The sequence below is a fragment of the Euzebyella marina genome (genome assembly GCF_014855515.1).
Classification (GTDB): Bacteria; Bacteroidota; Bacteroidia; order Flavobacteriales; family Flavobacteriaceae; genus Euzebyella; species Euzebyella marina.
The window spans coordinates 57,672-288,357 of sequence record NZ_JACYFK010000003.1 but is presented as its reverse complement, the minus strand read 5'-3'; the positions used below and the strand labels follow the sequence as shown (position 1 = coordinate 288,357).

The following is a 230,686-nucleotide window of genomic DNA, read 5'->3' as shown; positions in this document are numbered from 1 at the left end:
TGCCAAAAGTCACTTTTACAGTTTGAACATTTTTTCGTTTCAGGTTTCCGCTTAAAGAGCCCGTTATTGGAGTAATTTTGAACTCTCCACTTATGCTAGACTCCTTTTCGACAACAAAACTGACTTCTACTTCCAACTTTTGTGTTTTAAAAGCTTCAGTTATAATTTCCTCAGCGTCTTCATCAGATATATTCTCTAAATTTTCATATTCTAAAATATTAAATAGGACAGTTTTATCTTTCAAATCAGATGTTAACTCCTTTATTGCTGTTGAGGAAACACAGTTTGAATATGCTTGGGAGACAATAAGATTTCTAATAATATTAAAATTCTCAGTGCTTTCATCTCTCACTTTATCCATCAATGGACTAAAAATCGTGTCCCTAACAAAAGTTATTACAGATTTGTTTATTTTCCCTTTTTTCTTTTTTGATGTTATTTTAAACAGAACTAGGTTTAATTCAATTCCCGCCTCTCCTTCCGATGTCCCTTCAAGGGTTATTGTTGCACTTGTAAAAGGAGGTAGACAGTCGTCCAAGTCCTTTTCGCTTGCGTAAACCGCCCTACGGATATCCTCTACAAGCAAACGTATTGGTTCACTATTTTTCCTGAGTTCGCGAAGTCTTTCTTCTTCTGTAAACCGGCCATATTGAGCTGAAATTGGTACTGAAAAAAAGCAAAAAATGAGAAATAAGAGTAGAACAGTAGCTTTCATATTCGATAATTTTTAAATATTCAAAAAATTAGGAAAGCCGATTTTAGGGTAAGAAATACACACACCTCATTTCGAGTGGCTTTCAAAATGGGGGAGTTCTCCAATTTAGAAAATTTATTTGAAACCCCATTACAGGAAATCCTTATAAAAACTGTGGTTCTCCCCTATGTATATCTGCAAATGAATGCCCCGCATTACTTCAATCTTTTTGAAATTTTGATTATCATTGGGGAGAATAAAGTAATCACTCATTAGAATTATTTCTCAAAACCGAACTAATACCGAACTAATGAAATTAAAATTACATATAATTAATTCAATATCAATTATTTAAATTAAAATAGGCGATACACAGAACGTGTATCATACCATGAAAGAGTAAATTTGGTTCCTAGATAAAGAAATTAAAAAAGGTCGCATAAATGCGACCTTTTTTGATGGTCATTCTTTATTCAGGTATATTAAAATAATAATACAACTCCGCTCAAAGGAGCTAGCATAGATGAAGATTAGAATAGATTATTTCGTTGTCGGTATTTTTATCGTCATTCTTTTGGCCTATCTGTTTCCAACATTGGTTTCCGAAGAAAATGTTTTTCTGCTAAATAAAATAAGTGCCATTGGCATTTCTCTTATCTTCTTCTTTTATGGACTAAAACTGAGCCCGGCAAAATTAAAATCGGGTTTAGGTAATTTTAAGTTGCACCTACTTATTCAAGGAGCTACCTTTTTACTATTCCCCCTACTCATATTACCGTTTAAGCTACTTATAACCACTGAAGAACAAGAAACGTTTTGGCTGGCTTTCTTTTTTCTGGCCGCCTTACCTTCAACAGTAAGCTCTAGTGTAGTGATGGTATCTTTAGCCAAAGGGAACATTCCAGCAGCTATTTTCAACGCCAGTATTTCAGGGATCATTGGTATTTTGGTAACCCCTCTATGGATGGGATTATTTATAGATAATTCAGAACTCAATTTTGACTTGACCGATATCTATACCAACTTAATAGTTCAAGTTTTGCTTCCCGTCTTTTTGGGCATGGCCTTGCAGCGATTTTTGGGTGCTATAGTGCAAAAGAACTCCAACAGGCTTGCGACTTTTGATAAGGCCGTTATTCTATTGATTATCTATAAGAGTTACGTTAAATCTTTCAACGATGGCCTATTCAATGGTGTTTCACTTTTTGACCTGTTGCTCTTGCTAGTTGGTGTATCGGTACTTTTCACAATTATTTATTTGCTGATTCGCCAGATATCGAAGATTCTCCGATTTTCAATGGAAGATAGAATTACCGCTCAATTCTGCGGAACAAAAAAGTCATTGGTACACGGAACCGTTTTTTCAAAAATTTTATTCGGGAATATGGCCATTCAAGGTGTTATTCTTCTTCCTTTAATGGTTTTTCACATTCTACAGATGATTATCATCAGTGCCATTGCATCTAGATATAAAGATAGACCTGTAGAGGCCAACCGAGGGTAAATTTTCGTTAAGTCATTCCTCTATAATTTATCATAAAAAAAGCGCCCCTTAAAGGGCGCTTTTTACTACTACTAACTAAAAACCTAAACAACCAATTATTTTATTACTGCATATTCGAATAAAAGTACAATGATGAAGCCTTTGACAAATTATTATTGACCGAAGGAGCAATATTTCCACCGGCATCGGCATCGGTAAAAGCCATCACCCTACCGCCTCCATTAGCAGCCTCGGCAATAAATACCGTGTTGGACGCCGCATCGTATTCAGCAGCTACAGGATTACCAAGATAAGTGCTAGAACCGGCGATTCTTGTTTGATTATTGGCAACCGCCATCGTACCACCGTTGGCCACAGCATCAAACTTTGAGGTAAAATCAGTTACGATATGAAAACCTCCATCACTATCAGAGGCGGCATCACCAACATCTGTCAAGATCATGGTACCATTATCATAAGCAATACCGTGTGTTCTTACAATACCCTCAATGGCAATTCGCTTAGAGGCAGTTATAGCCTCGTCGGAAGTATTCATAGCAGTGAATTCGGTAAATACTGCCAACTCACTCGTTTTATCGACAACCGCATATAAATCATCACCAACCATTTCTATACCCCATAGCGCAAAATCAGTCGTTACAACATTTCTTAAGGTCAACTCGCCATTCGATCGGGTATAAATGAAGATTCTTCCGTCAGGTGTTGCCTCATTTCCATCAACATCGGCGTTATCAGAAACAATTACAAAATCATCATTTACCGCAATATCTCTAGGACTTTGTAAATCGGCAGAACTAGAAATTGAAGCCGTAATCGTCCCACTTAGCCCCAGAACCGAAATGTCGGAGAATACATCAAGCTGGTTTGATGAACGTGAGGCCTGAATTATCTGGTCGGTATCATCATCATAGTAAATACCTTCAGCAGCCATATCACCGGTAACCAAAGTACTTACTTCGCCGTTAGACATATTGTAAATTGTTACATTACCGTCAGTGTTATTTGAGGCGAACAATTGAGCGGAAGTCATATCGCCTGGTTCTTCCATCATATTGTCACCATCGTCATTATTGTCGCAAGCTGTTAGAAGTAAAGATCCAACAGCAGCAAAATATCCAAATTTTAAAAATTTCTTTTTCATAGCAATCTATTTTATTTGCCATACCTACGTAATGATGTTCGAAGGGTTTTAAAGAAAATGTTAAAATCAACTTTGTAAGAACGATGGTAGTTATTTATAAATCAGAGTAAGCTACTCTAAAAAAATTCCTATTACGTCATCTTCAAATATTGGTAAGTTTATTCCTCTAATTCTGAAATTAAACAAGCTACTCATTAAATGATTTTATTTTTCTTAGGCCTAAAAATCATTAAGAAAAAAATCCGGCTTCTTTTGAAAGCCGGACTAAAACTAATTTATTCGTTTTCTTAATTGTTATAAAGATAAATCGAGGATGCTGACATTAAATTATTGTCAACTGTGGGGGCCACATCACCGCTAATATTTAACGCGTCTGAAAAACCTAGTATTTTTCCGTTACCAACCTCTGCAACAAATACTGTTTGTGTTTTGTGGTCATACGCAATATCGATAGGGTTACCCATCATGGTAGACGCTCCTGCCACTCTACTTTGACTGGACATTGGAATTGAAGCCCCATTATCTACATCGCTGATTACCCATGTAAAATCTTCGATTACATGAAACCCGCCGTCAGAAGTTACATCAGCCGCATCACCTATATCGGTCATTACCAGAACATCTGATGATTCGCTGTAATCAATACCATGTGTTCTAACTATGCCCTCAACGGTTACTTGCTTATCTGGGGTAACTGCGCCGTCAGATGTATTCATACTAATGAAGTCGTTAAAAACGGCCAAATCACTCGTATTATCTACTACTGCCAACAAATCATCTCCCATAAAGGTAATACCCCATAAGTTAAAGTTTACCTGAAAAGTGTTTTGTAATGTGAACGATGAGCCATTAAACGTGTATACAAAAAGTTTATTCTCACCATTATCGGCAACCACCACGTTGTATCCGGAAACGGCAATTTCCCGTGGACTTGATAAGTCTGCACTGCTCATAAATGCGACCTCTAGCGAAGCTCCGTCTGTCAAGTCAGAAAAACCACTATAATTTTCTAGCATAAGGTTAGAACGTGATGCTTGAAGAATTTCATCATAAATTGGAGAATAGTAAATACCTTCAGTTGCCATGGAGGCTGTTGTAACAGTCTTAATTAACATTCCCATACCGTCGTAAACAGAGATATCACCATTTGCCGTGCTCGTTGCATAAAGAGTCGTCTGTTGACCCATACTCTCTGACCCTAAATCATTATCTGTCTCATCACTTGAAAAGTAAATAGAAGAAGCTGACTCTAAATCTTTGTTAAAGGTCGGCGTTAAATCGCCTCCATCTCCAATGGAGGTGTAACCTAGTACCTTTCCATTACCAATTTCAGATACATACACCGCATCAGTTTCTGAATCATAAGCCACATCGATAGGATTGCCCATCAACGTAGATGGCCCCGCAACCCTAATCTGCATACCAACAGGTAAGACATCTCCGTCAGATAGCGCATCGAATTTGGAGGAAAACTCCTTTATGACGTGAAATCCTCCATCGTCAGTCGTATTAGCGGCATCACCAATATCTGTCATTATCATGGTATCATCTGAAGCACTGTATGTTATACCGTGAGTTCTCACAATACCTTCTACTTTAATTCTTTTGGAAGGCCTTAATACACCGTCTTGAGCATTGGACTCAAAATCATAGAATACCGCCAAATCACTAGTGGTATCGACCACGGCATATAAATCTTTACCTTTGAAGGTTATTCCCCATACCGGAAAAGTAATATCTAATGTCGCAGTTAAAGAAAAACTATCGCCGTCTTTATTGTAGACGAAAAATTTATGTGAATCGTTATCGGCAACTACATACGTAGAGCCATTTACGGCCAATTCCCTAGGGCTTGCCAAATCCATTGCTCCGCTGAATGCGGGTGTAACATCTGAATCTTCCATTAGCATTGAAATTTCTTTAAATGCCTCTAACTGTAAACTAGATCGTGATGCCTGTACTAATAAGTCTGCTTCTTTGTCATAATATATACCTTCAGCAGCGTCAGAGGCCGTTCTGTAGGTTATGGCCGAATCTCCGGTAATACTGTACTTTGTGATATCTCCGTTAACATTATTGGTCACGAAGAGTTCTGTTCTCCTTCCCAGTTCCATTCCATCTTCGCAGGGTGTACATGAACCCCCACAATCGATTCCCGTTTCATCACCGTTCATAATACCATCGGTACACGTAGGCATTTCTTCACCCATCATACCACCATTATCATCGTCATCACACGAGACCGCCAAAAATAGTCCGAAGGAGACTACGAAGCCCACCATCGGTTTTACAAAATTCTTTTTCATAATCATTTAAGTTTTTAGTGTTCAATTAATTAACCACCATAGCTAATCAACTATACTTACGTAACTTTTCGAAAAAGGTTTGATTTTAAAAAGAATATTTAATAATTGGAAGCAAAAATTTTATTTGGAAAAAAGAATTTTTGATATGTGACAGTAATTAATTTTCTGTCAGAACAAAAATTATAGATATATCATTCAGTGATGATACCCCTCTACCCCTTCAAAAAACTGGTGATATTCGGCAAGATCAGCTTCTTTGTGATTGGTAGGAATTAAGGGAGAAGAAAATTTCACTTGCTTTTTACCGAAATCGAAAGCTACCAGCACAATGGGTACTTCGGCCGCCTTTGCTATAAAGTAAAACCCGGTTTTCCAACGATCCACTTTTTTTCGGGTTCCTTCGGGAGATAAGGCCAATCTGAATATCGACCTACTTTTGAAAATCTTGACCGTGGCCGCTACCGTGTCACTTTTCTTGCTTCTATCTATCGGCGCCCCTCCCATCCATCTAAAAAACCATCCAATCGGCGAATCAAATAAACTCTTTTTACCAATCCAATTAATCGGTTCGTTCAAGACCGCCCTTACCAATACCCCAAGAAAAAAATCAAAATAGCTAGTATGCGGAGCAACGGCAATGACCATTTTATTGATATGCCCTGGAAAAGCACCGACCATTTTCCACCCTAAAACTTTATAAAAAATAAACTTGACCAGCTTCTGTGACATGAATAACTAGATTGATATGACTAAGAACGACCCTTTGCAAAAAGGTACCATTTCAAGGCAACTTCTAAATCTTACGATAAATAGACTCTAATTTGGCAGGTGTGATTATTTCTTGCCATTTTGGGCCTAGAGCATTTTCCCACAGAGGTTTCATTGATAGAGATACCCTAATCATGGTTTGAAAATCACTATCTGAAAGCTGGGAACAGACGCCTTCAGGCATTCCAATATCATGCTTATGCTGCATAATTTTAAAAAGGCGAACGCCTTCGGGATAAAATTCTTCAAGATGCTGAAAAACGAGGCAATTGCCAAGACCGTGTCTGACACCAAGTAAAAAACCCAAACCATAGCTCATCGCATGGGCCACACCAACCTGGGAATAAGCTATGCTCATGCCCCCGTGCCATGAAGCCATCATTAATTTATCGCGTGATTCTTGAGCCGACAAATCGCCTAAATAAACCTCTTTACATAGTTCAAGGGCCTTTTCACCATAGCTTTGGCTAAAAGCGTTCAAATAGGTACCATCCAACGATTCTATACAATGAATAAAACAATCCATACCGGTGTAAAACCATTGCTCTTTTGGTACGCCCTGCGTTAAATCAGGGTCAAGAACCACTTGATCAAAAGTGGTAAAATCAGAATTAATGCCCAGTTTTTTCTGGGGGCCTAGAAGAACGGCTGTACGAGAAACTTCTGCACCTGTACCACTAATAGTAGGTATACCCACATGGTAGATGGATGGTTTATGAACGAGGTCCCAGCCTTGGTACAATGAAGAACTTCCCTTATTGGTCAAAAGTATGGAAACGGCTTTTGCCAAATCCATGATGGTGCCACCACCGATACCTACAATTCCTGAAGGTAGCTCACCATAATCGTTCTGTATTTTGCCAACCAGCATATCGACCTGTTGGGTCTTGGGCTCTTCATCCGCCGAAATAAAAATAATTTGATCGTTGAACAACAAAGGTATTCGGGAAACCAGTGCCTTGCCCTCGAAAACATCATCGACCAAAAAAATAAAAGGAGCATCGGAATGCCTTCTTTTGGGAAGTAGAATATCGGCCAGCTGATCAAAACTGCCCTTGCCAAAAATAACCCGTGGAACCATTGGGAAATTCTTATACATTGTCTTTTTGGCAACTGCTATTTCAGGCACTCCCAAATGCTTATTGTACTCCATATAAATTATTTAAGCTAAATCAATCCTCCACAAAAAAAGCGCAGGAAAAACTGAAAGATAGCAACTATTTCAAATATTGAAGAATATCGGTCAGCTTACTAATTTTCAAATAATCGTATTTATCATCTTCTACTTTGACCTCTTCGTGTTGCCAAGTTGTATGAAAAGGAACGTGAACGGCATTGGCGCCTATATTCAATAAAGGAAGCACATCTGATTTTAAGGAATTTCCTATCATCAAAAATTCTTTGACATCAATCTGAAGATGCTCTAAAAGGTGTTTGTAATTTTCTTCTTTCTTATCGCTCAAAACCTCTACGTGATGAAAATATTCAGATAAACCGGACTTTTCGAGTTTTCGTTCTTGATCCAATAAATCTCCTTTGGTCAGAACAATCAAACGGTATTTATTCTTTAAGGCATCTAAAACCTCGGTAACACCATCCAATAATTCTACAGGGTGCCCCAACATTTTTTTTCCCAAATCAAGAATCTTCGAGATGGTCTCTTGAGACACTTGATTGTTTGAAAGGTCAAGGGCAGACTCTATCATGGAGAGCATAAAGCCCTTAATACCATACCCGTATAGGTCAAGATTTTTGATTTCCATCTTGAACAGTTCTTGATCTATCTTATTCTTGGTCTCGTACCCCTCTAGCAAATCGGCAAAAGCTTCTTCGGTATCACGAAAATAGGTTTCGTTTACCCACAGGGTATCATCGGCATCAAAACCGATTACATTCACCTTGCTGTAGTCTATTTCCATGCTTTTTGGGCTTTTTCCAGGTCGTCAGGGGTATCGATTTCAATACCGGTTACCGAAGTCTCGACCATTTTAATTTTCTTACCGTATTCTAAATATCGAATGGCCTCTATTTTTTCTGTAGCTTCCAACTCGAGCATTGGAAGTCTATAAAAGTCCATCAAAGCACTTTTTCTAAAGGCATAAATACCTTTATGTTTAAAGTATGCCGCTTTTAAATCTGTATTTCTAGGATAGGGAATAGGCGAACGAGAAAAGTAAAGGGCAAAATTTCTATGGTCTACGATTACCTTTACCGTATTCGGATTCTTAATTTCCTCTTCATCATCTATTCGAACCATTAATGAGGCCAGATCAATTTCTTTCTCGCTATCGGTTTCAAAAACTTGTAGTACCCCCTTTAAACTCTCTCGGTCGGTAAATGGCTCATCTCCTTGAACATTAACAATAATATCGACCTTCATATCTTCGACTGCCTCGGCTATGCGATCGCTACCGCAATCATGCTCTTTCTTACTCATAAGAGCCTTACCCCCTGCTTGGGTGATCGTATCGTAGATGACGGGACTATCGGTAACTACATAAACCTCATCAAAAAGTTCTGTTCTAACTGCGGCTTCATAGGTTCTAAGAATCACGGGTTTTCCGGAAAGATCCTGCATCAGTTTGGCAGGAAACCGTGAGGCCGCATATCGGGCCGGAATCATTGCAATTATTTTCAAAATCGCTCTCTTTCTTTTAATGAATGTTTCAAACGGAAATATGAAAAACTTCAATCTCCATATACTTCTGACACAACTACTTTAAATTAGTCTTTGGTCGCAATCTTCGGTAGATCCTAAAAATGATGACCAAAATAAAAATCACCAAAATGGCGGCCAATATCGGCATAAATATCGATGCCGTGGTGACAACCATCGCAGCACCAGTTTCAACAGTGGACACTACTGGGTTACCCAACCCGCCTGTCGTTGCACTGGAGGCCAAACGACCTGTCGCTCCCGCTCCCTTAATTGCCGTAGCTGTGCCTCCGCCCGCTATAATCGCCAAACACCAAGTAACCAATGGGTCTAAATTGGCAACTGTAGAAACCATTACCGCGGTGCCGGCTATAGCCGCCAACGGAACGGCAAAACTATCTAAAAGATTATCAACCCAAGGGATAAAATATGCAAAGATTTCAACAACGGTGGCAACGCCCAATGTAAGTACAGCGGCCAAACTACCGATCCAATGCCAGTTGTCATTTAATTGCCACATATCGAAATAAGCCGCAAGACTGAGCGCAAAAAGTGGTAAAAACACCCTAAATCCGACCGATGCGGCCAGCCCTATGCCCAAAAAGATACTGATGATGGTTTCTGAAGTCATTTGTGTGAAGTGACAATAAATATTAGAACACCCGACCGAAATTCCAAAGAAGCACGGAAAGCTTTGTCAAATTAAATCATACAATAGCGAACTTTTATTCAACTACCTCATTACTTTAATATTACTAAGTTAACTTTTTCTTAATCAAGAAAAAAATCACTTTTAAACCCGATAAGGTATAACTGCTTTTTTGCACGGGTTACGGCCGTATACAACCATCTTAAGTACTCTTTATCTACACCATTCGACATATAAGGTTGTTCTACGAATACCGTATTCCATTGCCCACCTTGCGATTTATGACAGGTGATGGCATATGAAAACTTCACTTGTAGTGCATTGAAGTATTTATTGTTTTTTACGCCCATAAACTTTCTGTATTTAGAGGTTTCATGAGCATAGTCTTTCATCACCTCTTGATAAAGCCTATTACCATCATCATAAGATAGCGATGGGGTAACCGATTTGACCGTGTCGAGTAGTAATACGGTCTCAAAGGGCCGTTGATTGGGGTAGTCGACCATTTTAACCTTGACTTCTGCAAACCGAAAGCCGTAAAGTGATTTAAAGGCAAAAATTTCCAGAACCTCTATAATATCACCATTGGCTATAAAACCAGCCTCTGTATTGGGCTTTAACCAAAAATAATTGTTTTTGACAACCATCATATAATCGCCCACAGCTAATTCATTTTCCAGAAAAAGAATTCTACTTCTGATATTTTCATTGTAAAGATTAGCCCTTTTATTCGACCGGACGATAAAAGCAGTTTCTTCTTTTCCGTTCTCAGAATACGAACTATCGATAGCTTCTTGTATTTCATGACCATCGATCAATCGTACGATATCCCTAAACCCAGATACATTAAATTGAAATCCGTCATAAAAACTTGAATGTAATTGTTCGCGCAGAAGGGTTGCATTGGCCAGAATACCAGAGTCACCGGCCTGCCTTACCACTTCATCCATTTCCAAATCGATTACCTCTTTATTGTAGTTAAGGGCCAATCTATCGGAATCCAATGCAGGGCTCAAGTCCAAATGAACCGGGGGCAATTGCGCAGTATCACCTATCAAAATCAATTTGCAGTTATGCCCCGAATAAACGTACATTAACAAATCATCTAATAAGGCACCATTTTCAAACAGCTTTGAATCGACCGGTGCGTCGGGAATCATTGAGGCTTCGTCTACTATAAAAATTGTATTTCTGTGCTTGTTAGGCGCCATAACAAACTGCACCCCACCGGCACCTTGTTTTTTAGGGAAATAAATCTTTCTATGTATCGTAAAGGCTTGGGTATTCGAATAATTTGCCATTACCTTCGCGGCCCTACCTGTCGGCGCCATTAATACAGCCTTCTGTTTAGTATTCCACAGACTATTGACAAGTGTACCGATCAGAGTGGTCTTACCGGTACCTGCAAAACCCTTGAGCATGAAAACCGTATCACTATTTTTTGAGAGTACGTAGGCCGCCAGTTTTTGAAGGGCGGCAGACTGTTTTATCGTAGGTTCGTGAGGAAATTTTTCAACTAATATTTTATAAAAAGAAGCGTCTGTAAGGCTTGCCATAGGGGCCAAAGATAAACATGATTTTTAGGGTAAATACTTTTGCGATTGAAAAAAAATTGTAGATTTGTCCTAACCACTAAATTTAAATAACACTATTAAAAAATGAAGACCGTAATTCAAATTGTACTTTGGATAGTTTGCATTGGATTGGGATATCTTATCTATCAATCTGTTACAGGCCCCATTGAGTTTAATAAAGTGAAGCAGGAACGTTTTGCTCAAGTAATAGCAAAACTTAAAGACATCAGAAACGCACAGGAGGCCTACAAAACGGTTAACAAAAGATACGCTAAAGACTTCAACAGTCTAGTTAAGTTTATCGATACTGCTGACTATACTATTACCCAGCAGCGCGACTCTTCTTATATGGAGTTCAACGAGACCTATCAAATCGATATGCTTACCGAGGTCAAGATTATCGATACCCTAGGTACCGTTTCTGTAAAAGATTCTTTGTTCAAAAGTGATAATAGGTACAAGAATTTGGCCGATATTCCTTTTGCACAAAACGGTGAAAAAATCACTATGACTGCAGGCGTTGTAGAAAAAAGTGGTTACAAAGCTCCTGTTTTCGAAGCTAAAGTTGATAAGTCGATTATATTATATGATCAGCCAAAAACACTTTTAGATAAAGAAAAGGCCGAAATTGGTGTTGACGAAGTCAACGGACCTGCCATAACAGTTGGTTCTATGGAAGAGGTTAGCACAAGTGGTAACTGGCCACCAGTTTATGACAAAAAAGGAGAACAGTAATATCGCTTCAAATAACTCGGTAGAAGGTTTTAAAAAATTGTCCATTCAGGTTAGCCTGAATGGACTTTCTTTTTGTGTCTTTGATACGCTTTCAAAATCGGTAGTCAGTTCAAAAAATGAGGTATTCGAGCAGACACTAAACCCTTACGAACTACTCAAAAAACTGAAGCGACAACTTTCTGATGACCAACTAATTGATAAAAAATTCAGTGATGTGGTCGTTGTGCACCGCAATCAACTTTTCGGGTTGGTACCAAAACCTCTCTTCGATCCAGAGGAGCTAGCCAACTATCTCAAGTTCAACACAAAAATTTTGGCCAATGATCATTTGGCCTATGATGAGTTCGATAGTCATGACATTGTAAACGTTTATGTTCCTTTTGTAAACGTGAACAATTACATCTATGAACTGTTCGGCGAATTTACGTTTAAGCATAATGGCACCGTAATGGTCGAGTCTTTGCTCAAAGGCCAAGGACAAACCACCCAACCCATTTGTTATGTTTACATCTTGGAAAATCAGATGGATGTTACCATAACCGACCAAAAAGACCTCTTACTATATAATAGCTACACTTTCAATACCAAAGAAGATTTTCTTTACTATCTTTTATTCGCCCTTGAGCAATTGAAGTTCAATACCGAAAGTATACAACTCAAACTCTTCGGGGCAATAGAGGAAGGTGACCCTATCTACGAAATGTGCTACAAGTATGTAAAGAACGTTTCTATCTTTATTCCTGATTTCGGACCGCACAGCCATATGGAAGCCAATGAAGATAGTATCGACTTTACAGTTTTAAATGCCCTTTAATGCGAATAATCTCCGGAATACATAAAGGAAAGCGAATCAACGCACCTAAAAAATTACCTGTTCGCCCAACTACCGATATGGCGAAAGAGGCATTGTTCAATATATTGAACAACAGGTATTATTTTGATGAAATAAAAGTTCTTGATTTGTTCAGTGGTACAGGTAATATCTCCTTCGAATTTGGATCTAGAGGTACCCGGGCAATAACAGCGGTAGATGCTAATTCAGGCTGTATTAACTTTATTGAACAGACGGCAAGAAGTCTTGAATTGCCTATAAACGCAATTAGGGCTGATGTTTTTGGATATTTAGAAAGAATGACCGCCCCGGCAGATATTATTTTTGCCGATCCACCTTACAATCTATCGCTCGAAGAATTCGAAAAACTACCTAACCTTACATTTGAAAATAACTTATTGGGATCAGGGGGATGCCTAATTGTAGAGCATGCCAGTCAAATGGACCTTTCACACCTCGCCAATTTTAGCGAAAAAAGAAAATACGGAGGAAGCACGTTTAGTTTTTTCGAACTACCGCAAGAAGAAAACCAGTAGAATCAAACCAATAAAAAAGCAGGCCATAAGCCGGATTCTGTAAAGCTTCCCAAAGAAAACTTCCTTGTCATTTATCTAGTTTCGACATTACTGTCGAACTCCATCCGCCTACCCTTCAGCTCGGGCGTGCAGCCCTCAAACACTGATATACATGGCGTTTCACCGCATAGAGTTTACCTGATTTCACTACAGCATTACCTGTACATTCTTTCTGTTGCACTTGTCCTGTTCGCCTACGGCGAGCGACGGGTGTTACCCGCTATGCCGCACTATGGTGTCCAGACTTTCCTCTCCCTTTCCAAAGAAAATTGAAAAGGCAGCGACAAGGTGACCTGCTCGCCGGCAAAATTAGACCAATTGTTGATAAATAAAGACTTTATCCTCATGAAATAGACCAATTGAACACCACCTATTTTTATATTTGTATTGATTACTATTGAATTTAGAAAAAGTACCGGATTGGAACATTTTATAGTTTCGGCAAGAAAATATAGGCCCCAAACCTTTAAAGATGTTGTAGGTCAACAGGCAATTACCAACACCCTTACTAATGCCATTGATAACAACCATTTGGCCCAAGCGCTTCTGTTTTGTGGCCCAAGAGGTGTGGGCAAAACCACTTGCGCCCGTATTTTGGCAAAAAAAATCAATCAAGACGGTACCGAAAGTGAAGATGAAGATTTTGCCTTCAATATTTTTGAGCTCGATGCGGCATCTAACAATTCGGTCGATGATATTCGCAATCTAATTGACCAAGTTCGCATTCCTCCTCAAATAGGTAAATACAAAGTTTACATTATTGATGAGGTGCATATGCTATCTCAGTCCGCTTTTAATGCTTTTCTTAAAACACTTGAAGAGCCACCAAAGCATGCTATTTTTATACTGGCGACCACTGAGAAACACAAAATCATTCCAACGATTCTTTCTCGTTGTCAAATCTTCGATTTCAAAAGAATTACGGTCAAAGATGCTGCGGAATATCTAAAGTATATTGCCGAGAACCAAGGTATTAACGCTGAGGAAGATGCATTGCATATTATCGCACAAAAAGCCGATGGTGCCATGCGCGATGCCTTATCGATTTTTGATCGCGTTGTCAGTTTTTCGGGTAAAGACCTTACACGTAAGGCAGTTACCGAAAACCTCAACGTGTTAGACTACGATACCTATTTCGAAGCAACCGATTTAATATTGAACCATGATATACCAGCCTTGTTGTTATTGTACAATAAGACATTATCTTTTGGTTTCGATGGACATCATTTTATTACCGGTCTCGCTTCGCATTTTAGAGATTTGATGGTATGCCAACATCAAGACACCATCAATCTTTTAGAAGTAGGTGACGGCGCCAAAAAGAATTACCTTGAACAGTCTAAAAAAACATCAAATTCCTTTTTATTAAGGGCTCTTGATTTGGCCAATGATTGCGATTTAAAATATAAGACCAGTAGAAATCAACGCCTCTTGGTCGAACTTACCTTAATGAAACTGGCATCAATAGATTTTGATGCCGAAAAAAAAAACTCTAGCAGCAACTTAGATTCTTCTGCTGCTATCAATACGATAGCGCCGGCAAGTTATTACCGGTCGAAGAAAAGCACGAAATCTGACCCCACTAGTACTGTAAGTGAGGTTTCACCGAAAGAAACGGTTGCCGAAATAGAACCTGAGACTGCCAATACTGTTCTTTCTAATTCTGATGACGAAACGAACGTACCAAGGGAAGAAAAAGCTAATTCTTCATATAAGCATAATCAACCTATTCGTTCTCAAATTGCCGAACCTGAAATAAAGAAAGAAAAAGCGCAACCGGAGTTATCGGAAGAAGCGAAGAAACTAAAACTTGACATTGCCAAAAAAAGGGTATCGGCACTTTCAATTTCGAGTTTAAAGACAAAAAAAGAACACGAAAACAATCGTAAAGATGTTAGCGTTGACCTAAGCAAATTGCCAAAAACTGCATTTTCAGAAGAGGACATGCTAATGCATTGGAACGATTTTGTAAAGGAAATTGATGCCAAAGGACGGAAAATTCTAGCTTCAAATCTCAATACCGATGTACCTAAACTTATAAACGAAACCACTATTTGGATAGAACTACCAAATAGTACCATGAAAAAGGAAATCGAGCGAGAGCAATATGACCTAATGGAATATTTAAAGTCGAACCTCGATAACTATTTTATTGAACTTAAGATTTCGGTCAATGAGGAAACAGCGAAAAAGTTTGCCTTTACCCCTGAAGAGAAATATGAAAAACTAAGGGAAAAGAATCCGGCGATAGATTTGCTACGCCAAACTTTTGACCTTGATCTGTAATTTGGTCTAATTATTTTTTTGAAATCGTAGCCTCAACGAAAAAATTAGAAATACCGTCGCTACAATTAACATACCTACCGCTTCACGACCCCTTTCAATGTTTTCAATATCACCTTCACCAATGGTAAAACCTTCAAACTGATCGGGCCAAAGAAAAACCGTAGCCAACAAATAAAGAAAACTTAGAATAATAGAGAACATAAAGTTCAATTTTCCATAGGCAAAAAGAAGGGAGCCAATAGCGGCCAAGCCGTAAATAATGTACCACAGAAAAGCATCAGGGTCGTTATATTGCAAATACGCTGCCCAAAGGCAGAGAATTGCAAATACAACACCTATAATTTTAAATAACCTGTTCATATTTCTTCGGTAATATGCTTCTCCAAAATAGAAAAAACATCAGTTGCCTTGATTTCTTTTTCAAAAACCGAACTTGGATTATCTGAAATAAATATAGGAAAGTCGGCTTTGTCTTCAGGTACCCGGCCATGAGAACCTTTTACTAAGTTTGCGTCAAGCGGAATAATATCCAACACGGTTCTAAAACCCATTTTTTTCTTTAGAAGCTTCCATGCCACTTTTAACATCACCAGTTTGTCTTTAGGATTGGTGAGCATTTCTACTGGATCATAGCCTGGCTTCTTATGAATATCGACCATTCGGGCATAATCAGGAGCTTTAGCATCATCAAGCCAGAAATAATACGTGAACCATGAAGATGGTCCGGCTATCACGACTATATCACCTGCGCGTTCATGGGCCAAACCATGAGCAGCAATTTCTTCACCGGTAAGTACTTTTTCAACACCAGTTATAGACTCTAATAGCGTCTTCACTTCCTGTTTTACAGATTGGTCATTCAAATAGATATGCGCGATTTGATGGTCGGCCACGGCAAAAGCCTTACTCGCTCCTGCATCCAAAAGCTCCAGACCTCTTTCAACTCGTACTGAAATATACCCCTTAGACCTTAAAATTCTATTCAAGTGAATCGGGTTATCAACATCGGTTATCCCATATTCCGAAAGAATAATAACTTGCGCATTACGCTCTTTAAAATGATTTACCAGCTTTTTTACTACCGCGTCGATTTCATTCAAATCTTTCTTAATCTTTTTGAAATCATGACCGTGACGCTGAAGGTTATAATCTAAATGAGGCAAATAGACCAATGATAAAGTAGGATCGTGAAGTTGATCGGTTCTAATAGCGGCATCCGCTATCCATTGGCTAGATTTTATGGAAGTCTTGGGTCCCCAGAAATGAAATAAAGGAAAGGTACCCAATTCATCTTGTAATGTATCTCTCAATTCTGCCGGATGGGAATAACAATCTGGAATCTTACGACCATCGGCCAAATAATTAGGCCTGGGCGTTACACCATAATCGGCATTCGAGTACATATTATACCACCAAAAAAGGTTGGCACAGGTAAAATGCGGATCTATCGATTTAAGTTTATCCCAAATTTTTTCAGATTCAATCAGCTTGTTCGATTGTTTCCAAAACTTTACCTCGCATTCATCTTTAAAATACCATCCGTTGGCCACAATACCATGTTCCGAGGGTGTTTTTCCCGTCAGATAGGTAGCTTGCGCCGTACAGGTCACCGCTGGAACCACCGGATCGATATGGGCGGACCTCCCATTTTTTAGAAAAGCCTCCAAAAAGGGAGTATGCTCACCAATCAACCGTTGTGTAAGACCAACTACATTTATGACAACTGTTTTCTTCATTTAGTTGTACTTTTCTAAGAACCACTTCAATTCCCTAACGATAGATTCATTTAAATCTCTCTTTAGAGCAGGCGGGAGTACGTCCCAAGTGTAGGTTTCAATTTCTAGATGCTCGGAAACAGCATTCCCTTTTATATAATCAATGACCTTGACAATATGGTCTTGGGTGGAATACAACTCTCCAAAACTTTCAAGAAAAATAGGAACGTGAAAATGTGCCCTCAATTCTTCAAAAGGTTTTCTTTCTTCTAACACCTCAGGTAAATCGCTATAGGTCTTAACCCTTCCGTCTATTCTCTCAGTCACTTGATGCAGGTAAACAGGCTCATCGAACTGCGATAGGGCCTTCCATATCTTTTCATTATTGTGCTCATCAGATATAATCTTCAACGCAGCACTTACCTGTATTTTACCAATCTTAATACCGGACTTTTCTAATTTCTCAAAAGTTTCTTGAGGCTCTTCAAAAGCCAGTGAAAAATGGCAAATGTCATAGCAAACAGTAATATGCCTGTGCACTAATCGAACAGCCTCACTTTCATCGATTGCTAACTTATCAGTCAAATATGATTTAGCTAACGGAATCAAGTAATCGGCAAAAAATTTAACTACCTCATCACTGTTCTCCATCAACCCGTCAGGTTCTGGTTCTATATCGAGATGTAAATAAGTGCCTTGTCTTTGTTCTATATCCCTTAAGTGAACCACCACTTCTAAGAGATGCTGAGCACCCTTTTGAAATGCCTTGTCGGTTTCTTCAGGTGTTTTATGCCAATATTTATAACTAATGGGTGAGGTTGATATTCCCCCGGATAATCCCTCTGGAAGTAATATCAATAACTGGTCAAAAAGTCGCTTGGTGTACGTAAGACGCTCTACCTTGGTCCAATCAGGAGTATGCACATCGTCTTTCACCCGTTCATTATGAAAGTTTCCGTAAGGGAAGCCGTTCATCGTAAACACGTATACTCCTTGATCGTCAAGCCATTTTTTAAATTGAAGTAATTTACCCTCAATACCAAGTTCTTCACTGGCTATGTTGGATAATCTAAGGCCTAAACCAAAAGGTCTATGGCTACAAACTTCTTTCTTTATCTCAGGTACGTGACGCTCAATACTCTTGAAAGTAGTATCCCAATTGGAGCCGGGATGAACGTTGGTACAATAGGTAAGCTGTAAATTTTCTTTTATATACAATGCTAAACTGCTTTTGATTCGGAGATTTCGTTAACCAAATTTAGGGCCTTTTTCATAAGGGCTTCATCAATTTCATGAACATCATGTTTCTCGCCCAAGGCTGAAATAAGTGTTATGGTCAATTTACCGCCCAAGTGCTCCCTAAACTCTTGAATACCTTTTAGAAGTCTGTCAATTTCATCTTCTGTACTAATTGGAAAACGCAAATCGAACCCAATGCTCTGAAATACAGACACCACACGATTAAAATCACTTTCAGATATCAATCCGGTAAGGTAAGAATAGGCCACGTCTAGTACGATGCCCTTAGCCACCGCTTCACCATGGCGTAATTCATAGTTGGTCATTTGCTCGAGTTTATGGGCAGACCAATGGCCGAAATCCAAAGGCCTTGAAGACCCACTTTCGAAAGGATCACCCCCTTTGGCTATATGCTGCATATGCATCTCGGCACACTTGTAAATGGTGTATTGCATGACCTCCATATTTCGCTCACTCAAAGCGAGACCATTATCCTCGATATATTTAAAGAAATCAACATCTTTGATAAGCGCCACTTTCAGGGCTTCGGCCACGCCGGAAATCCAGTCACGTTGCTCCAATGTCTTTAGAAACAGAGAATCATTTATGATAGCAAACGGTGGCGCGAACGTACCTACGAAATTCTTTTTTCCGAAGAAATTGATGCTATTCTTAACACCCACTGCCGAATCGTTTTGCGACAATACCGTAGTCGGAATACGAATCAATTTTACTCCCCTGTGTGCTATTGCCGCGGCATATCCAGCCATATCAATAACGGCTCCTCCGCCAATGACCACCACAAAAGAATGCCTACAAATAGCGTAATCATTGATTCCGTCGAGTATTTGATTTACATACTTCTCACCGTTTTTACATGCTTCACCACCCTGAACTACCAAACTATGGGTATGTACCAAGTTTTGTGAGAATTGCTTACAGTAAGTATCTATCTCTTTTAATAAATTCGGATGCGCCTCTACCACGCCATTGTCTACAACGAACAATAATTTGACCGGCTCATCTTTATATTCCTTAATCAGGCTTTCAAAGAGTGAATTATCAGTCTGAAATACGCCTTCTGTAAAAAATAGCCTATAGCGATAGGCCACTTCAAAATTCTGTTCAATCGTTTTTATCATCATCAAAATTTAAATACTTACGTAACTGCAAACAGTTTCGCAAGACTTTTCGAAATAGGTAGCAAGGCCAATATGACCAGTCCATACCACCAATACGAAAATGTTGCCCCAATAGAAGCATCGAGTATAATCAAAGATATGACTCCGGCCATGACCGCTCCCTTTATATTTTTAGGAGAATTGTCCATATAAGCTTTATATAAAGGCCGAAATACCATAAAAGCAAAAAATGCTATATACAATAACGTAACCCAAAATGTTTGCGTATACCAAAAAGATACCGCCAATAACGCCATAATCACCAATGCATACAATACACCGGCCAATATGATATGGCCTTTGTTCTTACCATGCACTTCACCTCTACTTATTAGCGTAATGGCAAAAATGTAAACAACAGGAATCACCGCCAACCAGACAAACTCAAAGTTAGCCAGAATGGATATACCGAGTATGAGATTCAATCCGCGGCACAACCCCATAACCAATGGGCCAAAAAATCCATTTTTCTTTGCTACCGCGTCATAGAGTACAATCGTGAGCGCCAAAACCAATGCAATATGACCGGACAGGAAAGAAACCGAATAGGCCAAGGCAAGCCCAATCAACATTGCCAAAGAACCATACAAAGAGGCATTTCTCAAGGACACCACGCCACTAGGTATCGGGCGTTCAGGACGCTCAACCTTATCCAATTTATAATCAAATACGTCATTGAGTATGACACCCCCGGCATATAGAAAAACCGAAGCGAAAACAAGACACACAAACTCAATCCAGAATGAGGTCGAAAAATCTGTAAGCCCTATTTCACCAATAAATGCCTGACCAATGGCAACACCGGCAAAAATATCGGCCGCAGCCGTAGGTAAATTTGCCGGTCTTGCCAAACGGGCGTACCCCAGAACAACCTTATTCATTACTTAATTTGGTCTGCATCTACTCGAGGCTCTTGCCCTCTAAGCACACTATTATCATTAAATAGCTGTGCTTGATTGATACCTTTGGGGTTTAACCAATCTTCTTCCTTCATTTTTCCATTGTATCCGAAGACATCCAAGGCGTTTTGATAACATGTTTTCACCACATCTTCTTTGGCAATACCCCTTTTTAACATTAAAGAGGCCGTTTTTGGAACAGCTAACGGATCACTTACGCCCCAATCAGCTGAACTATCAACTATGATATTGGTGCTTCCAAACTTTTTGACCACCTCTACCATTCGTTCATTGCCCATTTTCGTTTTTGGATAAATAGTAAAAGCGGCAACAAAACCACGGTCAAGTACATCTTTTACCGTTTCTTCATTGTTATGGTCGATAATGACCTTTGAGGGGTCAAGACCATGCTCAAGGCATACTTCCATACTTTTTATGGTACCTGCCTTTTTATCACGATGAGGGGTGTGAACCTGCACGACCATATCCAATTCCTTGGCCATTTCTAGCTGCATTCGAAAGTATTTATCTTCAGCAGGTGTTTGGTCATCATACCCAATTTCACCGATGGCGACCACATTTTCTTTGTGCAGGTACAACGGTAAAAGCTCTATTACCTCTTCAGCTAAGGCTTCATTATTAGCCTCCTTAGAGTTCAGCCCTATCGTGCAATAATGTTGTATGCCGAACTGGCTGGCCCGAAACCTTTCCCAGCCCACCAGACTGCTAAAATAATCTTGAAAAGAGCCGACCTGTGTTCTAGGTTGCCCCATCCAAAAAGAAGGTTCTATTATTGCCACTACCCCTGCTGCGGCCATTGCCTCATAATCATCGGTCGTTCTCGATGTCATATGCACATGGGGGTCGATTATCATCATTTTATCTTCCATAATCATCATATTACATTATTCCAAGTAATGGCACCTTTGGCCACTTGGTCGTTAAGTTGAGGGTAATTTGCCAGTAGTGATTTTGCGCCACCGTTAGAGGAAAAATAACAGCATAAGGCACCTGCCTTGTTTTCCGAATCTTTTTCACTATCCAACAGTCTCTTCACATCGCCTAAAATGTTTTCATCTACATAATTTGTAACAGGTCTCCAGAATAAAGGATCAATATCTCGAGAAGCGGCCCAACGCTCATGGGCATAATCAGAAATGATTCTTGCCAAATCTTTATTGGCTCTTGTATCGACATCCAGAATTTTCGAAAGATCAAGCTGCATGAATGCGGCTTTCAAATACATCTGGTTCCACTGTTGGTCATTGAAATACTTTGCGGGATACGGATTACCCATACTAACCGCCTCAAAAACGGTTGCTATATTCGTGCGAAGTGCTTCGACAGCAACATTTTTATACTTCTCGGCATTTGGTAAAAGCACCATGAATTTCAAAAATGTTACCAGCTCACTGGTGTCGGCTACCTGAATAAGGTTAGCGACCTTAGGCTCAAAAAATTCGGCATTCTCATTTAAAACCTTTACCAAAAGATAGATTCTAGCTATTTCAAGCAAATTTGCTTTTTGAACCATGAGGTAATCACCTATTTCAGGTGATGCTTCAATAGCCAATATAGATTTGGCATTTACTTTACCGGCTAGCAGGCTATAAGTTAGATATAGGTCTTTGGTCGAATTGGAAGAGAGTATTTTTTCTATTTTGGATTGAAGCCAAGCATAGGCTTCAGAATCCAAATTATTTTTCAAGAGCAATTGAAGCTCTTGTTCAATTAGGTTAGAACTCATGTTTTTGGTTTCGACTTTTGGTTTTTGGCGTTGTCTTTTTAAGAAATTCGTAAAAAAACAACTAACTACAAATCTAATTATTCCAAAGGGAAACTTGTGCAATTCTCACCGTGCATTCTAAAGAAACTTATTAATTTTACAAAAAATTAAGATTTATGCTCGGCTTGAAGCTTCCTACCGACCCAAGATGGGTCAATATTGTCGAAAAAAATATTGACGAAATTCTTACCGATCACGCGTATTGCGAACAAAAAGCTGCGAGTACGGCAATTTCACTGATTATCAGTTTTCCGGAATATACCGATTTGGTAGATGAAATGATCGCTCTTTCACGTGAAGAGATGGGCCATTTTAAAATGGTACATGATAGAATTGTAAAAAGAGGGCAAACTTTAGGCAGGGAAAGAAAGGACGAATATGTAATTGCCTTAATGAAATTCTTCCCTAAAGGAGGCAGTAGAAACACTCACTTGGTACATCGATTATTATACGCCGCCTTAATCGAAGCAAGAAGCTGTGAACGTTTTAGGTTACTTTCCGAGCAGCTGGAGGACAGAGATTTGGCCGAGTTTTATCATAAACTCATGGTCAGCGAAGCCAATCACTATACTATGTTTCTCAAGTTTGCCCGAAAATTTGGCAAGCGAGAAGAGGTAGACCAAAAATGGAGCGATCTTTTAGAGTACGAGGCCAAAATCATGAAAGATCTCGGAACGAAAGAAACCATTCACGGCTGATATTAAAAATTCTTCTGCCCAACCGTGAAGCTTTCATAAAATATCTCATTCACATATTGATACCTTCATCAATATTATCTCCGATACCTAGTTTATCACGGTAATAATCATAAAGTGCAAACTGAGACCTTATTTTCGGTTTGTCGTTCTTGCGATAAAGGTTTTTCTGCTCTTCATCGAAAACTCTGGCCTTGACATTATCATTCCATGAAATATTGAATGTATCGATAAGTTCCTGCTTGATATCCTCATCATAAATAGGACAACCCACTTCTACCCTATTTTCAATATTTCGGGTCATAAAATCTGCAGAAGAGATATATACCTTAGGATCACCTCCGTTACAGAAAATAAACAACCGAGGATGTTCAAGAAACTTATCCACCACGCTGATGGCCTCGATATTCTCACTCATACCCTCAATGCCCGGAATCAAACAACAAATACCTCTAACAATCAATTGAACCTTTACACCGGCATTACTGGCCTCATAAAGTTTGTCAACCATCTTATAAGAGGTAAAACTGTTCATCTTGATTCTGATATACGCCTCTTTGCCCGCTTTTGCATTGGCTATCTCTTTATCAATCAGTTTCTTAAAGAAACTCTTGGTATAATGAGGCGACACAATTAAATGCTTGTACTTATTGATTTTATAAGTGGTCTCAAAGAAATCAAATACTTTGTTCAGCTCTTTCAAGATTGGCTCATTCGCCGTAAAAAGAGTGTAATCGGTATAAATTCGAGCAGTTGACTCGTTAAAATTACCGGTACTTATAAATCCGTATCTCTTAATTTCTTCATTCTCTTCGCGCTCTATTAGGCATATCTTACTGTGTACCTTTAAACCTGGCACCCCAAAAATCAATTTTACGCCTTCTGCCTGCAATTCTTCCGCATACTTAATATTGGCCTGCTCATCAAAGCGAGCCCTCAATTCAATTTGAAGCGTAACCTGTTTGCCATTTTTAACGGCATTTGATAAACAAGCTGCTACCTGAGAGTTATCGGCCAAGCGATAAACCGTAATTTTTATGCTTTTTACCTTCGGGTCTAAAGCCGCTTCCCTTAAAAATTTGAGAACGTATGAAAACGTATGGTAGGGCGTGTACTGTAAGTAATCTTTCTCGGCAATTTTCTCTAAAAGGCTTCCCTCAAGATTCAGGCCTTTAACAGGCAGAGGTGTAATCTTGTCATACATCAGGTCATCTCTACCAAGACTGGGAAACCCCATGTAATCACGTTTATTATGATACCTACCTCCAGGAATGACGCTATCTGCATCTTCAATTTGCATTTTATCCTTCAAAAATTCCAGCGTATCTCTCTCAATACTCTTGTCGTAAACAAACCTTACAGGATCACCGATTTTTCGGTGCTCTACACTTGAACTAATTTTTTCGATGAAACTTTTGCTCAGGTCATTATCAATGTCAAGTTCGGCATCTCGCGTAATCTTGATCATATGGGAAGTGATCGATTTATAATCGAACATCGGAAAAACGCTATCCAAGCAATAACGAATCACATCATCTAGAATAATGATAAAATTCTTATCGCCTTCTTTCGGCAATACTATAAAGCGATTGATTCCTTTTGGTATTTCGATTAGAGCATATCTTTTTTCCCTTTTTTCATAGGTACTTTTGGTACGATCATCACTCCTGAGAATCATCTTAACGGCCAGATAAGCGGCCGTATCCTTAAGCATTGGAAATTCTGCAAAATCACTTAATATGATGGTCATCAATTGCGGACTCACCTTTTGCAAAAAATACTTTTTCACAAATGCCCCTTGCGATTCAGAAAGCTCTCTTTCGTTTAGAAGATAAACATCTTGTTCTTCAAGTTCTTTCTCTATTTTCTTTAGAATCTCAACACTTTTTCTCTGCTGGTCGATTACTATTTTCGTTATCTCTACCAACAGGTCTTTTGCCTTTTCACCCCCTAAAACGCTTTTACCTGACTTTCCTGCCTCGAAAATGCGTTTTACAGTAGCATAACGAACCTTAAAGAATTCATCTAGGTTATTTGAGAATATACCCAAGAAACGCAACCTCTCGATTAAGGGAACATTTTTATCTTCACATTCTTGTAAAACTCGTTCATTGAAACGTAACCAACTGATTTCCCTATTAATATACCTAGGTCTTGTTTTAATCATTTATCTATAATCTTTCGGAAAAATTGTTTGAATAGTGGTTCCCTTTGAAATGGATTTCCATTGTGCAACGTCAAATTGTAAATGTACCAATCCACTTGTAGGAACGTTGTCAATATAGCTATTTCCTAAGGAATTGGCAAGATGGGTAAACGCATGGTTATGCCCGAAAACCATAATGGTAGACAAGTTATCGTCAAGGCTTTTTATAAACTCTAAATCAGAATCCCCGGAAAAATCATATAGATTCTTTTCGACCCTAAAATCAGAAAAAGGAAACTTTAGCTGCCTTAAAAAAATCATGCAAGTATGTAGAGCGCGATTTGCCGGACTTGAGAAAACGGCATCTATATCAACCTTCTTTTTATAGAAAGCCTCCGACACCAATAGGGCATCATTAATACCGCGTTCTTTTAAAGGCCGGTCTTTATCACTCACTGAGTAATCCCAAGACGACTTACCATGACGGACCAAAATCAAGTTTTTCATATTCATATAGTTTAAATACAACCCAATTTAATACCTGTACTATTTAATGCTCTACGGAGCCAATCGCTCTACCGTCCATAAGCCATTTTCGGCTGGGCGATATCTTATGCGGTCGTGCAATCTATTGGGTCTTCCCTGCCAAAACTCTATTTCAACAGGTTCAACCAAATAACCTCCCCAATGTAAAGGTCTTTGTACTTTCTTATCTTTAAACTCTTCCTCAAGATGGGCCAGCCGTTCCTCCAAAAACTCCCTAGAAGGTATGACTGTACTTTGATCACTGGCCAACGCGCCAAGCTTGCTACCCGTAGGTCTAGAATCAAAATACTCATCAGAAGTTGAGGCATCAACTTTGTTGGCCACACCTTTAATAATCACCTGTCTTTCTAAATTAGGCCAAAAGAACGAAAGGCACACATGGCTATTCTCAGCAATCGCTACTCCTTTTTCGCTCTCATAATTTGTATAGAACACGAAGCCCTCATCGGTAAATTCTTTTAAGAGCACCACCCTACTCTTCGGAAAACCATCGAGCCCAATGGTCGACAAGGTCATTGCATTGGGTTCTTCGACACCGCCTTGTTTCTCCGTCTCAATGAACCATTGCTGAAAAAGCTCCATAGGCTCATTGGGAACCACCTCTTTGGTCAGTTCGTTTTTCTCGTAAGATTTGCGATAATTTCCTAAATCTTTCTGCATGGTCAAAGGTTTATATACCGTTTACCAAAGTTCAGCAAAAGAACAGGAACTCGAAAGTGATTTTCTTCTAAAACTCAAAAACTTTTCCGTCGTCTGCCAAATGAACATTCGGAAAAATTTCTTCGGCCTCTTTCTTGAAAAAATCAATGGTTTTATACCTTGTGGAATAGTGGCCCAACACTAAGGCGCCTACGTCTGCCGATTTAGCGATAGTAGCCGCCTCTTTGGCCGTGGCATGTTTTGTTTTAGTGGTGAGATGCTCCTCTGACTGAAGAAAGGTAGATTCGTGATAAAGGGCATCAACTTCTTTTATTTGAGGTACTATTTCAGGTCTATAGGCCGTATCGCTACAAAAAGCATAGCTTTTTGGTGCTGGCGGGTCAATGGTTAAAAGCTTGTTGGGGATAATGGTACCATCTTCGGCAGTAACATCTTTCCCTTTTTTGATGTTTCTGAAATAGGCCTTGTCGATTTTAAATTTGGCTACCGATTGAATGTTCAGCTTACGCTCACCTTCCTTTTCCCTAAAGAGAAAACCATTGGTATAAATTCTATGATCTAAAGGAATGGTTTCTACACTCACATTATCATCTTCAAATACCACTTCAGGAATTTTAGACGATAGCTCGTGAAAGAGCAAAGGAAAATTGGTCCATGAGTCACCTAATTTGAGCATTAGCGTGATGCCTTCTTTAATTCCTTTAGGGCCATAGACATGAAGTTCTTTCTCTCTTCCCAAAAGTCGCAAGGTGGAAATGAGACCTGGTAAACCAAAGAAATGGTCCCCGTGCAAATGGGATATGAAAATGTGGTCTATTCTTGAGAATTTAATTCTGTTCTTGCGAAGCTGCACTTGGGTTCCCTCACCACAATCAATCAAAAAAAGATGATTTTTTATTTCCAACACCTGAGAGGTGGGGTTGGTAAGGGTGCGAGGGGTAGCGGCATAGCAACCAAGAATATTTAACTTCATTAACTCTCTGGCTTGTAGTTTAAAGACTCTTCAGCGGTAAATTTCCCCTTAAAACTAAATGCATAGGGTGTTTCGCCGTGCTCGTTTAGGTATTTCAACCGTTGTTTAGCTTCTTCCGGACTAGGCTCTACTCCTTTTTCTACATACCAGAGGCACATGTGCCTATCGACCATTTGCTGAAACCACTCTTTCTTTCGTCGCAGAACACCGGCATGCTGAGAGGCATAGGTGAAATTAAAAAGAGCTTCCTTAGATTCCCAAACACTCATATTAATGATTAGAAAATCATCTTCAAAGACCCTCAACGCAGTAGCATTGTTATCATCGCCCTTTAAGCGCCATACAAACCCCGGACTAGCCTCTGCAATGCCATTAATCCTATCTAGATTATTGACAAAACCTTCCATAACCGGACTATCCAAAGGTTCTAAAACCCTTGCAATATTTACCTGCGCCAAATGGTATTCACTCATAGTTCGAGATCTCTTTCTATTTCTTCCATCTCAATAATATCGTGTGCTTCTTGAATAGTCGGTACCACGCAAATCTTATCGGGTACATCGTCGTAAGACACTTTATCGGTCACCAAAACAAATGATTTGTTACTCTTCTTATGTAAATCTGATAATTGTAAAAATTCGAGCACATCGTCTGCTTTCAATTTTGAAAATGAAAACAAATTGACAATAATATGCTCGTTCTTTATTTTCGGGTAAGCCTCGTTCAAATTATTCAGAAAAGTAGATAGAGTCGTTTTTTCCTGAAAAACAATAGTAGTTGAACCATCAGAATCAAAAATCATAACTAGGTTATTTAATTTTAGAAGCTAAAAGATAAATTACTGCCATACGAATGGCTACACCGTTCTCAACTTGATTTAAAATTATCGATTGCTGAGAATCGGCCACATCGGTAGTAATCTCAACACCCCTATTAATCGGGCCAGGGTGCATTATCACTATTTTTTTATCTAAACTATCAAGCAACTTCTTATTGACGCCGAATTGCTGGGTATATTCCCTTGTAGTAGGAAAATAACTTATATCAAGACGTTCATTTTGAATGCGTAGCATGTTTGCCACATCACACCAGTTCAAAGCCTTTCTCAGATCGGTTTCAACACCGACCCCCAGAGATTCGATGTATTTGGGAAGCAAAGTTCTTGGTCCGCATACTTTCACGTTCGCTCCTTGCAGCTTCAACGCAAATATATTGCTAAGTGCCACTCGCGAATGAAGAATATCACCCACAATTACAACGTTTTTTCCACCAACATCACCAAGTTTTTCCCTAATGGAATAAGAGTCGAGCAGTGCTTGGGTCGGGTGCTCATGGGCCCCGTCACCCGCATTAACTATCGATGCCTTTACATGTTTTGACAGGAAAATACCCGCCCCGGGATTTGGATGCCGCATTACCACCATATCAACTTTCATCGACAGAATGTTATTGACGGTGTCAATAAGAGTTTCACCTTTCTTAACCGATGATTGCCCGGCAGAGAAATTAATCACATCAGCCGACAATCTTTTTTCGGCCAACTCAAAAGACAGCTTCGTACGGGTGCTGTTCTCGAAAAAAATATTTGCAATAGTAATATCCCTTAAAGAAGGTACCTTTTTTATAGACCTATTTATTACTTCTTTAAAATGGTCTGCTGTCTCAAAAATGAGCTGAATATCTTTTTCGTTCAGATATTTAATACCCAATAAGTGCTTTACACTTAACTCGCTCATTATTATTTATTTATAAGATATATAACATCTTCACCTTCATTTTCTTTCCAGTGAACCTTTACCTTTTCGTTATTTATGGCATCAACTTGTCGCCCACGGTAATTGGGCTGAATCGGTAGATGTCGGCTAAATCTTCTATCTATTAGCGTTAAAAGCTCAATTTCAGAAGGCCTGCCAAAAGACTGTATGGCAGTCAAAGCAGCCCTTATACTCCTACCGGTATAAAGAACATCATCAATAAAAACCACTTTTTTATCCTCGACCAAAAAGTCAATTTTTGTCTTATTGGCCTCTAAAGGTTTATCCCCCCTTCTAAAATCATCTCTGTAAAATGTAATATCGAGAAAGCCTAAATCAATATGCTTGACCCCATACTCTTCTTTCAAAAGTTTAGTCAAACGGTCGGCCAAAAAAATACCTCTCGGCTGAATGCCAATTAACACAGTTTCTTTAAAATCGAGATGGTTTTCTAGAAGTTGACAGGCCAAACGGTGTAGTATGATGTTGATTTCCTTTGCGGAAAGAAGTACTTTTTGACTCATACTGCCCTATTGGTTTAGCTCAACAAAAATAGGGAATATTACTTAAAACCGATAATGTTTGTCAATTTGTAAAAAAGGAACCATTTAACTGTTTCGTTGCATGACAATTACGGAAGATATTCACAATACACCCATCAATAAAAAAGCCCTGCCGAATAAACGACAGGGCTTTTGAATTTATAAAATCGAAACTTATTTCTTACCAGCTTCCATTTTGTCTTTCAAAGCTTGAAGTGCCTCATTTGCATCACCTAAGGTAGGCTTAGATTCTTCAGCAGCAGCGGCAGCTTTTTTCTGTGCAGCTTTGATGTTACGTTGCTCTTCTTCACGGAAAATCGCTGTATGACTAGCAACCACTCGTTTGAAGTCTTTGTTGAACTCAATGATTCTGAATTCGGCCTCTTCACCTTTACCAAGTTTAGAACCATCTTCTTTCTCCATATGACGTTGCGGTACAAAAGCCGTAATGTCTTCGTTGAATTCAATAGTAGCACCTTTATCGACTACATCGGTAATGGCTGCTTTATGAACTGTTCCTTCAGCGAATTCCTTTTCGTATTTATCCCAAGGATTTTCGGTAGTCTGTTTGTGACCTAAGCTCAACTTACGTCCTTCAACATCCAATTCAAGAACTTCAACTTCCATTGTATCACCAACACTCACAAATTCTGATGGGTGCTTGATTTTCTTAGTCCATGAAAGATCAGAGATATAGATCAAACCGTCGATACCTTCTTCCATTTCTACGAACACTCCGAAATTGGTGAAGTTTCTAACGATACCTTTATGTCTAGAACCTACAGGGTACTTAGAAGTAATATCAGTCCATGGGTCTGGAGTCAATTGCTTGATACCAAGAGACATCTTACGATCTTCTCTATCCAAGGTCAATACTACAGCCTCAACTTCGTCACCAACGTTAACGAAATCTTGTGCAGAGCGTAAATGGGTAGACCAAGACATTTCAGAAACGTGAATCAAACCTTCTACACCTTCAACTACTTCGATAAACGCACCGTAGTCAGCAATAACAACTACTTTACCTTTAACTTTATCGCCAATTTTGATTTCGTCGCTAAGAGCATCCCACGGATGTTTCTCCAATTGCTTCATACCCAATTGGATTCGAGACTTGTTCTCATCGAAGTCAAGAATAACAACGTTGATTTTCTGATCAAGCTCAACAACCTCGTTCGGATGGTTGATACGGCTCCAAGAAAGGTCGGTAATGTGTACCAAACCGTCAACACCTCCTAAATCAACAAAGACACCGTAAGAAGTAATGTTCTTAACAACACCCTCTAATACTTGGCCTTTCTCTAACTGGCTAATGATTTCTTTCTTCTGCTCTTCGATATCGGCCTCGATAAGGGCTTTATGCGAAACAACTACGTTCTTGAATTCATGGTTGATCTTAACCACTTTGAACTCCATAGTCTTGCCAACATATTGATCGTAATCGCGAATTGGCTTCACATCGATTTGAGAACCTGGCAAGAACGCCTCGATGCCGAATACATCTACGATCATACCACCTTTGGTTCTACACTTAACAAAACCGCTAACGATTTCTTCTTTGTCATGGGCAGCGTTTACACGATCCCAAGCCATGATAGTTCTTGCCTTTCTGTGAGAAAGTACCAATTGACCACTCTTGTCTTCACGAATGTCAATTAACACTTCAACTTTATCTCCCACCTTCAAATCAGGATTATACCTGAATTCGTTCAATGAGATAACACCTTCAGATTTGGCGTTAATATCAATAATTGCCTCACGGTCGGTCAAATAAACCACCTTACCTTCAACTACTTCTTCATCGGCAGTGTCTACGAAGTTTTCGGCTACCAACTTTTCGAACTCCTCCAATTTGGAATCATCTACTCTCTCAATACCCTCTTCATACTTCTCCCAATCAAAATTCTCCAAAAATTCTTGAGGATCTTGTTGTGGCACTTCCTTTTTCGCTTCTTGTTGTGCTGCGGCAGTTTCTTCTACCTCAACTGTGTTTTTTTCTTCAGCCATGTGCTGATTAAAATTTGTATTCTACGAATTCACAAGAGTTAAACAATTATCGCAGAAGATGTTATAAGTTTATCTTTTCGCTTTCCTTTTCCTCTTGATTTCTTTGTAAAAAAGGTGTGCAAAAATACACCTTTAAACTGACTTAACCAACCTTATTTTTAAGTGGTTGCAGAAAAACTCGGAAAATTCATGTTTTTGACCGAGCATAGGCCAAATATCGCTATCTTGAACACAGAATATTAACCATTAAAAAATTGAACATCATGAGCGTAAAAGCAAAATACCAACCTGTTTTAGACCTAGGTGAGAAACTGGGAGTTAAAAATGGCGATGTATGGGAAGAAAGCGGCATTTTAAAAGTAAAGGGAGAGGCAGGCACCCAGTATGAGAAAAATTTGCTTTGGGATAAAATAAAGGAAATCGGTGGGGAAAACCCAAGTGATATTAAGGCTAACATTACTGTGGGCGACACATCTGTTTATGCGAGACACACTGTAAAAAGTGGAGAATCGCTTAGTAAAATCGCCAAAAAGTATTACGGTGACCCAATGAAATACAAGCAGATATTCGCTGCGAATACCAATATTCTTAAAAACCCTGATGTTATTCATCCTGATCAAGAATTGGTCATTCCGAATCTATAACATTCTGGGAATAACACATAAAAAGGCCTTCATATGAAGGCCTTTTTTCATTGTACTTTTTCAAGACATCGCAGTGCTATACTATGTAATCGCTCAAATTGCTCTTGCAGTCCCATATCACTGTTATCAAATTCTATGGCATCATCAGCTTTTCGCAGCGGCGAAAACTCTCTATTGGAATCTATAAAGTCTCTTTTTTGAACATTCTCAAGAACCTCTTCATATGAAACATTATCGCCCCTATCAAGCAGTTCTTTATATCTACGGGTAGCCCTCGCTTGAGTTGAAGCGGTCATAAAAACCTTTAGTTCCGCGTCGGGAAACACTACCGTACCTATATCGCGGCCATCCATAACAATGCCCTTTTCCTTTCCCATTGCTTTTTGAAGCTCTACCAGTTTATGGCGCACCTGCTCCAACTCTGCAACCCTACTGACAAATCTAGAAACTTGCAAGGTTCTAATTTCGTTTTCTACATTTTCGCCGTTCAAATAGATTTCAGAGAAACCCAACTCTTCATTTGGAACAAAATTTAACCGGATGGTCGGTAAAAGCTTAACTAAAGCACCCAAATTATCTTTACCCTCGGCAATGAAACCGTTACGCATGGCAAACAAGGTTACCGCTCTGTACATAGCACCAGTGTCTATGTATTTATAGTTTAAGGCTTTGGCCAACTGTTTAGCAAGCGTACTTTTTCCTGTTGAGGAGAAACCATCGATTGCAATTGCTATTTTTTGCATTAAAGGGATTTCGCGTTCTTGACTTTTTGACTAGTAATCGCAATATCGATTACTTCGTGCATATCGGTTACGTAATGAAATTTTAGACCCTTAAGATACTCCTTTTTTATTTCAAGAATATCTTTCTCGTTATCCTTACAAAGAATAATTTCTTTAATTCTTGCTCTTTTGGCAGCCAATATTTTTTCTTTGATACCACCCACAGGAAGCACTTTACCGCGTAAAGTAATCTCACCTGTCATGGCTAGGCTTTTCTTTACTTTCCTCTGCGTGAACAACGAAACCAATGACGTAAGCATAGTTATACCAGCACTTGGCCCGTCTTTTGGTGTAGCCCCTTCCGGTACGTGAATATGAACATTATATTTTTCAAAAACTCCAAAATCGATACCAAACCTATCGGCATTTGATTTTATATATTCCAAGGCAATGGTAGCGGACTCTTTCATCACCTTACCGAGATTACCGGTAACATTCAGTGCTCCCTTACCTTTCGATAAAATGGATTCGATGAAGAGAATATCACCTCCAACACTCGTCCATGCCAAACCTGTTACCACCCCGGCAACATCGTTATTTTCGTACTTATCCCTCTCCAAACGGGCTGGCCCCAGCACTTTTTCAACAATCTCATTGGAAACTTTCACTTCATACTCTTCCTCGGTCGCTATATTGGTAGCGGCATAGCGCACCATTTTGGCGATTTGCTTTTCAAGACTACGAACCCCAGATTCACGGGTATATCCCTCTACAATCTTTTCAAGTTGCGGTTTACCTATTTTTAAATCTTTGGCCGAAAGACCATGCTCTTTTAATTGCTTCGGCAACAAATGTCTTTTGGCTATTTCTACCTTTTCCTCAATGGTGTAACCCGTGACATTTATAATTTCCATACGGTCTCTAAGCGCAGGCTGAATTGTACTTAAATTATTGGCAGTGGCTATGAACATTACTTTTGAGAGGTCATATCCCATCTCCAAGAAATTATCATAAAACTCACTGTTCTGTTCTGGGTCTAGAACTTCCAACATGGCCGAAGAAGGATCCCCTTGATGACTGCTAGACAGTTTGTCAATTTCGTCGAGTATAAATACAGGGTTTGAGGTTCCCGCCTTTTTAATACTCTGTACAATTCTACCGGGCATCGCCCCAATGTAGGTTTTTCGATGTCCTCGTATTTCTGCCTCATCCCTTAAACCGCCGAGTGACATGCGCACATACTCCCTTCCTAGAGCCTCAGCCACAGACTTGCCCAATGAAGTTTTACCCACGCCAGGAGGCCCGTAAAGACAAAGTATCGGAGACTTCATATCGTTTCTCAACTTCAGGACTGCCAAATATTCTATGATTCTTTTTTTGACATCTTCAAGTCCGTAATGATCTCTGTCAAGAATTCTTTGTGCCCTTTTTAGATCAAACTTATCTTTTGAGAAATCGTTCCATGGCAAGTCAAGAAAAAGGTCTAAATAATTTCTTTGGATGGAATACTCGGCCACCTGCGGATTCATTCGCTGCATTTTGGCCAACTCTTTTTCAAAGTGCTCGCCCACCTTTTTGCTCCACTTCTTTTTCTTGGCCTTCTCGCGCATTTCCAACAACTCGTCATCATGAGACACACCACCCAACTCTTCTTGAATGGTCTTCATCTGTTGGTGCAAGAAGTATTCTCTTTGTTGCTGATCTAAATCATTTCTGACCTTTGACTGTATATCATTCTTCAGCTCTAATTTTTGGAGCTCAAGGTTCATATATTTCAACGTGGCCAGAGCCCTATCTTTTAGACTATTAATCTCTAAAAGCTCTTGTTTCTCCTTTACATCTAAATTAAGGTTTGAAGAAACAAAGTTGATCAGAAAAGAATTGCTCTGAATATTTTTGATGGCAAAGGAAGCCTCACTTGGTATATTCGGATTATCGCGAATGATTTTTAAAGCAAGCTCTTTAATCGATTCTATAATGGCCAAAAACTCTTGGCTCTGCTGATCTTCCCTATTTTCGGTCACCTCTCTAACCGTAGCGGTCATATATGGCTTTTCGGTCAGTACTTCGGCAATCTCGAATCTCTTTTTCCCTTGTAGTATCACCGTGGTATTACCATCGGGCATTTTAAGAACTCTCAATATTCTGGCTACTGTGCCCAAAACGTTCACATCGCCTGGGGTAGGATTTTCGGTTGCCTCATCTTTCTGTGAAACCACACCGATGACTTTCGAACCGTTATTAGCGTCTTTTATTAAATTGATTGAGGTATCGCGCCCAGCAGTAATGGGTATCACTACCCCAGGAAACAAAACCGTATTTCTCAATGGAAGAATAGGCAATGTTTCAGGCAAAACCTCATTGTTCATTTCCTCTTCATCCTCGGGTGTCAACAAGGGTATTAATTCAGCATCTTCATCGATACCGTGTAACGACATATTGTCAAAATTTGAAAATTTAGAATCTCCCATAATATCATTTCCAGTCATTCTGTCATTATCTGAACAGAAATCCTAATTTATTCAATTGTTTATAAACGTTGAAAAGCCCCGTGTAGATTAATAATCGCATTATCGGGGGCTTTATTGCTTACCAGTTAAGACAATTGTTATGCCAATCATGAAAAACCGTATTCATTACTTTTTTTCGAACAAACTGTAACAAAAGTTATCTTCATACATCTTTACTACAAACCATCCACTTTTTGAGCCACAAAAGGGAACATATTGATGTTTTATTAAAATGGTGCCTGCAAGGCAAACAAAGCGCCCAAATAGAGGTCTACAACCGCTATTATAAAGCTATGTACAATACATCGCTAAGAATAGTCAAGAAGACCGATGAAGCTGAAGACATTATGCAAGAATCGTTTTTAAACGCGTTTACGAAGCTGCATACTTTCAAAGGTGAAGTCGCATTCGGCGCTTGGTTAAAGCGAATTGTAATCAACAACAGTATCTACCACTACAAAAAGCAATTAAAAAAGAACGAAGTTGCAATTGAAGATGTGATGTACAGGGTCGAAGATAATGATGAAGTTAATTTCGATTCACATGGCGTAACTGAACTTAAGGCTCAAAAAGTGATGGAGACCATGAACAAATTGAAAGACAATTACAGAATTTCTTTGACCTTACATCTTATCGAAGGTTATGATTATGAAGAAATAAGTAAGATTATGAACATTAGCTATGCTAATTGCCGCACTACTATTTCTAGGGCCAAAGAAAGCTTAAGAAACAAACTGATTTGTGCTTGATATGAAAAAAGATGAAATAGACGAACTTTTCGCTCGGTTAGAAGGTCAATTTGATGATCAAGAGCCTTTTGGTGAACATCAAAGTCGATTTATCGAAAAACTGAATTCAAGAGCAGGTACGGTACCATTCGATCGACCAAAAAATAATTGGTGGAAACCCATTGGTATAGCAGCCTCTTTGTTATTGGTCGGTACCTTATCGGTTCTATTTTTCAGTACCGACCCGAGCGTAGAAGAGAAAGTGGCCGAAATTTCACCTGAAGTCTCTCAAACGGAATTTTACTTTGCCAATCTAATTGAGCAGCAGACCAACGAGCTTAAAGACTTGAGTTCGCCCGAGACCAAAAAACTAGTAGATGATGCGCTCTCCCAATTGACAAAGCTCGAAAGAGACCATAAGAAGCTTACACAAGACCTTATAAATGGGGGTGATAGCAAACTAATTCTTAGTGCCATGATCACTAATTTTCAAACCAGAATAGATTTATTGCAAGATGTTCTCGATAAAATTGAAAACATTAAAAATTCAAAAGATTATGAAAAGAATACTACCATATAAGTTTTTGACATTGCTCCTACTCTTGGCTCCTGTCCTCATTTCTGCCAATAATGGAGATTTTAGGGGAAAACATACCAAAGAAAAAACCATTAAAAAGGAATTCGACGTCAATTCTGATGTGTTGTTACGTGTAAATAACAGCTATGGAAACCTAAACCTTACCTCTTGGAATGAAAACAAGATTATCATTGAGGTACATATCAAGACCAACGGAAATAATGAAGAAAGGGTCATTCAAAAGCTCAATGAAATCGATGTGAATTTTGAGGCCAGCCGTAACGAGGTATCGGCGAAGACGAACTTCAACAATGATAATAGTAGTTGGGGATGGAACTGGGGAAAAAAGAACAATGTTAATATGCAAGTCGATTACACCATTAAATTACCCATCAAAAGCAATATTAACTTAGATAACGACTACGGAAGTATCATACTTGATAGGGTCGATGGACATGCCAAAATCAATTGTGATTACGGTAGGTTAGATATTGGGGAACTAAGAGGTAGACAAAATCAATTGAATTTTGATTACACCTCAAACTCAAGTTTTGGCTATGTCAATAGTGCTAAAATTTCAGCGGATTATTCCGGGTTTAAAATCGAAAAAGCGGGTGATTTGGTCATTAATGCCGATTATACCAATTCAGAAATAGAAAGCATGCAAAACCTTGAATACTCCAGTGATTACGGAAAAATTCAAGTAGGCGAGGCCAATAATATTTACGGCCGCGGAGATTACATCAATGTTCAGATCGGTACCGTACACGGCAATCTAGATATTACTGCAGATTATGGTTCTTTAAAAATTGACCAAATGGCAGAAGACGCCGGCAACCTATTAATAAAAACAGATTATACGGGGGTCAAGATTGGGTATCATCCACAATACGCATTCAATTTCGAAATACGAACTTCATATGCAGGAGTTAGTGGCAAAGATGATTTTGACATTCAAATTAGCGAAGAAAAGAACAACAGCAAATATTACAAAGGTCATTATGGATCAGTATCTAACGGTAAAAATGTTTCCGTTACCAGTGATTACGGTGGCATTACATTCTTTAAAAACTAATTATCAACCTCTGTCTTAGACAGAAAAACATCAATCATCATGAAAAAAGCAACATTATTAATTTTATTAGTATCAGTAACCATTTCTTGTTCGGCGCAATGGGGCCGTGTAGTTAAAGGAGATGGAAATGTGACCACCGAAAACAGAAACCTACAAGACTATGATGCCCTATCGGTATCGGGCTGGTTCGATATCGACCTTGTCAATGGCAAAGAAGGCGAACTCACAATTAAAGGCGATCAAAACTTATTGAAACACATCATTACAGAGGTAAACAATGGTAAATTGGCGATTCGTGCTGAAAAAGGAATGAATTTAAAACCTTCTAAAAACAGCAATGGAATAAGAATAACCGTTCCGGTAGAAAGTATAGACGCTGTAAGTCTCTCGGGATCGGGCGATATCGTAGGTAAAAAGACAATCAAGACCAACAACTTTAAAACGGCTATGTCAGGATCGGGCGATATCACTTTAGATCTAGAGGCTAACTCGATAACCGCTGCCATGTCAGGGTCAGGTGACATCACTCTTAGCGGCTCGACAAGCAGCTTTGAGGCAACTATTTCCGGGTCTGGTGACATTAAAGCCTATGATTTGGAAGCTGAACACGTAGAAGCGACCATTTCGGGCTCTGCCGATATCAAGATTACCGCCAAAGAATCATTAAAAGCTAGAGTTTCAGGTTCAGGAGATATCAGCTACAGAGGTAACCCTAAAAAAGTTGATACAAAGACTTCTGGCTCGGGTGATATTTCTCGAGGATAATTTATAACATCAAAAAGCGAAAATCAGTCAACTAAGAAAGCCTCCTTAAACGGAGGCTTTTTTAATAGATAAGATTTTAACTATTCTTTTAAAAATTTTCCATATAAAGTATTGTTTTCTAAATCCGATAACACTATTATATAGACACCTTTACTCAGGCCACTGACATCTATCTTAAATTCATTATTAGATCCTATTTGTCGTATTACCAATCTATTGCTTTCATCGTAAATTCCTAACACACATTCTTTAGTATTTTCTGGAATAACGATAGTGATAAAATCTGATGCAGGATTCGGAAATATCTTAAATTCATCGTTTACAGGGTTTAAGATATTGGTATCTTTCTTCTTAGAAGTAGAAATACTCTTATTAGTATTAGTCGTTACAACCTCATAAACTGAAATTAGAGAACTATATGTATATCCTCCGTCATCACTTGTACCAGTTATATTTACATTTCCTGGAGAATGTGCCGTAACCAAACCCAAGGTGTCTACACTGGCCACTAAAGAATCTCTGCTAGACCAGTGGACCTTATCGTTTGTAGCATTATTTGGCGCTATGGTTGCTAATACTTGAAGTGTATTTCCCACTATAAGTTCAGCAGTATCGGGATTTAAATAAATGCCTGAGACAGGTATAATACTGTCAGCTACAATTATTTCGGAGGAAGAAGTGTATCCACCATCGTCCGTAGTCGCAGTGACTACCGCTTGTCCCGGCAAAAGAGCAGTAGCCATACCAAGGCTATCTACGTTAACTACCAAAGAATCACTACTTGACCAAATCACTTTGTCATTTGTAGGATTAGTAGGGGTTAGTGTGGTTATCATTTGTAGGCTTTCTCCCTCAACTAATTCATACCTATCTGGACTAATAAGAATGCCTGAAACCCGTATTTGAGAGTCCTCCACCGTAACCTCGGCGCTGGCCGTGTGCCCGCCGTCCGAGGTGGTCGCCGTAACGGTCGCAACGCCCACCGAGACACCGGTGACCAGACCGTCGGGGCCGACAGTGGCGACGCCCTCGTCGGAACTCGACCAGGACACCCCGGGGTCCGTGGCATCCGAAGGGGCGACGGAAGCCGAAAGCGACAGCGCCGAGCCGACGGTCAGGTTCGCCAAGGAAGGGGACACCGAAACACCGGTCACGGCCACCGACGGAAGCTCGGCGAAATACGCGCAGTGAAGGACCTCCGAGGGACCCTCCCCATCGCCGTCGCTAGGACGACGCCAGCCGACCGTCAGATGGTCCCCGCCGTTCCCCTCGTTCATCAGCGCCTCCATATAGTACAGGCCGCCGGCCTCCAGTTCGACCGGCAAAGACCGCTGGGTCGCGTAGCGGCCCCACTCGCGGTAACGGGACCAGTCGTCGTGGTACGCGATGCGCTCCGCCCCCGAGGCGTCAGGGCCGGTGCCAAGGATAAGCTCAACGCCGTTGTCCCCCGAGACCCAGAAACGGTAGGTGCCCGTCTCGGGCGCACGCAGAAGACCCCGCACCCGCACTCCGTAGTCGTCCCCGGAATCCACCGGGATGTCGAACTCGTCCAGGTCCGCCGAAAAGGAGGGGGAGCCGGGAAAGGAAGGGTGCGAGCGAAGGCCGGAAACCGACCAGCCGGAAACCCCTTCGTACCTCTCCATCACTATGCGCCCGACACAGTCATCGACCGTCACCTCGGCGCTGGCCGTGTGCCCGCCGTCCGAGGTGGTCGCCGTAACGGTCGCAACGCCCACCGAGACACCGGTGACCAGACCGTCGGGGCCGACAGTGGCGACGCCCTCGTCGGAACTCGACCAGGAAACCCCGGGGTCCGTGGCATCCGAAGGGGCGACGGAAGCCGAAAGCGACAGCGCCGAGCCGACGGTCAGGTTCGCCAAGGAAGGGGACACCGAAACACCGGTCACGGCCACCGACGGAAGCTCGGCGAAATACGCGCAGTGAAGGACCTCCGAGGGACCCTCCCCATCGCCGTCGCTAGGACGACGCCAGCCGACCGTCAGATGGTCCCCGCCGTTCCCCTCGTTCATCAACGCCTCCATATAGTACAGGCCGCCGGCCTCCAGTTCGACCGGTAACGACCGCTGGGTCGCGTAGCGGCCCCACTCGCGGTAACGGGACCAGTCGTCGTGGTACGCGATGCGCTCCGCCCCCGAGGCGTCAGGGCCGGTGCCAAGGATAAGCTCAACGCCGTTGTCCCCCGAGACCCAGAAACGGTACGTGCCCGTCTCGGGCGCCCGCAGAAGACCACGCACCCGCACTCCGTAGTCGTCCCCGGAATCCACCGGGATGTCGAACTCGTAAAGACTCAAAGTATCACTGGGAATGTCAGGAAAACCAGGGTGATTTTTCAAATCTGCAATTGAAGTTCCTTCTACATTGTCATATCTCTCCATTACAATACTTTTGGGACAAGGATCTTGCAATTTTTGAATCCAAGTCTCCAAAAGCCTAACAGCCTCTTCATCAATCTTGTTTTTACCAATAGGAGGCATCTGAAGAGACTTGTTCGTAGTTTGCACACGGTGATATAAAATCGAGGAACCAGAATTACCAGGTTCTAAAATTTTTTCATCTGGAAGCCCAAGACTTTCTACAGGTGCGGCATTCAAAATACCAGTTTGTATAAGATTATTAGTTAATCTTAAATCGAATTCACCCCTATTACCAGTACCTGGTCTATGACAATAAGCACAATTCAAATCCAGATAAGACCTTGCCTTTTCTTCAATTGTTGCGGTTGAATCTTTGATGGATTTTGAAGTCAATAAAGTTGGAACATCTATGTCTTCTATGTTTTGATCTATAATCCCCAAATGACTAAACGTAACCAACTGGTTCGCTGTCCTACCCGTTTTATCATACGTATAATCCTTATTTAGAAACCTAGTTCTTGGGCCTAAGGTTCCATCAGATACTGTGTTATGACAACTTATACAATCACCAATATCAGGATAGCTCCAAATCTGAAAGTCACTACTTCCATCAGACTTTTGAACAAGAATACTTTCTTCTAATCCCTCAGTTAAAAGTACCGCATCGGTCTGTGATTCATTCCATTTATATGTTAGAAAATAAAACTGATTATCTTCTCCTTTTACGGAAAATCGAGTTTCTAATCTTTTTCTCTTAGTAGGGTCATTATGATCAATTGGTAATTCGAAATGCTTTATTAAAACTGAACCAACTGGAAACTTCCAAAGGTCATTTTCAGAATAGACAATTTTCTCATTTACACTGTTATAGTCCCCATCGTTGGGAACTGCCATCCATCTCTTCTTAATTGCCCCATCAGACCAAAATGATTCTACCAAATCATAAGGTATTAAACCTTCGGTTGGTTCAAGTGTTTCCAAATCTTTAAATGCCCCTGTTTTGGAAAGAGAATCTGGAATCGTATTGTAGGGGTTATTTACCGAAGTTATCTTGTAAAGATTAGATATACCCTGTTTTAACAAATAAATTTCTCCCTCTGAATCTTCTCCAAAAGATATGATATCTGTTGATGCAAAATTTCCTAATTGAGTAAAGTTTCCATTCTCTATGTTAACTGACCATATCTCTTCTCCAATACCGTAATCTGCGCAAATATACTTACCATATAAATCTGGTATTTGATTACCTCGGTATACGAAGCCACCAATAACAGAATTCGCTTCAGATCTTGGAAAGGTCGTTAAAGGTCTTGTATGCGGCATCGAATCAAGAAGCTGAGGCACGCAAGAAGTATTTTTTACAAGGCCTTCATAAACAGGCCATCCGTAATTTTTACCTTTTTCGATTACATTAATTTCCTCATGCAGAGCACCCCCAATTTCCCCTACATATAGAACACCAGTTTCTCTGTCCATCGTCATCCGATGGGGATTACGATGCCCTAAACTATAATATTCTTCAAAATTCTTGCCGTCTGGACTTAAGAATGGATTGTCATTAGGTATCCAATAATCATTACCGCTAATTTCATCCTGAAAACCGGCATGGGAAGGCATTTTCCTAATAGCTGGATGACTTCTTAAAGTATCTTTATCGACATCTATTCTCAAAACACCTCCATCGACATTATTGCTAATATCTTGTGCTTTTACCCATGCTGATTGATCACCGGTAGAGAGATACAAAAAGCCATCAGCACCGAATAACAGTCCACCGCCTCGATGCGTGGTTCCATACATTCTTCTTTTTAATAGAACCTGTTCTGATGATTTGTCAACCTCAAAAGTTTCGGGGTTTAAATCATATCTTGAAAGAATTAGGTAATTACCCCAATACTGATCATTTGTACACCACTGACCAGAATGATAATCTGGGTAATCCTCTCCATTTGCATCCTCGGTCGTGTAATAAACGTAAAAATAATTCTTCCCCTGAGATCCAAACTCTGGGTGTAAGGCAAGACCTAAAAATCCTCCATCCCAAACTACACCAACCTCATCAGATAAATCAAGAAGAGTATTTTTTTGAATAACTGACTCCTCTTTATCAAACCAAAAAATTTTACCGTCTCTCTGCCCTACAATTATCCGATTGGACGCGGCATCTTCATTAAAAGTAAGGGGAGAATCAAAAGTTAAATTGGAAAATACTGGCTCATAACTCAAATCATATCTTACCCGTGACGGAAAATTATGATTGAGATACAAATCAATAGCCTCTGCCTCGTCTAAGCCTGATCCAGAATAATAATAGGGAATGGCACTTATAAACAATAATCCAAAAAGTAAGCAATAAACCTTCTTCGTCTTTTTAAAGAAATCACAATACCCCATCCCCCCTTTTTCAAATGAATTACAAATGAAAAGTAATCACTCTAATGACAGGGGGATTATCGATAAACGACCATCTAATCGGTCCAACTACCAACTTATATAAACAAATGTTAAATCGCTAAAATACAGAGCGATAATTAAGAATCTGTCGAATGTATACATCTTATATTGCCAGTAAATAATTGAAAAGAATTAATACGATTAAATAACACTATTTAACCTACAAGAAAGTTCAAAATTACTTATCGTTTTAGACTAAGAGTTGACAGGTCTATTTTTAACCCTGGTCAAAAGCAACAAACCGACCAAAAAGAAAATACCGAAAAAAATAATGGACCCACGGATGCTACCAGTTACTTGGGCAACGTAGCCGTAGCAGACCATACCCAGCACTATCCCTATTTTCTCCGAGACATCGTAAAAGCTAAAATAAGAGGTTGTATCGACCGCATCATCGGGCAATAGCTTAGAATAAGTCGAGCGAGAAAGTGCCTGAATACCGCCCATAACCAAGCCAACAAAGGCAGCGGTTATATAGAATTCATTAGGTGTGGTTATAAAATAAGCGAATACACAAATGATGATCCAGATAAGGTTGAGCACCATCAAAACGCTAATATTCCCAAACCTTTCTGAACTTTTTGAGGTCAAATACGCCCCAAAAATGGCAACTATCTGTATTAATAAAATACTCACAATAAGCCCTGTGGTAGAGTCGGTTTTTCCCCAATCAAGCTCTTCAATACCAAAGTAAGTGGCCACCAACATAATGGTCTGAACGGCCATACTATAAACAAAGAAAGCACCCAAATATCGCTTCAGAGGCACATTGATCTTGATTTTTTTCCAAATCGATTTCAGCTCTTTGAATCCGTTGAAGAGTAAATCTTTGGTAAACGATTCCTTTTTATTTCCTTTTGGCAGGTGAAAGTAGGTGTACTGGCTAAAACCTATCCACCAAATTCCCGTAAGAACAAATGAAAGTCTGGTAGGCAAACCCTCATCTTGAAATCCAAAGGCTTCGTACTTTAATATCATCATCAGGCAGATAATCAATAGAATTACGCTCCCTATATATCCTAAAGCGTAGCCCTTCGCACTTACCGCATCTTGCTGATCGTTAAAAGCGATATCAGGTAGGTACGAGTTGTAAAAAACAATACTTCCCCAAAAACCTATCAAAGCTAAGAAGTAACACAATAGACCGAACCAAAGAAAATCCATATTAAACCAAATAAGGCCAATGCAGGACAAGGAGCCCAAGTAACAGAAAAATTTCATGAAAATTTTCTTGTTGCCCACGTAGTCGGCGATACCGCTTAATAAGGGGCTCAAAAAAGAAACCGCCAAAAAAGCGGCAGCGGTAACATAGCTAATCAAAGTATCATTATTGAACTCAATACCTAAAAAGGAAACTTGGTCGCTAATGACGTTGTCATTTTCATCTTTCACCAAGGTAAGCGCTCCGTAAAAAATTGGAAAAATGGCCGATGATACCACCAAATTGTAAACGGAATTGGCCCAATCATAGAATGCCCAAGCATTCAAAAGTTTTTTGCTTCCTTTCGGAGCTATTGTTTTACCCATAATTGCATAAAAAAACCGTTCCTTTTGAGAACGGTCTTAAATATACATGTTTTGAGCAGAATCATTCAAACGAAGTAACACCAAATTTCTTGGCCTCGGCCCTTGCCATTGGTGCCCACTCTGTTAAATTGTTGATTCTTGTATCGTTAGATGGATGCGTACTTAAAAATTCTGGTGGGGCCTGACCGCCGCTGTTCGCTTTCATGCGTTTCCAAAGCTCTGCTGCCTCTGCGGGATCGTAACCGGCAATTGCCATAATCTGAAGACCTATTCTATCGGCTTCGGTCTCATGGCCCCTACTAAAGGGAAGCATGACACCCACTTGAGAACCAACACCATACGCTTGGTTGAAGATGTTACGTTTTTGTGGGTCTTGAATTGCCACATTACCGGCGACTGCACCGATTTGCTGCAAAGTTCCAGCACTCATTCTTTGCGCACCATGATCGGCCAAAGCATGCGCTACCTCATGACCCATCACCACGGCCACGCCCGTTTCTGACTCCGCAATCGGTAGAATTCCTGTATAAAAGACAATTTTACCACCTGGCATACACCATGCGTTCACCGTTTCATCTTTTACCAAGTTATATTCCCATTTATAGTCTTTAAGGTAACCAGAATACCCGTTAGCGGTCAACCAACGTTCAGCGGCCGAAGAAATTCGCTGCCCTACCTTGGTAATCATACGGGCTTCAGAAGTATTCTTTACTACATTATTCTCCGTCAGAAACTGGTCATATTGGGCAAAAGCCATGGGGAAAATCTGACTGTTAGGATAAAAATTAAGTACTTTTTTTCCTGTAAAAGGGTTCGTCTTACATGCTGCAACCCCTAAAAAGACAGCCAGAACCAATAGTATCTTTTTCATATCAGTAATGTTTATTTTCGCAATGGTACAAAAAAATCATTTTGACGTTATGCGCAGTTGTGTAAATTCTTTGCTCAGTTGCATGGTTCGATTGTTCTTCAACTTTACTTCGCTTACACCCACCTTTTCATTATCAATCTCAATTTTTCCTATTTCAAAAGGAAGCCCATGAAAGTTAATTACAAATGAACTATAACTGGTTTCAAAACCTCCGTCTTTGAACTGGTGAATAATCAATTCATCATCTTTACCGAGCAACTTAAAGTTTCTTAAACTGAACTTTCCATTTTCATAATCATAGCCGTCTGCGGCATCTTCGTAAACCGTTGAGCTTTCATCACCGATCTTAAAATACACCTCCAAGACTAGTTGCTCAATCTCTTTTTCGCCGACATATTGGTGAATGGGGTATTTTGGGATTATCGCCCCTTCCTTCACGAATAGCGGCATGGTATCCAATTCTGCGGCCACCCATTTCTCTTTACCTCCTTCAATAACCTCATCATCCCAATAACTATACCAATTTCCTCTAGGTATGTACATGCGCCTACCTTGGGCATTGGGTTCTTGCACCGGGCAAACGAGAATTTGCTCCCCAAAAATGAACTCATCGGTTCTAAAATGCGTCTGCATATCTTCTTGGTCAAAACAGACTATAGGTTGTATCATGGGTTTACCTTCCCTAACATATCTCCAGAACATGGTATATAAGTAAGGAAGTAGCTGATAACGAAGTTCAATAAATTTCTTCACGATTTGAGTAATCTCGGCCCCAAAAGACCAAGGTTCTTGATCACCATGGTCACCGCTCGAATGTACCCTACAAAAGGGATGGAATACCCCTAATTGAATCCATCTAGCAAAAAGCTCACCACTGGGCTGCTCGGCGAAACCTCCAATATCGGAGCCTACAAAAGAATAACCGCTCATACACATACGCTGTACCTGTACATTGGCAATCCATAGGTGCTCCCAGGTGGCGACATTATCGCCCGTCCAAGTCGAGGAGAATCTTTGAGTACCCGCGTATGCGGCCCTAGTGATCACCATTGGCCTTTTCGGGTATACATACTTTTTGACACCATCATAGGTAGCACGAACCATTTGCATGCCGTAAACGTTGTGCGCTTTTCGATGACTACAAGGGTAGCCGTCATAGTCATGTCGCGTATCAAGAGGTGCCGTCTTGGTCGGTACTTCCATGACCGCCGGCTCGTTCATATCGTTCCAAACGGCATGCACACCAATATCGGCCATAAATTCTTTGTAGAGCTCGGCCCACCATTCCCTCACTTCAGGATTGGTAAAGTCAGGAAAATGGCATTCGCCCGGCCAAACCTTGCCCTTCATATAGGGGCCATCGGCGCGCTTACAGAAATAGTCATTTTCCATCGCTTCTTGATAGACCCAATAATCTTTATCTATTTTGATGCCCGGGTCAATCATGGCAACGGTCTTAAAGCCGTCCTCGCTCAATTCTTTTATCATGCGCTTAGGCTCAGGAAAGCGCTCTTTATCCCAAGTGAAACAGCGAAAACCATCCATGTAATCAATATCCAAATAAATGGCATCGCAGGGTATTTGTAAATCCCTGAACTGTTTCGCAATATCTTTTACGTTGCTCTCTGGGAAATAGCTCCATTTCGATTGATGGTAACCTAAAGCCCAAAGAGGTGGTAATTCGGGCACACCTGTTAAGTTCGAATAAGCCCTCACCACTTTGTACATCTCAGGACCGTAGAAGAAATAATAGTTCATTTCTCCCCCATCGGCCCAAAAGCTCGTTGTTGTTCTACGCTCATGCGCAAAATCAAACTGGGTACGAAAGCTGTTATCGAAAAAAATACCGTAGGCCTGACCGCTGTGAAGACCTATATAAAAGGGTATGGCTTTATATAAAGGGTCTTGATCCTTACCAAACGCGTATTGATCCATTACCCAATTGTTCAACCTCTTACCTTTAAGGTTGCTATGGCTTGCCTTATCGCCCATACCATAAAAACTCTCCGTTGGCTGGGTGATTTTGCTCATTTTGACGGTGTTACCACCGTAATCGTAGTTTTCTTCCCAATGAAAACCCAGTTCATCTTCGTTGATAATATTTCCGTTAAGATCGGAAATCTGATTTCGCAAGGTATTCTTATCGACCAAAATCTGAAGTTTGGCCGTTTCTATGATATATTCGGTATTGGTCTCCAAGATTTCAAGATGGTTATACCCTCTCTTGGCATCTGGATCAACGGCGTATGAAAAATCAGGTTGAAAATTATTCTCGGTGGCATATCTGAACCTTACGGTTCGGTCTTGAATAACCGTTATCTCAAGAATAACCCCATTTTCGGAAGTGAAATAAAATTTATCCTTATCCCTAACATAATCTACTACTCGATTCGGATAAAGGTTACCCTTGTACTCTAATTCTGTGTTGGTTATCATCCGGCAAGTTTTAAAACCCTACAAAAAAAAGACTTTAGGGCCTAATTACGAAATCATTCATGTGCAATCGGTTGTTAAAACGGTAAATCGGCCGTTTTTCACTGAAATACCACTATACTGAGTGGCGGAATAGTAAGTTCTACCGATTGCTCGCGCCCGTGCCAAGGCTTTTTCTTAATGGTAGAAATCTTGCTTTTCATACCGGAACCGGAATATTTGCTATCATCGCTATTCAGAAGAACCTTGAACTTACCCGATGGTTTTTCAACACCGATGCAGTACTTTTCACGGGGCACAGGAGTGAAATTACAAGCCACGTAAATATCGTTCTCAGATTCGTGCCCCTTTCTTATATAGGCCAACACCGAATTTTGGTGGTCGCCATAATCTATCCACCTAAAACCATCAGGACTGAACTGTTTCTCAAAAAGGGCTGGACTCGATTTGTAGAGGGTGTTCAGGTCTTTGATAAACTGTTGAACCCCTGAGTGTACATCATATTGGGTCAAGTGCCAATCTAAACTCTGTTGAAAATTCCATTCATTGGTCTGACCAAATTCCCCTCCCATAAAAATCAGATTGGTACCCGGGTGGGTAAACATATAACCGAACATCAAGCGTAAATTGGCAAAACGCTGCCATTCATCGCCGGGCATGCGATATACCAAAGAATTCTTACCATAAACCACCTCATCATGAGATAACGGAAGCATAAAGTTTTCACTAAAAGCATAGGTCATGCTAAAGGTCAAATCGTTTTGATGATGCTTGCGATAAACAGGTTCTTTCTTAAAGTATTCCAAGGTATCGTGCATCCACCCCATCATCCATTTCATACCAAAACCAAGACCGCCGTACATCACCGGTTTTGAGACCCCGGTAAAAGCTGTCGATTCTTCAGCTATGGTCTGTACATCAGGAAAAGTGCCATAAACGGTCTCATTAAATTCCCTTATAAAAGAGAGAGCCTCTAAGTTCTCGTTATTACCATACATGTTGGGCTCCCATTCGCCATCTTCACGAGAATAATCGAGGTAAAGCATTGAAGCCACGGCATCGACCCGCAAGCCATCAACATGAAACTGATCCAACCAAAAAATGGCGTTACTGATCAAGAAGGCACGTACCTCACTTCTACCATAATTGAATATTAAACTCTTCCAATCTGGGTGGTAACCACGTCTTCTATCAGGATGTTCATATAGATGAGACCCATCGAAAAACCCTAGGCCATGGGCGTCTTCAGGAAAATGCGATGGCACCCAATCTAAAATGACACCTATACCGGCCTTATGCATTTTATCTACCAAAAGTTTGAACCCTTCAGGTTCACCAAAACGGGAAGTTGGTGCGAAATATCCGGTCAATTGATACCCCCATGATGGGTCATACGGGTATTCCATTATCGGCATAAACTCAATGTGGGTAAAACCCATTTCTTTGACGTAAGCGACCAAATCATCCGATAATTCTTCGTAGGTCAAGAATTTACCTTCTTTATTTCGCTTCCAAGAGCCTAAATGAACTTCGTAAACCGAAAAAGGTGTGTCCAACGAATTTTTAGACTTTCTCGTTTCCATCCATTCGTTATCGCCCCAATCGTAATTCTTTTTCCAAATAATGGATGCTGTGCGAGGCGGTTGTTCACAATACCGCGCAAAAGGATCGGCCTTCTCGGTCACGGCACCATGGTTGTTTGAGTATATTTTGTACTTGTAGATTTCACCTTCACCCACTCCAGGAATAAAACCTTCCCAAATACCGCTTGAATCCCATCTTACATTTAATTGGTGCATATGGCCATCCCATCCATTAAAGTTGCCCACAACGGAAACCGACCGCGCCGAAGGAGCCCAAACAGCGAAATATGTTCCTTTAACACCATTAAGTTCCATCGGGTGAGAACCCAATTTTTCATAAAGGCGGAAATGCTTACCAGACTTAAAAAGATCAATATCAAAATCGGAGAACAGACTGAAGACAGTTACATGTGGCATAATCAAATGGAGGTTTTCTAATAATATTAGTAAATCTAACAACTTTATTAAAAAGTATGTCGAACTTTAAACCGAAGTTCACCTATTTACAACAAGTGCACACTTAGTTTTCGCCAAGATAACTTTTTTGTTTCTTTTTCATCACTATCATTCTGTTTCGAAATCCTTTTTTGAGAAAGTTTTTGGAACAAGGGTTCAAAAAGGACAAGAAAGTGTTTTTGTAAGCACGATGAAATTTTGGAACACTTTTTGAAACTAAATTCGCAATTGAATAATTCGCTAAAATTTAAAAAATGAAAAAAGCTACAATCATACTCGGGTCTTTACTATCACTTTTTATTGTTTCTTGTGAAGGACCTGAAGGACCTCCGGGCCGCGATGGTCTTGACGGGCTCGACGGAGCCGCATTTGAAGCGGCAGCCTTTGAAATAGATGTCGACCTCAGTTTTAACTCGGGTGCCAATAGATATGAATTCTTCACCGAATACCCTTCTGACATACAGTTAATTCAAGATGATGTTATCTTGGTCTATCGTCTAGAAGAGGTTACTGACGGACTTGATGTTTGGCGTCAATTGCCGCAACCTTTTTTCAGTGATGAAGGTTTGCTCTATTATAATTTCGATTTTACGGTTGGTGATTATACCATTCTTTTAGAACCAGAATTTGATGCTAATCTTGTTCCTGCGGATTTGACGAACAATCAAATTTTTAGAATTGTAGTGGTTCCAGGAGATTTGGGAACAGCGGTTAATTTAGATGAAGCCAATCTCAATTCGGTAATGAGTGCTTTAGGTGTTGAAGAAACAGATGTGAAAAAAATTCACTAAATACTTTCAACGAAAAATATGCAGAACCCCACCTGAAAAGTGGGGTTCTTTTTTATGAACCATCAACGATTCATTTCGTACATTAACATAGAAACACTGAAAGGATGTTTTTACTTGAACGTCCAATTAACTAAAAAAAAATAAGCGATGATATATAAACACCTAATTTTAGGAGCTTGTCTAGTCTTCATTAGTTGTCAAGGTGTCTCTCAACAACAAAAGGATAGCGAGGTTAAAGAAGAGAAAAAGTTTGCCGTCAACAAAAGTGAAGAAGAGTGGAAGAAAGAACTGACGGAAGCCGAATTTTATGTTTTGAGAAAGGCTGCTACCGAAAACCCTTTTACAAGCGAACTATTGGAGAACAAAGAAAAGGGCACCTATGTCTGCGCCGGCTGTGGCACGCCCCTCTTTAAAAGTGAGACTAAATTCAGGTCAGGTACCGGTTGGCCCAGTTTCTATAAAGAAATTGAGGGAAATGTAGCATATGATGTCGATTATGATATCGGCTATAAACGAACAGAAGAACATTGTGCCAATTGTGGCGGACATTTAGGTCACGTTTTTAATGATGGACCTAAACCTACCGGCCTAAGACACTGTATTAATGGCGTAGCCTTAGATTTCGTGCCCGATTCAAAATAGATTCTCAGTTTGGATTTCAGCAATCATTTTCTGGAAAGTGTAAAGTTTGAGTTTAACCGATACAAGGTACTCGGTGATGCCTGTTTGAAGCAGTTAAGCTATCATGAAATGAATTGGAAGGCCAGCGAATCGGATAACAGCGTGGCCACCATTGTAAAACACATGAATGGCAATATGCTAAGCCGTTGGACCAATTTCTTAACTGAAGATGGTGAAAAAAGCTGGAGGCAAAGAGAACAGGAATTTGAAAATTCGTATCAAAGTAAAGGTGAGATAATAACCGCTTGGGAAGAAGGTTGGGATTGTCTTTTTGATGCTCTTGCTACAATCGATTCAAACAATTTCGGCAGCCAAGTGAAGATCAGAAACGAAAACCATTCGATTACAGAAGCGGTTCATAGGCAGTTAGCGCATTATGCTTCCCATGTAGGTCAAATAGTACTTTTAGCTAAAATGATCAAAGGTCCACAATGGAAGTCCTTGTCTATTCCCAAAGGCAAATCGGAAGCGTTCAATAGAAAAATGTTCGGTTCTTAAAAGAATCCTATCCAGCAAAAAAATCCTTAAGTGCACTAACTTAGTGCGCCGCAGAACTTCTATTTAAAAACTATATGTTTAATTATTGTTATAGCTGATACCCGACAGCAAAGAAATTAATGATAATTACTTACTTTTGCACCTCTTTAATGTGCTATCAAATTCAAATCTAGAATAGAAAAAATTAAGAATATGAGCAATTTCGATGTAATAGTTTTAGGCAGTGGACCTGGAGGATACGTAACCGCTATCAGAGCTTCTCAATTAGGTTTAAAGACCGCGATTATCGAGAAAGAAAGTTTAGGCGGGGTGTGTTTGAACTGGGGTTGTATACCCACGAAGGCACTATTGAAATCTGCTCAGGTTTTTCAATACTTGCAACATGCCGAAGACTACGGGCTAAAGGCCGAGGGTGTTGATAAAGATTTTGGCTCCGTTGTAAAACGTAGTAGAGGGGTCGCCGATGGCATGAGCAAAGGTGTTCAGTTCTTGATGAAGAAGAACAAAATTGAAGTCATTAATGGCTTCGGAACTTTAAAACCAAAGAAAAAGGTTTCGGTAAAAGATGAGAGCGGTAAAGAGACTGAATACAGCGCCGAGCATATTATCATTGCCACCGGTGCCAGAAGCCGTGAATTGCCCAGCTTACCACAAGACGGAAAAAAGATAATCGGATACCGCGAGGCCATGTCGCTTGAAAAGCAACCTAAAAGCATGATTGTAGTTGGTAGTGGTGCCATTGGTATCGAATTTGCCTATTTCTATAATTCAATGGGCACGGAAGTAACCGTGGTGGAGTACCTTCCGAACATTGTACCGGTTGAAGATGAAGAGGTTTCAAAGCAATTGGAAAGAAGCTTCAAAAAAGCTGGCGTAAAAATTAAGACCTCTGCCGAGGTAACCTCTGTTGACACTTCAGGAGAAGGAGTAAAAGCTACCGTAAAAACAGCTAAGGGAGAGGAAATTCTAGAGGCCGATGTTGTTTTATCGGCAGTAGGCATCAAATCGAACATTGAAAATATCGGATTGGAAGATGTCGGAATTTCTACCGACAGAGACAAAATACTTGTGAACGATTACTATCAGACCAACATTCCAGGTTATTACGCTATTGGCGATGTAACCCCTGGTCAGGCATTGGCCCACGTTGCTTCGGCTGAAGGCATACTTTGTGTCGAAAAAATAGCAGGTATGCATGTTGAACCATTAGATTACGGAAACATTCCTGGGTGTACCTATTGCATGCCCGAAGTTGCTTCTGTAGGGTTGACCGAAAAGCAAGCCAAAGAAAAAGGTCTTGATATCAAAGTTGGTAAATTTCCTTTTTCGGCTAGCGGTAAGGCCAAAGCTTCCGGTAATGCCGATGGTTTTGTAAAAGTCATCTTTGATGCGAAATATGGCGAATGGCTCGGTTGCCATATGATTGGTAACGGGGTTACCGACATGATTGCCGAGGCTGTTGTTGCTCGAAAATTAGAAACTACAGGTCATGAAATTTTAAAGGCTGTTCACCCTCACCCAACAATGAGTGAAGCCGTGATGGAAGCGGTAGCGGCGGCCTATGACGAAGTAATTCACTTATAAAATCAATTAAGGCCGGCTTCTAAAACGACACCGGTCTTTTTATTTTTCCACCATGTTTAAAGTATTTCGATTGACAGCCATACTTGAAGGTATTTCTTATCTGGCCCTTTTTGCGGTAACCATGCCCCTAAAATATATGGCAGACATTCCCCTGCCCAATAAATATGTAGGGTATGCGCATGGGATTCTATTTATAGCCTACGTGATTTTGGCTATTGTATTTTGGTTTGAAAGAAAATGGAGCATTAAAAAAGGGATAGTGCTTTTATTGGCCTCCCTGCTACCCTTTGCAACCTTTTATGTAGATCAAAAGTATTTACAACCGGCCGAAGCCTAATTATCTGAAGTGCCTTGCGGATAGAAATGTATATACGTAGGCCAAAGTAATGGTATTCCATTTTTCATCGTTCACATCGATTGAGGTATACGAGAAATTAACTTCAGATTGAGGTCCTACCTGAAAACCAACTTGAGGTCTCAAGTAAAATCCTCCATCATTACCTTTATTAAGGCCTAGTGCCTGACCAACATCGGCCCCGAAAGAGAAAGTTTTTCCAGGCCAAATTCTGACCGACCCGGCCAAGGGTAGAAATTGAAAACTAGGCAAGTCTTCAAGAATGGTGCCCTCGCGAAATTCTTCTGAGAAACCATGAATGAATCCTGCTTTTATTCCAAGGTCGAAGGTCTTGTTCGGGGCCCACATATAGCCTGTATCGGCACCGATGACCACCCCAATCCGTTCGTTAAAATCGCCCACGGGCAAACCTGCTTGAAGCCCTAGCTTAAAACCTTCTTGAGCTGATATTTTTGAAAAGGAAAGACAGATTAAAATCAAAAATACTATTCGTTTCATCATTCTAAATTTCTATTCTTATCGGAAATCAAAAACGAAAAAAAACTAAATGAAGTATGTTCAAAATTGAATTTTCGGCAAAATAAGATAGTTAGGGCTATTGAAAAATGCCGGAAAACCGATTTTATCCAATATTACCCTAATCCTAAAAAGCTGTAGGTACTAAAGAAAACTCTGAATTGCCAAATCATAGCTTTGCAGGCCAAAACCTAAAATCACACCTTTGGCCCCGGGAGATATATAGGAAACGTGTCGGTACTCTTCCCGCTTATGGGTATTTGAAATATGTACCTCTACCACCGGAGTCTCAATAGCCTTGACCGCGTCGCCAATACCGACTGAAGTATGGGTATAGGCAGCGGCATTTAGAATAATGCCATCATAAGAAAATCCTGTTTCTTGAATTTTACCAATAAGCTCGCCCTCGATGTTCGACTGAAAATATTCCAGTTGAACTTCTTTAAACCTAAATTGCAGGTCGGCAAAATAGTCTTCAAAAGTTTTGTCACCGTACACTTCGGGTTCACGCTTGCCCAACAGGTTTAGGTTGGGGCCATTGATAATGATTAATTTCATTGAAAACTTATTTCCTTTTTTCTGGGGTATCTATTCTAAGGGTATTGGGTTTACTCGTACAGCACAATCCATTTTAATAAAAACTGGACCGTCACCTGTTCGAATACTATTATTTCTGCCTAAAGATAGGGATTGTTACCGACTAGCGCAGATGAATAATAAGATAACCATATTTCACATGGGTTATCAATCTAAAACTTACCGGAGAAGCGTTACACAAGTACAAAACATAATACCCTAACGGCAGATGGCCATCATTGTTTACCTTTATCCCATGAAATGGATGCAAGCCCTCACCGACTATCAGCATTACCTAAAGATTGAAAGAGGCCTTTCGGAAAACTCCATTAAAAACTATGTTTTTGATGTCGAGAAACTGATTGCCTTTCTAGAGGTCAACAATATAACCGAAAGCCCGGTTCGCATTCAAAAAGAAACAATACAGCAATTTGTTTACGATGTTGCCAAAAACCTCAACCCACGCTCACAAGCGCGAATAATCTCCGGCCTAAAAAGCTTTTTCAATTATCTGGTTTTTGAAGATTACAGAGAAGATAATCCGTTAGATTTAATCGAATCTCCAAAAATTGGGAGAAAACTGCCTGATACACTTTCCGAAGATGAAATAGACCAAATTATTGCAGCTATAGATTTATCAAAACCCGAGGGAGAAAGAAACAGGGCCATGCTCGAAACACTTTATGGTTGCGGACTTCGAGTATCGGAATTGGTCGGCCTTAGCATTTCGGATCTATTTTTTGACGAGGGCTTCATCAAAGTTACCGGTAAGGGAGACAAACAGCGTTTTGTACCTATAAGCGACTATAATATAAAATACATCGATATCTACAGAAACGAAGTCAGGGTTCATCAAAACGCTCAAAAGGGCCACGAAGATATTCTTTTCTTAAACCGAAGGGGCAAACAATTGACCCGGGCCATGATATTTACCATTATAAAAAGATTGGCCGAAAAAAACGGTTTGAAAAAAAGTATTAGTCCGCATACTTTTAGACACTCCTTTGCCACACATTTATTGAAAAATGGAGCCGACCTGAGAGCCATTCAGCAAATGTTGGGCCATGAAAGTATCACCACTACAGAAGTTTATGTGCATGTTGACCGTTCTCATCTAACGGAAGTGGTCAATAAGTACCACCCAAGAAAATAACACTTAGAACTTATAACGACCTCCAATGGTCAGAAGGCTGTTCCTACCAGTGTTGGTTTTTTGTCCAAAGTAATGAAGCTTAGAATCGTTGATTTGTTGGTTCACCTTCACATCAAGCATAAAGTCTTTTTGAACATCGTAACCAACCCCACCGAGATAATCCAGTCGGGGTTTAATCTGAGGTTTCGTTATATTTTGTTGAATGGCATCCAAATTTTCCATACTGGTAAGCAAAAAATCATATTCTACCCCAGAAAATACATACCACTTGCTTCCGAAGTACTGTTTCACGGTCAAAGGCACCCTCAGTCTTTCCTCCATAACATATTTGTCGTAGAAAGCCTGTATCTCGACAGCAGTGCTTCCTGTGATACTATAACCTATCAGAAGCCAAGCATGTTTTTCACCGAACAAAAAATCTGGATATGAGTGCCCATCGGCATACAAACGATTGGCCAAAAGAGGTTCATTGGTTTGTGCTCCCAATGACCATAGACATAAGAGCGCAAAAATGCTTAGAGCCACTATCTTCATAAAAGAAAATTCTTACTCTCTAAAGATAAAAAGTATTGCAGCTGTAAGATGTTCTAAAAACCTTATTTAACTCTTAAATAACGTACATGGAAAATGGTCTAAGCCGTATCCGAATCCTTAAACTGAGAATAATCTCTTTGATAAGGCCTGATAATCAATCTAGCTTCCCTATCAAAGCGCACATAATTATAGACCCAGTTCACAAAGACTACGATTCTATTTCTAAAACCTATGAGAAAGAAAAGATGAACGAACATCCAGACAAACCAAGCGAACACCCCTTGAAACCTGTAGTTTTTTAAATCAACAACGGCCTTGTTACGACCAATGGTCGCCATACTGCCTTTATCTTTGTATTCAAAAGGTTTAAAAGGTTTCTTATCTAACGCCCGAACAATATTTTCGCCTAAATGCCTGCCTTGTTGAATGGCAGGTTGTGCCATCATCGGGTGACCCCTAGGGGTGTCATCGTTTTCCATACACGCTATATCACCAATGGCGTAAACATTGGTATAGCCCTCTACTTGGTTAAACTCATTGACCTTAAGCCTATTGCCCGGTCTAACAATATTTTCAAAATCAAGGCCTTTTACCGACACTCCCTTGACCCCAGCGGCCCAAATTAGGGTAGCTGCATCAAATTTTAAATCGGTTTTAGTGGTTACTTTTTTTCCATCGTAGCCAGTGACCCTGGTTTCTTTCCATATCTGAACGCCCAAACCTTCTAAAAAGTCCTCTGCTTTTTTAGAGGCCTTTTCACTCATTTCCTTTAAAATTCTATCTCCCGACTGAATCAAATTGATTTGAGCCCGCCGGGTATCAAGATCAGGATAATCTTTCGGCAGAATACCCTTCTTTATTTCAGCCAAGGCACCAGCGAGTTCTACTCCGGTAGGCCCTCCACCCACTATAACAAAATTCATTAAGGCATCTCTCTCATGCAAATCGTCGGTCAATAGAGCCTGTTCGAAATTCTCTAAAATCATACTCCGCAAGTTCAATGATTGCGGTATCGATTTCATGGCCATACCATTTTGCTCAATCTCATCATTACCAAAAAAATTGGTTTCGGATCCCACTGCAATGACCAAATGATCATAGGCCAACATGCCCAAATTGGTCACAAGTTCATTCGACTCTGTAAGCACCTGTTGCAGTTCGGCCATTCGGAAATAAAAGTTCGGATAATCTTGTAAAATCTTACGAATGGGGTATGCAATACTATCCGGTTCGAGACCGCCGGTAGAAACCTGATAAAGCAACGGCTGAAAGGTATGGTAGTTGTTTTTATCGATCAATACTACTTGAACCTCTTTACCACTTAACTCTTTCGCCATGGCCACACCGGCAAAGCCGCCACCGACAATAACCACTCTCGGAAAACTGCTTCGAGGTATATTCAGGGCATCTGAATCGATCATACACATATTTTAGTTCAACCAAAAATAAACATTCGACCCTTAGGAATCACCGCATTCGACCAATCTTTCGAAACCCGCTTTATATTAAATGTAATTTTCTTATGTTCGGGTGTAACAATCAAAAGTAATTTCATACTTATTGTTTAGCAACCCACCGACTACACGTGACCAAAGAACTGGAACATCAATTTGTGACGGAACTTGAGAACAATCAAAACATTGTTCATAAGGTTTGTACCCTTTATACGAATGACCGGGATTCGCATAATGATCTCTTTCAAGAGATCACCATTCAATTATGGAAAGCGTACCCGAAGTTCAGGGGCGAATCGAAATTTAGTACTTGGATGTACCGCGTGGCACTCAACACCGCCATTACGTTGTACAGAAAATCGAAAAGACGTGTAAAAACACAAGATTACGATTCGGTAATTTTTAAGATAAAAGCCGACGAATATGATCCTACCGAAGAAGAGCAGCTAAAGCTAATGTACCAGGCCGTAAAACAGCTGGGCGATATTGAGAAGGCATTGGTGTTTCTTTATTTGGAGGATAAGGATTATAGGGAAATCAGCGAAACACTGGGTATTACCGAGGTTAATGCGAGAGTGAAGATGAATAGAGTGAAGAAAAAATTAAGAACCATATTGAATCCATAAAGGGGTTATGATGGACGAACTGGAATTACTAAAAAAAGATTGGCAGAAGAAAGACGAGCATCTTCCCAAGTTGTCGTTTAACGAGATTCATAAAATGCTGTGGAAAAAATCATCATCCATCGTCAAGTGGATATTTACCATCAGTATTTTAGAGTTTACCGTGCCGCACTTGCTGTACCTACTACCGGGTATGCAAGATAGTATTGATATTTATGATAAATTGGGCATTAAAAACATCTCTACCTGTCTTTGGGTGGTGGGTTATGCAGTTACCTTTTATTTTATCTTTCTCTTCTATAAAAGGTATCGCGAAATTTCAACCTTGGACAATGCCAAGAACCTTATGGAAAAGATAATACGCACCCGAAAAACGGTGAAGTATTATATTATTTTCGGACTTACCTTTTTGTTTATTACCTGTGTGATGATCATTGTCGGTATTTACCTCAACGACCATATATTGGAAGTCTTTCCTACGGAAAACCCTGATGTTTCCGAAGAGAAATTCAAACAGATCATGCTTTGGGCCATTAGCATTTTTAGTGTGCTGTTTATCGCCTTTATGGGTGGTATCTACTTTTTACTGTACGGTATACTCTTGAGGAAGCTTAATAAGAACTATAAAGAACTGAAACAGCTTGAGGTTTAAAACTTATTACGATTTCTAAAACGGCGGAGTTCGTTTTCTTCTTCGTATGCCAACAGCTCATCTTTGGGTATCACCTTTAAAAAAGAAGGGTGCTGCTCAATGGCATATTCAAGCTTCTCAATTATCGATTCAAAAGTTTCGTTGTCATAATCGATATCCAAAGGCTCTTTGATCACCATCGACTGAAGAATGCCCTTTTTCTTGATGCGAAGTCCTTTTTTATCAAATGAACGCCTAAAACCATCGATGACAACGGGTACAACAATGGGTTTGTATTTCTTAATGATATGTGCAGTACCTTTTCGCAAGGGCTTCCAAGGGGTAGTGGTACCTTGGGGAAAGGTAATCACCCAACCATCGTCCAACGCTCGGCCAATATTGGTAATGTCGCTCATTTTCACTTGGCGATTCACATCTTGCCCCCCTGCCCGCCAAGTACGTTCTACACTTATAGAACCCGCATAGGCAAATATCTTGGTCAGCAAACTTTTTTTCATGGTTTCGGCCGCTGCCACGTAATACATGTTCAATTTGGGGTTCCAGATATAGGCAACGTTCTTGATGTTGTCGACCCTACCACTAAGGCTGGCATTGAACACATGAAACATGGCCACCACATCGGCAAAATAGGTCTGGTGATTACTGACGAACAAAACATTATTGTCAGGCAATTGCCTGATAATTTCCGAACCGTCAACCTCCAACTTGTTAAATTGTTTGTATCTGGAGTGGGTCATAACACCCAAAATGCGAATCAGCCACTTCTTAAAATAAAGAATATGGCCAAACGGATTTCTCTTAAATAAGCCCATAGAGGGCAAATTTACGAAATAACCCCCTATAAAACCTGATGCAGTAGTATCTTGATTTCACTGAGCATCATACTGGTAGCTCCCCAAACGGTATAACCATTTAATTTAAAGGCCGGTACGTTCACATTTTTAGCGTAGGAGGTGCTTAGTTTTTGCGTGAAAATCACGTCATCACTTAAAAACTGGCTTAACGGAACCTCTACCAAAGCAGCTACTTCGGTCACTTGTGGTATAAAAGAGGCTGGTTTCGCATAAAGTCCTAAAAATGGATAGACTTCAAAATTGCTTGGGGGTATGTAAATCTCACTTAAAGGTCTAACAATTTCGATTTCATTGGGGTCTACCCCTACCTCTTCTTGTGTTTCCCGAAGTGCGGTATGGGCCAAGTCGACATCATTTTTTTCCAATTTTCCACCAGGAAAACCAACTTGATTGGAGTGTACATCTTTGGGGTGGCTTTTTCGTAAAATCAATAAAAAGTGGGTCTCTTCATTGGCTCCGGGATAAAAGAGGGCCATAACACCTGCCTTCTTAGAGTTTTTTGCCTTTTGGCGGGCTTTTCGAAGCTCCTCTATACGGAATTGGGGTGCCATTTTTAAATGGGATGCCTCACCGGGTAACGGCAGATTTTTTATTTTTGGAATCCTTAAGGAAAACTCATCAAATTTCATGCAGTTAAAAAAATTCTATTCCCTAGCAATATTACTACTAATTTTAGTCTCTTCATGTGGAGAATCTCCTAAGAAAAACGAATCCAAAGAAACAGGACAAGAAGTTCAAAAGGACTCCATTGCAACAGATACAATCGAAAAAGAGAAGGAAAAATTTCTTCTCACCGAAGAAAATGCCATTGATTTTTTCTTTGACTACCAAAAAGGCCTGAAGGTCGATAAGGTGAAAATCACCACCGAATTTGGCAGTTTTACTGTGCAGTTATATGATGACGTGCCCTATCACAAGGCTAACTTTATATACCTGACCCGTAAAAAGTATTTCGATGGCACCCAATTTCATAGGGTTGTAAAAGACTTTATCATTCAGGGCGGTAGTTCCGATGATTCGAAAACGGCCGAAAAGAGAAATAATATCGGGCGCTATCTATTGCCACCTGATACACGTAAAGGTTACAATCATCACCGGGGCACCATTTCTATGCCAAGTAGTGAAATAGATAATCCTCACATGTTGGCTTCTCCTTTTGAGTTTTTTATCGTGGTTACAAAACCGGGCTCGTATCATTTAGATGGCGACTTCACCCCTTTCGGCCGTGTTATCGAGGGTATGGACGTTGTGGATAAAATCAATAATGTAGAAGTGGGCGATGGCGATTGGCCACACCAAAACGTATACATCGAAAAGGCCGAAATCGTAAAATAAGGTTGGTTAAGCTTTTTGCCTGCCGTAAATATTCGGTAAGGTAATATTAAATTTTACCGCCATAAGCCGAACGACGATGATAATCATAATAGCGGCTACATAAGCATAGGCCCCATCAAACGGCAGCAATATCAGTAGAAAATAGCTACTACCTCCTAAAATACAGGCCGTGGCATAAATTTCTTTACGGCGAAAAATAATAGGGATTTCATTGCAAAGAATATCCCTGATCACCCCACCAAAACAAGCGGTAATCGTGCCCAAGGCCACACACATAATGGGTGACAAATCCGCTGTTAATCCCTTTTCAATACCCAATAAGGTAAAAAGGCCAATCCCAATCGTATCGAACAAAAAGAGGGTTCTCCTCAAGTGATGCAAGTGGTTCGAAAAGATTATGGCGAAAACGACCGTTAAGGCTATAATCAACATATAAATACTTTCCTGCATCCACGTAACAGGGGTGTTCCCAATCAAAACGTCACGAAGGGTTCCGCCACCAACTGAGGTAACAAATGCAATAATGAAAACCCCGAACAAATCTAATTTCTTGTTCATGGCCACTAAAACACCTGATATGGCAAATGCAATCGTTCCTAAAATATCAATAACAAAATAAAACACTTTGAACTCGATTTTTAATGAAGGCGCAAAAGTATCATTTTGCCCAACCAAACCCAGTGGGTTTAAAGATAATTTGGCAATTAAATCTGATGGTAATTAACAGGTTAAAGCTGTTGGGTGTAGTAGTTGTAATCTTTGATGACCAAATCTATGAAGTCGATAGGTTTTAACTCCGTTGTAATATCGGTGACCTTTCTTATCTGATAATCCAAAGACACGATAACGTTATGGTTTCCATTTCTTCTGGCAGAATCATACAATTCTTTAATGGTCTGTATTTCATGATCCTTAAAAACGGTTACCTGAGGGAATGTAGGTTTATAGTCGACAGGAAGCTCTCTCAACAAAGTGTCTTGTAACGACACCCGCTTTTTTTCACTAATGACCGTTGTACCAGCGGCAATATCGCCCACCCGTTGTCCGTTTCCACGAATTAAGATAGTCAATACGGCAACACCCCCCGTTGACAGCGACACATCAATAATGCGGAGTACCCAACGAATGACAAAACTTGACAACCCGGGTTTTGAACCATCCAATTTAACCACCCTCACCTTCATTAATCGCTTACCAATAGTTTGCCCGTTCAATAAAGTTTCTAAAATGACATAGTACAAAAATGCCGGTAAACTTAATATCATGTAAAATGCCCAAGTATCACCAAAATCGATATTTAAGGCAGACAATAAGTAAAAGGCCAGGAACAAATAGCAAATGATAACAAAAGTATCGATGATAAAGGCAAGCATACGATCCCCCAGATGAGCCGTGTTTTGATCGATGGTTATATTTTGGGCGGTTTCTATTTGAAATTGCTCCATAGTTTCGTTTCTTTGGGTTATAACACCTTACGCATGCGAGAGGCCGCCTTTGTTAAGCAAAATAAAGATAAATGGGCTACTTTTGAAAATGCCTTGGCTAACAAAACGACGCTACCTCCAGATAAATTGTCTGATCTTTATATAGAAGTTACTGACCATCTGAGTTATGCCAAAACATTTTATCAAGGTAGTAATACCGAACGATATTTAAATTCGCTCGCCTCCCAGGCACATCAAAAGATTTATAAGACCAAACGGGAACCTAAAAACCGAATTATCGAGTTTTGGAAAACGGAATTCCCCCTGATGTTCCACCAGTTTCATAGAGAACTTTTAATCGCTTTTCTAGTATTTCTATTTTTCGCAATTGTCGGTGCTTTTTCTTCTGCCAACGAAGGTGAATTTGTTCGCTCTATTTTAGGAGATGGCTATGTAAATATGACCTTGGAAAACATTGAAAAAGGAGACCCCATGGCTGTTTACAAGCAAATGGGCGAGTTCAATATGTTCTTAGGTATTACTATCAATAACATTCGGGTAGCTCTCATGGCGTTTGCCTTCGGCATTATGCTCGGCATCGGAACCTTGTTCGTTATCATGCGTAACGGAATCATGCTAGGCAGTTTTCAGTATTTTTTCTATGAAAAAGGACTTTTATGGGAGTCGGCCCGAACAATCTGGATCCACGGTACCATAGAAATATCGGTTATTATCATTGCGGGATGCGCTGGTCTGGTACTCGCCAACGGTATACTCTTTCCGGGTACCTATACCCGTTTGGAATCATTTAAGAGAGGAGTTAAGAACGGACTTAAGATTATGTTGAGTACCGTTCCGTTTTTTTTAGCTGCGGGGTTTTTAGAAGGTTTTGTGACCAGACATACCGAAATGCCCGATTTTTTGGCAGTTCTTATAATTTTATCTTCGCTCGCACTAATTCTATTTTACTACGTTATATACCCTATACGATTGCATAAAAAACAATTGTTGGCCACCCATCAATTGGTAGATAATGACCAAGGCCAAAAACCAAACAGTTAAAAACCGGTATACCAACAAGAGATTTATGAAACAATTCATTGAATTTAAAAAACAAAGGGAGTTAGGTGAGATTTTATCGGATACTTTCGCCTTTTTACGGGCGGAATTTAAACCCTTCTTCACCACTTTTTTCAAGATTATTGGGCCCTATCTGTTAGTCATGCTAATTTGTTACGGCCTTTACATGTATCAGTTCGGTGATTTTTTCAGCTTTAGCATGCAAGGTTCGTCCGATGCCACGAACGCCATTTTACTTTTCGTCGTCGGTGCAGCCTTTGTACTTTCGTTAATTGCCACGTACGTTATGTCTCAAGCTACGACCCTGTTTTATATACAATCGTATTCCGATCATCAAGGGCAGACCAATTTTGATGAAATCAAGAAAAATGTGTATGGCTCTTTCTGGCAGTTTATCGGTTTGGGTATTCTTGTTGGTATATGTGTAGGCGTGGGTTTTATGTTCTGTATTATTCCCGGGGTGTACTTGTACGTGCCTTTGGTGCTTACCTTTAGTATCATGGTTTTTAGCCGCAAAAGTGTTTCGGATGCTTTTAGCTATAGTTTTACCTTGGTAAAAGATAATTGGTGGGCCACCTTTGCCGCTCTTTTTGTGGTAGGAATCATCGTTACGGTCGCCAGCTATGCCTTTGCTATACCTTCGACCATTTATACTTACGCCAAAATGGGTATCTTTTCAGGTGAAGTAGATGCCGAAAACTTTGGTGTAGGCGACCCTATCAGTATTTTTTTGAGAAGCCTCAGTACTTTGGCCCAGTTTCTTTTGAATATTATATCGGTAGTTGCCAGTGTTCTAATTTATTTTGACCTGAACGAGAAAAAGAACTTTACAGGCACTTATGAAAGAATTAAAAATTTAGGTGGAACGGAATAACTAAATGCATAGACTGCTTATTCTAATCGGTTCGTTTATTTGTTCATGGCATGGTTTTGGGCAGCAAGACTCTACCAAGGTGAACTATGACGATACCCCTCTGAACGTTCGTACCATACCCGAAAGTTTTTTAGAAAAGTATAAATCGGACAAGGCGTTCGATTATGAAACCACGACGTCTGAGATTGGTTGGTGGAACGATTTTACCGCCTGGTTGGGCGACCTGTTTCTGAGGTTGTTCGAGCTGCTGTTCGGCATCGAAAAGGCGGCCGGCTTTTTGGCTACGTTTTTAGAGATTGTTCCGTATATCTTATTGGCCCTACTTATTTTTCTCTTGATCAAGTTCTTTCTGCAACTCAATGCAAGAACATTGCAAGGGGCAAAAAACAGAGAACACTCCGTTATCTTATCCGAAGAGGAAAACATCATCAAGAACGAAGACATTCAACAGCTCATCAAAGAAGCGGTTGCACAAAAAAATTACCGGCTCGCCATTAGGTATTATTACCTTGGTATTTTAAAACTACTTACCGAGAAAGATTTTATTGAGTGGCAACTTCAAAAAACGAACAGCGATTATCTAGCCGAAATCAATAACGATGACATCAAGTTGAATTTCTCTAAAATCACTTGGTTGTATGATTATATCTGGTATGGAGATTTTGCCATTGATGAAAACGGATATTCTAGGGCAGAAAGATCATTTTTAGAACTACAAACCAAATTGGGTTCCAATGGGTAAAAAGGGTTCTGTATATATCGCTATCATAGTGGCCACGGTGGCCGGTCTTATGCTGCTTCAATACAGTAAGCCCAAGAACATCAATTGGTTTCCTTCTTATGTAAATGACCATAAAATACCCTATGGCACCAAAGTGTTTACCGATTTTATTGAAACCGAGTTTCCCGAAAGCGAGCAGGTGTACAGTCCGCCTTTTGATTTTCTGAACAAAAACGATTCAGTGCAGGGCACCTATATATTCATCAATGAAAAGGTAAATTTTGGCGATACCGAGCTTTATGCATTATTGGATTGGGTCGACCAGGGCAATACCGCCTATATTGCCTCAAATGATTTTGAAGAACATTTGCTCGATACGCTCAACTTAACAACGAACACACTTTTCAGTGATTTTGAGAATTTTGGCGGTTACAAGCACTATTTGGTCAATTCGTATCTCAAGTTAGACAAGGGTTTTCAATTTGAAAAAGACCATCACGTAAGCTATTTTCCGAAAGACAGTCTTTCTGATGCCAAAATTTTGGGGACGGTGGCAAAGGAAAAGGACTCGCTTTCTGAAGAAGCCCGCCACCCCAATGTAATTAGTTTAAAACATGGGCAGGGTGAGATTATACTGAGTACCTTTCCCAAAGCGTTTACCAATTATTTTATCCTAAAAAAAGAGAACAGGGAATACACATCAGGGCTTCTCTCCTATTTTGATAGTTCAAAAAAATTATACTTTGACAATCACCATAAATCGGGCAAATCTTTCTACACTTCGCCCATGTATATTTTCTTGAATTACAAAGAATTTAAGTGGGCCTATTATTTGGTTCTGATAGGTGCCGTCATCTATATCATTTTTGAAGGAAAACGAAAACAAAGGGCCATACCCGTAATACGCCCATTGACCAACCAAACATTGGCATTTACTAGAACTATTGCCGATATGTATTACGAATCGTCAGATGCCGATGCCATTGCGCGATATAAAATGGAGCATTTTTTAGAGTATGTTCGAAACAAATTCTATCTGCCCACCAGAGAACTGAATGAAGAATTCTATACCAACTTGGCCGCGCGAAGTGGGCAACCTAAAGACGAGATAAAAAAACTGTTTCAATTGGTTATAAAACTACAGCAACAGACACGCATAGATAATGGTGATTTACAAGAGTTAAATAGACAAATAGAGCAATTCAAAAAATAGAGTGCATGGAAAGTACTGAAAACGAGAACAACGACATTCATTTCAATAACCGTATAGACCTTGAAAGCCTTAAGTCTGCGGTAGCGAACATAAAAAAAGAGCTAGCCCAAGTGATAGTGGGCCAAGAAAATTTTATCGAACTACTTATCGTTGCCCTATTGGTCGACGGGCACGCATTGATAGAAGGTGTACCGGGTGTGGCGAAGACCATTACCGCCAAATTATTCGCCAAAACTTTGAAAACGGAATTTAGCCGTATTCAATTCACGCCTGACCTAATGCCAAGTGATATTCTGGGCACCTCCATATTCAGTGCCAAAACATCTGATTTTGAGTTTAAAAAAGGCCCTATTTTCTCGAATATTATTCTCATAGACGAAATCAACAGGGCCCCTGCCAAGACACAGGCAGCCTTATTTGAAACTATGGAAGAACGTCAAGTAACCATGGATGGTGTTACCTATCAAATGGATGCGCCTTTTATGGTATTGGCTACGCAAAACCCAATTGAGCAAGAAGGTACCTATGCCCTACCGGAAGCCCAATTAGACCGTTTCATTTTTAAAATAAAGGTCGATTACCCTACCGTTGAAGAAGAAGTTCTCATCTTACAGACACATCACGAAAGAAAAGGGGCCCGGCCACAAGAAAAAATAAACGGAATACTGGACCCTATTGAACTGGCCGACATCAAAAAGAAAATACAGGAGGTCATCGTCGAACCTAAAATCATAGACTATATCGCCCAGGTCATTACTAAAACGAGAAATCACCCTCATCTATACCTTGGTGGTTCTCCAAGGGCGTCTATTGCCACATTGAACGCTGCTAAAGCTTTTGCCGCCATCAACGGAAGGGATTTTGTAACACCTCAAGATGTTAAAAATGCCTTGGTTCCGGTGCTTAACCACAGGGTCATCCTGACGCCTGAACGCGAAATGGAAGGGATGACCACGGAGAATGTGGTTCAAATGATTACCGAATCCGTCGAAATCCCTAGATAGGGCATGCAATTTGTAAAATCACTTTACATACACAACACATTTTTCAGATACATCGCAGTACTGGCCGCCTGCTTTGTTATCTCTTATTGGGTACCATTCCTCTACCCTATTGCCTGGCTTTTGACATGGGTTTTATGTGCCCTATTTCTGTTCGACATTTACTTGTTGTATAGCCCTGCAAAGACCATCACGGCGAAACGCTCGGTACCTGGTAAACTATCCAACAGCGATTATAATCCGATTAAACTGGAGTATACCTCCCATTACAACCAGAAGCTATTTCTAGAAATTATAGACGAGCTTCCGGTACAATTTCAAAAGCGTGACTTTCGGTACCGAGATAGCCTGTTGAAAGGTGAAAATGGCGAATTTGAATACGCCGTTCGCCCTGTGGAAAGAGGGGAATATGTATTTGGTAACCTTATAGTTTTTGCTTCGACCACCCTTCGAATTATTAAAAGGAAGTTCATTTTTCAAAATGGGGAAATGGTTCCGGTGTACCCGAGCATTATTCAAATGCAACAGTACGATTTCTTATCGATCAGCAATCGTTTGACGGATCTGGGCCTGAAGAAAATCCGTCGCATCGGGCATACACAAGAGTTTGAACAAATTAAGGAATATGTACCCGGTGATGATTTCAGAACCATCAACTGGAAAGCAACGGCCAAACAAAGTAATTTAATGGTTAACCAGTATCAAGATGAAAGGTCGCAGCCTGTTTATTCGATAATTGATACCGGTCGGGTGATGAAAATGCCTTTTAACGGGCTTAAATTGTTAGATTATGCTATCAATGCTTCGTTGGCCTTTTCGAACATAGCCCTAAAAAGACACGATAAAACAGGTTTGCTCACCTTCTCAAAAAACATAGAGACTTTCGTGCCCGCAGTTCAAAAGGTCACCCACCTAAATATCATTTTGGAAAAGCTTTATAATGTGAATACGGCATTTAGCGATTCCGATTTCGGATTACTTTATGGCCAGGTGAAGCGCAAGATCAATCACCGAAGTTTATTGATGCTATATACCAATTTCGAGCATATTTCAGCTTTGAGGCGTCAGCTTCCCTATTTATTGGCGATAGCTAAAAAACATGTTTTAGTGGTCATATTTTTTGAAAATACAGAGCTCGAGGCGCTTATCGAAAAAAACACCCAATCGCTTCAAGAAATCTATCACCAAACCATCGCCGAGAAATTTTCTTCCGAAAAACAGCTGATGCAAAAAGAGCTTCATAAGTACGGTATTCAGACCATTCTCACCAAACCGGAAGAACTCACCCTTAAAACGATTAACAAATATCTCGAAATCAAATCGAGAGGTCTGTTATAGGCAAATAGCACCCCATAAATTGGGTATTCGTCCCATCAGCAAAAGCATTGCGATTTAATCAAAAAATCATCTATTCAATTACGAATTTCGGATTAATATAATTTGTTAATAACTTTTAATTCATAATTCAAAAATTGCTGAGCCTGAAAAATGCGCTGTTTCATCGACCATTGACATCTTTTATATGCTGTAATGAACCGTTTGACTATACCAATCGGTGTCAAAAAAGTGGACAATTATACATAAATTAGCCTTCCCCCGACGGTGCTACGGCACCAACTCATGAACAACTCAAAACTCAGGTTAGCTATGGGAGTTAAAGGCTCTACCAATTCACACGCTGGCGAATTGAACCTTTTGTCAAAATGGACGGGGAAGAAATCCAGATATCATTATCGCTTAATTGATTACAAGAACAAACAGCACAAAACAGATGTTCTTTTGAGCCAGACCAAATGCAACCTAGAGGTGCTTCCTCAAGGGCTTATGGTCGTTGGCAACTTTACTGAGAAAGACTCCATCATACCCATACTAAAAAACGAGATTGAATCGATTACCCTCATTCGAGGCAAAGAGGTCATCGACACTTTTTATATGTCTCCGATGTATATTTTATCCAAATTGGGCATCCCCAACCGAATCTCTCGCCACCTCAAAGTATATCCTTCAGAATACAAGATTACCGAAACCAGGGTTCACATCAAGTGCGAAGATTATGAGTTACGCCTAATCACCGATGGCAATCGTTTTAGCAAATTGCACCGCAGTCTAAAAAAACTAGGGTACACGAACCTCAAACTTTTGGAACGCCCCAAATTGAACCTCCTTCAATACAGAAGGGCCTTAGACCTTTAATTTTAACTCCAAGCTTACCACTTTAACTTGATTACCAAGGTTTATCTTGTAGGTTTCAAGCATATTAGAGAATTTGTAGTACCTTTTATCGCTTTAACAAACTGAAACTACCAGACCATGTCAAAAAAGTACCTTTTAGCATACACCCTATGCTTGTTTTTCTTGAAGGGCCAAGCACAAGAACTGCATCAATTGGCCAACGATTTTTTAAGCTCGCTCTCCAAAGAGTTGAGAGAACAAACGCTTTATGAACTGACTTCAGACGAGCGCAAAAGTTTCTTCTATACCCCTGTTTACCGAAAGGGAACGACCTTCAACCAATATAACGAAGCCCAAACAAAAGCGGCGCTTGCACTTTTAAAAGCTTCCATCAGTACCGAAGCCTATGAAAAGACCAAGGCTATTATGGATTTGGAGAACATACTTATCGTTCTCGAGAATAACCCGAAAATGCCCGATGGAACGGCCAAAAGAGACCCTCTTAATTACCATTTCTGGATTTTCGGCGACCCCGCTGAAGAACAGTTTTGGGGTTGGCGTTTTGAGGGCCATCATATCTCATTGAACTTTTTGGCTTCAGAGGGTGCCTTGGTATCTAGCACTCCCTTCTTTTTAGGTTCTAATCCGGGAAGGGTATTGGAAGGAAAGAGAAAAGGACATGAAGTTTTGAAAAAAGAGACCGACCTAGGTTACGCCATGGTCAACGCACTTGACCCAGAGCAGTTAAAAGTGGCTCGCTTCTCTGAAACGGCCCCTGCCGACATGTTTACCAGCAATCACTCCAAAGCTGAAAAATTGGCGCATACCGGTATCAAATATTCCGATTTAACCAAAGATCAACAAAAGACCTTTTGGAACTTGCTTCAATTGTACCTCGATAATTACGAAGAAAAGTTTTCTGAAAAGTTCAAGGCCAAAATAGAGAAAGAAGGTATCGACGAACTTTATTTCGCCTGGGCCGGAAGTCTTGAAAGAGGGCAAGGCCACTATTACAGTATTCAAGGGCCTACCCTTTTAATTGAATACGACAATACCCAAAACAATAACAACCATGTGCATACAGTGGTTAGAGATCTAGAGAATGATTTTGGTGATGATATTCTTCAACAGCATTACGACCACGACCATCGTTAAAGATTAGGTTCGTCTGGCAACGCGTCCTTTAAGATTCGTAAAACAAAATTGAAAGACCACTTATAATAACGGTTTATGCAGCATATAAGGCCAAAAAGAAGTTTTTATCACTTTACGATTTTCTTTTTGGCCTTCAGCTTTATAACCCTCTTCGTTGCCTCTATCATCAACCTGAAAATCGGCATTAAGATCAGGTATCTCACTTCTTTTGATATTTGGTTTTTAACGTATGGCCTAGTTACGATATTCAGCAACCTATTTTTAATTATCTACTATTACCACCAAAGGTATTGGTGGGCGACCCTCGGTTGCCTGCAATACCTCTTCTTCTCGCTCTGCCATTTAACGGTCATTTATTTTATGGTTACGGCCCAGCGGCTAGAAAGCTATTACCATGCTATTTACCTCTGTATGTTATCCTCTATGTTTTTGTACGGGCTAACACTTATAATCAGTAAAACGAACTATCACAAATGGCTCAGATGGGCAGGAGGAATGTTGATTTTGGTTTCCTTGTTGTTTATCGCTGCCTCGCTTGGGGCCTCGAAAGCCTCCAGCTACGAAATGAGGGAAACGATTGGTTTACTGCACAATGCACTTACGGTCATCGGCAGCCTTGTGTCTATCCCTTTGATAGCTCATTTTTGGGAAGAATTAAAACAAGTAAAAGAACCTCCTAAAAAGACGCGTTCTTTAAACCTCTTTGGCCAAATAACCATAGGGTTGTTCATCTTTGCCACCCTCTTTCTACTCGTTAAAGATGCCTTTCAAAACAATCTCAAGTACACCCCTGCCACGCAAAGCCAAAAAGAGATGGCCAGTATTTTCGAAATGCGTTCATTTACAGGCACGTCGGGAGAGACGTTGCACTATCGGATATTGCGGCCTTTAAATTACAATGCCGATAAAAAATATCCCTTAGCGGTTTGCCTGCATCATGGCGGAGGCAACGGCTCGGATAATATCAGGCAAATAGAAGCCGCGATGTTCGCGCGTAAACTTGCGGAACCGGCCAACCGTCAAAAATACCCGGCTTTTTTATTCGTTCCGCAATGCCCGCCGGGGCATAGTTTCGGTGGAATTCCCAATTACAGCAGCATAGAAGATTTGGTACTCGAAGCTATGGCTGCCCTTGAAAATGAATTTAACATAGATACAAGCCGCAGGTATGTCATGGGCATGTCTCTTGGCGGATTTGGCACTTGGAATCTCATCGCCAAAAATCCTCAAATGTTTGCAGCTGCCATGCCGGTTTGTGGCGGTGGTGACCCCGACCTAGCTGAAGTGTTGGTGAATATGCCTATATGGGCCTTTCATGGCGCCGAAGACACCAATGTGCCCACAAAACTTTCACGGGATATGATACAGGCCATCAGGGCCAAAGGCGGAAAACCAAAATACCTTGAGTTTGAAGGCGTCGGCCATGCCGTGTGGTCGAAAGTCAATGATACCGAAGAAAAATTGCCTTGGTTGTTCTCTCAAAAAAGAGAATAAATTCAAAAAAATCATCCTTATAAAAATACCCCTGACATATACTGACATTGGTCGAAAATACCTTTGGGTCAAAGTTTAATTCTAAAAACAAATATCATGACCAATGCAATCAGCTGGTTTGAAATTCCAGTCAAAAATTTCGAAAGAGCGAAAGATTTTTATTCCATTATTTTGGATATTGAAATCAGGGAAGTTCCTATGCCCGAAAGCAAGTACGGTGTTTTTCCCTACGATTCCGACAATAATAAGGTCGGTGGCGCCATAATGGAAATGAAAGGGGCCAACCCTTCTTCTGAAGGGGTTACGGTTTATCTGGATGGTGGAAACGATTTGGCCATTCCGTTAGCACGGGTAGAAGCTGCTGGCGGCAAAGTGGTCATTCCTAAAACCGATATTGGGGAAAACGGATACATGGCCCATATCATGGACACCGAAGGCAACAAAGTGGCCCTGCATTCTTGGAACTAATCCTTTAAAAAATGAATGCCATCTTGAATACCCCTCCGGTTCAAGATGGCATTCATACCAATCCGCTTTCTTAACTTTACCTCACCATGTCTCAGTTATCTCGATTGATCAACATATTGACCTTGCTTAAATCGCGTCGGGTCTTGACCGCTTCCGAACTTTCGGAAAGGTACGATGTGAGCATTCGCACTATTTATCGCGATATTCAAAAGCTCATTGAGTCTGGAGTTCCCGTGGTGACTTTGGAAGGCAGGGGTTACACCCTTATGGACGGTTATACCGTGGCCCCCGTCCAATTTACCGAAAAACAGGCCAACGCACTGATTACCGCACACCATCTGGTCAACAACAGCAAAGACGCTTCATTTGTGAAGGATTTTGAGGAAGCGCTGATCAAGATCAAATCGGTGTTTCGCTCAACGGTTTTGGAAAAGAGCGAAATATTGAGTTCAAAAATTCATGTATTTGAACCGCGCCAAGAAAGTTTTGCCAGTAATGCTTTATCCGAACTTCAAATTGCCATTACGCATCTGAATTACGTCGAGATCAACTACCGCAAGGCCAACGATACCGAGATATCCTTTCGAAAAATCGAACCTTACGTTTTCTTTTCCACCGAAAACAAATGGATTCTTCTCGCTTGGTGCCATCTTAGGGAAGGCTACCGGGCCTTTCGTGTCGATCGCATTCAGCATTTTAAAATTTTGCCCGAACAATTCGTCGATAGAAAATTCAGTATTCAAGATTACTTCGCCGCATGCCCCTATGATTTTGAAAAAAACGAGCGTCCGAACACTCCGAATTAGGGTCAACAATTAATTTGATAGCGTTCTCATTTTAATATGATTACGCGGCTATATTCTATAACTTGAACTAAAATTTGCGCTATGAATTCGAGCTATAGAAAAATATTCTCCGGCAATCGCTACACCGTACAGAGAATCGAAGAAAAACTGAATGAAATTGAAGTAACTCCCATCATAAAAGATGAATCGGAATCGGCCCGTTTGGCTGGTTTTGCGGCCAATGTTGGGGGCGAATTGGAAATTCATGTTCACGAAGATGAATATGAGCGTGCCATGATGATTATCAGGGCTATTGCTGCACAGCAAGAAGATTAACAATATCTAGGGTAAATTTTTGAATAGTCTATACATTATTCCCTATTTTTATCTGCTAGCAATAATCCATACCAAATTATAACCAATGACAGTTACTTCAAGACTCAACTATCTACTACCCTTTGCCCTATCATTTGTCATTTTAGCCTCCTGTGACTCCGAACCCAAAAAGCCGAAAGAAACGCCCTTGGTGGTGCGTGAGGACTCTTTGACCGAAGTTTCACGGGCGAAGGAAATACTGGAAAGTATCTCCCCTCAAGTAGCCGAAGGGCTAGAACTGAGCCTCTGGGCTTCCGACTCTCTGGCGCCCGACCCGATTGCCATGCAAATGGACAAATACGGCAGGGTCTACCTCACCAGAACCAACAGACAGAAAAACTCTGAATTCGATATCAGGGGCTATCGCGATTGGATGACTCCTTCCATTTCTTGGGAGTCTCCCGAAGACCGTAGGGCCTTTTTACACAAGACCTTTGCTCCTGAAAACAGTGAAGAAAATGAATGGCTTAAAGACCTAAACGGCGATGGTAGCCATGACTGGAAAGATTTGGCAGTTGAAAAAGAAGAAGTTTGGATGCTTGAGGACAGTAACGGCAATGGCGTTGCGGATAAGGCCACCAGAATTCTAGAGGATTTTCATGATGAAATTACCGACGTAGCGGGTGCCCTTCTCGTGAGGGATGAAGATGTATTTGTAGGTGTAGGCCCTGATATGTGGCGATTGACCGACACGAACGACGATTTGATTTTGGATGAAAAGACCTCGTTGGCCAACGGTTTTGCCGTTCATATCGGTTTTGGCGGCCATGGTATGTCAGGTGCCACTGAAGGCCCCGATGGAAAAATTTATTGGGGTATCGGCGATATCGGTGCCAATATCACCACGGTAGATGGCGAAAAGCATAAATACCCTAACCAAGGGGTAATCGTTCGATCCAACCCCGACGGAAGTAACTTTGAGATTTTCGCTCACGGACTTCGAAATACGCACGAGTTCGTTTTCGATGCCTATGGTAATATCATTTCTGCCGATAACGATGGCGACCACGCCGGTGAAAGCGAACGCCTCGTTCATATCGTAGAAGGTTCCGATGCAGGTTGGCGAGCCAACTGGCAGTACGGTAAGTACACCGACGGCAAGAACAATGGTTATAATGTTTGGATGGATGAAAAGCTGTACGTTCCACGATGGGAAGGTCAGGCGGCGCACATCATCCCTCCTATTCAAAACTTTCATAACGGACCAACGGGTATGTTGTACAACCCAGGTACGGCCTTGGGCAAAAACTGGTTGGACAAATTTTTTCTTGTGGAATTCGTAGGTAACCCCGACCGATCTCACATCTGGGCATTCGACCTTCAACCAAAAGGAGCCTCTTTTGAATTGAAGAGCGATGAAAGTATTCTAAGCGGTGTGCTTCCTACCGGTATTCAATTCGGACCTGACGGTGCGCTTTACGTAGCCGACTGGATCAATGGGTGGAATACCAAAAACTATGGTCGTGTTTGGAAATTGGACGTTTCCAGCGGAAAAGACGACTTGGAAAAAGAAAGAAAGGAAACCGAAAGGTTGATGACCCTTGACTATGCCGAACAGTCCAATGCCCAGTTAAAAGATTTGCTTTCCTATTCCGATATGAGAATACGCAAGCGCGCACAGTTTCAATTAGTGAAAAATGGCTCTGATGGTTTCGAGGTCCTAAAAGAGACCGCTTTAAAAGGTCAAGATCAATTTGCCCGTATACACGCTATTTGGGGTATCGGTCAAAAAGCTGCTGAGGATTTGGGCAATGCCAAGGTTTTGGTCGATTTGCTTTCCGATAGCGATGCCGAGATCATTGCTCAGGCATTAAAAGTTTTAGGGGACGTAAAATACACCGACCCCGCCGACACCTATGTTGAACTGCTCAAGAACGATAACCCTAGAGTGAAGTTTTTTGCAGCGCAGGCCATTGGTAGAATCAAGTATGAAAAGGCCGTACAGCCCTTGTTAGATATGATTGTGGCCAACGATGACGAAGATGTATATCTGAGGCATGCCGCGGTTTTGGCCTTGACCAGAATCGGTAAGGCCGATCCTTTGGTTGCCTTGGCCGGTAATGAAGACAAAAGCTTACGTATTGCCGCCGTTTTGGTATTAAGAGCATTACAAGATGCCCAAGTTCAAGAGTTCTTGAACGACGAAGATGAATTTGTAGCTACTGAGGCCGCCCGTGCCATCAATGATGACTGGTCGATCAAGGAAGCATTGCCTGCTCTGGCCAACATGCTGAACTCAAAAGATTTCACCTCTGAGCCGTTGCAAAGAAGGGCCATTAATGCCGCTCTTCGCGTGGGCGGGGATAAAGAATTGGAAAATTTGATCGCTTTTGCCAAACGCCAAGACGTATCGAGCACGTTGCGTGGGGAAGCCTTGGCCGCTATCGGTATGTGGGCAGAACCTTCTGTTCTAGACCGTGTCGACGGCCGATTCAGAGGTGAAGTGAAGAGGGATGTTGAAGGAGTAAAGACCAAGATTGACAAAGATATTCCTGATTTTATAGAAGATAGAAACCCAGAAATATTGATAGGTATTACCAAGACCTTGGCCAATTTGGGTATCGACAGTCAGAACACCCGTCTTTTCAATATTATGAAGACGCACAAGTCGCCCGAGGTACGTTCCGAAATATTAAAGGCCCTTGGTGAACTTCAGTTCGACAATATCGAAGGCGCGATGCAATTGGGTATGCGCGATAAAGAACCGATGGTCAGAACGACCGCTGTTGGCTTGATTCCGCAATTGGAAATTTCGAAGGAAAACCTACCTAATGTGGTCAAGCCTATCTTTAAAAGCGGTTCGGTACGCGAACAACAACGTATGCTCAGTGTTTTAGGGGAACTTCCTGAGGAAAAGAGTGGTGATGTACTCGCCGGCCTTATCGCCGATGCCAAGTCCAACCGATTGAATGAAAGTGTTATTCTTGATTTGGTGGAAGCCGTTGAGGCGACCGAATCATCCGCGTTGATTGCCCAGTTGGAAGAAATAAAAGGGGATGGCAATTCGGTGGAAGCCTATAAAGAAACCTTGGTCGGTGGTAACCGTCGAGATGGCTACCGCGTGTTCAACAACAACCCGACGGCCCAATGTACCCGATGCCATGCCATTGGTGGTGCCGGTGGTACCGTAGGCCCACCACTTGAAAATATCGGAAACACCCTGACCAGAGAACAGATTTTAGAATCGCTCATCGAGCCTAGTGCCCGTTTGGCACCTGGTTATGGTAGTGTGTCCCTGACCTTAAAAGACGGACAGAAAGTCAACGGAATTTTGGAGGAGGAAAATGAGCACGAGCTTATTTTAAGAACCAATCAGGCCGAACCTTTAGAAGTGCCTCTTTCGAGAATATCAAAAAGGGAAAATATGCCTTCGGCCATGCCTGCCATGGGTAAATTGATTACCAAAAGAGAATTAAGAGATCTTATCGAATTTCTTGCGGAACTAAAGCAAGAACCGAACTCATAAGTTAGCGGCCTCCTTTTTGGCCAAGTTAAATTCTGACATCAAATCGGCAACTATGTCCGCTGCCGGTTTGATGTCATGTATTATAGCGGAAACCTGACCGATTTCCAATTCACCTTCTTCCATATTGCCTTCGAACATACCCAGTTTGGCCCTACCCCTACCCAATAACGATTTTAATTGCTCCACTGAAGCTCCTTGTGCATAGGCCTCTTGCACATCGTTGTAAAACTTGTTTTTGATCAACCGCACGGGTGCCAATTCCTTTAAGGTAAGATGGGTAGCCCCTTCTCCTGCTTCTACTACGCTCCTTTTGAACAGTTCGTGCGATGAGGCTTCGTTACTGGCTACAAAACGTGTACCTACCTGTACCCCATCGGCACCGAGAATCATGGCGGCCAGCATGGCCCTTCCGGTAGCGATACCACCGGCAGCGATCAGGGGAATCTCGATTTGTTCCTTAACGGCCGGAATAAGTGCCAAGGTGGTGGTCTCATCCCTACCATTATGGCCTCCGGCTTCGAAACCTTCGGCTACGATGGCATCAACCCCGGCTTCCTGGGCCTTGAGGGCAAACTTGACACTGCTAACCACATGAACGACCTTAATACCTTTTTCCTGTAAAACGGACGTCCATGTTTTCGGGTTTCCGGCAGAAGTAAAAACAATCTTCACTCCCATTTCCATGATAATATCCATCAATCGGTCGATATCGGGATACAGCATGGGCACATTCACGCCAAAAGGCTTATCGGTTGCTTTTTGACATTTATAAATATGCTCGCGCAATACTTCTGGGTACATGCTTCCGGCACCCAGAACGCCCAATCCACCGGCATTGGAAACCGCGGAAGCCAATCGCCAACCGCTGGCCCAAATCATTCCGGCCTGCACGATCGGATATTCAATTTCAAATAGTTCGGTGATTTTATTGGGCATGGGCATATGTTTTATTTAAGTCAAATAAATGGTCAGGTCGAGCGGAGTCGAGACCTCATCCAACTGTGAAACAATGTCCTCTCGCCTGCGCTCAAGGTGTCATCGTTACTCCTTAAGCAATCACCCCCGAACCCAAAAGCTCGTCGCCTTGGTACCAGGCCACAAACTGCCCTTCGGTAATGGCCGATTGCTTTTCCTCAAAGTCAACATAGAGTCCGCCATCGATTTTATACAGGGTTGCTTTTTGCAAGGGCTGACGGTAGCGAATGCGGGCCATCACCTCCATTTGCTCATCGGGTTGCAAGGCCAAATCGGTACGCACCCAATGCAGCTCGTCATCGGATACAAAAAGAGTTTTACGGTACAGCCCTGGGTGTGCCTTGCCCTGCCCCGTATAGATGACGTTCTCATCAACATCGGTCTCGATGACAAAAAGCGGTTCTTTGGTTCCGCCGACATCCAAGCCTTTGCGCTGCCCTTTGGTAAAATAATGGGCACCTTGGTGCTCGCCCACCACTTTGCCATCTTCTAAATGATAGATAGGTTTGGTAGCGTTAAAGGCCAACTCGGCCTCTTTGGATGCAAATGGGGGAACCTCCCTACTGTACTGCGACACATCGGAAGGCACCTCAACAATCACCCCTTTTTTGGGCTTTAGTTTCTGTTGCAAAAACTCGGGAAGGCGTACCTTACCGATAAAGCACAGGCCTTGAGAATCTTTTTTATCGGCGGTGATCAAACCGTTTTCAGCAGCAATTTGGCGTACCTCCGGTTTGGTCAGCTCCCCAATCGGGAACAAAGTTTTCGACAGTTGCTCTTGCGACAATTGGCAAAGAAAGTACGACTGGTCTTTGTTGCCGTCTACGCCCGCCAAAAGGCTGTATATTTCCTTTCCGTTGGCATCAACGGAAGTGGACTTGCGACAGTAGTGGCCCGTAGCCACATAATCGGCCCCCAATTGCAAGGCTATTTTTAGAAAGACATCAAATTTTATTTCGCGGTTACAGAGCACATCAGGGTTGGGGGTTCTTCCCTTTTCATACTCGGCGAACATATAATCGACAATACGTTCTTTGTACTGATCGCTTAAATCTACAGTTTGAAAAGGAATGCCCAACTTCTCGGCCACGATCAATGCGTCGTTGCTATCTTCCAACCACGGGCATTCTTCGGAAATGGTCACGGAATCATCATGCCAGTTCTTCATAAACAGACCAATGACCTCATAGCCCTGCTCCTTTAACAGATAGGCCGTTACGCTGGAATCGACCCCACCGGAAAGCCCTACCACTACCTTTTTCATTACGTTTTATTTAGCGTACAAAATTAGTGATTCTTGGGGAATATTTAGAGGGTTTGGACCGGGATGACTTGGGGTTCACCTTTAGGTGTCCGAGCGAAGCGACCGATGAATATCTGAAAAACTGTTGGAATGATATGAATCATTGTGCATCGGTCTCGTGTATGAGTAGTAGCGGATTTTATGCACTAGCTTTTCGGATTATAACTGACCTTTATTTTATATGTTTTGAATCGTTTTATCACTTTCGCCCCAATTGTTTATAGCCAATGTTAGCGTACGTTATTTATTAGTTCTTTTAGTTTTTCAAATTCCTTTTCGTTCAGAATGTCGTATTCGTTTGTCGTAGCCAAAAGAATAGCATTCCTACATTCCTCAATCCGTCTCAAAACAGGAAATACAATACTCTTTCCGTGTTTTATAAACTTTTTCATATCGTGAGCCGAAGTTGGAATTTTATATCCATCTCTACTACTTGCAATCAACAATCCATTGTCTCTTAAATGTCCAATTATTTTAGAACTAAATTGTTCTTTACTCAAATCCTTTTGTCTGTTTACATTCAGATGCTTAATAAATTCAGCAGATGTAGTATATTTCTTTGGATGATTTGATTGATGGTAAAGCAAGAGTAGTTTTGCAAAATTTAAACGGTCAAGGTTATCTTGACTATTACCAGTTGTTTTGTCTATGTAGTCAAAAACTCTATTTAGTCCTAAAGTTGCAATCGTATCATCATATTCGTTAAATGTCTCTTCTTCATTGAATTCCTCTGATTTATATTCTTTGGGGAATTGATTGAGACTTATAAGCTTATCAGATAAAATTTCTGCAAATTCAGATGACTTGTCCGACTTTTTATTTTCATCAAAAATATAGCCAAGTGTGCCAGCCATAAAATCAGCAAGTTGAACTCCTAAATCATTATGACTTTTTTTAATGTTGAATTCAGAACCCGTAAATAGATTTCGGATGTGATTTTTCTCTACATACTTTTTAAAACTTCTCATAAAATCATTTCCACCGTGTTCGTCAACTTTCAATTCGAGTTGTGGAAATGTTCTGTATAGTTCCTTGTAAAGTATTCCGTTTAAGAATTTGTAAAAAGATTGTTTAAATTTAAAGCCTTCTCCAAACAGTTTCCTTTTGTCTATAACAACGGCATAAACTGAAAAATTAATTGATTGAAGTTCCTTTAGTATTAAGATTCTCCTTTTGTGATTGTACTTGACCTTACTTGATTTAATTTCTCCAGTTTGAAAGTATTTTTTTCTGATTGATTCAAGCTGTTCTTGGATTTCTGGCAACTCATCCTGATTCATTATAACACTTGCAATAATGAAATGGCTACCTTGATTTTCAAAATCAAAGGAATTATTTCCAAATTCGTCTGCAAATGCTATTACTCTCTTCATTTGGTTTTAATGTACGCTAACGGTCTCGGCTATGGCAAGTAGGGCAGGCAAGGAAACTTTTCGTTTCCGTCTGCGCTAGTAGCCAAAGCTTTTTGTTTTGTTTTTATCTTTTTCATATTAAAAGCCAAATCCAAAAGATTTGGCGGACTTGGCAAGCACGCCAAAGCCATTAAATTTAGAACTTTATGCCCTATTTGCTATAGGTATTGTTGGCAATAGTTATTTTATAATAGTCCAATTACATCAACGGGAATTAGTCCATGCTTTTCAGTCTGATTTGCTTGAGACATTTTTTCCGCTCCCGTAACAGCTATTCCAATAACTTTATTTTCTCCATTAATTGCAGGACCTCCACTATTGCCAGAAATTAGTGGTGTATTAACCAAAACATGCCTTATACTGGAGTATGTCCTAAAACCCACAATAAGGCCGGGACAAAATATTCCATTATCACCTATGTTATAATTTGGAAAGCCTGCCACAGCAATATGCTCCATCTGTTTTAAGTTATCGGTTGAGCCAATTTCTAACCCTTCACTTAAAAATCTTTTATCAGCCTTCAGAATTGCTACGTCAATTGTAGAGTTATATCTTTCAACTATAGGGTCAAACTTATTTACAAAGTCCTTGCCCCTAAATAACTTCAAATCTTCTAATAATTTGCCTGTACTTTCATCCCTAATGCAGTGATCACAAGTTATAATTCCCACTCCTTTTAAGTGAAAGGCTGTTCCTTGAAGCATCCCACTCTCACTTTCTATTACATATATATTGTCTAAAATGGTTGTGGTATCATAAGTTGGCGGGGTAGGTATTGCATCTTTGACCCGCTTAGTGTTCATCTCCAAAACCTTAGGGACAACTATATTATTTAACCAGTCAATAATATTTTCTGTGATATGTGGCCAACAAAGTTTTGTTTCATTTTTCTCTCCGACGTATGTGAACAAATCAAATGCATATCCTTCATTTTTAAGTATTTCGAAAGATTGGCCGAATGTAGGAAAAGGATTTTGTAAGTAAACTTTTTTTGCCAATTCTATGATACGTTGCTCTTTTAGTTCTCCGCAAACAGGAATTTGACCACTAGTATCTTTTATTTGAAGACAAAAAAAATCGTTGTCTCCAAAAGAATTGCTTGTGTATCCAATCTTAAATGGAAAAAACTCGGAGTATTCTGGAATTTGCTCTTTTATTACTTCTTTAATGTGTCCAACAATCGACATTCCTGCCGTACTGATGTTTTCTTTCAAATCCCATTCTTGGACGTATTTTCCAGTCATATTGAAGTAGCATTTGTAATTATTGCCAACATCTAGATATCTTGAACTTCACAATACCTATGTATCTGTATATTACTATTTAATAAATCTAAAATTTTGATGTTTCGTACATCAAATTAAGCAGCATACCATCATACACTTGCTCATTTGATATGTTTTGGGGGAGAGTTTTAATCAAAAAGATTAAAACCTAAATATAGCTAAAATCTTATTGGTAGACACCTAAATTCTATTACAGTTAATTAAAATGAAAGGTTACCAACAACAGACGTTTTAGGGTAACTGAGTCGAGCTTAAAACAGGGTGTTTTGGGTTTTGGGCTTGATGTAATTTCTAAAATAATCTTACTAAAAAAGCCCCATAGGGGGCTAACAATCTTCAATTTTGGAACTGACTAGGGTGTATGAAACGACTACTTATGTTCAAAGGTTTTTTTTAGTCTCTTAACTTATTGTGTGCTTGGCTTATCATATGATTGATACAAACCCAATTACCATCGATTAATTTATAAACTCTTAAATGATTTATTATTCTATCATCCATTGGACTTCCATCAGGCCATTTTTGTCCGGTTCTTACATTTATTGAACGTGCTAGGGCAATTTCTTTACTAGGAAATGTGATATCAGGTTTCTGATAGTTGTTTTTACCTGCCATAACAAAATCAAGACCAAAGATGGTATCCAAAAGACCACGAAGTTCTTCTTTGCCATGCCTTCTATCTCCGAATGCATTCGTCCAATCTATATCTTCCGAATATCCCTGAAGCACCACTTCTAAATTTTTTGTTTCCCAGCCCTTATCAGAATCATCAATTAATTTTTTGATTACCTCCAAGTCGCTAGAACGGTTAGCAATTTTATTGTCTTGATCACAAGAAATCATAATAATTAAAATTACCGAGAGTAAGAGAAGGGTTCTTTTCATTTTTCTACTTTTTGTTTCTTAATGTTCACAGCGGTTTTGGCTATTCGCAAGTCTCCATGGGCATTGCCTTGAAATCGTATTATACAAGGGAATTCGTTATTGTTAGGATCCGATTTCCGATCTATCCAATGAAAGTTTAGTATAAAATATGCCTAAAGACAAAGGGACCAAGAAACATGCGATGGCAAATATCACAACTGATGTAATTCCGAGAACTGCTAAAACTAAAGAGCTTATCAATATAACTAACATGATAATGGCCAACCCACGTGATACAATACCCTGTTTGCTAAAACCTTGTTGAAAATAGATGATGCATACGCTCAACTGAAATAAAGCTCCCACATTAAATAGATATAGAGGCGTTCCGCGTATAGTTTCGAACAAATAAGGTTGGTCATCGATCACCTTCAGGGCATTAAAATAGCTTCCAAGGCTGATGGCGAATGAGACTATTAGCAATGCGCTACCTATAAGATATATGGACCAAAAGAAACTTGATGGAAACCACCCAATTTTTTTAGTATCCTTTATAAGAAGTATGGATGCAATTGCCAGAAAAACATTTCCGAATAAAGCCCAATTCCAAATTGAACTCATTTCATTCCAATTCTTGAATAGAAATTTTCCTGCTTCATAATCTGTTCTTTTTATCTCTACGATTAGTGAAGCCCAACCCGCATTTACTTCAAGTAATATGCACATTATAGTAGTTAAGGCACCTAGAATCAGTAGAATGCCCCCATACCGAATTTCAGCTCTAGTTTGATATTCCATTTTTAATGTTATTGGTTATTCATACGCACGTCAATACTTAGATATCTGAAAAAACCAAACACCTAAATAATTGAACTACAATATTTAAGAAATATAAAGTTTCAATAATCTGTTTATCATGCTGAGCTTGATGCAATCGTACTTGAGGGATTGATATGCCGGGGGAGAAATTTTAACCTTTGAGAGTAAAGGTATATAATATAATGGTTAACAGCTACTTACATTTCAAAAAATCTAAGAATGGTGATAAAAGGGCAACCCATGATACTTACTTTATGCTATAATTGCGAGCGTGGTTAAAATGTGGTGTAGATTGTCTCCCCAAAAGATTTTCTAAACTTATGAATTGACCAATGGTCGAAGGAAATCTGCTAATATTTGAAAAGGAATTCCTAGAACAAACTGAAATAGTATATAAATAAGAAGCCCTATCCAGCTCGCTTTAAAAACTCTTCGATACGCCATTAGGTCATACAGAAATAGTAACGAAAAGGGAATTAAATAAATAACTACTAGCGCATTGAACATTTCTAACCCTAGAAAACTATAAAATCGAAGAATGCCTGCACCACTTAAAATAATGATACTCATTAAGTAATAGCGTTTATGGTAATGTGCGTTGTAGCGGTATTTATAACCGAGAGCTACATAGATTATTCCCATCAGCATTAGTGCCAATTCGCTACCCATAAAGGCATATGGGGCAGGTTCAAAGGAAAGCGGTTTGCGCAGCAACACCACGTAGATACCCGTTATAAAAATCAAAATAATCAACGGAACCGAGATGTTGCCCAACTTCATATGTAACCTTTTCTTATGAAGCATGATCAATAAGACCTGAAAGAAAAAAAGGAAATACCAGGCAGCCCCTAGCGTTCCATGAATGATGGCCCGTACAGGAATCTCTCCACCATTGGAAATAATTTTGGTTGAAGAGTATCCAAAACCTATGAAAGCTGTGCCTAAATAATACACGGCCATCACCGAAAAAAAGTAATGATCGGCTTTTTTAGTTGGAATGGTCTCTATCATCTTATCCGATTTTGTGGTTATTATGTATGACTATCAAAAAACAGACAGGAAGGACGCCCTACTTGCTTGTTTAAAATTCGGTATGTATGAAGGGGAACTTGCGTGTATGGCCGTTCAAAGAATGCCACTTTGTTAATAAAATACTTGATTTTACTAGAGGGGAAAGAGTTTTAATCTTGAAGATTAAATTCTAAATATAGCTAAAATCTTACGGTTAAGCACGTTTACTTATCTACTTTTACTTAAAGATGAGGTTTTACCAGCAACCTACGTTTTAGGGTAACTGTGGTGGGGGGTATTAATGGGGTGATCAAGGGGCTGTGCAAAGGTTACCGTTGTTGTGAGCAATATTTATCTTGATTTTAATTCTTTTATTTTTTCTTCCGATAAATTCAAAAATTCCGCAGCATTATCGAAGAAAATATCTTCTTTTTGCTCTAAAGTCAGAAAATCAGCTGAATTTACCGCATCCACTGCAATATCAATTGTCTCTGGCCAAACCATTTGGTCGGTTCCAAACATTATTCTATTACCAAACCCAGAATCTACTAATCCTTTCAGGAAGTTGCGAAGCTCTTCTTTTGGTAATATCCAATCTATTGCGGCAATGTCTAAATACAATTGAGGATGGGCATATAACATAGCTTTCATATCATCCAAATAAGGCCAGCCACCGTGCATTACGTATACTTTTAGTTTGGGATGACTCACAAGTACTTCTTCGAGTTGTTTTGGGTTGGCATTTCTTACCCTAACTCTGTCCTTTCCCATATAATAAATTCCTCCAGGTGGTCCACCAGGCATAATGTGAAATCCAACAGGAAGATTTTGTTCCTCTGCTAAATCAAAAAAAGGTTTTTGACTATCATCATCTGCTGTTATTCCGCCATAGAATGGATTAAGTTCTCCAATCGCGGAAAGATTTCCATTTTCAGCCATTTTCCTTAAACTGTCCAAAGGCATATTTCTACCACTGATAAGAATTTTGTCTGGTGCGTCCTCAAACCATATTTGTCCATCCGAAGTTAAAGCGAGAACTATATTGTGCTTTTCAAATTTCTTGAAGGTTTCTGCTTTTTGTTCTTCAGGTGTCTTAACTCCCTTGTAAGTCTCATTTTTTAGTGGATTAGGGTGGTCCATTCCGAACATCATTCCGCCTATTTGTTCATTATAAGCATGAATATGCATATCTATAATAGGTCCCGTATAAAGTTCAATTACTATTTCTGTTTCACTTGCAGCATTCTGCGTTTCATTTTTGCAACTATGAATAGCAAAACAGAAAACAAATAATGTAAAGATTTTAATTTTCATATGGTTGGGTTTTATTGCTCACAACACATAGATATCTTTAACTTCATTATATCTATATATCTGTATATTACTATTCTAAAAATCTAGAATTTTGGTGTTTTGTATATCAAAACAAGAAAGATACAATCATGTTCTAGCCTATTCGATATGATGGGGGAGAGATTTAATCAAAATGATCTAAGCCTAAATATAGGTAAAATCTTATTGGTAGCCGTTGGACTTAATTTACACGTAATTTGAAATAGCAACTAACGTTCTGGAATCTGTGGGTCGACTTAAAAGGGGCGTTTGGGGTTCTATTCACTTAACTTCTTGATCATATTTTTTGCATGATTCATCAATCGTTCTCTACCTACAGGGTTCATGTCTACAACCTTTTTATAGTACTCTATGGCCAACTCATTTTTATCTTCAGCCTTGTAAGCGTAGTATTGACCTAAACCATAATACCCACCAAAGAAATCTGGGTATTCAACGGTAATCGTTTCAAATATCATTTTTGCCTTCTCAGGCTCACTATTAAAATAGCTGAAGCCTAAGCCAACAAGCCCATCTTCAGAAATATCGTAGTCATTGCTATTGACCTTTATTTCTTTCAGTTTGGTGGCCACATTTTCTATTCCATGCTCTTCCACTTCTCTTCTAAGTACTATCTCGGCAGGCATAGGTAGTCTACCGTTAGAGAAATGGCTCGCCAAAAACAGCGCTTTTCGTTGGAGTCCACCTAAATTTCCATTATTGGTAAAAATGGCAACGGTAAGTCGTTCCGAAGGTATTCTCATGGTAGTGTTCAGAAAACCGATGGTACTACCCCCATGAGCCAAGTATTTTATTCCTTTTATTTCTTCTATTTGCCAACCAAAACCATAGCCTTTTCCATCAGTTGTACCATTTTCGTCCCAATTTGAAAAGGCATCTTGTAGTAAGTCTTCTCTGATTAGGGTTTCGGTATACAAAGCCTTATCCCATTTGGCGTAATCACTTACCGAGGAGTAAATTCCTCCATCCCCCTGAATGGCAGACCAAATATTTTGGTCTTTCTTCTCAAAATTATTTTCCTTCACTTTATAGCCATACGCCCGGTTCTTGATTTGCGAATCGCTCAGGTATACGGTGCTGTTGGTCATGCCTAACTTTTCAAAAATCGCTTCGGTCATAAACTCTTTAAAGGTTTTGCCTGAAACCCTTTCAATGATCATGGCCAAAACAGCATACCCAGAATTGCTATATCTAAATTGGGTATTCGCAGGGAACAAAAGACTGTCTTGCGCCATAAGTAAATTGAGCACTTCTTTATCGACCAGTTGCTTTTCTGAATCTTCTGGATAGAGTTTGGCGTAATCTTGTAATCCCGAGCGATGCGTGAGTAAATTTTTTATGGTAATCTCTTGACCATACTCAGGAAATTCAGGAATTACCTCTGTAAGTTTGGTCTCATAGTTCAGCTTGCCTTGATCGATTAAAATTAGAACACCCATGGCGGTGAACTGCTTGGTTACCGAGGCAAGTCTATAATTGGTTTCGCAATTGGCAATAGTCTTATTTTCCAGATGGGCGTATCCGAAACTTTGACAAGCCAACATTTCCCCATCTTTTATGACTACAAAACTGGCACTTGGTTTTTCACCTGTGTAGTTACGAAACAGAAAATTTATGAGCTCTTGATCAACCTCACTTTTTTTGACCACTGCTTCGGAAGGCTTACAAGCACCGATGATGATTAAGAGAAATACTACTACATAGCTATTTTTCATTTTATAAATGTTGCGGCGAAGGGGGTTGCCAATTTGAAACACAGGATTTAAAAGCTACTTAGCTTTACGAACTACCCTTAATTATTCACTTTCTATCATAATGACCGTATGTATATGACCTACGTACAGACTTACTTGTTGTCATTGTACAGCAGATTGAACTTGTGGCCGTCTGGGTCGGCAAAAACACAAACGAAAAAACCATTCTCATCATAAAACTCTTTTCGGTCATTATTGGAGTCAAAAAAGATTTTTCCACCTGCCTTTTTGATTAGTTCAACCCACTTGTCATATTCGTTTTTGGTTTCCGCGGCCAGAGAAAACATGACTTCGTTTCCTTTAGCTAGATTACACAATGCTCCTTCTAAGCTTTCCTGCAATTTCTCCTTTCTGAAAAAGTGAATGACAAAGTTGTTGTCTCCAAACAGAAAGCTAACTGATTCCTTAGTGGGGCGCCCATTTAACTCAAACCCTAATTGTCGATAAAAATTCTGGGTTCTCTCGACATCATCTACTCCCAAATTGGCCCAAATCATCTTTGTCTTCATATAACTGGATTTTAGTGCTTTTAACTTGCCTACTAAGCATTTGTACATTCAAATCCCCAAAAAACCTTTTCTATTTAAATCGAACACTACATAAATCCTCGTCATAGTAAAATGTATATCAAGAACTGACTATAGAAATGATATTATCATCTATTGGATATGTTGGGGGAGAGATTTAATCAAAATGATCAAAGCCTAAATATAGGTAAAATCTTACCGTCAAGCCATGACCTTCTTTCTTTTACCAAAAGTTAAAATTGCTTTTTGCCCTTCTTTTGATTTAAAAGTGTTAAACTATTTATCAAATAAGTTAAACAAAACTAATTCATGGTTCTAAATTGCTGCAGCTTTCAACGGTGTACAACACGCCCAAAAATTGCTTCTAAGAAAATTATTAACTATTAATCCATGAATTATGAAACTTAACAACATTAAATTACTGGTTCCCATGGTGCTCATGCTCTTCTTCGCTGTATCATGTAGTGACGATGACAACGGGGTCACGATTCCAGATCCTGACATGGAAGAAGAAATGGAGGAAGAGGAAGAAGAGGAAGAAGAACAACAACAATCAACAGTTGTAGATTTAGCGGTGGCTACCGCCGATTTGAGTATTTTGGTAGAGGCCCTGACCGAGGCCGAATTGGTAGAAACTTTACAGGGCGACGGTCCTTTTACCGTTTTCGCCCCAACAAATGCTGCTTTTGAAGCATTTTTGGCAGACAATAACTTTACTTCGTTAGACGATGTACCCGATGATGTGTTGGAACAGGTTTTATTGAACCATGTGGTTTCAGGCGATTTAATGTCCGGCGACCTTTCTACCACCTATGTCAGCTCACTTTCTACCGCAGGTGTGAACGAAATGAACCTGAGCCTTTTTGTTGATACGGCAGACGGAGTTATGATTAACGGTTCTACCGTGACCACGGCAGATGTTGATGCCTCCAATGGGGTCGTGCATATCGTTGACCAGGTAATCGGCCTACCGAACCTTGTTGACCATGCTTTGTACAACGCCAATTTTTCAGAAGTAGTCGGTGCCCTCACCATGGACGGTAATACTACGTTTACCGACCTTTTAAGCGATGGTGAACAGATGTTTACCGTTTTTGCTCCTGTAAATGAGGCCTTTACCGATTTTGAAAACCCTAACGGAAACGAATTGAATACCATTTTAGCGAACCACGTAATTGCCGGCACCTCTTTGGCAGCTGCCGACCTAATAAATATGTATGCCAATACAGCGGCTACCAATGAAGATGGTGATAATTTGAGCATTTACGTAAACGTAGACGATGGAGTTCAATTGAACGGACAAAGTATGGTAGTGGTTAGTGATGTGGTCACCACCAACGGAATCATTCATGCGGTAGATACCGTAATCGACTTACCGACCGTGGTTACTTTCGCAGTGGCCGATAGTGAGAACTTCTCTAGCTTGGTTGGTGCCTTAACTGCCGAAGGGCAGCCTGATTTTGTTTCGGTATTAAGTTCTACCACCGACAATGCGCCTTTCACCGTATTTGCACCTATTAACAGTGCTTTTGCCGCTTTGGAAGAAGTACCTTCGGGCGAGACCTTGACAGCGGTCTTGAACCACCACGTGATTGCCGAAGCCAATATCGTTTCGGGTGATTTGAGCGACGGATTGGTTTCCCCTGCGACCTTAGAAGGCGATTCGGTAACCTTTACTGAGGCCGATGAAAGCTTTACCATCACCGATGGTGCCGGTAACATGGGCATTGCGATTGTAAAAGCCGATGTTCAGGCCATTAATGGTGTGATCCACGCAGTTGATACAGTTTTGATTCCCGATACTGAAAATTAATACCTATTATGATAGATAGAAAGGCCACCCAACGGGTGGCTTTTTTTATGCGCGATACTTCACCGAGCTATGACATTGATTGTAGTCTAAAAACTTAAGACACACAATAATCTGTAGTTAGCATACAAAATCAGACCCTTGACAACTCTCTTTTTTTGCATCGTTAATTTAGTTGCATCTTCACAGTCCCAAATCTTACCAAACCAGCCTAACTAATGCTAAAAAACCCTGACCTATCCGGTCAGGGTTTTTGCATTTTATCTATTTATGTAAAGGATGATTTTTAGCGCTTGCCAGATTTTTGTTGGCGTTCGGCTTCTTCCATCATTTGACGCATTTTCTTCTGGAACCTATTCTCTTTCTTAGGTTTCTTTTTATTCTCCTGTATCTGCGCGTGGATCTTATCGTTATCTAAAATAAAGTTCTTGATCACCAACATGATACCGATAGTAATCAAGTTAGAGACAAAATAGTACAAACTCAAGCCACTGGCGTAGTTGTTAAAGAAGAAAAGCATCATTACCGGCATTAGGTACATGATAAATTTCATGTTCGGCATACCAGGCTGTTGAGGCATGTTCTGACCGGTGGTCATCGTCATATAGAAAAAGATAGCTACCGATGCCAAAATCGGGAACAAACTAATGTGATCCCCATAGAATGGAATATTGAACGGCAACTCTGCAATCGTATCGTACGAAGAAAGGTCGTCTGCCCACAAGAACGACTTCTGCCTTAAAGCGAACGAAGTCGGGAAGAACATGAACAAAGCATAGAAAATAGGCATTTGCAACAAAGCAGGTACACAACCGCTCATGGGGCTAACCCCAGCCTTACCATATAATTTCATGGTTTCTTGCTGTTTCTTCATCGCATTGTCCTTATACTTTTCGTTCAGTTCGTTGATCTCCGGTCTTAAGACCTTCATTTTGGCCTGCGACAAGTACGATTTGTACGTGGCCGGTGACATGGCCACACGAACCAAAATGGTCATTACAATAATAGCGATACCGAAAGGCAAGAACGAACTTAAGAAGGTGTAGAAAGGGGTGAACACGTAACGGTTCAACCAGCCGAAAATACCCCATCCGAAAGAAATGGAATCATCAAGACCCAACTCTTCGTACTGTTCCAACACCTTAATGTCGGTCGGCCCATAGTACCAATGTAGGTTATGGGCAAGCTCCCCTCCTACCAAATCCAACGGAATTTCGGTACTGAACGCTTTGGTAAATTTGGTCTCTTTGCTTTCTTCTTCCACCAGGTTCTTAGAAGTGAAATCGGCCGTTTTAAAATTGCCTTGTCTTGTAGCCAAGATCGAGCTAAAGAAATGTTGCTTGTACGAAACCCATTTAACATCGGCCTCGGTCTCTTCATCATCACCACCTACCGATAGGTAATCGATTTTATCGTCTTCATAGTTATAGGTAATTTCGGTGTACCTGTTTTCATATTCCACACTTTGATCAAGGCGAATACTCTTCAAATCCCATTGCAAGTTAACAGGGCTGCTACCGTTGATGATGCCGTTCAGACCTTGTGACCTAATGGTAAAATCGACCATATAGTCATCTTCTTTCATCTCATAACGGTACTCTAAAAACGAGCTGGGGCCGGCCTTTGCCTTCATCGAAAGCACTTGGTTTCCGCCACTTGTACTTACCGAAGGTTCAAAGTATAAATCTTTGGTGTTAAGAACCCTGTTATCGGAAGTGGTAAAGTTCAGCCCGAAAGAGGCATTGCCATCTTTGATCAGATAAACAGGAATAGAGTCGTAAGTATGAAACTGCTTCATACGCGCCTCAACGATTTGCCCGCCTTTATTGCTGATCTCTAAAGACACCAATTTGTTTTCCAATTTGGTGGTCTTTTCACTGGGTTGGGTAAACCCGAAAGCGCCTACATTGCTTTTATAATTGGCGACGGCGGTCGAATCTTGAAGGTTCAGCGGTGGGGTGTTGGTCGAGTTGTCTTGCAAACCCTCATTTTCGTTGGCCTCTTTGGCTAATTGTTCTTGTTCCGCCTTTTGGGCCTCAAGTTCTTCAGGAGTCGGTCTGTTTTGGTAAAACATAAAGATGAGAATCCCAAAAATCAGTACAAACCCAATAATGGACTTGATGTCTAGTTTTTTTTCTTCCATTGAAATCTAATTACAAAAGCCTCTGGTCGTAAGGCTTATAAAAATGTCTTGGTTAGTAATTGACGAACCGCAAATATACGCCCAAACGGCAAGTTTATGCCATACTGGCATTAGTTTGTTTCTTTTTATAGGCCAAGGCAGCTTTTACGAAGCCCACGAACAACGGGTGCGGATTGGCTACCGTACTTTTGTATTCAGGATGGTACTGAACACCGATAAACCATGGGTGGCCCGGTAATTCAACAATTTCTACCAAGTTGGTCTCTTTGTTGATTCCCGAAGCTTTTAGACCGGCCTTATCAAGGGTTTCTTTGTACTCGTTGTTGAACTCGTAGCGATGGCGATGGCGTTCGGAAATTTCATCTACCCCCTCATACACATCTTTGACCAAACTACCGTCTTCTAACTCGCAACCCCAAGCACCCAAGCGCATGGTACCGCCCTTATCGGTGATATTTTTCTGCTCTTCCATCAGGTTAATGACCGGATTTTCAGAATTACCGTTCATCTCGGTAGAATTAGCATCGGTCAGACCGACCACATTTCGGGCATATTCGATTACGGCCATTTGCATACCTAAACAGATACCTAAAAATGGTATTCCGTTTTCACGGGCATAGCGCACCGCATTTATTTTTCCTTCGATACCGCGCTCACCAAAACCGGGAGCGACCAAAATACCGTCCAAACCTTTCATTTTCTTTTCAAGGTTGTTATCGGGAAGGTGTTCCGAATGAATGGACCTGATGTTCACTTTGACCTCGTTGGCGGCCCCTGCATGAATGAACGATTCGAGTATCGATTTATAAGAATCTTGCAGTTCAACATACTTACCGATCAAACCGATGGAGACCTCGTGCTTCGGGTTTTTATGCCTTTCCAAGAATTGGCTCCACTGGTTCAGGTTGGGTTCGGTAATATTCGGCAATGCCAATTTTTGTAGCACCACCTTATCCAAACCTTCTTCTTGCATTAAAACAGGAACGTCATAAATAGTAGAAGCATCGATGGATTGAATAACGGCCTCTCTTTTCACATTACAGAAAAGCGCCAATTTATCTTTGATCTCGTCCGAAATTTGATGCTCGGTTCTACAGACCAAAATATCGGCCTTGATACCGCTTTCCATCAAAGCTTTGACGGAGTGTTGTGTCGGCTTGGTCTTCAGTTCGCCCGCAGCAGCCAAATAAGGCACCAACGTCAAATGGATAACAATGGCATTGTTCTCGCCAAGTTCCCAAAGTAACTGTCGAACTGCCTCTATATAAGGTAAAGACTCAATATCACCGATAGTACCGCCAATCTCGGTGATAACAATATCGTATTCACCGCTGTTGCCCAAAAGCTGAATACGCTCTTTGATCTCATTGGTAATGTGGGGTACGACCTGTACGGTCTTTCCCAAAAACTCGCCCCTTCGCTCTTTATCGATTACGCTTTGATAGATTCGGCCCGTCGTAACATTATTGGCCTGTGACGTCTTTACGTTCAAAAAGCGCTCGTAGTGACCCAAATCAAGGTCGGTTTCGGCCCCATCATCGGTTACATAACATTCACCGTGCTCATAAGGGTTGAGCGTACCCGGATCAACGTTGATGTAAGGATCTAATTTTTGAATGGTGGTTTTGTATCCGCGTGCTTGAAGCAACTTAGCGAGTGATGCGGCTATAATACCCTTTCCTAGAGAAGAAGTAACACCTCCCGTAACGAAAATATACTTTGTCTGCGACATATTGGTCTTCTTTGTTACGGGGCACAAAGATACAAATTGCCCTAAGAAATCACAGTTTAAGGGGAGGAAATTCTTTTTGAATCTTGCGTATCAAAGGTTCGAGGCCGTTCTCTTTAATCTCCATCATCGATTTGAGAAGCACACCCAATTTACCATCGGGAAAGCCTTGTTTCCTGAACCAGACCAAGTAAGGTTCAGGAAGGTCGACCAAATACCGCCCCTTGAACTTGCCAAAAGGCATTCTATAATGCGCCAGTTCTACCAGTTTCTGTTTATCCGGTGATATTTCCATTTTTTAAAGCTAAAAAATATATCTTTAGTACCCTTTAAGACCAAAAATTATGAAACGTAGACAATTTATCAGTGCTTCCGCTGCCGCCTCTGTGGGCATCATGGCCTGCAAGAATACCAATGCAATGTCGGTAAAAGACGAAGAGGAAACTACTAAATTGAAAGGAAATATCAACCATAGTGTATGCAGATGGTGCTATGATAAAATTCCTATGGAGGACTTTCTAAAAAGTCTGAACGAACTCGGAATTACTGCCATGGACCTGACCGGACCTGAAGATTGGCCCATCATGAGAAAATACAATATTCACGCCTCTATGTGTTGGGGTGCCGGTAAAGGTATTTTAGAAGGATGGAACAACCCTAAACTTCATACCGAACTAATCGCCGATTACGAAAGGGTCATTCCCCTAGTTGCCGAAGCGGGCTATACCAACCTCATCTGTTTTAGCGGTAACCGTAACGGAATGCCGGATGATGAAGGATTGAAAAACTGCGCCGACGGTCTTAAAAAAATCATGTCATTGGCCGAAAAGCACAATGTGGTGCTGCAAATGGAATTACTGAACTCTAAAGTAGACCATGCCGATTACATGTGCGATACAAGTGCATGGGGCGTTGAACTGTGCAAACAGATAGGTTCCGACAATTTCAAGCTGTTGTACGATATCTATCACATGCAGATTATGGAAGGCGATATCATAAGAAACATTCAAGACTATCATCAGTATTTTGGGCACTACCATACAGGTGGTAACCCTGGTCGCCATGAGATCAACGACACCCAAGAATTGTTCTACCCTGCCATTATGAAGGCCATTTTAGACACCGGATTCAAAGGTTACGTGGCACAAGAATTCATTCCCACTTGGGACGATAAAATAGCCGCCCTTAAAGAAGGGGTGACTATTTGCGACATTTAATAGAATAAGGATTTTTTTTAAGGGGAGTTTCTAATTGCTAAAACGCTGTAGAAACTCCTCTTTTCTTCTAACAGCCACCTCTAGAGTGGTACCGTCAGACATCACGACATAACCGCCCTTACCCTTGATATATTTTTCAACATGCGATAGGTTCACGAAATGTGATTTGTGAATTCGGAAGAACTGCATGCTGTCTAAAAAACCTTCGAAATACTTTAAAGTTCTCGTGGCGGTAAGCCTTTTACCGTTCACGGAAAAAATCTGCGTGTAATTACCATCGGACTCACAGCGGATAATTTCCGGAATTTTTAAAAACGTATAATCTTTTAAGGTAGGGATGGCAATTTTTTTCATTCCGCCCAAATTGCTTTCGAAATTATGAAACAAGACCTCAAGCCTTTTTGAATTGTTCTCTTGGTTCTTTTTCTCCAACAACCGGCCCATCGTCTCATTGAACTCAATTGAATCGATCGGCTTTAAAAGATAATCGAATGCCGAATATTTGAATGCATTGACGGCATACTCTTCAAATGCCGTGGTAAAGACAATATAAAAGTCGATGAAGGGCAATTGCCTCAGCAGGTCAAAACCGGTTTCGTTTCGCAAATGCACATCAAGAAAGACCACATCAGGCTCATAATCATTGATGGCCTTTTGGGCAGCCTCCACTGATTCCACCGTTTTTACCAACTCGATAGTAGCACTGTAATTTTCTAAAAGTTGAATCAGCGCATCTTGACAATGCTTCTCATCATCTACTATAATTGCTTTGAGCATATCTTAAAATTGTAATTCTAAGGGCAGTTTTACTTCGACCGAAGTGCCTACCTCTTTATCATGAACTTGAAAACTCCCCTTCTTATCCTTCAACCTATTAAGAATTTCCAGCCTGCTTTGGGTAATCTTAAGTCCCATCGATTTCTTGGTCGTTTTCATCTCTATTGATTTTTGTCTGCCTATACCATTGTCATCGACCTCACAAATCAGAAACTCCCCATCCGTACGCACTTTTATGACCAGCTCACCCATACCTTCCTTTTGGGAAACCCCATGCCAAATACTGTTTTCGATAAAGGGCTGTAAAATCATAGGCGGCACCAATGTATTTTCGGGGTCGACATCCCCATCAATTTCTATTTTTGATGCTATCGGACTTCTGAGGCGCATCGATTCTATCTCAATGTATATTTTCATCAACTCAAGATCTTCTTCGAGCGTAATCCAGTTCTTCTCAGAATTTTCTAGAATGGATCGGGTCAGTTTGGCGAACTTCATCAAATAGCCCTCGGCCGCCTTCATATCGTTCTTATGCATATAATCCCTTATCGAATTTAACGAGTTGAAAATAAAATGCGGATTCATCTGTGAACGCAACGCCTTAAGTTCGGTTTCTGCCACCTCGGCCTTAAAATCGGCCACTTTTTTGGCCGCTAGTGCATCCCTCCTTTTTTTGTACAGAACAAAACCGACCCCCGTGGCCAATAAGAAAAAGAGCGCCCCTAAAAGAATCATGAGACTGATAAATTGCTGTTTATCTAAATCGGCTTTTACAATGGCCTGCTTTTTATCAAAATCTGCCTTCAATAGCGCCTTTTCGCCCTCGTACTCATATTTGGCCTCTAATTTTGCTATTTCTTCCCGCTTATCGGTAGATAAAAAACTATCACGCAATACCACCGAACTGGATTTGTAGTCAAAGGCATTTTTATAATCACCTTTTTTGCTGAGAGCCTCTGCGATACCTTCATTGGCCACGTACTGCAATCGAACGCTATTGGCCGTTTTGGCATTGTCGAGCGATTTCCGATAATGAAGCAGTGAGGCATCGAGGTCTGCCATCTTATCGGATTGTTCAAAGAGATTCAGGTAACATTCCCCCAAATTATCATGAACTATGGCGAGGTTATTAGCATTGGACAGATTCTCATAAATTACCTGGGTTTGCTTAAAAAAAGGAATGGCGGCCTGGTACCGTCCCTCTTCTACGTGGGCAATACCGATATTCGTCAAGGCACTGGCCATACCCCGCTCGTTGTGTATGAGCTTCATGATGTCGTAGGCCTGATGGTATAGGTCAATGGCCACTTCGGTATTTCCCTTTTCAGTGGACAAGCGCCCCAAATTGGTCAAAGAATTGGCCTCCCCCTCTTTAAAACCAAGCTTCTTGAAATGCTGTAAAGCCAATTTTTGAAACTGATGGGAGAGTTCCGGTTTATTAAGATGAGCGTACAACAGCCCGATATTGGCATGTATGTTAGCGTATTCTAAATTGTCTTGCAGGCTCAAATCTTCGTAAATGACCTTCGCATCCATATACGCCTTTAAGGATTGTGGGTATTGTGAAAGGTACATATAGTTGATGCCCATACTGTTGAGCATTTTGGCCATTAAAAAACTATCCTTCTCGACCTTAAAAACTTCATAGGCCTCTTTGTTGGCATCATTGGCCCTTAAGTAATCGGACTGGTTAAAATACACCAACCCCTTGTTATAGATCAATCGGGCCATACCGACCTTATCATGGGTCAACCTTCTGATATCAGAAGCGGCGTCATACATTTTTAGGGCGGCAGAGTCTTTGCCCAAAGCACTATAATTATGGCCTTTATAGGCATAGGCAATGGCAATTTTATTGGAATCTACCAAGGTTCGGGCCAGCTCGATCGCCTCGTCCGCCGACTTGATTCCCTTTTCAGGATCAATTGAATAGTATAAATAAGATAGTTCTGAGAGTAGGTTTAAACGGAGAGAGTCATGTGCTACGTGATGCGTTAGCTCTTGTTCGATAGAATCAATCTGCCTTTGTTGGGAATATGCCGATAAAGAAAAGAATATAAACAGGGAGACCCAATTCAATTTCATACGCAAACGAATGTATCTGTTCAATCGGGGGGCTTAAATTTAGTCATATCCTAAACAGTAGACCTCATTTCGTATGAGATAATTACAAATTAGGTACCATTAAGTGCGAACTACAACAGGACCAACTTGGTTTTTACGGTTATATAGATTTTAGAACGCTTATCAGCCCATACCTACCAATCACTAAATATGCGTGGTGAGAGCGCCAATTAAGAAGTACTTTCAAACCCACCAACAACCACACTGACTTATGATCAACCACATTCTCAGCGGCTTTACCGGAAAATTCACTTGGGTATTTCTAGTACTATTAATTCTCTCTTGTTCGAAAAGCGAGGTAGAAGAACATCTCGAAGAGGTATTTGGTGAAGAAGTAATCACCTCAGATGAAGATGAAAATTTGCAAGATGATGATTCCGATAACGATGATTCATCAGATGATAACGACTCTAATTCTGAAAACTTGGGGGTCATTACCGCTAAAGTAAATGGCAATGATTTTCACACCCCTGAAATGGAAGGTTTCCGGTTCGGTTCACTCGACCGACAAGACCAGCTTTACTATCTCGCCATTGGAGGTTTTGATATTTCAGGAGGTTTTGCCGATGCCAAATATATATACATCTATTTGATTGGGGATGATTTTGATAAGCTAAAAGCAGGCAAATCATGGAACTCAACCATTACCGACCTAACTGCCGAGGGTGCCTGGGGCGTTTACATCGAAGATGCCAATTCAGAAAATGAGGATGATGCAGAAGTAGCTATCGCTTTGGATGACACCCAAGAAATAGAGGTGCACATCACTGCCTTTGACTTTGAAACCCAACTCATATCGGGCGAGTTCAGTTTTACCGGTACGGATGAAGACAGCAATAATAACTACCAAATAACTGACGGAAAGTTCACCAATATTTCTCTTAAATACCAAAACAATTAAAACCAACCAGCATGAAAAAACACTTAATAACCGGATTAGCCATCATTTATACATTCTTCAACTATAGTTGTGAGCAAGCCAAAGACCTTAAAGATTCTTTTGATGCGATTGACTGCGCCGAACTTTTAATCGAATTGGACGAGGAATATGACCGAGGAGACAAAAGTTGTGAAGAAACCAAAAAAGATATCGATCAACTTTTAAAAAAATGTAGAGAATTTCTAACGGAAGAAAACATTGCAGATCTAGAATTCATACGGGCCAATTGTAGTGATGATGATTAGATCAACTTGATTGTTCAATTTTAATCCCAATTTGATGAACCAGATCTATAAAATACTTTTATTAACATTGCTTTGTTTGATTTTCTCTTGCGATAGTGATTCCACCTCTGGTGAAGAACCACAACCAGAGCCCACCGAACAAACACCTGATATTTCTGAAGAAGAAGAAGAAGAAGAAGAAGAAGAGGAAGAAAAAGAGGAAACCGATGAAAATTCTGGAGAAGGTGAAAATGAAGGTGAGAATACAGAATCGGAAGAGCAAGAAAACGATGATAACTATGACGGTGCAGCACTTGGAGTTATTCAATTATCCGGGGAAGAGACTTCAGAGGTTGGCACTAGCTTGACTGTTGGTCATATCGATGTAGGGCGTGAAGATTTGACGGGTACTATCAAATCCGTCATTCTAACAGACGAAAATACCCCTATTACAGAAGAAGGTCCGGAACCCTCCAATCTAAATAACGGATTTATTTTGATAGGGGGTGACGACCTTGATACCGTTTCAAATGATGGTGCTTTAAAGGATATTTCAATGATTATTTTTATTGACGGTAAAGAATACAGATTTGCATGTTCTGTACCATCGGGCACCTTTATCGATTGTGGTGAAAAATATGACATCGATTTTGAGAATAAAACCATGGTGTTCGATAGTACAACCGTAGCGAATACCGAAACACAGAAAGTTCTAATCCTCGATGGTAGTATCTCTTGGGCAGAAGAATGACATAAAAACTATGGCATATGATTCCTTCCAGTAAAATAATGAACATATCTTTATACCATCTTAATTACATCAATTATTAAACATTTTAAGAAAATGAAAAAAGCAATTTTACTCTTTTCCTTCATCTTGGGTATGGCATCGGTCGTCAAAGCCCAAGAATTTCAAGTAGGAACAAATGCCATAAACGTAGGTGTTGGCCTTGGGGGCTATTACTACGGGTATGACACTTCTACCCAAAGCCCCGTATTTAGCGTCAGTTACGAAAGAGGTATTTGGGAGATGCCCGGACCGGGTGTCATTAGTCTTGGTGGCTACTTGGGTTACAAGAGGTTCAGTTATGACGAAGTAGTTTATGATTACAGTTGGTCGTACACTACTATCGGTTTTAGGGGCGCTTACCACTATACGGGCTTTGATATCGACAATTTAGATGTGTATGGTGGGGCTATGGTTTCTTACCGTATTTACAATGGAGATGGAGATAGCTTTAGAGATTTTGATAGTCGCCCAGGTGCTGGTGCCTATGTTGGGGGCCGATGGTATTTCAATGATACTGTTGCAGGTTTTGCCGAAGTGGGCTACGGTGCGGCCTATCTGACGTTAGGAGCTACTTTCAGGTTTTAATTGCCGGTCTTACCTAAAAATTGAGGGCAATTTTCTTAAGTTATTGAGAAGGTTGCCCTTCTTCTTTCAGGGCCTTCGCAATCATATCATTCCAAATCAATTGCTGTTTACCGTCCCTAGAAAAATTGGTCTCACGGTCATACTTATTTTGAAAGACGTACAATTCCTTCAACAATTTTTGATAAATAGTCTTTACCTCTTCTTTAATGTTGGATGTGAACTGGGTTTCAGATAACCGTTTGCGCAGTTTTCTGGCATATAATTCTGAGATATCGAAATGCAATTGCTCATGGCTCAACACTACTGAATCGACTTGATCAGGTTTATACCATGATTTATCGGGATAAAACTCGCAACCCACCTCAAAATTCACATACCACTGACCTTCCTTTTCTTGGGTTGAAAACCGGTAACTGATACTGCTTGCCGTTGTTGCTACCGCCCATTCCGTTTTTAGGTACGTGCCCCTAAAATCAGACCATTTCAACTTTCTGTCAGCACTCCACGGGATTATTTCTTCCTGTGCAAAAGAATTGCCACAAGCAAGAACTAAAAAAGCAATGAAAAAAAAACTTATGCGCATAACCCAATCATCAATCTCACCTCAGATAAAAATTAGGCGGTCATTAAAAGCATCCACAAAAATCAAACCGAAAACTAAAGTTCCCAGTGATAAGTAACCACCCTTTCAATATCAGGATGCAAACTATAATGAACTGGACATGTGTTGGCCGTATGCTCTAAAATCTTTCTGTTCTTTTCGGAAACATCGGAAGGTAAAATGAGCTTTGCCTCAATTTTGGAAATTCTTCTTGGGTCAGCGGCCATGTGTTTGGTAATCTCTACTACCGAATCTTTTAAATCGACCCCGAGACCTTTCGCCTTTATACCCATTACCGTAATCATACAGCTGCCAAACCCTGTAGCGACCGTATCGGTTGGCGAGAAAGCTTGCCCTAACCCATTATTATCGACTGGAGCGTCGGTAATGAAGGTATTACCTGATTTCACATGTTCACATGTAGTTCTTAGCTCTCCTGTATAAGTAATCTTTGATGTCATAATTACTGCCAATTTTGGACCCGATGGGTATTATTCCGCCTCTTTAATACTCAAATCTTCAATGGTCATGATGTACGATGACTGGTTGTAATACCCAGAAGCAGCGTCTCTTTCATAATTGAACTTATTGCCTGAATAAGAAGTCTCACCAACGAACTTAGACGCTTCCATCAAGTTGTTTTTAAAGGCCAACTTCAGTAAAAGGTCAAAAGTTAGATCAAACCCCCTTTGTGCATATCTATCTGGCAAACTACCGAATTTCTTTTCGTAGCGTTTTGAAAACGAATTATTATCAGGTGACTTATACACTGAAGGGTAGGTGAATTTTATGTTCGATAAATGTGTGTTGGAAATCACGTCATTCTCAAACGCCGAATTCTTGTTGGTCGTAAACATGGTAAGGTTTACCCTATCTCTCTTAGTGTCTTTCGGATCAAGAAGTGAATTTTGAAAAGAATTCAAAATGGAGGTTACACTTGACACCAGCTTAAAATTCTCGGTCTCTAAAAACACCCAGTTATCCGTTTCATCGGACAAAAGCTGACGTAAGCTTTCGATGTTGATTCCGATATTCTTTTCCTCTTCAAGTACCTTGGTAATTTTCGCGCTAGGAAATTTTGTCAAGATCTGGTCCTTAACCTTGGCACTGGCAGAATCAGCAATGATGATTATGTTCTGATTTTCGTACTTCTCGGTCATATAATCCAACATACGACCTCTAAGCACCTCAGGAGAGGTATAGCTATAAAAGACATTTGAAAGACTTAAATCGCTTTCTGCCGGTATGGGAGCGACCACCGGTACTTGATTACTACTGGCCCTCACAGCGGTTTCTTTTAAGGAAGCCAAATCTAACGGACCAATGATAGCGCTTAAAGAACCTATATTTTCCCTTTGAAGGATTTCTTTGGTTCTAGCCAACTTCAATTGGTTGTCAAAGGTCTTGACATCTACCGACACCCCAAGCTCTGCAATTGAATCCAATGCCACCAAAGCACCTGAATACAATCCGAGACTATACTTAAGACTATTTCTTTTGTCAATGGTATTGGCCACTTCGGCCCTATCGGACAGGTCAAGACGATCCAACCTAAATGGCAAAAGAAACAACAATTTGGGTCTATTGGCCGTATCGATACTGTCTAAAAGATTAATTTTATCTAGCACCAACGAATTGCGAACTTCGAAATCACCTTTCTGCTCTTTCGGAATTTTTAAGACCATACCGGCCTTCAGTCCGTTCTGCAAATCAGGATTGAGCTCTAAAAGGTCTTTGTACGAAATACCAAATTTACGGGTAAGCGAGAATTCGGTCTGTTTTGGTTTTACCTCATAAAAGTTATAATTCTCGGTATTGACCTCGCCCGGGTCTAGGTTCTTTTGAGGTATTCTAATGACCATTCCCTCTTTCAAGCCCCCACGTTCGGTTATTTCAGGGTTTAGGCGTACTATTTCATCAGGTTCAACACCAAAACGCTGTTTGAGCTGAAAAAAGTTCATCTTTGGCGGTACCGTATAAGACAAATACAATTGTGTCTCTTGATTCTCTACCGTGCTTCCGGGCAGCTTGGGCATCTTCAATTCTTGCCCTGTAGCCAAATAGTTGTTCGCTTTAGACAAATCAGGGTTCAGCGCCAACATACTATCGATGGTGATACCGTATTTGTGTGCGATGCTCCAACGAGTCTCTTTTGGTGCAACGGTATACGTTTCAAAATCATCTTCGCTCATCCCTTCTTGTCCACCAGTTCTTCTATACTGAGGAATTTTAAGGGTCATTCTCTTGTCTAACTGACTGGAATAAAGCTCAGGATTATATTTTTTAATATCATCTTCAGTGATGTTGAAACGTCGTGCTATTCCGTACAAGGTTTCCCGTTTCCGCACCTTGTGTGAAGTGAAACTTATGGGTTCTTCTTGGGTTGCGCGTGACGCATTTCCTTCTGTTGTTGTCGGTGCAGAGGTAGTAGCCCCACCTTTAGGAATAACGAGTATCGTGTTCGGCCGTAGGGCATCATTCTGCTTGATCTCTTTATTCAGTTGCAGTATCGAGTATTGGGTAACATTGTATTTTTTAGCAACACTTTCCAACGTTTCCCCTTTTTGTACGGAGTGGGTCGTAAACTTCTGGGCCTTACACCCGGTTAACGACACTGAAAAGAAAAGTAGCAGTGCTAATTTTTTCAAAAATCGGTTCATTTTATTCCCATTCTATGGTTGCCGGTGGTTTTGAGCTAATGTCGTACACTACCCGATTCACACCCGGCACCTTATTTATAATATCGTTTGACGTCTTTTGCAAAAACTCGTAGGGCAGGTTGACCCAATCAGCCGTCATACCATCGGTACTTTCGACTGCCCTCAAAGCTACACATTTTTCATAGGTACGCTCATCACCCATTACGCCCACACTATTTACGGGCAAAAGCATAGCTCCGGCCTGCCAAACCTGATCATAAAGGCCCCAATCACGCAAACCTTTAATGAAAATGTAATCAACTTCCTGTAAAATGGCGACTTTTTCAGCGGTTATATCGCCCAAAATGCGAATGGCCAAACCTGGACCCGGAAATGGGTGCCTACCTAACCTTTCATCGCCAATGGCCATACTTCTACCTACCCTGCGCACCTCATCTTTGAACAACATTTTCAAAGGTTCTACAACCTTCAGCTTCATAAAGTCGGGCAAACCCCCTACGTTATGATGGCTCTTGATAGTCGCAGAAGGTCCGCCGGTGGCCGAGACCGATTCGATTACATCAGGATAAATGGTACCCTGAGCCAACCATTTAGCATCTTCGACCAAGTGTGCCTCATCATCGAACACCTCTATAAATACCCTTCCAATAATCTTTCGCTTCTTTTCTGGGTCACTTTCACCTTTAAGGGCATCCAAGAAGCGTGCCGAAGCGTCAACTCCTTTTACATTTAGCCCCATATCTTCATATTGCTCGAGCACTTCACTGAACTCGTTCTTGCGTAACAAACCGTTGTTCACGAAAATACAATGTAGGTTCTTGCCAATTGCCTTGTGCAATAAAACGGCAGCCACGGTTGAATCTACCCCACCCGATAAACCGAGTATCACCTTTTCGGAACCAATCTTTTTCTTCAATTCGGCTACGGTAATATCAACAAAGGCATCCGGCGTCCAAGTCTGTTCAAGACCGGCTATCTTTACCAAGAAGTTTTCCAACAACTGTTTACCATCTTTTGAATGATAAACCTCTGGATGAAATTGAATCGCGTAAGTAATCTCATTTTCAATCTTATAGGCTGCATTTTCTACATCATGTGTACTGGCCAAAACTTGGGCCCCATCAGGTAGCTTTTGAATGGTATCACTATGGCTCATCCACACTTGGCTACCTTCAGAAATCGACTCAAAAAACAATTCATCAGGTTTGAGATATGATAAATTGGCCCGACCATATTCCCTAGTATTGGAAGGTGCCACATTGCCCCCACCAAAATGTGCCAAATACTGGGCGCCATAACATACGGCCAATAATGGCTTCTTGCCCCTTATTTCTGATAGGTCAGGATGCGGCGCATCGTCGGCCCTAACGGAAAAAGGAGAACCTGAAAGTATTACCGCTTTGTACTTCGAAAGATCTTCAGGCGGTTTGTTATACGGCTTAATTTCACAGAAAATATTCAGTTCTCTAACTCTTCGCGCTATGAGTTGGGTGTACTGAGAACCAAAATCGAGGATAAGTACGTTGTTTTGCATGGCCAAAAATAGGAAATTCCGTTCTCACGAAAAGCCTTCTGGCCCATATTTATAATAGCTTTTTTCAACAGTGCCTTTATGAGGCATTCAAGCTTTTTCAAAATAAAGGCAAAGAGATTTAGGTCGAAATAAACTTCACAAATTTCGTGTCATTTTTTTGGTGCATGGCTAAGCCATTCAATCTCAAAATCCCTAAAGAATTGCTCCTAAGACTTCATATTGTTTATTGATTAATGGGTAATACTCATTTTTCTATTGTATTAAACAACAAGGTTAAATTAAATATTTTAAAATACTGGATTTTAATAATTTAAAACAATTCCTACAAACTTAAAAAATGGCTTAAAAAAACAAAGTTTCGAAGAGAAAAACTCATTTTTGAGAGTTGGCTTCCCCTTGGTGATGTGAAGAACCCGTCACGATTTTTTTAATGAAGAAAGGGATACTTATGAGTGGGGAAGATAGTTAATTTTTGGACAAAAAAAAGCCCGGGCTACCACACCCAGGCTTTACATCAAAATCAAAAAACCAACCTAAACACATAAACTAATTCAAAGAATAAAAATTCTTTTTCATAGCATTTTATATCTATAACACCCAAGTAAAAAAATACCCTACCTCCATTCTAAACTTTTTCTAATTTTATATAAATTTTCTACCATGACACATCAATTTTGGACAGAAACAAAAGAGGAACTTTCCCTCGGAATTACCGAAAAAGGACACCCTTTTAGATATGCCACCTTGGCGACCGTTGGCAACGAAAGACTGCCAAGGCTGAGAACAATCGTACTTCGGCATCTGGGCCCTGACCTAAAATTGACCTTCTACACCGACAGGCGGTCTAAAAAAGTGCTTCATATCAAAGAAAATAATAGGGTCAGTTTACTGTTCTACCATCCTGAAAAATTATTGCAAATCAAAGTGGAGGGACTGGCATTCTTAATCCCCAATAGCGAACTAAAGGAACAATATTGGAAGCAAGTAAACGAGAACAGCAAAAAAGACTATACAACCCATATAGCTCCCGGAAGTACTGTGAGCGACCCCAGCCAGATAGAATACCTCACTGAAAACAATTATTTCTGCCCGATCGAAATCGAGCCTTTTAAGATTGAATATCTCAAATTAAAACGGCCGAACCATCTTAGAATAAGGTTCTCAAAAGAAGATAATGACTGGAACGGTGAATTTTTAGTACCCTAATTTTTAATGATGCTGAACTCTAACTGAAGAGGATGTAGAGATTTCATTAAAAGTGGCACCAATTCTTTACCCAATTCGAGATAGAGTTCCGAGAAATTAACATTTCTTTCTTGTAACGATTGATTAGGAAACAACTCGTTCTGTATTTCGGTCATTCGGGTAACATGATCCTCAAGCTTTCGCTTCTGCGCCTTTAAAAGCCTCTTTTCCAAATTGTCAAGGCCTTTCTTCTGCTTCACCTCTTGTGCTTTTACGGCACCTAGAAAAGACTTGTCTGTCTGCCCTGCCAAATCATAAAGAGCCTTGAATTGCTCTTCGAGCAATCTTTTTTGCGGCTCAAAGTCGATATCTATATTAGAGATTTCCCTTATTTTCTTATTGATAAAGCTGCTTCGCTTTAAAAAGATATCCTGAACCGAAAGATTCATTTTTTTCAGTTTTCCATTTTGTTTTTCTGTAATAATCAACACAGAATTACGCAACAGCAACATAGGAAAGGTTACTTTCAAGGCCGCAAACATTTCTTTTAACTGCAACCAATAGGCAATTTCCCCTCCACCACCGATATAACATAGATTCGGTAATATAACTTCTTGGTATAGGGGCCTCGCAATAACGTTGGGCGAAAACCTTTCGGGGTGCTCATTTATCTCTCGCTCTAATTCCTCCCGGGTAAATTGCAATTCAGAATCAAGAACATAAAAACGGTCGTCTTGAAATACGATTCGAGACCTCAAACCTTCTTTCAAATAAAAATAATTGATTTCGCGAGGGTTCACCTGTATGCCGTATGAAGGTTCAAGATTCTCAATACCCTTCACCGTTTCTGAGACTTTTTGAAAGCTCAGATTTTCGAAAATATCTTTTTGGGCATAGGGTATGAGCAATTTTTTCAATCGCTTATCATCTCCATCAAGGATGACCAGACCGTGTTCGGCAAATAGTTCATTTGCTAAATACCTTGTGGCTTTTGCAAGGTTATCATGCTTCAAATATGCGTCTTGAAATAGCGTTTTCAAGTGATTGGCGTTGTCACTATTCCCCAATTGGTCAGCGAATGTTTCAAACACCTCATCTAGGCCTTCCGTTGAAAAGTGACCCACGGCCCCTTCCTGACCATCCTTTTTATTCCATTGAATTTTCTTGCCCTTAAAATTGAAGTAGTTGATTTCGTCGAAATCATGATCTTCCGTAGCCATCCAATATACAGGCACATAATTGTACTTCGGGTAGGCCTTCTTTAACTCTAAAGTCAAATTGATTGTCGAAACAATCTTATATAAAAAATAGAGAGGTCCAGTGAACAGATTCAACTGATGGCCGGTAACCACGGTAAAGGTAATCGGCTCTTTCAGTTTTTTGATATGGGTTTCCGTTTCTTGACTTACCTCGAAACCTCGGTACTGGTCTTGAAGAACGGTGTATAAAATATCTCTGTATGCATCGGGATAATTAGTGGCCTTTTCGCGAATTTGAGCTTCAAAGTTCTCCAGCCTTGGATATCGATTAAAAAGAGAACTAATCGTCTCTTTTTCAGAAATATAATCACAAATTAAATCGGTAAAATACCCCGTTCGGTCAAAAGGTAAACATTCAATATCCATAGAGGTGTAAATATAAAACAGTTCAACATTTCGACTTGCTAAAAATTCGTTAATACGTTTAGTCGAAATAATGCCCTTATTGTAGATACAAGAATTCTTTATCAACCAATATTCATTAGATTTGATTTCCCTCGCTTTCCTTATGGCCACTTATTAGGAAGCTTTTTATTGAATTTGAAAATTATGCCCATAAAGTCACTTTTCTTTCTTCTATTGTTTCTGATGCAACCAACAATTTGGGCGCAACATATTCAGTCTCCCTCAGCATTTTTGGGATATGAACTCGGCACACAGTTTACCCGTCACCACAGGGTGATGGATTATTATGAACATTTAGCTGAAAATGACTCTAAAAGAATACAACTCGTGGCGTACGGCACCACTTACGAGAACCGACCCTTGATGCTGGTCTACATTTCTTCTGAAGAGAACATGGCCCGATTAGACCAGATCAGACAAGAACATCTAGAAAACATCAATGGTAATGGAAAGCCTACCAAGGCTATTGTATGGATGAGCTATAACGTACACGGTAATGAGAGTGTAAGTACCGAAGCCTCTATGCAAACGGTTTACGAACTTCTAACAAAGAAACAGGAATATCTCAAGAATACGGTAGTAATCATCGACCCCTGTGTTAACCCTGATGGTCGTGAACGCTATGTCAACTGGTACTACCAATACAAGAACAGTCCGAATCAAATAGACCCGAACAGCAAAGAGCATCACGAACCTTGGCTTAATGGTCGCCCCAACCACTATATGTTCGACCTGAATAGAGATTGGGCGTGGTTGACGCAGAAAGAAAGTCAACAACGAATCAAGTTTTATAATCAATGGCTACCCCATATTCATGTAGACTTTCACGAGCAAGAAGTAGACAGCCCTTATTATTTTGCACCAGCGGCAGAACCATTTCACGAAGTTATAACCGATTTTCAACGCGAGTTTCAAGTAACCGTTGGTAAGAACCACGCCAAATATTTCGATGCCAATGGGTGGTTTTATTTTACAAAGGAAGTTTTTGATCTCTTGTATCCGAGTTATGGCGACACCTACCCTACCTACAATGGCAGTATAGGCATGACCTATGAACAAGGAGGTAGCGGACGTGCAGGGCTAGGAATCACTACCAGTGTCGGGGACACCCTTTCGCTGAAGGACAGAATCGAACACCATTTAACAACAGGCCTATCTACACTAGAGGTAGCAACCGAGAATACTGCCCAACTGAACGAAGAATTCAGAAAATTTCATGAAAGTAAGAACTACAGGTTTAAAAGCTATGTACTGAACGGCAACCCAGACCAAATAAAAGAACTTACAGCATTGCTAGATCAACATGAGATAGAGTACGGCATGGCATCAACCAATAATGCCAAAGGCTTTCTTTTCGAACAAGGCAAGTCGGGAAATCTAAGAACATCACAGCACAGTTTGGTGGTACCTGTCACACAGAACAAAGGAACCTTAGTCAAAGTTCTTTTTGAACCCAATGCCAAGCTAACCGATTCGCTCACCTATGATATTACGGCGTGGTCATTGCCCTTCGCCTACGGTCTGGAAGCAGTAGCGAGCGAAGCTGCCATTGGTTATAACCCTGTTAGGCCAGAAACCAGTATTAAAGATAACGCGGTAGCAGAGGGTGCCTATGCTTATCTCACCAAATGGAACAGCTTTAACGATGCGCAATTTCTTTCAGAATTAATTAAGGAAGGTATTCGTGTGCGCTATGCCAAAAAGCCTTTTGTCCAAGACGGTAGAAGTTATGAGAGAGGCTCATTGATCATTACACAGGCAGACAACCAATTCTTAGATGATTTCATCGGCAAGCTATCAAAAGCAGCATCTAAACATCAAAGAGAGTTATTCCCGACCCAGACCGGTTTTGTAGAAGGAGGCAAAGATTTTGGCTCTAGCTCTGTAGGTCTCATCAAAGATTCAAAAATAGCCATACTCTCTGGCCAGCCCTCCTCTACCCTACGGTTTGGCGAAATTTGGCATTTCTTTGAACAGAAATTGAATTACCCGGTTACTGTAATCGACACAGAGTATTTCAAACAGATAGATTTATCTGATTATGACATTCTGATCCTGCCCGATGGTGATGACTACAACCGTTTTCTTGATAAAGAGGTCATGGGCGAAATTAAAAACTGGGTTCAACAAGGTGGAAAATTAGTAGCCATGGGTGCATCACTCAAAACACTGGCTAAGCAGAAAGCTTTTTCTATAGGATTAAAAAAAATAGAGCAGGATAGCAGTTTTAGTGCCCCATCTTTCGAGATGAACCAACGAGAACAAATCAAACAGGAGATTACCGGGGCTATATTTAAAACCACGGTAGACAACACCCACCCTTTGGCTTTCGGGTATAAGAAAGATTATTTCTCTTTAAAACTAGGTAGCGATGCTTACGAATACCTTGATAAGGGCACGGTAGTATTCTTAGATGCTGGACATTCAAAACCAATAGCCGGTTTTGCAGGAAGTGAAGCCCAGAAAAAAATAGGCGAAACATTGGTATTCGGCTCAGAGAAGCAAGGCAAGGGAACTATTATTTATATGGTCGACAACCCCCTGTTTAGAGGTTTTTGGCAAAATGGTAAACTCTTCTTTGCCAATGCTTTATTCTTGGTTGATTAAGCTAATAGGTTAAAATACATCTACTTTTCGAAAGTGACCATTAGTAGTTTTGATATTTTAGTAACAAATAGTACTTGATGGCGTCTTATGGGAAAATAACAATCGATGCAAGCTCTTGTCTACCAAAAGTATGGTCGCCCTACTGACGTTTTGAAAATTACCAATCGAGAAAAACCATCTCCAAACTCCTCTGAAATTTTGGTAAGGGTTCATGCCGCTACTGTCAACAGAACGGATGAGGGACTTTTAACCGCACGTTATTTTGTCAGTCGATTTTTTACAGGGCTGTTTAAACCCACGAAACCAACACCAGGAACTGACTTTTCGGGAGTCATCGAGGCTGTGGGTGCCGATATTAAAGAATATAGCGTAGGAGACGAAGTTTTTGGTTTCAATGATGAAATTATCAGTTCACATGCCGAATATTTGATACTAAAGAGTACCAAGCATGTAAAGAAGAAACCAGCATCGATTAGCCATTCGGAGGCTGCTGCCTGCTGCGAAGGTGCCCACTATGCCATTAATTGCCTGAATAAGATAAAACTTGAAAAGGGCAATCTGGTAATGGTCAATGGAGGAACCGGTGCTATCGGAAGTGCGGCCATCCAAATTCTAAAAAGCAGGGGAATAAAGGTTATTGCCACAGCTGAAGGAAAAAATATTGATCTTGTTAAATCTTTGGGCGCGGAACAGGTTCTAGATTACCAAACAGAGGACTTTACCAAGCAAAATATTCAATTCGACCTTGTTCTGGATGCGGTAGGTAAAAGCTCTTTTAAAAAATGCCGGAAGATTTTAAAGCCGAAAGGAAAGTATATCTCCACAGAACTCGGTAAAGGAGGGGCCAACATTTTCTGGGCACTCGTATCGCCCTTTACAGGAGGAAAAAAAGTCATTTTTCCAATGCCTTCAAAAATCGGTGAAAGTTTAACCTATATCACAAAGTTGGTCGAAAACAATGAGTTTCATCCGGTCATCGACAGAATTTATCCCTTTTCACAAATCATCGAAGCTTACGAATATGTATCCACAGGAAAAAAAATAGGCAACGTTGTTGTTGAAATGCAAACAGATGAAGAATAGTCCTATTTAAGATTCAGCTGCAAAACATAGTCATCGGCTGTCATGAAAAGCCTTTTCTCCTTCGCATCAAAAGCGCAGTTGGCTGTATTCTCGCCTGTATAGATTCGGGCAACGGGCTTATTTGAATCAAATACCCAAATACCACCAGGGCCAGTAGCAAATAAAAAGCCCTTGCTATGCATTTTCATACCATCAGGCAACCCTTGCTGACCTTCTTTCCCGACCAAATTGGTTGCATCATAAAATACCTTTTTATTGATAAGGTTTCCCGTACCTAGAATATCGTATACCCACCAAACTGCTTTTTCCGGGTTTGAAACTGCCACATAAAGCTTGTCTTCATCAACGGATAACGCAACTCCATTGGGTCTTGACAATTTATCCACCAAAACTGTCTCCCCAGAAGTTTTCAGACAAAACAGTCCTTGATAATCCAGTTCTTTGTTGGGATCTTCCATCTTTTGTGGCAATCCGTATGGGGGATCGGTAAAGTATAAGTTGCCTTGTTGGTCATAAACACCATCATTCGGGCTATTGAACTTTTTACCTTCAAATTTCGAAACCAAAGGAACAAAACTTGCTTTGGGAGATTCTAACGGTGCAGCCATTTTAGCCACTTGCCTTTCGCCATGTTGCATCAATACCAATTCGCCATCTGGGCTTAACAAAAGGCCGTTCGAGCCTGGTTCATCACCATACGTACCATCGCCCAAATAACCTGAAGGTTTCACAAATTCGGTGAGCTTGCCAGAAGCATCCAGTTTAAAGACGGTATTTTGAGGGATATCGGAAAACAAAAGATAATCACCATCGGCCACGTAGAGCGGACCTTCCGTCCATTGAAAACCCTTGGCAATTACTGTAATCGCGGCATCCGGATTGATAACCTCCAAAGCTATTGAATCTAAAATTTCAATTCGAGCGCCCTCTTTGATTTCCTGCGCTGTAAGACCTGCGAAATTGAAGCTGGTAAATATAAAAAATAAGAGCTTTTTCATAAGTTAAACTTTAAGATGTGCGATTTAGATGGAGCAATCTTCCAATTGATTTTCGGTTTTAAATCATGATTTTCGAGACCAAAAAGATAATGGTAATGGCACTAGTACCTAAAACCAAAGTACCTACTGTTTGAACTTGATTACCCTGCTTTACATCCATTCCCGTCAATTGGGTAAGTACCCAAAAGAAACTGTCATTAGCATGAGAAACAACCGTTGATCCGGCGCCAATCGCCAGTACCGTCATGGTTTTCATAAAAGGTTCTTCCAAGCCCAACGCTGGCATCATAGGTGCTACAATAGAAGCCGTAGTTATCAAAGCCACAGTTGATGAACCTTGGGTCGTTTTAAGACAGGCAGCCAGCAAAAAGGGGAAAAAGAGTCCGATAGACATGCCATCAAAACTTTGGGTAATCAAATCGGCAATACCCGAATTTTGTAGCATGGCACCAAAAATACCACCTGCACCTGTAATTAAAATGATAGGTGCGGCAATACGAACTGCCTCACCAAGCCAGCCCGTTGCAGAATAGACTTCTTCATCAAGTTTTTCAGGCAAGGCCAAAGAAAGAATGACACCTATTAAGAGCGCTATTACCGGACTTCCAACAAATGAAATGACCGGATAAACAGAACTGTCCGTCAAATTCAGTTCAGGATAATCAAAAATAGATTTTAAGACTATTAGTATTATAGGAACGACAATACAAAGCAAAGACAACCTAAGTTTTGGCTTATGAAGTGCATCTGAGGAAGTTGCCATAATTATGGGCACTTTCACCTTTGCGGCAATCTTAACGGCGAAGAAATAACAAGTAATCAAAGACAACGAGCTGATGATAAGCCCCCATAAGATGACACTGCCCAAATCTGCATTTAAAATACCGGCAGCCGCTATGGGTCCTGGCGTTGGCGGCACCATTACATGGGTAGCCGTAAGACCAAGGGCCATGGCCGCAGTTGTGCCTGCATATGAAACTTTGGCCTTATCGGAAAGCGCTTTGTTCAATGAATTCATGATGATGAAAGCACTATCAGCAAATACGGGTATCGACAACAAGTACCCGGTGAGCATCATGGCCATATGAATCGACTTTTCACCAATAAGCTTGATCATTCTACTGGCAATGACCATTGCCCCACCTGACTTTTCTAAAATAGTACCGATGGCCACCCCAAAGAATATGATCAACCCTATTTTACCCATAATACTTCCGAAGCCATCATTAACCGCCGAAACAATCTGCTCAACCCCCATGCCGGTAATAAAACCATAAGCAATGGCAGAAAGCAAGAGAACAAAAAACGGATGAATCTTCCATCTAACAATTCCAAGTACTATGAACGCAAGTGCCAGCAAAAGGGCGATAACATAAATCATATTCTAATTTTGGTTATTAAATAATGAAGCATTTTTGTTCACTTACCTACCACTCGGCAAAACTACCGTCGTAGTTACGCCATATTGGGTTTGACCAGTCATGGCCTATTTTTTGGGCCTCCTTTAATTTGTCTTCATTCATTTCAACCCCTAGACCTGGGCCCTTCAAAAGGTTTACATACCCATCTTTAAGCTCAAAAACTTCGGGATTGTTCATATAATCAAGCAAATCAAAGCCTTTGTTATAATGTATACCCAGACTACTTTCTTGAATAAATGCGTTGATTGAATTAAAATCAACATGAAGGCAAGACGCCAAGGCTATCGGACCTAAGGGGCAGTGTGGAGCCAAAGCCACATCGTATGCTTCGGCCATGGCAGCGATTCTTCTCACTTCGGAAATTCCGCCAGCATGGCTCAAGTCTGGCTGAATAATATCGACAGTACCCCGATGCAATAATTCTTTGAAATGCCAACGAGAAAACATGCGTTCGCCCGTCGCTATAGGAATGGAGGTATACGGATAAATTTGATCAAGCGCCTCATTGTTCTCACTCAGCACAGGCTCTTCTATGAACATAGGATAATAGGGAGCCAATTCATCGATAAGGCGTTTGACCATACCTTTATGAATTCTGCCATGAAAATCAAGCCCAATATCAAGCGTATCACCAAATTCTTCGCGTAGCAACCTGATATTCTCCGACACGATTTTGACCTTAGCCAGCGAATCGATCCAACCAAAAGCCCCGGTGGCATTCATCTTCACGGCCTGATAACCATCATTTACTTTCTGTCTAGCTTGTTCGAGAACCACCTGCGGGTCATCACCACCAATCCAACAGTACATTTTCATGCGTTGTCGAACGGCCCCTCCTAACAACTCATAGACGGGAACGTTCAAATGTTTTCCTTTAATATCCCAAAGTGCTTGGTCTATTCCTGAAAGGGCACTCATCAGAATAGGTCCGCCACGATAAAATCCTCCGGCATATAAAGTCTGCCAAATATCCTCTATGTCGTTCGCAGAACGCCCTATAATAAATTTTGAAAGTTCATGCACACATGCCTGTACGGTAGAGGCCTTCCCTTCAACAACGGGTTCGCCCCATCCGACAAGTCCACCTTTGGTGGTAATCTTTAGAAATAGCCATCTAGGCGGAACCTTGAAAAGTTCAACCTTTTCGATTTGAAGATCGGTCATTAAAATGTAGTAGTTCCAATGCAGCAAGGTTGAGAACTTTCTACATTGAGTTGGTCTCCCCTAAAGTAGTGAATAATTTTAAAGTGAAAATGGTCGGGATGATAATGACCAGTCTTACCCCAACTCTATTTTGAAGATATAGGCTTAAACGGGTTCACCGTAAAGGTCGAAATCGGCCGCTTCGAAAATACGTATTTCTGCGAACTCACCTTGTTTTAGATAATGTTTGGTGGCATCTATAAGCACCTCGTTATCAACATCAGGTGAATCAAATTCGGTTCTACCAATGAAATAATTACCCTCTTTACGGTCAATCATACATCGAAAGGTCTGACCTATTTTCTCTTGGTTTAGCTCCCAAGAAATTTGAGATTGAATCTCCATAATCTCGTTGGCACGCTGTTGTTTTATTTCTTCCGGCACATCATCCTCAAGTGAATAGGCATGCGTATTCTCTTCGTGACTGTATGTGAAACAACCTAAACGTTCAAAACGCATTTCTTTGACCCATTCTTTCAAGATTTCAAAATCCTCTTCGGTTTCCCCAGGGTAGCCTACAATCAAAGTAGTTCTAATTGTCATGTTCGGAACGGCTGCCCTAAACTCTTTCAACAATTTGGTCGTTTTCTCTTGGGTAGTGCCCCTTCTCATACTTTTGAGAATCGCATCGGAAATATGCTGTAGGGGAATATCTAAATAATTACAAACCTTCGGTTCGCGGTTCATGACATCCAAAACATCCATTGGAAAGCCCGTTGGAAAAGCATAATGAAGACGAATCCATTCAATACCTTCTACTTTTACCAATTGCTCCAACAATTCGGCCAAATTTCTTTTCTTATAAAGGTCGAGTCCGTAATAAGTTAAATCTTGAGCTATGAGAATAAGCTCTTGAACACCTTTAGCCGCCAACTTCTGGGCTTCTGTCACTAATTCTTCGATGGGTTTACTCTTATGCTTACCACGCATTAGAGGTATGGCACAAAAAGAACAAGGTCGATCGCAACCCTCGGCAATTTTAAGGTAAGCATAGTTCTTCGGTGTTGTCGTCAACCGCTCCCCTATCAATTCATGCTTGTAATCGGCCCCTAAAGCCTTTAAAAGATTAGGTAATTCACTAGTGCCGAAATACTCATCGACATGCGGTATCTCTTTTTGTAGGTCTGGCTTATAACGTTCGCTCAAGCAACCGGTAACGAACACTTTGTCGACCTCGCCCGCCTCTTTCTTCTGTACGTACTCAAGAATCGTATTGACACTTTCCTCTTTGGCATTGGCAATAAAACCGCAAGTATTGATAACGACCACATTGCCATCTTCCTCATGCACGACTTCTTTGTCATTGGCCTTCAATTGACCCATTAAGACCTCTGAGTCGTAAAGGTTCTTAGAGCAACCCAAGGTTACCACGTTGATACGATTCTTTTTAAGGGATTTTGTACGCATTTGTTTTAATTGGGATGCAAAAATACAACAAGACAATAGTAACGAGACATATTTAAGACGATTTATTGCTTTTTAGCGTTAAACCTATATAAAGTTTTGAAATCTAATTGTTTAAATTCCAGTGACATGAAATTTTCCAATCTCGTTTTAAGCTTGTTTTGTATTTCTGTGGCCATCTCGTGCAGTAGCGATGATCCACAGCCGAGTGAAAAGGAAATTGAGCAAGATACGGTTGAAAATCCGGAACCAGAGGAAAATCCGGAACCTGAAGAGGAAGCTCTGTATTTTCCTCCGACCGATTCAGATATTTGGGAAGAAACCACTTTCGAAGAGCAAAATTGGGATGAATCTCAAGTGCAGCCAATGATTACCTTTTTAGATGAAAAGGGAACAGATGCCTTTATCATTTTAAAAAATGGGAAAATAATAGCGGAATGGTATTTTGGGGGATTTACAATAGATTCAAAACATACCTGGAACTCTGCCGGTAAAACACTTACTTCAATGATGGTCGGTATTGCCCAAGAAGAAGGTTTTTTAAATTTGAATGATCCTACAACCGATTATTTGGGAGAGGGATGGACGTCAATGCCTTTGGAACAAGAACAACAGATTACCATCTGGAACCAATTAACGATGACAAGCGGACTTGATTATACCGACGATATATTTTGCTATGACCCCGAATGTCTCGACTACTTGAACGATGCGGGCGCTTTCTGGTACTATCACAATGCCCCTTATACCCTTCTCGACCAAGTGCTAAGCAGTGCCACCGAAATGGATTTTAAAGACTATTTCAAAACAAAGATCGGAGATTTGATCGGCATGAGCGGTCAGTGGGTGAAAGTTGGCTATAACAATCTTTTCTTCAGTAATGCAAGAAGCATGGCCCGTTACGGGCTTTTAGCCCTAAATGAAGGCACTTGGGAGAACACCCCGATTATCAGCGACAAAGACTACTTTTTTGATATGACGAACACCTCTCAAGAATTGAACCCATCATATGGTTACCTCTGGTGGTTAAACGGAAAAGAATCTGTTAGAATGCCCCGGTCTGAAGTTTCGTATCCTACCCCATTGATGGAGAACGCACCGGCCGATCTGATAGCTGGTCTAGGTGCCAACGATCAAAAATTATATGTAGTACCCAGCCAAAAGCTGGTCATAGTAAGACTTGGCGATGATGCTAGCGAAAGCAACTTGGGCCCTTCTAGTTTTGACGAACAATTGTGGGAAAAAATCAATGCCCTAATGGGCAACTGATTACCCAAAGAAAGAATCGACAAACTCGTATTTATTGAAAACCTGCAGGTCTTCAATGCCTTCACCCACCCCTATGTATTTGACAGGAATTTGAAATTGATCAGAAATACCGATGACTACGCCCCCTTTTGCGGTTCCGTCAAGTTTGGTTACCGCCAATGAGGTAACTTCAGTGGCTTTGGTGAACTGCTTAGCCTGTTCAAAAGCGTTCTGACCAGTTGAGCCATCTAAAACCAATAGCACATCATGTGGCGTATCTTCAACCACTTTTTGCATAACCCTTTTGACCTTGGTCAATTCGTTCATCAAGTTCACCTTATTATGCAGCCTCCCGGCCGTATCGATGATTACCACATCGGCATCTTGCTTTACCGCCGAACTTAAAGTATCAAAAGCCACGGAAGCAGGATCACTACCCATTTTTTGCTTTACAATGGGCACCTCTACCCTATCAGCCCAAACCTGAAGCTGGTCAATTGCAGCCGCCCGAAAAGTATCCGCAGCACCCAAAACCACTTTAAGGCCCTTCTTTTTGTATTGGTGTGCCAGTTTACCGATTGTTGTCGTTTTACCGACCCCGTTGACCCCTACCACCATAATCACATAGGGTTTCTTTCCTGAGGGAGTGGTAAACTCAACGTCTTCACCCACATGTGTCTCAGATAAAAGACCTGCAATCTCTTCCCTTAATATGGTATTAAGCTCTTCGGTACCCAAGTATTTATCTTTGGATACACGGGCCTCAATTCTATCAATAATCTTTAAAGTCGTATTGACCCCAACATCAGAAGTGACCAACACCTCTTCCAAATCATCCAATACATCATCATCTACCTTTGATTTACCGGCAACGGCCTTACTCAATTTAGAAAAGAATGTTGTTTTACTTTTCTCCAACCCTTTATCTAGGGTCTCTTTCTTCTTAGATGAGAAAATATTCTTGAATAAACTCATGATAACAAAATTGATGGCTGTAAATATAAGAAAGTAAGAGTCAAGTTCACAAAGGGTTTACCTTTGAAACAAACGTTCGTTTAGGGCAAAAAAAAACCTCCTTCTTTCGAAAGAGGCTTTAATGCTTTTATACGAGCGGATTATTTTTTATCTAACCACTCATTAACAAGTTCAGGAGCCATAACAGACTCTACGAATGTGTAAGCACCAGTTTTTGGTGACTTGACCATTTTAATGGCCTTGGTCAATCTTTTTGAACTTGTCTGTAAACTTGCTACCGTCTTCTTTGCCATGGCTAATAACTTTTATAGCGTTCTACTCAAATTGCAGAAACGTTCTTATTTGATTTCTTTATGAACCGTCATTCTCTTAAGAATGGGGTTGAATTTCTTAATCTCCATTCTTTCTGGAGTGTTCTTCTTGTTTTTGGTAGTGATGTACCTTGAAGTTCCTGGCATACCAGAATCTTTATGCTCGGTGCATTCCAAAATAACCTGAATTCTATTACCTTTCTTTGCCATCTTTATCTAGCTTATTTTACCAATCCTTGGGCTTTGGCGTCTTTCAATACAGCAGAAACGCCTTTTTTATTGATGATTTTCAATGCCTTCGCAGAAACCTTTAGGGTTACCCAACGGTCTTCTTCAGGAATGTAAAAACGTTTCTTTGAAAGGTTAACGTTGAACCTTCTTTTGGTCTTATTGATAGAGAAAGAAACATTGTTTCCAGACATCGCCCTCTTACCCGTAATTTCACAAACTTTTGACATTGCGCTGATTTTTCTTTAAACAGGGTGCAAATTTATATCATTTTTACGGGACACACAAAAGAATATTTCAGATTTTTAAAATTTCTTTCTGTAGCAGCTCAAATGCCTTATGTACGGTCTTTTGAACGATTCTTTCCCGATGGTTGCCCATATTGAATTTTTCGACAATTATATCGCTGGGAGTAGCTATGGCGATAAAGACAGTGCCTATATCCGCATCAGAATCTCCTTTCGTTGGTCCGGCATTACCCGTAGTGGCAATGGCGAAATGTGACTTCATCAAATGCTTTACATTTTCTGCCATTTGTTTTGCTACTTCGGCACTAACTACCGAATATTCATTGATTGTTTCCTGCTTCACCTTCAGCACTTCAATCTTCACCTCGGTGGCGTAACTGACCACAGTACCCTTGAAATAAGCCGACGCCCCTGGTACAGCGGTCAATTGCTCTGCAATTCGCCCACCTGTACAGCTCTCCGCGGTAGATAAGGTCATTCCTCGCTCAGCAAGCATTTTAGAAACTACATGTTCTAAAGACTCGTCATCTTCTACCCCATAAAGGATGTCTTTAATAAGACCGTTCAATTTTTGAACCTCGGAATCAACCGATTTTTGCAAAATCTCTCTATCGGACCCTTTCGCCGACAACCTTAGTCGAACTTTACCTAGACTTGGTAGGTAAGCCAAACGTATGTAGTGGGGCAAACTGTTCTCCCAAGATTCGAGACGATCGGCAATAGCACTTTCTCCCAAACCGTAAGTTACCAAGGTGCGGTGAATGATGTAAGGGCGTTCGAACTCCAGCGCTATCTTTGGCAGCACCTTATCAATCATTAGGTTCTTCATTTCAAAAGGAACCCCAGGTAACGAAACGAACACCACACCATCTTGCCGCATCCACATACCTGGCGCGGTACCATAAACATTTTGCAGCACCTCCGCTTTTGAGGGCACTAGTGCCTGTTTGCGGTTGATATCAGAAATAGGCGTATTGGTAATGTGCCTTTTGAAAAGATTTTCTACATTTTCAAGTACTTCGGCATTCTCAACCAGGGTATCGTTGAAAAACTCGCAAAAGGTTAATTTAGTGACATCATCTTTCGTGGGACCCAAGCCGCCGGTAACTATTACTATCGAAACTCTTTTTTTGGCATCTTCAAAAGCTTGTAGAATATGCTCACGGTCATCTTGAACCGAAGTTATTTGATAAACGGAAACACCTATTTTATTTAGCTCTTTTGAAATAAAAGCTGAATTGGTGTCAACGATTTGGCCAATCAATATTTCATCACCGATGGTGATGATCTCTGCCAATAATGAATTCATTAAAACCTAATTTTGAAAAACAGTGGATTAGAGGTCAAAATCTTTATGAAGTTCGGCAACCACTTGATGTATGTCTTTCTTGAGCATAGGAAACACCTTTCTTATCTCATCCATACTCGCGTTGTTCTTGCCTAGGGTCTCGACCTGCAGTGCTACCGCCCTGGTCTGCTCCATACCCAACAAATCTACGTTAGGTTTGATTTTGTGGGCCAATTTATAAACCCTCTCATGGTTTTGTTGGTCGAGTGCCGTTTCCAAATCTTCAAGATCTTGTGGAACTTCCTCTAAAAAAACCGAGATTACAGAATTGATAAAAGCTTCGTCGCCTTCTGCCATCTCATTTATCTTATCAAGATTGTAAATCATTATTTTACATTTATTCGGAAGAGTTCATGCCCTTCCAATATACCCGAAAGATAGTCATTTGCCTTTACTCTTCCAACACCGGCAGGTGTTCCGGTAAAAATGATATCTCCTTTTTTTAACATGAAAAATTTAGACACGTATGCTATAATTTCATCTATCTTCCATAGCATAAGACTGGTATTTCCTTTTTGAACTTCCTCTCCATTTTTGACCAAAGAAAACGATACGTTGTCGAGGTTGTCAAAATTTGACTTGTGTATCCATTTACCGATGACGGCGGCCCCATCGAAACCCTTCGCTTTTTCCCACGGCAGGCCTTTTTCCTTTAATTTCTGCTGCACATCCCTAGCCGTAAAATCTATACCCAACCCGATTTCATCATAATACTTATGCGAAAATTTTTCATCGATGTGCTTGCCTACCTTTTTTATTTTGATCAGTACCTCAACTTCGTGGTGCACATCGTTCGAAAACTCTGGTATGTAGAAATCTTGCTCATTAGGCAATACGGCAGAATCAGGCTTTATAAAAACAACAGGCTCATCTGGCCTTTCGTTTTGAAGTTCTTCAATATGCTCGGTATAGTTACGACCAATACAAATTAGCTTCATTGTTTATAAGATTGAAAAATTAAAGGCCCTTTGTTTTGGCACCTAACCCAATTTGTTGTTCAACTGGCTTAACTTAATCTGTGTAAGTACCTTTTTGGTATACAGCGGAAAATCGGCATTTAAAATCCACCCAAAATAACCAGGTTCTTTCTCTAGAACTTCGAGCACCTTTTTACCCTTGTGCTTGCCGAAAGAGAATGTTTCGTCACCATCTTCATCATAGCCCAAAAAGCCAGCGAAATCGGCAAACTGGCGATGTGTTGAAAACTCGGCCAACTTCTTTACATTGTTCTCAAGTTCTGAATATCTATCCAATTGAGCCAAAAGAACCTCATAGGTAGCGTGGGTATCTGCCTCGGCACTGTGGGCATCGGTTAGTTCTTTTTCACAATAAAACTTATAAGCGGCACCTAAAGTTCGTTTTTCCATTTTATGAAAAATGGTCTGCACATCAATAGAAACCATGCGCTTCATATCAAAATCGACATCGGCCCGAAGCATTTCTTCGGCCAGAAGAGGAATATCGAACCTATCTGAATTAAAACCGCCCAAATCACAATCTTTGATCATTTTATAGACTTCTTTGGAAAGCTCTTTAAAAGTAGGTTCGCCAGCTACTTTTTCATTTGAAATACCGTGAATGGCCACCACCTCATCAGGAATTTCAACCTCAGGATTCACCAACCAAGTTTTACTCTCTTTGTTGCCGTTGGGAAATACTTTTAATATGGAAATCTCTACAATACGATCTTTGGCCACATTTGTACCAGTAGTTTCCAAATCAAAGAAACAAATAGGTCTTGTTAAGTTAAGTTGCATCTGCTTTAAGATTTGTTGCAAAGATATGTTTTACCCTTTACTAGAAAAACCAAACCGCTCTCCATCTCAAACTATAATCGGGTATTGATTACATTATTGAACGCCGAACCAAAGGTATAACTCAGGCCTACACTAAAACCCAGTTCATAGTCGGTAGCAATTTGCTTTTGCTGCAATAGTACATCTTCAATAGAAGCATCGCCCCCCGGTAAATTGATCTGGTCTCTAATTATTTCATAGCGACTGGCAAACCGAACAGCCAACCCCTTTACCAATCTTACGTTGACATTACTATTGAGCTGTAACCTATTTTTGGTAAAATCACTAAGAAAAGAAGAGCCCCTAATGTGCGCATATATATTGCCCCACTGCTGTCGATAGCGTACTTGCATATCTAAAGAATGGTCATAGATGCCCTCGGTCAATTTATTGAAAATTGTAGTTTCGATGTAGTCGTTATGAAAATACCCGATTTTGTAGGCAAAGACGATTTCTCGCCTTAAGACTTCTTTATATGGATAAATATTATACTCAATGGCCGGTTGCACATAATACCTGAAATCGAGATTGGTAAAGGTATCATGGCGCAAGCCAGAAAAAATACCTGTTGACCAATGGTCGGAAATACTTCTCACAATACTACCATCGGCATTGTAACGAAACCGCTCACTAGTATAAAGAACCCCATCAGTCTCATATTCGCTGTTCGATTGAAATAGGCCCACATCGGTTCGAATTCTCCAATTATCGGTTACATGGTCACTTTGAAAACCCAATCGGTACTTGAAATCTTTTCTACTAGATTCTTTTCCGAGATCTGCCGAACCGAAAACTTCGAATATCCAGTTATTCCAAGGGTCGGTAAAGTCAATTTCTTGCACCTCGGCCATACCACTTTGATTGACGGTATAGGTAACATCTTCGGCCAAACCAGATGCGAGAACATAGGGCAATAACCCGGACTGTACTTTTTTAAGCATCCCCTTTCTAATCTCATCAGAGGTCATATTGGTAGAAGTATCATAAGTCAGCTTACTCGCAATAGCCTCATAATCGCCTAGACCTTTAAATTCTAAATTAAAGGTTCTCCCGCCACTACCATTGGCAATGTCGAAAATAAAAAGGGTTATATTGGCCTGTGCCTGATCACGAACGTGACCGACATACTTGATTTCTTGCCTTAGAAAGTTTTTATCGCAATTGCAGTTGATATACAAGCGCATAGGCGCTTTTTTCTCATCCTCAGTTTCTTGTGAAGCAGCAATAGTAGCGCTTAAAATGAGAACAAAATAGAACAGTCTTTCGAGGAAAACCTCGAAAATGGAGTTTGGTCTTTTTGGCATTTTTGGTCGGTAAGCGACAAATTTAACACCAAAATGACAAAGATTTTGTTAGCAATAAGTTAATCGAAGATTTCTAACAAAAACCCTTAATCGATCTACAAAATGAAATTATTTAAGTAATAATTTTGCAAATTGACAAAATAACAAGCTTATATAGCGTTTTTCACACTTCCCTATCAACATCCCAGGCTTCAAGATAGTCAGCAACCGCTTTGACGAACATACTACCCAAAGCACCATTGACCACCCTATGATCATAGCTATGAGAAAGATACATTTTACTGCGAATACCAATAAAATCTCCATCAGCTGTTTCAATTACCGATGGCATTTTGCGAATAGCGCCCAATGCCAAAATACCTACTTGTGGTTGGTTGATTATGGGCGTTCCGAAAACGCTACCGAAGGTTCCTACGTTCGTTACGGTATAGGTACCATCTTGCACCTCATCGGGTTTCAACTTATTCTCCCTTGCCCTATGAGCCAAATCATTGACCACCCGGGCCATGCCTACCATATTCAATTGGTCAGCATTCTTTATAACCGGCACAATCAAGTTACCATCCGGTAGAGCAGCGGCCATACCGATATTAATATTCTTTTTCTTGATTACCTTGTCGCCATCTACCGAAATATTCATCATCGGATATTTCTTCAAAGCTTTGGCAACCGCCTCCATAAAGATGGGAGTAAAAGTCAATTTTTCACCCTCTCTTTTTTCAAAAGCATCTTTAACCGAATTCCTCCAATTAACGACATTAGTAACATCGACCTCTATAAAACTTTGCACGTGCGCAGAGGTCGCAACACTTTCTGACATGTGCTTGGCGATCAGCTTACCCATTCGGGTCATTTCAATTACCTCACCATTAACATTACTAGCTTGAGCTTCTTCAGGCACTTTTACCTCTTGGGGTTTGTCTACCACTTTTTCAACAGATACGGATGGCTGCTCGCGTTGAGGCTGACTCTCGACAGCACTACCATTTGAGCTCTGTTGCCCATTTTCTACGTAGGCCAAAATATCATTCTTGGTAACCCTACCTTCTTTACCAGTACCTGCAATGGAATCTAACTGCTCAATAGTTATACCTTCTTGCTTCGCAATATTTCGAACCAAAGGAGAGTAAAATCTTTCAGAACTATCGAAAGAAGTCTTTTGAGTTGCTGTTGAAGCCACCGTTTTTCTAGCGGTTTCGACGCTCTCAGAAACGGCCAATACCGCTTCTTGGTTCTCTTTTTCAACATCATGTGAGGCAGGCACCTGATTCTCTTCGACCTCACCTTCCGTTTCAATAATCGCCACTGTTTGACCTACTTTGACAACATCATCAACCTCGAATAGTTTTTCCACAAGCTTACCCTCTACTTCACTGGGCACTTCTGAATCTACCTTATCAGTAGCTATCTCAAAAATTGGCTCATCCAGTTCAATAGTGTCCCCGACATCCTTAAGCCATGCCGTTAAGGTCGCTTCGGCAACACTCTCACCCATTCGAGGCAATTTCAGTTCAAACTTTGACATATTCTTATTTTAAACTTCGATAATCCATTTTCGCTGCAAAAATACCAAAAAATAGAACCGAAAATTATACTTATCCTATTCTTTAGTTAGCCTTTAACGAGTTCTCGAAAGGTATTCTATTAACAATACTTCGTCCTAAGGTCACCTCATCAGCGTATTCCAACTCATCTCCCACTGCAATTCCCCTAGCTATGGTAGAGGTTCTAACTTGTAAACCCTCTAGTTGCTTATAGATATAAAAATTCGTTGTATCACCTTCCATCGTAGAACTCAGAGCAAAAATAAGTTCTTTAACCTCACCCAACTTCACTTTCTTCACCAATGAATTAATATTTAAATCTTGAGGACCCACACCTTCCATAGGTGAAATTTTTCCACCTAAAACATGGTAAAGCCCGTTGTACTGGCTGGTGTTCTCAATGGCCATTACATCTCTAATATCTTCAACAACGCATACCAATGATTTGTCTCTTCGCGGACTAGCACAAATTTCGCAAGTAGCCGTATCGGAAATGTTGTGGCAGTTACTACAAAATTTAATATCATTTCTTAAAACTTGAAGTGCATTGGTCAATTTGCTGGTCTGTTCATTAGGCCTCTTTAAAAGGTGCAATACCAAACGTAAGGCGGTTCGTTTGCCGATACCTGGTAATTGCGACATTTCGTAAACAGCATTTTCAAGTAATTTGGAAGAAAAATCCATATTTAAATATTACTGAACAAAATTACAATTTTAAAAGAGTTATTCAGGTAGCACTTTTGTTGCCTTTCAATTAGGGGGCATAAAATAAAATAGGCGGGTAAAGGACCCGCCTATTTGAAATTAAAATTCTTTAATTCTTAATAACCTTGATTTTGCGTAAGGTTCGGGCTATTGATAATTTCCTGCTCGGGAAGTGGAAACAAATAGTGCTTTTCTTGAAGCGCCTGATCTGAATTCAAATTGACATGACCTATAAAATCATCGAATTGACCGTTCGTGCTGTTATACACCTTTCTCAATCTCACCATGTCGAACCAAAGCTTCATTTCGAAGCATAGTTCATGCCAACGCTCTGTCCATACCGCCTCGCGGAAAGTTTGCTGGTTGAAGCTACCTAAGTCACCAGTAGTCAACTGAGCGCGATCTCTAATAGCCGTTAAAGCATCTAGAGCGTCTTGGGTAGGCCCACCTACTTCATTGGCAGCTTCAGCATAAATTAACAGAACCTCTGCGTACCTGAATATCGGCACATTTAAATTATCTTTTGCCGTACCCTCAACACCTTCGGTACCATTGGCTATAACATTAAAATGTTTGAAGATATAGGGTTTGCCAAGCTCAAAAAGCTCACCACTACCATTAGTATAATAACTCGTATAGAACCAACCGTCACGATTTTGCTTTCTTAGATCACCGTCATCAAAAGAATTGTAAAAATCTATTTGTGGAATGGTACTACCCGTACCTGATGGCCCTCTGTATGTCACGGGTTGAAAATTAGGAAACATATTGCCCATTGGGTTATCACCTATCAAGTTGTTATACTGAAGGCTAAAAATATGTTCGCCCATATTATTGAGTGTTTCGTCATGAACTTCACCATAAGTGTCGAATAAACGAAGTGGACCTGGATTATCGATTATTTCTTTAGCCTTTGAAGCAGCATCAGCGTATCTGGCCGTTTCGTTCAGAGGAAAACCCGCCATCGTTAAATAAACCTTCGCCAAAAGGGTTTTAACTGCAGATTGTGAAACCCTACCCGATTCATCCGTCCAAGGAAGGCCAGCATTCTCAGCTTCCAATAAATCGTTCACAATCAGTGAATAAACCTCTGACTGTGGTGCCCTTGAAGGAAAGAAATCTTCAGAAGTAGCGCTCTGGGGAGTCGTAATCAAAGGAACATCGCCCCAAAGACGAACAGCATAAAAATAGGCCCATGCACGCAAAAACTTGGCCTCGCCCAAAATTTGATTCTTTTGTCCTTCATCCATATCGATTCCCGGCACATTTTCCAACACTAAATTGGCATTTGCTATCACCTTATAAACACCTCTCCACCAGTTTCTAATGTGTAACGTGTTATCATCGAACGATAGAGAATAAAGGTTGTTCAAATCAGAATTTTGTGCTGTTTCTGTAGTGGTCGTTCCTGTCGGAGCCAACAAAAATTGCCAGTTAGAAGAGAATATACCAGCACCATCACCAACAAATCGAGCATCTGCATAAACCGCTGCTATCGCCGACTCAGCATGGGTGGCAGTTGTATAAAAACTTTCAGGCTGCAAATTCGAGGGGTCTTGCTCGTCTAAAAAATCGGAGCAGCCAAACACCCCAAGTACCAAGGCTAGCCCTAGCACTTTACTAATTGTATATCTAATATTTAATTTCATGATACTTTTTCTTTTTTAGTTACTTTTTATATACCCACTTGAAGACCTAAAACAAAAGTCGTAGACCTTGGGTATTCGTGCCATTTCATTCCTTGAGAAAAAACGTTGCTTCCGGCATTACCTCTAATTGGGGTAATTTCAGGATCACCTATCAATTCGTCATCTACCCACAAAAAGAAATTCTGGGTAGAACCATATATTCTTAATTTGTTCAAGTGTAATTTATCAAGTAATTGTGGTTGGAACGAGTAGCCTAGAATAAGGTTTCTACCTCTTAAAAAAGAGCCATCTTTGATCCAATGCGAATCAACATTGGTTACATACCCCGCTCTTGTATCACGAACTTGGGCAATCATGGTGTTCTGGTTATCGGGCGTCCATGCATTAAGCACAGTTCTATAACTATTGGCCAATGCCTGTCTGTCTTCACTTGAGTGAAGGTTCATGTCCATCACATCGTTACCCCAAGAATATTGAAGATCGATGGTAAGATCAATTCCTTTATAAGTAAAATTATTGATGAAACTTCCTGATGCTGTCGGGTAGCCATTTCCTATGATTGTTCTGTCTTCATCATTAATAATCTTATCACCGTTAAAGTCTTTATACTTGATATCACCAGGCAATAGGGTAAGTCCGTTTCTATAGCTTACGAAGCTTGCGGCTTCTTCGGCTTCGTCGGTTCCCCAAACGCCCAATCTGGTCAACCCCCAAAATGCTCCAACAGGTTCACCGATACGGATAACGTTTGTGGGATTGGTAATTCCAGGACCACCAACTCCAAAAATATCGGAAGGAGTAGCCAGTGATAACACCTTATTACGGTTCATTGTGATATTGAAATTGGTCGTCCAATTAAAATCTTCCAGTGCTACGTTGACCGTATTAAGGGAAATTTCAAGACCCTTATTTTCCATGGAACCAATATTTCTCTTAATAGTTGTATAACCTGTTGTATGCGGCACCGGTGCATCTAACAACATATCAGTTGTTTTTCTATAGTACACATCGGTTTCAAGGCTAATACGATTATTAAAAAGGCCAATTTCTAAACCAACATCATATTGAGCAGTCTTTTCCCATTTCAGGTCGGGGTTTTCTAATCGGTTAAGGCCGGTACCCCCTACTAGATTGCCTCCCCAAATAGTTTGATAATTTGAACCAAGCAACGATAATGATGTATAAGGGTCAATCTCTGAGTTACCGGTCAAACCGTAACTTGTTCTCAATTTCAGATTGGAAATGGTCTCACTGTCCTTCAAGAAATTCTCGTCAGAAATTCTCCATGCCAATGCCGCGGAAGGAAAGAATGAAAACTTATTATTGTCTCCAAACTTAGAAGACCCATCGGCTCTTCCCGTTAGCGTAAACAAATATTTGCCATATAGGTTGTAATTCAATCTTCCAAAATATGAGTTCAACGCTTCTCTTTGAGAATTTGAGCCTACTCTTATATTATTTGAACCAGCTCCTAAATTGTTGTACTCAAAATAATCGGTTGGAAAATTATTGGCCTCCGAACTAAAGAAGAAAGAATTGCTCTGTTGCCATGACAATCCCAAGAGAGCCGTTAAAGAGTTATTCTCATTAAACTGCTTGTTATAGGTAAGATAGTTCTCAACCGACCAAAAAATTTCTTTATTGCTACTTGAAGAGGCATAAGCTTGGCTGTTTCCGGCCAGAGTAGCATCACGAAATTCTGGGTTCTCTTGAGTAATCACGTTAGCCCCAAGTACAGTTCTCATTTCCAACTCATCTGTAAAAGTTATGTTGGAATACGCACTACCAGAGGCTGTTTGTGTATTCAAAATATATTGTTGCCCATCGAGTCTGTGCACAGAACTAAAGGTTCCTTCCGCGAAAGGGTAGTCTCTGTTATCAGCAAAAATTCCTTCCCTTGGGTGACCGGCTGGATACCTTACCGGAAGAAAAGGAAAATCTTCCACCATTCTTCTTGGTACTTCATCATTGGTATCTGCCAGATTTTCTGTTTGATAGTTATAGCTAAGTGTACCACCTATTTTTACCCAATCTTTAATCTGATCGTCGATTGAAAATCTTCCTGAATAGCGCTTTAAATACGTATTTTTCAGAAGCCCCTGTTCATCGTTAATACCCAATGAAAGAGCATAAGTGGTTCTTTCATTACCACCTGAAAAACCTAATTGGTGGTTTTGAGAAAGTCGATGTTGTTGCACCTCTTTTGACCAATCTGTGTCGTATAAGGGGTTGCCATTACTATCGAATAAAGAAGCCATTAATGGATCGGCCCTTTTTAGGCGTGGCTCATATTGTGCATAGTTACCGGCGGCCCAACCTTCAGGGTCGAACTTGGCAGAATTCTCCCATGACAATTGCTCTATCATCATGTACTCTTCAGCATTAAGCACTTCGGCTTTATTGGGCCCGAACTCCTTAACGTTGTATTCAACATTATAGGTGATTTGACCTTGACCGGCCCTACCCCTTTTGGTAGTTACAAGAATAACACCGTTGGCACCTCTGGCACCATAGATGGCGGTTGAGGACGCATCTTTTAAAACTTCTATTGACACCACATCATTCGGGTTCAAGAAGTCAATGGCAGAGCTATATTGATCTAGGTTTCCTTGAGGCAATTGAACCCCATCAACAACATATAGCGGGTTATTGGAAGAGTTTATAGAGCTAAAACCCCTAATTCTTACATTGGTCTTACCCCCAGGGCGACCTGAGTTGGTGTTGACCTGCACCCCCGCTATTCTACCAGCTAATGACTGGTTTAATGATTGTACAGGTCTTTCTTGTAGCTCTTCAGAATCTACTTGCCCCACGGCACCTGTTAAATCAGATTTTCTTTGGCTACCGTAACCAATCAATACTACTTCTTCTAGTTCGGCCGCATCCTGTTGTAGTACTACATCGATTTCGGATCGATTGTTTACTTGAATCTCAGCCGATTCATATCCGATATAACTGAACACCAATGTAGCGCCGCCATCTACATCAATTGAGTAGTTTCCATCAAAATCGGTTTGTGTTCCGTTGGTAGTTCCTTTCACTACAACGTTTGCGCCCGCTAACGGACCGGTATCGTCCGAAACGTTTCCATTCACTGTTTGAGCCTGTCCAATACCAAAACACAATAGTGCTCCGATAAATAGAAGGCCTTTTGATAATGTTCCCATCATAATTTAAGTTTCTTTAAGTTTAGTTAACAGATTTTAACAGGTGAAAGTAAGGTATATGTTCAATCTGAATTGTGGGACAACCGTTAAATAATCGTTAAAATGATATGAATTACCGATAAAATGTAAGGTGAGCTTAAAATGTTGATATTCTTAAAAATATACCTCTTCAATTATCTATATGCCACTGTAACTGATAATTTTGCACCTTAAGTTTTCGTAATTTGGCTGAAATTTTTCCTTCATGACCGCCATTCATATTCTACTACTAATTGGAATTTACTTTCTTTTGCTCCTTTCCATCTCATACTTTACAGGAAAGAATGACTCAAATATTGATTTTTTCAAGGCAGGTAAGTCATCGCCCTGGTATCTAGTTGCCTTTGGTATGGTCGGGGCTTCGCTTTCCGGGGTTACCTTTATTTCGGTACCCGGGTGGGTAGCGAGTTCTGAATTTAGTTATATGCAGGTAGTATTCGGTTATTTGGCCGGCTACCTGGTCATAGCCTACGTTTTGCTACCCATATATTATGAACTCAACGTTACTTCGATCTATGAATATTTAGAACGTCGTTTTGGCAAGACTAGTTACAAGGTCGGGGCTATATCTTTCTTTGTTTCAAGGGTATTAGGGGCCTCTTTTCGCTTGTTTTTAGTTGCCATTGTTCTTCAACAATTTGTATTTGACGACCTAGGCGTTCGTTTCGAACTTACCGTAATTCTTTCTATTCTTTTAATTTGGATTTACACTTTTAGAGGTGGGATCAAGACCATTGTCTGGACGGATACTCTTCAGACTACTTTTATGCTCTTGTCAGTAGGGTTATCCATTTATTTCATCAATCAACAATTGGATTGGAACATCTCAGAATTTTTGGCATCAGAAGAACTTAAGGAATACAATAAAATGATTTTTTTTGACGACTTCTTCGGAAAGAATCATTTTATCAAATCATTTCTAGGTGGTATGTTCATTACCATTTGCATGACCGGTCTTGATCAAGATATGATGCAAAAAAACCTGACGTGTAAATCATTAAAAGATGCGCAAAAAAATGTTGTTTCCCTAAGCGTTGTTTTGGTAGTCGTAAACTTTGTTTTTCTTCTTCTGGGCGCTCTATTGTTTATCTATGCCGACCGATTCGGTATTAGCACCCCTTTAATGAACGGAGAAGCCAAATCTGACCTATTGTTTCCACAAATTGCACTTAAAAGTGATCTGGGCATTGTTGTCGCCATAACTTTCATGCTCGGTCTCATAGCCGCGGCGTACAGTAGTGCCGACAGTGCTTTAACCTCATTGACCACCTCATTCTGTGTCGATTTTTTAGGCATTGAAAAGAAACCTGAAGAACGCCAGAAAAAAATAAGAAAATCGACCCACGTCGGCATGAGTTTCTTGCTGGTTTTGGTGGTCATAGCCTTCAAACATATTTTAGATACCAACGTAATCGACGGCCTTTTACAAGTCGCCACCTACACCTATGGGCCGCTTCTGGGGCTATTTACCTTTGGTATCTTCACAAAACACCAATTAAAAGATAGGTATGTTTGGATTGTTGCCCTGGTCGTAGTTTTGATTATTTATCTCATAGCTTCAATGCCCCCCAAAATCTTGGGAGGATATCAAATAGGATACGAACTTCTACCTATAAATGGTTTGTTGACCTTTTTAGGGTTGTGGTTAATTAGGGATAGAAAAGTGGAGCCCAAAAACACCTAGAATTCTAATAATTCAAGTGTTAAATTTCTTTAGGAAAATTCTTATCGAACATTCCTTCAATTTTCGTCAGTACTGATTGGTAGCCAAAAGAACAAGGGTACAGGCTACCTCTACTTCAATGCCTTTCGATTCCAATAAACGGTAAAGTTCTGGGTTTTCAGTACCAGGATTAAAAATCACGCGTTTCGGATTTAATTGTAAGATTTTGTCGATATATTCAGGCTGACGCTTTGCACCTATATACAAAGTAATAGTGTGAATGTTTTGAAAATCATCAAAATTGGTCTTTATTTGTACTTGTCTGATATCCCCCTCTTTTAAACCAAATGCTACGGTATCAACGTTATGGTCTAAAAGACGATTTACCGCCAGATTACTATAACGATTTTGTTTGAGTGAGGCTCCAAGTACAAGTGTTTTTTTCATTTGTTTGGCAGGGATGTTAAAATTTATGAAGTCTGTAACGTTTGTAATTTCCAACCGTCTATTCTCAACGTGCAGCAGCTTATCTTAATAAAATATTGGTCGTTGACAAAGCTATAATTTATAGTTAATGGTTAGTGTTTAGTATAGTGGAGTCAACGACAGAAACCCCGATTTTTATCGGGGTTTTGTTTTATGATTACCAGCGAATAATGGCACTGCCCCAAGTAAAGCCACTACCAAAAGCGGCCAAAACCACTAAATCACCGTCTTTAACTTTGTTGCTCTCCCATGCTTCGGTCAAAGCTATGGGTATCGAAGCGGCAGTAGTATTGCCGTATTTCATGATATTATTGAACACTTGGTCGTCAGATAGACCAAATTTGTTTTGAATAAATTGGGAAATTCTCAAATTTGCCTGATGGGGCACCAATAAATCAATATTATCTGCTTCGAGATTATTGGCTTTTAACCCTTCAATGATAACCTCACTAAAACGAACCACTGCGTTTTTAAAAACAAATTGCCCGTTCATATATGGGAAGTAAGATTCATCGTCGGGATTATTCTCCTCAATAATATCGGTTACCCACCTTTTGCCCATGCCAGGGGCTATCAAAGAAAGCTCTTCGGCATGTTGACCTTCTGAATGAAGATGGGTAGATAAAATTCCTTTTGAGTTATTATCTTCACGGGTCAATACTGCAGCACCGGCCCCATCGCCAAAAATCACCGAAACCGAGCGCCCTCTGGTGGTCATGTCCAAACCTCTAGAATGTAATTCTGATCCAATCACCAATACATTTTTGTACATGCCACTTTTAATATACTGATCGGCCACAGAAATGGCATATATAAAACCTGAACATTGGTTACGAACATCAAGTGCTCCCACTGTTTTTATGCCCAAATCTCGCTGAACCAAAACCCCGGGACCAGGAAAGTAATAATCGGGACTCAGGGTAGCAAAGACTATAAAATCGATGTCATCTTTCTCAATACCTGCCCTTTCAATGGCTATTCTAGCAGCCTTGACCCCCATACTCGTGGTAGTATCTTGATCAGGTATAACGTGTCTTCTTTCTTTGATACCGGTACGCTCTTGGATCCACTCGTCACTGGTATCCATTACCTTTGACAAATCATGGTTACTCACTACATTATCGGGTACGTAGTGCCCAAGCCCAATAATCTTTGAATTGTACATAGTATAAGTTTTTGAGTTAAGCTTCTTGTTGTTTATTCAACTTCAATAGCCATCTAATCGAAGGGAAGCCTAAAATTAAGATGTCAAAAATAGAAGAATCTTTTTATAGAGAGAAAATTAGACATATTCTAAGGTAGTGATTTAATATAAGCCGCATGTGCTTAATACAATTATCTGTCGGTTGAGGCTAAGAGGTTGAAATTTAATTTTTGAAATGCTACAATCAAAAACGTGCCCTTTTTGAGGGCACGTTCTCAAACAACCTAACCAATAAAATCAGAATGTGGCAATAGTAAAGGTCTTTTTCATAGCAATCTTTCCTATCCACTCTCAAATATACATTTTGTTTAATAAATAATAAAATTTATTAAACAAATTTAAATGTTAATTTATTCTTGTCATAAATGCTCAACGGAATAGTGTCAGTTTGTCATTCTATATTACTCTGGTATTTTTTTTGAAATTATCGTGACACGCAACAAAATGCTTGCAACCTTGTAAGGTATTCAAGTTTTAATTTATAAAGAATCACAGAGTCAAAATAATGTATTATGGCAACAGGTAAAATCAATGTTTCGGTTGATAACATATTTCCGCTGATCAAAAAGTTCTTGTACAGCGATCATGAAATATTTTTAAGAGAGCTCATTTCCAATGCTACGGATGCAACCTTAAAACTTAAGCATCTGACCGCAATTGGTGAGGCAAAAGTGGAGTATGGCACCCCTATTATCGAAGTCAAAATCGATAAAGAAGGGAAGAAAATACATATTACCGACCAAGGTATAGGTATGACCCAAGAAGAGGTCGAAAAATATATCAATGAAGTTGCTTTTTCCGGAGCGGAAGAATTTCTCAACAAATATGAAGATGGTGCGAAAGATGCAGGTATCATAGGACATTTCGGACTTGGCTTCTATTCTGCCTTTATGGTCGCCCATAAGGTGGAAATCATTACAAAAAGCTTTAAAGAAGACACCCAAGCCGTTCACTGGTCATGCGATGGTTCACCTGAATTCAATCTTGAGCCTGCCGAAAAAGAAGAACGTGGAACAGAAATCATTCTTCACATTGCAGAAGATTCTACCGAGTTCTTAGAAGAGAACCGCATAAGCGAGCTTTTAAGAAAGTACAACAAATTCATGCCTATTCCGATTAAGTTCGGAACTAGAACGGAAACACTTCCTAAGCCCGAAGATGCGAAGGAAGATGATCCTGCACCTACACAAGAGGTCGATAATTTTGTGAACAACCCTAACCCGGCATGGACGAAGCAACCTACCGATTTAGAAGACAAGGATTATAAAGAATTCTACCGAGAGCTCTACCCAATGCAGTTTGAAGAGCCCTTATTTCACATACATTTAAATGTTGATTATCCTTTCAACCTTACCGGTATTCTCTACTTCCCGAAGTTGACTAACGACCTGAACATACAAAAAGATAAAATTCAACTTTATCAAAACCAAGTTTTCGTTACCGATAATGTAGAAGGCATCGTTCCTGAGTTTTTGACCATGTTACGTGGTGTTATCGACTCTCCGGATATTCCGTTGAACGTTTCACGTTCTTATTTACAGGCGGATGGAGCGGTCAAGAAGATTTCTTCTTACATAACCCGAAAAGTAGCGGATAAATTGAACTCTTTGTTCAAAAACAATCGTGAAGACTTTGAGAAAAAATGGAACGATATTAAAATCGTTATCGAATACGGAATGCTGTCCGAAGAAAAATTCTTTGAGAAAGCTGATAAATTTGCTCTTTACCCAACCGTTGATGGCGCTTACTATACTTTTGAAGAACTTCAAGAAAAAATCAAAGCCAATCAGACGGACAAAGATGACAAATTGGTTATTCTATACGCTTCTGACAAACAATCGCAACACAGCTATATTCAAGCTGCAAAGGCCAAAAATTATGAAGTTTTATTGTTAGACTCGCCTATTATCGGTCACCTAATGCAAAAACTGGAGACTTCGAAAGAAAAAATCTCATTTGCCCGAGTAGATGCCGACCATATCGATAATCTGATTAAAAAGGAAGAAACCCAAATATCAAAATTGTCCGATGAGGAGAAAGAAAAATTGAAGGTAAGCCTTGAAGAAGTTATCGATGATAAGAGCTATACGGTTCAGCTTGAAGCCATGGATAGTACTGCCTCTCCGTTCATCATTACCGAACCTGAATTCATGAGAAGAATGAAAGAAATGCAGCAGACCGGTGGCGGTGGTATGTTCGGTATGGGCAATATGCCTGACATGTATAATATTATCGTCAATACCAACCATGAATTGGTAGGCGAAATATTGAATACGAAGACTGCCAAAAAGAAAGAACGCCTAATCAATCAATCCATCGATTTGGCCAAACTTTCAAAAGGTCTTTTAAAAGGTGAAGAACTTACCGAGTTTATTAAGAGAAGTTATGAAATGGTGAAATAACATTTTACCGATAAGTATAAAAAAAGCTCTGATTAATCAGAGCTTTTTTTATTTGAAGGAAACCGGCTATTACCAATAAATCGGGCCTGTACCCAAATACTTATCGGCAATTGGCTTGTAATAGTCAATAACATCTTCCAAATCATAAATCTTTTGCGATTTGGTGTAAAGGTCGTATCGGTTGAAATCTTTAATAATCTGTAGATACTCCTCATCTTTATCATTCAATAATTCTTTATAGCTTCCGCCGGAATGCCAAGGGTAAAAAGAATGATATCTTATCATTACCATGGCCTCAGGGGGTAATTTATTTTCTTTATGATTGGCCAATACCCTATAAAGATATTCATCATGACCCCAAGCCAAGGTTAAATTATCAAGACCGCATCCTTCTTCATAAATACCTGTGGTTGTATTGTAGCGAGGGTCTTGCATATCAGGATTCAATTTGTTGAACTCAGGATACACACAGCTATCCGGTAGCGCACAACCTACTACAAAAACATCACCAACTGTACCCCACTGCTCGTCTTGACTAGTACCATCTTCATCACTACCCCACATAAACATTACCTTGCCCAAATCATGAATAAGCCCCGTTAACTGCATCCAATCTGGGCGGTTGTCTTCACGAATAGCTTCCGCACTCTGAATCAAATGCTGCACGTTTGGCAAATCAAGATCTGGGTCACTTACGTCAATAAGTTTATTTAAGTGGGCCATGGCCTCGAACAAAGGCATTGGCTTATCGAAATTCAAATATTTGTCATGCATACTACGAACGTATTCGACCGTCTGGTTTTTACGCATTTTTCGATAATGCTCTTTGACAGCCGCTTTCACATCTACGGCCTCGTAGTTTCTAAATGTTTTCTCCATTACTGTAGTTTCTATTAAATGAGTTTAAGTCGTTTTTCAGATGTGAACATCAAAAAACGGGATAACGCGTTCATTCACACATTTCCAAGTACAATGTACAAAATTATTGCGCATGAAATCAGGGCCACACTAAAGTGCTTCGCATACTTCCAGGGTTTCAAATCCAAAACTTTTGCATCTTGCATTACAAATCTTTCTTCTTTCTTCATTAGAGCGGAGGCTATATGCATCACCAAAATGTTCAATACGAATTCAATACCCCAGATATGAACAAAGTGAAGCTGCACCTCAAAAATATAATCGACAAGAACGTAAAATACCAAGCCGAAGAGAAGACCGATTTTAGCACCCCCGGCAGAAACCCGCGGGAAAAGAAAACCGGCAATAATAACACTGGCAATCGGTATGAAGAAAATTCCGTTCAACTGTTGCAGCAACTGATATAGACCCTCGGGGGCTTTAGCTACAAATGGTGCTATACCGATAGCAAAAATTGCGAGCAATGCCGATGTCCATTTACCTATCGAAACGAGTTTATGGTCACTGGTGTTCTTATTAATGTATCTTTTATAGATACCTAAACTGAATAAGGTGGCTGCACTGTTCAAGGCACTGTTAAACGTACTGAGTATAGCACCCATCATCACCGCCACAAAAAATCCCGTTAACCATAGAGGTAAAACCTTTTTTACCAATAGGGGGTACACACTATCAGGGTTGTCATAAAGACTATCTCCAAAATAATAAAAGCCGATCAAACCTGGTAAAACCACAACCAATGGTACCAGTATTTTAAGTATGCCCGTAAACAAAAGACCTTTTTGAGCTTCCTTTAAACTAACAGCACCAAGAACACGTTGAATTATTGACTGGTGCATACACCAAAAATAAATTTGGTTCAACATAAAACCGGTGAATAAAACTTCGAAAGGTAATATGGCCGTTCGGGCCCCCTCACCCACTCCAGGTTCATCACTGACAACATTAAATTTCTCGGGACTATTTTCGAATACCATTCCGAAACCTTCAAACAAGTTTCCATCACCTATACTCAAAAGCGCCAATATCGGAACCAAAAGACCTGCCACAAGAAGTCCGAACCCATTGATGGTATCGGTATAGGCAACCATTTTTAGTCCACCGAAAATTGCGTAAACGGCACCTATAGAGCCAACTATAAGTATCGTAACCCAAATACCTTGTTGTTGGGTTACATTCAATAAATCTGATATTTCAAAAATGGCCTCAATGTTCAGAGCGCCGGTATACAGCACTATCGGAAGCAATGTTGCGACAAATGAAAATATAAGTAGTACCGCTATCAGGGTTCTGGTCAAGCCATCGAATCTATTCTCCAGAAATTGTGGTATTGTGGTCAAACCCATTTTCAAGTAGCGTGGTGCGAAATAAAGTGCCGCCACTACCAATGCTACAGCCGAAGTAACCTCCCAAGCGATAATGATTGCTCCGTTTCTATAAGCCGAACCATTCAGCCCTACAAGATGTTCGGTAGAAATATTGGTTAAAAGAAGAGATCCGGCGATAACAATTCCAGTAAGCGACCTGCCCCCTAAAAAATATCCGTCTTGGGTATCAAGTTTATCGCGTCTAAGTTTCCATGTTGCGTAAAATGCAACAAATCCGGTAAATAGTAAAAAAGTTAGTAAAGCCATAGCGATAAATGTATATAATTTTTCTTAACATTTTATTTCAACCAAAACGTACCACAACTATCTATTGATTAAAATCATTTAAGGAAAAGTATGTTGAGAAAGCTATTCTTTTGAGTGTGAAATTTTTATAGAATCGGAAATTGCAGCAACCCTGCCAATTAAAAAAAGGAGAGAAATTAAATAATTACATAGTAATGCCGAAATGTGATAATTATCATAAAAAAGAAGGGCTATATTTCATAAATTCATCATAAAGAGAAACAGTATATGAGAAAGAGAAATTTTGGCAATTATATCAATTGATTTATTGATTAACACATTACAGCTAATTGACTAGAAACCCTCGGTAAGAATTTGATAAAAATTTGGAGTATTTAATACCAAAAATTAACAACTCGATAAAAAACGACCTGCTTATCACTAACGAAATCGTTTTCAACCCCATAAGTATTTAAAAATCTGATATTTAATCCAAATCTAAGTTCTTTACGTATTGATTTTATACAAGAATATTATGAAATTTGACGTTATAAATTGTAATATTTAGACTACAAATTAATTAAGTTTTTAATTATAATTTCAATTCAATGTTTAGCAAGGAATCGGTACTGTTCTTAATAATAATCTGGAGCTTATTCCTCATCTGGGAATTTAATCTCAATTGCGGCAATGTGCAGAAAGCAGCCCCTTTAATGAGATACGACCTCGTGATACTGCCAGCTTTGATTCTTACCACTGGTTACGTATTCCATAGACATTTTAGAAATCAAAAGTAAGTGTTGGTCAAATGATATATCAAGAATTGAACCCGGTCGGAAACTTTGCCCCATGGGAAGCTTCTAAATTAAGTGAACTTGAACGTAATCAGGTATCGAATAGCTTAGGTCAAAAGCTACTTTTTGAGAACAAAGCTTTAAAAGTATGGGAAATTTTTCTTCAGCCCAATGAAAGAATGGGGTTTAGAAGAATAAGCAATAGTTACACCGTAACCTCTATGTGCGAAGGTTTAGCTGTATCCCGTTTTTCTGATGGCAGTATCTATCTCTATAGGTTTCAGGAAAATGATACCCGTTTCGTACCTCCAGCCAAGAATAAAGTTATTCAAGATTTAGAAAATATAGGTGAGAGCCCCATCTATTTTCATATAATGGAGTTTAAATCAATGATATTGGCTTTAGACTGTGATATAAAATCCATCTACAAGAGTAAATAATTCATAAGATTCTGCCCTACCTCAGCTTATTTTGTAAAAGCTGTTGTTCATTTCTTATTTTTGGGCATGAAAATAATCTCTACAAATATAGGTAAGCCCCAAACCATTAGTTGGAATGGGAAAACAGAACAAACTGGCATCTTTAAGTATCCTCTTAATGAAGGCCTGGACCTTAAAAAGGAAATCGTTTCGAACGATACCATTATTGATAGGGTTCACCATGGTGGCTCGAACAAAGCATGTTATATATTTTCAGCGGACGAATACGCTTATTGGAAAGAGATTTACCCTGATTTGGATTGGGACTGGGGCATGTTCGGTGAAAATCTAACTATTGAAGGTTTAGACGAGAATACCTTAAGAGTTGGCAATATTTACAAAATTGGTTCCGCTCTTGTTCAAGTATCCCAACCTAGAGAACCATGCTATAAACTAGGAGTGCGTTTTCAAGATCAAGGTATTTTGAAAAAATTTATCGATAGGGTTCGACCAGGCTCTTACCTCAGGGTCATAGAAGAAGGTCATGTCAACAAAGGTGATGAAATGGAATTGATAAACGAGTCTTCCAATGAATTTAGCATTACCCACTTTCATAACTTGCTCTACAGCAAAGAAAAATCTAAAGAATTACTGTATTTATTTATGAACAACGATGCCGTACCGCAATACAAGAAAGAAAAATTCAAAAAATATCTGTAATTTCTAATCCCTTTCACAGCCAGATTTTAATGTTGGGAAAGAAATTTTAGATAGCACATATGAATTTGAACGAACCTTGGCACTTTTATGTAATGTCCCTCATTTACATAGCTGCCGGCATTCTACACTTTGTTAAGCCGAAAATGTATCTGAGAATTATGCCGCCCTATATTCCCGGGCACAAGGCTTTAGTGGTAATCAGTGGTATCGCCGAAGTTGTTTTGGGTATTGCCCTTTATTTTGACTCCCTCAAAACGGCTGCCCTATACTGCATAATTTTGATGCTTACTTTTTTTCTCCCCGTTCATTTTCATATGCTGAACAATAAAAGAGCTGGTATGGGCCTGCCAAAATGGGCTTTATTTGCACGAATACCCTTGCAGTTACTTTTGATTTTTTGGGCCTGTTATTATATACACTGAATAGGTACCAATTAAAAAGCCCTGCGGTTTGCAACCCGCAGGACTTTTAACTCAACTCAACTTAAACTACTATTTTTAACAACTATTTTATGTTTATGGTCTCGTAGTAGGCTTTCTTACCATCGGTAACTACTACAGTGTAAGCATCTTTGTAAGCTGTCTTAAAGTTCATTACTTTTTCAACCACCATGGTATCTTTCCACTCCTGTGAAAAAACCAAACGGTTACTGCTATCAAAGACATCGACGTTTACATCGTTCTTGTCAAGGTTTAGGTGGTTAAAATAAACCACATCGTCTTTTACTCTAAAGACAGGTTTTGTTTCTTCTTTTGTATCTACGATAGAAACATTGGAACCTTTAACGTTTATAGTGTAAACTACTGTTCTAAGAGCATCATCAGTAGTAAAAAAGTATTGGCCATCTTTTAAATTCTGTAAATCGAATTTTTTGGCATACGCTTTTTTGTCTACGTTCTCATAATAGATGACGTTGCTCTCATTATCTAAAAGTTTGATGGTTGTTTTACCGGCTTCAGTTTCCAGTTCAAAAACCACGCTTTTTGCATTTTCATTAGTGATAAGGCTAAGTTTCCCTTCGTTGGCCGAAGCTGTCATTGTTCCGAACATAAGGGCGATCATTGCTGCTGTTCTTGCTACTTTTTTCATGACATTTTGTTTTATAAGCCCGTCTTGCAACAGGTTTGGTTAATAATCTGGTACAAACTTAGTACCGAATGCCAGACCTCACTACTACTGGTTTTTCCAATTTATGTGCTATTTTAACATCGGGTAGCAACCTTTTATCGGTAAAAGGTAATTTTGAACATTATTTGGTTAATTTTGCAAAGAAAAGCGTTTTTAAGCTGTATTAATTTTGTAATATGGAGAACAAATTCCCCCTTACTCAAAAACCTGCTTTTGAGGCCATAGAGCCCAGTTTTGGTCATTCCTATACCTATCAAAAGTTTGATGCCACCAAAAACAACAAACAAAGTGTATGGCATTACCACCCAGAAATAGAATTGGTACATGTACACGGTGGTTCAGGTAAGCGCCAGATAGGCAGTCATGTTTCCTATTATTCAAACGGCGACCTTATTTTAATAGGAAGTAATCTGCCCCATTGCGGCTTTACGGATAAATTAACGGGCAATGAATGTGAAACCGTTATACAGATGAAACAAGATTTTTTAGGAAATGATTTTTTCAAAATTCCTGAAATGAAAAATATCCAGAACCTTTTTGAGATTGCCAAGGGCGGAATAGCGTTTTCAGGCAAGACGAAGAGAAAGCTGGGCGAGAAACTTTTAATTCTTGAATATCAAACCGATTTCCAACGATTACTATCCATTTTGAACATCTTAAATGAACTGGCCATATCAAAAGATTTTAAGATTCTAAATGCGGAAGGCTTCTCAATGGAAACCGAAGTAAAGGATAATGATAGAATCAATATAGTCTTCAACCATGTGAAAGCTAATTTCAAAGAAGAAATAACCCTTGACGAAATTGCAGGCTTGGTCAGTATGACCGTACCTTCTTTCTGTCGGTATTTTAAAAAGATTACCAACAAAACGTTCGTTCAATTTGTCAACGAATATCGCTTGGTACATGCTTCTAAGCTTTTAGCGGAACAGCCTATGAGTATTACGGAAGTTTGTATGGAGAGTGGTTTCAATAATTTTTCTCACTTTAATAAACAGTTCAAAGCTTTCACGGGTCAAAACCCTTCTGAATACCGAAACGAATTGAAAAATGTTTTGCAGTAATGCATCGGATCGGCCCGATCAATGGCAGATTACATTTAATCGATAGTGAGATAAGCTATTTTCCCAACTTCATTTCCCATAATGAGGCTTGGGTTGTATTTGAAGAGTTGCTATCACAAACACGTTGGCAACAAGATACTATTAAAGTATTTGGTAAGGAATACCTTCAGCCCAGATTAACATCTCTGTATGGCAACAATGGTAAACCCTATAGCTATTCAAACCTAACGATGCAACCACACTCGTTTACCCCTTTGTTGATAGATTTGAAAAAGTTGGTCGATATTAAATGTAATACCCATTTCACCACTTGTCTGCTCAATCTCTATAGAAATGGAAAAGATAGTAATGGTTGGCATGCCGATAACGAAAAAGAATTAGGGTCTCGACCGATAATTGCCTCTTTGTCTTTTGGTCAAGAGCGTTTCTTTCATTTAAAGCATAGAAAACTAGTATCGGAACGGTATAAACTTTTATTGGAACATGGTAGCCTGCTAATCATGTCCGGTGATACTCAAAAGAATTGGCTACATCAAATACCTAAGACCTCGAGATTGGTTAAAGAGCGCATTAATTTGACCTTTAGGGTCATTCAATAAAAAAATCGACCACCTTAAATTAAGTGGTCGATTTTCTGTTACCCATATCTTTTTCGAAGTTCGGTACTGCCTTTAGCTGGTGGGCAGTCAACTAATGTCCTCATACCTTACTTCCAACCTTAATATAACTCCAAAAGCTGTACCAAAGTATCTCAAATCGTTGACTTAATAGCTTTTATGGATTATTTGTTGCGTAATTGCCAAAAAGTAAGGTGAACAGGAATTGAGAAAAATTCCCTATAGGTTCTTATCCGAAAATATCATTTAAAACTTTGGCTAGACGCAAACCTCCTTTTTGTAATTGCTGCTCAACGGTCGGCCACCAATCATAACTATACCTGTAAAAAAGCTTTTCGCCCACTTCGACCGAATCATATACTTCATTGGCCAAATCTTGGGTTTCATCAACCCAGTTTAAAAGATTACCGTTCTGAATACTCTTTATTTCCTGTTTTGTTAGACGGGGCATGGTCTTAGAAAGTTCTGAATAACTCATTTTATAATCATCGATCATATGCCCATCCCAAACGCGGTGCAGGTTGGTGCCTTCATCAAACCAACGCAATTGAATATCATTACCTCCCTTATCTTCTGCCCTACCTACGTGTAGGGGTTGATGCAAGTCTCCAACTAAGTGTACCAACATTTTCAGATAAAATCTTTTATCAGCCAGATTGCTTTTTGCATCTTCCAAAACCTCGATACATTTATTAATGCCTGTTACCAAATCACCACGTTCACTGGGCTCTATATCTTTATACCTTTTATCGGAAGGAATGTTCACATAATGCCATGGCCCGAATTTTCGATAGGCGGTATCTGATTTAATTTCATCACCGAAATTGGCCATTGAAGCCAAAGTTTCACCGTTCATTAATCTTTCTATCGCTTTTTGAGCCTTTCTGCTCAGATGCTCTTGGGCAATTTCACCGACGGCCCTATGCCCCGTTTTTGACCATTCACCCTCGGTTGCAAATCCTATTTGCCCAATTAGAAATAGTAATACCAATAGTCTCATTTTTCTAAAAATTTGTGTTCAAAAGTAGCTAATGAGATTAAATCTATTGTTAAGAAACACATCGATTTCATATTTAAATTTGATATTGCAACCTTAAAACAATCACCTTGATACTAAATAAAATTCAGAATAAATATCTCAGATGGGGTATAATCGCCTGTATCGGCTTGTTGGGTTTCTTCGTCTTATTTATCTCAAGTATTCGTTGGGGGCTTTGGGGAAAAATTCCTAAAGAAGAAGACCTTTCCGACTTCCAGTATCAAAGAGCATCTGAAGTTTATACCGCAGATAGTATTCTCATCGGCAAATATTATCTGTACGATCGACAACCTATTACATTTAAAGATATTCCTGAGGATCTTTTAAAAGCCTTGGTGGCTATAGAAGATGAACGCTTCTATGAGCATTCAGGTATCGACTATCAAAGTCTAGGAAGAGTAGCTCTCAAAACAATTTTAATGCAAGACCAATCTTCAGGTGGCGGTAGTACCATCACCCAACAATTGGCAAAAAATCTGTATCCCAGGCGAGATAGGGTCAATACCAACATCGTAGTCGATAAGGTGAAAGAAATGATTATTGCTTCCAGGCTCGAAGATATTTTTAGCAAAGATGAAATTCTTACCCATTATTTAAATACGGTCTCTTTCGGGGATAACACTTTTGGTATTGAAAGCGCTGCTTTAAAATTCTTCAATAAGAAGGCAAAAGATTTACAATTAGAAGAAGCCGCAACTCTTGTGGGCATGTTAAAAGCAACCTATGGTTACAATCCAAGGGTTTTTCCTGAAAAAAGTCTTTCAAGGCGTAATCTGGTACTTACCGCTATGGCCCATAACAATTTCATAGAAGATGCAGAGCGTGATAGCTTGGCCACCCTACCCCTTCTTTTGAACTATAAAGAATACGATAATAATGAGGGTCTTGCCCCCTACTTTCGTGAAGAGGTACGAAAGAAAATGTTGAAATGGACACAAGAACAGAAAGAAGATGGCAATGAATACAACATTTATACATCCGGGCTGAAAATTTACACTACGCTAGATTACAATATGCAATACTGGGCGGAAGCGGCTATGAGAGAGCATATGAAATCATTACAGGCCAGCTTTGAGAAAAGTTACGGTGAGAATGCACCTTGGGTGAAAAATAAGAAGTTGGTAGATAAGTTGGTCAAACAATCATCTATCTATAAAAAATTAAAATCGCAAGGTATTGAGGAGCAACAGATTTGGGATTCGTTGAGCCAAAAGAAGAAAATGGTTCTAGTCGATTGGGAAGAAGAAAAAACTGTTGATGCAAGTTCTATTGATAGCCTCACTCATTATATGAAATTCTTAAATACCGGTTCATTGTCATTAGACCCTCACTCAGGTGCCGTTAAAACTTGGATTGGAGGTGTAGACTTCGAGCATTTTAAATATGACCATGTGGCCCAAAGTAAAAGGCAAGTAGGGTCGACCTTTAAACCGTTTGTTTATACCGCGGCACTGGAGGTCGGTATAGAACCCTGCACCTATTTTTCTGCGGAAGAGGTCGAATATGAAAATCTAAAAGGATGGTCGCCCAGTAACTCAGGCGATAAAGATGAGACCTACCTTAATTATTCTATGGAAGAGGCTTTGAGCAATTCCGTCAATACGGTTGCCGTAAAAGTGCTTGAAGAAACCGGAATCAACAATGTGCTCACCATGGCAAAAAACATGGGTATTTTTACTGAATTGCCCAATCAGCCATCGGTGGCTTTGGGAACAGGTGAAATATACTTAAACGAATTGGCCGGGGCCTACGCAAGCTATTTAAATAAAGGTAGAGCCGTATTGCCCTATTTCATTAGAACAATTGCCGATAAAAAAGATTCTGTTCTTGTCGAATTTGAGCCTAAAAGAGCGGTTGAACCGGCCTACTCTGAACAGACCAGACAGATAATGGTAGAAATGATGAAATCGACCATTGACAAAGGTACGGCCTCCCGTCTACGAAGCACCTATAAACTGAATAATGCCATCGCAGGTAAAACGGGCACTACCCAAAACAATAAAGATGCTTGGTTCGTTGCTTTGACACCAAAATTGGTACATGTAACATGGGTGGGTCTTGATAATCATGAAATAGGCTTCAGAAGTACGCAACTCGGGCAGGGTGCCAATGCCGCTCTTCCGATATTTGCTAAATTGATGCAAGAAATGAACCAGCACCCTTCGTATAATGAAATAACCCAAGCCCAGTTTGAACGAACGGACCCTATGGTTCTTGATATGCTTGATTGCGAACCTGTCAAGAAAGACGGTTTCTTCAAAAGACTTTTCAAAAATCCCGACAAAAAGAGAAAACGCAAATTTAAAAGTGGTAACTCGACCCCTTAACATCATAACTGGGTTGTGGGCTGCTCTTTGCTTATCTTTACCCACAGATAAACCAACAATATCTTGAAGTATAAAGTTCTTTGTTCCGATCTCGATGGTACTCTACTATCGACCAAAAGTGATGTTTCCGATTTTACCATCTCAGAAATCAATAGAATAAAATCCAAATTGAGGATTGTCTTGGTTTCCGCTAGAATGCCCAGGGGCATGAACTATTTGCAGAGAAGACTGAGTATCGAAGACCAACCACTCATAAGTTATAACGGGGCATTGGTTGTTGACAACGAAAAAACAATAGCCTCAACCGAAATAGACATTCAACTACTAAAAGAAATTTATTCATTGGCAGAAAAACATTCAATCGGGTTGGGCCTATACTCTGGAGATGAATGGTATGTCGAAGAAAATACAGAACGGGTACGAAAAGAAATAAGATATACTCAAACCACACCGGTTTTTAGAAGCACAGAAGAAAGTCTAGATGATTGGAAAGAAAGGAGTGTAGGTGCCCATAAGATAATGCTGATGGGTACTGCGAACACGGCAAATGCGATAAGCCCTGAGCTCAGCGAGCATTTTTCCGATCACTTGAATATTTATCGCTCAAATGATACTCTGATAGAAATTGCGCCGAAAGCAGTATCTAAATTGACCGCTATCAAATTATTACTAAAAAAGGACGAAACGATGGAAGATGTCATTTCATTTGGTGATAATTACAATGATATTGAAATGCTTCAACATTCCGGTCTCGGTGTGGCGGTGGGCAATGCCCGTGAAGAGGTCAAAGCAATTGCCAACGCCATTGCCTTACCGAATACTGAACACGGTGTAGCCGACTATATTCAGCGGCATCTGGTATTTTGAGTATATTTGGAAAAAAGCATCTTTTCTAAATGACGGAACCTTTAATTACCGATGACACCATAGTTTTTGGATTGCTAACCCTTTGTTTGGGCTTTATTTTCTATACTTCTTCTATCACCACCGGTTTTTGGGGTAAATTTTATTCAGTGGTTCCTGCTGTTTTAATGTGTTATCTGCTACCGGCTATTTTGGCAAGTTCAGGACTTATTTCTGACGAGACTTCGAACCTTTATTTCATGGCCAGTAGATATCTACTGCCTGCAGCCTTGGTTTTAATGACTTTGAGTATCGATTTAAAGGCAATTTCCAATTTGGGTTCCAAAGCTTTAATCATGTTCTTGACCGGTAGCGTAGGTATCATTATCGGTGGGCCCATTGCCATTCTCATCGTAAGCATATTTTCTCCTGAAACGGTAGGTGGTAATGATTTCGATGCCATTTGGCGCGGCCTATCTACTATTGCTGGTAGTTGGATCGGTGGCGGAGCCAACCAAGCTGCCATGCTTGAAATATTCAGGTATAATCCGGAAAAGTACGGTGGTATGGTGTTAGTCGATATCGTTGTTGCCAATGTTTGGATGGCCATTATCCTCTTGGGTGTTGGCAGAAACAAACAAATTGACCGATGGTTAAAGGCAGATACTTCGGCCATTGAAACTTTGAAAGTAAAAGTCACTGCCTTTGCCGAAAAAATTACTAGGGTGCCTACCTTGAAAGATTATATGATGATGCTATTTTTTGCATTCACCGCTACAGGAATAGCGCATTTTTTTGGAAATCACATCAGTGATTTCTTGACAACGACTTACGAAAGCGTTAGCGACAAAAAGAGCTTTCTTTCGTTCTTGGGGTCCGGTTTTTTCTGGATGGTGGTTATTGCTACCGCTTGCGGTATCGGTCTGTCGTTTACCAAAGCTAAAAACTTTGAGGGTGCAGGAGCAAGCAAAATTGGTGGAGTCTTTATTTATATTCTTGTTGCTACCATCGGTATGAAAATGGATCTCGGAAAAGTCTTGGAAAATCCGGGTTTGATAGCCATAGGTTTTATATGGATTGCCATTCATGCCGGGTTATTAATTTTGGTTGCCAAGATAATTAAGGCTCCGTATTTCTTTTTGGCCGTTGGAAGTCAGGCGAATGTAGGTGGTGCCGCATCGGCCCCTGTGGTTGCCGCTGAATTTCACCCTTCACTAACTTCAGTGGGGGTTCTTTTGGCCGTTTTCGGCTATGTGGTGGGTACAGGTGGTGCGCTGCTTTGTGCCTACTTAATGGAAATTGCATCTAAAATTTAAACACTGGCCAAACTGCTTAGGTAAATTTATTTTTTTTTGGATATTTGCGCCGTTAAAAAAATCACATGCAGAAGATTTCACTTTTAGCTTTACTTGGGTTACTTATCATTTCTTGTTCAAGTGAAGGGTCTAAAAAAACCATGATCGTAAACGGAAACGTTAAGGGGTTGAAAAAAGGCACCCTATTTTTACAACATATCGGTGATTCTACATTGACCACTGTAGATTCACTTTTGGTAGAGGGCGATGGCTCTTTTCAATTTGAGACCGAATTGGAGAGTCCTGAGATTTTTTATCTATACTTACGTAAAAAAGATGCCAACGAAATTAATGATCGAATTACTTTCTTTGGAGAGCCTGGAACGGTGACCATCAACACTTCTTGGAATACTTTCGATATGAACCCTAAAATTTCTGGGTCGGAAACGCAGAAGAAGCTAGAAGAATATCAAAAAACAATGTCGAGGTTCAATCTGAAAAATCTAGAACTTTTACAAGTGGCGGCAAGTCAAGAAAATGCTCTTGACTCTCTTCAGTTAGACTCTCTACAGGTACTTAGCGACAGAAACCTAAAACGCGGTTATGCCTTTGCATTGAATTTTGCACTGAATAATAAAGACTCGTATATAGCACCCTATATCGCCTTGAACGAAGTGGGCGATGCCAATGTAATATACCTAGATTCAATCTATAACTCTTTAAGCGAAGAGGTAGCCGAATCGAAATACGGCATAAGGCTCAAAAACCATCTTGAAAATATCAAGAAATAAAAAAATCCCGTCCATTCAGACGGGATTTTTTATTGAGTATAGTGCTCTTAATTCAGTTTATTGACCTTTTCGACCAAAGCTTGAGCCTTTGTTTCCAATTCTTGGCGAACCTCTTTCAGATGCTTCTTTCTATTATCAACTTTTTTGTCGTTTACCTTTGAAATCAACTCATCAAAATTATTGATAGCCTCGTCAATAATTTGGTCACCATCTTTTGAAGTCTGTTCGCTACCGCTTCCATCAACAATATAGACCGCTTCAATTATATCACCAAATACGTTGTTGATGTCTTTCTTTAAATTTTTAACACTTGCCATAATGGAAAATTTTTGGGCAAAAATAGACTATTTAAAGTGAACTTATAGCATAAATTTTTCTAGAACTAGATGGTCACCTCCAATAACTTCGCGCCGTTCGTTTCTATATGTATTTCATTTGTACTGGCCGGTAACAAGACGGTTTCGCCTTTTTGAATTTGAGCTTTACCTTCATTATTGGAAATGGTGGCGTTACCCCCGACACACATATAAATGGTAAATGAATCTCTATCAGAAACATCTTGTTTTAAATCTTGATCTAGATCTAAATAGTTCGTAGTGAAGTAAGGGCAATCGACCATGGCATTAACTTCATCTTTTTGACCACTGTACTTCACCTTAAAATCGTCTTTTTTAGTATAATCGATAGCATCTAAGGCGAGGTCGGTGTGCAATTCCCTTAGATTACCGTTTTTATCCCGTCGATTAAAGTCAAAGACCCTATAGGTAATATCTGAGGTCTGCTGAATTTCGGCGAGTAGTACGCCTGCCCCAATTGCATGAATCTTTCCTGTATTGATAAAAAAAGTATCACCCTCTTTGACCTTTTCGTAGTTGAGCAGATCCAATAATGTATCATTCTCCAAACTCTGCGTATACTCTTGTTTGGTTACATCTTTATTGAAACCGACAATTAATTGTGCATCATCATCGGCATCCATAACATACCACATTTCAGTTTTTCCAAAAGAATCATGCCTAGTTTTGGCAAGTTCGTCGTTGGGATGCAACTGAATTGACAAGTCTTGTTTGGCATCAATGAACTTAATTAAAATCGGAAAATCTGTACCAAAACGTTCGAAGACACTTGCGCCCAGTAGCTTTTTAGGATCCTCATCTATTAAATTTTGAAGTGATGTACCTTCTAAACTTCCGTTGGCCACAACGGAAACATCTCCTGCCACAGCCGAAAGTTCCCAACTTTCGCCAGTTATATCGCTCGTAATAGGCTTGCCTAGCACATCTTTCAGCTTCGTTCCGCCCCAAAGGCGTTCTTTGAGAATAGGTTTAAATTTTAATGGGTATAGGTTCATTGGTTTAATGATTGAAGGGCTTCAATAGCTTCGTCAGTATGCCTTGTAGCATCCATACTATTAAAAACCATGATTATTTTTCCGTTCTTATCTGTAACATAGGTTTCCCTTCCGGGAATAATTAACAAACTTTTTCTTACTTTAAACGCCTTTCTAACCGCATTATTTCGGTCGGCCAACAGAATAAAGGGAAGTTTATACTTTTCGCTAAATTCGGAATGGCTTTCTTCCGAATCGGAACTTATACCGATCACTTCGGCCCCCAGTTCTTTAAAATCTTCATACCTATCGCGAAAAGTACAGGCCTCTTTAGTACAGCCGGGTGTGTCATCTTTAGGATAAAAATAAATGACCATGGGCTTTACACCCTTTATTTGGGAGCTTGAAAAGACGTTACCGAATTGGTCGTTCAAAGAGAAATCCGGAATAAAATCGCCTACTTTTAAACCCATTGCTAGCCAGAAAAAGTTACAAAGTTACGTGGGGTTTCGTAAAGGATAATCTCTAAGTCGTGGTCGGTTTCAATATATGGCCTGAGTTTTTGCCAGATGACCACTGCTATGTTCTCTGCCGTAGGATTCAAATCTTTGAATTCGGCTACCTCGATGTTTAGGTTCTTATGGTCAAAAGCTTCTTCAACATGCTCATAAATGAGGTCTTTCAAGACCTTCATATCAATAACAAAACCAGTTGCTGGGTCGATTTCTCCTGTTACGCTCACCACAAGCTCGTAATTATGACCGTGAAAGTTGGGGTTATTGCATTTACCAAAGACGGAGTCGTTTTTTTCTTCGTCCCAGTCTTTTCTAAAAAGTCTATGGGCAGCATTAAAATGAGCCTTTCTACTAACCTTTACCTTCATTTCCAGCGTTTTGGGTTAAATGGTCGTAGAACTTTTCAAAAATAATCTTGAACCAGGCCGTATACTTTTCAGGATTCTTTTCAATGTCTATCTTGACATCTTCGGGTTTCATCCATTGCCAGTCGGCGACCTCATCAGGATTAATGTTGGGTGTTCCTTCAAAACTACCTATCATCACATGGTCAAATTCATGTTCGGTCAGACCGTTATCAAAGGCTGCTTTATAAGTGAATGAAAAGAGTTCTTCAAGTTCGGTTACAAAGCCCATTTCTTCTTGCAACCTTCGTTTACCGGCTTCGATATTCGATTCTCCTACCCTCTGATGGCTACAGCAGGTATTCGTCCATAACAAGGGGGAGTGATATTTATGGGCCGCTCTTTGTTGTAACATAGTCTCACCCCTGTCGTTCATCACAAATACAGAAAATGCCCTATGTAACAAGGCCTTTTCATGAGCTTCCATTTTTGGCATGGTACCTATAGGTTGGTCGTTCTCATCGACCAGAATCACTTGTTCTTCTTTCAAATGCAATTGTTTTGTTGAATCGCCCTAAGGGCTTCTGACAAAAATAGCATCTTTGGTCAAGTATTATAAATACTTGTCTATAAAATAAAGTTAATGGATGAGGTATCGAACACGCTGAAAAAATCAGTTTAAATAGAGATACCCTTTTAAAGTACGGTTCTCTCCTGTAGTTTCTTGAAAATTAAGAATGTAGAAGTAAGTGCCTGAAGGCATACGCTCTTGCCAACCCGAATCTATCTGTGTCAAGCTTTGACCTTCAAATCTATTGCCAGAACTATCGTAACCCTCAGTCTCATACATTAGAATACCCCAACGGTTGTAGATTTCGAGTTTGTTGTTGGGTCGCTCTTCTAGACCTGTGATGGTCAAATAGTCGTGAACATTATCTTCATTAGGTGTCACTACATTATAAACTATAACCGGAATGTAAGGAGCTTCTAGATAATTGGGAATACCATTACCGTTCTCATCATCATTTGAATAATCACCATCATGATCGGTATCTTCATCACGACTCATGATACCATCACCATCATCATCCATGTCTCTATAATCAGACTCAAGATCATCATCGGTATTAGGTAAATCATTGATTGGATCATCAATTTCGTCATTTATATCCATATCGATCATTTCCTCTCCTTCATAACCATCGTCGAGACCATCATTATCTTTGTCAGATCCAATAAAAACCACTTCTGGTATACCATCGTGGTCATGGTCATGGGCCTCTATGGCATCTAAAATATTGTCATTGTCACTATCGGTATCAAGATAATCGGGCATATCTTCATTATCAGTATTCACAGGAATCAGCCCTTGATTACCGTTTTGTTCGTAAGCATCATCTAACCCATTATTGTTCTCGTCAACATTACTTGGGGGAATGTAATTCGAAGTATCCTGAGCTTCCACATTATCAGGAATACCATCATTATCGCTATCTATATCGAGATAATCTGGAAAATCGTCATTATCTGAATTAGTGGGGTTGGTAGCGGGATTGTCATCTCCATCAAGGTTCAAATCTTCAAAGGCATCTGTTATACCATCTCCATCACTATCCAATGTAACATTTCCATTTACAGATAGCATGGCGGAAGATGTAGATGCATACGGCATACACATATCATCTGAACTAACTGCCGTCAAACGATAGAGATTACCACTTAAAGTCGAATCTACTTGAGTAATTAAAAGCCGCTGGCCGGTTGACCCTCTGTAAGAGTCATTGTCAGTAACCATTAGCCAAGTCAACCCCGAATCAGAGCTTACCTCCCATTGATAGGTTAGACTGGGGCCGCTAATGGCCGCATTAAATTCTACATCGGAACCCGTTGAGACCTCGATATTTGTAGGACTGCTTTCGACCGTAATAGATTCTCCGGCCGTCACAACTGCTTCCGTAGAGCCAGAATACCCGCCTTGCCCAGTGACAAGACCATCGACATCGACTACAAGGGGTGCGCTTCCTAAATAAAAATCACCATCGGTATCCTCATGACCCGCTTCTATAACATCGGGGCAAGTATCATTATCACTATCAGAATCTAGATGGTCGGCTACCGTATCGGTATCACTATGTTGCTCTTGGCAAGACGACACATTTATGGTGAAATCATCAAAAACAGAGTAGCCAACATTACCATCGGTCTGTTGATTGTAAGTATAGACCCTTAAAGTATACGGAGTATTTTCTTCAAGATTGAACTTGGCATCAGGTGGCATTAAGGCAAAAAATTCACTGACTCCATTTGATGGTGTATGAATTCGAATATCTGAATACAGTAAGATAGAAGTGGCAAAATCATCATTTGAAATGGCTAAAGCCACATCATATGAATTGCCAATGGCTGTTGAGCCTGAATTTTGATTCCAGTTAAGACCTATCTGCTCAATCATTGGATTAACCAGATTTGATGAAGTTGTAAAGGTCAGCTCAACATATTCATTCAAATTAATAGCCTCATCAAAGGTCAATGCTTCAATGCCAGTAAGCTGCAATTCAGTAGATGGCGATAATGCTGAAATACCCGAACCTATCGTAATTGAATTTGAATCGGATAATAGCCAATCATCAATCGAACTAACTTCGGTAAAATCTTGTTCCCATGTTCCAACGGGGGAAGCAAACTGCCAGCCAAAATTGCTGGTATTTATGCAATCTTGAGATTCATTACTATCAATAATACCATCATTGTCATCATCTAAATCAGTTCTATTATCGACCATGTCATTATCGGAGTCGATATCAATAGTTATATACACGGATGCCCTATCGGTATTACCCCCAGCATCAGTTATTTCATAGCTAAACAAATCGGTACCGACATAATTTGTGTTAGGGTTATACTCAAAATAATCGTCGTAAGAATCTAGAGTACCATTATCGTTCAATGAAAGCGACCCATTGGTGGGAAGACTATAATTGGTGATGGCACCATTCGATAATGGACCTGCACTACCGAAATTGTCGTTATCCAATACATTTATTCTATTGTTCAGCGAATTGTGAATGATGTTGGCGCTATCATAAATAGCCTCTAACTTGATAACTATGACGGCCGTACCGGTATCACAAACACCTGTATTCGGGGAAGGAAGACATACTTGGTACTCAAAGGTATCATTACCCGTAAAACCAGGATTAGGCACATAGTTGAACTGTCCGTTAGGGTGGAAGATTAAAGTTCCATTCGATACGGAACTTAATAAGGTATAAATGCTTCCGTCGGGCACTAGGTCGTTCGCGGCAATGTCGCCATTACCTTCTCTATCCAATTTTATGCGTAAACTATCATCTTCCGCATAGGTTTGCATCAAGAAAAATTTACCATCACCATGGTCTGTCGTTGCCCCCATGTATCTAATAGAAGTAATGATCGAACCTGTTGGGGCCAGTTCCGATAGTTCATAAAGTGCAATGCCGATTATTTGATTGTTCTCATTGTTTCTGCCACTGCTCCAATAATCACTGTTGTTGGTTGGCGGTGCTTGAGGACGCACGCCAGTCAAGTTACCTTGGTTTCTAACGAAGGTTCGTCCCAAAAGTTGCTCAGCACCTCCACCTACGGGTATGCCATAAAGCTCGACATACATACAGTTATTTCCGCCTCTTTCAGTAATGGCAATAACACCATCAGGATTGGATGGTATACCTGGATTGTATCTGATAGTCTGTATTTGAGCATTTGAGGTAGCCAACGCAGAGTAATCACCACAAAAATTCTCTCCTGTGCTGTCTGATTGAAAATAATGGTTTAAGTTCAATGACTGATAAGCATTGAGAGCTTCAGTGTTCCAATTAATGCTGTTACTTCCAGCTACGATTCTAGACCCATCACTCCAAATATTATTTTGGGAATCGCCACCTGGGCCTAATCTTGTCATTTCATAGGAAGATGGTACGACAAAAGTATTGTAATCGACCCCATTGATTGTTATGGACTGAAGATTGGCTGGATCACTCAAAACCGTTTGGTTATCTGCCCAGTTAAACGTTACATTGTTGCGAATTGAGTTGGCCTGAGCCTGTATCTTTTGAAGAGATACGAAGAGGTTAACACTTACTATAAGCGCTAAGGTAATGTAGTGAGTAGCATTGCTGCTTTTCATGGCTAAGCTTTAGTTTCCTTTCTAGGGAATAGATTTGGGACCTATTCAAAAGCAAAATTAAGCCTAGCTCGAATTGTAATTTAAAAATCACGTTGAACGAACAACTTTTACCGCTTGGGGAAGGCCATTTGTTAAAATGACCGTTTATCGACTATTAACGACGTCAAAGTACTTTGGGGATAATTCCTACGAGTAGATAAAGGTTCCGTTTTATGGATGAACGGCACAACTAAAATTAAAAGAATCGAGGAGATTTCAAATTGCCTTTGGTAGTGATGAAGTCATATCTGAGAATCACTTCAAAAGAACCATCGTTATAAAGTGCGTTGCCCAACTCGGTAATTTCACGGTCATAGGCCAACCCAATCAAAAACTTATTCGATACGTTGAAACCTACCAAACCACTAAAAGCGGCATCCCATCGGTAGGCAGCGCCAAGAATAAATTTCTCGCTCAACATAAAATTGGCCGAAAGGTCTAGCTGTAAAGGTGCACCTTGAACAATTTTGGTCAAAATGGTGGGTTTAAATTTTAGGTTAGGGTTTAAATCCCAAACATAACCGGTTATAAAATAAAAGTTCATTTGTTCTTTGGCAGTAGAAGGAGCCGGGCCTTCTTTAAAGTGTCTAGTCTCCAAAATTCTAGGTACTGAAATTCCTGCATAGAATTTTTCGGTGTGGTAATAAACTCCGGCACCCACATTTGGTGAAAATTGATTGTCAATATCGTTCTGCAAACTATTATCGGGTGCTATCTGATTAAGTTCAGAATAGCGAATATCCAACAAATGAGCAGATCCCTTTAAACCGAAACTTAAACGACCTTCATTTGAAGTGTAAACCGTATAGGAAAAATCGATATCAAAATAGGTTTCCGATGTAGGGCCTATTTTATCATTTACAATAGATAAACCTAAACCTACCCCCCTGTAGCCGATTGGAGAATGAATATTAAAAGTCTGTGTGGTCGGTGCCCCATCAAGACCAACCCATTGAGATCGATGAAGGGCGGCCACACTTATTTGTCCTCTAGAACCTGCATAACCCGGGTTCACACTTACCGTATTGTACATATACTGGGTATATTGAGCATCTTGCTGGGCATGACTGGTAAATTCGGTCAAAAATGTAACTAAGGTAAAAAGCAACGTTAGTTTATAAGAGCTCTTTAGATTTGGGATGATCATAATCGCTATCTGTTTAAGTATATGTACCCGTTCAAGGTTTTGGTTTCTCCTGTATCTGTTTTATATTCGAGAATATAGAAATAAGTACCTACCGGTAATTTTCGGTCAACATCAACTGTTACCCTACCCTCAGAAGTACCATCAAAAGTATTTCCTTGCGTATCGTAAGCCTGTGTGCTATACACTGCCACACCCCATCTGTTATAAATTCTTAAAGAATTATCAGGGAAGTTCTCAAGACCGTTAATAGTCAATACATCATGAACACCGTCACCGTTAGGTGTAATTACGTTGAATACCTCAATTGCCGTTTCATCAGCGTTAGGCTCTAAATATTCAGGTATACCATCGTTATCACTATCATCATTTGAATAGTCGCCATCGACGTTCATATCTTCGTTCTTACTTTCTATTCCGTCATCATCATCATCGGTATCCCTGTAATTAGATTCTCCATCACCATCGGTATTCGGTAAATCGTTATATGGATCGTCAATTTCATCGTTTACATCAATATCAATGGCTGTTTGGCCCTCATAACCATCGTCGAGACCATCATTATCTTTATCAGAACCAATGAGTCGTGCTTCCGGAACACCATCTTGGTCATGATCATGGCCTTCGATAGCATCTGGTATATTGTCATTATCACTATCCTCGTCAACATAATCAGGCAAACCGTCACCATCGGTATCTTCGGGAATAACGCCTAGACTACCATCAGCCTCATAGGCGTCGTCAAGTCCGTTCGAGTTGTTGTCCTGTAAAGTTGGAGCTATATAACCGAAGGTGGTCTGCGCTTCCACGTTATCGGGTATACCGTCATTATCACTATCAATATCTAGATAATCGGCAATGCCATCACCATCGGTATCGGTTATGTTGGTAGCTGGGTCATTGTCTCCATCAAGATTTAAATCTTCAAAAGTGTCCAGTATTCCGTCGTTATCGGCATCTAAATCAAGTGCGTTGGTAACAACAACGGTTATGGATGCCGTACTGCAATTTCCTTGGTCATCACAGAGTGTATAACCAAACACATCTGTGCCCACAAATTCACTGTTGGGTGTGTAGGTTAGTATATCATCGGAAGGATCATTAGGTGTTCCTCCATTATCAATACTAACCGTGCCATCGGTGGCCGTAGTAGCTGATAAGGTACCGAGAGAGGGTATATCATTGTCGTTGGACAAAATGTCTATAATAACAGAGGTATCTTCGGTAGTAGCTATAGCATCGTCGATAGCATCAACTATTGGATTTATCTCCAAAGAAACCGTTGCCGTACTACAGTCGCCGAAGGTATTGCAAACCGAATAGTTAAAAGCGTCCACTCCATTATAATCCGGATTGGGCACGTATGTAACTATATCATCTGTAGGGTCGTTGGGGGTACCATTGGTATCAATGCTAACCGTTCCATTGGAAGGCTGTCTTGAAATAGTCAAGGAACCGGAATCAGGTAAATCCGAATCGTTGGCAAAAACATCGATAATAGTGGTTACATCTTCATCAAGTGTTACTAGATCATCAACCAATGTAGCCGATTCGTCAATACATACTACGGTGAAATTCGGTAAGCTTTTACTATTACCTGCCTTATTGATGGTTGCGGTATATCGAGCCACCGTTTGAGTTGCGATTACCGTAGGCCTTGTTTGGTCGCCTGAAACTGATGGGCTCCAGGTAAGGGAAGCCCCTGGAGGAATCGGGTTTCTAGAAATATCTAAAGTAACCTCGTTATAAGGTGAATTACAATTGGTAACAATGAAATACCCTGTTGCATTATGGCCACAAATTGTACCGTCATATGTCGCGAAGTACACCCCTCTTTCGGTTACCTCGTAAAATGAATCGGTACCCAAAACAACGGTAGGATTCGTTGCCTCGTACCATCTATAATTATTTTCATCTCCACTATTGGGAGCCTGCAACAAGAATTGCGCTTGTGAAGAAGCAATCCCCAGTATTGTTAATACAATACCGAGGATAATCATTTTATATGTCGTGATGGTTTTCAATTTTTTGTCTACAGAATTATTGTATTACTTGACCATGAAGACCACATTGATCAACGAATTGTAGTCTGCAGGTTGTCCAATAATCTCATAACTAAGAACTCCATTGGCATCTATACTCATGGTAGCTGTATTGAAAACAGTTGGATCAGCATAGGTCACATAGTAATAAAGATCAGTCGCTCCATAAGTAGGTAGGGCCACCGGTGCACCAGCACTCGATACCGTTGGGCTACCATATTGAGAGATATACTCAGCATACAGATCAACCGTAAAACTTCCGTTAATAGATGCATCAACTGCAATTGATGGAGGATAGAATATTCTTGCCGCAGCTGAAGTAATAGGAGCTATGGCCTCTATTACCTCTTGAACAGTAGTCTCTTGTGTCGGAGAAGACTCTCCGGCCTCATCAACATCTATTGGATTTCTAAGTGGTACTTCATCATCGTATTGATCATCAGAACCTAGATTAGAAAGTGGAACGTCTAAATTACCACCTCCATCTGTTAATCTGAGGTTGGTACCAACTACACTAAAGCTGTTATTATATTCATTGCCTACTACAGAATCGGCGTCATTCACATTTAAAGTGATATTATTACCTCCTGAAATTGAAATATCTCCTGGGCTATTATTGGTTGAAAGCGTCTGATCATCACTGGCAGGATCACCTGCAGGACCTTGAGGACCTTGAGGACCTGTTGCACCATCTGCACCGTCTGCTCCAGCTGGACCTTGCGGACCAGTTAAATCTGAAGAAGTAAATGTAGCTCCGTTGGTATAGGTTATGGTGAAAGTACCATTTCCATTATCCACTATGGATGCTATACCGTTTCCATCAGCTCCCGCAGGACCTTGTGGACCTTGAGGACCTGTAGCACCATCAGCACCTGCTGGGCCTTGGGGTCCTTGTGGGCCTGTTGCACCATCCGCTCCGTCAGCGCCGTCCGCTCCTGCCGGGCCTTGGGGGCCTGCGGGACCCTGTGGACCTACCGCACCGTCTGCTCCATCTGCACCTGCTGGACCTTGAGGACCTGCGGGACCTGTTGCGCCATCTGCTCCGTCTGCTCCTGCCGGACCTTGGGGTCCTGCGGGACCCTGGGGGCCTACCGCACCGTCAGCGCCGTCCGCTCCTGCTGGGCCTTGGGGACCTTGTGCGCCTGTTGCACCATCTGCTCCGTCAGCTCCTGCCGGACCTTGGGGACCTTGGGGACCTGTTGCACCGTCTGCTCCTGCTGGACCTTGGGGTCCTTGTGGGCCTGTTGCACCATCCGCTCCGTCAGCGCCGTCCGCTCCTGCCGGGCCTTGGGGGCCTGCGGGACCCTGTGGACCTACCGCACCGTCTGCTCCATCTGCACCTGCTGGACCTTGAGGACCTGCGGGACCTGTTGCGCCATCTGCTCCGTCTGCTCCTGCCGGACCTTGGGGTCCTGCGGGACCCTGGGGGCCTACCGCACCGTCAGCGCCGTCCGCTCCTGCTGGGCCTTGGGGACCTTGTGCGCCTGTTGCACCATCTGCTCCGTCAGCTCCTGCCGGACCTTGGGGACCTTGGGGACCTGTTGCACCGTCTGCTCCTGCTGGACCTTGGGGTCCTTGTGGACCTGTTGCACCATCCGCTCCGTCTGCTCCTGCTGGACCTTGGGGTCCTGCGGGACCCTGGGGGCCTACCGCACCGTCAGCGCCGTCCGCTCCTGCTGGGCCTTGGGGACCTTGTGGACCTGTTGCTCCGTCTGCTCCAGCTGGACCTTGTGGACCTGTTTCTCCTTGTGGACCCTGTGCACCGGTAGCACCATCTGCTCCCGCCGGGCCTTGTGGACCTGTTTCTCCCTGTGGACCCTGTGGGCCTGTCTCTCCTTGTGGACCCTGTGCACCAGTAGCTCCATCAGCACCTGCTGGACCCTGAGGACCTGTTTCTCCTTGAGGGCCTTGTGGACCTGTTTCTCCCTGTGGACCCTGTGCACCGGTAGCACCATCTGCTCCCGCTGGGCCTTGTGGGCCTGTTTCTCCTTGTGGACCTTGAGGACCTGTTTCTCCTTGTGGACCCTGTGCACCGGTAGCTCCATCAGCACCTGCTGGACCTTGGGGACCTTGGGGACCTGTTGCACCGTCCGCTCCGTCTGCTCCTGCTGGACCTTGGGGTCCTGCGGGACCCTGGGGGCCTACCGCACCGTCAGCGCCGTCCGCTCCTGCCGGGCCTTGGGGGCCTTGTGGACCTGTTGCACCGTCCGCTCCATCTGCACCTGCTGGACCTTGGGGTCCTTGTGGACCTGTTGCGCCATCTGCTCCGTCTGCTCCTGCCGGACCTTGGGGACCTTGTGGGCCTGTTGCACCATCTGCTCCGTCTGCTCCTGCCGGACCTTGGGGACCTTGTGGACCTATTGCACCGTCAGCGCCGTCCGCTCCTGCCGGGCCTTGGGGACCTTGTGCGCCTGTTGCACCATCTGCTCCTGCTGGACCTTGGGGACCTTGGGGACCTGTTGCACCGTCTGCTCCTGCTGGACCTTGGGGTCCTTGTGGACCTGTTGCACCGTCCGCTCCGTCTGCTCCTGCTGGACCTTGGGGTCCTGCGGGACCCTGGGGGCCTACCGCACCGTCAGCGCCGTCCGCTCCTGCCGGGCCTTGGGGGCCTTGTGGACCTGTTGCTCCGTCTGCTCCATCTGCACCTGCTGGACCTTGGGGTCCTTGTGGACCTGTTGCGCCATCTGCTCCGTCTGCTCCTGCCGGACCTTGGGGACCTTGTGGACCTGTTGCACCGTCTGCTCCTGCTGGACCTTGGGGTCCTGCGGGACCCTGGGGGCCTACCGCACCGTCAGCGCCGTCCGCTCCTGCCGGGCCTTGGGGGCCTTGTGGACCTGTTGCTCCGTCTGCTCCATCTGCACCTGCTGGACCTTGGGGTCCTTGTGGACCTGTTGCGCCATCTGCTCCGTCTGCTCCTGCCGGACCTTGGGGACCTTGTGGACCTGTTGCACCGTCTGCTCCTGCTGGACCTTGGGGTCCTGCGGGACCCTGGGGGCCTACCGCACCGTCAGCGCCGTCCGCTCCTGCCGGGCCTTGGGGGCCTTGTGGACCTGTTGCTCCGTCTGCTCCATCTGCACCTGCTGGACCTTGAGGGCCTGTCTCTCCCTGAGGACCCTGTGCGCCGGTAGCTCCGTCAGCACCTGCCGGGCCTTGCGGACCAGTGAAATTCGAAGTTGTAAAACTTGAACCGTCTGAATAGTTTAATGTAAATGTGCCATCTCCGTTATCAACTGTAGAAACAATACCGTTACCGTCTGTTCCATCGGCACCTGCTGGACCTGAATCCGAATCTACCCAAGTATAAGTTCCGCTTCCATCAGTTGATAGCACCTGACCATTATTACCTCCACTAGGTAATTCAATCTCGTTTGTTGGGTCGTTATCGGCATCATCCACATTATCGACGCCATCATTATCCACCGTTACACTTCCACCATTTACATCTGTGATGGTCGTTGTTCCGTTGCCGTTGTCGGTCACATCGGTAATCTCATTGGTCGGGTCGTTATCGGCATCATCCACGTTATCGACTCCGTCATTATCAACCGTTACGCTTCCACCGTTCACATCGGTAATGGTCGTTGTTCCGTTGCCGTTGTCCGTCACATCGGTGATTTCGTTCGTTGGGTCGTTATCCGCATCATCCACATTATCGATTCCGTCATTATCAACGGTAACACTTCCACCATTTACATCGGTAATGGTCGTTGTTCCGTTGCCGTTATCGGTCACATCGGTAATCTCGTTGGTCGGGTCGTTATCGGCATCATCTACGTTATCGACTCCGTCATTATCAACCGTTACGCTTCCACCGTTCACATCGGTAATGGTCGTTGTTCCGTTGCCATTGTCCGTCACATCGGTGATTTCGTTCGTTGGGTCGTTGTCTGCATCGTCCACATTATCGACGCCGTCATTATCAACCGTTACGCTTCCACCGTTCACATCGGTAATGGTCGTTGTTCCGTTGCCATTGTCCGTCACATCGGTGATTTCGTTCGTTGGGTCGTTATCGGCATCATCTACGTTATCGACTCCGTCATTATCAACGGTAACACTTCCACCGTTCACGTCGGTGATAGTAGTTGTTCCGTTGCCGTTATCCGTCACATCGGTGATTTCGTTCGTTGGGTCGTTGTCGGCATCGTCTACATTATCCGTTCCATTGAAAGTAATAGGAGTACCATTACCGTTATTAAAGGTGAAAGTTCCGTCACCATTATCGGATAATTCAGATTTAGAAATTGTTTGTGAAACTCCATTTTCATTCACATAGGTAACCGTACCGTTATTGTTGTCGGTAAGATTGGTATTGGTCTCGGCGATACTAACGGATGCAACATTCAAATACAATGCACCATCTGAACCGACCGCAATATCATTATTAGCGTCACCACTGATCAAATTAACAGATTCGGTACCTCCTCCATCGGTAATTTCAAGGCTTCCTGCTGTAATTGCGCTACCTGTGTTGTACTCATTACCTATTACATTATCGGCATCGTCCACATTATCGACGCCATCATTATCCACCGTTACACTTCCACCATTTACATCTGTGATGGTCGTTGTTCCGTTGCCGTTGTCGGTCACATCGGTAATCTCGTTCGTTGGGTCGTTATCGGCATCATCTACGTTATCAACGCCATCATTATCAACGGTCACGCTTCCGCCGTTCACATCGGTGATCGTAGTTGTTCCGTTGCCGTTGTCGGTAACATCGGTAATCTCGTTCGTTGGGTCGTTATCGGCATCGTCCACATTATCGACTCCGTCATTATCAACGGTTACGCTTCCACCGTTCACATCGGTAATGGTCGTTGTTCCGTTGCCGTTATCGGTAACATCCGTGATTTCATTCGTTGGGTCGTTATCGGCATCATCTACGTTATCGACTCCGTCATTATCAACCGTTACGCTTCCACCGTTCACATCGGTAATGGTCGTTGTTCCGTTGCCATTGTCCGTCACATCGGTGATTTCGTTCGTTGGGTCGTTGTCTGCATCGTCCACATTATCGACGCCGTCATTATCAACCGTTACGCTTCCACCGTTCACATCGGTAATGGTCGTTGTTCCGTTGCCATTGTCCGTCACATCGGTGATTTCGTTCGTTGGGTCGTTGTCCGCATCGTCCACATTATCGACGCCGTCATTATCAACCGTTACGCTTCCACCGTTCACATCGGTAATGGTCGTTGTTCCGTTGCCGTTATCCGTCACATCGGTAATCTCGTTCGTTGGGTCGTTATCGGCATCATCTACGTTATCGACTCCGTCATTATCAACCGTTACGCTTCCACCGTTCACATCGGTAATGGTCGTTGTTCCGTTGCCGTTATCCGTCACATCGGTAATCTCGTTCGTTGGGTCGTTGTCGGCATCGTCTACATTATCCACTCCGTCATTATCAACGGTTACGCTTCCGCCGTTCACATCGGTAATGGTCGTCGTTCCGTTGCCGTTATCGGTCACATCGGTGATTTCGTTCGTCGGGTCGTTATCGGCATCATCCACGTTATCGACTCCGTCATTATCAACCGTTACGCTTCCACCGTTCACATCGGTAATGGTCGTTGTTCCGTTGCCGTTATCCGTCACATCTGTAATTTCGTTCGTTGGGTCGTTGTCGGCATCGTCTACATTATCCACTCCGTCATTATCAACGGTTACGCTTCCACCGTTCACGTCGGTAATGGTCGTTGTTCCGTTGCCGTTGTCCGTGACATCGGTGATTTCGTTCGTTGGGTCAGGGTCAGCATCGGGTGTTGCATTACCACCGACTTGGGCCCATGAAGAACCATCCCAGACATATAATTGACCTGTGTTCGTATCTACATAGGTCTCTCCAGTATTTGCAGCCGTAGCACCTGTTGCAATAGGTGTACCTGCTCCTACTTGAGAAAGTTCATTTGTGATGCTACCATCTACTTCCGTTCCTGTAATTACATATGGAGTAGCAGCTGAACCATCACCTGTTACCGAATTGATTCCCGCACCACTAACTAAGGTCTCGGTACCATCAACTGAAAGGTCAAAATCATTTACGGTACGGGCAATATTGACGGTTCCATCATTGGAAGTGATAATCTGTATTTCATTGCTGTCCGACGAATCCGCGTCACGAATATCAATGTTAGTATTGCCACCTCTTTCCAAAGCAATATTGACCAATTCATTAGGGGTAATTACACTACTACTTATTTGTTGATTGTCAGAACTACTTGAAGCTAGCGCAGAAATTGCTTCTTCAACTGTAGTTTCATTAGTAGTGTCTCCATCAATATCGAATGGAGTGACCAAATTAACTTGGGAAGCATCTTGATTATCCGTGCCAACAAAAGTAGTTGGAGTACCGTTACCAGAATCAAAAGTGTAAGTACCATCCCCATTAGTTGTTAACTGAGACTTATTAATTGTTTGTGAAGTGCCATCCTCAGTAGTATATGTTACTGTACCGTCATTGTTATCGGTCAAGGAAGTAATAGTTTCGTTTACATCGGTGGTAGTTCCATCCGCCTCCGTGACCGTGGCGATGCGGTTACCGGCAATTACATTGCTGATAGACATACCATTGGTATCAATCGTCACATCAGTGCCATCACCGTTGGTAAATTGATACAGTCCGCCACCCAAATCGGTTATGTCGGACTTGGCTACGGTAATACTGTTACCGGCCTCGTTGACAAGGGTTACGTTACCGTCACCGTTGTCCGTAATGTTCACAATACTTTCCTGAATGGAAACCGTGGTACCATCCTCCTTTTGATAGACACCAATCTCGTTTCCACTGTTGGAGGTTCCGGTGATATCCGTTATTGTTTCATCAATATCAGTTGTGGTTCCATCCGCCTCGGTTACCGTGGCGATGCGGTTACCGGCAATTACGTTGCTGATGGACATTCCGTTGGTATCAATCGTCACATCCGTTCCATCGCCGTTGGTGAATTGATAGAGTCCGCCACCTAAATCGGTGATGTCGGATTTGGCTACGGTAATGCTGTTGCCGGCCTCGTTGACAAGCGTTACGTTACCATCGCCGTTATCGGTAATGCTTGTTATTGTTTCATCAATATCAGTTGTGGTTCCATCTGCCTCGGTTACCGTGGCGATGCGGTTACCGGTAATTACGTTGCTGATGGACATACCGTTGGTATCAATCGTCACATCCGTTCCGTCGCCGTTGGTAAATTGGTACAGTCCGCCACCCAAATCGGTGATGTCGGATTTGGCTACGGTAATGCTGTTGCCGGCCTCGTTGACAAGGGTTACGTTACCGTCACCGTTGTCCGTAATGTTCACAATACTTTCCTGGATGGAAACCGTGGTACCATCCTCCTTTTGATAGACACCTATTTCGTTTCCGCTGTTAGAAGTCCCTGTAATATCAGTAATCGTTTCGTTTACATCGGTGGTAGTGCCATCCGCTTCGGTTACCGTAGCGATGCGGTTACCGGCAATTACGTTGCTGATGGACGTTCCATTAGTATCAATCGTCACATCAGTGCCATCACCGTTGGTGAATTGATAGAGTCCGCCACCCAAGTCGGTAATGTCGGACTTGGCTACGGTGATACTGTTGCCCGCCTCGTTGACAAGGGTTACGTTACCGTCACCATTGTCGGAAATGCTGGTTATCGATTCATTAATGGTTACAACATCTCCGTTCTCATTTTCATAAACGCCAATATTGTTGCCAAAAGGAACAGTTGAAGAAAATGTGGTTACAGTTTCAAGTGGTAATACAACTGAAATTGTACCACCATCTTCTAAAGTCAATGAAAGTTCTCCTGTACCATTGTTATAAGTAAAAGCCTGTAGTTGCTGGTCATCAGAAGAGGTAAGCTCCCACGAATTTCCATCCCAATAATAAATGGTACCTGTATCGGTGTTTACATAAATGTCACCTAAATCAGCTCCACTGGGAGTTGTCATTCCTGGGGCGGTAACATCTGTTCCGCTTAACACCTCACAATTACACTGATCTTCTAAAGTAACCGTGGTTTGTGCAAAAGAATACACAGAGGTAAAAAGCAACAAGATTAAAACGATTTTCTTCATGGCCATTACTTTGAGCTATGTCGTAGGTTCAAGATTAGTTGGTACCTTCTATAGAAAATTTTCTATAGAAGTCGGTTCATTCAATTTTATACAATCTTTAACCGGAACATTACAAAGCGAATGTTTGCGAAATGGTGAAGAATACTTTATTCCTTTGGCCATTTACATCAGGAATTTTTACAAATCCTGACTATGTTCGGTTAAGTTATTTTATTTGGGGATGCATTTGATACCCATTTATTCGATAAAGGGCACAATTGCACATTACAAAATTAATCTTAGGCCTGCCGCAGGAAAATAATTGTTGTGTATTGGTTAAAATGTAGTGTATAGGATTAAAAATTTGAAGTAATGATTATTTCGTTCGTCGATTACGCCAAGTATATCAATAAGTTACAAGGGACAACTGGTACGAAAAATCCGATAAAAAAGTAAGGGCCTGTATGTAATAAATATGAATATGAACGACTTACATTTAACTATAACGTTAGAGTTATTCTGTATAAATATCTCGATGAGCAGCTATTCTAATTTGCTTAAAATAGGAAGGATTTAATTCTTTTTAGTGCGGTAGGTAATACGGCGATTGCTTATTACCGTTCTTACTTTTACCGTTAGGGTTGCTATTTGAGAAGTAGTCGGGGCACAAGATGTGCTTGAATTGGTTATTCTGACCCTATAAATATTTCCGTTGAAGTCTATTTCAGGTGTACTTATATTTAGACTGTTCGTCTGAGAACCGGAATAGAAAGCGTTATCAGATATATCAACAAAGCCGGCACCGCCATCGGTACTCACCTGCCATTGGTAGGTGTCCGCATTATTGGCACTTACACTAAAGCTTGTATTTTGGCCTACAAAAATCGTTTGATCTATAGGCTCTGAAACCACGGTAACCACCGGTACGGTATTAATAGTGTAGGTACCAAGTTCTACAGGGCAAGCTGAATTACCCCATCGAGCCCAGATATTGTAAGTGCCACCTGAAAGTCCGCCATATGTTACAGAGCCAGAATTATCCGCCACATTTGTTCTATAGGTCGCTCCTCCATCAAGGCTAAATTGAATCGATGTTCGATTAGGGTGATTTGGAAAGCTTAAAGTAAATGATCCATTGTTGACATTACAAGTGGCGTCGTTGGTTGTAATGATAGCCTGGGGTCTTGAGTAAATAGTCACATTTACAGAGTCGGTCTGTTCACATCCATTTGAATCGGTAACAGTAACCGAATAAGGCACAGTAGTATTACTATTTGCACTCCCCGTTGGCGCTACTGTAATGGCCTGACTTGTCTCGCCAGTACTCCATAAATACGAATAGCCCGAACCACTACCACCACTCGCGGAGGCTGTCAATGTTGTTGAGTCTCCGTCACATATCTGAACATTTGGTCCGGCATCAACTACAGGCAATGCATTCTGAATGGCCCTAACCGCAGTTCTAGAATTACTCGTACAACCGGTAAACGTGTTAATCGTTTCCGCATAGTATGTGCCGGCCGAAGAAGGGGTATAACTCGTGCTGTTACTTTGTAACCATGTACCACCAGAAATGGAATCATACCAATTAACGGTTTCATTATTTCCAACCGTAGCCGTCAAAGTAGGAACAGGGCTTCCAGCACAGAATTCTTGATCGCCCCCACTAACCGGTGCGTTTACAGTAGGACAGGTACAGTTTGGAGCCGTTACAGGTAAATTTCTGCTACAATTGCCCTGAGAAACAGTTACAGTTATATCAGTGCCATCGGGAACATCAGCTATACGCCACACATTACCCCCTAAATTGCTTACCGTACCATTGGTAGATGTAACCGAGCCTGCACTGACGGTAACTTCTAAAGTATAGGTGGTAGGCTGAAATAACCTAAAGTTACAGCTTGGCGAACTTGATACCGTTATCGTAGGGGTTGGTTCAACAGTAACCCTGACCACATCGCTATTTGTACAACCAAAACTATCTGTTACCGTAACCGTATAGTCTACGTCGACGTTATTATTGGTATTACCAACAGGCGATACGGTAATCGAAGAAGAAGTTTCGCCCGTGCTCCATAAATAAGTATAACCACTACCGCTACCACCAGAACCAACCGCGGTCAATGTCGCAGACTCACCATCACAAATCGTTTGATCGGCACCGGCATCTACCGTTGGTTGAATGACACTTAAGGTCGTAGTACCACTAATAGCTTCTCTACAGACATTACCACTGTAAGAGGCAACTAGCCTATACTGATTTCCGTTTTCTGCTAGAGTTACCCCATTCAGATTAAGGGTATTTGTGTCGGTACCCGAATAAATACCACCATCGGCAAGGTCTATCCAAGACGAACCATTGTAAAACTGCCATTGGTGAGTATCGGCAAAATTGGTCGTTAAAGAAAAACTGATATTACCTCCGTTACAGGCTGTTTCAGTTGTATTAGAAGTAGGTACAACAGGTGCATTAACCGTTTCTTTATAATCGTCTTCTCCATTACTGTCACCATCATTGGGTGTTGCGTAGGAGGCCGCTTGAACCGTTCCGTCAGAATTAACGGTAGGATTTCCTGAACCATACATACCATTACCGTCAACATCGGTTCCAGATGCGCCGTAAGCCTCATCGGCATCAGAACATCCATCTCCATCACTATCATCGTCTAAATGATTGGCCAAACCATCACCATCAATATCACAAGTACCCTCATAAAATGCCGTAAATGGTATGGATTGTTTAGCCAAAGATGGACCTTCATATTGTACCAATAGCGATTCTCCTCCTCCATTTTCAAAAAATAAGACCTCTATATCGTGAAGCCCCGCCGTTAGGTTAATCACCCCGGACCGCTCTTGAGGGCCATGGTCAAAATCGTTATTGACCACTTCCAAACCATTGATGTACAATTTAGAGCCATCATCGGAAGTTGTGTAAAATGTATAGGAACCAGCCGCAGCGATATCTATCAGACCCGTATACCTGATAGCGAAACTATCAGCATCGCCAGGGTCTACCGCCCCTTGAAGCGCATCTACATCAAAAGAAGTTATAGAACCCGTTGAAAGGGCCCCAGTTGTAGGTATATTGTCGACCGTATTACCGGGTGGAGTCAAATCGTAGAATTCATATGCCAATGTTCCGTAACATGACCCTAATTCTTCCGAATCTAAAATACCATCATTGTCATCATCTAAATCATAGGCATCAGCATAACCGTCGCCATCTGAATCCATCAAGATAGATAGAACACCATAATCGGAAGCTATTGCCGCGCACGAAGAACCACTTTCAGATATTAAAACCCGATACCTATTGCCTTCATCCGAGAAAGTAACATTGTTAATTGTAACCGAAGAAGATGTTGCTCCAGAAATGTTGGTATAGGATGCTCCATCATTGGTACTGACCTGCCATTGGTATAATAAGGTTCCCCCAGTGGCGCTGACCGAAAAAGTGGCGTCGCCACCATCTACAATTGCTTGATCTACCGGTTGTGCTGTTATCACCGGGTCTTCATCAACTGTCAAAGAGGTACTTGCTGATACATCGATAGTTGGGTCTCCTGGCATGCCCCCATATTCAACCACGTAACCTTTTGGTTGATAAGCGCCCGAACCGGCACCCGTATTACTTAAATCGTTCCAAGAACCATCGATTCCGGTACCATCTTCGGTAATATGTGCATAATCTTCGTCTCCTGATTGGTTTGGTTCTCCTGTATTCCAGAATGCATAATTCGGTGTTGAGCCTCCCGCTAAACCGTTCCAAAATACGGTACCTGCCTCAGGGCCCGTTACCCATCGCCATTCGTTTTCAACAGCGGCATCACTACCACCTATCCAACCAGCTCCAGAGATCTGAGAACCCGCAAAATTAGCTTCTTCAAGAGAAGTAAGCGTTGCCAAATACCCTTGAAGACCATAGTAAGTTGATAAAGCAGCCTTGTCGCGTGCGCTGGTCCATGTAATTCCAAGGTCTGAAAAGAACTGATAATAGTGCCCGGTATCAGGTAAGAAATATGCATCTCCCACGATAATAGAAAAGTCGCGGGTTCCTGAAGGACTAGCGGAACTTGATGAGAACAATACCGCCGATACGGCTGATTCAAATTCAGTGGAAGTTGCCGGACCGCTTAAAAGCAATCTACCCTCAGCGGGAATCCAACTAGCAGTGATATTCGGATGTGTACCCGCCAAGGTCAAAATATCTTCACCATTTATATAGCCGTTGGAAATTTGTACGGATACCTCTTGAATAGTAGAATCGTCAGGGTCTGATATGCTTACCGTTTCTACTACGGGTACAGAAGTGCCAGGGCAATAATCTTGGTTTCCGGTCGCCGTAATCACTGGAGGTTGATCCTCAATTCTAAAAGCAACATTGTCTATTCTGATGATTTCGCCAACCGACCAATCACCTGAACTACTTTGAAATGCAATACCTGATTGGTTAGATTTTTGCCCAGCAGTTAAGGTATAGGTCACAGTACTTGCGGTCGATACCTGTAAGGTCGTAATATTTTCCCAAGTGTTCGTAGAGGCATTAAATAGGTAAACCCTTAATCGCTCATCGCCCCTACTTGTTGCATTATAGCTAAAAGATAATTCTACATCTTTGGTTACGCCGCTTAAATCAAGATTACGGTAGATATAATCGGCACTTCTGAGACCATTGAAAACCAATGAACCCGAATTGACCGAGATATTTCCTCCTGTAGCACCGCCACCGGCATTGTCCGCTTCTCCCCACGCATTGGAAAAATTGGTATTACCATCATTATTGGTATATGCATTGGTCGAAAATGCATCCATGTAGACTTGCTGCGCAGAAAGTAATCCCACGCAGAAAAAGAAAAATACTAATGACCAAGTACATTTCATTTTACCCCCTGAACAATAGACAATTGTACAATATTACATTGTGTCGATTGAAGGGCATAAAAAATGTTGCCAATGAACTGATATATAGTGTGAAAAGGAAAAAGCTATCGTTTTAGTCTATAAATCAGTTCTTTTTCACCCTATATGTAATTCTTCGGTTCGTTATAAGAGTGTAAGCCTTAATAATGCTTTCGGGTGAAAATTCAGATGTCGTATTAGTTAAAGTGGCCGTGGCCGTAACAAACTTGCCAAAAGCTGCTCCAGATGACAATGGGGTACTGAACCTAAATTTATTGGTGCTATCAGTATTACCATCTATGTCGGTGTAAGATGTTATCTGTGAATCAACGTCGGAGGCACTACCTTCGATAAAACTTGCCAAATAAACCTGACCTTCTCCATAATCAGAGGTCATTCCTAACTGATTATCGCCTTCGGCGGCAGTACCTTCACTAATATCGGTCAAGAATATTTCTATTGTGGCCCCTGGCCTACTCCATCCTTCAACTATCAGATTTGAACCGCTTATGTAGGCACCTGAAATAACAGGGAAGTTTAATAGTCCATTAGGTCCACCGTCCGTATCGTTCGTTTCATTTAATGTTACTCCATCTCTATTCAAATCAATTCCGAGGCTCGGAAGCACCGTTCCATTACCGTATATGGAATTTTGTGAAATGGTATTACCGTCGCCTGATATCACCACTATGCCCGCTCCCCCATTGGAAAAAATTCTGTTTTGTGAAATATTGGCATTGCTGGCATTAATTAAAACCCCCATACCCTCAAAAGACCCACTGCAGTTACCTCCATTTTGACCCGCGCCAAGAATTGAATTATCGGTTACCAGTACATCATTCAACGTATCAATTTCAATGCCCGAGGCTGCGGCATTTTCAATTAGATTGGTAGATACCTCCACATTATTTCCGGCAGAAATCAATATGTTATCGGAACATGCGGAAGAGCCATTGGCAAATAGATGATTCAGTACAATTTCGGTGGAAGTACCTCCATTTATTAAAATGCCCGCATCGGAATTGGCAGATATGTAGTTCGAAGTAATGGTTACTTCGCCCCCTGTTTGCTCAACGCCGTAATCGATATTTCCCGAGGATGCCCCTAATGCGTTGACCCCCAAAAATGAGGAAGAAATAGTTGCAGAGCCCCCTAAAGTTCTTATTCCGGCATTGTTATTGGCAAACACAGACACATTTCTTATTTCTACATTGTTTCCGTTTAAGTTAAAAACATCCCCGCCATTTCTATGAATTTGAATTTCAGGTCTTAGATAGCTGGGCAAGAGTGTATTTGAAGTACCCACAGCAGTACCGCCTGCGCCCGACACACCGCTATTAGAATCTCCGGAATAGCTTGTTTGTGTTCGACCGTCGATTATCGTATTAGTACCGGTGATATTGGCCAGAGCAGAACTGTTATCAATAAGAATATCGAAATAACCGGATGCGTAGTTAGCATCAGCGGTTCTACCCATGCTATCACCTGTAGGTGGAATCATAAATATGGAGATATCTTGACCTACGTTCGGGTCGAAAATGGAATTCGGTTCAACATCCAATCCGTTTTCACCTAGCGTGTTACTATTCAAAATAAATTGATTAAGAGAACCTTGACCGGATTCGTTGGTATTGACAATGGTATTAAAATTGAAACCAAAATCAATATCTACTACTCCATTACCTTCAACGGTTACAGGGGAAATACTTTGAGAGTTGGCAAAAACGCCTAACGCCACATCTTGAATGGCCGTAGGGTCGTTACCCCCGACTTCATTGGTAATGTCATTATAGTTTCCTGCGGCATCGACCTCAGCCCTATAGGTCTGTACAGGATAACATGAAGAGCAGTTGGGCCCATTGTCACGAGTAGACCTAACGGTAGAATTCACCACTTTTATGTAATAGTCACCATCGGCCATACCCCCAAATGAATAATTACCATTGGCCGCCGTATTTTTTCTTTGAATGAAATTGCCATTACTCTCATATAGCTCTACAACTGCGCCCGTTATGCCTATTCCGCTAGAGGCGGTTCTATCCCGGCCAAAACCTCCCGGATAGTTGACATCTTCAAAAACTCTTCCGGCAATAAGGTTAGAGGGTACTTTGAGAATAACGGCTGCAGATATAACAAAATCTTGCCCTACATCTACGTTAGCGGTTACTTCGCTATCGGCCGGCTGAATATAGCTTGATATATCGTACGTATCTAAATCAACACCATAGGTACTTGAATTGTTGTACACTGGGCCAACCGTATTATCGTAAATGGTAGAGTTATAAGAGTTGTTACCTGTTTGTCCCCCATCGCCAGTCAGTACATAGTTCTGATTTCTTTGATTGGTAATAGACAATTCTTCAGGATTGGTAGAGCCCGAGCTGGCGCCAGTTAGGTCAGGATCACCTTCCCATGATAAAAAGGTAGCTTTTGCCCCTGTACCCGATATCGCGTAAAAGGAATCTAAGGTAAAAGAATTACCATCATTGCTTAGACCATCAAAACCTTGGTATAGGTTAATGTTTACCGCTGGTAGCGAACGGTCTTCATAAAAAACCATTAGTGCCCATCCCCCCAAAACAGTACTAGTATTACAATAGTCACCAGTATTATTTATATCAAGGTCACCAAAGTCAAAAACATTGGTCGATAAATTGGAAACGCCTTGTACGATAGAGGTTACATCACTGACATAACCATAAAAATTTCTATTGCCCAGTGAGGTTTGATACAGAAAATTAGCAGATACGTTTTGCCCTTCAAAAGTAACATCGGCATCGCGCACAGTACTGGAGTGAGACCAATATAAATAGGCCCTCTCAACAGATGCCGTTGCAGGCACCGAGGACACCAAACTATTGGACGAAGAGGAAGTTATCGCACATGGGTCGCCACCATTCGGACTAGTTCTTAGCGTACCGCCAGTTGTGGAGTAATCATAATAACCATCAAATTCTTGGAATAAAGTCAACGGGTCGTTCGCCAAAATTTGCGAGTTGATCGTACCCGTACCCGTATCATTATAATTTACCTGTGCATAATCTGCCTCTGCATCTGTAAACTCTATAGTAAAACTTTCGGCCAATTCAGGTATACCGTCATTCGCAATCGGTACTGAAATTGTTTGAACATTATTGAGCTCGCCCGTAAAAGTTAGAGTGCCTGTGGATGAAGTATAATCGCTACCGGCAGTTGCCGAATCATCGACAGTCTGAAAATCAACCGTAAAGGGTTCCTCTACAAAACCAAAAAGAAAAATGTTTCTACCATGAGCTGCTCGGGTAGAGCGAACCGTAAATACGGCATTACCTACATCTTCATCAAATGAAATATCATCGATAACAATAATGGGGCCTTCAGGAAAACAATTAATTTCCGCTTCCCAACCCGCACCAGTGCTATTATTATTGGAGACAAATCGAAAAGTAAGACAACCAGAAGCACTGTTTGAATTGATACTTCTAGGAACATTAGAACTATCATACTGGCCAAGCAACGTACCACTCGTATTCGTACCATCATACACATATAGCATGTCCCCGGATACCACTTCGAAACTCGTGAAATTTACGTTGATATAGGTATCGGCCGTATCCGGACAAATTGTATAGACGACGTCTTGATTATTAGAATAGTTAGATAACCCGCCTGGATCGAAAAAAACATCGTTACAGGTATTTACTGTTTGCCCATCGGTCATTATTAGGGCATCATCATCAATAATTGCAGCCGTGCCAGTATCTGTTATATTCACCGTAGGGTCGGTGACCAAGGTGAATTGTAGAATAAAATCTTCGGGGTTTTCGATGGTGGTATCGTCCACTAAGGGTACAGAAACGGTTTCAGTATCGCTTACGTTACCGTTGAAGTTTAAGATACCGCTTGTAGCCGTATAATCAGACCCTTCGGTTGCCGAGCCAGGCACAGTTTGGTAATTAACGGCAAAAGGCCCCGTAGCATTGGTTCCTGTGTGAACTACCGTAAAAATAGCATTGCCTGCATCTTCATCGACCGCAATATCTTCAACCTCAATGATTGGAATCGGAGCTGGGAAAGTAGCGACAATCTGAAAATTATCTATATAGGCATAGTCGTTGTTACGCCAGTTAGAATAGGTCTTTCGAAATCTAATGGTAGTGTTACTAGAGATATATGGTGAAATGTCTTGGCTGAAAGACCCTGAATTATTTCCCGTAACAGTGCCTATCGTAGTATAGCTCGCTCCACCATTGCTTGAGATTTGAACTGCCAGTTCTCTTGTACCTCCTAAACTAACTGCCTGCCAATCAAAAGTAAGTACGGCGGCCGACGCTCCGTTCAAGTCAACAGAACGCCTAATTGTTTCCGAATAAAGGTAATAGAGCATCAATCGGTTACCAGTAATTCGAATGTACTGGTTGTTCGGCCCATTATCGGTATCTCCTGTTTCTATCCAATTGCCGCTAAAGTTTTGCGAGCCGTTATTGTTCGAATAGGATACATTATTGAACCGGTCTAGATAGTTTTCTTGACCAGCTAGGTTAGTATAAAATAGAAAAAAGAAGACCAGGTATAAGTAGGTTCTATACATTTTTCAGTTGGATTTAGGACATACTAGATCAACTAGCATATCTACCAAATGTAGTATAGACCAATACCGAGAATATAAATTTTGTTGTAAAACAGAAGATTTAGACCATAAACAGTTCTATTTTAGTTATTTCCTACATTTTGAATCAAAATTAAATTGTAAGAATATTCTTTAATTTCTATTAACCCTATAAGTAATTGTACGGTTTGTTATTACAGTTGGTAACCTAACTTCGACCTCTGGTGAAAATTCGGATGTCGTATTAGAAAGAGTTGCCGTAGCTGTAATCTTATCTCCTAAATCAGTTCCAATTGGTAACGGTACCGAAAACTTAAATCTATTGACATTATCGGTATTACCATCAAATACAGAATAAGATGAAGAAGCACCTTCTAAATCATCAACGGAACCCTCGGTTCTAGTGGCAATATAAGTTTGGCCCTCTCCGTAATCTTTTGACCTACTAAGCGTATTTGCCCCTTCAGCTGCTGAACCCTCACTTATATCAGTAAAGAAAAATTCTACGGTGACTCCAGGTGTTACCCACCCCATTAAAACCAAGTTATTACCCGCTTGATAGGCTGCTGAGAGTATCGGAAAGTTATTTAAACCGTTGGCACCAGAATCTGTATCACCCATATCATTTATTGTCACACCATCATTGCCTAAGTCAATACCTAAAGCACTAGTGGCAGTACCATTGGCAAAAAAACTATTCTCACTTATTAAATTAGAAGTCCCGGATCCCGAAATCACTAGGCCGGCACCACCGTTTGAAGTAATTACATTGTTTGAAATAATTGAATTGCTACCGGAGATTTCTATTCCCATATTCTTTATTTCAGAAGAGCAAAGCCCAGCCACTCGCCCAGATCCTACTATGGTATTGCCCTGAATGGACAAGTTATTTACACCTGAAACTGCATCAATACCTAACGATGCCGAATTCTCGATTAAATTATGCTGAATGTTGATACCGCTACCGCTGGTTACCAGTATAGCATCATCACAGCTGGTCGCCCCATTTTCGGCGAAATGATTTTGTGTCAGAACAGAACTGGTTCCCCCAGAAATGACCACACCGGCCACCGTATTTGAAGCTATATAATTAGAATTGATGGTAACTTCTCCTCCTACATTTTCGACCCCGTACTGAATATTTCCCGATGATACGCCTAAAGCGTTTACACCTAATAAGTTTTCTACAATGTTGGCGGTACCGGTATTCACTTGAATAGCAGCGTTGGTATTACCAAAAACAGCTATGTTTCTAACTACCAAATTGTTTGCATTTAACTTAAAAACATCCCCCGCATTTCTATGAATCTGAATTTCGGGAAGATTATAGTTCGGTAGTACAACGGAATTGGTACCCACTGTTGAACCCCCTCCGATGGTACCCGCATTGGTGTCTCCACTATAAGCCGTCTGCGTTCTTCCATCTATAACCGTATTATCGGAAACAACATCTGAAGGAATAAAGGCATCATTGAAAAAAATATCGAAATAGCCATTCGTATAGTTTGTATCGGCCGTTCTGCCCAAGGGGTCGCCGTCACTTGGAATCATAAATATGGAAGTATCCTCTCCTGCAACGGGGTCGAATAGAGCGTTAGCCTCAATATCAAGACCTGTTTCATCTAGATTATTGGAGTTGACAATGAATTGATCTAAAGATCCTTGGCCGTTTTCATTCGTATTAACAATAGTATTGAAGTTAAAGCCAAAATCAATGCCCACTATACCATTACTGGCCAAAGTAACCGTTGAAACTGATTGTGCCCCAAAAAGATTACCTGCGGAAACATCTTCTTGAGAAGGATTGGGCCCGCCGACCTCATCGGTTACATCAACAACATCAGTTCCGTTATGGTCGCTTCTAAAAGTCTGCACAGCATAACAATCGGAGCATCCTACTCCACCACCTCTCGTAGAACTTACCGATTCATTGACCACCCTAACGGTGTAAGTACCATCTGCCATTCCGCCAAAAATGTATTGCCCATTGGCGTCGGTCGTGGTAGTGGTTTGTAAAAGACCTAACGAATTATAAAGTTCAACGGTCACATTGGCAACCCCCTGACCGGAAGCAGTTGCCCTATTTCTGCCCGCACCTCCGGGATAATTGATATCTTCAAAAACGAACCCCGTAACCAAATTGGAAGGAACCTTGATTACCACGGCATTTGATACAACAAAATCTTGACCGACATCTACATTGGCGGTAACCTGGGTATCTGTTGGTGCGATATAACTGGCTATATCAAAGGTATCCCAATCAACCCCATATAATGATCCATTATTAACATTCGGTACCTGAGTATTATCAAAGGCCGTAGAGTTATACGCATTATTGCCGGTTTGGCCACCATCACCGGATAAGGTAAAATTGAACCCGGCCTGGTTGGTTATCGATAATCGCTCACCATTAGGGTTGGTCGTTCCCTCACTATTGCCATCTAAAGTGGCGTCTCCCTCCCAAGATAAAAAGGACGCCTTGGCTCCTGTACCAGCAATAGCAAAAAACGAGTCTAAGGTAAAAGAGGTACTGGCATTACTCAACCCGTCAAAACCTTCATAAAGATTGATGTTAGAAGCCGGTAAAGAGGCATCCTCATAAAAAACCATTAAAGACCATCCACCCAAAACAGTTTGATAATCACAAAAGGGAAAACCGGAGTTAATCTCTAAATCAGTGACATCAAAAGTGGTCGTGCCAAGATTGGCCACACCTATACCTTCTAAAATACTGGTAACATCGCTCACGTAACCATAAAAGGTGAGTATATCACCGTTAAAGTTCAGCCCTGATTCATAGATTCTTTCCGCAGTTACTTGTTGGCCTTCAAAAGTTACGGTATCATCAAGCGTATAGTTAGAATGTGACCAGTACAATAGTGCCTTTTGAATAGATGCTGTTGCAGGCACCGAGGAAAAAAGTGTATTGCTTGATGTGGTCGTCAAAGCGCACGCATCTGTAATGTTGTCCTGTGTTCTAAAAGTTCCGGCAGTGGAAGTGTAATTGACATACCCGGCGAATTGATGTTGTAATACTAATGGTTGGTTAAACGGTACCTGTGAATTGATTGTACCGGTAGCAGTATCACTATAGTCTAAACTGGGATTGGAAGACGATGTAAAACTAAGATTAAAGAACTCGTCTGCTTCTGTGATAGCATCGTTGACAATAGGTACCGTTATAGTCTGTGCTTCACCCAAGGCACCACTAAAATTAATGGTTCCCGTAGTAGCAAGGTAATCACTATTGGCAATTGCGGTACCATCTGAAGTTTTAAAATTAACCGAATAGGGAGCACCTGCATTAACGCCCTGCTGGGTGACCGTAAATATCAGATTACCCACATCTTCAGAAACGGCTACATCTTCTACAACCAAATAGGGGGTAGAACTGGCTACTATCTGTACATTATCAATTTGTGCCCAGTCGTCGGCAGCCCAGTTATCTACAGTTTTAGTAAAAGCCAATAACGTATTGGAAGCTATATAGGCAGATATGTCTTGGGAGAACGAACCTGCCCCGGAGACGCCTCCCAAAAAATTATAAGTTGCACCGCCATCGTTGGAAATATACACCCCCAATTCTTGGTTTCCGCCAAGACTATTGGTCTGAAAATCAAAGCTCAAAGTAGCTGCTGTAGCGCCTGACAAATCGACCAACCTATAAATGAACTCATCATAGATGTACGCAAACGTGAGCTGCCCCCCAGTAATATAAATATATTGGGCGGAGGGGCCTAAATCGGTATCACCACTTTCTACCCAATCGGAAGCCCAATTACTATTACCATCATTATTTGAATACGAAACCGAAGAAAACGTATCTAAATAAATCTGCTGAGCTACTGTGGTAGCACTTACTAAAAGTAGAATTATAATTACATTGGTTCTAAACATGAAAACCTATAATATACGTTAAAACCTATATTTAATGTAAATATATTCTTACAATAATATTATTTATAAATTTTGTTGTGAAAGAATTATTCGTATAGGTGTAACTATAAACAATTGATGACATGAAGGTTACAAAATAAAAGAGCGACTTAAATGGTCGCTCTTTTACTGTATCGTGAAGATTGTCTCACTCTGTTATGATAAACTCTGAACGGCGGTTAAGCTGATGTTCCTCTTCGGTACAAGAAACACCGTCATCACAATTGTTAAGTAATTTAGTTTCTCCATATCCCTCGCTCTGTAGCCTCTCTTTGGCTATACCTTTTTTGATCATGTAATTGACAGTTGACTCTGCCCTCTTCTGCGATAACCATAGGTTATAGGAATCTTTGCCCCTACTATCGGTGTGCGAGTTGACTTGTATTTTCAAACTTGGATATTTTTCCATAGCGGCAATTACCTTTTCGACTTCAATTTCTGAGTCTTTTCGAATGTTGTATTTATCGAAATCAAAATAAATGGTACTCAGTTGAAGTAATTTCGCCAAGTCATCGCCAAAGCCGGCACTTACTGTGTTTCTTTCTAAAAAGAAGTTGATGGTCTTCGGTGTACCATCCGATTTGCCCAAATATTCTTCTGCAGGTATGTAACCTTCGGTCATTGCTCTTACAAAATTCCCTTGATCACAGTCCAATTCTAAGGTATACTTACCGTCGGCATCGGTAATTGATGTCATAATCTCGTTATTATCTTCATCAATGACCTTAACGGTGGCACCTACCAACACTTCGTTAGATATCTTGTCTCTTACGGTACCAGTTACGGTTTGCCTACAATCTAGAACTAGAGCCTTGGTTTCTAAAAAGGTATAGATATCATCTGCGCCTAGGCCCTCTGAGCGATTAGAAGCGAAATAACCTTTTCTGGTGCTCTCATCAAAAATGAAAGTAAAATCATCCATACGGCCATTGACCGGCTCTCCGATGTTCATTACAACACCATCTGACCTACCGTCAGAAACATTGGCCGCAAAAATATCAAGCCCACCTAAGCCAGGGTGCCCATCAGACGAAAAGTAAAGAATATCTTCGCTCGTAATAAAAGGGAATGTTTCGCGGGCCTCTGTGTTGATTGTGGATCCTAGATTCTCTGGTTCTCCAAACGAATCGTCATCATTTACCTGTACTTTAAAAATATCAGATTCGCCTAGCGAACCAGGCATATCGGATGCAAAATACAAGGTACTACCGTCATTGCTTAATGTAGGGTGTGCTACCGAATAATCGTCACTATTAAAGGGAAGAGCTTCAATATTAGACCACAATCCTTCTTCATTTTTGGTCGCCCTATAAATCTTTAAGCGAACTATGCCCTTACCATCTTTTACGTATTTACCCTCTTTGTAATTATTTCTAGTAAAATACAGCACGTCGCCGTTTTTATCGGTAGTGCTGGTCGACTCATGTAATCTTGTATTTACGTGGTCGCCTAACTTTACAACCAGATTATTCGAGGCGCTATCGGCATTGACCTTATATAAATCCAAGAAGTCTTTGCTATTCCATGTATGGCGGTACCGTGCAAAGTTGCCTGTATCCCTATCCGATGAAAAAATAAGTCCCTCTTTATAAAAAGTGGGAGCAAAATCTGAGTAAGGTGAATTGTAATTGAAAGGAGCTACATTATATCTTCCAGAATTCTTTTTTATCTCGCTTAGGTAATCTCTTTCTTCTTTATAAGTGGAAGCCCGCAAATCGTCGGAGGTAGCGTTCGTAAACATGGCCATCACCTCATTCGAACTTTTATATTCCTGTAGTGTTTTGAGGGTTTGGGCATATCTAAAATAATATTCTGGAGCTACATCATCAGGATACTCTTTTACCAACCTCTTATACGTATTCGCAGCCTCTTCATAATCGGCATTGAAGTAGTAGGCATTACCTAATTTTTTCAAAAGGTCAGCAGAAGTATACCCCCTGTCAATCACTCGCTTGTAAATATCGATTGCCGGTCTGAACGAATACTCCTCATATTTAGCATTGGCCTTAGTCACCAATCTATCAGGCTTATCTTGGGCGAATACCATAGAGCCAGAAGTTAGTAGCAGTACCAACAATATTTGTATTTTTTTCATCATACTAAGCTGCGTGTTTAGAAGAATCGGGGCGATACTAGTTTTTCAAACGATTTTACCAATTCCCATCTTAAAAAGACCTCAAAAGAACCACTATTAAATTGCGTATCTCCTAAAGAAGTGGTCTCTGAGTCATATGCCAAACCTAACAGAATCTGGTCTGTTATCTGAAATCCGACCAAGCCGCTAACGGCAGCGTCCCACCTGTAAGCCGCTCCAAGAGAAAATTTTTCGGAGAAAAGAAAACTTGTTGAAATATCGACCTGCAACGGTGCACCCCCGACCATTTTGGTCAACAATGCCGGTTTCATTTTTACATTATCGTTCAAATCAAAAACGTACCCGGTAATTAGGTAAAAATTAATTCTGTCTTGTGATAGAAAATCAACATCATTGGCGTCGTTCGATGCGTCGTCGAAATGCTCGGTTTCCAATAAATTAGGTGCGGACAAACCTGCATAAAATTTATCGGTATGATAGTAAAGACCCAACCCAAAGTTGGGAGAAAAACGGTTCTCTATATTATCGGTATTCGTAGCTTCTTCAAAACCGGGCCGTTGACGTAACTGCTCAAAATCAAGATTAAGCATATTACCTCCTAATTTAAGCCCGAAAGACATTTTACCTTTTAGGGAAACATCAATCGTATAAGATACCAAAGCGTCTATATAGGTTTCTTGAATGGTACCATCGCCAATTTTATCATTGACAATCGATAGACCATACCCCACCTTACTATTTCTGATGGGAGAATGCAGATTGAGTGTCCATGTTTCAGGTGCCCCGTCAACACCCACCCACTGAGAGCGATAAAGTGCCGCGACACTTAATTGGCCCCTAGAACCAGCATAGGCGGGGTTAACGCTCATAGTATTGTACATATATTGGGTGTACTGCGCATCTTGCTGCGCACTACTTTCATTCCAAAAAATAAGTATTAAGAAAAGGGAAGCTAAAAGACTCTTTTTAATTACCATATGGTCTTAGTAGATTATTTGCTTATGTAAATATAGCCTCTGTCAGTTACACTACGGTTATCTTCAGTGTTGTAATCAAAGATATAAAAATATACCCCGGCTGGCAGATAGTCACCGACGCTTACCGTGCTACGACCTTTTGAACGACCATCAAATACATTGTTCTGATTATTGTAATCTTCACCTTGATATACTTCAACCCCCCATCGATTAAAGATTCTAAGTGAATTGTTGAGTGCCTTATCTACATTCTCGATCCATAAAAACTCGTTTTTACCATCGCCATTTGGGGTTACCATTTGCATCACGACAATTTCAACCGATTCATCTGGGTCTAGATAAGATGGTGTACCATCATTATCGCCGTCGTCATTGGTAGGGTCACCGTCATTGTTCAAATCTTCGTTAGGGGTATCAATACCATCGCCATCATCGTCAAAATCTCGATAATTAACATCTTCGGTACCATCGGTATCCGGTAAATCATTCGCTGGATCATCTATTTCATCATTTACATCAAAGCCATCATTTACATCGCTTCCCTCGTAACCGTCATCCAGACCATCACCATCTGTATCGACCCCTGTAAAGGTTTGGTCGGGCTGACCATCAAAGTCGAAATCGTTACCCTCATTATTATCGGGCACCATATCATTGTCACTATCTAAATCTCTGTAATCTTCGGTATCGCCTCCATCGGTATTTACAGGTGTAAGACCGTTGGGATAAGCAGAATTTAAACCGTCATTTTCGGCATAGGTAGCTTCATCGTCGTCATTGGGCGGAATGTACCCATCGGTTGTTTGAGCTTCGACATTATCGGGTATACCATCATTATCAGAGTCGATGTCCAAATGATTAGGATACCCGTCATTATCAGTGTCCCAAGGTTCGGTATTCGGATCATTATCACCATCCCAGTTAGGATCTTCAACTGTATCGAGAATTCCGTCATTGTCGTCATCTAAATCAACACTATCAGGAACCCCATCACCGTCAGTATCTGTATCTGGTGTGGTACCACTATCCGGATCTAAATAATCGGGAGTATCATCTTCATCGGTATCATCATTTGTCGGGTCACCATCCTCGTCAGCATCTTCATCGGGCGTATCGACACCATCACCATCATCATCGAAATCGCGATAATTGACATCTTCAGTGCTGTCAGTATCCGGTAAGTCGTTGGCCGGATCATCAATTTCGTCGTTTACATCGAAACCATCGTTGACATCGCTTCCTTCATAACCATCATCCAATCCATCGCCATCAGTATCTACACCAGTAAAAGTTTGGTCTGGTTGTCCGTCAAAATTGAAGTCATTGCCTTCATTGTTATCTGGCACCAAATCATTGTCACTATCTAAATCGGTATAGTCTTGTGTACCATCGGTATCGGTATCAACTGGAGTCAAACCTTCTGGGTAAGCTGAGTTCAACCCATCGTTCTCTAAATAGGTTGCCTCATCGTCTTCATTGGGAGCTATGTAACCATCGGTTGTTTGTGCCTCGACGTTATCCGGAATACCATCATTATCAGAATCAATATCTAAATGGTTCGGGTAACCATCGTTATCAGAATCCAAAGGGTTAGTTAATGGGTCATCGTCTCCATCAAGGTTAGGGTCTTCCTCTGTATCTAAAATACCGTCGTTATCATCATCTAAATCGGTAACATCTGGCACTCCGTCTCCATCGGTATCTTTATCCGGGTCAGCGTTAGGATCTAAATAATCGGGTGTACCGTCTTCATCGGTATCATCATTGGTTGGGTCGCCATCATTGTTTGCATCTTCATCGGGCGTATCGATATCATCGCCATCATCATCAAAATCACGGTAATTCACATCACCTGTACCATCAGTATCAGGTAAGTCATTTGCCGGATCATCAATTTCGTCGTTTACATCAAATCCGTCATTCACATCGTTTCCTTCAAAAGCGTCGTCTAAACCATCTCCATCAGAATCTAATCCCGTAGCAACTTGATTAGGAATGCCGTCGAAATTGAAGTCATTGCCTTCATTATCATCTGGCACCGAATCATTATCACTATCATCATCCAAATAATCTTCAACATCGCTTCCATCAGTATTAACAGGTGTTAAACCACTAGGATATGCAGAATTTACACCACTGTTATCGGCATAGGTCTGCGCATCATCGTTGTTGGGAGCGATATAGCCGTCTGTGGTTTGTGCCTCCACATTGTCAGGAATACCATCGTTGTCAGAATCAATATCTAAATGGTTCGGGTAACCGTCGCCATCTGAATCGTATGGGTTGGTAAGAGGGTCGTTATCACCATCAATATTTAGATCTTCTACCGTATCGAGTATACCGTCATTATCATCATCAAGATCAACATTATCGTTCACCCCATCGCCATCGGTATCGACACACGCCACAGGTATCACCCAAACACGTATACCATTGATTGGAAAATCTGATGTTGTATAAAACTGAATATCAGTTACAGGTGACTGAGATTCCCAAGCAAACCTATCGGGGCCGTAGATGGCAGAAGAAGTAGTGTTCTCAACATAGTAATCGGTCCCGTTCTGACCGGCAATGATACCAGCAGGCAAAGAGGTGGTCTGAATATAAGGGGTATTGTCCAATGCAACAATACCATCTCTATGATTGGCATCTACCCTAGCCGAATGTTCTGCAACCAACATCACTGGCACCGAGCCGCTAAAACGAAATGTTGCAGGAAGATCTTTGTTCACTTCGAAAAGTTGTAGCGTACTCTTTGAGCTTGCACCTTCTACGGTTACCAATATGCTTCCTGCTGGCAGCCCCCATTTAGAGCTTAGGTCAACATTGGTTGCATTCAAGCTTCCGTCGGTTACCCCGTCGGCAAAACCAAAATCAGAAGTTCGTAATTCCCTTTTTTCCAATAAAGGGCAGCCATCATAAGTTTCATTGGCCACTACATCTTCAAATGCATTGGTGGTATCTAAATTTGGATTTCGGTATTCGGCATATAAAGAGACTTGGAAAAAAGCCACTGCCAAAACAGGTAAAGTAAGATTTAAGATAAAACGCTTCGATATGTTTATAAGTAGCGCTAAAGGGGTAGTTTTTTCCATAAATGTTTAGTTTCAATTCAACTAAGCACCATGGCGAGCAAGTCTAGAGTAGGTAAGAATTTGGGATTCTTTCTATTTGTTGATGCAAGATATAGTTAAAAATCAGATCATCAAATTGTTTTGAATTGATATCCAAGGTTTCATCTTTTAACAACATGTTTACTCGTTAAAGAGCAATACCCCAGCATTTCATCGCTCTTTGAATCTACGATTTAATCGACAAAATGGACTATAGGTAAAAAGACTCATCAGTCGAATTGTTAGATTTCACAGATAAAGATGAAACCTAAGTAAGTTTCTAATCCATACAAAAAGAGCCATTTAACCAACAAATAGGTTGCCGCATTTTTTTATTTAATTAACCGTATTTTTGCGCAAATTTTCCTCATGAGTTTTAAAGAAGAGATTCAAAAAAGAAGAACGTTCGGAATTATTTCGCACCCCGATGCTGGTAAGACCACATTAACCGAAAAATTACTCTTGTTCGGTGGCGCCATTCAGGAAGCGGGCGCAGTAAAAAATAATAAAATAAAGAAGTCTGCTACCAGTGATTTCATGGAAATTGAAAGACAGAGGGGTATTTCGGTGGCTACTTCGGTTTTGGCCTTTATTTATAAGGATAAAAAAATAAACATTCTAGATACCCCGGGTCACAAAGATTTTGCCGAGGATACCTTTAGAACGCTCACGGCAGTTGACAGTGTAATTGTCGTTGTAGACGTGGCCAAAGGTGTTGAGGAGCAGACAGAAAAGCTGGTGGAAGTTTGCCGTATGCGCAACATACCGATGATTGTCTTCATCAATAAACTGGATCGTGAAGGAAAAGATGCATTTGATTTGTTAGATGAACTTGAGCAAAAATTGGGTCTGTCGGTTACACCTCTGAGTTTCCCCATAGGCATGGGGTTTGACTTTAAGGGCATTTATAACATCTATGAAAAGAATATCAACCTATTCAGTGGTGATAGTAAAAAGAATATTGAGGAAACTATTGCATTTGACGATGTCAACAGCCCCCAACTGGAAAAAATCATCGGTAATAAAGCGGCCGAAGAGCTAAGAGACAACCTTGAATTGGTCAACGGGGTTTATCCAGATTTTAATAAAGAAGACTATTTAAAAGGTATACAACAACCTGTCTTTTTCGGTTCTGCCTTGAATAATTTCGGAGTTCGTGAATTGTTGGATTGCTTTATTGAGATAGCTCCCTCCCCACGTTCTAAAACCGCAGAAGAAAGAACGGTAGAGGCCAATGAAAAAACAATGTCCGGCTTTGTCTTCAAAATTCACGCTAATATGGATCCGAAACACCGTGACCGGTTGGCATTTGTTAAAATTGTTTCGGGTACTTTCGAAAGAAACAAACCTTACCTGCATGTAAGACAAAATAAAAATTTGAAATTCTCGAGTCCTAATGCCTTTTTTGCTGAGAAAAAAGAGATTGTAGATATTTCGTACCCTGGGGATATTGTTGGTCTTCATGATACTGGGAATTTCAAAATAGGTGATACCCTTACGGAAGGCGAAGAGCTTCATTATCGTGGTATACCCAGCTTTTCACCAGAGCACTTTAGGTATATCAACAACGCCGACCCGATGAAGGCCAAGCAATTGAATAAAGGAATTGACCAATTGATGGATGAGGGTGTCGCGCAACTTTTCACCTTGGAATTGAACGGAAGAAAAGTCATAGGTACCGTGGGCGCCCTTCAATTTGAAGTTATTCAATACCGTTTAGAGCATGAATATGGGGCCAAGTGCAGTTATGAGAACTTTCCGGTGTTTAAAGCCTGCTGGGTAGAGCCTGCCGACCCGAAAAATGAAGAATTTAAAGAGTTTAAAAGGGTTAAACAAAAGTTTCTAGCAAAAGATAAAAAAGGCCAACTCGTTTTCTTGGCCGATTCGCAGTTCTCTTTGCAAATGACTCAACAGAAATATCCTTCTGTCAAGTTCCATTTCGTTTCTGAATTTGATTGAAAAAATCGTAAATAAAAAAGCCCGCTGAAATAGCGGGCTTTTTTTATGCTTCTCCTGTGGGCCCAAAATTAATGGGTATGGGAGGTTGCTCATAATCTTTTATAGTACCATGGGCTTTCTCAAACCTTGACACGTTATCGCTTAAGGCCTTTAAAAACTTCTTGGCGTGCTGCGGGGTCAAAACGATTCGACTTTTAACCTTCGCCTTAGGAGCACCAGGCATAATACTAATAAAATCTACTACAAATTCTGAAACAGAATGGTTGATGATTGCCAAATTCGAATAAGTTCCCTCGGCAGTCTTTTCATCAAGCTCTATATTGATTTGCTTTTGTTTATCGTTATCGGCCATAAAACATTTTAATAAAAAAAGAGCCAGATATTCAATATCTGGCTCTTTTAAATAATATTTAGAATTTCAAGGCTTCTTTACGAGCCATGATTTCATCATACTCTTCTTTAGATCCTACGATTATGTTCTCGTAGTCACGCATACCTGTACCAGCAGGAATCTTATGACCCACAATAACATTCTCCTTAAGACCTTCTAAAGTATCGATTTTACCACTAACGGCAGCTTCGTTCAATACTTTCGTGGTTTCTTGGAAAGACGCAGCAGAGATGAATGACTTGGTCTGCAATGAAGCTCTAGTAATACCTTGAAGTATCGGTGTAGCTGTAGCCGCAACCGCGTCTTTAGCCTGAACCAATTCTTTATCGGCACGTTTTAAGATAGAGTTTTCATCACGTAACTCTCGTGCTGTGATAATCTGTCCTTCTTTAAGGTTATCAGAATCTCCTTTATCAACAACTACTTTCTTGCCATAAATTTCATCGTTCTCGTTGATGAAATCATCTTTATGAACCAATTGGTTCTCTAAGAAAATAGTATCACCCGGATCCTGAATTCTCACTTTACGCATCATTTGTCTTACAACAACCTCAAAGTGTTTGTCATTGATTTTCACACCCTGAAGTCGGTAAACTTCCTGTACTTCGTTCACCAAGTATTGTTGAACGGCAGACGGACCTTTGATGGCCAAGATATCCTCAGGAGTTATAGAACCATCCGATAACGGCATACCCGCTCTCACATAGTCATTTTCCTGAACCAAGATCTGGTTGGAAAGTTTAACCAAGTATTTCTTGATTTCTCCCAATTTCGATTCTATGATAATCTCACGGTTACCTCTTTTGATTTTTCCGAATGAAACAACACCGTCAATTTCGGAAACAACTGCTGGGTTAGAAGGGTTTCTTGCTTCGAAAAGCTCGGTAACCCTTGGAAGACCACCCGTGATATCACCTGCCTTAGCAGATTTACGAGGAATTTTAACCAGAGTCTTACCTTCTTTAATCTCATCACCGTCATCAACCATAATGTGAGAACCTACAGGTAGGTTATAAGAACGTAAAGTTTCACCCTTAGCATTTTGAATAAGAAGGGTCGGAATCAACTTCTTGTTTCTAGATTCAGAAATTACCTTCTCTTGGAAACCTGTTTGTTCATCAATTTCCACTTGGTAAGTAACACCTTGCTCAATATTCTCATAGGCTATGTTACCAGGGAATTCAGATACAATAACACCGTTATAGGGATCCCAAGTACAGACTATGTCACCTTTTTTAATTTCGGCACCATCTTTCACCATTAGAAGAGAACCATAAGGAATGTTATTTGTACTAAGGGTAATACCTGTCTTAGCGTCAACAATCTTTATCTCTGTAGTTCGCGAAATAACTATCTCTGCAGGGTTACCTTCAGAATCAACACCAGTAACTGTTCTCAAGTCTTCAATTTCTGCCCTACCATTAAATTTGGCAATCAACTTGTTATCTTCAGAAATGTTACCTGCAATACCACCCACGTGGAAAGTACGCAAGGTCAACTGTGTACCTGGCTCACCGATTGATTGTGCGGCAACAACACCTACAGCCTCACCTCTTTGAACCATTTTATTGGTAGACAGGTTTCTACCATAACATTTAGCACAGATACCTTTAGCAGCCTCACAAGTCAAAGCCGAGCGCACCTCAATCTTCTCGATTGGAGAGTTTTCAATCTTCTTAAGATCGGACTCCATGATTTCTTGACCGGCACGCAATAGTAGCTCCTCTGTAAGAGGGTCGTATACGTCGTGCAGGGAAACCCTACCCAAAATACGCTCTCCAAGAGACTCAACTACCTCTTCGTTCTTCTTCAAGGCCTCTACCTCGATACCGCGAAGAGTACCACAATCTTCTGTATTGATGATTACATCTTGCGATACATCAACCAGACGACGTGTTAAGTAACCCGCATCCGCAGTTTTAAGAGCGGTATCCGCAAGACCCTTACGAGCACCGTGAGTAGAAATAAAGTATTCAAGAATCGAAAGACCTTCCTTAAAGTTCGAAAGAATCGGGTTTTCGATAATCTCACCACCACCAGCTGTAGATTTTTTCGGCTTGGCCATCAGACCACGCATACCTGTCAACTGACGAATCTGCTCTTTAGACCCCCTTGCACCAGAATCCAACATCATATAAACTGAGTTGAACCCTTGCTGATCTTCACGAATTCGCTTCATTGCCAATTCGGTAAGCATTGCGTTGGTAGAGGTCCAAACGTCGATTACCTGATTGTAACGTTCATTATTGGTAATAAGACCCATGTTGTAGTTGGCCATAATGCCGTCTACTTGCTCATTGGCCTCGCCAATCATATCATGCTTCTCAGCAGGAATAATAATATCACCAAGACTAAAAGACAATCCGCCCTTGAAAGCGAAGTCATAACCCATGGTCTTGATCTTATCTAAGAAATCTGCTGTTGTAGGTACATCGGTAACACTTAAAATCTTACCGATAATATCTCTTAGCGATTTTTTGTTCAATACGTCGTTAATGTAACCAGCTTGTTCAGGTACTTCCATATTGAACAATACCCTACCAACAGTTGTCGGTATAATTTGATACACTAACTGACCTTCTTCATTAAAGTCTTTAGCTCTTACCTTGATACCGGCATTCAAGCTTACTTTACCTTCATTGAAAGCAATCTCAACTTCCTCTGCAGAGTAAAAAGTTAAGCCCTCACCTTTAATAGGCACTTCAGGAGTCGATTTTCTTTCTTTGGTCATATAGTATAGACCCAAAACCATATCCTGAGATGGTACCGTAATTGGTGAACCGTTAGCTGGGTTAAGAATGTTATGCGAAGCCAACATTAATAACTGAGCCTCAAGAATAGCCTCTGGCCCAAGAGGTAAGTGTACCGCCATTTGGTCACCGTCGAAATCCGCATTAAATGCCGTACAAACCAATGGGTGCAGTCTAATCGCTTTACCCTCGATCAATTTTGGCTGGAATGCTTGAATACCTAATCGGTGAAGCGTAGGAGCACGGTTAAGAAGCACAGGATGCCCTTTTAAAACGTTCTCCAAGATATCCCAAACAACTGGTTCTTTCTTATCAATAATCTTTTTGGCCGATTTTACGGTCTTTACAATACCTCTTTCTATCAGTTTTCTGATAACAAAAGGCTTATAAAGCTCAGCAGCCATGTCTTTTGGAAGTCCACACTCGAACAATTTCATTTCAGGCCCAACGACGATAACCGAACGTGCAGAGTAATCAACACGCTTACCTAGAAGGTTCTGACGGAAACGACCTTGCTTACCTTTTAATGAATCTGAAAGTGATTTTAATGGCCTATTCGACTCAGTTTTTACAGCTGAAGCCTTTCTTGTGTTGTCGAACAAGGAATCAACTGCTTCTTGAAGCATACGCTTCTCATTTCTCAAGATTACCTCAGGAGCCTTGATTTCTACCAACCTCTTCAAACGGTTATTACGTATAATTACCCTTCTATAAAGATCGTTCAAATCAGATGTGGCGAAACGACCACCATCTAATGGCACCAATGGTCGCAATTCTGGTGGAATAACCGGAATTACTTTCATAATCATCCACTCCGGATTGTTCTCCCTATTATCCTGAGATTCACGTAAAGCTTCTACTACTTGAAGTCTTTTAAGTGCTTCTGTCTTACGCTGTTTTGAAGTTTCAGTATTAGCCTTGTGACGTAATTGATATGAAAGTTCTTTCAAATCGATTCTTGCCAAAAGATCGATCAAACACTCGGCACCCATCTTAGCGATGAATTTGTTAGGGTCTGATTCTTCTAAATATTGGTTCTCAACAGGAATCGATTCAAGAATGGTCAAATATTCTTCTTCGGTCAAGAAATCCATTTTCTTGATTTCTTCCCCTTCAGGACCTTTGGCAATACCTGGTTGAATAACCACATAACGCTCGTAATAGATAATCATATCCAATTTCTTGGATGGCAAACCTAGTAGGTAACCAATTTTGTTTGGCAACGAACGGAAATACCAGATGTGGGCAACAGGAACCACCAAGTTGATGTGCCCTACCCTATCTCTACGAACTTTCTTCTCTGTAACTTCAACACCACAACGGTCACATACGATACCGCGGTAGCGAATTCTTTTGTACTTACCACAAGCACACTCATAATCCTTTACGGGTCCGAAAATACGTTCGCAAAAGAGCCCATCCCGTTCCGGTTTATGGGTACGGTAGTTAATGGTTTCCGGTTTTAACACCTCACCACGCGATTCTGCCAAAATAGCTTCAGGAGAAGCTAAACCGATAGAAATCTGGTTAAACCTTTTTACTGGATTATTATCTTTAATTCTAGCCATAATGTATTATGCTACTATATTATAATGTATGTTAAAACTATTCTTCCAATCTAATATCTAAGCCCAAACCTTTAAGCTCGTGCATCAATACGTTGAAAGATTCCGGTAAACCGGGTTCTGGCATGGTCTCACCCTTAACGATAGATTCGTAAGTCTTGGCCCTTCCGACAACATCATCAGACTTAACGGTCAATATCTCACGAAGTGTGGCAGAGGCACCATAAGCTTCCAATGCCCAAACCTCCATCTCACCAAATCGCTGGCCACCGAATTGAGCTTTACCACCCAATGGTTGCTGTGTAATCAATGAGTAAGGACCGATTGAACGTGCGTGCATCTTATCATCTACCATGTGGCCTAATTTCAGCATATAGATAACACCTACAGTAGCAGGCTGGTCGAAACGCTGTCCCGTACCACCATCAAACAAGTAAGTGTGACCAAATCTAGGAATACCGGCATCATCGGTATATTTATTGATCTCGTCAAGAGAAGCACCGTCAAAAATTGGAGTGGCAAACTTTTTGCCCAACTTAAGACCTGCCCAACCTAATACCGTTTCATAAATCTGACCAATGTTCATACGTGAAGGTACACCTAATGGGTTCAATACGATATCTACTGGAGTACCATCTTCCAAGAAAGGCATATCTTCTTGACGTACGATTCGAGACACGATACCTTTATTACCGTGACGACCCGCCATTTTATCACCAACCTTAAGCTTACGCTTCTTGGCAATATAAACTTTAGCCAATTTCATGATTCCAGCAGGTAGTTCATCACCAACTGAGATAGTAAACTTATCTCTTCTTAGATTTCCTTGAAGATCGTTCAACTTAATCTTGTAGTTGTGTAATAAATCAGCTACTGATGTATTGGTATCTTTATCCGTAGTCCAACTTCCGCCTACCAAGTGGGCGAAATCATCAACGGCATTTAACATTTTAAGAGTGTACTTCTTACCTTTTGGCAATACTTCTTCTCCCAAATCATTAAGAACACCTTGCGAAGTTTTACCATTCACCAAGGTGAAAAGTTTATCGATAAGAACATCTTTTAGCTCTTGGAATTTTACTTCGTATTCCAATTCTAATTTGTTCAATTCTTCTTTATCCTCTGATCTCTTACGTTTATCCTTAACCGATCTTGAGAACAATTTTTTATCGATGACCACACCTCTTAATGAAGGTGAAGCTTTCAAAGAAGCATCTTTTACATCTCCGGCCTTATCACCGAAAATAGCTCTTAGAAGTTTTTCTTCAGGTGTTGGGTCTGATTCACCTTTTGGCGTAATCTTACCAATCAAAATATCACCTGGTTTAACTTCTGCACCAATACGGATCATTCCGTTTTCATCAAGGTCTTTGGTGGCCTCTTCCGAAACGTTAGGAATATCATGGGTCAACTCTTCAGCGCCCAATTTGGTATCTCTTACTTCAAGTGAATATTCATCTACGTGGATGGAGGTGAAAATATCCTCTCTAACCACTTTCTCAGAAATTACGATTGCATCCTCAAAGTTGTAACCCTTCCATGGCATGAAAGCTACGGTAAGGTTTCTACCAAGAGCCAATTCACCTTTTTCGGTTGCGTAACCCTCACAAAGTACCTGACCTTTTTTAACTCTATCACCTCTTCTTACAATAGGCTTCAGGTTAATGCTAGTACCTTGGTTGGTTTTTCTAAACTTAACCAATTCATAGGTTTTTGAATCATCGTCGAAACTGATCAAACGCTCATCTTCAGTTCTGTCGTACTTAACAGTAATCTTTTTAGCATCAACGTATTCAACGGTTCCTTCGCCTTCAGCATTTATCAACACCCTAGAATCAGAAGCAACTTGACGTTCAAGACCCGTACCTACTATAGGCGAATCGGGGCGCAATAATGGTACCGCTTGACGCATCATGTTCGATCCCATCAATGCACGGTTCGCATCATCGTGCTCCAAGAAAGGAATTAACGATGCCGATATCGAAGCAATCTGATTAGGTGCCACATCGGTGTAATTTACCTCTACGGGATCCACAACCGGGAAATCGCCTTCTTCACGGGCGATTACTTTATCGGTATCGATGGTTCCGTCTTCTTTCAAAGGAATGTTCGCTTGCGCAATTTTCATTCCCTCTTCTTCTTCAGCACTCAAGTAAGTATACTCGCCTGTATCTACCTTACCATCTTCAACTTTTCTATATGGGGTTTCCAAGAAGCCCATTGGGTTGACCTTAGAAAACACAGACAATGAAGATATCAAACCAATGTTCGGACCTTCAGGTGTCTCAATCGGACAAAGTCTACCGTAATGCGTGTAGTGAACGTCTCGAACCTCGAAACCTGCTCTTTCCCTAGAAAGTCCACCTGGCCCTAGTGCAGATAAACGTCTTTTATGTGTAATCTCTGCCAATGGATTGGTTTGATCCATAAACTGAGATAACTGGTTGGTACCAAAGAAAGAGTTGATAACTGAAGACAAAGTCTTTGCGTTAATCAAGTCAATCGGTGTAAACACCTCATTGTCACGAACGTTCATACGTTCACGAATAGTACGTGCCATACGAGCCAAACCAACACCGAACTGAGAAGAAAGTTGTTCACCTACAGTTCTAACACGACGGTTTGACAAGTGATCGATATCATCGATTTCAGCTTTTGAATTGATAAGCTCGATCAAATATTTAATGATAGTAATGATATCTTCTTTGGTAAGCACTTGCTTATCCATTCCGATATCAAGACCCAATTTCTTGTTCATTCTGTACCGACCGACCTCACCTAGGTTGTAACGTTGATCGGAGAAAAACAATTTGTCAATAATACCTCTCGCCGTTTCTTCATCGGGCGGCTCGGCATTTCTCAATTGACGATAAATATGTTCTACTGCCTCTTTCTCAGAGTTGGTAGGGTCTTTTTGCAATGTATTGTGAATAATTGCATAGTCTGACTGTGCATTATTCTCTTTGTGCAAAAGGATGGTTTTTACATCGGCGTCCAATATTTCGTCGATGTGTTCTTTTTCAAGAACGGTATCACGATCTAAAATGATTTCGTTTCTTTCGATAGAAACTACCTCACCGGTATCTTCATCAACGAAATCTTCATGCCAAGTGTTCAATACCCTGGCGGCCAATTTACGGCCCAATACTTTTTTCAATCCGGCTTTAGAAACTTTCACTTCTTCAGAAAGGTCGAAAATTTCAAGAATATCTTTATCCCTTTCGAATCCAATAGCCCTGAAGAGGGTAGTTACCGGTAATTTTTTCTTTCTATCAATGTAGGCGTACATAACCCCGTTGATATCTGTAGCGAATTCTATCCAAGAACCTTTGAATGGAATTACCCTTGCGGAATATAATTTTGTTCCGTTAGCATGGAACGATTGCCCAAAGAATACACCAGGTGAACGGTGTAACTGAGAAACAACAACCCTCTCGGCGCCATTTATAACAAATGTTCCGCTGGGGGTCATATAAGGTATGGTACCTAGGTATACGTCTTGTACGATTGTCTCAAAATCCTCATGCTCAGGATCGGTACAATACAATTTAAGTCGCGCCTTTAGCGGTACACTGTAAGTCAAACCACGCTCGATACATTCTTGTATGGAGTATCTAGGTGGGTCTATGAAATAATCTAAAAATTCAAGTACGAACTGGTTTCTGGTGTCCGTAATCGGGAAGTTTTCTTGGAAGGTGTTGTACAAACCTTCGTCACCCCTTTCGTCAGATTTAGTCTCTAGTTGAAAGAAATCTTGAAAAGACTTGATCTGAATGTCCAAGAAATCCGGATAATCCGGCGTGTTCTTAGCGGATGCAAAATTAATTCTCTCAGTCTGTTGTGTGAACATCTATGGACAGTGTTTTGATCGTGAATACTCTAAAAATACTAAGCTGTACAGGGTCGTATGCCTCTTAACATACGTACTGAATATAAAAACAAGTTTAGGTCCAATCCCGTCCGAGGACGAAAAAAGACCTAAACAAAATGCTATGGTCGCTGCTATTATTTAAGCTCAACTTCTGCTCCTGCTTCTTCCAATGATTTTTTGATACCTTCGGCTTCGTCTTTAGATACACCTTCTTTAACAGCTTTAGGTGCGCTATCAACAATATCCTTAGCGTCTTTCAAACCAAGACCGGTCAATTCTTTAACCAATTTAACAACAGCAAGTTTAGAACCTCCTGGTGCTTTCAAGATTACGTCAAACTCTGATTTTTCTTCAGCAGCTTCACCACCTTCAGCGGCTCCACCACCAGCAGCAACGGCTACTGCAGCAGCAGCAGGCTCAATGCCATACTCTTCTTTTAATATATCAGCCAATTCGTTAACCTCTTTAACGGTCAAGTTTACCAACTGTTCTGCGAATTCTTTTAAATCTGCCATTTTTCTATCGTTTAATAAAATTTTTAAAATATACTTAGTTTAGTGCGTACTTATCTTTCAGATAATGTTTTAAGGATGCCGGCCAATTTGCCACCACCAGACTTAAGTCCGGAAATAACGTTCTTGGCAGGTGATTGCAACAGTCCGATGACCTCTCCGATCATTTCTTCTTTAGACTTGATGCTCACCAATGCATCCAAATTCTCATCACCTACATAAATTGCTTCCTCAACGAAAGCTCCTTTCAATAATGGCTTATCAGATTTTTTTCTGAAATTCTTGATAAGCTTGGCAGGAGCATTTCCTACTTCGGAAAACATCAAAGAAGTGCTTCCTTTCAACACTTCAGGAAGATTTCCAAATTCCTTGTCGGAAGCTTCCATTGCTTTTGCAAGCAAGGTATTTTTGACTACCGCTAATTTAATGTTAGCCTTAAATGCCGCTCTTCTCAAATCTGAGGTCTGCGCTGCGTTCAATCCCGATATATCTGCCAAATAGATACTTGGACTATCGGCCAACTGCGAAGTCAAATCCTGTATTACGTTTGCTTTTTCTTCTCTTGTCATACTGTAAATTTTGAACTACCCAGTTCGATTAAACTGATTTAGGATCTAATTGAACACTTGGGCTCATAGTACTTGACATGAAAACAGATTTCATGTAAACACCTTTTGCCGCGGCAGGCTTCATCTTTACCAAGGTTTCGATAAGCTCTTTCGCGTTATCAGCAATCTTATCAGCGGAAAAAGATACTTTTCCGATTGCTGCGTGAACGATACCCGTTTTATCTACCTTGAAATCGATTTTACCGGCTTTTACATCTGACACTGCTTTAGCGACATCCATAGTAACCGTACCTGTCTTTGGGTTAGGCATTAAACCTCTAGGACCTAGAATTCTACCTAACGGACCAAGTTTGCCCATTACACTAGGCATGGTGATGATTACATCAACATCGGTCCATCCACCCTTGATTTTATCAAGATACTCGTCTAAACCTACAAAGTCAGCGCCAGCTTCTTTCGCTTCAGCTTCTTTATCAGGAGTAACCAAGGCCAAAACCTTCACATCTTTACCAGTACCATGAGGCAATGTCACAACCCCACGAACCATCTGATTTGCTTTTCTTGGATCTACACCCAAACGAACTGCCAAATCAACTGATGCGTCAAATTTAACGCTGGTAATTTCCTTTACTAAAGCGGCACCTTCATTTAAAGAGTAAAGTTTGCCCCCATCAATTTTGGAACGTGCCTCTTTTTGTTTTTTCGTTAATTTTGCCATTTAAATTGCTTTATAAGATTTTAAAAAGGTCTTTTACCTGCAACCTTCAAACCCATAGACCTTGCGGTACCAGCAACCATGCTCATAGCCGATTCTATGGTAAAGGCATTAAGATCAGCCATTTTATCTTCCGCGATAGTTTTGACTTGATCCCAAGTAACGTTACCTGATTTTACTCTGTTAGGTTCGCCAGATCCTTTTTTAATCTTAGCTGCTTCCATCAATTGAACGGCCGCCGGTGGTGTTTTAACGACAAAGTCGAAAGACTTGTCTTTATAGACGGTGATAACAACTGGTAAAACCTTACCTTGTTTGTCCTGCGTTCTAGCATTGAACTGCTTACAGAACTCCATGATGTTAACGCCGGCAGCACCTAAGGCGGGTCCAACCGGTGGCGATGGATTCGCTGCACCTCCCCTAACTTGTAGTTTAACTACTTTACCTATTTCTTTTGCCATTGTATTAAATTAAATTGAAGCTGTATTTGTTTGGAAGCAACACAACTTAAATATGTAACACTTAAAAAATTATATTTTCTCTACTTGCATATAGCTAAGTTCCAATGGAGTTTTTCTTCCGAAAATCTTAACCATCACCTCTAGCTTACGCTTCTCTTCGTTGATTTTCTCCACCGTACCGTTGAAACCGTTGAAAGGCCCATCAATTACCTTAACAGTCTCACCATGAACGAACGGTATGGCTACACTATCGGTAGTAACCGCCAACTCATCGGCCTTACCAAGCATGCGGTTGACCTCTGATTTTCGAAGAGGAACGGGATCACCACCCTTGGTTTCCCCTAAAAAGCCAATAACATTGGTTATAGAACGAATGATGTGAATCATTTCTCCGCCCAAGTTGGCCTTAATCATTATATAACCAGGAAAATAAACCCTTTCTTTATTGATTTTTTTCCCGTTTCTGATTTGCACTACCTTTTCGGTAGGCACCAACACGTCTTCTAAATAATCAGAAAAGCCATGACGCTCAACTTCACTCTCAATGTAGCCTTTGATTTTATTCTCTTGACCACTGACAGCACGTACGACATACCATTTCTTTTCTAACACTTCCGACATAGCTATCTTCTAGTTTAAGACGTTGTTGAAATACAATTGTACCAATTTACTAAATACGGTGTCGACACCCCAGGTCGCCAATGCGAACAAAATAGAAAATACAGCTACCACGACCATTAGGTTGGAAGCTTCTGCTCTTGACGGCCACGTAACGTTGTTACGCAACTCTTCTATTGATTCCTTTATATATGTCAACATACCGTTAAATTTGGCACGGGAGGAGAGGCTCGAACTCCCGACACCTGGTTTTGGAGACCAGTGCTCTACCAACTGAGCTACACCCGTTTATAATTGCACTTAAAGGTGCCCAACCAGAGAAGGACACCCTTAAGAACAATTGATATCTAATACTTAATTAATCTAGAATCTTGGTAACCTGACCAGCACCTACAGTTCTACCACCTTCACGGATAGCGAAACGTAGACCAACACTCAATGCGATTGGTTGGATCAAATCAACAGTAATAGTCAAGTTATCACCTGGCATTACCATCTCAACACCATCAGGAAGACTAATGTTACCAGTAACATCAGTAGTTCTTACGTAGAACTGAGGACGGTAGTTATTGTGGAATGGAGTGTGACGACCACCTTCTTCTTTTTTCAAGATATAAACCTCAGCTTCGAATTTAGCGTGCGGCTTAACAGAACCTGGCTTACAGATAACCATACCTCTTTTGATGTCAGATTTTTCAATACCTCTCAAAAGAATACCAACGTTATCACCAGCTTCACCTCTATCCAAAATCTTACGGAACATCTCAACACCAGTAATAGTAGAAGTCAATTTCTCAGCTCCCATACCAATGATATCTACAGCATCACCAGTATTGGCAACACCTGTTTCAATACGACCGGTAGCAACAGTACCACGACCAGTAATAGTGAACACATCTTCTACAGGCATCAAGAAATCTTTATCAACATCTCTCTGTGGCAATTCGATCCAGCTATCAACAGCATCCATCAACTCCATAACGGTATCAACCCATTTTTGCTCACCGTTAAGTGCACCTAGGGCAGAACCAGAAATCACAGGACCATTATCACCATCATACTCGTAGAAAGAAAGCAATTCTCTTACTTCCATTTCAACCAACTCTAAAAGCTCCTCATCGTCAACCATGTCAACTTTGTTCAAGAAAACAACGATTCTTGGAATACCTACCTGACGGCCTAAAAGGATGTGCTCGCGAGTTTGAGGCATAGGACCGTCTGTAGCGGCAACAACCAAGATGGCACCGTCCATCTGAGCGGCACCAGTAACCATGTTCTTCACATAATCCGCGTGACCAGGACAGTCAACGTGTGCATAGTGACGATTAGCAGTTTGGTATTCAACGTGAGAAGTGTTGATAGTAATACCTCTTTCTTTTTCTTCAGGAGCGTTGTCAATTGAATCAAAGCTTCTAAGCTCAGAAAGACCAGCATTCGCTAATACAGTAGTAATAGCAGCAGTCAAAGTTGTTTTACCGTGATCAACGTGTCCAATAGTACCTATATTCAAGTGCGGTTTGGAACGATCAAAAGTTTCCTTTGCCATTTTTAATGAATTTTAATCTTAGTTTATATATTAGTGTACAAATAATGCCTTAATTGAGCCAACGACGGGAATTGAACCCGTGACCTCTTCCTTACCAAGGAAACGCTCTACCCCTGAGCTACGTCGGCGTAAAGTGTTTAATATCTTCATCCCTAAAACAAGAGGAAGAGATGCCTGCCTTCGCAGGATTGGCACGACTGCCAATTTAGAGCGGGAGACCGGGTTCGAACCGGCGACATTCAGCTTGGAAGGCTGACGCTCTACCAACTGAGCTACTCCCGCAATACTTAATTACAATATATCAAAAACGTTCTTAAAAAAAGAACAAATGCCCGAATTTTCGCTCAGGCAGTGTGGGGAGAGCAGGATTCGAACCTGCGAAGGTGAAAACCAACAGATTTACAGTCTGTCCTCGTTGGCCGCTTGAGTATCTCCCCGCCTTATTTTTCCAGTATTTCAGAGCCGATAGAGGGACTCGAACCCACGACCTGCTGATTACAAATCAGCTGCTCTAGCCAGCTGAGCTATATCGGCCTTTACAGCCTTTTTTATGCATAAAAAAGTCCGCTATTTCTAACGGACTGCAAATGTATAGATATTTTTATTTATTCAAAACAAAATCGAAAAAATTTTCATCATGCATGCACTCGAAGTTTTTCTTTTCGCTTGATCAGCTTTCTTTCCAAAGAACCACAAGACGAATCTATAGCCTCTTCAAAAGACTTGCATTGCTTTTTCACCATAAACTTATCCCCTGGCACATTGAGCTTTATTTCAACTATTTTATTCTCTTTGGCACTTGTATTCTGTACCTTTAAATAAACATCTGAACTGATTACCTTATCATAAAAGGTCTCAAGCTTATCCATTCTAGATTGAAGAAAATTAATAAGCTTTCTGTCGGCATTGAAATTTACTGATTGCACATTTACGTTCATAGGTCGTAATTTTTAGGTTAAACAATGTAAACTAAGCCCTCATTTTTTACCTCTCGGATGGGCGTTGGCATGCACTTTCTTTAACTCGGTGATACTGTTGTGTGTATACACCTGGGTAGATGCCAAGCTTGAGTGCCCAAGTAATTCCTTCACTGAATTTAAATCTGCCCCTTTATTAAGCAAATGGGTAGCGAAGGTGTGCCTTAAGATATGGGGGCTCTTCTTTACTTTAAGCGACACCTTACTAAGGTAATTATTAATTAAACGATAGACAAGGGTTTCATATAATTTATAACCTGATTTTAACAGGAATAAATACTCGCTATCTTTAATTTCATCTAGACCATTTCTATAGCCTAAATAACTTGAAACCAGCCGACAAGTGCCATTCAAAAGGGGCGCAATGCGCTCTTTATTACGTTTGCCCAATACTTTCATGGTAGAACCAGTCAAATCGATATCGGTAAGCTTTAAACCTATCAATTCGGCCCTTCGAATACCTGTGGTATACAACAAATCGATTATTAATTGATCCCGAACCCCTTCGAATGTATCAGGGTATTCTATCTGAACCAACACAGAATCCATTTCAACCTCGGAAAAAGGTACCTGAACCTTTTTTGCAGTTTTTAAAGCTCTGTGCTTTGCCAGGGGATTAACCTCTAACCGACCTATACTTTGCAAAAATTTATAATATGCTTTTAAGGAAGCTACTTTTCTATTGACCGACTTATTTGCAATATCGCAATCCACCAAATGAACCACCCAACTTCTTATTATAGAATAAGAAACCGAATCTATATCGTTAATTTCATGTTGGTCAACACAAAAATGGATAAAGCTTTCCAAATCTTTGGCATACGCATTTACAGTATGAGTAGAATAATTCTTCTCTAGCGACAGGTAAGATAAAAATGACTCTAAGTGCATATCACTAAATTAGAAAGAATATCTAACCGAGGCCTGTGAAGTAGAATATTTAAAAAAGGAAGTTATTGAAAATAAAAAAATCCCATCATAGCTGATGGGATTTCACAATATATTTGTACACCGAATTTACAGGACTTAGATTTCTTCCTTATCCCTTAAGCCCTGAATGTATTGTGCTTTTTGAATCTGAGCTCTACGCTCAACGGAGGGTTTTGTGAATTGTTGACGCTTACGCAATCTTCTCATCGTACCCGTTTTATCGAATTTACGCTTAAAACGCTTTAAAGCCCTATCGATGTTTTCTCCTTCTTTTACTGGTATAATTAACATTGGCTACAACCTCCTTTCTTTAAAATTAAGGGTGCAAATATATAAACTAATTTTAAAAATGAACCCCAATATGAAAATTAAATTTCAAGAACGGATTAAAATAGCAATTACACTAAAAACAGCTTAGTCTATTTATTGGGAGCCCGATATTCTTTTTTATCAATAATAATCTTTGAAAGTATTTCTTTCAAAATTTCAGAAGTACCACCACCAATTGGCCCCAATCGACTATCTCGAAGCAATCTAGCCATCGGGTAATCTTCAATATAGCCATAGCCACCTAAGAACTGTAAACAGTTATAGATTACCTCATCGGCCATTTTAGTAGACTTTAGTTTTGAAATTGTAGCTTCTTGAACTACATAATGCCCCTCGTTCATTTGATGGGCAACACCATAATTGTAATGCTTACAAAGCTCCATATCGGCATATAGATCAACAAATCGATGGCGCAGTGCCTGGTACTGATTGATTGATTTGCCAAAGGCTTCGCGCTCTGACATGTACTGCAAAGTATAATCCAAAGCATATTCAGCACGGGCATGCGCATTGACCCCCATTACCAACCTTTCCAAAGCAAACGCCTCCATAATGAAACCGAAACCTTTACCTTCTTCCCCAATTATATTACTGGAAGACACCTTTACATTATCGAAGGCCAACTCGGCCGTATCTGACGCTCGCCAACCCAATTTATTCAATTTACTAGCAGATACGCCCTCGGCATCAAGGTCTACAATAAACATACTTATACCCTTGTTGCCCGCTTTAGGGTCTGTCTTTGCCGCTAACACAACATAATCACCATAAACACCATTGGTGATAAAAGTCTTTGAACCATTAATTATGTAAGCGTCACCATCTTTAATGGCGGTTGTGCGCATACCCGCAACATCACTACCACCAAATGGTTCGGTTATACCAAGACAACCTATCTTCTTTCCCGATACACTTGGCTCTAAATATCTATTCTTTTGGTCATGATTGGCATTTTTATTTAAATGGGTCATTGCCAGATAGGCGTGGGCCCACATAGCCGCAGCAAAACCGCCAGAATTAATTTTCTGTAACTCTTCAACAAATATAACCGTGTAAAAAAGATCTAGACCAAGACCACCATACTCTTCAGGAGTGGCGAGACCGAAGTAGCCCATTTCTCCAAATTTCTCCCAGATAAAAGGCTCAATGGTTCCTGTTTCTTCCCATTTTTCTATATGGGGCACTACTTCTTTTTGTAAAAAATCTTTTAGGCTTTCTCTAAATAATTGGTGTTCTTCAGTGAAGCACATACCATGCATAGCTCATTTTTTTTATAACGACAAATATAGGGCTATTCTATCTATCTTGTCGGATGGAAAATCTTCTATGTTCTTCAATTCATCGATTGAATCAATACCATCTTGAGCTTCGCGGTACAAAATAATTTTACGGGCCAATTGATAATTGATGTACACCAATTGGGATAGTTCTGTAGCTGTGGCTTGATTTACATTAATTTTCATCACCGCTGGAGGATTAAGAACTTGAAATCTTTTTAATGCTCTTTGAACAACATTTGGCTCCAGGCCATATACATCATATAACTGCTCGTTCACCAAAAATCCGCCTAATCGATCTCTGAACTTTACAATTCTTGCTGAAAGCTTATCTCCAATACCACTAATTTCCTTTAACTGGTCGGTCGTGGCAGAATTGATGTCGATAATTTGAATGGAAACTTCTGTCTTATCATTATATGCCTCAGCTTTTGTTTCTTTGGCCGGGGCTTTCTTAACGACCCAATCGGGAAACTTGAAATGAGGAGATATTTTTTCAAGTAATGAATCAGAAACATGGGTTACTTCCTGAAATTCTTCGGCAGAGTTTACAAACTTTCCTTGCTTTCTAAAGGAATGTAAAGCATCTATTTCCTCAGTACTCATCCCAAGCGTATAACCTTTGTAATCGGTAATATAGTTTGGGTTAAAAGGAAAAATCTTGGGTTCAGATTTATTGCTCCCCTGCACCTTTAGACTGTCGATCAAATACTGCTCTTTACTATTCAGCATAAGACTTTCGCTTGCCTTATTATCAGGAAGGTAACTAACGGCCCAATAGGCAATTTGAAGAAGTACTATAATTAGAAGCAAAAAGAAAATCCCACTTCGTTCTTGTTTATTGAACTTAAAGTGGGATTTAAAATTTTCCATTTCTCAAGTAAATCTATTTGGCCACGCGTTGTTTCTTGAACAATTGGTTGGCTTTTAATTTTCTCCAGTATTCTCCCAAATCGGTTTTCACTTCACCGGACATGATATAAAGACCGATAATATTAGGGAAAGACATGGCCAAAATCATCATATCTGAAAAATCAAGCACCGCACCCAAACTTACAGAGGCTCCGATTACAACGAAAATCAAGAACATTATTTTATAGATCATTTCAGACTTTTTGCTCTTTCCAAATAAATATGTCCAAGCTCTCATACCGTAATACGACCAAGAAATCATTGTAGAAAATGCGAACAAGAAAACTGCCAATGCCAATACATAGGGGAACCAAGATATCTGGCTTCCGAAGGCGTCAGAGGTCAATTGGGCGCCAGCCATACCTTCTACTTCGTGCATACCTGTGAAAATCAATACCAAAGCGGTCAATGTACAAACTACCACCGTATCGATAAATGGCTCCAACAAAGCTACAAAACCTTCAGAAGGCGGATGGTTCGTTTTGGCCGTACTATGTGCAATAGCGGCAGAACCTACACCTGCTTCATTGGAAAAAGCTGCCCTTTGAAAGCCAACAACAAGTACACCTACAATACCTCCTTTTAATGCCGATGGACTAAAAGCACCGTCTACAATTGCAGAAAAAGCAGGACCAATATTCTGAATATTCATAATGATAACTGCCAACGCGGCCAAAATATATACAGAGGCCATAATTGGCACTACCCTACCCGTTACCTTGGCAATACTGTTGATACCTCCGATAATAACTACACCTACTAAAATTGCCGTTACCACCCCGAACCAAAAACCGTTACCGGCCAACGCAGGAAACTGACCTGCCAATTGCTCAAAAGATTGGTTGGCCTGAAACATATTACCACCACCAAAAGAAGCACCAATGGCAAGAACGGCAAATAAACCGGCCAATGCCTTACCTACTCCTTTTAAATTTCTTTTTTCCAGACCATAACGCAGATAGTTCATCGGCCCACCAAATACCCTACCGTCAGGCAGTATATCCCTATATTTTACACCAAGGGTACACTCAACAAATTTTGAGGACATACCAAGAAGACCACAGACAATCATCCAGAAAGTGGCTCCTGCCCCACCTAAGGAAACAGCAACGGCCACACCGGCAATATTACCTAAACCAACCGTACCGGATACTGCAGTAGCCAGTGCTTGGAAGTGGGTTACCTGACCGGGTGCATTCGGGTCGTCATACTTTCCTTTGGCCAAATCGATAGAGTGCCCAAAGCCCCGAATATTGATAAAGCCCATTCTAATGGTAAAAAAGAGAGCTCCTAATACCAACCAAATAACAATAAATGGAATGTCTTTCGTAAGAGGGTCCCCATTGGGGTGGGTCATAACTATCGGATCGTCATATACTATTTCGGCCAAATAGTGAGCTCCTTGTTCAATAACATGCTCTGCGTTATCTGAATTATAAATTACTTTACCTTCTTGAACCAAATATTTTAATGATCCAGTGGCAGAAGCGATAACATTTCTTTCGCCATTTTTATCACTAGAGATAATAGCAATTTGATCGCCTTTTACCACCTTAGACCCTTCAGGCTTCAACCATTGCTTGAGTACAAACCTGTCTTGAATCTCTGCGGACCAACCAGGCGTACCTACCAATTTTTTATCTGCATAGGCTACGGGATCATATATACCGATAGCGGCAAAAGGGTCCCAAAACAAAACAGACCCCAAGGCATTTACTGCTGGGGTCATCGTTCCGTTGAAAATTTCTGCTATGGCATTTGTTTCTACCTTATATACTTTAGTAACCGTATTTCCCTTCGAGTCAGATACTACCACCGTATAAGGTACACCCTCGACCAAGCCCGTTGCCTTTTTTGAAGACAAAGGCGTACTTTGATTGCTCCATTTATAACTATAGGGAGGGGTACCACCGAGCACTTGAAGGTCAACGACACCATCGTTTATATTTTTCGATGGGTTCATGACCGCAGCCTTTACGGTGAGATCTTGTGAGTTTGCCACTAAACCAAGTAGCATAAAAAGTAACAGGGAAAATTTCTTCATAATTTAATTTATGGTGTTTGGTACTTATCTAATCTTAGTTTTCGATGGGTGCCAATATCCTAAAAATTAGCAACACAATCAAATAATAACCTTGAATTAACGTAAGAGTGAACTATCCGATATGGAACATTTCATTCAACTTTCTTATCTGTTCAGGCCTACCCAAAACAATAACTTTGCTCTTTGGCTGAAGTTTTAAATCGGCTTCAGGATTTATAATATAGTTTCCGTTCGGCTCAATGTAGCCGATAATCGTACAGCCGGTCTTTCTTCGTAAATCGAGGTCTCTCAACGAGCTGCCGTCTGAATGGTCGCCAAAATCTTCAATGGCCACTTCCTCGAGGTTGGTGGTATTTTTTCCTTCGGTTCCTAATTTATCCATAAAAGTAATCAGGTCGGGCATTACGACGAGAGAGGCCATATGGTCTCCTCCTATTTTATCTGGCATTATCACCTTATTGGCACCGGCCAGTTGCAATTTCTTTTGGGAAGTAATCAATGAAGCCCTGCTAATAATAAAGAGTTGAGCATTTAATTGCCTTGCCGAAAGTACAACAAAGAGATTGGCAGCATCATCGGGCAAAGCCGCAATCAAGTATTGTGCCCTATCTACCCCCGCACTTATAAGAACTTCATCTTCATTGGCATCACCTTCAACGAACAAGACTTCATCTTCAAATTTCTCGATAATCTCTCGGTCTCGTTCGATAATCACGAAGGGCTTTTTGTAAGCCGTTAAACGTTCGGCCGCCTGCATGCCGTTTCTACCAAAACCACAAACTACCACGTGGTTCTGCAACTTATCGATTTGATTTTTCACTTTTTTCTTTTTTAGAAGTTGAAGCGAGTTTCTGCTCAAAATATATTCGGTAATTACTGAGAGTGCAAACGCGAAAATAAAAACACTCAGAATTATAAGTATGACCGTGAAGACTTTGCCCTCTGTACCTAAGGGCCTAATCTCACCGAAGCCTACCGTAGTAACGGTAATAATGGTCATATAAAATGCTTCGACCCACGAATAATCGGCTATAAGCCAGTACCCCAATACCCCAAAAGCCAAAACCGCCACCATTAGAGTAACGGCCAGATAGATTCTTGAACGGAAGAGATTCAACATATTAAAGGTCAAATACCGAGGTTCTCTTAGTATATAAAAGGTCTTTTATTTTAAGCCAAAATGCCAAAAAGAGATAGAGGGCGAAACCAAAACCTAGCGTTACGAACGTCAGATAAATAAATGAGGTTCGCACTACCCTAGCCCTTATACCCAAACGATCGGCGATCCGACCGCAAACTTCGAATCCGCGTTTTTGCAAGTAATAGAGAAGTTGGTAGAACAGGTTCATTTGGGTCGGTAATAACTATAAAAAGAGAATCGAATCTTAGCAAAGCACAACATCATGCCCTGTACACGGCCAAATTTAAACATTTCCACTTAATAAGCTCGCCCCAATCTGACATTGCAGACATTTGTTAAGTTTACAGTAATTATTATACAATTGTATAGCTCCTTGCCCGTAAAGTGCATTGTTGAGTGGCACATTCAAACCCTGAAAATTTCTAGTAATTACATTTTTTTCACTGGGAATAGCGGACATAATATCTATAATTTGTTCATCGCTATTCTTGCCAATACTTTTCGAATAAAGATATTTAACCGGCAAAATTGAATTGATGATCAAAAGATCAATGAAAGTTTTACTTAACACCTTGGCCCTACCCTTAGATTCTTTACCGAAGGTATAATGGTTGCTCCAATAATCGCTTGCTACCACCTTTAGTATGCCATGCATTTGTTCGGATGTTTCTGCCTCCATCAGTTTTGCGAACAGACCATTGTTAGAATTATATAAATTAGCTAATTGAGATAATCTGATAGTCGGAAAGTTTGAAGGGCGCAGACCATAAAATTCAGGCCTACCCACAAATTTATGACCCATCTCAAACTTAACCTTTAAGAACTCATATTCCTTTTTTAAACCCAAATAATAATCATCTAAAATATCTTCAGCTTCAAGCAATTGTAACATACCGTAAAAAAGGCCCTCTAACGACTGTACGTTCGATTGAACTTTTCTAATTATCTTGAAATCGATAACCTTGGCTAGTTGCATAAAAACAGGTCCATTGACTTTGGATCCAAATCCCTTTAATAATAGAGCAAAAAGAACACCTTCCCAATCATTATTGGTTCGTTTTAAAAGTTCGGCCACTTCAACTGATTTTTGTTCCAGTCGTTCAAAATATAGCCTTTCAAGCCAATTATTCATGTGAAATTCACTGACCGAGCCTATATTGTTTTCACAATTGATGAAGGAAGTGTTTCTTGAATCCATCAATTTTTGATAGGCTGTAAGGAGGGTGTTAGAAATATAGTTTTTTAGCTCTAGGGTAACGAGATGAGTACCTCCCTCCGTGAGAACATGACAATCATGTTGCCAAACGACGTGCAGAATAACATTCTTATAATTGGGGTCTTCTTCATGCTTATGAGCGTACCAATCTGAAGATTTTAGATGTATTTCTAGATTTCCGGCCCACAGTTGACCATCTATCTTTATTTGGGCATTAAAAAAGTCGGGGCCCGCTAATTGATTATGTTGCCCGAAATCAATTATCTCAAGGGCTTCACCGTCGGTAGATTTCAAATCGTGCAATGCCAGTTTCTTATACTTCCAAATAAAATGAAGCAAATCTTCTCGCATAGGGTTATCGGTTATAAAAAAGTTCAGGTACCACAATTAATTAAGAGTACCTGAACTTAAATATACTGGAATAATATTTTATAAGCCTATTCGGCCACTTCACCCTGCCAGTTCATAAAGCCACCTTCTAAATTGTACGTTTTATCAAAACCTACTTCGTTCATAATAGAACATGCTTGAGCACTTCTTGCCCCAGACCTACAATAAACATAGTAAGATTTAGACTTGTCCAGTTTTTCCAATTCATCTAAAAAACCTTGACCTAAATGAATATCGATATTTTGAGCCCCGGGAATATAGCCGTCTTCGACCTCTTCAGGTGTTCTAACGTCGAGAATAAAAGCATTCGAATCTTGCTCTAATTGTTCTTCCCACTCTTCTTGTGATAAATCCATAATGTATGTGTTAAAGCCAAGTAGCATTTATATTACATGGCATTGAATTATTCTAAAAGTATACAGTTTTCAAAATTACATTTTTTTACCAAGAGCAAACAGCAATTCATTTAACAAAAAATTGTGAAGCCAAACTTCAAAGTTATATTCAAAACAACATACATTTGTATATACAATAATTGTAATGACATGAATGTTGAGGAAATAATAAAAACCGAGAAGAAAATTCCACTGCCAAGCAGGACCATCATTCATTTAAGCCTAGTCGCCAATAAAATCAATGAAATAATCACCTGCTCACTTAAAGCCTACGAAATGTCGCTTGAGCAGTTTAACGTTCTGCGAATCTTGAGAGGTCAAAAAGGCAAACCCGCCAACCTTTCTACATTGAACGAGAGAATGATTACTAAAATGAGTAATACCACCCGATTGGTAGACAAACTCATCTTAAAAGGTTTTGTAGACAGGTCTATTTGCCCAAGTAATAGAAGAAAGGTAGAAATAAGAATTACCAAACCTGGAGAAGAAATTCTTCTTGAACTTGATAAAGCCATGCAAAAGGCAGAAGAAAGAATACTAAACAATCTGAATACTAAAGATTTAGAAGAATTAAACAAACTTCTAGATAAGTTTTAAACTAAATATTAAATTTATACAAATGAGTAATTATATTGACAATCTTAACTGGCGTTATGCCACCAAAAAATTTGATAGCACGAAGAAGATTTCTGAAGATGATTTGAGCAAACTTTTAGAGGCTACCTCTTTAAGTGCTTCATCTTACGGATTACAACCATACAAAATTTTAGTCCTGAAAGATGATGATATAAGAGCTAAGCTAAAGCCCGCCGCTTGGGGCCAGTCTCAAATTACCGAGGCTTCGCACCTTATAGTATTGGCAAATCAAACCACTTTCGGCGATGAGCTAGTAGACGACTATTTGACGAACGTTAGTGAGACAAGGGGTATACCTGTGGAAGGATTAAAAGCCTACGCCGATTTAATGAAAGCGAATTTAATGCCTTTAACAGATGAGCAAAAAGCCGCTTGGACGGCAAAACAAGCTTATATAGCATTAGGAAATCTTTTATCAGCTGCGGCAGATCTTAAAATAGATACTTGCCCCATGGAAGGTTTCGATTCGGCCCAATTCAACGAGATTCTCGGGTTAGATGATAAAAACCTAAACGCCGTTGTTCTGGCAGCTGTAGGTTATCGTTCTGAAGAAGATCAAACGCAGCACTATAAAAAGGTTAGAAAATCTACCGAGAACTTGATTACGATTATATAAACATTACTAATTATTAACTAAAATTATTGAAATTATGAAAAAAGGAGTATTTACCTTGGCATTGGCCTTGGTCTTTGGATCAGCAGCTGCGACCGAACCGATTGCCGAAGAAAAAAAAGAAGTAAAGACCGATGCCAGTACTGTTACCTGGAAAGCTTATAAAGTTACCGGTTCTCACACAGGTACTGTTAATTTAGAATCCGGACATTTAGTATTTGACGGTGACCAGTTGACTGGCGGAGAATTCGTGGCCGATATGACCAGCTTAATTTCCACAGATATGGAAGGCGATGGTAAGGCTAAGTTAGAAGGTCACCTTAAAGCTGATGATTTCTTTGGAGTTGAAAATCATGGTACATCTAAATTAGTTTTCACCGAAGTAAAATCTACCGGAAAGAACTCTTACGAAGTAACAGGAGATTTAACCATAAAAGGTATTACCAAGCCTGTCACTTTTGATGTTTCTATTTATGGTAGCAAAGCTACCGCAACCGTTAAGGTAGACAGAACTAATTATGACATCAAATACGGTTCAGGTAGTTTCTTTGAAAACCTTGGTGATAAAACCATCTATGACGAATTCGATTTGGTCGTTGACCTTGAGTTTTAATTAGAAGATACATTTATAATAAACTTGACCTCACAAGTTTTGCCCGCTTTATTATTAAAGCGGGCTTTTTTATTTTCTGATTGACTATTCTAACAATACGCGAGCGTAATGTGACGCGTATATCAACGATTGATTTTAAACCAATTTTTGATTTGCGGTTATAAAAATGATTTCTATATTTGAACCATGCACAACGGAAAAGTAAATACTTGGTGGTGGAACAACTCTCGACAGAATTCGTGAGCGAACCTCCATATAAGTAACATTATAAAGAAAGGCTTGTCAATCACGACAAGCCTTTTACTTTTGAACCCTATTGAAAATGAAGTACAAACTAAAGACCCACTACAAGAAAATACTGGCCGACACCATAACACCGGTCAGCGTTTACTTAAAAATCAGAGATCGATTTCCGAATAGTATTCTTCTTGAAAGTAGCGACTACCATGCAAACGATAATAGTTTTTCATATATCTGCTGCAACCCCATTGCCTCGATTAAGGTAGAAAATGAAACTATATATCATCAGCTTCCTGATGGATCGAATCACGAATCTACCATTGATGCTGAAACCGATGTTGTTCAATCAATTCACGATTTCGGTCAATTGTTCGAGGTCGAAGAACACGACTTTAAGTTTATCAATAATGGGCTTTTTGGCTACATGGCCTATGATGCGGTTCGTTACTTTGAAGATATCGACTTAACAAAGAAAAAAGATTCTGTTGCCATACCCGACATCTATTATGCGGTATACCAGAACATCATTGCTATCAATCACTTCAAGAACGAAGCCTACCTGTTCGCCCATTGCTTTGAAAGCGACGATAATATTTCACAGATTGAGCAGATTCTCAACGTTCGTAATTTCGCCTCTTATAACTTTTCTTTAGAGGGTGAGGCCGCTTCCAATTTAGAAGATGATGAATACCGGGAGCATGTTCGGTTGGCAAAAAAACATTGCCATAGGGGCGATGTTTTTCAACTCGTGCTTTCAAGAAGGTTTTCACAAGGTTTTAAAGGGGATGAGTTTAATGTGTATAGGGCACTTAGATCGATCAACCCCTCTCCCTATTTGTTCTACTTTGATTACGGAGATTTCAAGATTTTCGGAAGCTCGCCAGAGGCACAGTTAATCGTTAAAGACGGTAAGGCAGAGATTCACCCGATTGCAGGAACCTTTAAGCGAACCGGAAACGATGAGCAAGATGCGGTTTTGGCCAGAAAACTAACAGAAGATGACAAAGAGAACAGTGAGCATGTAATGTTGGTCGATTTGGCCAGAAACGATTTAAGTAGAAACGGTAATATGGTAGAGGTTACCAATTATCGTGAAGTTCAATTCTTCTCTCACGTAATTCATTTGGTTTCAAAGGTTACCGGGCATAAAAAAGAGAACATTACGACCATGAAGGTGGTCGCCGATACATTTCCGGCCGGTACCTTGAGCGGAGCACCAAAACATATGGCTATGCAACTCATAGAAAAATATGAGAAGACAAGCAGAGGTTATTATGGGGGTGCTATTGGGTTTATGGACTTTAATGGCAATTTCAATCACGCCATTATGATTAGAACTTTTCTGAGCAAAAACCATCAACTACATTACCAAGCTGGTGCGGGCCTAGTTGCCGCATCGAACCCTGACGATGAACTTCAAGAAACCTACAACAAATTGGGTGCCTTGACCAAAGCATTGGAAATAGCCAAAACCATATGAGCATGAAGAAGATTTTAATGATCGACAACTATGATAGTTTTACCTATAACTTGGTTCACTATCTTGAAGATTTAGATTGTGAGGTTATTGTCAAAAGAAACGACCAACTAACCCTTGAAGAGGTAGATGCTTTTGATAAAATCGTATTATCTCCAGGGCCAGGAATACCTGATGAAGCAGGGCTTTTAAAGCAGATTATTGAAAAATATGCGCCCACCAAGAGTATTTTCGGTGTTTGCCTAGGTCAGCAAGCCATTGGTGAGGTTTTTGGTGCTTCATTAATCAATCTTGATCAAGTATATCATGGCATTTCCACAAAAATAAAGATTGTTAAAAGCGATCCAAATTTTAAAGGCCTTCCTGAAGAAATTGAGGTGGGCAGGTACCATTCGTGGGTCGTGAATACAGAACTGCCCGAGGTATTGGAAGCCACCTCGTACGATGAAAACGGACAGATTATGAGTCTAAGGCATAAGACCTTCGATGTGTCAGCTGTTCAATTTCACCCTGAATCGGTTTTGACCCCTCAGGGCAAAGAAATTCTTAAAAACTGGCTAAACTCCTAAAAAAACAAAGAGAAAGCAGACAATGAAAGAGATACTGAACAAATTGATCAATCATGATTTTCTGTCAAAAGAAGATGCGAAACAAGTTTTGGTCAATATTGCCAAAGGTGAATATAACAGCAATCAAATTGCCGCTTTTCTAACGGTATATATGATGCGCAGCATTACGATAGAAGAGTTGGAAGGGTTTAGAGATGCCCTTCTTGAACTGTGCCTTGCGGTCGACTTATCGGATTATAACCCCATTGACCTATGCGGAACGGGTGGAGATGGAAAAGATACATTCAATATTTCTACACTGGCATCTTTTGTTACCGCCGGCGCCGGAGTACATGTTACCAAGCACGGTAATTATGGGGTATCGTCTAAATGCGGTAGTAGCAATGTCATGGAATTTGTTGGTATCAAATTCAGCAATGACCCTGATTTTCTTAAAAAATCAATTGAAGAGACCGGTATATGTGTATTGCACGCGCCACTTTTTCATCCCGCCATGAAAAATGTAGCCCCCATCAGAAGAGAACTCGCCGTTAAGACATTCTTTAATATGTTGGGGCCCATGGTGAACCCTGCTTTTCCAAAAAATCAAATGGTGGGTGTATTCAACCTCGAATTGGCCAGAATGTATGGTTATCTCTACCAAAATACTGATAAGAACTTTACCGTTCTGCATGCCCTTGATGGTTATGATGAAATATCACTGACCGGAAATACCAAAACAATCAGTAATCATACCGAAAGTATGTTGAAACCCGAAGATTTTGGGGTCAAGACCATTAAAGCTTCAGAAATTGTGGGTGGCGATTCAGTTGAAGAATCGGCACAAATCTTCCTGAATGTTTTACAAGGTAAAGGTACCGAGGCACAAAACAATGTGGTTTGTGCCAATGCAGGTATTGCCATTGCCACCGTTCAAGATTTGAACCCGAAAGAAGGATTTGAAAAAGCTAAGGAATCATTACTGAATGGCAATGCGTTAAATGCGCTGAAAAAATTACAACAGCTAAGTGCTTGAACCGATAATTGATTTAATATGAACATACTTGATAGAATAGTTGCCGATAAACGTATCGAGGTTGACCTTAAAAAATCGGTAATATCTGCCCGCCAACTTGAAAAATCGGTCTTGTTCGGGCGTTCGGGCTCTTCACTAGCAGATGCTCTAAGGTCCAGTAGTTCTGGAATCATCGCAGAGCACAAACGCCGCTCGCCCTCTAAATCGGTCATTAATCAAGGTTTGAATGTTTCAGATGTGGTTTACGGTTATGAAACCGCAGGGGCAACAGGTATTTCAGTATTGACAGACGGAAAGTACTTCGGAGGTTCTTTAGATGACTTGCTATTGGCACGGGCCTCAGTAGAAATACCCATCCTAAGAAAAGAATTTATCATTGACGAATATCAAATATTAGAGGCGAAGGCCTTTGGTGCCGATGTAATTCTTTTGATCGCTTCCATTTTAAGCAAAGAAGAAATTAAGCAGTTCTCTGAGCTGGCAAAGAGCCTACACCTCGATGTATTACTTGAAGTCCATAATTTGGAAGAACTTCAAAAGTCGATTATGCCGAGCTTAGATATGTTGGGTGTTAATAATAGAAACTTAAAGACTTTTGAAGTCAGTTTAGATACCAGTAAAACTTTGGCTACCGAAATTCCTGATGAGTTTGTGAAAGTTTCGGAAAGCGGCATCAGTACTACTGCAGCCATTAACGAACTAAAGACTTATGGATATCAAGGCTTTCTGATCGGTGAAAATTTTATGAAGACAGAGAACCCTGGTATGAATGCCCAAAAGTTTATCAGTGAGCTTGTGGCTGAATAAACGGTATTAAGATGAATTACTTTTATACTAATCCAAAAGAAAAACCTTCAACATTGAGTGATACCGGCCATTTAAAACTTAAAGTTTGTGGCATGAAGCACAACCCAACGGAAATCGCTTCACTGTCACCCGACTATCTTGGTTTTATTTTTTGGGAAAAGAGCGAACGTTATTTTAAGGGTTCGCCGCCACCATTGCCCCATAAGATTAAAAAAGTGGGGGTTTTTGTCGATGCAAGCATAACCTATATTCTACAGAAAATAGAGGATTATAATTTGCTATTGGTACAATTACACGGAAATGAAAGTCCTGAATTCTGTCATGAACTTAAAACGAAAGCTAAGCAAATACAGATTATCAAAGTTTTTTCCATTAAGGATGATTTTGATTTTGAAAAGCTTGAAATATTTGAAACTGTCTGTGATTTTTATCTATTTGACACCAAAGGAAAATTACCTGGAGGTAATGGATATGCATTCGATTGGTCGGTATTAAATCAATACAACTCTACCAAACCCTACTTTTTAAGCGGAGGAATAGGGTTGGAAGAACTAAAATCTATTCAAGATTTTTCAAAAAAACCGGAGGCTCAATACTGCCATGCCATTGATATCAACAGTAGGTTTGAATCAAAACCAGGACTCAAGGTGGTAGATAAGGTCAAGACTTTTAAAGAATTGCTTACTAAAAACGAATTTTAAATGTCGTACAACGCTAACGAAAAAGGATATTACGGAGAATTTGGAGGAGCCTTCATACCTGAGATGCTGTACCCCAACTGCGAAGAGCTTCGTCGCAACTACATCTCGGTAATGAAAGAAGATTCCTTTCAAAAGGAGTTTCATCAATTGCTAAAAGATTATGTGGGCCGCCCTACCCCACTCTATTTTGCCGAAAGGTTATCTAACAAATACAACACCAAAATCTATCTAAAAAGGGAAGATCTTTGCCATACAGGTGCTCATAAGGTGAACAACACCATTGGTCAAATTCTTATGGCCAAGAGATTGGGCAAGAATAGAATTATTGCCGAAACAGGTGCTGGTCAGCACGGGGTGGCCACGGCTACCGTATGTGCTTTGATGGGTATTCAATGTGTGGTCTATATGGGTGAAATCGATATTCATCGCCAGGCTCCGAACGTAGCCCGTATGAAAATGCTAGGCGCAGAGGTACGACCAGCAAAATCCGGTAGTAAAACATTAAAGGATGCCACTAATGAAGCCATTAGAGATTGGATCAATAATCCGGTAGATACTCATTACATTATTGGCTCTGTCGTTGGCCCTCACCCGTATCCGGATATGGTGGCCAGGTTTCAATCTATTATTTCAGAAGAAATCAAATGGCAATTGAAGGAGAAGGAAGGTAGGGAAAACCCTGATTATGTGGTTGCCTGTGTAGGTGGAGGTAGCAACGCCGCCGGCGCTTACTATCACTTTCTTGATAATACCGATGTGGGCATCATCGCCGTTGAAGCTGCCGGCAAAGGAATACACTCCGGTGAAAGTGCCGCTACATCGGCACTTGGAAAAGTCGGTATTATTCATGGGAGCAAAACCTTGCTTATGCAGACCCAAGATGGTCAGATTACAGAACCGTATTCTATTTCGGCAGGCCTTGATTATCCTGGTGTAGGGCCTATGCACGCACATCTTTTTAAATCTGGCAGAGGTGAATTTATATCGATTACAGATGACGAAGCTATGCAAGCCGGTTTATTGCTCTCAAAATTAGAGGGTATTATTCCCGCCATAGAATCATCTCATGCTTTTGCGATTTTAGAAGAACGGAAATTTAACACTGATGATATTGTTGTCATCAACCTTTCGGGGCGGGGAGATAAAGATTTGAATACCTACATTGATTATTTTAAGCTATGACAAACAGAATAACCGAAAAACTTCAACAAGACAAAAAGTTGCTTTCTATATATTTTACCGCTGGCTATCCTGAGCTGAACGATACGGTTGGCATCATCGAGGGGTTAGAGAAAAACGGGGTCGATATGATTGAAATCGGACTGCCTTTTAGCGATCCTTTGGCAGACGGCCCAACGATTCAAGAAAGCTCGACAGCCGCCCTTAAAAACGGAATGACTACCGAGGTGCTGTTTGATCAGTTGAAAGATATTAGGAAAACGGTTTCCATTCCGTTAATTATAATGGGATACTTCAACCCTATGCTACAATATGGTGTAAAGGCCTTTTGTAAAAAATGTGAAGAAATAGGTATTGACGGACTAATTATTCCAGATTTACCGGTGGATGTATACCATGAGGAATACCAGGCCATTTTTGAAAAAAACGGACTCCTCAATGTATTTTTAATTACACCACAAACTCCCGATGAGCGAATTCAATTTATTGATTCCGTTTCCAAAGGATTTATTTACATGGTGAGTTCTGCGAGCGTTACGGGCGCTAAAAGTGGTTTTGGCAAAGAACAAGTTGAATATTTCGAGCGCATTAAGAGCATGAACTTGAAAAATCCGCAGATAGTTGGTTTTGGAATCAGTAATTCAGAAACTTTTGGTCAAGCTACAAAACATGCCAAAGGCGCAATTATTGGGTCGGCCCTCATTAAGCATCTAAATAAAAACGGAGCTAGCAAACTCGATTCATTCGTAAATACTATTAGACAGGAATAAGGACAAATGTTAAACGAGGAAGAAAATCAGAAATACGAAGTGTGGCTACGGGGCCCTATTGCTGGTATTCCCGCTCTCTTGCAACCAGCCGCCCATGCCCTACTCCAAACATCTGAGGAAATAAAAAAGTACACTGTGAACATCTGCCCAGAGCAACTTTGGCTACAACCCCATGGCAGGGCTTCCATAGCTTTTCATCTGCAGCACATCACCGGCGTTTTAGATCGAATGATTACTTATTCCAAAGGGAAAAGTTTGAACGAAAGTCAGTTCGAATTTTTAAGAGCGGAAGGAAAAGAAGATAGAACGATAACCATTGCCCACCTCATCGAGGATTTTGATGGTCAACTCGACGAAGCCTTGGCCTACTTTAAGACTCTTTCTGAAGATGTTCTAAAGGAAGGGCGTACCGTAGGTAGAAAAAAACTGCCCAGCACGGTAATTGGTTTACTGTTTCATTCCGCTGAACACTCCCAAAGGCATACAGGGCAAATGTTGGTAACCGCCAGCATCGTAAAAAGTGCTCAAAAAAACTGATAATTAACGGTTTAACTATCTATAACATAGTCTTATCTATGCTTTAACAGCGATTGCCCCTTCTATTGTTTAGATTAAAGTAAATCAAATAAAAAACATAGACATGGGAATTATAGAAGATAAAAAATTCAGAAGGAAGAAGGAACAAAGTAATCCTACGAATCCTACTGGTAACACTAGAATAGATACCAATAAGTTTGATTTTGATGAAAAGACCATCAAGAATCAACAAAATAAGAAATAAGAGGCTTTACATTAAATAGCCAAATCTAAAAAAACCCCGCAACGGAAGTTTCCGTTGCGGGGGTTTTACGATTTTATAAATAGTCAATAACCTGGATTTTGTTGTAATAATGAATTTCTATCCATTTCATTTTGTGGAATGGGCCATATGTATTCATGGTTTTGAAAATCCTTTAGGTCTTCTGGGTGTGATTCATTAAACTCCAACAGTTTATCTTCTAGTAATTGCCAACGCACGAGATCGTCTTTGCGAAGACCTTCAAAACAAAGTTCCAGTTTTCTTTCCTCTACGATAGCATTAAAAAATTCTTGCTGGCTTAATCCTGATGGCAGGTCATAATTTTCATTTTGATAAGCTCTTCTGCGTACGGAATTAAAAGCTTCGTACGCCATTGCTGTAGGACCATTTACATTATTTTCCGCTTCGGCAAGCAATAATAAAATATCAGCATATCTAATCAGAATAGAATAATTAATAATGTCGCTTTCAGTTATATCTAATTTTGACTTAAACTTTAATGGCCTCCAATCTTCGGGATTGACGGCATCTTCAATTTGTGCACCGGCCACTGTAAATGAAGCTATATTGTGATAGAATCTCTGATCGGGAACGCTAATAGGAAAGGCAACCGAATCCGTAAAGGTATTCCCTGCCCCAGATGCTATTATAAATGAACGGCTCAGTAATAACCAATCCCCGGTTGCAAATCCCAAAGGCCCCCAAGCTTCCCCATAGAAACCGGAAGAAAATTTAACGGCAAATAGGTTTTCTAAGCTTTGGGAAGCCATGGTTGAGTTGAACACATTAGAATAACTTTCCTCCAGAGAAAGCAAATTCAGTAACTTTTTGAATTGCTCCAAGGCTTTGGTATATTTCTCGGTTTGCAACAAAGGAAAACCCGCCATTTGCATATATACTTTGCCTAAAAGAGCCGTTGCCGCTTCTCTACTAGATTCGTAAACGGATTCGAAATGTGGTAAATACTGCTCGGCAAAGACTAAATCTTCAATGATTTGTTGATAAACCTCCTCACCACCTTGTACATATTCCGAAGGAGTCTCAAGATTGGTATTCAAAGTAGTTACCAAAACAGGATTTCCATAAATCTTTACTAGGTTGAAATACGTTAAAGCTCTTAAAAATTTGAATTTAGCCTCAAACTCGACTTCATCAATTTCCTGGGCACCCAAGCATTCAGGATCATTCAAACAATCCAAGCCCATATTTATGTTACGGATTATCGCATAGTACTCTGAAAAAACTCGATTCACAATAGGATCACCTGAAGATAATAGGTATTTATCTAAAGTCGTTAGCTCACCATTTGTTTGTTTATTAACATAGGCGATATCTGTACCTATGTCGCCCCAAAAAGTACTGAAGCCATCAAAACTATAACCATCACCAATTTGTTCATATAGATTACCAAGAACCAAACTTAAATCTATTTCCTGTGGATATATTACAGGAATCGCCTCAAGTTCTAACTTTACAAATATGGTCTCATCATGTAATACGTTCACCATTCTCGTAAAATAATCATCAGGAGCTTCTGGCAATACTACTTTTACCTCGTATTCTCCTACAGAAATATTCTCGAACAAAGCGCTACCTTCACTATCGGTAACTAGAGATAAAGTTGACGGGGAAGTAGTTACATTGGCATTTTCGGAGGGTTTATTGTCGACCCAAACCTGCACCTCTAGATTACCTTTCTCAATGACCGGCATATCTTCATCAGCCTCACTACACCCAATAAGAAAAAGAACACAACACAAGCTAAAAAAATACCTTTTGTACATATGAAAAGAATTGAATCAAGCGAGTTGAAACTTACGTCAATAAGTTAATCGGAGAAAGACCAAAATGACCAAAAACTAATAAATCCGTTAAACGGTTAATTCTATAAATCAAAGAGGGATTTCCAATAAAACTGGAAATCCCTCTTTATTTCATTTAGATACTAATCCTTAAGCCGAGTTTCTACTGGCATTGATGTTACCATACAATGAACGGGTAACAATCTTTTCGTAAAGCTCGGTCAAATCAGACTCTTGCCCAATTTTCTGTAGTGCAAATTGTTGAATAACCAATAATGGTAGCACAATGTTTTCGCGAATCTTAATCGACTCTCGAGACACTGCCTCGTTTTCCATAAGAACCTTACTGCCCGAAATCATTAGTAACATTTTTTTCGACAGCAAATACTCTTCATGAAGAATATTCCAGAACTCGCCATATTTTTTATCCTCCTTCATATAGCTGGTAAGTTCAAAGTAGCATTTGGAAAGCGACATCATACTATTGAGCATTAAAGCCTTAAAGAATGGTACTTCTTTGTATAACTTTTTAATCTCATTAATTCTACCATCATCTTTCAAGGTCTTAATGGCGGTTCCGATACCGAAATAGCCAGGAACGTTCTGTTTCAATTGGCTCCATGACCCAACAAAGGAAATCGCTCTAAGATCTGTAAGTTCTAGTTTCTTTTTATTTCCGCGTTTGCCCGGTCTACTACCAATATTGGCCTTTTGGTAATATTTTAATGTACTTCTATTCTCCAAGTACGGAATGAACATTTCATGGTTCTTAAGGGCATCATACTTTGCAAAACTTAATTCGGAAAGTTCTTCTATCAGTTTGCGCTGCGACCTTGAGATTACGTTCTCTTTTCCAAATAAATTATTGGAAAGACCAGCGGTCAAAAGCTGCTCACTGTTATGAATAAAATGCTCTTTAGTACCGTAGGTACTGGTAATCGTCTGCCCTTGAATGGTCAACTGAATCTCGTTATTGGCCACCTCTTTGGTTTGAGCGGCATAGAATCGATGTGTCTTGCCACCACCTCTAGCTGGTGGTCCACCACGGCCATCGAAGAATATGGCCTTGATTCCATTTTTACTACAAATCTTCGATAAGGTTTCTTTGGTCTTTAAAATATTCCAATTGGCTTTAAGATACCCCCCATCTTTTGTTCCGTCTGAGAAGCCTAGCATGATGGTTTGGTTATTACCTCTATTTTCTAAATGTTCACGATATTCCGGTAAATCGAAAAGGGTTTGCATGGTATCTTCAGAACTATCCATACCCTTCATAGTTTCGAATAGCGGAATGATATCAAAAGTTATTTCCTCACGTTCCCATCCACACCATCTAAATAGGCCGAATACGAACAATACGGAAAAAATATCCTCTGAATTACTAATAATATACCGGTTACAACCATCCTCACCATTGGTGGCTTGAATGTCTTTTAACTGTGAAATGTTTTCAATGGTATCTTTTACTATCGGCTCATCATAATCACTTGCATTCAACTCAAGCTTCTTATTGATCAGAATATCAACAAGCTCTTTTTCGGATAGCTCATCGACAGTTTCTTTGATCAAACCATTTTGCTTTAGAATGGTTTCTATAGCCAGTTTGTGCTTGCTATGATCTTGACGGATATCAAGTGTAGCGAAATGGGTTTTGAATATTTTGACCTTATCAAGAAAAAAATCTAATTCTTTAAGATAAAGGCTATGATATTTGGTCACCAACAGTTCGCGAATGTCGAGCAAAGGCTGAAGAATATCTTCATAACCCACATTCTTGCTGGCATCGAACATAGCTGTGTACAGATTGTTTCTCAGTTTTCTAATCGGCTCTTGAACCCCTTTGAAGGTAAGCTTCTTTTGAATTTGCTTAAGGTCATTATAATAACATTTCATCAAAGTGACACGCAGCTCGTTCGCTACGTCTTTGGTAATCGGAGCAGTTACGAACGGGTTACCATCTCTATCACCACCTGGCCAAAAACCAAGTTTCATAATATTATGGTTATCAAAATCTGCCTTTCGAATATTCGATTTGATATAAGAATATAATTCACCAATAGCCTCATAATAAGTATGTCGGAGGATGTAGATAATATTCTTGGCCTCATCTAGAGGAGTTGGTTTTTCGGCATTCAAAAGTGATGTTAAACCCAGTTGTTGTAACGTTACGTCGATATCATCGATACGGTCTTCTAAAATCAGAGACCGAAGGTCATCAATAATATCAAGAACTGCCGGCGTATAGAATTGCGTTGGGTGGGCCGTTAATACAATTCTGGCACTGAAGGTCGATAATTTCTTAGAGACCTTATCCCAACTCTTATTCTTATCTACCAGTTCAAAATAATCAGGAATGCTCAACGATCTTCGATGCTCTTGCAGTTTCGGAAAAGCCGCATCTTCAACACTATCATAAAGTACCACTTGACGTTCAACATACTGAATGATCCGGAACATAAAATCAATGCGTTCTTTCTCTGATTCTATCTTCACATAGTTTTGAAAAAATGATTCCAAAATTTCTTGCGGATTTTGACCGGAGTCCAATCCTTTTTGGCATTGATCCAATAAAAGCGGAATAAGAATACCTACGTTCTCAATATTTCGATAAGGTAGGTTTAGAAAAAGACTATTGTAGACATTAAATTTATTATTGACCGATTTTTTAAACTCGTTCAGTTTCTCATCTTGCTGTTGCATAGGCTGTTTTATAAAAAATATGGTTATCAGGCGATCATTAATCAGGTAATCGAGTTTCTTTTAGCTCCATAAATATCGGTATTCTACGGTGATTGTCAATCTATCGCTGAGGTTATAACAAAAATATTTGGCTACACTACAAAAACAACAGAGTTCACAACAATAATTTCGATATCGCTTTGCTTACTGATACTTTTACTCATGTAAACAAAACAGAAGTAAATTTTTTCATTTTCATATAGTGTTCTCGTAAAAGAGCTTTGTCTAAACCGACAAGGCTCTTTTTGGTTTTTGACCTCACTACATAAAATTTCGACTCGATTTACGAAGCACCCAACATAGCGATTTAAATGGGAAAAGGGAAATTCTAAGAAATAAAAAATTGCCTGTATTGATCGACCCGAAAATCTAAGGTGTTATACGCCACGTTTAAAGATTTTTGATACTTGTAGGCATCTAAACTGCCCACTGCCCGATTGGCAGCTCCAGATGGCGCGGTAAGCGATACAGTCTCTATCGTTCTTTTAGTCTTTGGTAACTCAAAAGAATAGATTCGGGGCACTTGATCCGAAACAGTTCTTAATTTGATATGGTGCGCTTTTATTGATTTTCTAAAGAAATATTCCGGCCCATTTTTGCTGTTGCCACCCATGAACAAAATAGTCTTGATTTCTTCATAATTTTCAAGATGGCCAATTATATCTCTCAAGCAAACATTTTGCATACCTAAATCCGAAGCATCAACTTTCATTCTTTCGGCACTTTCAACAATATCGCAAACGGCTATCTTTTGTTCAAAAAGAAAGTTTTTTCTTTGGAGAACTGCCTGCTGATTATTCTCGAATTTTAATTGCAAGTTAAAGATGCGGTCTAAAATGGGCCAAAGCATACCATTTCTACTACCATAACAAAAATCGACATCATCGGGCTTCAAATCGCCAGATGTGAACCTTGGCGGAGGAAGCGTACCAACGATGAGCTTTGTGGCTTCGGGAAATAGAAATGGCTCATAAGGATGGGTATGCAAAAACAAGACAGAACAATTTTATAATAGTCAGATAGGGTAAAAAACCAAGTTTCAAAAATGGAGATTATCGTGGGCAAAAACAAGCCTTCTTAATTTCCGGTAACGAACAAAACTTGATATTTCTTCTGAAAAAAATTAATTTTCTCCTTCAAAAAAATAAATCATGGGAAAAGGAGATCAAAAATCTAGAAGAGGAAAAATTGCCAATAGGTCGTACGGAGCCAAAAGGCCGCGCAAAATTAAAAGAAGACCCACCGTGGAAGAGAAAATCGATATTAAGAAAAAAAAGTAACTACCTGATGAATACGGGTTCGTTTTCTTTCTCGGAATACTCTTCACTAAACTTATACCCGTCATAATCAAAGCCCTTGATATCAGACAGCGTTTTCGCATCGGTATCGATAATGTAACGAACCATTGAGCCCCTGGCCTTTTTGGCAAAGAAACTGATGATTTTAAGCTTATCATTTTTCCAGTCCTTAAAAACAGGACTGATTACCGGTACTTTCAAACGTTTGGTATCAACCGCCCCGAAATATTCATTACTGGCCAAGTTCAAGAATAACTCATTATCATCTAATTCGGCATTTAAAAAATCAGTAACAGGTTTCTTCCAGAATTCATAAAGATTATTTTTTCGGCCGACCTTTAATTTGGTACCCATCTCTAATCGATAAGCCTGAATAAGGTCAAAAGGTTTGAGCACACCGTAGAGACCTGACAAAATTCTTAAGGTATCCTGTAGCTTTGTCAGTTTTTCTACTGGTATGTTAAATGAATCTAACCCTTGGTAAACATCACCGCTAAAGGTAAAAGCAGCTGGTCGCGAATTATCAGCTGTAAAGGGTACTTCGAAATTCTGGTTACGCTCCCAATTCAATTCAGCAAGGTTATCTGAGATTGACATCAACTCTTTCAAAGCTTTAGGCTTCTTCTTTGCCAAGACTTTATTCAGCTTTTCAGCTTCCGCGATAAACTGGGGCTGGGTGGGTTTTATTTCGGGCAATTCGGTATCAAAATCCAACGACTTGGCAGGAGAAACAACAATTTTCATTTCTAATTTTTTAGCGGGGTAAAAGTAAGGAGGTTAGAAATGAAAAGCAACGGCCTAACCATAGTCTTCTTGATGAAGCCATTGAATTTGATTATACCTATTGACTATGTTTCGAATAATGCCTCCACTTGTCGATACAGGCTACCATATCTTCCGGAATTTCAGAATCGAACCGCATTAGTTCACCACTTACGGGATGGGTAAAGCCAAGAGTTTTTGCATGAAGGGCCTGTCTGGGCAATATTTTAAAGGCATTGTCAACGAACTGTTTGTACTTAGTGAATGTAGTACCCTTCAATATTTTATCACCTCCGTAGCGCTCGTCGTTGAATAGGGTATGGCCGATGTATTTCATATGTACCCTTATTTGGTGGGTACGACCGGTCTCCAGCTTACAAGAAACCAAGGTAACATAGCCCAAACGCTCTAGAACCTTATAATGGGTAACGGCTTCTTTACCTTCATCGCCATCAGGAAAAACCTGCATCTGCAACCTATTTTTTGGGTTACGGGCAATGTTACCTTCTACAGTTCCTTCGTCATCTTCGACATTTCCCCAAACCAAGGCGATATATTCCCG

Annotated in this window: 191 protein-coding genes, 5 tRNA genes and 1 other RNA gene (2 of these 197 only partly in view); 68 read left to right on the top strand and 129 right to left on the bottom strand. The window is 40.6% G+C overall.

Annotated features, from left to right (window positions below; translation table 11 throughout):
• Window positions 1-715, bottom strand: partial view of a trypco2 family protein gene (locus tag IL356_RS14220; protein WP_121848227.1) — the 5' portion only. 14 nt of this gene lie to the left of the window's left edge; only the first 715 of its 729 coding nucleotides appear in the window; its start codon is at window positions 713-715; its stop codon lies off the left edge, out of view.
• Between the two features lie 502 nt (window positions 716-1,217).
• On the opposite strand from IL356_RS14220, the gene IL356_RS14215 reads away from it, so the two are divergent.
• Window positions 1,218-2,198: a bile acid:sodium symporter family protein gene (locus IL356_RS14215; protein ID WP_121848225.1), complete on the top strand. Its 981-nt coding sequence runs from the start codon at window positions 1,218-1,220 to the stop codon at window positions 2,196-2,198.
• Window positions 2,199-2,301: 103 nt separating this feature from the next.
• On the opposite strand, the gene IL356_RS14210 is transcribed toward IL356_RS14215, so the two are convergent.
• The 8 genes from IL356_RS14210 to IL356_RS14175 all read right to left on the bottom strand — a co-directional run bounded on the left by IL356_RS14210 (window position 2,302) and on the right by IL356_RS14175 (window position 11,274).
• Window positions 2,302-3,339 (bottom strand): hypothetical protein, encoded by a 1,038-nt coding sequence (locus IL356_RS14210; RefSeq protein WP_121848224.1) that lies wholly within the window; start codon window positions 3,337-3,339, stop codon window positions 2,302-2,304.
• Between the two features lie 287 nt (window positions 3,340-3,626).
• Window positions 3,627-5,645: an NHL repeat-containing protein gene (locus IL356_RS14205; RefSeq protein ID WP_121850652.1), complete on the bottom strand. Its 2,019-nt coding sequence runs from the start codon at window positions 5,643-5,645 to the stop codon at window positions 3,627-3,629.
• A gap of 195 nt (window positions 5,646-5,840) precedes the next feature.
• Window positions 5,841-6,374 carry a 1-acyl-sn-glycerol-3-phosphate acyltransferase gene (locus IL356_RS14200; RefSeq protein ID WP_121848223.1) on the bottom strand — a complete coding sequence of 178 codons (534 nt, stop codon included), beginning with the start codon at window positions 6,372-6,374 and terminating at the stop codon, window positions 5,841-5,843.
• A gap of 64 nt (window positions 6,375-6,438) precedes the next feature.
• Window positions 6,439-7,566 (bottom strand): iron-containing alcohol dehydrogenase family protein, encoded by a 1,128-nt coding sequence (locus tag IL356_RS14195; RefSeq protein WP_121848222.1) that lies wholly within the window; start codon window positions 7,564-7,566, stop codon window positions 6,439-6,441.
• A gap of 64 nt (window positions 7,567-7,630) precedes the next feature.
• Complete coding sequence (locus IL356_RS14190) at window positions 7,631-8,332, bottom strand: HAD family hydrolase (protein WP_121848221.1); 702 nt, start codon at window positions 8,330-8,332, stop codon at window positions 7,631-7,633.
• The gene (gene kdsB, locus IL356_RS14185) at window positions 8,323-9,036 is read right to left on the bottom strand and encodes a 3-deoxy-manno-octulosonate cytidylyltransferase (protein ID WP_192466559.1); all 714 of its coding nucleotides are present in this window, start codon (window positions 9,034-9,036) and stop codon (window positions 8,323-8,325) included. The genes IL356_RS14190 and kdsB overlap by 10 nt, the downstream gene beginning before the upstream one ends.
• A gap of 91 nt (window positions 9,037-9,127) precedes the next feature.
• On the bottom strand, window positions 9,128-9,700 hold the full coding sequence (locus tag IL356_RS14180; RefSeq protein WP_121848220.1) for a DUF4126 domain-containing protein: 573 nt from the start codon (window positions 9,698-9,700) through the stop codon (window positions 9,128-9,130).
• Window positions 9,701-9,840: 140 nt separating this feature from the next.
• Window positions 9,841-11,274, bottom strand: coding sequence for an ATP-dependent DNA helicase (locus IL356_RS14175; RefSeq protein ID WP_121848219.1), 1,434 nt, complete (start codon window positions 11,272-11,274; stop codon window positions 9,841-9,843).
• Between the two features lie 102 nt (window positions 11,275-11,376).
• Between IL356_RS14175 and IL356_RS14170 the strand changes: the two genes are divergently transcribed.
• Genes IL356_RS14170 through IL356_RS14160 form a run of 3 tightly spaced genes read left to right on the top strand, consistent with a single transcriptional unit; the run spans window position 11,377 to window position 13,395 of the window.
• Window positions 11,377-12,027 carry a hypothetical protein gene (locus IL356_RS14170; RefSeq protein WP_121848218.1) on the top strand — a complete coding sequence of 217 codons (651 nt, stop codon included), beginning with the start codon at window positions 11,377-11,379 and terminating at the stop codon, window positions 12,025-12,027.
• The gene (locus IL356_RS14165; RefSeq protein ID WP_121848217.1) at window positions 12,005-12,841 is read left to right on the top strand and encodes a DUF3822 family protein; all 837 of its coding nucleotides are present in this window, start codon (window positions 12,005-12,007) and stop codon (window positions 12,839-12,841) included. The genes IL356_RS14170 and IL356_RS14165 overlap by 23 nt, the downstream gene beginning before the upstream one ends.
• Window positions 12,841-13,395 (top strand): RsmD family RNA methyltransferase, encoded by a 555-nt coding sequence (locus IL356_RS14160; RefSeq protein WP_121848216.1) that lies wholly within the window; start codon window positions 12,841-12,843, stop codon window positions 13,393-13,395. The genes IL356_RS14165 and IL356_RS14160 overlap by 1 nt, the downstream gene beginning before the upstream one ends.
• Window positions 13,396-13,406: 11 nt before the next feature.
• Here the strand turns inward: IL356_RS14160 and rnpB are convergent.
• An RNA gene (gene rnpB / locus IL356_RS14155) (RNase P RNA component class A) lies at window positions 13,407-13,734 on the bottom strand.
• A 120-nt stretch (window positions 13,735-13,854) separates the two neighbouring features.
• On the opposite strand from rnpB, the gene IL356_RS14150 reads away from it, so the two are divergent.
• Window positions 13,855-15,720, top strand: a complete 1,866-nt coding sequence (locus IL356_RS14150) for a DNA polymerase III subunit gamma/tau (protein WP_121850650.1) — start codon at window positions 13,855-13,857, stop codon at window positions 15,718-15,720.
• Window positions 15,721-15,726: 6 nt separating this feature from the next.
• Here the strand turns inward: IL356_RS14150 and IL356_RS14145 are convergent, their stop codons facing one another.
• From IL356_RS14145 to IL356_RS14115, 7 genes are read right to left on the bottom strand one after another with little or no spacing between them, the layout of a single operon-like run.
• The gene (locus IL356_RS14145) at window positions 15,727-16,080 is read right to left on the bottom strand and encodes a transmembrane 220 family protein (RefSeq protein ID WP_121848215.1); all 354 of its coding nucleotides are present in this window, start codon (window positions 16,078-16,080) and stop codon (window positions 15,727-15,729) included.
• Window positions 16,077-17,456, bottom strand: a complete 1,380-nt coding sequence (locus IL356_RS14140; protein WP_121848214.1) for an alkaline phosphatase family protein — start codon at window positions 17,454-17,456, stop codon at window positions 16,077-16,079. The genes IL356_RS14145 and IL356_RS14140 overlap by 4 nt, the downstream gene beginning before the upstream one ends.
• On the bottom strand, window positions 17,457-18,653 hold the full coding sequence (gene eboE, locus IL356_RS14135) for a metabolite traffic protein EboE (protein WP_121848213.1): 1,197 nt from the start codon (window positions 18,651-18,653) through the stop codon (window positions 17,457-17,459).
• A gap of 2 nt (window positions 18,654-18,655) precedes the next feature.
• Entirely contained in the window at window positions 18,656-19,819 is a 1,164-nt protein-coding gene (locus IL356_RS14130) for a 3-dehydroquinate synthase (protein WP_121848212.1), read from the bottom strand.
• 14 nt (window positions 19,820-19,833) lie between these two features.
• A complete protein-coding gene (eboC, locus tag IL356_RS14125) occupies window positions 19,834-20,736 on the bottom strand; it encodes a UbiA-like protein EboC (RefSeq protein WP_121848211.1) in 903 nt (300 codons plus the stop codon).
• Complete coding sequence (locus IL356_RS14120) at window positions 20,736-21,653, bottom strand: TatD family hydrolase (protein ID WP_225621504.1); 918 nt, start codon at window positions 21,651-21,653, stop codon at window positions 20,736-20,738. Before IL356_RS14120 ends, eboC begins: the two co-directional genes overlap by 1 nt.
• Window positions 21,650-22,501 carry an EboA domain-containing protein gene (locus IL356_RS14115; protein ID WP_121850648.1) on the bottom strand — a complete coding sequence of 284 codons (852 nt, stop codon included), beginning with the start codon at window positions 22,499-22,501 and terminating at the stop codon, window positions 21,650-21,652. The genes IL356_RS14120 and IL356_RS14115 overlap by 4 nt, the downstream gene beginning before the upstream one ends.
• Before the next feature lie 155 nt (window positions 22,502-22,656).
• Between IL356_RS14115 and miaE the strand changes: the two genes are divergently transcribed.
• On the top strand, window positions 22,657-23,238 hold the full coding sequence (gene miaE, locus IL356_RS14110; protein WP_121848210.1) for a tRNA-(ms[2]io[6]A)-hydroxylase: 582 nt from the start codon (window positions 22,657-22,659) through the stop codon (window positions 23,236-23,238).
• A gap of 49 nt (window positions 23,239-23,287) precedes the next feature.
• Here the strand turns inward: miaE and ppk1 are convergent, their stop codons facing one another.
• From ppk1 to rpsA, 9 genes are all read right to left on the bottom strand, one after another.
• Window positions 23,288-25,402 carry a polyphosphate kinase 1 gene (gene ppk1, locus IL356_RS14105; protein WP_121848209.1) on the bottom strand — a complete coding sequence of 705 codons (2,115 nt, stop codon included), beginning with the start codon at window positions 25,400-25,402 and terminating at the stop codon, window positions 23,288-23,290.
• Window positions 25,403-25,888 (bottom strand): SixA phosphatase family protein, encoded by a 486-nt coding sequence (locus tag IL356_RS14100; protein WP_121850647.1) that lies wholly within the window; start codon window positions 25,886-25,888, stop codon window positions 25,403-25,405.
• Window positions 25,889-25,939: 51 nt separating this feature from the next.
• Complete coding sequence (gene pdxH, locus IL356_RS14095) at window positions 25,940-26,587, bottom strand: pyridoxamine 5'-phosphate oxidase (RefSeq protein ID WP_121848208.1); 648 nt, start codon at window positions 26,585-26,587, stop codon at window positions 25,940-25,942.
• A gap of 67 nt (window positions 26,588-26,654) precedes the next feature.
• Window positions 26,655-27,560 (bottom strand): ribonuclease Z, encoded by a 906-nt coding sequence (locus IL356_RS14090; protein ID WP_121848207.1) that lies wholly within the window; start codon window positions 27,558-27,560, stop codon window positions 26,655-26,657.
• Window positions 27,560-28,033, bottom strand: a complete 474-nt coding sequence (locus IL356_RS14085) for a DUF3291 domain-containing protein (RefSeq protein WP_121848206.1) — start codon at window positions 28,031-28,033, stop codon at window positions 27,560-27,562. Before IL356_RS14085 ends, IL356_RS14090 begins: the two co-directional genes overlap by 1 nt.
• On the bottom strand, window positions 28,030-28,362 hold the full coding sequence (locus IL356_RS14080) for a ribonuclease Z (RefSeq protein ID WP_121848205.1): 333 nt from the start codon (window positions 28,360-28,362) through the stop codon (window positions 28,030-28,032). Before IL356_RS14080 ends, IL356_RS14085 begins: the two co-directional genes overlap by 4 nt.
• A gap of 7 nt (window positions 28,363-28,369) precedes the next feature.
• A complete protein-coding gene (locus IL356_RS14075; RefSeq protein WP_121848204.1) occupies window positions 28,370-29,296 on the bottom strand; it encodes an aspartate carbamoyltransferase catalytic subunit in 927 nt (308 codons plus the stop codon).
• Between the two features lie 2 nt (window positions 29,297-29,298).
• Window positions 29,299-29,838: a bifunctional pyr operon transcriptional regulator/uracil phosphoribosyltransferase PyrR gene (pyrR, locus tag IL356_RS14070; RefSeq protein WP_121848203.1), complete on the bottom strand. Its 540-nt coding sequence runs from the start codon at window positions 29,836-29,838 to the stop codon at window positions 29,299-29,301.
• Window positions 29,839-30,030: 192 nt separating this feature from the next.
• Entirely contained in the window at window positions 30,031-31,863 is a 1,833-nt protein-coding gene (gene rpsA, locus IL356_RS14065) for a 30S ribosomal protein S1 (protein WP_121848202.1), read from the bottom strand.
• A gap of 263 nt (window positions 31,864-32,126) precedes the next feature.
• Between rpsA and IL356_RS14060 the strand changes: the two genes are divergently transcribed.
• Window positions 32,127-32,507: a LysM peptidoglycan-binding domain-containing protein gene (locus IL356_RS14060; RefSeq protein WP_121848201.1), complete on the top strand. Its 381-nt coding sequence runs from the start codon at window positions 32,127-32,129 to the stop codon at window positions 32,505-32,507.
• 47 nt (window positions 32,508-32,554) lie between these two features.
• Here IL356_RS14060 and cmk read toward each other — a convergent pair whose 3' ends face one another.
• Both cmk and lon read right to left on the bottom strand, forming a co-directional pair.
• The gene (gene cmk, locus IL356_RS14055) at window positions 32,555-33,250 is read right to left on the bottom strand and encodes a (d)CMP kinase (RefSeq protein ID WP_121848200.1); all 696 of its coding nucleotides are present in this window, start codon (window positions 33,248-33,250) and stop codon (window positions 32,555-32,557) included.
• The gene (lon, locus tag IL356_RS14050; protein ID WP_121850646.1) at window positions 33,250-35,700 is read right to left on the bottom strand and encodes an endopeptidase La; all 2,451 of its coding nucleotides are present in this window, start codon (window positions 35,698-35,700) and stop codon (window positions 33,250-33,252) included. Before lon ends, cmk begins: the two co-directional genes overlap by 1 nt.
• A gap of 233 nt (window positions 35,701-35,933) precedes the next feature.
• On the opposite strand from lon, the gene IL356_RS14045 reads away from it, so the two are divergent.
• Genes IL356_RS14045 through IL356_RS14030 form a run of 4 tightly spaced genes read left to right on the top strand, consistent with a single transcriptional unit; the run spans window position 35,934 to window position 38,884 of the window.
• Complete coding sequence (locus IL356_RS14045; RefSeq protein WP_121848199.1) at window positions 35,934-36,488, top strand: RNA polymerase sigma factor; 555 nt, start codon at window positions 35,934-35,936, stop codon at window positions 36,486-36,488.
• 1 nt (window position 36,489) lies between these two features.
• Window positions 36,490-37,047 (top strand): hypothetical protein, encoded by a 558-nt coding sequence (locus tag IL356_RS14040; protein ID WP_121848198.1) that lies wholly within the window; start codon window positions 36,490-36,492, stop codon window positions 37,045-37,047.
• A complete protein-coding gene (locus IL356_RS14035; RefSeq protein ID WP_121848197.1) occupies window positions 37,025-38,119 on the top strand; it encodes a hypothetical protein in 1,095 nt (364 codons plus the stop codon). The genes IL356_RS14040 and IL356_RS14035 overlap by 23 nt, the downstream gene beginning before the upstream one ends.
• Before the next feature lie 39 nt (window positions 38,120-38,158).
• Window positions 38,159-38,884 (top strand): head GIN domain-containing protein, encoded by a 726-nt coding sequence (locus tag IL356_RS14030; protein WP_121848196.1) that lies wholly within the window; start codon window positions 38,159-38,161, stop codon window positions 38,882-38,884.
• A gap of 80 nt (window positions 38,885-38,964) precedes the next feature.
• Here the strand turns inward: IL356_RS14030 and IL356_RS14025 are convergent, their stop codons facing one another.
• From IL356_RS14025 to glgB, 5 genes are all read right to left on the bottom strand, one after another.
• Window positions 38,965-43,653 (bottom strand): Ig-like domain-containing protein, encoded by a 4,689-nt coding sequence (locus IL356_RS14025; RefSeq protein ID WP_192466558.1) that lies wholly within the window; start codon window positions 43,651-43,653, stop codon window positions 38,965-38,967.
• Window positions 43,654-43,908: 255 nt separating this feature from the next.
• Complete coding sequence (locus tag IL356_RS14020) at window positions 43,909-45,240, bottom strand: MFS transporter (protein ID WP_121848194.1); 1,332 nt, start codon at window positions 45,238-45,240, stop codon at window positions 43,909-43,911.
• A 61-nt stretch (window positions 45,241-45,301) separates the two neighbouring features.
• On the bottom strand, window positions 45,302-46,111 hold the full coding sequence (locus IL356_RS14015; protein ID WP_121848193.1) for a M48 family metallopeptidase: 810 nt from the start codon (window positions 46,109-46,111) through the stop codon (window positions 45,302-45,304).
• A gap of 36 nt (window positions 46,112-46,147) precedes the next feature.
• Window positions 46,148-48,547: a glycoside hydrolase family 31 protein gene (locus tag IL356_RS14010; RefSeq protein WP_121848192.1), complete on the bottom strand. Its 2,400-nt coding sequence runs from the start codon at window positions 48,545-48,547 to the stop codon at window positions 46,148-46,150.
• Between the two features lie 98 nt (window positions 48,548-48,645).
• Window positions 48,646-50,544, bottom strand: a complete 1,899-nt coding sequence (gene glgB / locus IL356_RS14005) for a 1,4-alpha-glucan branching protein GlgB (protein ID WP_121848191.1) — start codon at window positions 50,542-50,544, stop codon at window positions 48,646-48,648.
• 293 nt (window positions 50,545-50,837) lie between these two features.
• On the opposite strand from glgB, the gene IL356_RS14000 reads away from it, so the two are divergent.
• From IL356_RS14000 to IL356_RS13980, 5 genes are all read left to right on the top strand, one after another.
• Entirely contained in the window at window positions 50,838-51,374 is a 537-nt protein-coding gene (locus IL356_RS14000) for a collagen-like protein (protein WP_121848190.1), read from the top strand.
• A gap of 147 nt (window positions 51,375-51,521) precedes the next feature.
• Window positions 51,522-52,016: a peptide-methionine (R)-S-oxide reductase MsrB gene (msrB, locus tag IL356_RS13995; protein ID WP_121848189.1), complete on the top strand. Its 495-nt coding sequence runs from the start codon at window positions 51,522-51,524 to the stop codon at window positions 52,014-52,016.
• A 9-nt stretch (window positions 52,017-52,025) separates the two neighbouring features.
• Window positions 52,026-52,553 (top strand): DUF1572 family protein, encoded by a 528-nt coding sequence (locus IL356_RS13990; protein ID WP_121848188.1) that lies wholly within the window; start codon window positions 52,026-52,028, stop codon window positions 52,551-52,553.
• Window positions 52,554-52,745: 192 nt separating this feature from the next.
• The gene (gene lpdA / locus IL356_RS13985; protein ID WP_121848187.1) at window positions 52,746-54,137 is read left to right on the top strand and encodes a dihydrolipoyl dehydrogenase; all 1,392 of its coding nucleotides are present in this window, start codon (window positions 52,746-52,748) and stop codon (window positions 54,135-54,137) included.
• Between the two features lie 52 nt (window positions 54,138-54,189).
• Complete coding sequence (locus IL356_RS13980) at window positions 54,190-54,474, top strand: DUF3817 domain-containing protein (protein WP_121848186.1); 285 nt, start codon at window positions 54,190-54,192, stop codon at window positions 54,472-54,474.
• Here IL356_RS13980 and IL356_RS13975 read toward each other — a convergent pair whose 3' ends face one another.
• Window positions 54,475-54,993: a porin family protein gene (locus IL356_RS13975; RefSeq protein ID WP_225621503.1), complete on the bottom strand. Its 519-nt coding sequence runs from the start codon at window positions 54,991-54,993 to the stop codon at window positions 54,475-54,477.
• Window positions 54,994-55,152: 159 nt separating this feature from the next.
• Window positions 55,153-55,566, bottom strand: coding sequence for a type II 3-dehydroquinate dehydratase (aroQ, locus tag IL356_RS13970; protein WP_121848185.1), 414 nt, complete (start codon window positions 55,564-55,566; stop codon window positions 55,153-55,155).
• A gap of 274 nt (window positions 55,567-55,840) precedes the next feature.
• On the opposite strand from aroQ, the gene xerD reads away from it, so the two are divergent.
• The gene (gene xerD / locus IL356_RS13965; RefSeq protein ID WP_121848184.1) at window positions 55,841-56,737 is read left to right on the top strand and encodes a site-specific tyrosine recombinase XerD; all 897 of its coding nucleotides are present in this window, start codon (window positions 55,841-55,843) and stop codon (window positions 56,735-56,737) included.
• Window positions 56,738-56,740: 3 nt separating this feature from the next.
• On the opposite strand, the gene IL356_RS13960 is transcribed toward xerD, so the two are convergent.
• Complete coding sequence (locus IL356_RS13960) at window positions 56,741-57,271, bottom strand: hypothetical protein (protein ID WP_162987826.1); 531 nt, start codon at window positions 57,269-57,271, stop codon at window positions 56,741-56,743.
• A 98-nt stretch (window positions 57,272-57,369) separates the two neighbouring features.
• Window positions 57,370-58,674 (bottom strand): NAD(P)/FAD-dependent oxidoreductase, encoded by a 1,305-nt coding sequence (locus IL356_RS13955; protein WP_121850644.1) that lies wholly within the window; start codon window positions 58,672-58,674, stop codon window positions 57,370-57,372.
• 182 nt (window positions 58,675-58,856) lie between these two features.
• On the opposite strand from IL356_RS13955, the gene IL356_RS13950 reads away from it, so the two are divergent.
• Together IL356_RS13950 and IL356_RS13945 are read left to right on the top strand one after the other, a co-directional pair.
• On the top strand, window positions 58,857-59,351 hold the full coding sequence (locus IL356_RS13950; RefSeq protein ID WP_121848182.1) for an RNA polymerase sigma factor: 495 nt from the start codon (window positions 58,857-58,859) through the stop codon (window positions 59,349-59,351).
• A gap of 7 nt (window positions 59,352-59,358) precedes the next feature.
• Window positions 59,359-60,000 (top strand): hypothetical protein, encoded by a 642-nt coding sequence (locus IL356_RS13945; RefSeq protein ID WP_121848181.1) that lies wholly within the window; start codon window positions 59,359-59,361, stop codon window positions 59,998-60,000.
• On the opposite strand, the gene IL356_RS13940 is transcribed toward IL356_RS13945, so the two are convergent.
• Window positions 59,997-60,812 carry a lysophospholipid acyltransferase family protein gene (locus tag IL356_RS13940; protein ID WP_121848180.1) on the bottom strand — a complete coding sequence of 272 codons (816 nt, stop codon included), beginning with the start codon at window positions 60,810-60,812 and terminating at the stop codon, window positions 59,997-59,999. The two genes, IL356_RS13945 and IL356_RS13940, sit on opposite strands and share 4 nt — an antisense overlap.
• Window positions 60,813-60,838: 26 nt before the next feature.
• On the bottom strand, window positions 60,839-61,483 hold the full coding sequence (locus tag IL356_RS13935) for an NUDIX hydrolase (RefSeq protein ID WP_121848179.1): 645 nt from the start codon (window positions 61,481-61,483) through the stop codon (window positions 60,839-60,841).
• On the opposite strand from IL356_RS13935, the gene IL356_RS13930 reads away from it, so the two are divergent.
• Complete coding sequence (locus tag IL356_RS13930) at window positions 61,482-62,189, top strand: peptidylprolyl isomerase (protein ID WP_121848178.1); 708 nt, start codon at window positions 61,482-61,484, stop codon at window positions 62,187-62,189. The two genes, IL356_RS13935 and IL356_RS13930, sit on opposite strands and share 2 nt — an antisense overlap.
• 6 nt (window positions 62,190-62,195) lie before the next feature.
• Here the strand turns inward: IL356_RS13930 and IL356_RS13925 are convergent, their stop codons facing one another.
• Window positions 62,196-62,813, bottom strand: coding sequence for a trimeric intracellular cation channel family protein (locus IL356_RS13925; protein ID WP_121850643.1), 618 nt, complete (start codon window positions 62,811-62,813; stop codon window positions 62,196-62,198).
• Between the two features lie 104 nt (window positions 62,814-62,917).
• Window positions 62,918-63,634 (bottom strand): RDD family protein, encoded by a 717-nt coding sequence (locus IL356_RS13920; RefSeq protein ID WP_121848177.1) that lies wholly within the window; start codon window positions 63,632-63,634, stop codon window positions 62,918-62,920.
• A 33-nt stretch (window positions 63,635-63,667) separates the two neighbouring features.
• Between IL356_RS13920 and IL356_RS13915 the strand changes: the two genes are divergently transcribed.
• From IL356_RS13915 to IL356_RS13855, 13 genes are all read left to right on the top strand, one after another.
• A complete protein-coding gene (locus tag IL356_RS13915; RefSeq protein ID WP_121848176.1) occupies window positions 63,668-64,675 on the top strand; it encodes a stage II sporulation protein M in 1,008 nt (335 codons plus the stop codon).
• Between the two features lie 25 nt (window positions 64,676-64,700).
• A complete protein-coding gene (locus IL356_RS13910; protein WP_121850642.1) occupies window positions 64,701-65,567 on the top strand; it encodes a hypothetical protein in 867 nt (288 codons plus the stop codon).
• Between the two features lie 4 nt (window positions 65,568-65,571).
• Window positions 65,572-66,309: a DUF4129 domain-containing protein gene (locus tag IL356_RS13905; RefSeq protein ID WP_121848175.1), complete on the top strand. Its 738-nt coding sequence runs from the start codon at window positions 65,572-65,574 to the stop codon at window positions 66,307-66,309.
• Complete coding sequence (locus IL356_RS13900) at window positions 66,302-67,501, top strand: DUF4350 domain-containing protein (RefSeq protein ID WP_121848174.1); 1,200 nt, start codon at window positions 66,302-66,304, stop codon at window positions 67,499-67,501. Before IL356_RS13905 ends, IL356_RS13900 begins: the two co-directional genes overlap by 8 nt.
• Before the next feature lie 5 nt (window positions 67,502-67,506).
• On the top strand, window positions 67,507-68,505 hold the full coding sequence (locus IL356_RS13895) for an AAA family ATPase (protein ID WP_121848173.1): 999 nt from the start codon (window positions 67,507-67,509) through the stop codon (window positions 68,503-68,505).
• Window positions 68,506-68,508: 3 nt separating this feature from the next.
• On the top strand, window positions 68,509-69,840 hold the full coding sequence (locus IL356_RS13890; protein ID WP_121848172.1) for a DUF58 domain-containing protein: 1,332 nt from the start codon (window positions 68,509-68,511) through the stop codon (window positions 69,838-69,840).
• Between the two features lie 309 nt (window positions 69,841-70,149).
• Complete coding sequence (locus IL356_RS13885; protein WP_162987825.1) at window positions 70,150-70,695, top strand: hypothetical protein; 546 nt, start codon at window positions 70,150-70,152, stop codon at window positions 70,693-70,695.
• 117 nt (window positions 70,696-70,812) lie between these two features.
• Window positions 70,813-71,829, top strand: a complete 1,017-nt coding sequence (locus IL356_RS13880) for a DUF3500 domain-containing protein (RefSeq protein WP_121848170.1) — start codon at window positions 70,813-70,815, stop codon at window positions 71,827-71,829.
• A gap of 75 nt (window positions 71,830-71,904) precedes the next feature.
• Window positions 71,905-73,323: a carboxylesterase family protein gene (locus tag IL356_RS13875; protein WP_121848169.1), complete on the top strand. Its 1,419-nt coding sequence runs from the start codon at window positions 71,905-71,907 to the stop codon at window positions 73,321-73,323.
• Window positions 73,324-73,419: 96 nt separating this feature from the next.
• Window positions 73,420-73,791: a VOC family protein gene (locus IL356_RS13870; RefSeq protein WP_121848168.1), complete on the top strand. Its 372-nt coding sequence runs from the start codon at window positions 73,420-73,422 to the stop codon at window positions 73,789-73,791.
• An 86-nt stretch (window positions 73,792-73,877) separates the two neighbouring features.
• Window positions 73,878-74,597: a helix-turn-helix transcriptional regulator gene (locus tag IL356_RS13865; protein ID WP_121848167.1), complete on the top strand. Its 720-nt coding sequence runs from the start codon at window positions 73,878-73,880 to the stop codon at window positions 74,595-74,597.
• An 81-nt stretch (window positions 74,598-74,678) separates the two neighbouring features.
• The gene (locus tag IL356_RS13860) at window positions 74,679-74,912 is read left to right on the top strand and encodes a putative signal transducing protein (RefSeq protein ID WP_121848166.1); all 234 of its coding nucleotides are present in this window, start codon (window positions 74,679-74,681) and stop codon (window positions 74,910-74,912) included.
• An 85-nt stretch (window positions 74,913-74,997) separates the two neighbouring features.
• A complete protein-coding gene (locus IL356_RS13855) occupies window positions 74,998-78,417 on the top strand; it encodes a HEAT repeat domain-containing protein (RefSeq protein WP_121848165.1) in 3,420 nt (1,139 codons plus the stop codon).
• On the opposite strand, the gene IL356_RS13850 is transcribed toward IL356_RS13855, so the two are convergent.
• The 10 genes from IL356_RS13850 to IL356_RS13805 all read right to left on the bottom strand — a co-directional run bounded on the left by IL356_RS13850 (window position 78,412) and on the right by IL356_RS13805 (window position 89,703).
• Entirely contained in the window at window positions 78,412-79,353 is a 942-nt protein-coding gene (locus tag IL356_RS13850) for an NAD(P)H-dependent flavin oxidoreductase (RefSeq protein WP_121850641.1), read from the bottom strand. The genes IL356_RS13855 and IL356_RS13850 overlap by 6 nt on opposite strands.
• 112 nt (window positions 79,354-79,465) lie before the next feature.
• The gene (gene mnmA / locus IL356_RS13845) at window positions 79,466-80,656 is read right to left on the bottom strand and encodes a tRNA 2-thiouridine(34) synthase MnmA (RefSeq protein ID WP_121848164.1); all 1,191 of its coding nucleotides are present in this window, start codon (window positions 80,654-80,656) and stop codon (window positions 79,466-79,468) included.
• A gap of 269 nt (window positions 80,657-80,925) precedes the next feature.
• Window positions 80,926-82,068 carry a DUF3800 domain-containing protein gene (locus IL356_RS13840; protein WP_121848163.1) on the bottom strand — a complete coding sequence of 381 codons (1,143 nt, stop codon included), beginning with the start codon at window positions 82,066-82,068 and terminating at the stop codon, window positions 80,926-80,928.
• Window positions 82,069-82,292: 224 nt separating this feature from the next.
• Entirely contained in the window at window positions 82,293-83,351 is a 1,059-nt protein-coding gene (locus IL356_RS13835; RefSeq protein ID WP_121848162.1) for a S1 family peptidase, read from the bottom strand.
• 435 nt (window positions 83,352-83,786) lie between these two features.
• The gene (locus IL356_RS13830) at window positions 83,787-84,278 is read right to left on the bottom strand and encodes a YybH family protein (protein ID WP_121848161.1); all 492 of its coding nucleotides are present in this window, start codon (window positions 84,276-84,278) and stop codon (window positions 83,787-83,789) included.
• A gap of 102 nt (window positions 84,279-84,380) precedes the next feature.
• Entirely contained in the window at window positions 84,381-85,055 is a 675-nt protein-coding gene (locus IL356_RS13825) for a hypothetical protein (protein WP_121848160.1), read from the bottom strand.
• Between the two features lie 339 nt (window positions 85,056-85,394).
• Window positions 85,395-86,087: a hypothetical protein gene (locus IL356_RS13820; protein WP_121848159.1), complete on the bottom strand. Its 693-nt coding sequence runs from the start codon at window positions 86,085-86,087 to the stop codon at window positions 85,395-85,397.
• Between the two features lie 351 nt (window positions 86,088-86,438).
• Complete coding sequence (locus IL356_RS13815) at window positions 86,439-87,401, bottom strand: amidohydrolase family protein (RefSeq protein WP_121848158.1); 963 nt, start codon at window positions 87,399-87,401, stop codon at window positions 86,439-86,441.
• A gap of 296 nt (window positions 87,402-87,697) precedes the next feature.
• Window positions 87,698-89,155 carry a serine hydrolase domain-containing protein gene (locus IL356_RS13810; protein ID WP_121848157.1) on the bottom strand — a complete coding sequence of 486 codons (1,458 nt, stop codon included), beginning with the start codon at window positions 89,153-89,155 and terminating at the stop codon, window positions 87,698-87,700.
• Window positions 89,156-89,286: 131 nt separating this feature from the next.
• Complete coding sequence (locus tag IL356_RS13805; RefSeq protein ID WP_121850640.1) at window positions 89,287-89,703, bottom strand: VOC family protein; 417 nt, start codon at window positions 89,701-89,703, stop codon at window positions 89,287-89,289.
• A 415-nt stretch (window positions 89,704-90,118) separates the two neighbouring features.
• On the opposite strand from IL356_RS13805, the gene IL356_RS13800 reads away from it, so the two are divergent.
• A complete protein-coding gene (locus tag IL356_RS13800; RefSeq protein ID WP_121848156.1) occupies window positions 90,119-91,534 on the top strand; it encodes a fasciclin domain-containing protein in 1,416 nt (471 codons plus the stop codon).
• 283 nt (window positions 91,535-91,817) lie between these two features.
• On the opposite strand, the gene yidC is transcribed toward IL356_RS13800, so the two are convergent.
• The 3 genes from yidC to IL356_RS13785 all read right to left on the bottom strand — a co-directional run bounded on the left by yidC (window position 91,818) and on the right by IL356_RS13785 (window position 95,698).
• The gene (gene yidC, locus IL356_RS13795; protein WP_121848155.1) at window positions 91,818-93,674 is read right to left on the bottom strand and encodes a membrane protein insertase YidC; all 1,857 of its coding nucleotides are present in this window, start codon (window positions 93,672-93,674) and stop codon (window positions 91,818-91,820) included.
• Window positions 93,675-93,768: 94 nt separating this feature from the next.
• Complete coding sequence (locus IL356_RS13790) at window positions 93,769-95,406, bottom strand: CTP synthase (RefSeq protein WP_121848154.1); 1,638 nt, start codon at window positions 95,404-95,406, stop codon at window positions 93,769-93,771.
• A 49-nt stretch (window positions 95,407-95,455) separates the two neighbouring features.
• Window positions 95,456-95,698: a DUF3820 family protein gene (locus tag IL356_RS13785; RefSeq protein WP_121848153.1), complete on the bottom strand. Its 243-nt coding sequence runs from the start codon at window positions 95,696-95,698 to the stop codon at window positions 95,456-95,458.
• Window positions 95,699-95,747: 49 nt separating this feature from the next.
• Here IL356_RS13785 and IL356_RS13780 point away from each other — a divergent pair, with 49 nt between their 5' ends.
• The gene (locus IL356_RS13780) at window positions 95,748-96,620 is read left to right on the top strand and encodes a hydroxypyruvate isomerase family protein (protein ID WP_121848152.1); all 873 of its coding nucleotides are present in this window, start codon (window positions 95,748-95,750) and stop codon (window positions 96,618-96,620) included.
• A gap of 30 nt (window positions 96,621-96,650) precedes the next feature.
• Here IL356_RS13780 and IL356_RS13775 read toward each other — a convergent pair whose 3' ends face one another.
• Window positions 96,651-97,397 carry a LytR/AlgR family response regulator transcription factor gene (locus tag IL356_RS13775; protein ID WP_121848151.1) on the bottom strand — a complete coding sequence of 249 codons (747 nt, stop codon included), beginning with the start codon at window positions 97,395-97,397 and terminating at the stop codon, window positions 96,651-96,653.
• A 3-nt stretch (window positions 97,398-97,400) separates the two neighbouring features.
• A complete protein-coding gene (locus IL356_RS13770) occupies window positions 97,401-99,482 on the bottom strand; it encodes a tetratricopeptide repeat-containing sensor histidine kinase (RefSeq protein WP_121848150.1) in 2,082 nt (693 codons plus the stop codon).
• A 250-nt stretch (window positions 99,483-99,732) separates the two neighbouring features.
• Between IL356_RS13770 and IL356_RS13765 the strand changes: the two genes are divergently transcribed.
• From IL356_RS13765 to IL356_RS13750, 4 genes are all read left to right on the top strand, one after another.
• Complete coding sequence (locus IL356_RS13765; protein ID WP_121848149.1) at window positions 99,733-100,422, top strand: hypothetical protein; 690 nt, start codon at window positions 99,733-99,735, stop codon at window positions 100,420-100,422.
• An 11-nt stretch (window positions 100,423-100,433) separates the two neighbouring features.
• Complete coding sequence (locus IL356_RS13760; protein ID WP_121848148.1) at window positions 100,434-100,706, top strand: hypothetical protein; 273 nt, start codon at window positions 100,434-100,436, stop codon at window positions 100,704-100,706.
• A 34-nt stretch (window positions 100,707-100,740) separates the two neighbouring features.
• Entirely contained in the window at window positions 100,741-101,436 is a 696-nt protein-coding gene (locus tag IL356_RS13755; protein WP_121848147.1) for a hypothetical protein, read from the top strand.
• Between the two features lie 93 nt (window positions 101,437-101,529).
• Window positions 101,530-102,060 (top strand): hypothetical protein, encoded by a 531-nt coding sequence (locus tag IL356_RS13750; protein WP_121848146.1) that lies wholly within the window; start codon window positions 101,530-101,532, stop codon window positions 102,058-102,060.
• Between the two features lie 40 nt (window positions 102,061-102,100).
• Here the strand turns inward: IL356_RS13750 and IL356_RS13745 are convergent, their stop codons facing one another.
• The 4 genes from IL356_RS13745 to guaA all read right to left on the bottom strand — a co-directional run bounded on the left by IL356_RS13745 (window position 102,101) and on the right by guaA (window position 106,855).
• Window positions 102,101-102,643: a DUF922 domain-containing protein gene (locus tag IL356_RS13745; protein ID WP_121848145.1), complete on the bottom strand. Its 543-nt coding sequence runs from the start codon at window positions 102,641-102,643 to the stop codon at window positions 102,101-102,103.
• Window positions 102,644-102,717: 74 nt separating this feature from the next.
• Entirely contained in the window at window positions 102,718-103,122 is a 405-nt protein-coding gene (locus tag IL356_RS13740; protein WP_121848144.1) for an OsmC family protein, read from the bottom strand.
• A gap of 30 nt (window positions 103,123-103,152) precedes the next feature.
• Window positions 103,153-105,309, bottom strand: coding sequence for a PBP1 and LysM peptidoglycan-binding domain-containing protein (locus IL356_RS13735; protein ID WP_225621501.1), 2,157 nt, complete (start codon window positions 105,307-105,309; stop codon window positions 103,153-103,155).
• 13 nt (window positions 105,310-105,322) lie between these two features.
• Window positions 105,323-106,855 (bottom strand): glutamine-hydrolyzing GMP synthase, encoded by a 1,533-nt coding sequence (guaA, locus tag IL356_RS13730; protein WP_121848142.1) that lies wholly within the window; start codon window positions 106,853-106,855, stop codon window positions 105,323-105,325.
• A gap of 660 nt (window positions 106,856-107,515) precedes the next feature.
• Between guaA and IL356_RS13725 the strand changes: the two genes are divergently transcribed.
• Window positions 107,516-108,061: a pyridoxamine 5'-phosphate oxidase family protein gene (locus IL356_RS13725; RefSeq protein ID WP_121848141.1), complete on the top strand. Its 546-nt coding sequence runs from the start codon at window positions 107,516-107,518 to the stop codon at window positions 108,059-108,061.
• Here IL356_RS13725 and bshC read toward each other — a convergent pair.
• Window positions 108,058-109,665, bottom strand: a complete 1,608-nt coding sequence (bshC, locus tag IL356_RS13720; protein ID WP_121850639.1) for a bacillithiol biosynthesis cysteine-adding enzyme BshC — start codon at window positions 109,663-109,665, stop codon at window positions 108,058-108,060. The two genes, IL356_RS13725 and bshC, sit on opposite strands and share 4 nt — an antisense overlap.
• 222 nt (window positions 109,666-109,887) lie before the next feature.
• Between bshC and IL356_RS13715 the strand changes: the two genes are divergently transcribed.
• Complete coding sequence (locus IL356_RS13715) at window positions 109,888-112,311, top strand: M14 family metallopeptidase (RefSeq protein WP_225621500.1); 2,424 nt, start codon at window positions 109,888-109,890, stop codon at window positions 112,309-112,311.
• A gap of 105 nt (window positions 112,312-112,416) precedes the next feature.
• Window positions 112,417-113,394, top strand: coding sequence for an NAD(P)-dependent alcohol dehydrogenase (locus tag IL356_RS13710; RefSeq protein ID WP_121848139.1), 978 nt, complete (start codon window positions 112,417-112,419; stop codon window positions 113,392-113,394).
• A 2-nt stretch (window positions 113,395-113,396) separates the two neighbouring features.
• On the opposite strand, the gene IL356_RS13705 is transcribed toward IL356_RS13710, so the two are convergent.
• The 4 genes from IL356_RS13705 to rimO form a co-directional block, all read right to left on the bottom strand.
• The gene (locus IL356_RS13705) at window positions 113,397-114,392 is read right to left on the bottom strand and encodes an SMP-30/gluconolactonase/LRE family protein (protein WP_121848138.1); all 996 of its coding nucleotides are present in this window, start codon (window positions 114,390-114,392) and stop codon (window positions 113,397-113,399) included.
• Between the two features lie 58 nt (window positions 114,393-114,450).
• Window positions 114,451-115,773: a GntP family permease gene (locus tag IL356_RS13700; RefSeq protein WP_121848137.1), complete on the bottom strand. Its 1,323-nt coding sequence runs from the start codon at window positions 115,771-115,773 to the stop codon at window positions 114,451-114,453.
• 46 nt (window positions 115,774-115,819) lie between these two features.
• Entirely contained in the window at window positions 115,820-116,977 is a 1,158-nt protein-coding gene (dgoD, locus tag IL356_RS13695) for a galactonate dehydratase (protein ID WP_121848136.1), read from the bottom strand.
• 144 nt (window positions 116,978-117,121) lie between these two features.
• Window positions 117,122-118,423, bottom strand: a complete 1,302-nt coding sequence (rimO, locus tag IL356_RS13690) for a 30S ribosomal protein S12 methylthiotransferase RimO (RefSeq protein ID WP_121848135.1) — start codon at window positions 118,421-118,423, stop codon at window positions 117,122-117,124.
• Window positions 118,424-118,549: 126 nt separating this feature from the next.
• On the opposite strand from rimO, the gene IL356_RS13685 reads away from it, so the two are divergent.
• A complete protein-coding gene (locus IL356_RS13685; RefSeq protein ID WP_121848134.1) occupies window positions 118,550-119,689 on the top strand; it encodes a serine hydrolase domain-containing protein in 1,140 nt (379 codons plus the stop codon).
• On the opposite strand, the gene ftsY is transcribed toward IL356_RS13685, so the two are convergent.
• From ftsY to IL356_RS13620, 13 genes are all read right to left on the bottom strand, one after another.
• A complete protein-coding gene (ftsY, locus tag IL356_RS13680; protein WP_121848133.1) occupies window positions 119,690-120,643 on the bottom strand; it encodes a signal recognition particle-docking protein FtsY in 954 nt (317 codons plus the stop codon).
• Window positions 120,644-120,783: 140 nt separating this feature from the next.
• Complete coding sequence (locus IL356_RS13675; protein WP_121848132.1) at window positions 120,784-120,936, bottom strand: DUF4295 domain-containing protein; 153 nt, start codon at window positions 120,934-120,936, stop codon at window positions 120,784-120,786.
• 45 nt (window positions 120,937-120,981) lie between these two features.
• Window positions 120,982-121,164 (bottom strand): 50S ribosomal protein L33, encoded by a 183-nt coding sequence (gene rpmG, locus IL356_RS13670; RefSeq protein ID WP_072995257.1) that lies wholly within the window; start codon window positions 121,162-121,164, stop codon window positions 120,982-120,984.
• 11 nt (window positions 121,165-121,175) lie between these two features.
• Window positions 121,176-121,412 (bottom strand): 50S ribosomal protein L28, encoded by a 237-nt coding sequence (gene rpmB, locus IL356_RS13665; protein ID WP_121848131.1) that lies wholly within the window; start codon window positions 121,410-121,412, stop codon window positions 121,176-121,178.
• 67 nt (window positions 121,413-121,479) lie between these two features.
• On the bottom strand, window positions 121,480-122,739 hold the full coding sequence (locus tag IL356_RS13660; RefSeq protein ID WP_121848130.1) for a competence/damage-inducible protein A: 1,260 nt from the start codon (window positions 122,737-122,739) through the stop codon (window positions 121,480-121,482).
• 27 nt (window positions 122,740-122,766) lie between these two features.
• Complete coding sequence (locus IL356_RS13655; RefSeq protein ID WP_121848129.1) at window positions 122,767-123,105, bottom strand: Hpt domain-containing protein; 339 nt, start codon at window positions 123,103-123,105, stop codon at window positions 122,767-122,769.
• Window positions 123,105-123,716, bottom strand: coding sequence for a fumarylacetoacetate hydrolase family protein (locus IL356_RS13650; protein WP_121848128.1), 612 nt, complete (start codon window positions 123,714-123,716; stop codon window positions 123,105-123,107). Before IL356_RS13650 ends, IL356_RS13655 begins: the two co-directional genes overlap by 1 nt.
• Before the next feature lie 42 nt (window positions 123,717-123,758).
• Window positions 123,759-124,535 (bottom strand): 3'-5' exonuclease, encoded by a 777-nt coding sequence (locus IL356_RS13645; RefSeq protein WP_121848127.1) that lies wholly within the window; start codon window positions 124,533-124,535, stop codon window positions 123,759-123,761.
• 71 nt (window positions 124,536-124,606) lie between these two features.
• Complete coding sequence (locus tag IL356_RS13640; protein WP_121848126.1) at window positions 124,607-125,878, bottom strand: DUF481 domain-containing protein; 1,272 nt, start codon at window positions 125,876-125,878, stop codon at window positions 124,607-124,609.
• A gap of 163 nt (window positions 125,879-126,041) precedes the next feature.
• On the bottom strand, window positions 126,042-127,403 hold the full coding sequence (locus IL356_RS13635; protein WP_121848125.1) for a dihydrolipoamide acetyltransferase family protein: 1,362 nt from the start codon (window positions 127,401-127,403) through the stop codon (window positions 126,042-126,044).
• An 82-nt stretch (window positions 127,404-127,485) separates the two neighbouring features.
• Window positions 127,486-128,106 (bottom strand): recombination mediator RecR, encoded by a 621-nt coding sequence (recR, locus tag IL356_RS13630; RefSeq protein WP_121848124.1) that lies wholly within the window; start codon window positions 128,104-128,106, stop codon window positions 127,486-127,488.
• Between the two features lie 137 nt (window positions 128,107-128,243).
• Window positions 128,244-129,776 carry a RagB/SusD family nutrient uptake outer membrane protein gene (locus tag IL356_RS13625; protein ID WP_192466557.1) on the bottom strand — a complete coding sequence of 511 codons (1,533 nt, stop codon included), beginning with the start codon at window positions 129,774-129,776 and terminating at the stop codon, window positions 128,244-128,246.
• Between the two features lie 26 nt (window positions 129,777-129,802).
• A complete protein-coding gene (locus tag IL356_RS13620; protein ID WP_121848123.1) occupies window positions 129,803-132,946 on the bottom strand; it encodes a SusC/RagA family TonB-linked outer membrane protein in 3,144 nt (1,047 codons plus the stop codon).
• Window positions 132,947-133,187: 241 nt separating this feature from the next.
• Between IL356_RS13620 and IL356_RS13615 the strand changes: the two genes are divergently transcribed.
• Complete coding sequence (locus IL356_RS13615) at window positions 133,188-134,666, top strand: sodium:solute symporter (protein ID WP_121848122.1); 1,479 nt, start codon at window positions 133,188-133,190, stop codon at window positions 134,664-134,666.
• A 66-nt stretch (window positions 134,667-134,732) separates the two neighbouring features.
• Here the strand turns inward: IL356_RS13615 and IL356_RS13610 are convergent, their stop codons facing one another.
• A complete protein-coding gene (locus tag IL356_RS13610; protein ID WP_121848121.1) occupies window positions 134,733-135,092 on the bottom strand; it encodes a CoA-binding protein in 360 nt (119 codons plus the stop codon).
• 196 nt (window positions 135,093-135,288) lie between these two features.
• Window positions 135,289-136,296, bottom strand: coding sequence for a 3-oxoacyl-ACP synthase III family protein (locus IL356_RS13605; protein WP_121848120.1), 1,008 nt, complete (start codon window positions 136,294-136,296; stop codon window positions 135,289-135,291).
• A gap of 551 nt (window positions 136,297-136,847) precedes the next feature.
• Here IL356_RS13605 and htpG point away from each other — a divergent pair.
• A complete protein-coding gene (gene htpG / locus IL356_RS13600) occupies window positions 136,848-138,737 on the top strand; it encodes a molecular chaperone HtpG (RefSeq protein ID WP_121848119.1) in 1,890 nt (629 codons plus the stop codon).
• A gap of 69 nt (window positions 138,738-138,806) precedes the next feature.
• On the opposite strand, the gene IL356_RS13595 is transcribed toward htpG, so the two are convergent.
• Entirely contained in the window at window positions 138,807-139,616 is an 810-nt protein-coding gene (locus IL356_RS13595; RefSeq protein WP_121848118.1) for an inositol oxygenase family protein, read from the bottom strand.
• Between the two features lie 74 nt (window positions 139,617-139,690).
• Window positions 139,691-141,289: a solute:sodium symporter family transporter gene (locus IL356_RS13590; RefSeq protein WP_121848117.1), complete on the bottom strand. Its 1,599-nt coding sequence runs from the start codon at window positions 141,287-141,289 to the stop codon at window positions 139,691-139,693.
• A gap of 787 nt (window positions 141,290-142,076) precedes the next feature.
• Between IL356_RS13590 and IL356_RS13585 the strand changes: the two genes are divergently transcribed.
• The 3 genes from IL356_RS13585 to IL356_RS13575 all read left to right on the top strand — a co-directional run bounded on the left by IL356_RS13585 (window position 142,077) and on the right by IL356_RS13575 (window position 143,623).
• On the top strand, window positions 142,077-142,502 hold the full coding sequence (locus IL356_RS13585) for a hypothetical protein (RefSeq protein ID WP_121848116.1): 426 nt from the start codon (window positions 142,077-142,079) through the stop codon (window positions 142,500-142,502).
• Window positions 142,503-142,568: 66 nt separating this feature from the next.
• A complete protein-coding gene (locus IL356_RS13580) occupies window positions 142,569-143,201 on the top strand; it encodes an MOSC domain-containing protein (protein ID WP_121848115.1) in 633 nt (210 codons plus the stop codon).
• Window positions 143,202-143,260: 59 nt separating this feature from the next.
• Window positions 143,261-143,623 carry a DoxX family protein gene (locus IL356_RS13575; RefSeq protein WP_317125497.1) on the top strand — a complete coding sequence of 121 codons (363 nt, stop codon included), beginning with the start codon at window positions 143,261-143,263 and terminating at the stop codon, window positions 143,621-143,623.
• An 82-nt stretch (window positions 143,624-143,705) separates the two neighbouring features.
• On the opposite strand, the gene IL356_RS13570 is transcribed toward IL356_RS13575, so the two are convergent.
• Window positions 143,706-144,290, bottom strand: a complete 585-nt coding sequence (locus IL356_RS13570; protein ID WP_162987823.1) for a hypothetical protein — start codon at window positions 144,288-144,290, stop codon at window positions 143,706-143,708.
• A gap of 215 nt (window positions 144,291-144,505) precedes the next feature.
• Between IL356_RS13570 and IL356_RS13565 the strand changes: the two genes are divergently transcribed.
• Window positions 144,506-145,393 (top strand): AraC family transcriptional regulator, encoded by an 888-nt coding sequence (locus IL356_RS13565; protein WP_121848113.1) that lies wholly within the window; start codon window positions 144,506-144,508, stop codon window positions 145,391-145,393.
• A complete protein-coding gene (locus IL356_RS13560) occupies window positions 145,393-145,992 on the top strand; it encodes an alpha-ketoglutarate-dependent dioxygenase AlkB family protein (RefSeq protein WP_121848112.1) in 600 nt (199 codons plus the stop codon). Before IL356_RS13565 ends, IL356_RS13560 begins: the two co-directional genes overlap by 1 nt.
• Before the next feature lie 247 nt (window positions 145,993-146,239).
• Here IL356_RS13560 and IL356_RS13555 read toward each other — a convergent pair whose 3' ends face one another.
• Window positions 146,240-147,010 (bottom strand): S1/P1 nuclease, encoded by a 771-nt coding sequence (locus IL356_RS13555; protein WP_121848111.1) that lies wholly within the window; start codon window positions 147,008-147,010, stop codon window positions 146,240-146,242.
• Window positions 147,011-147,117: 107 nt separating this feature from the next.
• On the opposite strand from IL356_RS13555, the gene IL356_RS13550 reads away from it, so the two are divergent.
• The 4 genes from IL356_RS13550 to IL356_RS13535 all read left to right on the top strand — a co-directional run bounded on the left by IL356_RS13550 (window position 147,118) and on the right by IL356_RS13535 (window position 152,305).
• The gene (locus IL356_RS13550; RefSeq protein ID WP_121848110.1) at window positions 147,118-149,376 is read left to right on the top strand and encodes a transglycosylase domain-containing protein; all 2,259 of its coding nucleotides are present in this window, start codon (window positions 147,118-147,120) and stop codon (window positions 149,374-149,376) included.
• A 63-nt stretch (window positions 149,377-149,439) separates the two neighbouring features.
• The gene (locus IL356_RS13545; RefSeq protein WP_121848109.1) at window positions 149,440-150,243 is read left to right on the top strand and encodes a Cof-type HAD-IIB family hydrolase; all 804 of its coding nucleotides are present in this window, start codon (window positions 149,440-149,442) and stop codon (window positions 150,241-150,243) included.
• Between the two features lie 29 nt (window positions 150,244-150,272).
• Window positions 150,273-151,535, top strand: coding sequence for a DUF819 family protein (locus IL356_RS13540; protein WP_121848108.1), 1,263 nt, complete (start codon window positions 150,273-150,275; stop codon window positions 151,533-151,535).
• A 65-nt stretch (window positions 151,536-151,600) separates the two neighbouring features.
• Window positions 151,601-152,305: a DUF4369 domain-containing protein gene (locus tag IL356_RS13535; protein ID WP_121848107.1), complete on the top strand. Its 705-nt coding sequence runs from the start codon at window positions 151,601-151,603 to the stop codon at window positions 152,303-152,305.
• Window positions 152,306-152,352: 47 nt separating this feature from the next.
• Here IL356_RS13535 and IL356_RS13530 read toward each other — a convergent pair whose 3' ends face one another.
• The 15 genes from IL356_RS13530 to IL356_RS13460 form a co-directional block, all read right to left on the bottom strand.
• Window positions 152,353-152,622 carry a hypothetical protein gene (locus IL356_RS13530; RefSeq protein ID WP_121848106.1) on the bottom strand — a complete coding sequence of 90 codons (270 nt, stop codon included), beginning with the start codon at window positions 152,620-152,622 and terminating at the stop codon, window positions 152,353-152,355.
• 65 nt (window positions 152,623-152,687) lie between these two features.
• Entirely contained in the window at window positions 152,688-153,656 is a 969-nt protein-coding gene (locus tag IL356_RS13525; RefSeq protein WP_121848105.1) for a type I phosphomannose isomerase catalytic subunit, read from the bottom strand.
• Entirely contained in the window at window positions 153,653-154,108 is a 456-nt protein-coding gene (locus IL356_RS13520) for a peroxiredoxin (protein WP_121848104.1), read from the bottom strand. Before IL356_RS13520 ends, IL356_RS13525 begins: the two co-directional genes overlap by 4 nt.
• Window positions 154,109-154,110: 2 nt before the next feature.
• A complete protein-coding gene (locus tag IL356_RS13515) occupies window positions 154,111-154,518 on the bottom strand; it encodes a 6-pyruvoyl trahydropterin synthase family protein (RefSeq protein ID WP_121848103.1) in 408 nt (135 codons plus the stop codon).
• Window positions 154,502-155,044 (bottom strand): isopentenyl-diphosphate Delta-isomerase, encoded by a 543-nt coding sequence (idi, locus tag IL356_RS13510; protein ID WP_121850636.1) that lies wholly within the window; start codon window positions 155,042-155,044, stop codon window positions 154,502-154,504. Before idi ends, IL356_RS13515 begins: the two co-directional genes overlap by 17 nt.
• Before the next feature lie 123 nt (window positions 155,045-155,167).
• A complete protein-coding gene (locus IL356_RS13505) occupies window positions 155,168-158,659 on the bottom strand; it encodes a T9SS type B sorting domain-containing protein (protein ID WP_162987822.1) in 3,492 nt (1,163 codons plus the stop codon).
• A gap of 235 nt (window positions 158,660-158,894) precedes the next feature.
• Window positions 158,895-159,845, bottom strand: a complete 951-nt coding sequence (locus IL356_RS13500) for a PorP/SprF family type IX secretion system membrane protein (protein WP_121848102.1) — start codon at window positions 159,843-159,845, stop codon at window positions 158,895-158,897.
• A gap of 5 nt (window positions 159,846-159,850) precedes the next feature.
• Window positions 159,851-161,842, bottom strand: coding sequence for a T9SS type B sorting domain-containing protein (locus tag IL356_RS13495; RefSeq protein WP_121848101.1), 1,992 nt, complete (start codon window positions 161,840-161,842; stop codon window positions 159,851-159,853).
• Between the two features lie 48 nt (window positions 161,843-161,890).
• Window positions 161,891-169,945, bottom strand: coding sequence for a hypothetical protein (locus IL356_RS13490; RefSeq protein ID WP_225621499.1), 8,055 nt, complete (start codon window positions 169,943-169,945; stop codon window positions 161,891-161,893).
• Window positions 169,946-170,497: 552 nt separating this feature from the next.
• Window positions 170,498-174,739: an Ig-like domain-containing protein gene (locus tag IL356_RS13485; protein ID WP_162987821.1), complete on the bottom strand. Its 4,242-nt coding sequence runs from the start codon at window positions 174,737-174,739 to the stop codon at window positions 170,498-170,500.
• A 193-nt stretch (window positions 174,740-174,932) separates the two neighbouring features.
• Window positions 174,933-179,396 (bottom strand): Calx-beta domain-containing protein, encoded by a 4,464-nt coding sequence (locus IL356_RS13480; RefSeq protein ID WP_121848098.1) that lies wholly within the window; start codon window positions 179,394-179,396, stop codon window positions 174,933-174,935.
• A gap of 171 nt (window positions 179,397-179,567) precedes the next feature.
• Window positions 179,568-183,311 (bottom strand): beta strand repeat-containing protein, encoded by a 3,744-nt coding sequence (locus tag IL356_RS13475; RefSeq protein WP_121848097.1) that lies wholly within the window; start codon window positions 183,309-183,311, stop codon window positions 179,568-179,570.
• A gap of 187 nt (window positions 183,312-183,498) precedes the next feature.
• The gene (locus IL356_RS13470) at window positions 183,499-185,448 is read right to left on the bottom strand and encodes an OmpA family protein (RefSeq protein ID WP_121848096.1); all 1,950 of its coding nucleotides are present in this window, start codon (window positions 185,446-185,448) and stop codon (window positions 183,499-183,501) included.
• A gap of 14 nt (window positions 185,449-185,462) precedes the next feature.
• On the bottom strand, window positions 185,463-186,422 hold the full coding sequence (locus IL356_RS13465) for a PorP/SprF family type IX secretion system membrane protein (RefSeq protein WP_121848095.1): 960 nt from the start codon (window positions 186,420-186,422) through the stop codon (window positions 185,463-185,465).
• A 14-nt stretch (window positions 186,423-186,436) separates the two neighbouring features.
• A complete protein-coding gene (locus IL356_RS13460) occupies window positions 186,437-189,517 on the bottom strand; it encodes a gliding motility-associated C-terminal domain-containing protein (RefSeq protein ID WP_121848094.1) in 3,081 nt (1,026 codons plus the stop codon).
• 387 nt (window positions 189,518-189,904) lie between these two features.
• On the opposite strand from IL356_RS13460, the gene IL356_RS13455 reads away from it, so the two are divergent.
• Window positions 189,905-191,494 (top strand): peptide chain release factor 3, encoded by a 1,590-nt coding sequence (locus IL356_RS13455; protein WP_121848093.1) that lies wholly within the window; start codon window positions 189,905-189,907, stop codon window positions 191,492-191,494.
• 43 nt (window positions 191,495-191,537) lie between these two features.
• Here IL356_RS13455 and IL356_RS13450 read toward each other — a convergent pair whose 3' ends face one another.
• The 25 genes from IL356_RS13450 to IL356_RS13335 all read right to left on the bottom strand — a co-directional run bounded on the left by IL356_RS13450 (window position 191,538) and on the right by IL356_RS13335 (window position 214,068).
• The gene (locus tag IL356_RS13450) at window positions 191,538-191,846 is read right to left on the bottom strand and encodes a DUF3467 domain-containing protein (protein ID WP_121848092.1); all 309 of its coding nucleotides are present in this window, start codon (window positions 191,844-191,846) and stop codon (window positions 191,538-191,540) included.
• 58 nt (window positions 191,847-191,904) lie between these two features.
• On the bottom strand, window positions 191,905-196,203 hold the full coding sequence (gene rpoC / locus IL356_RS13445; RefSeq protein ID WP_121848091.1) for a DNA-directed RNA polymerase subunit beta': 4,299 nt from the start codon (window positions 196,201-196,203) through the stop codon (window positions 191,905-191,907).
• Window positions 196,204-196,240: 37 nt separating this feature from the next.
• Window positions 196,241-200,050, bottom strand: a complete 3,810-nt coding sequence (gene rpoB / locus IL356_RS13440; RefSeq protein WP_121848090.1) for a DNA-directed RNA polymerase subunit beta — start codon at window positions 200,048-200,050, stop codon at window positions 196,241-196,243.
• A gap of 155 nt (window positions 200,051-200,205) precedes the next feature.
• Window positions 200,206-200,586 (bottom strand): 50S ribosomal protein L7/L12, encoded by a 381-nt coding sequence (gene rplL / locus IL356_RS13435; RefSeq protein WP_121848089.1) that lies wholly within the window; start codon window positions 200,584-200,586, stop codon window positions 200,206-200,208.
• Between the two features lie 50 nt (window positions 200,587-200,636).
• Window positions 200,637-201,152, bottom strand: coding sequence for a 50S ribosomal protein L10 (gene rplJ, locus IL356_RS13430; RefSeq protein WP_121848088.1), 516 nt, complete (start codon window positions 201,150-201,152; stop codon window positions 200,637-200,639).
• Window positions 201,153-201,180: 28 nt separating this feature from the next.
• On the bottom strand, window positions 201,181-201,870 hold the full coding sequence (gene rplA, locus IL356_RS13425) for a 50S ribosomal protein L1 (protein ID WP_121848087.1): 690 nt from the start codon (window positions 201,868-201,870) through the stop codon (window positions 201,181-201,183).
• 20 nt (window positions 201,871-201,890) lie between these two features.
• Window positions 201,891-202,328 (bottom strand): 50S ribosomal protein L11, encoded by a 438-nt coding sequence (rplK, locus tag IL356_RS13420; RefSeq protein ID WP_121848086.1) that lies wholly within the window; start codon window positions 202,326-202,328, stop codon window positions 201,891-201,893.
• 69 nt (window positions 202,329-202,397) lie between these two features.
• On the bottom strand, window positions 202,398-202,949 hold the full coding sequence (gene nusG, locus IL356_RS13415) for a transcription termination/antitermination protein NusG (protein ID WP_121848085.1): 552 nt from the start codon (window positions 202,947-202,949) through the stop codon (window positions 202,398-202,400).
• Between the two features lie 9 nt (window positions 202,950-202,958).
• The gene (secE, locus tag IL356_RS13410; protein ID WP_121848084.1) at window positions 202,959-203,147 is read right to left on the bottom strand and encodes a preprotein translocase subunit SecE; all 189 of its coding nucleotides are present in this window, start codon (window positions 203,145-203,147) and stop codon (window positions 202,959-202,961) included.
• An 11-nt stretch (window positions 203,148-203,158) separates the two neighbouring features.
• Window positions 203,159-203,234: transfer RNA gene (locus IL356_RS13405), tRNA-Trp, on the bottom strand.
• A 70-nt stretch (window positions 203,235-203,304) separates the two neighbouring features.
• Window positions 203,305-204,492, bottom strand: coding sequence for an elongation factor Tu (gene tuf, locus IL356_RS13400; RefSeq protein WP_121848083.1), 1,188 nt, complete (start codon window positions 204,490-204,492; stop codon window positions 203,305-203,307).
• A gap of 56 nt (window positions 204,493-204,548) precedes the next feature.
• Window positions 204,549-204,620, bottom strand: a tRNA-Thr gene (locus IL356_RS13395).
• An 81-nt stretch (window positions 204,621-204,701) separates the two neighbouring features.
• Window positions 204,702-204,774: transfer RNA gene (locus IL356_RS13390), tRNA-Gly, on the bottom strand.
• A gap of 72 nt (window positions 204,775-204,846) precedes the next feature.
• Window positions 204,847-204,929: transfer RNA gene (locus tag IL356_RS13385), tRNA-Tyr, on the bottom strand.
• Between the two features lie 23 nt (window positions 204,930-204,952).
• A tRNA-Thr gene (locus IL356_RS13380) sits at window positions 204,953-205,026 on the bottom strand.
• Window positions 205,027-205,127: 101 nt separating this feature from the next.
• Window positions 205,128-205,430 (bottom strand): ribosome hibernation-promoting factor, HPF/YfiA family, encoded by a 303-nt coding sequence (gene hpf, locus IL356_RS13375; RefSeq protein ID WP_121848082.1) that lies wholly within the window; start codon window positions 205,428-205,430, stop codon window positions 205,128-205,130.
• A gap of 39 nt (window positions 205,431-205,469) precedes the next feature.
• On the bottom strand, window positions 205,470-206,360 hold the full coding sequence (locus IL356_RS13370) for a tyrosine-type recombinase/integrase (RefSeq protein ID WP_121848081.1): 891 nt from the start codon (window positions 206,358-206,360) through the stop codon (window positions 205,470-205,472).
• A gap of 135 nt (window positions 206,361-206,495) precedes the next feature.
• Window positions 206,496-206,690, bottom strand: a complete 195-nt coding sequence (gene rpsU, locus IL356_RS13365) for a 30S ribosomal protein S21 (protein ID WP_121848080.1) — start codon at window positions 206,688-206,690, stop codon at window positions 206,496-206,498.
• 128 nt (window positions 206,691-206,818) lie between these two features.
• On the bottom strand, window positions 206,819-207,988 hold the full coding sequence (locus tag IL356_RS13360; RefSeq protein ID WP_121848079.1) for an acyl-CoA dehydrogenase family protein: 1,170 nt from the start codon (window positions 207,986-207,988) through the stop codon (window positions 206,819-206,821).
• 12 nt (window positions 207,989-208,000) lie between these two features.
• Window positions 208,001-208,879 (bottom strand): ComEA family DNA-binding protein, encoded by an 879-nt coding sequence (locus IL356_RS13355; RefSeq protein ID WP_121848078.1) that lies wholly within the window; start codon window positions 208,877-208,879, stop codon window positions 208,001-208,003.
• 13 nt (window positions 208,880-208,892) lie between these two features.
• Window positions 208,893-210,962, bottom strand: coding sequence for an amino acid carrier protein (locus IL356_RS13350; RefSeq protein ID WP_121848077.1), 2,070 nt, complete (start codon window positions 210,960-210,962; stop codon window positions 208,893-208,895).
• 112 nt (window positions 210,963-211,074) lie between these two features.
• A complete protein-coding gene (locus IL356_RS13345) occupies window positions 211,075-212,082 on the bottom strand; it encodes a potassium channel family protein (RefSeq protein WP_121848076.1) in 1,008 nt (335 codons plus the stop codon).
• 1 nt (window position 212,083) lies between these two features.
• Entirely contained in the window at window positions 212,084-212,311 is a 228-nt protein-coding gene (locus IL356_RS20140) for a PspC domain-containing protein (protein ID WP_121848075.1), read from the bottom strand.
• A gap of 75 nt (window positions 212,312-212,386) precedes the next feature.
• Complete coding sequence (locus IL356_RS13340) at window positions 212,387-213,670, bottom strand: DUF2851 family protein (RefSeq protein ID WP_121850634.1); 1,284 nt, start codon at window positions 213,668-213,670, stop codon at window positions 212,387-212,389.
• Window positions 213,671-213,756: 86 nt separating this feature from the next.
• Complete coding sequence (locus IL356_RS13335) at window positions 213,757-214,068, bottom strand: rhodanese-like domain-containing protein (RefSeq protein WP_121850633.1); 312 nt, start codon at window positions 214,066-214,068, stop codon at window positions 213,757-213,759.
• 186 nt (window positions 214,069-214,254) lie between these two features.
• Here IL356_RS13335 and IL356_RS13330 point away from each other — a divergent pair, with 186 nt between their 5' ends.
• The 12 genes from IL356_RS13330 (at window position 214,255) to IL356_RS13275 (ending at window position 223,505) form a co-directional block, all read left to right on the top strand.
• Window positions 214,255-214,701: a MarR family winged helix-turn-helix transcriptional regulator gene (locus tag IL356_RS13330; RefSeq protein WP_121848074.1), complete on the top strand. Its 447-nt coding sequence runs from the start codon at window positions 214,255-214,257 to the stop codon at window positions 214,699-214,701.
• A gap of 22 nt (window positions 214,702-214,723) precedes the next feature.
• The gene (locus tag IL356_RS13325) at window positions 214,724-215,356 is read left to right on the top strand and encodes an NAD(P)H-dependent oxidoreductase (RefSeq protein ID WP_121848073.1); all 633 of its coding nucleotides are present in this window, start codon (window positions 214,724-214,726) and stop codon (window positions 215,354-215,356) included.
• Between the two features lie 34 nt (window positions 215,357-215,390).
• On the top strand, window positions 215,391-215,966 hold the full coding sequence (locus IL356_RS13320; protein WP_121848072.1) for a YceI family protein: 576 nt from the start codon (window positions 215,391-215,393) through the stop codon (window positions 215,964-215,966).
• Window positions 215,967-216,288: 322 nt separating this feature from the next.
• Complete coding sequence (locus IL356_RS13315) at window positions 216,289-217,686, top strand: anthranilate synthase component I family protein (protein ID WP_121848071.1); 1,398 nt, start codon at window positions 216,289-216,291, stop codon at window positions 217,684-217,686.
• Between the two features lie 2 nt (window positions 217,687-217,688).
• Window positions 217,689-218,252, top strand: a complete 564-nt coding sequence (locus tag IL356_RS13310) for an anthranilate synthase component II (protein WP_121850632.1) — start codon at window positions 217,689-217,691, stop codon at window positions 218,250-218,252.
• 22 nt (window positions 218,253-218,274) lie between these two features.
• Window positions 218,275-219,267 (top strand): anthranilate phosphoribosyltransferase, encoded by a 993-nt coding sequence (gene trpD, locus IL356_RS13305; RefSeq protein WP_121848070.1) that lies wholly within the window; start codon window positions 218,275-218,277, stop codon window positions 219,265-219,267.
• 18 nt (window positions 219,268-219,285) lie between these two features.
• The gene (gene trpC / locus IL356_RS13300) at window positions 219,286-220,074 is read left to right on the top strand and encodes an indole-3-glycerol phosphate synthase TrpC (RefSeq protein WP_121848069.1); all 789 of its coding nucleotides are present in this window, start codon (window positions 219,286-219,288) and stop codon (window positions 220,072-220,074) included.
• A gap of 11 nt (window positions 220,075-220,085) precedes the next feature.
• Entirely contained in the window at window positions 220,086-220,775 is a 690-nt protein-coding gene (locus IL356_RS13295) for a phosphoribosylanthranilate isomerase (protein ID WP_121848068.1), read from the top strand.
• Window positions 220,776-221,957, top strand: a complete 1,182-nt coding sequence (trpB, locus tag IL356_RS13290) for a tryptophan synthase subunit beta (protein WP_121848067.1) — start codon at window positions 220,776-220,778, stop codon at window positions 221,955-221,957. It begins immediately after the preceding gene.
• Window positions 221,954-222,724, top strand: coding sequence for a tryptophan synthase subunit alpha (gene trpA, locus IL356_RS13285; protein ID WP_121848066.1), 771 nt, complete (start codon window positions 221,954-221,956; stop codon window positions 222,722-222,724). Before trpB ends, trpA begins: the two co-directional genes overlap by 4 nt.
• A gap of 6 nt (window positions 222,725-222,730) precedes the next feature.
• Entirely contained in the window at window positions 222,731-223,261 is a 531-nt protein-coding gene (locus IL356_RS13280) for a DinB family protein (RefSeq protein WP_121848065.1), read from the top strand.
• A 103-nt stretch (window positions 223,262-223,364) separates the two neighbouring features.
• Window positions 223,365-223,505: a hypothetical protein gene (locus tag IL356_RS13275; RefSeq protein WP_162987820.1), complete on the top strand. Its 141-nt coding sequence runs from the start codon at window positions 223,365-223,367 to the stop codon at window positions 223,503-223,505.
• Between the two features lie 83 nt (window positions 223,506-223,588).
• On the opposite strand, the gene IL356_RS13270 is transcribed toward IL356_RS13275, so the two are convergent.
• From IL356_RS13270 to IL356_RS13260, 3 genes are all read right to left on the bottom strand, one after another.
• Window positions 223,589-225,307 carry a RagB/SusD family nutrient uptake outer membrane protein gene (locus tag IL356_RS13270; RefSeq protein WP_121848064.1) on the bottom strand — a complete coding sequence of 573 codons (1,719 nt, stop codon included), beginning with the start codon at window positions 225,305-225,307 and terminating at the stop codon, window positions 223,589-223,591.
• A gap of 168 nt (window positions 225,308-225,475) precedes the next feature.
• Window positions 225,476-228,025, bottom strand: a complete 2,550-nt coding sequence (locus tag IL356_RS13265) for a phosphoenolpyruvate carboxylase (RefSeq protein WP_121848063.1) — start codon at window positions 228,023-228,025, stop codon at window positions 225,476-225,478.
• A 367-nt stretch (window positions 228,026-228,392) separates the two neighbouring features.
• Window positions 228,393-229,058, bottom strand: a complete 666-nt coding sequence (locus IL356_RS13260; RefSeq protein ID WP_121848062.1) for a uracil-DNA glycosylase family protein — start codon at window positions 229,056-229,058, stop codon at window positions 228,393-228,395.
• A 157-nt stretch (window positions 229,059-229,215) separates the two neighbouring features.
• Between IL356_RS13260 and IL356_RS13255 the strand changes: the two genes are divergently transcribed.
• Window positions 229,216-229,344, top strand: a complete 129-nt coding sequence (locus IL356_RS13255) for a 30S ribosomal protein THX (protein ID WP_121848061.1) — start codon at window positions 229,216-229,218, stop codon at window positions 229,342-229,344.
• Here IL356_RS13255 and yaaA read toward each other — a convergent pair whose 3' ends face one another.
• Together yaaA and IL356_RS13245 are read right to left on the bottom strand one after the other, a co-directional pair.
• A complete protein-coding gene (gene yaaA / locus IL356_RS13250) occupies window positions 229,345-230,106 on the bottom strand; it encodes a peroxide stress protein YaaA (RefSeq protein ID WP_121848060.1) in 762 nt (253 codons plus the stop codon).
• A 97-nt stretch (window positions 230,107-230,203) separates the two neighbouring features.
• On the bottom strand, window positions 230,204-230,686 hold the 3' end of the coding sequence (locus IL356_RS13245) for an RluA family pseudouridine synthase (protein WP_121848059.1). The gene runs 543 nt beyond the window's last position; 483 of the gene's 1,026 nt are visible here — the last part of the coding sequence; its start codon lies beyond the right edge, outside the window; it ends in the stop codon at window positions 230,204-230,206.

Bases quoted from the DNA above. Each gene is read 5' to 3' on its own strand.
- IL356_RS14215 (WP_121848225.1), top strand. From the start codon at position 1,218: ATGAAGATTAGAATAGATTATTTCGTTGTCGGTATTTTTATCGTCATT.
- IL356_RS14210 (WP_121848224.1), bottom strand. From the start codon at position 3,339: ATGAAAAAGAAATTTTTAAAATTTGGATATTTTGCTGCTGTTGGATCT.
- IL356_RS14205 (WP_121850652.1), bottom strand. From the start codon at position 5,645: ATGAAAAAGAATTTTGTAAAACCGATGGTGGGCTTCGTAGTCTCCTTC.
- IL356_RS14200 (WP_121848223.1), bottom strand. From the start codon at position 6,374: ATGTCACAGAAGCTGGTCAAGTTTATTTTTTATAAAGTTTTAGGGTGG.
- IL356_RS14195 (WP_121848222.1), bottom strand. From the start codon at position 7,566: ATGGAGTACAATAAGCATTTGGGAGTGCCTGAAATAGCAGTTGCCAAA.
- IL356_RS14190 (WP_121848221.1), bottom strand. From the start codon at position 8,332: ATGGAAATAGACTACAGCAAGGTGAATGTAATCGGTTTTGATGCCGAT.
- kdsB (WP_192466559.1), bottom strand. From the start codon at position 9,036: ATGATTCCGGCCCGATATGCGGCCTCACGGTTTCCTGCCAAACTGATG.
- IL356_RS14180 (WP_121848220.1), bottom strand. From the start codon at position 9,700: ATGACTTCAGAAACCATCATCAGTATCTTTTTGGGCATAGGGCTGGCC.
- IL356_RS14175 (WP_121848219.1), bottom strand. From the start codon at position 11,274: ATGGCAAGCCTTACAGACGCTTCTTTTTATAAAATATTAGTTGAAAAA.
- IL356_RS14170 (WP_121848218.1), top strand. From the start codon at position 11,377: ATGAAGACCGTAATTCAAATTGTACTTTGGATAGTTTGCATTGGATTG.
- IL356_RS14165 (WP_121848217.1), top strand. From the start codon at position 12,005: ATGACAAAAAAGGAGAACAGTAATATCGCTTCAAATAACTCGGTAGAA.
- IL356_RS14160 (WP_121848216.1), top strand. From the start codon at position 12,841: ATGCGAATAATCTCCGGAATACATAAAGGAAAGCGAATCAACGCACCT.
- IL356_RS14145 (WP_121848215.1), bottom strand. From the start codon at position 16,080: ATGAACAGGTTATTTAAAATTATAGGTGTTGTATTTGCAATTCTCTGC.
- IL356_RS14140 (WP_121848214.1), bottom strand. From the start codon at position 17,456: ATGAAGAAAACAGTTGTCATAAATGTAGTTGGTCTTACACAACGGTTG.
- IL356_RS14130 (WP_121848212.1), bottom strand. From the start codon at position 19,819: ATGATGATAAAAACGATTGAACAGAATTTTGAAGTGGCCTATCGCTAT.
- eboC (WP_121848211.1), bottom strand. From the start codon at position 20,736: ATGAATAAGGTTGTTCTGGGGTACGCCCGTTTGGCAAGACCGGCAAAT.
- IL356_RS14120 (WP_225621504.1), bottom strand. From the start codon at position 21,653: ATGATGATTATGGAAGATAAAATGATGATAATCGACCCCCATGTGCAT.
- IL356_RS14115 (WP_121850648.1), bottom strand. From the start codon at position 22,501: ATGAGTTCTAACCTAATTGAACAAGAGCTTCAATTGCTCTTGAAAAAT.
- miaE (WP_121848210.1), top strand. From the start codon at position 22,657: ATGCTCGGCTTGAAGCTTCCTACCGACCCAAGATGGGTCAATATTGTC.
- ppk1 (WP_121848209.1), bottom strand. From the start codon at position 25,402: ATGATTAAAACAAGACCTAGGTATATTAATAGGGAAATCAGTTGGTTA.
- IL356_RS14100 (WP_121850647.1), bottom strand. From the start codon at position 25,888: ATGAAAAACTTGATTTTGGTCCGTCATGGTAAGTCGTCTTGGGATTAC.
- pdxH (WP_121848208.1), bottom strand. From the start codon at position 26,587: ATGCAGAAAGATTTAGGAAATTATCGCAAATCTTACGAGAAAAACGAA.
- IL356_RS14090 (WP_121848207.1), bottom strand. From the start codon at position 27,560: ATGAAGTTAAATATTCTTGGTTGCTATGCCGCTACCCCTCGCACCCTT.
- IL356_RS14085 (WP_121848206.1), bottom strand. From the start codon at position 28,033: ATGAGTGAATACCATTTGGCGCAGGTAAATATTGCAAGGGTTTTAGAA.
- IL356_RS14080 (WP_121848205.1), bottom strand. From the start codon at position 28,362: ATGATTTTTGATTCTGATGGTTCAACTACTATTGTTTTTCAGGAAAAA.
- IL356_RS14075 (WP_121848204.1), bottom strand. From the start codon at position 29,296: ATGAGCGAGTTAAGTGTAAAGCACTTATTGGGTATTAAATATCTGAAC.
- pyrR (WP_121848203.1), bottom strand. From the start codon at position 29,838: ATGAGTCAAAAAGTACTTCTTTCCGCAAAGGAAATCAACATCATACTA.
- rpsA (WP_121848202.1), bottom strand. From the start codon at position 31,863: ATGGCTGAAGAAAAAAACACAGTTGAGGTAGAAGAAACTGCCGCAGCA.
- IL356_RS14060 (WP_121848201.1), top strand. From the start codon at position 32,127: ATGAGCGTAAAAGCAAAATACCAACCTGTTTTAGACCTAGGTGAGAAA.
- cmk (WP_121848200.1), bottom strand. From the start codon at position 33,250: ATGCAAAAAATAGCAATTGCAATCGATGGTTTCTCCTCAACAGGAAAA.
- lon (WP_121850646.1), bottom strand. From the start codon at position 35,700: ATGGGAGATTCTAAATTTTCAAATTTTGACAATATGTCGTTACACGGT.
- IL356_RS14040 (WP_121848198.1), top strand. From the start codon at position 36,490: ATGAAAAAAGATGAAATAGACGAACTTTTCGCTCGGTTAGAAGGTCAA.
- IL356_RS14035 (WP_121848197.1), top strand. From the start codon at position 37,025: ATGAAAAGAATACTACCATATAAGTTTTTGACATTGCTCCTACTCTTG.
- IL356_RS14030 (WP_121848196.1), top strand. From the start codon at position 38,159: ATGAAAAAAGCAACATTATTAATTTTATTAGTATCAGTAACCATTTCT.
- IL356_RS14025 (WP_192466558.1), bottom strand. From the start codon at position 43,653: ATGGGGTATTGTGATTTCTTTAAAAAGACGAAGAAGGTTTATTGCTTA.
- IL356_RS14020 (WP_121848194.1), bottom strand. From the start codon at position 45,240: ATGGGTAAAACAATAGCTCCGAAAGGAAGCAAAAAACTTTTGAATGCT.
- IL356_RS14015 (WP_121848193.1), bottom strand. From the start codon at position 46,111: ATGAAAAAGATACTATTGGTTCTGGCTGTCTTTTTAGGGGTTGCAGCA.
- IL356_RS14010 (WP_121848192.1), bottom strand. From the start codon at position 48,547: ATGATAACCAACACAGAATTAGAGTACAAGGGTAACCTTTATCCGAAT.
- glgB (WP_121848191.1), bottom strand. From the start codon at position 50,544: ATGCCACATGTAACTGTCTTCAGTCTGTTCTCCGATTTTGATATTGAT.
- IL356_RS14000 (WP_121848190.1), top strand. From the start codon at position 50,838: ATGAAAAAAGCTACAATCATACTCGGGTCTTTACTATCACTTTTTATT.
- msrB (WP_121848189.1), top strand. From the start codon at position 51,522: ATGATATATAAACACCTAATTTTAGGAGCTTGTCTAGTCTTCATTAGT.
- lpdA (WP_121848187.1), top strand. From the start codon at position 52,746: ATGAGCAATTTCGATGTAATAGTTTTAGGCAGTGGACCTGGAGGATAC.
- IL356_RS13980 (WP_121848186.1), top strand. From the start codon at position 54,190: ATGTTTAAAGTATTTCGATTGACAGCCATACTTGAAGGTATTTCTTAT.
- IL356_RS13975 (WP_225621503.1), bottom strand. From the start codon at position 54,993: ATGATGAAACGAATAGTATTTTTGATTTTAATCTGTCTTTCCTTTTCA.
- aroQ (WP_121848185.1), bottom strand. From the start codon at position 55,566: ATGAAATTAATCATTATCAATGGCCCCAACCTAAACCTGTTGGGCAAG.
- xerD (WP_121848184.1), top strand. From the start codon at position 55,841: ATGAAATGGATGCAAGCCCTCACCGACTATCAGCATTACCTAAAGATT.
- IL356_RS13960 (WP_162987826.1), bottom strand. From the start codon at position 57,271: ATGAAGATAGTGGCTCTAAGCATTTTTGCGCTCTTATGTCTATGGTCA.
- IL356_RS13945 (WP_121848181.1), top strand. From the start codon at position 59,359: ATGATGGACGAACTGGAATTACTAAAAAAAGATTGGCAGAAGAAAGAC.
- IL356_RS13940 (WP_121848180.1), bottom strand. From the start codon at position 60,812: ATGGGCTTATTTAAGAGAAATCCGTTTGGCCATATTCTTTATTTTAAG.
- IL356_RS13930 (WP_121848178.1), top strand. From the start codon at position 61,482: ATGCAGTTAAAAAAATTCTATTCCCTAGCAATATTACTACTAATTTTA.
- IL356_RS13935 (WP_121848179.1), bottom strand. From the start codon at position 61,483: ATGAAATTTGATGAGTTTTCCTTAAGGATTCCAAAAATAAAAAATCTG.
- IL356_RS13920 (WP_121848177.1), bottom strand. From the start codon at position 63,634: ATGGAGCAATTTCAAATAGAAACCGCCCAAAATATAACCATCGATCAA.
- IL356_RS13915 (WP_121848176.1), top strand. From the start codon at position 63,668: ATGCGAGAGGCCGCCTTTGTTAAGCAAAATAAAGATAAATGGGCTACT.
- IL356_RS13910 (WP_121850642.1), top strand. From the start codon at position 64,701: ATGAAACAATTCATTGAATTTAAAAAACAAAGGGAGTTAGGTGAGATT.
- IL356_RS13905 (WP_121848175.1), top strand. From the start codon at position 65,572: ATGCATAGACTGCTTATTCTAATCGGTTCGTTTATTTGTTCATGGCAT.
- IL356_RS13900 (WP_121848174.1), top strand. From the start codon at position 66,302: ATGGGTAAAAAGGGTTCTGTATATATCGCTATCATAGTGGCCACGGTG.
- IL356_RS13895 (WP_121848173.1), top strand. From the start codon at position 67,507: ATGGAAAGTACTGAAAACGAGAACAACGACATTCATTTCAATAACCGT.
- IL356_RS13890 (WP_121848172.1), top strand. From the start codon at position 68,509: ATGCAATTTGTAAAATCACTTTACATACACAACACATTTTTCAGATAC.
- IL356_RS13885 (WP_162987825.1), top strand. From the start codon at position 70,150: ATGGGAGTTAAAGGCTCTACCAATTCACACGCTGGCGAATTGAACCTT.
- IL356_RS13880 (WP_121848170.1), top strand. From the start codon at position 70,813: ATGTCAAAAAAGTACCTTTTAGCATACACCCTATGCTTGTTTTTCTTG.
- IL356_RS13875 (WP_121848169.1), top strand. From the start codon at position 71,905: ATGCAGCATATAAGGCCAAAAAGAAGTTTTTATCACTTTACGATTTTC.
- IL356_RS13870 (WP_121848168.1), top strand. From the start codon at position 73,420: ATGACCAATGCAATCAGCTGGTTTGAAATTCCAGTCAAAAATTTCGAA.
- IL356_RS13865 (WP_121848167.1), top strand. From the start codon at position 73,878: ATGTCTCAGTTATCTCGATTGATCAACATATTGACCTTGCTTAAATCG.
- IL356_RS13860 (WP_121848166.1), top strand. From the start codon at position 74,679: ATGAATTCGAGCTATAGAAAAATATTCTCCGGCAATCGCTACACCGTA.
- IL356_RS13855 (WP_121848165.1), top strand. From the start codon at position 74,998: ATGACAGTTACTTCAAGACTCAACTATCTACTACCCTTTGCCCTATCA.
- IL356_RS13850 (WP_121850641.1), bottom strand. From the start codon at position 79,353: ATGCCCAATAAAATCACCGAACTATTTGAAATTGAATATCCGATCGTG.
- mnmA (WP_121848164.1), bottom strand. From the start codon at position 80,656: ATGAAAAAGGTAGTGGTAGGGCTTTCCGGTGGGGTCGATTCCAGCGTA.
- IL356_RS13840 (WP_121848163.1), bottom strand. From the start codon at position 82,068: ATGAAGAGAGTAATAGCATTTGCAGACGAATTTGGAAATAATTCCTTT.
- IL356_RS13835 (WP_121848162.1), bottom strand. From the start codon at position 83,351: ATGACTGGAAAATACGTCCAAGAATGGGATTTGAAAGAAAACATCAGT.
- IL356_RS13830 (WP_121848161.1), bottom strand. From the start codon at position 84,278: ATGAAAAGAACCCTTCTCTTACTCTCGGTAATTTTAATTATTATGATT.
- IL356_RS13825 (WP_121848160.1), bottom strand. From the start codon at position 85,055: ATGGAATATCAAACTAGAGCTGAAATTCGGTATGGGGGCATTCTACTG.
- IL356_RS13820 (WP_121848159.1), bottom strand. From the start codon at position 86,087: ATGATAGAGACCATTCCAACTAAAAAAGCCGATCATTACTTTTTTTCG.
- IL356_RS13815 (WP_121848158.1), bottom strand. From the start codon at position 87,401: ATGAAAATTAAAATCTTTACATTATTTGTTTTCTGTTTTGCTATTCAT.
- IL356_RS13810 (WP_121848157.1), bottom strand. From the start codon at position 89,155: ATGAAAAATAGCTATGTAGTAGTATTTCTCTTAATCATCATCGGTGCT.
- IL356_RS13805 (WP_121850640.1), bottom strand. From the start codon at position 89,703: ATGAAGACAAAGATGATTTGGGCCAATTTGGGAGTAGATGATGTCGAG.
- IL356_RS13800 (WP_121848156.1), top strand. From the start codon at position 90,119: ATGAAACTTAACAACATTAAATTACTGGTTCCCATGGTGCTCATGCTC.
- yidC (WP_121848155.1), bottom strand. From the start codon at position 93,674: ATGGAAGAAAAAAAACTAGACATCAAGTCCATTATTGGGTTTGTACTG.
- IL356_RS13790 (WP_121848154.1), bottom strand. From the start codon at position 95,406: ATGTCGCAGACAAAGTATATTTTCGTTACGGGAGGTGTTACTTCTTCT.
- IL356_RS13785 (WP_121848153.1), bottom strand. From the start codon at position 95,698: ATGGAAATATCACCGGATAAACAGAAACTGGTAGAACTGGCGCATTAT.
- IL356_RS13780 (WP_121848152.1), top strand. From the start codon at position 95,748: ATGAAACGTAGACAATTTATCAGTGCTTCCGCTGCCGCCTCTGTGGGC.
- IL356_RS13775 (WP_121848151.1), bottom strand. From the start codon at position 97,397: ATGCTCAAAGCAATTATAGTAGATGATGAGAAGCATTGTCAAGATGCG.
- IL356_RS13770 (WP_121848150.1), bottom strand. From the start codon at position 99,482: ATGAAATTGAATTGGGTCTCCCTGTTTATATTCTTTTCTTTATCGGCA.
- IL356_RS13765 (WP_121848149.1), top strand. From the start codon at position 99,733: ATGATCAACCACATTCTCAGCGGCTTTACCGGAAAATTCACTTGGGTA.
- IL356_RS13760 (WP_121848148.1), top strand. From the start codon at position 100,434: ATGAAAAAACACTTAATAACCGGATTAGCCATCATTTATACATTCTTC.
- IL356_RS13755 (WP_121848147.1), top strand. From the start codon at position 100,741: ATGAACCAGATCTATAAAATACTTTTATTAACATTGCTTTGTTTGATT.
- IL356_RS13750 (WP_121848146.1), top strand. From the start codon at position 101,530: ATGAAAAAAGCAATTTTACTCTTTTCCTTCATCTTGGGTATGGCATCG.
- IL356_RS13745 (WP_121848145.1), bottom strand. From the start codon at position 102,643: ATGCGCATAAGTTTTTTTTTCATTGCTTTTTTAGTTCTTGCTTGTGGC.
- IL356_RS13740 (WP_121848144.1), bottom strand. From the start codon at position 103,122: ATGACATCAAAGATTACTTATACAGGAGAGCTAAGAACTACATGTGAA.
- guaA (WP_121848142.1), bottom strand. From the start codon at position 106,855: ATGCAAAACAACGTACTTATCCTCGATTTTGGTTCTCAGTACACCCAA.
- IL356_RS13725 (WP_121848141.1), top strand. From the start codon at position 107,516: ATGACACATCAATTTTGGACAGAAACAAAAGAGGAACTTTCCCTCGGA.
- bshC (WP_121850639.1), bottom strand. From the start codon at position 109,665: ATGGATATTGAATGTTTACCTTTTGACCGAACGGGGTATTTTACCGAT.
- IL356_RS13715 (WP_225621500.1), top strand. From the start codon at position 109,888: ATGCAACCAACAATTTGGGCGCAACATATTCAGTCTCCCTCAGCATTT.
- IL356_RS13710 (WP_121848139.1), top strand. From the start codon at position 112,417: ATGCAAGCTCTTGTCTACCAAAAGTATGGTCGCCCTACTGACGTTTTG.
- IL356_RS13705 (WP_121848138.1), bottom strand. From the start codon at position 114,392: ATGAAAAAGCTCTTATTTTTTATATTTACCAGCTTCAATTTCGCAGGT.
- IL356_RS13700 (WP_121848137.1), bottom strand. From the start codon at position 115,773: ATGATTTATGTTATCGCCCTTTTGCTGGCACTTGCGTTCATAGTACTT.
- dgoD (WP_121848136.1), bottom strand. From the start codon at position 116,977: ATGACCGATCTTCAAATCGAAAAGGTTGAACTTTTCAAGGTTCCGCCT.
- rimO (WP_121848135.1), bottom strand. From the start codon at position 118,423: ATGCGTACAAAATCCCTTAAAAAGAATCGTATCAACGTGGTAACCTTG.
- IL356_RS13685 (WP_121848134.1), top strand. From the start codon at position 118,550: ATGAAATTTTCCAATCTCGTTTTAAGCTTGTTTTGTATTTCTGTGGCC.
- ftsY (WP_121848133.1), bottom strand. From the start codon at position 120,643: ATGAGTTTATTCAAGAATATTTTCTCATCTAAGAAGAAAGAGACCCTA.
- IL356_RS13675 (WP_121848132.1), bottom strand. From the start codon at position 120,936: ATGGCAAAGAAGACGGTAGCAAGTTTACAGACAAGTTCAAAAAGATTG.
- rpmG (WP_072995257.1), bottom strand. From the start codon at position 121,164: ATGGCAAAGAAAGGTAATAGAATTCAGGTTATTTTGGAATGCACCGAG.
- rpmB (WP_121848131.1), bottom strand. From the start codon at position 121,412: ATGTCAAAAGTTTGTGAAATTACGGGTAAGAGGGCGATGTCTGGAAAC.
- IL356_RS13660 (WP_121848130.1), bottom strand. From the start codon at position 122,739: ATGAATTCATTATTGGCAGAGATCATCACCATCGGTGATGAAATATTG.
- IL356_RS13655 (WP_121848129.1), bottom strand. From the start codon at position 123,105: ATGATTTACAATCTTGATAAGATAAATGAGATGGCAGAAGGCGACGAA.
- IL356_RS13650 (WP_121848128.1), bottom strand. From the start codon at position 123,716: ATGAAGCTAATTTGTATTGGTCGTAACTATACCGAGCATATTGAAGAA.
- IL356_RS13645 (WP_121848127.1), bottom strand. From the start codon at position 124,535: ATGCAACTTAACTTAACAAGACCTATTTGTTTCTTTGATTTGGAAACT.
- IL356_RS13640 (WP_121848126.1), bottom strand. From the start codon at position 125,878: ATGCCAAAAAGACCAAACTCCATTTTCGAGGTTTTCCTCGAAAGACTG.
- IL356_RS13635 (WP_121848125.1), bottom strand. From the start codon at position 127,403: ATGTCAAAGTTTGAACTGAAATTGCCTCGAATGGGTGAGAGTGTTGCC.
- recR (WP_121848124.1), bottom strand. From the start codon at position 128,106: ATGGATTTTTCTTCCAAATTACTTGAAAATGCTGTTTACGAAATGTCG.
- IL356_RS13625 (WP_192466557.1), bottom strand. From the start codon at position 129,776: ATGAAATTAAATATTAGATATACAATTAGTAAAGTGCTAGGGCTAGCC.
- IL356_RS13620 (WP_121848123.1), bottom strand. From the start codon at position 132,946: ATGATGGGAACATTATCAAAAGGCCTTCTATTTATCGGAGCACTATTG.
- IL356_RS13615 (WP_121848122.1), top strand. From the start codon at position 133,188: ATGACCGCCATTCATATTCTACTACTAATTGGAATTTACTTTCTTTTG.
- IL356_RS13610 (WP_121848121.1), bottom strand. From the start codon at position 135,092: ATGAAAAAAACACTTGTACTTGGAGCCTCACTCAAACAAAATCGTTAT.
- IL356_RS13605 (WP_121848120.1), bottom strand. From the start codon at position 136,296: ATGTACAATTCAAAGATTATTGGGCTTGGGCACTACGTACCCGATAAT.
- htpG (WP_121848119.1), top strand. From the start codon at position 136,848: ATGGCAACAGGTAAAATCAATGTTTCGGTTGATAACATATTTCCGCTG.
- IL356_RS13595 (WP_121848118.1), bottom strand. From the start codon at position 139,616: ATGGAGAAAACATTTAGAAACTACGAGGCCGTAGATGTGAAAGCGGCT.
- IL356_RS13590 (WP_121848117.1), bottom strand. From the start codon at position 141,289: ATGGCTTTACTAACTTTTTTACTATTTACCGGATTTGTTGCATTTTAC.
- IL356_RS13585 (WP_121848116.1), top strand. From the start codon at position 142,077: ATGATATATCAAGAATTGAACCCGGTCGGAAACTTTGCCCCATGGGAA.
- IL356_RS13580 (WP_121848115.1), top strand. From the start codon at position 142,569: ATGAAAATAATCTCTACAAATATAGGTAAGCCCCAAACCATTAGTTGG.
- IL356_RS13575 (WP_317125497.1), top strand. From the start codon at position 143,261: ATGAATTTGAACGAACCTTGGCACTTTTATGTAATGTCCCTCATTTAC.
- IL356_RS13570 (WP_162987823.1), bottom strand. From the start codon at position 144,290: ATGAAAAAAGTAGCAAGAACAGCAGCAATGATCGCCCTTATGTTCGGA.
- IL356_RS13565 (WP_121848113.1), top strand. From the start codon at position 144,506: ATGGAGAACAAATTCCCCCTTACTCAAAAACCTGCTTTTGAGGCCATA.
- IL356_RS13560 (WP_121848112.1), top strand. From the start codon at position 145,393: ATGCATCGGATCGGCCCGATCAATGGCAGATTACATTTAATCGATAGT.
- IL356_RS13555 (WP_121848111.1), bottom strand. From the start codon at position 147,010: ATGAGACTATTGGTATTACTATTTCTAATTGGGCAAATAGGATTTGCA.
- IL356_RS13540 (WP_121848108.1), top strand. From the start codon at position 150,273: ATGACGGAACCTTTAATTACCGATGACACCATAGTTTTTGGATTGCTA.
- IL356_RS13535 (WP_121848107.1), top strand. From the start codon at position 151,601: ATGCAGAAGATTTCACTTTTAGCTTTACTTGGGTTACTTATCATTTCT.
- IL356_RS13530 (WP_121848106.1), bottom strand. From the start codon at position 152,622: ATGGCAAGTGTTAAAAATTTAAAGAAAGACATCAACAACGTATTTGGT.
- IL356_RS13525 (WP_121848105.1), bottom strand. From the start codon at position 153,656: ATGAACCTATACCCATTAAAATTTAAACCTATTCTCAAAGAACGCCTT.
- IL356_RS13520 (WP_121848104.1), bottom strand. From the start codon at position 154,108: ATGGGTTTAAAAGTAGGCGATTTTATTCCGGATTTCTCTTTGAACGAC.
- IL356_RS13515 (WP_121848103.1), bottom strand. From the start codon at position 154,518: ATGAAGGTAAAGGTTAGTAGAAAGGCTCATTTTAATGCTGCCCATAGA.
- IL356_RS13505 (WP_162987822.1), bottom strand. From the start codon at position 158,659: ATGAAAAGCAGCAATGCTACTCACTACATTACCTTAGCGCTTATAGTA.
- IL356_RS13500 (WP_121848102.1), bottom strand. From the start codon at position 159,845: ATGATCATCCCAAATCTAAAGAGCTCTTATAAACTAACGTTGCTTTTT.
- IL356_RS13495 (WP_121848101.1), bottom strand. From the start codon at position 161,842: ATGATTATCCTCGGTATTGTATTAACAATACTGGGGATTGCTTCTTCA.
- IL356_RS13490 (WP_225621499.1), bottom strand. From the start codon at position 169,945: ATGAAGAAAATCGTTTTAATCTTGTTGCTTTTTACCTCTGTGTATTCT.
- IL356_RS13485 (WP_162987821.1), bottom strand. From the start codon at position 174,739: ATGGATGCATTTTCGACCAATGCATATACCAATAATGATGGTAATACC.
- IL356_RS13480 (WP_121848098.1), bottom strand. From the start codon at position 179,396: ATGTATAGAACCTACTTATACCTGGTCTTCTTTTTTCTATTTTATACT.
- IL356_RS13475 (WP_121848097.1), bottom strand. From the start codon at position 183,311: ATGTTTAGAACCAATGTAATTATAATTCTACTTTTAGTAAGTGCTACC.
- IL356_RS13470 (WP_121848096.1), bottom strand. From the start codon at position 185,448: ATGATGAAAAAAATACAAATATTGTTGGTACTGCTACTAACTTCTGGC.
- IL356_RS13465 (WP_121848095.1), bottom strand. From the start codon at position 186,422: ATGGTAATTAAAAAGAGTCTTTTAGCTTCCCTTTTCTTAATACTTATT.
- IL356_RS13460 (WP_121848094.1), bottom strand. From the start codon at position 189,517: ATGGAAAAAACTACCCCTTTAGCGCTACTTATAAACATATCGAAGCGT.
- IL356_RS13455 (WP_121848093.1), top strand. From the start codon at position 189,905: ATGAGTTTTAAAGAAGAGATTCAAAAAAGAAGAACGTTCGGAATTATT.
- IL356_RS13450 (WP_121848092.1), bottom strand. From the start codon at position 191,846: ATGGCCGATAACGATAAACAAAAGCAAATCAATATAGAGCTTGATGAA.
- rpoC (WP_121848091.1), bottom strand. From the start codon at position 196,203: ATGGCTAGAATTAAAGATAATAATCCAGTAAAAAGGTTTAACCAGATT.
- rpoB (WP_121848090.1), bottom strand. From the start codon at position 200,050: ATGTTCACACAACAGACTGAGAGAATTAATTTTGCATCCGCTAAGAAC.
- rplL (WP_121848089.1), bottom strand. From the start codon at position 200,586: ATGGCAGATTTAAAAGAATTCGCAGAACAGTTGGTAAACTTGACCGTT.
- rplJ (WP_121848088.1), bottom strand. From the start codon at position 201,152: ATGACAAGAGAAGAAAAAGCAAACGTAATACAGGATTTGACTTCGCAG.
- rplA (WP_121848087.1), bottom strand. From the start codon at position 201,870: ATGGCAAAATTAACGAAAAAACAAAAAGAGGCACGTTCCAAAATTGAT.
- rplK (WP_121848086.1), bottom strand. From the start codon at position 202,328: ATGGCAAAAGAAATAGGTAAAGTAGTTAAACTACAAGTTAGGGGAGGT.
- nusG (WP_121848085.1), bottom strand. From the start codon at position 202,949: ATGTCGGAAGTGTTAGAAAAGAAATGGTATGTCGTACGTGCTGTCAGT.
- secE (WP_121848084.1), bottom strand. From the start codon at position 203,147: ATGTTGACATATATAAAGGAATCAATAGAAGAGTTGCGTAACAACGTT.
- tuf (WP_121848083.1), bottom strand. From the start codon at position 204,492: ATGGCAAAGGAAACTTTTGATCGTTCCAAACCGCACTTGAATATAGGT.
- hpf (WP_121848082.1), bottom strand. From the start codon at position 205,430: ATGAACGTAAATGTGCAATCAGTAAATTTCAATGCCGACAGAAAGCTT.
- IL356_RS13370 (WP_121848081.1), bottom strand. From the start codon at position 206,360: ATGCACTTAGAGTCATTTTTATCTTACCTGTCGCTAGAGAAGAATTAT.
- rpsU (WP_121848080.1), bottom strand. From the start codon at position 206,690: ATGTTAATTATACCAGTAAAAGAAGGAGAAAACATCGATAGGGCTTTA.
- IL356_RS13360 (WP_121848079.1), bottom strand. From the start codon at position 207,988: ATGCATGGTATGTGCTTCACTGAAGAACACCAATTATTTAGAGAAAGC.
- IL356_RS13355 (WP_121848078.1), bottom strand. From the start codon at position 208,879: ATGGAAAATTTTAAATCCCACTTTAAGTTCAATAAACAAGAACGAAGT.
- IL356_RS13350 (WP_121848077.1), bottom strand. From the start codon at position 210,962: ATGAAGAAATTTTCCCTGTTACTTTTTATGCTACTTGGTTTAGTGGCA.
- IL356_RS13345 (WP_121848076.1), bottom strand. From the start codon at position 212,082: ATGTTGAATCTCTTCCGTTCAAGAATCTATCTGGCCGTTACTCTAATG.
- IL356_RS20140 (WP_121848075.1), bottom strand. From the start codon at position 212,311: ATGAACCTGTTCTACCAACTTCTCTATTACTTGCAAAAACGCGGATTC.
- IL356_RS13340 (WP_121850634.1), bottom strand. From the start codon at position 213,670: ATGCGAGAAGATTTGCTTCATTTTATTTGGAAGTATAAGAAACTGGCA.
- IL356_RS13330 (WP_121848074.1), top strand. From the start codon at position 214,255: ATGAATGTTGAGGAAATAATAAAAACCGAGAAGAAAATTCCACTGCCA.
- IL356_RS13325 (WP_121848073.1), top strand. From the start codon at position 214,724: ATGAGTAATTATATTGACAATCTTAACTGGCGTTATGCCACCAAAAAA.
- IL356_RS13320 (WP_121848072.1), top strand. From the start codon at position 215,391: ATGAAAAAAGGAGTATTTACCTTGGCATTGGCCTTGGTCTTTGGATCA.
- IL356_RS13315 (WP_121848071.1), top strand. From the start codon at position 216,289: ATGAAGTACAAACTAAAGACCCACTACAAGAAAATACTGGCCGACACC.
- IL356_RS13310 (WP_121850632.1), top strand. From the start codon at position 217,689: ATGAAGAAGATTTTAATGATCGACAACTATGATAGTTTTACCTATAAC.
- trpD (WP_121848070.1), top strand. From the start codon at position 218,275: ATGAAAGAGATACTGAACAAATTGATCAATCATGATTTTCTGTCAAAA.
- trpC (WP_121848069.1), top strand. From the start codon at position 219,286: ATGAACATACTTGATAGAATAGTTGCCGATAAACGTATCGAGGTTGAC.
- IL356_RS13295 (WP_121848068.1), top strand. From the start codon at position 220,086: ATGAATTACTTTTATACTAATCCAAAAGAAAAACCTTCAACATTGAGT.
- trpB (WP_121848067.1), top strand. From the start codon at position 220,776: ATGTCGTACAACGCTAACGAAAAAGGATATTACGGAGAATTTGGAGGA.
- trpA (WP_121848066.1), top strand. From the start codon at position 221,954: ATGACAAACAGAATAACCGAAAAACTTCAACAAGACAAAAAGTTGCTT.
- IL356_RS13280 (WP_121848065.1), top strand. From the start codon at position 222,731: ATGTTAAACGAGGAAGAAAATCAGAAATACGAAGTGTGGCTACGGGGC.
- IL356_RS13275 (WP_162987820.1), top strand. From the start codon at position 223,365: ATGGGAATTATAGAAGATAAAAAATTCAGAAGGAAGAAGGAACAAAGT.
- IL356_RS13270 (WP_121848064.1), bottom strand. From the start codon at position 225,307: ATGTACAAAAGGTATTTTTTTAGCTTGTGTTGTGTTCTTTTTCTTATT.
- IL356_RS13265 (WP_121848063.1), bottom strand. From the start codon at position 228,025: ATGCAACAGCAAGATGAGAAACTGAACGAGTTTAAAAAATCGGTCAAT.
- IL356_RS13255 (WP_121848061.1), top strand. From the start codon at position 229,216: ATGGGAAAAGGAGATCAAAAATCTAGAAGAGGAAAAATTGCCAATAGG.
- yaaA (WP_121848060.1), bottom strand. From the start codon at position 230,106: ATGAAAATTGTTGTTTCTCCTGCCAAGTCGTTGGATTTTGATACCGAA.